A 223,790-nucleotide genomic window follows, 5' to 3' on the forward strand; every position below is an offset into this window, starting at 1 on the left:
GTCGAGGATGCGCTCCACCTTCCGGCGCAGCAGCGGGATCGAGCGCGGGTTGCGGTTGTAGGCCGCCGCGGCGAAGAGGCCGAGGAAGAGCCGCCCGCCAACGACCCGCCCGGCATCGTCGAAGATGCGCGTCGCGATCACGTCGGCATGCTGCGGGCGGTGCACGGTCGCGCGCATGTTGGCCTTGGCGACCGTGACCGGCATGGGCTGGGACAGTGCCTCGCGCACGGCGGGCGGGATGGAGGCGAGGTCGCGCAGCGCGTCGAAGACCGGCAGGGCGGGATCGGCGAGGATGCCGAGGTTCTCCTCCGGCGCGACGCTGATCGCGCCGTCCGCGCCGAGCGCGAAGCGGCGATGGCCGAGCAGGACGAAGTTGTCCTCGGTCAGCCATTCGAGGAAGGCCGCGGCCTCCTCGGCCTCGGGCCCGCCGAGGCGCGCGGCTTCGGCCCCGGCGGCCTTCATCAGCGCGAGCATGGCCGGGAAGGCGGTCACCGCGGCGCGGACATCGGCCATGGCGCGGGCAAGAGCGGCCTCCAGCGCCGCGAGCCCCTCGGGCGGGCGGCCCGCCTGGCCCGAGAGCACCGGCGCGGCGGCGCCGAGGACGACGCGCATCATGCTCTCGCGCGCAGGCGCGGCGGCGTCGAGGGCGACGAGCCGCCCCGCCGCATCGCGCCTGACGCGCAGGATCGGGTGCAGCAGCGAGGCGACCGACCGCCCGTGCAGGGCGAGCGCGGCCAGCACCGAATCGACCAGGAAGGGCATGTCGTCGGTGACGATCTCGGCGACCGGGCGGGGGCCGGTGGCCGGGCCCGCGGGCAGCACGCGCACCTTGGCCGTGCCGGGGGTGCGCTCGCGCGCGAAGGCGAAGAGGCTCGCCGCCGCGGCGGCCAGGGCCTCGGGCGGGGTGGCGGCGAGTTCGGCGGTCGGCACCGCGGCGTGCAGGGCCCGCAGCAGATGCGCGGCATCGGGCGGCAGGTCCGGGGCGAGGGCCGCAAGGGCCTCCCCGGCCGCGCGCAGGACCTCCTCGCGCGTGGTGTCGCTCGGCGCTGCGGTGTCGTTCGCCATGGCGTCCTCCAGCCTTTGTCCGGAGCCTGCGCCGCCGGGCGCCCGCGCGTCCAGCCTGCGGCTGACGCCGGGGCTCGCGGAGGCTAGACTGCACCCATGACCATGACGTTGCAGGACCTTCTCGCGCCCGTGACGCCGGAGCGCTTCTTCGCCGAGTTCCACGACCGGCAGCCGCTGCACATCCAGGGCCATGCGGGCAAGTTCGCCGCGGTGCTGGACTGGGCGGGCATCAACCGGCTGCTCGGCATGACGCATATCTGGACCGAGCAGAGCCTGAAGCTGGTGCTCGACAGCGTCACGGTGCCGCCGGCGCAATACAGCGTGAAGGCCGTCTCGCGCGACAACGCCCAGGTGCTGCAGCCGCTCGCGCCCAAGGTGATGGAATGGGTCGCGCGCGGCGCCTCGGTCGTGATGAACGACGTGGACAGCCTCACCCCGGGCCTCGCCTCGGTCTCCGAGGCGCTGGAGGGCGCGGGGCTGGGGAAGGCGCAGGCCAACGTCTACATCTCGTTCCAGTCCCACAAGGCCTTCCATTCCCACTACGACACCCACGACGTCTGGGCCGTGCAGGTCGAGGGCGAGAAGACCTGGAACATCTGGGAGGGCCGCGCCGACTACCCCATCCCGCACCCCGTCTTCCGCGGCCAGGGCCAGGAGCACCACGACCGCGCCAAGGGCGCGCTGCGCGCGAAGGTCACGCTGCGCAAGGGCGACCTGCTCTACCTGCCGCGCGGCTGGTATCACGACGCGCTGGCCGAGGCGCCGAACTCCGTCCATGTCGCCTACGGCGTGCACGCCCCGCTCGGCATGGACGTGCTGAACATCCTGCATGAGCGCGCGCTCTACGAGAGCCTCTTCCGCCAGCCCCTGCCGCGGCAGGACGGCAGCGCGCCGGCGCGCTACGCGCTGGCGCAGCGCCTGGCCGCGCTCGGCGCGCGGCTGACCGAGCTCGCCCGCGACCCCAAGGTGGTCGAGGTGATCGAGGGCTTCATCCGCGACTACCGCTTCCAGCGCGGCGGCTACGACCTGCTCGCCGCGCGCGGCGAGGCGCCGCTTCCCGCGCCGCCGCCCCAGCCGGTCCAGGCCGCGCCGGCCGCGCCCGCCGGGCCGCGCTTCCGCGTCGCCGAGGCCGGCGCCAAGCCGGTCCGCCGCGGCGCCGAGTTCGCGCTGAAGACCGCGAGCGGGGTCATCCCGATGAGCTACGCCGAGGCCGAGGCCTCGACCTGGATCCTCGCCCGCCCGGCGATCGCCGAGGAGGAGCTGCGCGCCGCCTATCCCGGCGTGGACGCGGCGGCGCTGATCGCGCGGCTGACGGAGGCGGGGGTGCTCGCCGCGGCATGATCCGCGCGCTCGCCGCCCTGCTGCTGATGGCCGCGCCGGCCGCCGCGCAGCCGGTGGCGGCGTTCAACTGCGTCGGCGCCGAACGCATCGAGGACGACGTCTTCGCCGTGCCCTTCGCGCGCGGATCCGCCCGCATCACCGACGAGGCGCGGGCGGCGCTCGCCGCCGCCGAGGAGGTCCTGCGCGCCGATCCCGCCCGCGTCGCCTGCCTGCTCGGCCATGCCGGTCAGGAGGGCGGGGCGAGCACCTCGATCCGCCTCGCGGCGGAGCGGGCGCGCGCCGTCGCCGCCGCCCTCGCGGCGCGCGGCATCGCCCCGGAGCGGCTGCGGGCCGAGGCGCGCAGCGCGCAGTTCAGCCCCCGCGTCCGGGCCGCCGAGCCGCCCTCGCGCACCGTCAGCATCGTGGTCCTGCCGGCGCCCTGACCGCCGCCCGTTGCGGGCGGTTGCGCCCGGCGTCGCTTTTCCCGCCGACCGTGTCCTCGCTGCGCTTGCGAAGCGCGCGCGCGACCACGATCCTTGCGCCCGTGAGTCCCCCCGAAAGGCCCTTCATGCGCCTGCCGTCGCTGGCGATGGCCGCCTGCCTCGCCCTGCTTGCCCTGCCGAGCCTCGCCCAGTCCCCCCAGCGGCAGCCCGCCGCGCCGCCCGTGCGCGAGCGCGAGGCCACCATCGTCAACCAGTCCGGCCAGACCCTCCGGGAACTCTACGCGGCCCCGGTGGGGGGCGCGGAGTTCGGCCCCGACCTGCTCGGCGCCGATACCGTGCCCGACCGCGGATCCTTCCGCGCCCGCATCCCCGACGCGGCCTGCGACATCGAGTTCCGCGCGATCTACCAGGACGGGACGGAGGAGCGGCGGCGGCAGAACATCTGCCAGAACCGCCGCGTGCAGTTCGGCGACCCCGGCATCCCGCTGCGCGAGGCCACCATCCGCAACGAGACGGACATGGTGCTGCTCCAGCTCTTCGCCGCGCCGCCCAACGCGCCGGGACGCGGGCCGGACCGGCTGGGCGAGGGCGTGATCGCGGCGGGGCGCGAGATGCGCATCCGCCTCGGCCGCACGCGCGACTGCGTCTTCGACATCACCGCGGTCTACGAGGACGGGGAGGAGGAAAGCCGCGCCGGCGTCAATCTCTGCCGCGATGCGCGCGTGACCTTCGGCGACCCCAATGCGCCGCGGCGCGAGGCGCGGGTCAGCAACAGTTCCGACCGCATGATCCGCGAGTTCTACGCCTCCCACCGCGCGCCGCAGCTCTGGGGTCCGGACCGCCTGGGCAACGACATGCTGCCGCCCGGCGGCAACTTCATGCTGCGCCTGCGCGGCGCGCCCTGCCTGTGGGATCTGCGCGCGGTCTACGAGGACGACGCCGAGGAGACGAAGACCGGCGTGGACCTCTGCGCGAACCGCGAGATCGCCTTCGACGGCTCCGGCGCGCCGCGCCCGCCCGAGCGCCGCGTCAGCCTGGTCAACCGCCACGCAGCGATGGTGCAGGAGGTCTATCTCTCCGCCCCGACGGAGGAGGATTGGGGCCCCGACCGCCTGGGCGAGGAGGTGCTGCCGCGCGGCGCCCGCCGCGAGGTCTCGGCCCGGCTGCGCGACTGCGAGGCCGATATCCGCATCGTCTTCGAGGACCGCCGCGCCGCCGAGGAGCGCGCCGGCATCAATCTCTGCGAGGTCGCGGTGATCGTCCTGCGGCCCGGCTGGACGCTGGCCGACCGGCTCGACGAGGGCGAGCCGCAGGACACCGGCCCACGTCCCGGCAGCCTGCGCCTGCGCAACGCGGCGGAGGTGCCGGTCGCCGAGCTCTACGCCGACCCGCCTGGCGCGCCGCGCGGTCCTGACCGCCTCGGACGCACGGTGCTGGGCGTGGGCGAGACGCTCGACTTCGCGCCGCCCGATGGCGGGGAATGCGTTGCGGACCTGGTCGCGGTGTTCCGCGACGGCCGTGAACTGCGCCTGCCCGGCACCGACCTCTGCGCGGGCGTGGAGCTGGTGCTGCAATGAGGCGGCTGCTGCTCGCCATGGCGCTCCTCGCCGCCGCCCCGGTCGCCGCGCAGGGCGTGCCGGAGGCGCTGCGCGGCAGCTGGGCCGAGGGCGAATGCGCCGCGCCCGCCGCGATCCTGCACCTCACCGCGCGTTCGGCGGTGCGGCTGCCCGCCGAGGGCGAGGCGCGGCTGTTCCGCTTCCGCTCCCTGCGGATGCACGACGAATGGCATGTCGGCACCGGCGGCGGGGCGGAGGCGCCGCGGCTGATGCTGCGCGCCGCCGGGGATGCGCTCGACAGCGCGGAGCCCGACGCCAAGACGCGCGACGACCGCCTGCCTGGCGGCGCGCCGGTCACGCGCTGGCGGCGCTGCGCCGCCCCCACGCCGGGCTTCGCGCTGCTGCATGGCGAAGGGCTCGCCTTCCTTGCTGCGCTGGAGCGGATCGAGGCGGCCTGCCAGGGCGATGCCCCGCAGGCGTGCATCGCCGCGCTGGTCGCCGAGGCGGATGTCTCCGGCGACGGCGCGCTGAGCGTGGCCGAGATCGCGCGGCTCCTGCGCGCCGCCGCCTGGGCCATGGCGGTGCATGACGGCGCCGACCAGGGTGGCATCGCCGCCGCCGCCGGCCTCGGCGGCGTCGCCGCGCTGGCGGCCGCCCGGCTGCTGGTGGAGAGCCTGGATTTCGACGGCGACGGGCGCCTCTCCGCGGCCGAACTGGCGCAGGACCGGACGCGCTTCCCCGGCGCGGCCGGCAGCCCGGAGGGCCGGCCCGTCGCCATAGAGGCGCTGGCCTCGGGCGCGGGCCTGCTGCGCGGGTTCCTGGAGCGGCTGGCGGGCGAGTAGCGGCCCTTCGGCCGTCACCAGCCCCAATGGCCCCGCAGCGCCGCCGCCGCCTGCCGCAGGGTCGTCTCCGCGGCCGGGATGAAGCGGCCCATGGTCAGGCAGGCGTGCATCTGGTCCGCGAGGTGCAGATGCGCCACCGCCACGCGTCTCGCCGCGCAGCCGCGACACGATCTCCGCGACATCGCCCTGCATGGCCTCGACGCCTTCGGGCGGTGCGGGCTCGAGCGCGCGGCGGGTCAGCACCACGATGCGCTTGCCGGCATGGGGCCATGCCGCGAAGCCGCGCGCCTGGTCCCAGGTGACGCGCCCGGTGAGGATGGTGCCGATCCCGGCCAGGAACCCCGCCAGGCCGTCATCCTGAGCGTCGAACGGCGCGAGCCAGCCGATGCCGCCATCCGCATCCGCGAGGCAGCCATCGCGCGACACCGCGGCATGGAGCCGCAGCCGCGCGGCGCCGCCGCTCATGCGCCGATCTCCTCCGGCATGGCGCAGATCCGTCGCTCCCGCAGCCAAGCCGAGACGCGCGGATCGGCGCTCAGCACCGCGAAGGGGATGGCGAGCAGCAGCGAGGCCAGCACCGGCAGGGCCAGCAGCAGCGCGAGGGGCGAGACCTGCATGAAGCCGAGGCCCAGCACCATGCCGGCGAGCGTCGGCGCACGGAACTGCCGCGCCGCGTCGGACCAGGCCACGCCGCGATCCGAGCGGTTTTGCGGCGCCCAGCCCACGCGCAGCCCGAAGGGCAGGGCGAGCAGGAAGAGGGACTGCGCCATCAGTCGCGCCGGCTCCATCAGCGTGGTGAACAGGATCTCCGCGCCCGCGCCGCGCGCGACGGCGCCGCGCCCGCCATAGGCCCGAGCCATGCCGCGGTCGAGGAACAGCTCGGCATAGCCGGCGAGCTTCGGCGCGTAGTGGCACAGCCAGGTCGCGAGGAGCAGCGCCACGAGCCAGCCCATCGGCGTGCCCTCGGCCCCGCCCGTCAGGCCGTTCAGCGCGGCGAGCACCAGGATGGCGCACCACAGCGGCGCGCCGGCGAAGAGCAGCATGGCCTGCACGAGCTGCCAGCGCGCCATCCAGGTCTGGCCCGGCAGGCGCAGCAGCGCGAGATACTGCATGTTGCCGCCGGCCCAGCGCAGGTCCCGCGTCACGAAATCGCCGAAGGTGGGCGGGTTGGCCTCGCTGCTGCCGGCATCGTCGGGCAGCACGCGCACCTTCCAGCCGGCGGCGGTCAGGCGCGTCGCCTCCACCTGGTCGTGGGAGAGGATGCGGCTGCCGTCGGGCAGCGGCGGCAGGCGGCAATGCTCGCGGAAGGGGGCGATGCGGATGACGGCGTTGTGGCCCCAATAGGGGCCTTCGTCGCCCTGCCACCAGGCCTGGCCGGTGGCCCAGACGCGCATGCCCTGGCGCATGCCGAACTGGAACAGGCGCGGGAAGGCGGCGGTGGCCGGGCGGCCGTGGATGAGCTGCTGGACGATGGCGAGTCTCGGGTCCGCTTCCAGCACGGCGACGAGGCGCAGCACCGCCTCTGGCGTCATCTCGGAATCGGCGTCGAGGCAGAGGAAATGGTCGAGGCCCCCGGCATGGTTGTCGAGGAAGTCCATGACGTTGCCGGCCTTGAAGCCCTCGTTGCTCGCGCGCCGGCGGTAATGGGCGTCGGCACGCCCGGCGGCGAAGGCGCGGAAGGCGGCTTCCTCGCTCTCGGCCGCCGGACCGGCCGGCGTGTCCGACAGCACCCAGAGTTCGAACCGGCCGGCCATGCCGCGCGCGGCCAGCCCGTCCATCAGCCGGCCAAGCGGGGGCAGCACCGCCGCCATGTCCTCGTTGCGGACGCAGATGGCAATGGCGGTTCGGCCCTCGGGCGGCGGCGGGCGCGCGGCGCGGAGCTGCGGCAGCACGGCGGCGACCGGGTCGCGCGCGAGGAGCCGTATGCCGAGGCCGATCAGCGCATTGGCGGCGGACAGCGCGCTCCAGGGCACGGTGCCAAGGAAGCAGAGCAGGATCAGCCCGTCCCAGAGGCTCCAGCCGCCACCGCCCAGCACGAGGACGGCCAGCCGCAGGAGGCCCGCGGTGATGGCCAGCGCCAGGAGGGCGAAGAGGATGCGGCGGAGCAGGATCGGTTCGGACACGGCTGGGTTCTAGGCCCCGCCTGCGGCCGGATTGCGACCGCCCCGCGGCTGCGTCAGGCCGGCACCAGCACCGCGCCGACGACGTGGATGACGCCGTTGCTGCACAGGATGTTGGGGCGGATGATGCTGCCCGAGGCGCCGGAGGGCGCCGCGCCCGGCCGCGCCGCCTGGATGCGCGGCTCGTTCGGCGTGCCGCCGACCACCCGGATGTCGATGCCCGACAGCATGCGCACCCGGTTGCCGCGCGCGGCGATGTCGGGCGTGCGCAGCCGGCCCGCGGCGATCAGGTTCCGCAGCGCCGCGGGGTCGGCGTTGCGGAAGGCTTCCGGCGCCGCGCTCCAGGCGAGGTTCGTCGGCGCGAAGACCGTGTGCGGGCCGGGGCCGTTCAGCAGCTCGTCGAGGCCCGCGCGGCGCAGCGCGGCGCGGAAGCTCGACAGGTCGGACTGCGTGCCGAGCACGTCCATGATCGGGAAGCGCCCGTCCAGGGTGACGGGGGTTTCGCAGGCGGAGAGCAGCAGGGCGCCGCCACCGGCGGCGAAGAGGGAACGACGCGAGATCACCGGCGCATCTCCTTGTAACGGCGCGAATCGGGGCCCGGCGAGGGGTGGCGGCCTTTTCGCGCCCCGCGCGGCGCAGGGCAAGCCCCGCCTCTCGCCCCCCGCGGCGGCGGCGCGCGCGGCCCCTCTCGTGCGGCGGCGTTTCGCGCTACATCACCTCCATCCTTCGGCCACCGGATGCGAGGCTGCCTTGGTCCAGATCACCTCTCCCGCCTTCAAGCGCAACGCCGCGCGCGCACTCGGTGATGCCGGGCTGCAGAAGGCGCTGGGCAAGGCCAAGGGCGCGTTCCTGCAACGCCGCGCCGAGGCGGTGGCGCGGCTGCCGGAGTTCGAGGCGCTGCGCGAGATCGGGCGCGACATCAAGAACCACACCCTGGCCAATCTCGATGTCTATCTCGAGATCTACGCCGCCAATGTGGAACGCGCGGGCGGCACGGTGCACTGGTGCTCGACGGCCGAGGAGGCGCGCGCGGCGGTGCTCGAGATCTGCCGGAAGGCGGGCGCGCGCACCGTCACCAAGGGCAAGTCCATGATCTCGGAGGAGATCGCCCTCAACGACCATCTCGAACGCCACGGCATCACGCCGGTCGAGACCGACCTCGGCGAATACATCATCCAGCTCCGCGGCGAGCACCCGTCCCACATCATCGCCCCCGCCTTCCACCTCAACCGCGAGGACTGGGAGGCGGATTTCCGTCGGATGCACACCGACCTGCCGGCGGATCGCGTGTTCCACGAGCGCCGCGACATCCTCGCCGAGGCCCGCACCAAGCTGCGCGAGCGTTTCCTCGCCGCCGATGTCGGCATCACCGGAGCGAATTTCCTGATCGCGGAGACCGGCTCCTCGGTGATCGTGACGAACGAGGGCAATGGCGACCTGACGCAGACGCTGCCGCGCGTGCACATCGCGCTCGCGTCCATCGAGAAGGTGGTGCCGACGCTCGAGGATGCCTGCACGCTGCTGCGCCTGCTCGCGCGCTCGGCCACGGGGCAGGATTTCTCCGTCTACACGACCTTCTCCACCGGGGGGCGCCGGCCGGGCGATCTCGACGGGCCGGAGGAATACCACGTCGTGCTGATCGACAACGGCCGGTCGAACATGATCGGCACCGAGTTCCAGGAGATGCTGCGCTGCATCCGCTGCGCCGCCTGCATGAACCATTGCCCCGTCTATGGCGTGACCGGCGGCCATGCCTATGGCTGGGTCTATCCCGGGCCGATGGGCTCGGTGCTGACGCCATCCCTCGTCGGCGTGGACAAGGCTGGGCACCTGCCCAACGCCTCGACCTTCTGCGGCAAGTGCGAGAGCGTCTGCCCGATGAAGATCCCGCTGCCGAAGATGATGCGCCATTGGCGGGAACGCGAGTTCGAGCGGCACCTGACACCCGCCGCGGCGCGCCGCAATCTCGGCCTCTGGGCGTGGTTCGCGAAGCGGCCGGGGATGTATCGCCTCGCGACCCGCGCGGCGGTGGGAGCGCTGCGGCTGCTCGGCCGTGGCAAGGGCGCCTTCCGCTCGCTGCCGCTGGCCGGCGGCTGGACGGCCGGGCGCGACCTGCCGGTGCCGGAGGGCGGCACCTTCATGGCGCGCTACGCGCGGATGCAGCGGGGGCGGTGATGAGCAGGGACGCCATCCTCTCCGCCATCCGCCGCGGCCTCAGGCGCGGGCCCCTGCCGGCGGACCAGCGCGCCATGATCGAGGGCCGCCTCGCGACGCATCCGCGCCACCTCATCCCCGCCCGATCGCGCCTGCCGCGCGCGGAGCAGGTGGCACTCTTCATCCGCAACGTGGAGAAGGAGTTCGGCACCGTCGCGCGCGTTCCCGGCGCGCAGGATGTGCCCGCCGCGGTCGCCGACTACCTGGCGGCGCAGAACCTGCCCTCGCGCTTCGCCCTCGCGCCGCATCCCGAACTCACGGGCCTGCCCTGGTCATCGCGCCCGATGCTGGAATTCGAGGCGCGCCGCGCGCAGCCCAGCGACGCCGTCGCGGTGCAGCACGGCTTCGCGGCCATCGCCGAGACCGGGACGTTGATGCTGCCCTCGGATGCCGCGCGGCCGACCACGCTGAACATCCTGGCCGATACCGGCATCGTCGTGCTGCGCGCCTCGCGCATCGTCGGCGCCTACGAGGAAGCCTGGGACCTGCTGCGCGCGGAACGGCGCGACCCCGTCACCGGCGGCTTCATGCCGCGCAACGTGATGCTGGTGACCGGCCCCTCGCGCAGCGCGGACATCGAGCAGACGCTCGAACTCGGCGCGCATGGCCCGCGCCGGCTGCACATCATCCTGCTGGACGACGACCCGGCGGTGCTGCCCGCCGCATGACGCGCCGCCGCCCGCGTGGCCTGAGCGAGGCGGACCGCGCCCTGTGGCGCGCCTATGCGAAGGAGGTCGTGCCCCTGCCGGGCCGCGAACTGCCGCCCGAGCCCGAGGCGCCCCCGGCGGTGACTTTCGTCGCGGCGGTGTCCGCGCCTCGCCCCGCGCCGCCGCCGCTGCGCTGGACGCTGCCCGAGATCGCGGTGAACGCGCCGCCGCCGGGCCTCGATGACCGGCGCTGGCGCGACCTGCGGCGCGGGCGCATCCGCCCCGAGCGCACGCTCGACCTGCACGGGCGCCGCGCGCAGGAGGCGCATGCGGCGGTGCAGGCCTTCCTCGCCGACGCCTATGCCGATGGCCTGCGCTGCGTGGCGGTGATCACCGGCCGCGGCTCCTCGGCCGAGGGCGGCGTGCTGCGGCGGGAACTGCCGCATTGGCTGAACGCGCCGGATCTGCGGCGCATCATCCTCGGCGCCGCGCATCCGCACAGCGCGAATACGGGGGCGGTGCATCTGCTGCTGCGCCGGCGGCGCTAGCGCGGCGTTGGCGCCTCGCTCGGGGGCGCCTCGCGCGCATCCCGCCCGCGCTCAGCGATCCGTCAGCCGCAGCTCGATCCGCCGGTTGCGCGCGAGCGCGGCCGGGCCATCCCCGGTGTCTATCGGCTGGGTGTCGCCGAAGCTCGTCGCCGCCACGCGGTTCGCCGGCAGCCCCTCGGCGATCAGCAGCTGCGCCACCGCGATGGCGCGCGCCGCCGCCAGTTCCCAGTTGCTCGCGAAGCGCGCCGAGCGGATCGGCGTGCGGTCGGCATGCCCGTCCACCCGCAGCACCCAGCCGATGTCGGGCGGGATCTGCGGCGCGATCTCGAGCAGCACGCGCGCGAGGTCGCGCACTTGCCGCCGTCCCTCCTCGCTCAGCTCCGCCTGGGCGGGGGCGAACAACACCTCGCCCTGGAAGACGAAACGGTCGCCGACGATGCGCACCTCCGGCCGCTCGCCCAGCACCTCGCGCAGCCGGCCGAAGAAGTTCGAGCGGTAGCGCTGCAGCTCCTCGACACGTGCGGCCAACGCCGCGTTCAGCCGCTGGCCGAGCAGGCTGATCTGCGCGTCGCGATCCCGCCCCGCCGCCTCCTCCATCTCGAGCGCCGTGACGAGGCGCGCGATCTCCGCGCGCAGCGCCTCGACCTGTCGCGTCAGCAGCGCGACCTGGGCGCGCGCGCTGTCGGCGAGGCGCGTCTGCTCGGCCGCCTGCGCCTCGGCCGCGCCGGCGCGGCCCGCGGCCTCGGCGCGCAGCGCGTCGGCCTCGGCGCGGGCGCGCTCGGCGGCGGCGATGCGTTGCGCGGCCTCGCGCTCGGCCTGCTCGCGCGCGCGCTCGGCCGCGGCCTGCACGGTCGCGGCCTGGCGCGCGATGTCCTCGGCGCGCTGGCGCGCCTGCTCGGCGGCGGCGGCGCGCGAGACCGCCTCGCGCATCGCGGCCTCCGCATCGCGGCGCGCCGCCTCGGCCGCGCCCGCGCGCTGGGCGGCGGCGCGCGCCTCGGCCTCGGAGGCGCCCGCACGGGCCCGGGCCTCGGCGGCCGCCTGCTCGGCGCTGCGTCGCGCGCGCTCGGCCTCGGCGGCCGCCTGCTCGGCGCCGCGGCGGGCGCGCTCCTCCTCGCCCGCCCGCGCCAGCGCGGCCTGCGCCTGCCGCTCGAGCTCGTCGCGCAGCGCCGTCAGCGCCTGCACCTGCTGGTTCAGCCGGGCGAGATCGGCCAGCCGCGCCTCGATCGTCTCGCGATCCACCGCGACCTGGCGGTTCAGCGCGGCGGCCTCCGCGCGGAGGCGTTCGAGTTCCGCCCGCGCGGCCGCGAGCTCCGCCGCCGTCTGCTGCGCCTGGCGCTCCAGCGCCGCGCGCTGCGCCTCGGTCTGCTGCAGGCCGCGCCGCGTGTCCGTCAGGTCGCGCGTGGTGCGCGCCACGTCGCTGCCGATCGCCTCGGCGCGCGCCAGCGCCTCGGCCAGTTGCCGCTCCAGCGTCGCCACACGGTCCGCCGCGCCCCGCCCCGCCACGCCGAGGTCGGAGAGCCGCGCCGCCAGCCGCTCCTGCTCGCTGCGGGCGAAATCGCGCTCCGCGGCCAGCCTGTCGCGCTCCTCGCGCAGCAGCCCGAGCGAGCGCAGCGCCGCATCGCGCGCCGCCGCCGCCGTCGCGAGTTCCGCCGTGGCGCGCGCGAGGCCCGAGCGCAGCTCCTCGGCCTGGCCGCGCTCCAGCGCCAGCAGCTCCGCCAGTTCCGAGACCTGCCGGTTCAGCCTCTCCAGCGCCCGGTCGCGCGAGGAAAGCGCGACCGAGAGGAAGCCCTGCGCCAGCACGAAGACCAGCAGTACGAAGATGATGACCATGAGCAGCGTGGACAGCGCATCCACGTAGCCCGGCCAGGCATCGAGCCCGTTCCGTCCCCGCCGCCGATCCGACGCGCCTGCCATGGTGACTCAGGCGCCCAGGGGTGACGCCAGGGGGGCGCCGCCCCCCTGGACCCCCCGCCAAGGGCCGAAAGGCCCTTGGAACCCAGAACTCGGTCGGGGATTCCGGGGAGGGGGCATGAAGCGAGCCTGGCGATTGGGGCTCCTGTCGAGCCCCCTCCCCGGAAGCCCCGATGAAAACCGGTGTCCAGAGGCCTTTCGGCCTCTGGCGGGTGGGTGCGGGAGGGCAGCGCCCTCCCGCGGCACGCCGGAGCCCATCCGCGCCGTCACCGCGGCTGCTCCTCGGCGATCGCCGCGATGGTGCGGGTCAGGATCTTGATCTCGTTGCGGATCTCGTTGGTCGCCTGGGTGCGGCCCTGGGCCACTTCCTCGACCAGGCGCGCGAGGTAGATCTCGAGGTTGCGGATGTGGCTGCGCGTCGCCTCGTCGATCGCGCCCGCATTCTGCGCGTCGGCGAGCTTCGCGAGGGCGAGGGTGATGGTGGACTGCCCCTCGGCGACGCGCACCATCACCTGGTTGTTCGCGCGCATCTGTTCCGTCAGGACGGTCAGGCGCTCGGTCAGCGTCATCATCGCCTGGGATGTCGCCGCGCGGCCTTCCTCGCCGCGCTGCAGGATGTTCTGCAGCCCTTCGAGGTTCTCCGCCGTCTGCTCGAGCAGCGCGTTCACATAGGCGGGGATCGAGCCGTCCCCGTCCTGCCCGGCCACGCCGGAGGACAGGCGCGTCAGCCCGGCGAGCCATTCCTCCAGCTCGTTGGTGAAGCGGTTCTGGGCCTGGCCCGCGGTGAGGTCCATGAACCCCAGCACCAGCGCGCCGGCGAGGCCGAGCATGGAGGTCGAGAAGGCGGTCCCCATGCCCTCGAGCGGCCGCGCGAGCCCGGTCTTGAGCTGGTTGAAGAGCTGGTTCACGTCCCCCGAGCCGACCGACATGCCCGCGATCACCTCGGCGACCGAGGAGATGGTCAGCAGCAGCCCCCAGAAGGTGCCGAGCAGGCCGAGGAAGATCAGCAGCCCGGTCATGTAGCGCGACAATTCGCGCGATTCGTCGAGGCGCGAGAGGATGCCGTCCATCACCGAGCGCATCGCGATGGCCGAGAGCGAGACGCGCTCGCTCCGCCGCGCCGCGAGCATCGAGGCCATGGGCGCGAGCAGCCGCGGCTGCACCGGCGCCTCCGAGCCGCGCACCGCGCGGAACCCTTCGAGCCACGCCACCTCGTGCCGCAGGGAGAGCACCTGCCGGAGGTTCCACACGATGCCGAAGCCGAGCACCGCGACGATCACGGAATTCAGCACCGGGTTGGCCGCGAAGGCGTGGCGGAGCTGCTCGAACAGCAGGGTGGCGACCAGCACGACCGCCGCCAGGAACCCCAGCATCCGCCACAGATAGACCATCGGCTGCGTCATCGGCCCCGCGCCCCGCCATTCGCGCTCGCGACACCGGGGGGCAGCACGTCCACGAGATCCGCCCCGGCGGCGAGCCGACCCAACGGGCGCAGATCGATCCGAGTCGCGTCCAGCCCTCCGGCGACCAGAGCCGCCTTGACCGCCTGCGCGCGCGCGAGCGAGGCCCGCCGCGCCGTCGAGACGTCATCCGCAGGCCCCGCCACCTGCGCCTCCACCGTCACGCGCCCGGCCGGCAGCGCCGCGAGGCGGGCGCCGAGGGCGCGCAGCGCCTGCTCCACCGCCGGGTCGAGCCGCTCCGAGGCCAGCCGCAGCCGCACCGCGCCCGAGGGCAGCGCCTCCATCCCCGGCGGGGCGGGCGGCCCCGCTTCGGGCAGGGAGGGCGCCACGGGCGCACCTTCGGGGGCGAGGCGCGGCGGCGCGGGCGGCGCCGGGGCAGGGTCGGGCAGGGGCGGGTCTGCCGGCGCGTCCTGGCCGCGCGCCGGCCGGGCGAGCACCAGCCCGGCCAGCACCGCCCGCCGCGCGAGGCCGCCCGCGCCCCTCATCCGCCCGTCCGCGCCTTCACCGCGGCGATGCCGTCCGCCACCACCTCGCGCAGCCGGGGCTGCAGCGCCTGGTTGCCGGCGACGACATGGCCCGAGGCGTAGGGGTCGCCGCCCTCGGGGTCGGTCACGAAGCCGCCCGCCTCGCGCACCATCACGAGGCCCGCAGCGATGTCCCACTTGTTGAGGCCGAGTTCCCAGAACCCGTCGTACCGCCCCGCCGCGACCCAGGCGAGGTCGAGCGCGGCCGAGCCGAAGCGCCGCACGCCGGCCACCTGCGGCATGATCCGGTGCAGGATGGCGCTGAACTCCGCCTTGCGCGGGACGCCGCCGAAGGGGATGCCGGTGGCGAAGACCGCCTCCCGCATCTCCCGCCGCGCCGAGACGCGCAGCCGCCGGTCGTTGAGGAACGCGCCCACGCCCTTCTCCGCCCAGAACAGGTCGTCCGAGGCCGGGTTGTAGATGACGCCGGCCACCAGTTCGGTGCGTTCCGCGTCCAGGCGCTTCTCGATGCCGACCGAGACGGCCCAGTGCGGAATGCCGTGCAGGAAATTGGTGGTGCCGTCGAGCGGATCCACCACCCAGCGCCATTCCCAGCCGTCATCGCCCGAGGCGCCGGATTCCTCCATCAGGAAGGCGAAGTTCGGCCGGGCCTTGGAGAGTTCCTCCTTCAGCGTCTGCTCGGCCCGCAGGTCGGCGGTGGAGACGAAGTCGGAAGGGCCCTTCACGCTGACCTGGAGCTGCTCGACCTCCCCGAAATCCCGCAGCAGCCGGCGGCCCGCCTTGCGCACGGCGGTGACGACGACCTGCATCGCAGGCGACAGGCGCGGGGAGACGGGGGGCATGACAATACGGTCCTGGGGCGAAGGATGAGAAAGAGCGGGGGGGAGGGGTAGCGGAGGCAGGGCCAGGGGGCCAGCCCCCTGGAACCCCCGCCGGGGGCGTGCGTGCCCCCGGACCCGCGGGAACGGGGGCGCCGGGCCAGGAAGGGCCGCGGGCGGCGCCGGGGCTCGGCTGCCGCGAGGGCGCGAAAGCCAGGGCCGCGCCGGGGACCGAGGCCGAGGGACGCCTATTTCGCGCGTTCGTAATAGGTCCCGTCGGCGGTCTTCACGACGATCTTCTCCCCCGCCGTGATGAAGGGCGGGACCATCACCTTCACGCCGTTCGACAGCACGGCCGGCTTGTAGGAGGAGGAAGCGGTCTGGCCCTTCACCACCGGATCGGCCTCGACCACCTCGAGCGTCACCGTCTCGGGCAGGTCCATCGAGACGGGCTCGCCCTCGATGAGCTTGACGTTGACCGTCATGTTCTCCTGCAGGAAGGGCAGGCGGTCGCCGAGGATGTCCTTGGGCACCACGGTCTGCTCGAAGGTCTCGGGGTCCATCAGCACCAGGTTGTCGCCGTCGGCGTAGGAGAAGGTGAACTCCTTGTCCTCGGTGGTCAGGCGCTCGACCGTGTCGGCGGTGCGCCAGCGCTGGTCCTTCTTGGCGCCGGTCTTCACGTTGCGCATCTCGACCTGGATGACCGCGGCACCCTTGCCCGGGATCATGATGTTCTGCTTGAGGATGGTGTAACGCTGGCCTTCGAACTCGATGACCATGCCGGCACGCATCTGGTTGGCTTGCATCTTTGCCATGGGGGCGTCCTGAAAAATGCCTTGAGGGGCACATGCGGAATGCGCCCGAGGGTCGCGGGTTTAGGCGGATGCGCGGCATCAGGCAACGCCGGGGCGATGCCCCCTGACCCTCGCCAGGCCGCATGATGGTCCGAAGGGACGGCCCCATCCGGCAGCGGCCCCGCGATCCCGGCACGGGCCGCGCGCCGCCACCTCGGCCATGGGCGCCGCGTTCCCGGCGCGTGCCCATGGCCGCCCGGCCGGGGAGCGGCGCAGGACGCCCGCTGCGCCGCCCCCGCGCGTTCCCGCTCCGGTTCCGGCCCGTCGCGGATCGGGCTACGGTTCCGGAGCGCCGGCGGAGCGGCTCCGCCGTCCCGCCGGGAACACGCCGGCCCAGGCCGGCACCAACCAGACCCCGGGGGGAAGGATCATGGCGAGGGAACAGTTCCGGTGAGGCCCGCGGCACTCGTCACCGGCGCGCGGCGCGGCATCGGGCGCGCGGCCTGCGTCGCGCTGGCCGGGAAGGGCTTCGACATCGTCGGCGCCGACATCAGCGAGGAGGGCGCGGCGGAAACCCGCGCGGGCGTGGAGGCCGCGGGTCGGGACTTCGTCTTCGTCAAGGCCGACATCGCCGATGTCGCGGCGCATGCGGCGCTGCTGGACCGCGCCTGGAGCGCCTTCGGCGGCCTCGAATGCCTGGCCAATGTGGCGGGCGTGCAGGTGGCGGTGCGCCAGGACATGCTGGAGACGACGCCCGAATCCTGGGACCGGCTGCTCGACGTGAATGCGCGCGGGACCTTCTTCCTCTCCCAGGCGGTGGCGAAGCGCATGATCGCGCCGGGCGCACCCGCGCGCGGGCACCGCTCGATGTGCTTCGTCTCCTCGGTGAACAGCGTCATGGCCTCGCTGAACCGGGCGGAATACTGCGTCTCCAAGGCCGGGGTGACGATGATCGCGCGGCTCTTCGCCTTCCGCCTCGCCGATCACGGCATCAACACCTACGACATCCAGCCCGGCGTCATCCGCACCGAGATGACGCGCAACGTCTGGGACAGCTACGGCGCGCAACTCGAGGCCGGCCTCGCGCTGATCAAGCGCTGGGGGGAGGCGGAGGACATCGGCCGCGCCATCGCCACGCTCGCCTCCGGCGCCATGCCCTATTCGACCGGGCACTCCTTCCCGATCGACGGCGGCATGCTGATGCCGCGCTTCTGATGGGCGCGCTGCGCTTCGACGCGATCGAGCCGGGCCTCGTCTTCGAAACGCCGGGCATCACCGTGACCGAGGGCCACATCCTCGGCTTCGCAGGCCTGACCGGCGATTTCTACGAGATCCACATGGACGACGACTACGCGCGCGCCCTCGGCTATCCGGGGCGCGTCGCGCATGGGCTGCTCGGCCTCGCGCTCTGCGACGGGCTGAAGAACCGGGCGGAGACGCGCTTCGCGGCGATCGTCTCGCTCGGCTGGCGGTGGAAGTTCTCGGGCCCGATCCTCGTCGGCGACCGGATCGCCGCGGAGGTGCGGGTCGCCTCGAAGCGGCCGACCCGCAAGCCGGACCGCGGCATCGTCACCCTCGCCTTCCTGCTGCGCAACCAGAAGGGCGAGACGGTGCAGGAAGGCGAGAACGACCTGATGGTCTGGCGCTGATCAGTCCCGCCCCTCGTCGGGGATGTTGAGCAGCGTGCCGCAGGCCTTGCAGTGCACGGCATCCGGGTCGTGGCGCTGCAGCCCGCAGGCGGGGCAGGGAAAGCGCACCTTGCGCGGCCTGAACAGCGAATGCGCGAGGCGGAGGAACAGTGTGACCCCCGCGATCATGATCATGACCGAGATCATCCGCCCCGTCGTGCCCTCGAGCGTGATGTCCCCGAAGCCCGTCGTGGTCAGCGCGGTGACGGTGAAATAGAGCGCATCCGCGTAGTGGTTGATCTGGTCGTTGCCGCGGTGCTGCGTCTCGTAGACCAGCGCCGACATAACGAAGAGGAAGACGACCAGATGCGTGGCCGCGAGGAACACGTCCTCGTGGCGGCGGAAGAAGCCGAAATCGTCGCGCAGCGTCGCGAGCATCCGGTAGGAATGGATCAGCCGCAGCGTGCGGAAGATGCGCAGGAAGCCGAAACCCTCCCCCGCCAGCGGCGCGAGGAAGGAGGCGATGGCCACGACATCCGCGAGCGAGGCGAGGCGCAGCGCCTCCCGCCCCGGCCTTCGGCTGCTCGTGATTCGGGCGATGAACTCGGTCAGCGCGACGATGCCGATCGTCACGTCGATGACGCCGATCACTGGCCCGCGCGGCAGGAAGGAGCTGGTGATGACGAACAGCACCGTCGCGAGGTCGAAGGCGAGCACGCCATAGCGCCAGGCGCGCGCATCCGGCGCGGTGCTGTAGTAGAGGTGGTGCAGCCGCGCGCGCAGCGCCGACGGCCCGGCCATGCGTCAGTCCTTCACGCCCGACAGCTCGGCCACCAGCGCGCCGAGGCTCGCGCAGTCCTCGCCCCCGCGGCCGGAATTGACCAGCGCCTCCATCATCTGCGCGGCGAGCGCGGTGGCGGGGGCGAAGACGCCCTGCTCGCGCACCGCGCCGAGGGCAAGGCGCATGTCCTTGCGCATCAGCTCCGCGCGGAAGCCCGGCTTGAAGTTGCGCTCGAGCATCCGCTTCGCATGGTTCTCGAGCACGAAGGAGCGCGCCGAGCCGCCGAGCAGCGCCTGGCGCATCAGCGCCGGGTCGAGGCCCGCCTTGCGTCCCATGGTCAGTGCCTCGGCCGCGGCCATCATGGCCGCGACGATGATGAGCTGGTTGCCCGACTTGCAGATCTGCCCCGAGCCCGCCGGGCCGAGCAGCGTGATGGTCCTGCCCACCGCGTCGAACACCGCGCGCGCGGCGGAGAAGCCGGCATCGCTGCCGCCCACCATGCAGGTGAGTGTTCCGTCGATCGCGCCCTGCGGCCCGCCGGAGACCGGGCTGTCGAGCAGGATCACGCCGCGCTCGGCCGCCCGGCGCGCGAACTCGGCGGCGGATGCGGCGGCGATGGTGGAGAAGTCGATCACCACCGTTCCCGGTGCGGCGCCGTGGATCACGCCTTCCTCGCCGAACAGGACCTGCTCGACATCCGGCGTGTCGGGCACGCAGAGGCACACGCAGGCCGCGCCATCGGCGGCGTCCTGCGCGGTCGGCGCCCATTCCGCGCCGGCGGCGAGCAGCGGCTCGGCCTTCGCCTTGCTGCGCGTGGACACGGTCAGCGCGAAGCCGGCCTTCATGATGTTGGCCGCCATGGCGGCGCCCATGACACCCATGCCGATGAAGGCGACGCGGGCAGGTGGGGTGATGGGTGTCATGCTGGCGCGCTCCGTTCCGACGGCGCGATTCATGACGCGCCCCGAGCCCGCCGCCAAGGTGCTGGTTTCCAAGGGCCTTTCGGCCTTTGGCGGGGGTGAAGGGGGCGGAGCCCCCTTCGGCGTCAGCGCGTCGGCGTCGGCGGGTTCGTCGAATAGTCGTAGAACCCGCGCCCGGATTTCCGCCCGAGCCAGCCGGCCTCGACATACTTCGCGAGCAGCGGGGAGGGCCGGTACTTCGGATCCCCCAGCCCCTCGTGCAGCACCTTCATCACGCTCAGCAGCGTGTCGAGGCCCACGAAATCCGCCAGTTCCAGCGGCCCCATCGGGTGGTTGGCGCCGAGCTTCATGCCCTCGTCGATCGCGCGGACGTCGCCCACGCCTTCCATCAGCGCCTGGATCGCCTCGTTCAGCATCGGGCAGAGCACGCGGTTGACCACGAAGCCCGGCCAGTCGCCGGCGGCCACGGGGGTCTTGCCCAGGCGCTTCGCCAGCGCCTCGACCGAAGCGGCGGTCGCGTCATCGGTGGCGAGGCCGCGGATGATCTCCACCAGTTTCATCATCGGCACCGGGTTGAAGAAGTGCATGCCGATGAAGCGCGCCGGGCGGTCGGTCGCCGCCGCCAGCCGCGTGATGGGAATGGAGGAGGTGTTGGAGGCGAGGATCGCATCCGCGCGCAGCTTCGGCGTCAGCGCGGCGTAGATCTTCCTCTTGATGTCCTCGTTCTCGGTCGCGGCCTCGATCACGATGTCGCAGTCGCCGAAGGCGTCGTTGGTCGTGGTCGTGGCGATGCGGGCGAGCGCGGCGGCCTTGTCCTCGGCCGTGATGACGGCCTTCTTCACCTGCCGGTCCATGTTGCCGGAGATGGTGGCGAGCGCCTTCTCGAGCGCGGCCTGCTGCACGTCCATCAGCACCACGGGTAGGCCCGAGAGGGCCGCGACATGCGCGATGCCGTTGCCCATGAGCCCGGCGCCGATGACGCCAACCTTCGCGATCTCAGCCATGCGATCCTCCAGACAGGAAAAACGGGGGGAGAAGGGAACTTCTCCCCCCGCGCCCCCCTCAACCTTCTTTGGAACCTGGAGACTGACGGCGGCGGCCGGTGCCAAACGACAAAGAAGGGAGGGGGTTCGGGGGAGGTTCTCCTCCCCCGAGCCTACTTCGACAGCTCGGCTTCCAGTTCGGGCACCGCCTTGAACAAATCCGCCACCAGGCCGTAGTCGGCGACCTGGAAGATCGGCGCCTCCTCGTCCTTGTTGATGGCCACGATGACCTTGCTGTCCTTCATGCCCGCGAGGTGCTGGATCGCGCCCGAGATGCCGACGGCGATGTAGAGGTCGGGGGCGACGATCTTGCCGGTCTGGCCCACCTGCATGTCGTTCGGCGCGTAGCCCGCATCCACCGCGGCGCGGGAGGCGCCGACGGCGGCGCCGAGCTTGTCGGCCACCTTCTCGATGATGGCGAAGTTCTCCGCACTGCCCATCGCGCGGCCGCCCGAGATGACGATGCGCGCGGCCGTCAGCTCGGGCCGCTCGGACTTCACGATCTCTGCGCCGAGGAAGGTGGACAGGCCCGGATCGGCCGCCGCCGGCGCGGCCTCGACGGGCGCGGAACCGCCCTCGGCAGGCACGGGGTCGAAGGAGGCGGCGCGCACCGTGATCACCTTCTTCGCATCGGCCGACTTCACGGTCGCCATCGCATTGCCCGCGTAGATCGGGCGGACGAAGGTGTCGGCATCCACCACGCCGGCGATGTCGGAGATCACCTGCACGTCGAGCAGTGCGGCGGCGCGCGGCATCACGTTCTTGCCAGCCGCCGAGGCCGGCGCCAGCAGGTGCGAATAGCCCGGCGCCAGCGCCACCAGCAGCGCGGCCAGCGGCTCCGCGAGCACGGGCCCGCCCTCGGCGGTCAGCACCTTGGCCACCCCCGGCAGCTTCGCGGCCGCCGCGGCCGCGGCGGCAGCCCCTTCGCCGGCGACCAGCACATGCACCTCGCCGAGCTTGCCGGCGGCGGCGACGGTGGAGCGCGTCGGCTGGGTGACGGCGCCGTCCTTGTGGTCGGCGAGAACGAGAACGGCCATGGTCAGATCACCTTCGCTTCGGTGCGCAGCTTCTCGACGAGTTCCTGCACGGAGGCCACCTTCTTGCCGGCCTGGCGCTTCGGCGGCTCCTCCACTTTCAGCACCGTCAGCCGCGGCGTCACGTCCACGCCGAGGTCGGCGGGCTTGACCGTCTCGATCGGCTTCTTGCGCGCCTTCATGATGTTGGGCAGGGAGGCGTAGCGCGGCTCGTTGAGGCGCAGGTCGGTGGTCACGATCGCCGGCAGCTTCAGCGAGACGGTCTCGAGCCCGCCATCCACCTCGCGCGTCACCTTCAGGCTCTCGCCGTCCTTCTCGACCTTGGAGGCGAAGGTGCCCTGGCCCCAGCCGAGGAGGGCGGCCAGCATCTGGCCGGTGGCGTTCATGTCGTCGTCGATCGCCTGCTTGCCGAGGATGACGAGCTGCGGCCCCTCCTTCGCGACGATCGCCTTCAGGATCTTCGCGACCGCGAGCGGCTCCAGCACGCCGTCATGCTCGACGAGGATGCCGCGGTCGGCACCCATGGCGAGGGCGGTGCGGATCTGCTCCTGCGCCGCCGACGGGCCGGCGGAGACGGCGACGATCTCGCTCGCCACGCCCTTCTCCTTCAGGCGCACGGCTTCCTCGACCGCGATCTCGTCGAAGGGGTTCATGGACATCTTGACGTTGGCCGTCTCGACGCCGGTGCCGTCCGCCTTCACGCGGACCTTGACGTTGTAGTCCACCACCCGCTTGACGGGGACGAGAACCTTCATGACGCGACCGTGTGCCTTCTCTCTTGGGCGCACGGCCCGGCCGCGCGCAGGTGGCGGAAAATACGGGGGCGGTCCGGGCGCGGCAAGCGCGCCCGCCCGCTACTGGCGCAGCAGCATCATCAGGATGGCGAAGAGCGCGACCGCGGTGAACTGCAGCCCGATTCGCCAGCGCATCAACACGTTGGAGCGGCGCGAGCCGCCCTCGCCGCCCGACATGCCGAGCACGCCCGCGATCACCACGCCGAGCGTGGCAAGCATGGCGATGGCCACAAGGACCGTCAGAACCGTCGTCATGGAGGGCACCTAGCCCATAATCACGGCTTTGCAACACCCCCGGCGGCGCGGGCCAGGAATGCGCCGATGAGGGCGGTTGCCACGCAGAAGGCGAAGCCGAGCGAATAGCCGCCCGAGGCCTGCACCATCGCCGAGAACAGCGGCGGCCCCACCAGCATGCAGGCGCCGAAGACGAAGCCCGCCGCCGCCGTGGTCGCCCCGACCTGTCCCGCGGGGGCGAGGCGCGCCGTCTCGGCCAGGAACACCCCGTTCCAGCCGATCGCCGTCGCCCCCATGCCGATGCCCGCAAGTGTCAGCAGGAACCCCGGCCAGCCCGGCCCGGCCAGCAGCAGCGCGGCGCCCGATGCGGCCGCCGCGACGCCGAGGCCGGCGAGCACCGGCGCCGCGCCCACCCGGTCCGCGACCAGCCCCCAGACGATGCGCCCGACCACGCCGGCAGCCTGCGCGAGCGCGAGGCGGAACCCGGCCTCGGTCAGCGGCACGCCGAGCGCCTCGACCTGGAACACCACGAAGAAGGAGGAGAAGCAGAACTGCGAGATGCCGTAGAGCGCCGACATGATGGTCAGCCGCCGCAGCACCGGCAGGTGCCGCAGGATCGCGAGGCTGCCCAGCGCCGAGGCCCAGACCGCGCGCAGCCGCGCGAGGCTCGCCGAGCGGTCGCGGTCGGCATCGAGCGCCGCGCGCAGCGGCTGCAGCGCCAGCGCGGAGGCCACCAGGAAGGCCGCGACCGCCAGGATCCCCGCCCGCCAGCCATAGGCCTCGGCGATCAGCGGCGTCACCGCCGCGATGAGCATCGCGCCGGCCGGCACGCCGCACTGCTTCAGGCTGAAGATCAGCGACCGACGGTTGGCCGGCGCCCGCTGGGCGAGAAGGTGGCTGCCCGCAGGCGTCACCGGCCCGTGGCCGAGGCCGCAGGCCAGCGCCGAGACCGCCAGCGCCAGCGGATGGGCCACCACCGAGAGCGCCAGCGCCACCCCGCAGAAGACGAGGCCCAGCTGCAGCACCCGCATCCCCCCGAGGCGGCGGATGAAGGCCCCCGCGAGCGGCCCCGAGACCAGGGCCCCGCCATAGACCAGCGCCGTATGCACCCCGGCCAGCGCGGCGGGGATGCCGGCCTCGGCGGCGATCGCCGGGGCGAGCACCGGCACCGCGAGGAAGACGCCCATGCCCGCGAGATGCACGCCGAGCAGGGCCAGCATCACGGTCCAGACGGAGGGGGAGGAGGTCATGTTGCGGCGCAATGCTGGACCCGGACGGCTGGGGCGGCAACCGCGCGGGCGACTTGACCCGACCCGGCCGGATGGGGTCCCTGCCGGCATGATCCGCTCGCGCCGGCTCCTGTTCACGTTCCTGTGTGGCCTTCTCCTGCTGCCGCTGGCCTTCCCGGCGGCGCAGACGGCGCCCTCCGCCCCCGTGCCGGCCACCGCCGGGGCGGGGCCGTCCGCGCCGGGCCGCGCCCCGCAGCCCGCCGCCGCCCTGCCGCCCGGCGAGGCCGAACGCCTGCTCCGCCTGCTGCAGGACGAGGCGAGCCGGGCGGAGTTGATCCGAACCCTCCAGGGCCTTGCCGCCGCCGCGGCCACGGTGCCGGCCGCGCCGCCGGCCCCCGCCGCGGCCGGTCCCGCGCCACCGCCCGGCGCGCCGAGCCCGCCGCCGGCCGCCGCCGGGCCGACGCCGCCCCGCGCCGCCCCCGCCCCGGTCCCTCCCCCGGCGGCAGCCGGCCCCACGCCCCCGCCTGCCGCCGCAGGCCCTGCGCCGAGCCCCCCGCCCGCCGCCGCGGGGCCGCCCCCCACGCCACCGCCGGCGGCGGCAGGGCCTATGCCCGCAGCCCCCCCTTCCGCCGCCGGGCCTGCTGCGCCGCCCGTCGCCGCCGGTTCCGCGCCCGGTTCCGCGCCCGCCGCGGCCGGAGCGGCGCCGGCCGGCCCCGCGCCCGCCCAGGCGGCGAACGGTCAGGCCCCGGCCCAGCCAGCCCAGCCCGCGGCGCCGGAGATCCTCGCCCCCAACACGCTCGGCGCGCAGCTTCTCCAGGGCGCCTCGCAGCGGCTCTCGGGCCTGTCGGAGCAGCTCGTCGTCACCGTGCAGGCGATCGCGGACCTGCCCTCGGTCATGCGCTGGATGTCGTCCGTGGCGCGGGATCCGGTGACCCAGCGCCGCGTGCTGGATGCGGCCTGGAAACTGGTCCTGGTGCTTGGCCTCGGCCTTCTCGCCGAATGGGCGACAGCGCGCGCCCTGGCGCGCACGCGCGATGCGCTCGACGCCCGCGCGCCGGAGGAGGGCGAGGCCTTCTCCCGCCTGCGCCGCGTGCCGCTGGTCGTCGCGCGCCTCGGTCTCGACCTGCTGCCGATCGCGGCCTTCGCCATCGTCTCCTACGGCCTCGTCGGCGCGGTGCGCCCGCTGCCCACGACCGAGGTCGTGCTGCTGACGGTCAACAACGCCTACATGGCCTCGCGGGCGGTGATGGTGGCCTCGCGCATGCTGCTCTCGCCCGCCTCGCCGATGCTGCGGCTGCTGCCGGTGGGCGACGAGACGGCGGCCTACATCACGGTCTGGCTGCGCCGCATCACCGTGGTGCTGGTCTTCGCCTATGCCACCGCCGAGGCCGGGCTGCAGTTCGGCCTGCCCTGGAGCGCCTACGATTCCATCCTGCGCGTCTCGCTGCTGCTGGTGACGCTGTTCCTCGTCATCGTCATCCTGCAGAACCGCACCCATGTCTCGGACGCGCTGCGCGCTCCGCCGCTCGAGGAAGGGGCGCGACCGGACGGGACGCGGCGCTTCATGCGCGCGGTGCGCGACCGCGCGGCCGATGTCTGGCACATCCTCGCCATCGCCTGGCTGATCGCGGCCTGGGGCGTCTGGGCGCTGGAGGTGCAGGGCGGCTTCTGGCGGCTGATCCGCGTCTCGCTGGTCACGCTGCTGGTGCTGCTCGCGGCCTGGGTGGCGGACCTCGCGATGCGGCGCGGCCTCGCCCGCGCCTTCCGCATCCGGCCCGAGCTCGCGAGCCGCTATCCGGGGCTCGAGGCGCGCGCCAACCGCTACCTGCCGATGCTCAAGGGCATCTTCTCGGCGATCATCGCGCTGGTCGCGGGGCTGCTGCTGCTCGAGGCCTGGGGTCTCGAGGCCTTCTCCTGGTTCGGGCAGGGCAAGCTCGGCAGCCGGCTGGTCGGCTCGCTCGCCTCGATGGGCCTGACCGTGCTGGTCGCGATGGCGGCGTGGGAGGCGGCCAATGCGGCGATCGAGCGGCACCTCCAGCAGCTCTCGCGCGATGCCAAGGCGGCGCGCAGCGCGCGGGTGCGCACCCTGCTGCCCATGCTGCGCACGGTGCTGATGATCACCATCATCGTCATCGTCGCCTTCGTGATCCTCACCGAGATCGGGGTGAACGTCGCGCCGCTGATCGCGGGTGCCGGCGTCGTCGGCATCGCCATCGGCTTCGGCTCCCAGACGCTGGTGCGCGACGTCATCACCGGCGTCTTCCTGCTGTTCGAGGACGCGATCGCGGTGGGCGACGTGGTGCAGGTGGGTGGCCTCTCGGGCGTGGTGGAGCAGCTCTCGATCCGCTCCATCAAGCTGCGCGCGCAGGACGGCAGCCTGCACATCGTCCCGTTCAGCGCGGTGACCACCGTGACCAACATGACGCGCGACTTCGCCTTCGCCGTGCTCGACGTGAGCGTGGCCTACGGCGAGGACACCGACCGCGTGACCGAGGTGCTGAAGGAGGTCGCCCAGGGCATGCGCGAGGACGTGAAGTGGCGCCCCGTGATCCGCGACGACCTCGACATCCTGGGCGTCGAGCGGCTGGCCGATTCGGGCGTGGTGATCCGCGTGCGCCTCAAGACCGACCCGATCCAGCGCTGGGCGGTCGCGCGGGAGATGAACCGCCGGATCAAGCGGCGCTTCGACGAACTCGGCATCGAGATCCCGTATCCGCACCAGAAGCTCGTCATCAGCCGCGAGCAGGACCACCACCCGGCCGAGCCGCCGCGCGCGGAGGCGCAGGCGAAGGCGTGATGCCGGGCTGTTCCGGGCGGTCGGAAGGCACGACCGTCCGGCCATCGGCATCGCGCGTGGGGCTGGCGGGTTGGCCGCGCGGTGACGGGAGGGTGGCGGGTGAGCCTCCTTGAGCCGGGCATGACGCGCGTCCGCGCCTCTTCCGCCGGGCATCGGCGCGGGCCTTCGCGCAGGGGCCGGCCGGCGCAAGGCGCGCCTGGGCCCGCCGCGATCAGGCGCCGTCCCAGCCGCAGGCCATCAGCGCCGCGCGCATATGCGGCGGAACCGGCGCGGTCGCGGACAGCAGCGGGTCGAGCGGCAGCGCGATGGCGCGCGCCAGCAGGTGCAGCCCGCCCTCCGCGCCGCCGCCATAGAGCGCATCGCCGAGGATCGGCCAGCCCATCGCCGCGCAATGCACGCGCAACTGGTGCGTGCGGCCGGTCTCGGGCCGCAGTTCCAGCCAGGCCAGCCCCTCCGCCCGGCCGCGCAGCAGCCAGCGCGTCAGCGCCGCCTGCCCGTCCGGATGCGCCTCCATCCGCCAGCCCTGCGCGGCGCTGCTGCGCTTGCGCAGGGGCAGGGCGATGCTTCCCTCCGCCCCGGCCGGCCCGCCGCGGACCACCGCCCAATAGGTCTTCTCCGCCGCGCCGCGCGCGAAGAGGGCGCCGAGCGCGGCAAGCGCGGGCTTGGTGCGGCCGAGCACCAGGCAGCCCGCCGTATCGGCATCGAGACGGTGCGCCGGCTGGGGCAGGTGCCGCTTGCCCATGCGCAGTGCCTCCAGCCAATCCTCGAGCGAGGCGCCGCCGCGCGGCCCGCGATGCACGGCAAGCCCGGCCGGCTTGTCGAGCACCATCGCATCCTCGCGCAGCAGCAGGATGCGCGCGGCGATCGCGGGCGGGATCTGGCACGGCGGCCCCGCTCGTGGGAGCCTGCGGCGCATCATGTCGGATCGTCCTCTCGTCATCTGCCTCGGCAACGTGGTCGCGGACCATACCTTCCGGGTCGAGGACATACCCCAGCCGCCGGCCAAGATCCCCGCGCGCGGCTACAGCATCGGCGCCGGCGGCATGGCCGCCAATGCGGCGATCGCGGTGGTGCGCCTGGGCGGCCGCGCCGCCTTCTGGGGCCGCGTCGGCGACGACCTGAACGGTGCGCCGCTCGCCGAGGCGCTGGAGGCCGAAGGCGTGGACGTCTCGGGCCTGCGGCGCGTGCCCGGCGGGCGCACCCCGGTGGGCGCGGTGCTGGTGGACCCGAGGGGGGAGCGGACCATCATCTCCTTCCGCGGCTCGGGCCTGGGGACCGACCCCTCATGGCTGCCGCTCGGGCGGATCCGCGAGGCCGGGGCGCTGTGCTGCGACCCCCGCTGGCCCGAGGGCGTGGCCGCTGCCGCCGCCGCCGCGCGCGAGGCCGGCGTGCCGGTGGTGCTCGACGGGGAGCGCAGCGAGACGCGCATCCTGGTGGACCTGGTGCCGCGCGTGGACCATGCGGTGTTCTCGGTCCCCGGCCTTGCCAACTACGCGCCTGGCTGCTCGCCGGAGGAGGGGCTGCGGCGCGCGCTCGCCTCGGGCCCCGTGAAGGTGGCGGCGGTGACGCAGGGCGAGAAGGGCGTGCTCTGGCTCGCCCCCGGCATGGAGAAGCCGCGGCGCACCCCCGCCTTCCCGGTGGAGGCGACCAACACCACCGGCGCGGGGGACGTGTTCCACGGCGCCTATGCGCTGGCGATGGCCGAGGGCATGGACCTCGAGGCCGCGATGCGATTCGCCTCGGCGGCGGGCGCGCTGCGTGCGCGCGATGGCGCGACGCCCGACCGCGCGATGGTGGAGGCGCTGCTGCACTGAAGAGAGGCGCGGCCGATTGCACCGCGCTGCGAGACCGCCGGGGTGCGGCGGCCCGGCGCTATTCGGAGGGCGAGAGCGTCTTGATCAGGTCGAAGACGCGCTTGCGCACGGAGGGGTCGGTGATCCGGTAGTAGGCGCGCACGAGTTCCAGCGTCTCGCGCCGGTGCAGCGTGTCGTCCTCGAAACCCTCCTGGCCCTCGGCGAAGCCGAAGGCGGCCCCGCGCGAGCGCGTGACGGCATTGCCGCCGAGCTCGGCCGACATGTCGTCGAAGAAGAAGCCGATCGGCACGTCGAGCACGCGGGCGAGGTCGAAGAGACGGCTCGCGCCGATGCGGTTCACGCCGCGTTCATACTTCTGGATCTGCTGGAAGGTGAGGCCGAGCGCCTCGCCCAGCTTCTCCTGGCTCATGCCGAGGAGGGTACGGCGCAGCCGCACACGCGATCCGACATGGACGTCGATCGGGCTCGCGCGGTGCTCGCGTTCGACCCGCTCCATTCCATCGTCGTTCGGCATCAACGCCTCCACAGCTTCGCCAGACATCTGACCCTCCGGACGCGCCCTGACTGCGCACCTTGCCCCGGCTCGTGTCAAACGAATAGGCCCTTCTTCACCATTCGTCAACTCTTTTTCACATTCTCAATATTTGAGACGACAACAAAGAGCCGTGAGCTTCCTTACTGAACGTTCCGCGAGCCTACCGTCGCCGGCGCCACCACCCAAGAGCGAATATCACACCGCAGAGCGTCCCCGGGATCCAAAGACCGAGATGCGCGAAGGCCGTCGCCTCGCGCGCCGCCGGCAGGGGCGCGAGCAGCACCGCCGTCTCCCCGAGCCCCGTGCGGGAAACCAAGCGTCCGCGGGCATCGAACACGGCCGAGATGCCGGTCTGCGCCGCCCGCGCCAGGGGCAGCCCCTCCTCCACCGCGCGCAGCCGCGCGGCCGCGAGGTGCTGCCAGGGCCCCGCCGAGATGCCGAACCATGCGTCGTTCGTCACATTCACCAGCCAGGCGGGGCGCTCGGGCGGCACAACTTTTGCGGGAAATATGACTTCATAGCAGATCAGCGCGCCGAAGGGCGGCAGGGTATCTGCACGTATAGGTTGCAGTTCCGTGCCCGGCGTGAAATCCATCCCGCCCGGCACAAGGCGGATCGGCACGAGGCCGGAGAGCGGCATGTATTCGCCGAAGGGCACCAGATGCACTTTGTCCGCGACGCCGCGCACCTCCCCCGCCGCATCGAGCGCCACCAGGCTGTTGAACACCCGCCGCGCCCGGCCATCCGGCCCGAACTCCGCCCGCACCGTCCCCGCGAGCAGCATCGCGCCCTGCGGCAGCGCCCCCGCGACCAGGCTGCGCACGGCCGGGTCGTCTGCGAGCAGGAACGGCACCGCCGATTCCGGCCAGATCACCACGAGGCGGTGCCCCTCAGGCAGCTCGCGCAGGGCGGCCAGTGCGGCCTCCCGCGTGCCCTCGACATAGCGGTGCAGGATCGCCGCGCGCTGGTCCTCGCGCCATTTCAGCTCCTGCGCGATGTTGCCCTGCACGATCAGCAGCCCCACCGGCTGCGGCGGCGGCTCGGCCGGCCAGAGCCTCGCCGCGCCGAAGGCGGCGAAGCCCGCCAGGGCCGCCCCGGCGCCCAGCATCGCCCGCCGTCCGAGCATCGGGCTCGCCGCGACCAGCACGGTGGCCAGCGACAGGCCATGCACCCCGATCCAGGCCGCCGCCTGGACGGGCAGCGCGCCGAAGGCCCAGACCGTGCCCATCAGGTTCCACGGGAAACCCGTGAGCACCACGCCGCGCAGCAGCTCGAAGCCCACCCAGGCGCCGGCGAAGACCAGCACGCGCGGCCAGCCCTCCCGCGCCTTCCAGGCAAGGGCCGCCGGGCCGGCGGCGAAGACCGCGAGCGGCAGGGCGAGCGCCGGCACGGCGATGGGCACCAGCCACCAGAAGCGCTCGACCTCGGTCAGGATCGCGTGGGTGATCCAGTAGAGCCCGGCCGCGAAATGCCCCCACCCCCAGGCGAAGCCGATCCAGAAGGCGCGCTTCCAGCCCGGCGCCGCGCCGACCATCGCGAGCAGGCCCGGCACCGCCAGCAGCAGCACAGGCACGGCATGGACAGGCGGCAGCGCGAGGGCCGCGAGCGCCCCCAGCCCCGCCGCTGTGACCCACAGCCGCCAGCCCCGCCGGGCGGCGAGATGCCCGAGAACGCGATTCCACATGCGGAGAGGGTCCTAGTCGGCCAAGACAGGCATGGACAGGGGGGAGGGCGCGGCGGGGAGGGCGCCGCCCTCCCCGGACCCCACCCGCCAGAGGCCGAAAGGCCTCTGGACACCTGAACGGGGGGCGGCGCTTCCACGCAGCCCCGTGACGGGGATTGGTTTCCAAAGGCCTTTCGGCCTTTGGCGGGGGGGCCAGGGGGGCGGCGCCCCCCTGCGGCCCAGGCTTCGCCGGCCGGCCGCCAAGCCCGCCTACTCGGCCGCCGCGCGCTGGCCAGCCTCGCCCGGCCGCCGCACGCGCAGGCGCCGGATGCGGCGCGCATCGGAATCGAGGATGCGGAACTCCAGCCCCGAGGCGTGGGACACGAGCTCCCCCTTCGCCGGCACCCGCCCCGCGAGGGTGAAGACCAGCCCGCCCACCGTGTCTATGTCGGCGGCGCGTTCCTCATCGGTCAGGACCGGACCGACCTGCGCCTCGAAGGCGGCGATCGGCGTCCGCGCGTCGAGTTCGAGCGTGCCGTCCGGCCGTTCGGTGATGTGGGGTTTGGCGTCCTCGTCGTGCTCGTCGGCGATGTCGCCGACGATGGTCTCCACCAGGTCCTCGATGGTGATCAGCCCGTCTATCCCGCCGTATTCGTCCACCACGAGGGCCATGTGGATGCGCGCCTGGCGCATCTGCAGCAGCAGGTCGAGCACCGGGATCGAGGGCACGACGAAGAGCGGCTTGCGCAGGATGGCCTTGAGGTCGAAGGGCCCCGGCCGCCCCACCGCGGCGAACACGTCCTTGATGTGGACCATGCCCACGATGTCGTCGAGGCTCTCGCGATAGACCGGGTAGCGGCTGTGGCCCTCCTTCTGGATCAGCGCGATCGCCTGATCGAGCGTGCAGTCATCGGCCATGGCGACGATGTCCGCGCGCGGCAGCATCACGTCATAGGCGGTGGTGCCCTGCAGGCGCAGCACGTTGGACAGCAGCGCGCGCTCATGCGGGCCGAGGTCGCGCGGGTCGGGCGTGGCGCGCTCGCGCGGCTCCTCGCCGCGCTCGATCAGTTCCTCGACGCGGTCGCGGACCGATTCCGCCTCCTTGCGGCGGAGCAGGGCCTGCAGCTTCCAGAACAGCCCTGGTCTGGACGAGTCCTCGCTCATGGCCCGCCCCGCTGGCGCTGGGCCGCGCGGCCCTCCTTCCAGGGGTTGGGCAGGCCGAGGCGGCGCATCACGCGGGCCTCGGCGCGCTCCATCCGTCGCGCCTGCCCGGCGGCGAGGTGGTCGTGCCCCGCGAGGTGCAGCGCGCCATGCGCGACCAGATGCGCGAGATGCGCCGCGGGGTGGCGCCCCGCCTCGCGCGCCTCGCGCCGCACCACGCCGAGGGCGAGCGCGACATCGCCCAGATGGCCCGGCATGGCGGCGGGGAAGGAGAGCACGTTGGTCGGCTTGGCCTTGGCGCGATGCTGCCCGTTCAGCCGCTTCACCGTCCCGTCGTCGGCCAGCAGCACGGTCATCGCGCCGGCCGCGCCCGCTTCGCGCAGGGCGGCCTCGGCGGCCCGGCGCGCCAGCGCCTCGGGCCGCTTCACGGCGGCGCGCCAACCCGGCGCCGCCAGGATCACGGAGATCTCCGCCCCCTCCGCCGATCCGTTCCGAAGCCCGGCTTGGCCGCGCGGAATGCGGCCACGGCCGGGACGGCTACTTCCCGGTTCCATCCTTCTCCTTCTTCGCCCGGTTCCGTTCGTCGGTGCGCCCGTAGGCGGCGACGATCCGGGCCACCAGGGGGTGCCTTACCACATCCCGCTCCGCGAATCTCGCGACTCCGATGCCCTGAACCCCTTCGAGGATCCTGAGCGCCTCGGCGAGGCCCGAGGGCTGGCCCGAGGGCAGGTCCACCTGGGTCGGGTCCCCGGTGATGACCATGCGCGATCCCTCCCCCATGCGGGTGAGGAACATCTTCATCTGCGCGGGCGTGGTGTTCTGCGCCTCGTCCAGGATGGCGTAGCAGTGCGCAAGCGTGCGGCCGCGCATGAAGGCCAGCGGCGCGATCTCGATCTCGCCGCGCTCGATGCGCTTGGCCACCTGGTCGGGCGGCAGCATGTCGTTCAGCGCGTCGTAGAGCGGGCGGAGATAGGGATCCACCTTCTCCTTCATGTCGCCGGGCAGGAAGCCGAGCCGCTCGCCCGCCTCGACCGCGGGGCGGGAGAGCACGATCCGGTCCACCCGGCCCGTCTGCAGCAGCGCCACCCCCTGCGCCACCGCGAGATAGGTCTTGCCCGTGCCCGCCGGGCCGATGCCGAAGACCATCTCGTGGCTCGCGAGCATCTCGATATAGGCGCCCTGGGCGGGGGAGCGCGGCGCGATGGCGCCCTTGCGGGTGCGGATCGCGGGCAGGTCGCGCAGCGGCAGGCGGGGCTCGCCCTGCTCGGCGCCGCCTTCGGCGAGCCGCAGCGCCGCCTCCACCTCCGCCGTGCCCACATGCTGGCCCTGCTCGAGCCGCTTCCAGAGCGCGAGCAGCGCCGCTTCCGCCATCTCGGTCCGCTCCGCCCCGCCCGAGATGGCGATGCGGTTCCCGCGCGAGGACAATCGGACGCCGAGCACCTGCTCGATCCGCGCCAGATGCCGGTCGTGCTCCCCATGCAGGAGCGGCAGCAGCACGTTGTCGTCGAATTGCAGCGTGACGGAGCGTTGCTCGATCGGGCTGCGGGGCTCGGCGGCGCGGAAGGCGAGGCTGGTGGTGGCGGTCAAGCGGCGTCTCTCTCCCTGCTCTGGTCGTGGAGGGGCGCGGCGAGCGCCCCGGTGAGGGAATTGGGGTGCCCGGCGAGGATCTTCACCGGCACGATGCGGCCGGCGAGGCTCTCCGGCCCCTCGAAATGCACGGGGTTCAGCCAGGGGGTGCGGCCGGCCATCTGCCCCGGGTGGCGGCCCGGGCCGGTGACCAGCACATCGGCCACCATCCCGGCGCGGGAGCGGTTGAAGGCGGTCTGCTGTTCGCGCAGCAGGGCCTGGATCTCGGCCAGGCGCGCGTCCTTCGCCGCCTCCTCCACCTGGCCGGCCATGGTCGCGGCCGGCGTGCCGGGGCGGGCGGAATACTTGAAGGAGAAGGCCTGGGCGAAGCCGACGGCGCGGATCAGCGCCATGGTCGCGGCGTGGTCGGCCTCGGTCTCGCCGGGATGGCCCGCGATGATGTCGGTCGAGAGCGCGAGGTCGGGCCGCGCGGCGCGCAGCCGCTCCACGAGGCGCAGGTAGTCGTCCGCCGTGTGCCCGCGGTTCATCATGCGCAGCACGCGGTCGCTGCCCGACTGCACCGGCAGGTGCAGGAAGGGCATCAGCGCCGGCACCTCGGCATGGGCGGCGATCAAATCCTCGTCCATGTCGCGCGGGTGGGAGGTGGTGTAGCGGATGCGCGCCAGCCCCTCGACCTCGGCCAGGCTGCGCACGAGCCGCCCGAGGCCCCAGGCGCGCCCGTCCGGCCCTTCGCCATGGAAGGCGTTGACGTTCTGGCCGAGCAGCGTGATCTCCCGCGCGCCCAGCGCCACGAGTCGCCGCGCCTCGGCCAGGATGGCCGCGACCGGGCGCGAGTATTCCGCCCCGCGCGTGTAGGGCACCACGCAGAAGGAGCAGAACTTGTCGCAGCCCTCCTGGATGGTCAGGAAGGCGGTCACGCCCTGCGGCGCGGCGGTCTCGGGCAGGTGGTCGAACTTGTCCTCGGGCGGGAACTCGGTCTCGATCACCGCACCCGCGGCGCGGGCGGCGCGGGCGACCATCTCCGGCAGCCGGTGGTAGGATTGGGGCCCAAGCACGATGTCCACCCAGGGGGCGCGGGCGGTGATCTCCGCACCTTCGGCCTGGGCGACGCAGCCGGCGACCGCGATCACCATCTCCCCGCCGCGCGCCTGCTTGGCCTCGCGCAGCCGGCCGAGGTCGGAGAACACCTTCTCCGTCGCCTTCTCGCGGATGTGGCAGGTGTTGAGGATGACCATGTCGGCCTCCTCCACGCTCTCGGTCGGCGCGTAGCCGAGCGGGGCCAGCACATCCGCCATGCGGGCGCTGTCATAGACATTCATCTGGCAGCCCCAGGTGCGGATCAGCAGGCGCTTGCGGGCAGGGGTGCCGGTGGTGTCGGTCATTCGGGGTCAGGCTCCGCCGGCTCCGCCGCTCTCGGCGCGGCGAAGGCAGGCGGGGGAGATGCGCAGCGGCGCGGCGCGGGTCAAGCGACCTCGGGACCGGAGCGGACCGTCATGGCGGCAGCCTGGACGGGCGCTCCGTGTCGGGTCAAGCATGGCGGCGAGGGCGGGGCAGGGGTGTGTCCCGCCGGACTCAGGCCCCGGCGGCCCCGGGCGGGCGCAGGGCGAGCGGCTGCGCGGGCCGGTTCTGCCGCAGGAGGGCCGCGCCCTCGGCGACCACCTCGCTCGCCGCCGCGGTCAGGGCCTTGCGGTCGGGGAAGGCGGCGGGGTCGGCGGGCTCGTGCAGCAGCACCGTGGCGCGGGCGCCGGAGCGGCGGGCGATGCGCCAGAAATGCGTCGCGATGTCCATGTCGCCATACCAGGCGAAGAGCGGCCGGTCGCGCCGGCAGGCCGGCAGGCCGCCGAGCCGGTCATAGACCAGCGAGACGGGCTGGACCTCGCGCGCCGCGCTCGCCACAGCGAGGAAGGAGGAGCGGAAGGGCAGCACCCGCGTGCCGTCGTTCGAGGTGCCCTCGGGGAAGAGGATGATGCTGTCGCCGGCGGCGAGGCGTTCCTGGATCGCCTCGGTCTCCTTGCCGGTGCCGCTGCGCTTGCGGCTGACGAAGACGGTGCGGCCGAGCCGGGCCACCAGCCCGACCACCGGCCACTGGCCGACCTCGGCCTTGGAGACGAAGGCCGCCTCGAGCACGCTGCCGAGCACCAGGATGTCGAGCCAGGAGGAATGGTTCGACACGAACAGCACGGAGGGCCCGCGGGAGGGCGTGCCGACCACCTGCACCTTCAGCCCGATCAGCCGGCACAGCACGGCGTGATACCGCCGCCCGAAGGCGATCGAGGCGCGGCCCGGCAGCCGGATCAGCACGGCCTGGATCGGAATGGCGACGAGCGTCCAGAGCACCGCGAGCACGATCCGCCGGATCGCGCGCAGCCGCCCGCCCATCGGGCGCGGCTCCATCACGTCCGCCCAGGCCGCGCCCGGGATCCAGGGCTGGAAATTCAGCGGCGAGGCGCGCCGCAGGCGGCGCGGCTTGAGGGCTTCCTCGGGGGCGCGGGCGACGGCTTCCATCAATCGCCACCTAGCGCGCCCTTCATGGCGCGGCAATGAAGGGCGCGCGACGGATCGGTGAAACCCGCGGCCGTCCCGGGGCCGCATGCCGCCGGGGCGACCGCGCGCGTCAGCCGCGGCCGAAGCCAGCCCCTTGCCGGCCGCGCGTCAGCCGCGCCCGACGCCCCCGTCCAGCGCCCCGCCGAGCGCCGCGGGATCGAGCCCGTCCAGCAGCGGATTGGCCGCGAGGTCGAGGCCCGTCAGCGCCGCCAGCGCGGTGACCACCGCGGCGGTGACCGGCATCGCCACCCCCTTCGCCGCCGCAAGCCGCAGCCAGGCCGAGAGGCCGAAGGGGATGTCCTCGGTCAGGTAGCGCGTGGCCACCGCCGTCGGCCCCATCACCGCCCCGGCCGAGGCCGCGATGGCCGCGGTCATCTCCGCCAGCGGGGCGAGCGGCACGCCATTGGCCCGGTGCAGATAGGCCGCGACGCCGTCCACCCGCACGCCCCAGGCGGCCGCGAGCGCGGCGCGCTCGGCATCGAGCGCCTCCATCAGCCGGCAGACCGCGGGCGTCATCATCTCGTACTGGTTCCAAGCCTCGGCCCGCTCCATGCGGGTGAGGTTGGCGAGCGCCAGCGCGCCATGGGTGATGGGGTTGGCGTTGCCGAGCGCGACTTCCAGCACGTTGGTCGCGGCCGGGCAGAGCGTGCCGAACAGCTCCTGCACGAGCGCGCCCATCTCCGCCGCCGCCGCCGCCGGCAGGGCGGCGATCGGCACCTCGCTGCGCACCAGCGTGACGCGCACCGCATCGGGGCCGATGCGCCGCCCGCCCGCGGGCGTGGTGGCCATGGCGCCAAGCGGCGCGCGGCCCGGCGCGCCCCCGAGGTCCGCGCGCAGGCCATCGAGCACCAGCGGCGCGAGCGAGAGCGCCGGGGTCAGGACCAGCGGCAGGCTGTCGGGCAGCGCCGCGGCGATGCGCGGCAGCAGGGCGGCATGGGCATGGGCCGGCACGGCGAGCAGCGCGGCATCGGCCCCCGCGAAGGCCTCGGCAAGCGTGGCGGCGACGGCGACCGGCACCTCGGCGGCGATCAGCCCCTCCGCCCGCAGCCGCCCCCCGATCCCGCGCGTGCCGGCGCCCGAGGGCGAGAACAGCACCGCCTCATGCCCGCGCCGCGCGGCCAGCACCGCGCAGATCGGCCCCACCGCGCCCGCCCCGAGGATCGCCACGCGCATCGCCCGCCTCCCGCCGCCGGCCGGGTTCCTGCCCGGGCCGCTTGCCGCGCGCAATGCTTGCGGCCGGGGCCGGCGCGTTCCAGCATCGCGGGTCCATAACAGGAACCCCGCCATGACGCTGCACCGCCGGGCGCTGATCGCCGCGCCGCTCGCCCTCGCCCCGATCGCCGCCGGCGCCCAGGGCCCATGGCCGGACCGCCCGGTGCGCCTCGTGGTGCCGACCGCCGGCGGCGCGGGCACCGCCGACACGCTGGCGCGCATCCTGACCCAGGAGCTCGACAAGCGCCTGCCGCACCGGATGGTGGTGGAGAACCGGCCCGGGGCGAACGGCAATGTCGGCGCGACGCTCGTCGCGCGCAGCCCGGCCGACGGCTACACCTTCCTCTGGGGCTGGGCGGGCACGCTCGCCACCAACCCGAGCCTCTACCGCGAGACCGGCTTCGACCCGGTGCGCGACTTCGAGCCGGTGGTGCTGGTGGGCAACGTGCCGAACATCCTGGTGGTGAACCGGCAGCTCGGCCCGCGCACCCTCGCGGAATTCACCGCCTTCGCCCGGGCCAATCCGGGGCGGATCAATTTCGGCTCCACCGGCAACGGTTCCTCGATGCATCTCGCGGGCGAGCTCTACCGCCAGATGACCCGCACCGAGATGCAGCACGTGCCCTATTCCGGGCCGGCGGCGGCGGTGACGGACCTGCTCTCGGACCGCATCCAGGCGATGTTCAACCTGGTCACCGGCGCGCTGCCGCTGATCCGTGGCGGGCAGGTGGTGCCGATCGCGATCCTCGATGACCGCCGCGCGCCGCAACTGCCCGACGTGCCGACCACCGCCGAGCTCGGCATGGCGGGGCTGACCTTCGGCACCTGGTTCATGGTGATGGCGCCCAAGGGCACGCCCGAGCCGGTGGTGAACCGGCTGAACGCGCTCATCAACGAGGTGCTCGCCGAGGCCGAGGCGCGGCAGCGGATGGAGGCGGCGGGGCTGGTGCTGCTCGGCGGCACGCGCGCGCAGGCGGCGGAATTCCTGGCCGCCGAGCTGCGCCGCCATGCCGAGATCGTCCGCGCGAGCGGCGCGCGGGTGGACTGACCCGGGCGGAGCGGGCGGGCCGGCCCTGCCTCAGTCCGCCGCGCCCTGCTCCAGCCGGAAGCGGTGCGCCGGATAGGCGCCGAGGACGCGGAACTCGCGCGAGAAGAAGGCGAGTTCCTCGAAGGCGCGCTTGAGCGGCGGGCTGTCGGGGTGGCCGTCCACGTCGCAGAGGAACTGCGTCGCGGAGAAATGCCCCCCCAGCATGTAGGATTCGAGCTTCGTCATGTTCACGCCGTTGGTCGCGAAGCCGCCCAGCGCCTTGTAGAGCGCGGCCGGAATGTTGCGGACGCGGAAGACGAAGGTGGTCACCGTGTCCGGCGCATCCACCGGCGGGTAGTGGAGCTCGCGCGACATCACGTAGAAGCGCGTCGTGTTGTGCGCCTCGTCCTCGACATTGCGGCGCAGGATCTCGAGCCCGTAGATCTCGGCCGCGAGCTCGGAGGCGATGGCGGCATCCTCGGGGTTGCCGCGCTTGGCGATGATGGCGGCGGCGCCGGCGGTGTCGGCCTCGATCACCGGCTCGAGGGAGAGTTCCTTGATCAGCCGCAGCACCTGGCCGAGCGCGACCGGGTGGCTGTGCGCGCGCCGGATGGTTGAGAGGCTCGCGCCCTTCGGCGCCAGCAGGCAGTGCTCGACGCGCTGGAAATGCTCGCCGACCACGTAGAGGCCGGAATCGGGCAGCATGCGGTGGATGTCCGGCACGCGGCCGGCGAGCGAGTTCTCGCAGGGCAGCATCGCGAGTTCGCAGCGGCCTTCGCGCAGCGCCTCCATCGCCGCCTCGAAGGAGGGGCAGGGCAGCGTGGTCCAGCCGGGATAGGCGGCCCGGCAGGCGAGGTCGGAATAGGCTCCGGGCAGTCCCTGGAAGGCGATGGTGTGGCTCGGCATGGCGGGTCCGTTCAGCGCGCGAGCAGCGCGCGGGCGCGTTCGAGGTCGTGCGGCGTGTCCACGCCGAAGGGGCCGTGCTCGACGCGCGCGGCGGCGATGCGCATGCCCGCCTCGAGCGCGCGGAGCTGCTCGAGCCTCTCGCGCATCTCGAGCGGGCTTGCGGGCAGGCGCACGAAGCGGTCCAGCGCGGCGCGGCGGAAGGCATAGACGCCGATGTGGTGCCAGCGCGGCCCATCCCCCCAGGGGATCGGCAGGCGCGAGAAATAGAGCGCCGGGGCGACGCGCGCCTCGCCCGCGAAGGCGCAGGCGGCCTTCACGAAGGAGGGGGTGTTGGCCTCCTCCTCGTCGGCGATGGGGCAGACCAGCGTGCCGATGTCCACGCCGGGGTCCGCCAGCGGTTGCAGCACCGCGCGCAGCGTCTCGGGCGCGATGGTGGGGAAGTCGCCCTGCAGGTTCACCACCACATCGTGACGCCCCTCGGGGTCCAGCGCGGCCATGGCACGCTGCACGCGGTCGGTGCCCGAGGGCACGTCCTCGGCGACGAGCACGGCGGCCGCACCGGCATCCTTCGCCGCCGCAACGATCTCCGGCTCCCCGGCGGCGACGGCCACGGGGCCGATCCCGGCCTCGCGCGCGCGGTCGAGGACATGGGCGATCATCGGCCGGCCGTTGATGTCGGCGAGCGGCTTGCCGGGCAGGCGGGTGGCCGCCATGCGGGCCGGGATCACGACGATGGGGCGCAAGAAGGCGGCTCCGGCTGCTTGTCGGGCGGGTTCGCGTTCACTATGGTCCGCCGCGTTTTAGGCAAGCCGGTGCGGGGGCGCAAACCACTCCCGGGCCGCCGCGAGGGTTCGGGGCGCATGCACTCTCTGGAAGGCAACAAGATCATCGCCGCGGTGCTGACCGCCGGCATCACCTTCGGCCTGGCGGGTTTCGCCGGGCGGCTGCTCGTGGCGCCGAAATTCCCCGCCGAGGCGGTGGTCCGCATCGGCGACGAGGCCCCGGCGCAGCAGGCGGCCGCGCCCGCCCCGGCCGCGCTCGACCCGATCACGCCGCTGCTGGCCAATGCCAATGTGGAGAACGGCCGGACCATCGCGCAGCGGCAGTGCGCCTCCTGCCACACGCTGAACGAGGGCGGGCGGTCGGGCGTCGGGCCGAACCTGTGGGGCATCGTGGGCGCGAAGCACGCGCACATTGATGGCTTCAACTACTCGCCCGCGCTGCGCGCCATGGCCGACAAGCCCTGGACCTACGAGGAGCTGAACGCTTGGCTGCACAACCCGCGCGCCTATGCGCCGGGCAACCGCATGTCCTATTCGGGCCTCGCGAACGCGCAGCAGCGGGCGGACCTCATCGCCTTCCTGCGCTCGATCTCGCCGAACGCCCCCGCGCCGTAACGTCCTGGCCGCCGCCGCCGCGCGCCGCCGGAGGGGGTTCTTGGCGCGGCGGGGCCTCGGGCCGCGGGCGCAGCCTGGAGTCGTGGGAACGCATGGTCGGGGATGACATCATCGCGGCGGCCGAGGATTTCGCCGACGCCGCCGGGGCGGTGATCCGCCCGCTTTTCCGCTCTGCCCTCCTGGTCGAGGCCAAGGGCGATGCGAGCCCCGTCACGAAGGCCGACCGCGACGCCGAGGCCGCGATCCGCGACCTGATCGCCGCGCGCTTCCCCGCCCATGGCGTGATCGGCGAGGAGCACGGCAGCCACCGCGCCGATGCCGAATGGGTCTGGGTGCTGGACCCGATCGACGGCACCCGCGCCTTCGTGACCGGCCGGCCACTCTTCGGCAGCCTGATCGCGCTGTTGCATCGCGGCGCGCCGGTGCTCGGCATCATCGACCAGCCGGTGACGGGCGAGCGCTGGGTCGGCGCGGCCGGGCGGCCGACGCGCTTCCGCGCCCCGCTCGGCGGCCGGGCCGCCTGCCGGCCCTGCGCCGGGGTCGGGGCGGCGGAACTCTCCTGCACCAGCCCCGACATGTTCCGCCCCGCCGACCGCCCCGGATTCGAGCGCCTGCGCGCCGCCGCCCGGCGCGTGACCTGGGGCGGCGACTGCTACGCCTATGGGCTGCTCGCGCTCGGGCTCGTGGACATCGTGGTGGATGCCACGATGAAGATCTGGGACTGGGCCGCGCTGGTGCCGGTGGTCGAAGGCGCCGGCGGCCGCGTGACCGGCTGGCGCGGCGAGACGCTGACTGCCGCCGCCGACGGGCGCGTGCTGGCGGTGGGCGACCCCGCCCTGCTGGAGGAGGCCGCGGGCCTGCTCACCGATCGGTAAGCGCGCGGACGTTGCCGCGCGGGGGCCGAACCCCCATCCTGCACAGCATGCAGCGACGTGACCTCCTGGCGCTTGGCGCCTTCGCCGCCCTTCCCGCCATGCCCCGGCAGGCCCGCGCCGTCGTCCCCGCCGGCGGCGACCGGCCGGGCGAGGTGGTGCGCACCCATGCGCTCTCGCTGCTGGCCGAACCCAAGCTGCCGCGCGACTTCCCGCATTTCGGCTGGGCCAATCCCGATGCGCCGAAGGGCGGGGAGGTGGTGCTCGCGCGCCTCGGCTCCTTCGACAGTTTCAACCCCTTCATCCTGCGCGGCACGCCCGATGCCGGCATCGGGCTGATCTACGACACGCTGATGGCCGGGAATGCCGACGAGGCCACGGCCGAATACGGGCTGATCGCCGAGACGGTGGAACTGCCCGCCGACCGTCGCGGCGTCGCCTTCGAACTGCGCGAGGCGGCGCGCTGGCACGACGGCCGGCCCGTCACCGCCGAGGACGTCGTCTTCACCTTCAACGCGCTGCGCACGCATGGGCGGCCCTTCTTCCGCGCCTATTGGGCCGACGTGGCGGAGGTGGTGGCCGAAGGCCCCCGGCGCGTGGTGTTCCGCTTCCGCACCCCGGACAATCGCGAACTCGCCCAGATCCTGGGCGACCTGCCGGTGATGCCGCGGCACTGGTGGGAGGGGCGCGACTTCGCCCGCCCCTCGCTCGACGTGCCGCTGGGCTCGGGGCCCTATCGCCTCGAGCGGTTCGAGCCCAACCGCAGCGTGGTCTATCGCCGGGTCGAGGACTACTGGGCGCGCGACCTCAATGTCCGCCGCGGCCTCTACAACTTCGACACCATCCGCTACGAGTACTTCCGCGACACCACCGTCGCCTTCGAGGCCTTCAAGGCCGGCCAGGTGGATTTCCGCACCGAGAACGTCGCGCGCGACTGGGCCACCGGCTACGACTTCCCCGCCGCGCGCCGCGGCCTCGTGCGGCGCGAGGAGATCCCGCACGAGATCCCGACCGGGATGCAGTGCTTCGCCGTCAACCTGCGCCGGCCGATGTTCCAGGATGCGCGCGTGCGCCGCGCGCTGATCGAGGCCTTCGACTTCGAGTGGATGAACGCCAACCTGTTCTTCGGCGCCTATACCCGCACGAGTTCCTACTTCTCGAACTCCGACTTCGCCGCGCGCGGGCTGCCCGAGGGGCGGGAGAAGGAGATCCTGGAAGGCTTCCGCGGCCGCGTGCCGGAGACGGTCTTCACCGAGGAATACCGCCTGCCGGTCACCGACGGCTCGGGCAACAACCGCGAAGGGCTGCGCCGCGGCCTCGCCCTGCTGCGCGAGGCCGGCTGGACGGTGCAGAACCGGCGCCTCGTGAACGCCCAGGGCCAGCCCTTCGAGTTCGAGATCCTGCTCCAGGGCGCCACCTTCGAGCGCGTGGCGCTGCCCTATGTGCAGTGGCTCGCCCGCCTCGGCATCACCGCCCGCGTGCGCACCGTGGACCCCGCGCAATACCAGGTCCGCACCGACGCCTTCGACTTCGACATGACGGTCGAGAGCATGGGCCAGGGCTTCTCGCCGGGGAACGAGCAGCGCGACTACTGGACCTCGGCCAAGGCGGCCGAGAACGGCAGCCGCAACACCGCGGGCATCGCCGACCCGGCGATCGACGAGCTGGTGGAGCTCGTCATCGGCGCGCCGAACTACGACGAGCTGGTCGCGCGGACCCGCGCGCTCGACCGCGTGCTGCTGCACCACAACTTCGTCATCCCGCACTGGCACACCCGCACCTTCCGCATCGCCTTCTGGGACAAGTTCGGCCGGCCCGAGCGCAACCCGCGCTACGGCCTCGCCTTCCCCTCGGCCTGGTGGAGCGACCCGGCGCGCGAGCGCGCGCTTGCCGAAGCGCGCCGCGGCTAGACCGCCATGGCGGCCTATCTCCTCCGCCGCCTGCTGCTGGTGGTGCCGACGCTGTTCGGCATCATCCTGATCAATTTCGCGGTGGTGCAGTTCGCCCCGGGCGGGCCGGTCGAGCAGATGCTCGCGGAACTGCGCGGGGAGGGGCAGTCCGTCCTCGGCCGCGTCACCGGCGAGGGCGGCGGCGAGGTCCGCGCCCCGGCATCCGAGATGCGCGCGGGCACGGGGGCGGGCGGGGATGCGCCGGTCGGCACCTATCGCGGCGCGCGCGGGCTCGACCCCGCCATCGTCGCCGAGATCGAGCGCGCCTTCGGCTTCGACAAGCCCGCCACCACGCGCTTCATGGAGATGCTGGGCGGCTACCTGCGCTTCGACTTCGGCCGCTCGCTGTTCCGAGACAGGCCGGTGGTGGACCTGATCCTCGAGAAGATGCCGGTCTCGATCAGCCTCGGCCTGTGGTCCACCCTCATCATCTACCTCGTCTCCATCCCCTTGGGCATCCGCAAGGCGGTGCGGGACGGTTCGCGCTTCGATGTCATGACCTCGGGCGTGGTGCTGGTGGGCTACGCCATCCCGGGCTTCCTCTTCGCCATCCTGCTGGTGGTGCTGTTCGCGGGCGGGTCCTTCCTGCAGTGGTTCCCGCTGCGCGGCCTCGCGAGCCCCGGCGCGGCCGAGCTGCCCTTCCTCGAACGCGCGCTCGACTACGCCTGGCACATGGTGCTGCCCACGCTGACGCTGGTGATCGGCGGCTTCGCCGGGCTGACCATGCTGACCAAGAACTCCTTCCTCGACGAGATCGGCAAGCAGTACGTCGTCACCGCCCGCGCCAAGGGCAACACCGAGCGGCGCATCCTCTACGGGCACGTGTTCCGCAACGCGATGCTGCTGATCATCGCCGGCTTCCCGGCCGCCTTCATCGGCATCCTCTTCACCGGCGCGCTGCTGACCGAGATCATCTTCTCCCTCGACGGGCTCGGCCTGCTCGGCTTCGAAAGCGCCATCCGTCGGGACTACCCGGTGATGTTCGCAACCCTCTACATCTTCACGCTGCTCGGCCTCGTGATGCAGATCGTGGGCGACTTCACCTACACGCTCGTGGACCCGCGCATCGACTTCGAGGCGCGGCGGTGATGGGGGCGATGGTCGTGGCGCGGGTGTCGCCGCGGGAGGGCGCCGCCCTCCCGCCAACCAGCCAATCTCCGGTGTCCAGAGGCCTTTCGGCCTCTGGCGGGGGGTGCAGGGGGGCAGCGCCCCCCTGCCGCCGCGCCGTGCCATGACCCTCACCCCGCTCACCCGCCGCCGCCTCGCCAATTTCCGCGCCAACCGGCGCGGCTATTGGTCGTTGATGATCTTCGCGGTGCTGTTCTTCGTGACCCTGTTCGCGGAGTTCATCGCCAATGACCGTCCGCTGGTCGCGAAGGTGGACGGGCGCTGGTACTTCCCGGTGCTGGTGGACTATGCCGAGAGCGATGTGGTCCAGGATGGCCTGCCCACGCTTGCCGACTGGCATGATCGCGGCTTCCGCGAGGACATCGAAGCCAAGGGCGGCTGGATGGTCTGGCCGCTGGTGCCCTATTCCTACCGCAGCGTGGTGCGGGATCTCGGCCAGCCCGCGCCCTCCCCGCCTTCGGCGCGCAACTGGCTCGGCACGGACGACCAGGCGCGGGACGTGCTGGCGCGGGTGATCTACGGCTTCCGCATCTCGGTGCTGTTCGGCTTCACGCTGACCATCGTCAGTTCCATCATCGGCATCGCCGCGGGCGCGGTGCAGGGCTTCTATGGCGGCTGGGTGGACCTGATCTTCCAGCGCTTCATCGAGATCTGGTCGGGCATGCCGCAGCTCTACCTGCTCATCATCCTCGCCAGCGTGATCGAGCCCTCCTTCTGGGTGCTGCTGGTCTTCCTGCTCCTGTTCTCCTGGATGGGGCTGACGGGCGTGGTGCGGGCGGAGTTCCTGCGCGGGCGCAACTTCGATTATGTGCGCGCGGCCAAGGCGCTCGGCGTCTCCGACACGGTGGTGATGTTCCGCCACATCCTGCCCAACGCGATGGTGGCGACGCTGACCTTCCTGCCCTTCATCCTCAGCGGCAGCGTCACCGTGCTCGCGAGCCTCGACTTCCTCGGCTTCGGCCTGCCGCCGGGCTCGCCCTCGCTCGGCGAGCTCGTGAACCAGGGCAAGAACAACCTGACCGCGCCGTGGCTCGCGATGACCGGCTTCGTCGTGCTCGGCACCATGCTGACGCTGCTGATCTTCGTGGGCGAGGCGGTGCGCGACGCCTTCGACCCCCGCAAGCTGCCGGGGGGCGGGCGCTGATGACGCTGCTGAGGGTCGAGAACCTCGCCGTCGCCTTCCGCGGCAAGCGCGTGGTCGAGGGCGTCTCCTTCACCGTCGAGCGCGGGGAGACGGTGGCGCTGGTGGGCGAATCCGGCTCGGGCAAGTCGGTCACCGCCCTCTCCTGCCTGAAGCTGCTGCCGGGCGCGGGCGGGAATCCGGAAGGGCGGATCGTGCTCGACGGGACGGAGGTGCTCTCGGCCCCCGATGCCGAGTTGCGTCGGCTGCGCGGCGGCGTGGCGGGGATGGTGTTCCAGGAGCCCATGACCTCGCTCAACCCGCTGCACACGGTCGAGCGCCAGGTGGGCGAGGCGATCACGCTGCACCAGGCGCTGGCGGGGCCGGCGCTGCGCGCGCGCATCATCGAGCTGCTGCGCCGCGCGGGCTTTCCCAATGCCGAGGAGCGGCTCGGCGCCTATCCGCACCAGCTCTCGGGCGGGCAGCGGCAGCGGGTGATGATCGCCGCCGCACTCGCCAACGATCCCAAGCTGCTGATCGCCGACGAGCCGACCACCGCGCTCGACGTCACCATCCAGGCGCAGATCCTCGAACTGCTGCAGCGCCTCAAGCGCGAGAGCGGCATGGCGATGCTGCTCATCACCCACGACCTCAACATCGTGCGCAAGCACGCCGACCGCGTGGTGGTGATGAAGGACGGGCGCGCGGTGGAGCAGGGCAGGGTGGCGGAGGTCTTCGCCGCCCCGCAGCACGCCTATACGCGGATGCTGCTCGCCACCGAGCCGCGCGGCGCGCCGCCGCCGGTCACGGAGGATGCGGCCGAGGTGATGCGCGGCGAGCAGGTGAAGGTGCTCTTTCCCATCCGCCGCGGCCTGCTGCGCCGCGTGGTCGGCCATGTCCGCGCGGTGGACGGCGTGAGCGTGAGCGTGCGGGAGGGCGAGACGGTCGGCCTTGTCGGCGAATCGGGCTCGGGCAAGACGACGCTTGGCCTTGCGCTGCTGCGCCTCGAGGACAGCGAGGGCGCGATCCGCTTCGAGGGCGCGGCCATCCAGGGCCTTGGCCGGTCGCAGCTGCGCCCGCTGCGCCGGCGGATGCAGATCGTCTTCCAGGACCCGTTCGGCGCCCTTTCCCCGCGCATGAGCGTGGCCGAGATCGTGGGCGAGGGCCTCGCGGTGCACGAGCCCGGCCTGAGCCGGCAGCAGCGCGCGGCGGCGGTCGCCACGGCGCTGGAGGAGGTCGGCCTCGAGCCCGCCATGGCCGAGCGCTACCCGCATGAGTTCTCGGGCGGGCAGCGCCAGCGCATCGCCATCGCGCGCGCGCTGGTGCTCAAGCCGCGCTTCCTCGTGCTCGACGAGCCGACCAGCGCGCTCGATGTCAGCGTGCAGGCGCAGGTGGTGGACCTGCTGCGCGCGCTGCAGGCGAAGCACCGGCTGGCCTACCTCTTCATCTCGCACGACCTGCGCGTGGTGCGCGCGATGGCGCACCGGATCATCGTGCTCAAGGACGGCAAGGTGGTGGAGGAGGGCGAGGCAGCGCAGGTTGTCGGCGCGCCGCGGGAGGCCTACACCCGCGCCCTGATGGCCGCGGCATTCGATCTCAGGGCCGAGGCGACGGCAGGGCTCAGGACTTGAACGATCTCGAACGCCTCGAGGCGCTGATGGATGCCGGGCATGTGAAGCTCGGCGTGCATATCCGGCGCATGAACTCGCCCGGCTCCCCGGTCTATCGCTCGGGGGAGAACATCTGGCCGGCGGCGCTGGTGCTGCTCGTCTCCTTCGCCGCGCTGAAATGGGGCGGGGCGCCGCTGGAGGCGCTGGGCATCGCGCAGGGCGGGGCCTGGGCGGGGACGATCGCGCTCGGCGCCGGCTGCTGGTGGTGGTTCTACAAGGTCATGCCGAAGGTGCGCGACGGCGTGTTCAACCGCACCGCCGCCTTCGCGATGCAGTCGCCCGAGCATTTCGACGCGCTGTGGTCGAAGGGCGTGCTCACCCTCTACGCGAAACTGCCGGACGGGACCGAGCGCGTGGCGACGCGCAAGGACAGCTGGCGCGACTACGCGGCGTCCATCGAGGCATTGCTGAAGGATCCCGGCTGATGGCGGTTCTGCTCTCGACCAAGGCGCACACGATGGAGGACTGGAAGGCGGCGCTGCTCGCCGTGGATCCCTCCCTCGAGATCCGCCTGTTCCCCGAGGCCGGCGCGCCCGAGGACATCGAGGCCGCGGTGGTCTGGACGGCGCATGACATGATGGAGCTGCGCCGCTACCCGAATCTCAGGCTCATCGTCTCCATGGGCGCGGGCGTGGACCACCTGTTCCGCCCGCCCGGGCCGCCGCCCGGCGTGCCGGTGGCGCGCCTCGTGGACACGCGGCTGACCCAGGGCATGACGGAGTGGGTGCTGCTGAACGTGCTGCGCTTCCACCGGCAGGACCTGGAATACCGTGACCAGCAGGCGCGCAGGGTCTGGCACGAACTGCCCGCGCCCGAGACCTCGGCGCGCCACATCGGCATCATGGGCCTCGGCGAGCTCGGCAGCGACGCGGCGCGGGCGCTGCGCGCGCTCGGCTTCCCGGTGATGGGCTGGTCGCGCCGGCCGAAGCAGGTCGAGGGCGTGGAGACCTTCCACGGGCCGGACGGCCTCCTCGCCATGGCCGCGCGGGCGGACATGCTGGTCTGCCTGCTGCCGCTGACGCCGCAGACGCGCGGGATCATCAACGCCAGGCTGCTCGGCGCCATGAAGCCCTGCGGCTACCTGCTGAACGCGGCGCGCGGCGGGCACCAGGTGGCGGCCGACCTGCTGGCCGCCCTCGACAGCGGGCACCTCGCCGGCGCCGCGCTCGACGTGTTCGAGCCCGAGCCGCTGCCGCCGGACAGCCCCTTCTGGTCGCACCCGAAGGTCATCCTGACGCCCCATGCGGCGAGCATCACCATCCCCGCCAGCGCGGCGCCGCAGGTGGTGGAGAACATCCATCGCGCCCGCGAGGGACGCCCGCTGATCAACCTGGTAGATTTCGCGGCCGGCTATTGAGGACGCCAGGGCGCTTCCCGCGGGCCGGGCGCGGGAAAAGGGCGGGGCGGCCGGCGCCGCCCCGCATGCGCGGCATCATGCCGTCGCGCGAACGGCGAGGGCTTTCGCCCGCCGGTCCCGCGCGCGGGGCTGCTCGGGCGGCCGCGCGCGAGACCGGGAGGTGATGCCCGGCGGGCAAAGGGTCATCCCTTGCCCGGCCGGGGTTCAGACCGCACGCAGGGCCGGCTCGCCGTTGCCCTGGGCCGGCAGCAGGCGGACCTCGGCGGTGCCCTTGGCCGCCTCGACCATCACGTTGCGCAGGTCGCGCAGGAAGGTCGTGCCCTTGGGCGTGCGCTGCACCAGCACCGAGCGGCGGTCAGCCGGATCCACCTTGCGGCGGGCGAGGTCGAGCTCGCCCAGCCGGTCGAGCGCGCGGGTGATCGCCGGCTTCGAGACGTTGAGGTCGGCGGCGAGGCCGCGGACCGTGTGCGGGCCCTCGCCCAGATAGACAGTCAGCAGCACGGCGAGCTGGCGGGCGGAGAGGTCCGGCCCGTCGCTGCGGACGAGGGCGACGATCGTCTCGCGCAGGATGCCGATCTGCTGGTCGGGGTTGGCGTGGCTGGTCATGTCGGTTCTTCCTTCGAAGTGTTGGGGCGGGATGCCCGCCCGTGTTTTGCCGTCCGGCGAATGGTGTGGGGCGGCTCAGCGCCGCATCCCACGGCGGTAGAACTCAGGGAGCTGTTCGAGTAGTGCGTGCAGCGCCCTGGCGGCTTGCGCCTCTCCACCCTCCGGACGGCCCGGCCGGTTGGTGTCGTTCCACGCATATAGGTCGAGATGGAGCCAGGGCGTAGAAGGCGGAACGAAGCGTCGCAGGAACAAGGCCGCGATCACGGCGCCGGCCATGGGCTTCTGCGCCACGTTCGAAAGGTCGGCCGCCGCGCTGTCGAGCCAGGAATCGTAGCCGTCATGCAGCGGCAGGCGCCACAGCGGCTCGTGGACCGCCCTGCCGGCGGCGAGCAGCCGCTCGGCCAGCGCGTCGTCGTTGCTGAACAGGGCCGGCAGGTCGGGGCCGAGGGCGACCCGCGCCGCCCCGGTCAGGGTGGCGCAGTCGAGGATCACCGCCGGCTGCTGCTCGGCCGCATAGGCGAGCAGGTCGGCGAGCACCAGCCGGCCCTCGGCGTCGGTGTTGCCGATCTCGACCTTCAGCCCCTTGCGGGTGCGCAGCACGTCCATCGGGCGCATGGCGGTGGCCGAGATGGCGTTCTCCACCGCGCCGACCAGCACCAGCAGGCGCACGGGCAGGGCGCTGCGCATCACCATCTCGGCGACCGCGAGCACCACGGCGGCCCCGCCCATGTCCTTCTTCATCCGCAGCATGGCGGAGGAGGGCTTGAGGTCCAGCCCGCCGGTGTCGAAGCACACCCCCTTGCCGCAGAGCGCGACCAGCGGACCCTCCGCCGCGCCGGTCCAGCGCAGCACGGCCACGCGCGGGGCCCGGTGGCTGCCCTGCCCGACCGCGGCGACCGCCGGGAAGCCCTGCTCCAGAGGCTCCCCGCTGATGACCTCCGCGCTGCCGCCGTGGCGGGCGGCGAGCGCGGTCACGGCGGCGGCGAGTTCCGCCGGGCCGAGATCGGCCGCCGGGGCGTTGATCAGGTCCCGTGCCGCGCAGATCGCCTCGGCCATCATCACGGCGCGTTCGCCGCCTTCGGGGATCTCGAGCAGCGCCGGGGCGGGGCCGCCGGCCTTGTGCCGGTGCGGGCGATAGGCGCCGAGCGCCCAGCCGAGCACCGCCATGGCCGCATCCTGCGGCCCCGGGGCGAGGCGCCAGGCCGAACCGGCGGGCAGCGCGCGCGAGAGGGCGCCGAAGGGCCAGGGCCCTTCATCGGTGCCGAGCCCGACCACCGCGCCGGCCAGGCCGTCCGGCCCGGGCAGCAGCGCGTGCTCGCCCGCCTTCGCGGCGAAGCCCGCCGCGCGCAGGAACAATGCGGTGGCGCCGGGCAGGGCCTCGAGGAAGCCCGTCAGCCCGTCCGGGCGCACCGCATGCAGCGGCAGCGCGCCCATCGCCCTGGCCGTCAGGCCGTCGAGCATTGCCTTCTCCCAACCTCCCGCGACTCGATCACGGAATCGTGGTCACGGAATTGTTAAGCAGGTTGCTACACCGGACCGGCCCCGGCATCCAACGTTCCCTGGCCGCAACCGCGTTATGCAGCCAGTGCACCGGCGCGGGTCTTGAAACCTGCGAAGGTTCTTATTGTATCGGAACGTTCGATGCCCTGGAATGGACCGGCGTCAGCCCGTCCAGCAGGGCGGCGGCCAGCGCCTCGGCGAGGCAGGCATAGCCGCGGTCGTTGTGGTGCAGGTCGTCGCCGGTCAGCACCGCGCCGCCGGGCACGCCCGCCCGCGCCCAGGCATCCATCAGCGCGCCGCGCGAGAACAGCGCGACACCCGGCACGGCGCGGGCGAGCTCGGCCGTGATGGCGTCGTAGGTGCGGTGGTTCGGCCGCGCGGCGATGCGCGGGGCGCGCTGGTTGTCCATCAGCACGACGGAGATGCCGGCCTGCGTCAGCCGCTCCAGCCCTTCCCGCACCAGGGCGCGATAGCGTTCGGGATCGGCCGAGCGCAGCGCGGAATTGCCGCCCACCTGCCAGATCACGAGGTCCGGCTGCGCGGCCAGCACGTCGCGGTCCAGGCGGGCGGCCATCTCCTCCGCCGCCTCGCCACCGATGCCGCGGTTCAGGACCGTCACCGGCAGGCCGAGGGCGTAGCGCAGCCGCCGCTCGAGCACGGCGGGATAGCTGCGCAGCGCCTCGGTCGCCCCCGCCCCGGCGGTGGAGGAGGAGCCGAAGGCCACGATCACCGGCGCGCGCCGCGCCGCCACCGCGGCCGCGAAGCTCGGTGCGGGCAGGGGGGCCATGGCCACGGGCGGGCAGGGGGCGGGCGGCGCCAGGGCGGCGGCGGGCGCGGCGGCGCCGAGCCCGGCCAGCAGCGCCAGGACGATCCTGTCCGGTGCCCTCATGCCGCGTGCAGCGCCCGCATCACACGGGCGAGCCCCTCCTGCCAGGGCGGCAGCCGCACGCCGAACACCGCCGCGAGGCGCGCGCAGTCGAGCCGGCCATCGGCCGGGCGCCGCGCGCGGGCGGGGTATTCCCCGGTGGCGATGGCGCGGATGCGCGGCGACGGCCCGCCATGGGCGCGGGCGGCGGCGAAGATGGCCTCCGCGAAGCCGTGCCAGGAGGTGTGGCCGGCGGCGGTGGCGTGGAAGACCCCGCCATGGGCCGGCCGCCAGCCTTCCGCGCGGATGCGCGCGAGGATGGCCGCGATCGCCTCCGCGAGGTCGGCCGCGGCGGTGGGCGCGCCGATCTGGTCGGCGACCACGGAGAGGTCCCTGCGCTCGGCGGCGAGGCGAAGCATGGTGCGCAGGAAATTGGTGCCTGCCGGCGCATAGATCCAGGAGGTGCGCAGCACGATGCTGCGCGGATTGCCCGCCAGCGCCGCCCATTCGCCCGCCAGCTTGGTCCGGCCATAGGCGCCGAGCGGGTTCGGCGGGTCCGCCTCGGCATAGGGCGCGCCCTTGGTCCCGTCGAAGACGTAGTCGGTCGAGAGCTGGACCAGCGGGATGCCGCGCGCCGCGCAGCCCCGGGCGAGCAGCGCGGGCCCGAGGGCATTGGCGCGGAAGGCGGCGGGCTCGTTCTCCTCGGCCGCGTCCACCGCGGTCCAGGCGGCGCAGTTCACCACCGCCTCGGGCGCCATCGCGGCCAGCAGGGCCTCGATGCTGGCGGGGCGGTCGAAATCGAGCGCGGGCCGCCCCGCGGGCAGCGCCTCGAACCCCTGGGCCGGCAGCGCGGCCAGCAGGGCCGAGCCGACCTGGCCGCCCGCGCCGGTGACCAGGATGCGGCGCATCACCAGCTCCCGCGCGGGAAGGGGGGCGGGATCTCGGCGAGCAGCGGCGCGCTGTGGTCCTTCTCGGAGAGCACCGGCTCGGCGACCGGCCAGGCGATGCCGAGCGCGGGGTCGTTCCAGCGGATCGCCGCATCCGCCTCCGGCGCGTAATAGGCGTCGGTCTTGTAGAGCACCTCGGTGTCCGGCTCGAGCGTCAGGTAGCCATGGGCGAAGCCGCGCGGCACCCAGAGCTGGAGCCAGTTCGCGGCACTCAGTTCGATCGCGACATGCCGGCCATAGGTCGGCGAGCCCTCGCGGATGTCCACCGCGATGTCGAGGATCGCCCCGCGCGCCACGCGGATCAGCTTGCCCTGGGCATGCGGCGGGCGCTGGAAATGCAGCCCGCGCAGCACGTGGCGCGGCGCGGAGGCAGCATGGTTGTCCTGCACGAAATCCGCCGCGATCCCGGCATCGGCCAGCGCGCGGCGCGACCACACCTCGCTGAAGAAGCCGCGGGCGTCGCCGTGGCGGACCGGCTCGACCAGCAGCAGGTCGGGGATGGCAAGCGGCGTGACCTTCACTGCAGGCGCCCGGCCGCGAGGTCCCGCAGATAGGTGCCATAGGCGGTCTTGCCGAGCGCATCGGCCTGGCGCGTCAGGGCCGCGGCGTCGATGAAGCCCATGCGGAAGGCGATCTCCTCCGGGCAGCCGACCTGCAGGCCCTGGCGGTCCTGCACGGTCTGCACGAAGAGTGCCGCCTGCAGCAGCGAAGCCGGCGTGCCGGCATCGAGCCAGGCGCAGCCGCGGCCGAGCTGTTCCGCATAGAGGGATCCGAGGCCGAGATAGATCCTGTTGAGGTCCGTGATCTCGAGCTCCCCGCGCGCCGAGGGGGCGAGGTCGCGGGCGAGCGCGGTCACGCGGGAATCGTAGAAGTAGAGCCCGATCACCGCCCAGTCCGATCTCGGCTGCCGCGGCTTCTCCTCGAGCGAGAGCACGCGCCCCGCGGCGTCGAACTCGGCCACGCCGTAGCGTTCGGGGTCGGCCACGCGGTAGCCGAAGATGGTCGCCTCCCCGGCCCTGGCCCGCTCGGCCGCCGCCTTGAGGCTTTCCACCAGGCCATGGCCGTAGATGATGTTGTCCCCGAGCGCCAGCGCGCAGGGCTGCCCGCCGATCCAGTCGGCGCCGATGTGGAAGGCCTGGGCGATGCCCTCGGGCTTCGGCTGCTCGGCATAGGTGATGGTCACGCCGAACTGGCTGCCGTCGCCGAGCAGGCGGCGGAACTGCGGCAGGTCGGCCGGTGTCGAGATCAGCAGGATGTCGCGGATGCCCGCCAGCATCAGCGTGCCGAGCGGGTAATAGACCATCGGCTTGTCATAGACCGGCAGGAGCTGCTTCGAGGCCGCGAGCGTCATCGGATGCAGTCGCGTGCCGGACCCGCCGGCGAGCAGGATGCCCTTCATTCACCTGTCCTTCGCGTGGGGTCGCCGCGCAGCGCCTGCGGCCTCATGGCTTGACCCCGCCCAGGCGCTCGCCGGCATAGCGCCGCTCGCGGATCGGCCGCCACCAGGCCTCGTTGTCGAGATACCAGGCGATGGTCTCCGCAAGCCCGGTCTCGAAGTCGCGGCGGGCGCGCCAGCCGAGGGCGCGCTCGGCGCCCGAGGGGTCCATGGCGTAGCGGAAATCGTGGCCCGGGCGGTCCTTGACGAAGGTGATCAGGCGCTCGCGCGGGCCGGCGGGGTCGGGGCGCAGGCGGTCGAGCGTGGCGCAGATGGCGCGGACCACTTCGAGGTTGGTGCGCTCCTGCCGCGGGCCGAGGCAGTAGGTCGCGCCCGGTTCGCCGCGGAACAGCGCGAGCACGAGCGCCTCGGCATGGTCCTCGACATGGATCCAGTCGCGGATGTTGGAGCCGTCGCCATAGACCGGCAGCGGCCGGCCCTCGAGCGCGTTGAGCGTGACGAGCGGGATCAGCTTCTCGGGGAACTGCCAGGGGCCGTAGTTGTTCGTGGTGTTCGAGACGAAGGCGGGCAGGCCGTAGGTGTGCCGCCAGGCGCGCACCAGATGGTCCGAGGCCGCCTTGGAGGCCGAATAGGGGCTGCGCGGATCGTAGCGCGTATGCTCGTCGAAGGGCTTGTCGTCGCGGCTTTCGAGCGAGCCGAACACCTCGTCGGTGGAGACGTGGTGGAAGCGGAAGGCCGCCTTTTCCGCCGCCGGCAGGCCGGCCCAGTGTTCCCGCGCCGCCTCCAGCAGCACCTGGGTGCCGACGACATTGGTGCGGATGAACTCGGCCGGGCCGTCGATCGAGCGGTCCACATGGGATTCGGCGGCGAGGTGCATCACCGCGCGCGGGCGGTGGGTGGCGAAGACCTCGCGCAGCGCCGCCGCGTCGCAGATATCGGCCTTCACATGGATGTGGCGGCGGTCGTGCAGCCAGCGGCCGAGCGCCTCGGGGCTCGCCGCATAGGTGAGGCGGTCGAGATTCACCACCACCTCCTCGGTCGTGGCGAGCAGGCGGCGCACCACCGCCGAGCCGATGAAGCCGAAGCCGCCGGTGATCAGGAGGGTCATGCGGGCCGTTATTCGCCTGTCGGGGATACGGGAGGAAGCCTCCGCTTAGGGCAGGAAAGCGGCAGCATCTAGACGGCGCCGTCGCGGCGCTGGGCGCGGCCCCGCCAATGGCCGGGCAGGCGCGCCAGGAACCGGGCCGGCCAGAGGGGATCGGCCGCGAAGGCCGCGCCGGCGGTCGCGAGCGCGGCCGGCAGCGCCCCGGCCCGCGCCTGCAGCGCCGCCCGGTAGCCGGCCGCCCAGGCGTGCCAGCGACGATAGGTGGCGCGCTCGGCCGTCCCCGCCGCGCTTTCCCCGAGCCGCGTCCGCGCGAGGTCGAGCAGGTGGCGCGAGAGCTTGTCGCGCAGGTCGCCGGCCGCGAAGGTGAGCGAGCCTTCGTGGCTGCGATAGCGGATGACGGTGGCATCGAGCGTCGCGCAGCGCGGGCCGAGCAGGGCGAGCCGGAGCCAGAAATCCTTGTCGGCGGCGAGCGGGAAGCGGATGTCGAAGGGCCCCGCCCCGCCCCGCGCGCCCAGCCGGTCGAGCAGCGGGCGGCGGAAGAAGGCCGCGTTCATGGTGGTGATGCCGCCGATGGCGTTGTCCACCGAGAGCGCATTCGCCGCGCCCGAGAGGCGCTTCAGCACCACCTCCCGCCCCTCGCGCTCGGTGAAGAACTCCGCCGCGCCGAGCACCATCTCCGCGCCGGTGCCGGCGAGCGCCGCCTCGGCCGCGGCGAAGGCGCCGGGGGCGTAGAGGTCGTCGCTGTTGAGCAGGCCGATCACCGGCGCGCGCGCGGCGGCGATGCCCTTGTTGAGCGCGTCGTAGAGGTTGCGGTCCTTCTCGCGGATGACGGTGAGGTGGGGGTGGCGGGCCAGCACCTCGGCCGTGCCGTCGGTGGAAAGGCCGTCCACCACGATGTGCTCGACCGCGTCATGGCCCTGGGCGAGCACGCTGCCGATCGCCGCGCCGATCGTCGCGGCGCGGTTGAGGCAGGGCGTGACGATGGAAAGGCGGGGGGTGCTCATGGGCGCCGCGCCTTCACCGGCCCAGCAGCCGCGTGGCGAGGCGGCGCAGGCGCGGACTGTGGGCGAGCCGCTCGGCGAGGCGGCCGAGGGCCGGGTGCAGCCGGTCGGCGAGCCCGATCAGGGCCAGCGCCCGGCGCGCCGGGGCGGCGGCGCGCGCGGCCTCCCGCACGGCCGCATCGGCGGCGGCGAAGGCGGCGGCGAGGCGGGCGGCGGCGGCCTCGCCCTCGCGCCGCGCGGCGAGCGCGATCCAGCCGGGCCGGTCGGCCTCGGCGCTGGCCGGGCGGGTGGCGAGCACGGCGTCGGCGACATGCAGCGGCGCCCCGGCCTCGAGCAGGAGCGCGGCGAGCGCGGGGGCGGTCGCGGGCAGCGCGGCGGCGCGCTCGGCGAGGAAGGCCGCGCGGATCAGCGTGGCCTCGGGCACGCCCAGACCCTCGGGGCCCGCCTCGCCGGCCAGCAGGCGCGCCCAGGCGGCGGCGAGGTCATCGGCGCGGTGCAGCGTGGTGCTGCCATCGGGCCGGAGCGCGAGGTGATGGCCGCGAATGGCGACCGCCCCGGCCGGCGCTGCCATGGCGGCGGCGCGGAGCGCGGCGGCGTCCGGCGCGGCGCCGGGCGGGGCGTGCAGCAGCCAGGTCGCGCCCGGCGGGGGCGCGGCGCCGGGGGCGAGCGGCGCGATGCCGGCGGCGGCGAGATCGCCGTCCGGCTCGGGCGCCGGCAGCGTCAGGCCGAGGCGGCCCGGGACGCGGCGGAGCCGCGCGGTGGGGGTGAGAAGGAACTCGGCCAGGGCGGGCAGTGCGGCCTGCCAGCGCGCATGGCCGGCGGCGATGTCCTCCCGCGCGCGGGCGCCGATCTCTCGCGCGCGGGTGAAGTCGCGCGGCGTGGGGCGGCCGGGGGCGTAGAGAAGCCCGTTCACCCCGTGAGAGACGTATTCGTTCATCGTCGGCGCATCCGGGGCGACGACGCAGAGGCCGCGGGCCATCGCCTCGAGGAAGGACATGCCGATGCCTTCCAGCGGGCGGGGGGCGAAGAAGACGTTGGCCGCCTCCTGCGCGGCGCGGAAGGGGGTGCCATCCGGCGTCCAGACCGTGCGGTCGAGCCGCGCGAGATGCCCCGGCACGGCGGCGGGGAAGGGCGCCTCGTGGCCCGGGTCGGGGGCGTCGTGGATGGTCAGGCTGTCGAAGCGCGTGCCTGCGGTCAGGGCGAAGACGGAAGCGGGCGGGATCTCGCTGCGCCGGTACCAGAACACCCCGCGCAGGCCGGGGGCGGGGTCGGCCGGGCGGTGCCGCGCCGGATCGGGGTAGTATTGGGCGTAGGCATGGACCGGCGCGCGGCGCATCACCTCGGCATGCAGCGCGCGGGAGAAGCACAGCACCTTCGCCGTGTTGAAATGCGGCTTCCAGAGGAAGGCGCCGCCGCGCCACATCGCATCGTGCATCGGCGCGTAGGTGACGTTGGGATGCCGGCCCGAGAGCAGCGCGAAGGCCTCATGGAGCTGCAGCACCACGATGGCGTCGTAGTCGCGTTCGTCGAAGCCGGCGCAGGCTTCGCGCAGCTTCGCGGGGTCGGGCTCGGCGAAGAAGGCGTCCACCTGCGCGTGGTCGGCGAGCAGGTCGAGCAGGAAGCGCGTCGAGCCCGTCTTCGCGTGGTAGGCGAGGCCGAGATAGGCGACGCGCACGCCGCGCCCGTCAGGTGCGCAGGGCGGGCTGGTCGAGGAACCAGCGATAGGTCGCCTCGAGCCCCTCGGCGAAGCCGATGCGCGCGCGCCAGCCGAGCGCGGCGATGCGGCTGACATCCATGCGCTTGAGCATGGTGCCGTCCGGCTTCGAGGTGTCCCAGTCGATGCGGCCCTTGAAGCCGGTCACGCGCGCGATCTGCTCGGCCAGTTCGCGGATGGTGATGTCGGTGCCGGTGCCGATGTTGAGGTGGCTCTCGCCCGAATAGTGGCGGAGCAGGAAGGCGCAGGCATCGGCCACGTCGTCCACGTGCATGAACTCGCGCCGCGGCGTGCCGCTGCCCCAGCAGGTCACGCTCTCCCGCCCCTCGCGCGCGGCTTCGTGGAAGCGCTGCAGCAGGGCCGGGATGACGTGGCTGCGCTCGGGGTGGAAATAGTCACCCGGCCCGTAGAGGTTGCAGGGCATGGCCGAGATGTAGTCCCGCCCGTACTGCCGCCGGTAGGCTTGGCAGAGCTTGATGCCGGCGATCTTGGCGATGGCGTACCACTCGTTCGTCTTCTCGAGCGGGCCGGTCAGCAGCGCGTCCTCGGTGATCGGGTTCGGCGCCTCGCGCGGGTAGATGCAGGAGGAGCCGAGGAACAGCAGGCGGTTCACCCCGTTGCGGTGCGCCGCCTCGATCAGGTTCGCCTCGATCATCAGGTTGTCGTAGAGGAACTCGGCGGGCAGCGTGTCGTTGGCGAGGATGCCGCCGACCTTGGCGGCGGCGACCACCACCGCGTCGGGCTTCGCCCGCGCCATGAAGGCCTCGACCTGGTCCTGGCGGCGGAGGTCCGCGATGGCGCGGTCGGCGGTGACCACCTCGCAGCCTTCGGCGGCCAGCCGGCGCGCGACCGCGGAGCCGACCATGCCGCGATGCCCCGCGACATAGACGCGCGCGCCGCGCAGCGCGAAGACCTCGGCCGGGTCAGCCATTCGCCTTCAGTTCCGCGATGTCGGAGGCGACCATCTCGGCCGCCATCTCCTGCAGCGTGATGGTGTGCCGCCAGCCGAGCACGCGGCGCGCCTTGGCCGGGTTGCCGATCAGCAGGTCCACCTCGGTGGGGCGGAAATAGGCCGGGTCCACCCGCACGAGGACGCGGCCGGTGGCGCGGCAGACGCCGACCTCGTCCACCCCCTTGCCCTGCCAGTCGAGCCTGATGCCGGCCTCGCCGAAGGCGAGGTCGCAGAAGTGGCGGACCGTGTGGGTCTCCCCGGTGGCGAGCACGTAGTCGTCGGGCGTGTCCTGCTGGAGGATGCGCCACATCCCCTCGACATAGTCCTTGGCGTGGCCCCAGTCGCGCTTGGCATCGAGATTGCCGAGCCAGAGACAATCCTGCCTGCCGAGGGTGATGGCCGCCACCGCGCGGGTGATCTTGCGGGTGACGAAGGTCTCGCCGCGGCGCGGGCTCTCGTGGTTGAAGAGGATGCCGTTGGAGGCGTGGATGCCGTAGGCCTCGCGGTAGTTCACCACGATCCAGTAGGCGTAGAGCTTGGCCGCGGCGTAGGGGCTGCGCGGGTAGAAGGGCGTCGTCTCGTCCTGCGGCACCGCCTGGACCTTGCCGTAGAGCTCGCTGGTCGAGGCCTGGTAGAAGCGCGTCGTCTTCTCCATGCCGAGGATGCGGATCGCCTCGAGCAGCCGCAGCGTGCCGATCGCGTCCGAGTTGGCGGTGTATTCCGGCGTCTCGAAGGACACCGCGACATGCGACTGGGCGCCGAGGTTGTAGATCTCGGTGGGCTGCACCTGCGCGAGCACGCGGATCAGGTTGGTGGCATCCGTCAGGTCGCCGTAGTGCAGCCGGAAGGAGGCGCCGGGCACGTGCCTGTCGTGATAGAGATGGTCCACCCGGCCCGTGTTGAAGGAGGAGGAGCGGCGCTTGATGCCGTGCACCTCGTAGCCCTTCGCGAGCAGCAGCTCGGCCAGGTAGGAACCGTCCTGGCCGGTGATGCCGGTGACGAGCGCGACCTTCTTCTGTTCCGACATCCTGGTCCTTCCGAGATGGGCCCGCCAGGCAGGGGGTGCGCCGGGGCCGGCGGGTGTCTAGCAGCCACGGCGCTGCCCCGGAAGGCCCGCGCCGCCGCGGGTCAAGAGGTCCGGAACCACTGCGCCATCGCGCGGAGCCGTGCCGTCAGCCCGGCGGGCAGGCGGCGCGCGAGCCTGCCGGGGAGGGAGGCGGGGGCCGCTGGCGCGCCCAGGGCTTCGCGCAGCCGGGCCGCCTCGATCCGCTCGCGCAGCCAGGCCTGCTGGAACATCTCGATCCGCCGCCTGTCCCATTCCGCGCTGCGATAGAGCGGCGCCGCGTTCTGGATGGCGAAGACCTCCGGCTGGCCCTTGGCGAGATCGGAGGAGGCGCCGCCCATCGCGAAGGAGGCGATGACGGTCGGGATCCGGCGCAGCCGGATCTCCGGATCGCCGATCACCGCGAGCCACCATGCGTAGTCGGCATGGCGCCGCCAGCGCAGGTCGAAGGGGCCGGTGCGCTCGAACACCGCACGCCGGGCGAGCGTCGCCTGGTGGGGCAGGCAGCCCAGCACCATCTCCTCGGCGGCCTTCTCGGGCGGCGGCGGGGCGTAGACGTGCCGCTCCCCGCCGATCCGCACCTCGAGCGAGCCGTAGTACACGTCGCCTCCGGGATCGGCGGCGATCGCGGCCATGGCGTCGCGCAGCGCATCCGGCCCGGCGAAGAGATCGTCGGCGTTCAGGAACAGCACGAACTCGCCCCTCGCGCGCGCGACGCCCTTGTTCATGGCGTCGTAGAGGCCCGAATCGGGTTCCGACACCAGGACGGCGAGCCGCGGGCGCCAGGCCTCCAGCATGGCGAGCGTGCCGTCGGTCGAGACGCCGTCGATGACGATGTGCTCCACCGCCGGCCAGGTCTGGGCGGCGACGCTCTCGAGGCAGGCCTGCAGGGTCGCGGCGGCGTTGCGGCAGACGGTGACGACGCTGACGAGGGGCTTGCCCGGGTCGGCCGGGAGCGGGTTCGGGTCCACCTGGTCCTGGAACTCCTGACATTCGGCGCCGGCATGGGCGGCCCGCGCCTCATCATGCACGCCTCCCGCACCGCCGGGAAATCGGCCCGGCCGCGCGAAGCCGCTTGCGCGCGGCATCGCGCCGCGCCAGCGTGCCGCCCCGAGACGAGAACGAAGGGGAGGGCCATCGGGGCATGAACAATCCGGTGGCGCGGATCAAGGGGATCCTCGGCGAGTTGCTGCTGAACGGCCGGCAGGCGCTGGAAGTGATGCGCGCGCAGGCCATGCGGCTGGACCGGATCGACGAGGGCCAGGCGCTGCGCCTCGGGCGTCTGGAGCGTGAGCAGGCGCGACGGTTCGCGGCGCTCGAGCGGAAGCTCGAGGCGATGGGCGCCCATGGCGGACTGCCCGGTGTGCCGGGTGCGCCGGTGGAGGCAATCGCAGCCGAACCGCTCGACGAAATTGCCAGCTTGAGCCGCGAGCGCGCGCGCATCCTCCGGCTCGCCGCGCTGCTCGCGCCGTTCCGTCCGCGCGATGCGCGCAAGGTCAGGGTCGGCCCGCCCCGGGATGGCGGCTATGTCATGGTCGAGGACTGGGGCGGGCTCGCGGGGGCCATCTCGATCGGCATCGGCGATGACGATGCCTGGGACCGCGCGATGCTCGGCCATGGCTGCCCCGTCGCGCAATTCGACCACACCATCACCGCGCCGCCGGGCACCGCCCCCGGGCTTGCCTGGCAGCCCCTCGGGATCGGCACCGTGGATGTGAACAACATCCGCACGCTGCGCTCGCTGATCGCGCTCTCCGGTTTGCCGGAGGCCGGCGACCTGGTGCTCAAGATGGATGTCGAGGCCGCCGAGTGGCCGGTCCTCGCGGCGGGGGAAGCCACGGCGCCGCTCGAGCGGTTCCGGCAGATCCTGATCGAGTTTCACTGGTTCGACCGGATCGGCGGGGACCGCTGGTTCGCGGAGGCCGAGGCCGCGCTGACGCATCTTACGCGCAGCCATGCGGTTGTGCATGTGCACGCCAACAACTGGGGTGGCGCGGCGCTGATCGGGGGCGTCCCCTTCCCCTGCGTCCTCGAGGTGACGCTCCTGCGCCGCGACGTCGCCGAACTGGAGCCGGAGACCGGCTTCTTCCCGACGCCGCTCGACGCGCCCTGCAATCCTTCGCGGCCCGACATATTCCTCGGCACCTTCCGCTTTCCGCAGCCTCCGGCGGACGAGTGAGGGCGAGCGGCGGACCTTGACCTTTCCCACTGCGTCAACTAGCGCACCACCCCAGGTTGCAGCCTTTCGGGTGCGCATTCGGCGCGTGCCCACCCCATCCCCCGGCGCGCGGAGCGGACCCCCTTGACGAGCACGAGCCCATCCGAAGCCGTTTCGGACCTCGACCGCATCATTCCTCCCGAGATCAAGAACGACGCCTTCTACCGGCTGATCACGGAGCTCTCGGCGACCGAGGATCTGCGCCATGTCCTCGAGATCGGCTCCTCCGCGGGCGGCGGCAGCACCGAGGCCTTCGTGGCCGGGCTCGCGAGGAATCCGGGCCAGCCGAAGCTGTTCTGCATCGAGGTCTCTAGGCCGCGCTTCGAGGTGCTGCGCCAGACCTACGCCGACCGGCCCTTCGTGCACTGCTACAACATGTCCTCTGTCGCACCCTCGGAGTTCCCGAGCGAGGACGACGTCAAGAATTTCTACCATAACGAGAAATCGGGCCTGCGGAAGTTCCCGCTTGACGAGGTGCTGCGCTGGCTCGAGCAGGACATCGCCTATGTCGAGGGCGCGGGCGTCGAAGCCGGCGCGATCGAGCGCATCAAGGCCGAGCACGGCATCGAGCATTTCGACCTGGTGCTGATCGACGGGTCGGAATTCACCGGCGAGGTCGAGCTCGAGAAGGTGCTCGGCGCGCGGCTGATCCTGCTCGATGACACCAACACCTACAAATGCTTCCGGGCACGCCAGCGGCTGCTGCTCGACCCGAACTACGAGCTCATCGCCGACGACCAGAGCCTGCGCAACGGCTATTCGGCCTTCCGCCGCCGCGCGGATGCCGAAGACCTGCCGGTCCACTTCTTCACCATCGTCCTCAATGGCGAACCCTTCATCCGCTATCACGAGACGATGCTGGCGAAACTGCCCTTCCGCTGGCACTGGCACGTGGTGGAGGGCGTCGCCGCGCTGAAGCACGATACCGCCTGGAGCACCGCCAACGGCGGCAAGGTCACCGATTCCATCCACCGGGAGGGCCGCAGCACCGACGGCACGAGCGAATACCTCGACGATCTCGCGCGCCGCTTCCCCGACCGCGTCACGCTCTACCGCAAGCCGCCCGGCGCCTTCTGGGACGGCAAGCGGGAGATGGTGAACGCGCCGCTGCCCAACATCCGCGAGACCTGCCTGCTGTGGCAGATGGACGCCGACGAGCTCTGGACCGTGGAGCAGGTGAGCGAGATGCGCCGCCGCTTCATCGCCGAGCCGACGCGCGGCGCCGCCTACTACTGGTGCTGGTACTTCGTCGGGCCGGAGAAGGTCATCGCCACGCGCAACAACTACGCGCAGAACCCGGCGGTGGAATGGCTGCGGACCTGGCGCTTCCGGCCGGGCGACCACTGGGCCGCGCATGAGCCGCCGACGCTGGTCCGCCCCGCGCCCGATGGTTGCGCGCCCGTGGACATCGCGACGCTCGCGCCCTTCACGCAGGACGAGACCGAAGCCTTCGGCTGCGTGTTCCAGCACTTCGCCTATGTCACGGAGGCGCAGCTCGCCTTCAAGGAGAGCTACTACGGCTATGCCGGCGCGACGGCGCGCTGGCGTGCGCTGCTCGCGCGGCCTGGCCCTGGGCTGCTCGCCGACCACTTCGACTGGGTGAACGACGGGACGGTCTTCGACGACGCCACGGTGCTGCGCGTCGCCCCGCTCGCGCGCCAGGGCGCGGATGGCGCCTGGTCGTTCAGCGCGCCCGATGCCGCGCCGGAACCCCCGCCGGTGCCTGTCCGGCCGCGCATCGTGGTGGACGGCATCTATTGGCAGTATCTCGCCTCGGGCATCGGGCGCGTCTGGCACTCCATGCTCGAGGAATGGGTGAAGGCCGGGCTTGCCGACCACTTCGTGCTCCTCGACCGCGCCGGCACCGCACCGCGCATCCCGGGGGTGCACATGCGCGGCATCGCGGCGCATGACTACGCGCGCACCGGCGAGGACAGCCTGCTGCTCGAACGGATCTGCCGGGAGCTCGGCGCGGACCTTTTCGTCTCGACCTACTATTCGTCGCCAACCGCAACGCCCTCCTTCTTCTTCGGCCACGACATGATCCCGGAGATGACGGGCGAGGACCTCTCGGAGGAGGTGTGGCAGGAGAAGGCGCGCGCCATCCGCCATGCATGCGGGCACGCCATGGTCTCGGCGAGTTCCGCCCGCGACCTCGCGCGGCTGCATCCCGAGGTCGCGGAGGCCGATATCACCATCGCCCTTAATGGCCTGCCGCCCGGCTTCAGCCCGGCGACGGAGGCGGAGATCGCCGAGACGCGCCGCGCGCTCGGCATCAGGGGCGACTATCTGCTGATGGTGGGCGACCGCAGCGGCGCGGGCGGCTACAAGAACGGCATCCTCGCCTTCCGCGCGGCCGCGCTCGCCGCCGCGAAGGGCCATGCCTTCGAGATCCTGTGCGTCGGCGGGGCGGAGGAGGTCGAGGCCGCCTTCCGCGCCGCCGTGCCCGAGGTGAAGGCGCGCCGTGTCAAGGCGGATGACGAGACCCTGCGCCGTCTTTACTCGGGCGCGCATGCGCTGGTCTACCCGTCGCGCTACGAAGGCTTCGGCATGCCGGTGCTGGAGGCGATGGCCTGCGGCTGCCCGGTGGTCACCTGCGCCAGTTCCTCGCTGATCGAGGTGGGCGGCGAGGCGGCGATCTTCGTCGAGCCCGAGGATGCGGAGGCCGCGGCCGCTGCGCTGGTCGCGCTCGCGGATCCGGCGGCGCGGGCTGCCCGCCGCGCCGCCGGCATCGCCCAGGCGGCGCGCTTCACCACGGCGGCGCAGGCCGCGACGGCGATGTCGGCCTTCCGCGCCGCGCTCGCGGGTGTCGAATCCGGCGCGCGGCCCCGGCCCGGCCCCGGCTGGGAGGAGTTCCGCCGCTACCAGGCGGGCATCCAGGCCTCGCTTGCCGAGGGCGCCGGGTTCCTGCAACGCGCGCGGCGCCGGGGTGGCTCGGGCCGCGTTGCGGGCGAGCTGCAGCGCGCGCTGATCGAGATCGCGTCCATGAAGAACAGCCCGTTCTGGAAGCTGCGCGGCGTTGTCATCGGCGTCCTGCGCCGCCTCGGGCTGCGTCAGCGCGGATGAGCGGCGCCCATACCGCCGCGACGCCGCCGCCCCGCGCATGATCGTCTGGCTCGCCTCCTATCCGCGCTCCGGCAATACCCTGCTGCGGATGCTGCTGAGCCGGCATTTCGGGCTCCGCAGCTGGTCGGTGCATGGCGACGGCGACGCGCGGGACATCGGCGCCGAACTTGCGTCCATCGTCGGCTTCGAGCCGCATGGGCCGCTCGGCGAGGATGCCCTGGCCGAGATGGCCGCCTCCGACGAGACGTTTCTCGTCAAGACGCACAACCTGCCGCCGCCCGGCCGCGACTGGCCTGCGATCTGCGTGGTGCGCGACGGCCGCTCGGCGCTGGCCTCCTACTGGCACTACCGCAATCGGCCCGGCGATGTCGGGCATACGATGCCCGAGGTGGTCGCGGGCGCGGTGCAGTTCGGCTCCTGGTCGGCCCATGTCGCGGCGTGGCTGGATGCGCCGCTGAGCCGCCGCCTGGTGCTGCGCTACGAGGATCTCGCTGGGCCTTCGCCCGGCGCGCTTGCGGCGATCGGGGATTTCCTCGGACATGCGCCGGCCCCGGCGCCGCCGGCGGAGTTCGCGACGCTGAACGCGCTTGCGCCGACGCACTTCCGCGGCGGAAGCGATGCGCGCAACATCGCCGAGCTGCAAGCCTGCTGCCCCGCGCTGTTCGATGCGCTGCACGGCCCCATGCAGGCACGGCTCGGCTATCCGCCCGCGATGGCCGCCGGCGATCCCGAGGCGGCGCTGGCCGCTGAACTCGCCGCGGCGATGACGGCGCTGCGCGAGGCGCGCGATGCGGACCGCGCCGGGCTCGAGGCAGCGCTGTCCACGCTGCGGCAGGAACTCGACGGCATGCGCCGAAGCCCCTTCTGGCGGGCGCGGGAGCGCGTGGTCGGGCTGCTGCGATCGGCCGGCCTGCGCCGGCGCGGCTGAGGCCGCCTCATGCGCATCCTGCTCTGGTACTGGGGCCGCAAGGGTGCCGGCGGGCAGCTCGCCCTCGCGCTGGCCGATGCGCTGCGCCGGCGCGGTGATGTCGGGCTGGCGCTCTCGCTCTCCGCCCAGGCCGATCTGCTGGGCCCGATGCGCGCGCTCGGCATGCCGCTCGATGCGGTGCCGACCTATGCCAGCGCCGCCGGATTCGCCGCGGGCTTCCTGCGCCTGCCGCTGCTCGCGCGGCGGCTGCGGCGCCAGGCGCTGGACTTCCGCGCCGATGTCGTGGTCTCGGTGATGACCCACCTCTGGACGCCGCTGGTCGCGCCGGGGCTGAAGCGCGCCGGCCTGCGCTTCGTGCCCATGGTCCATGACGCCGATCCGCATCCCGGCGATCCCGGCGCCTTCTGGGAATGGCGCCTGACCCGCGAGCTCGACGCTGCGGAAAGCGTGATCGCCTTCTCCGACAGCGTCGCGGCGGGCATCGCCCGGCGGCGGCCGGGCCTTGCGGTGCATCGGCTCGAACTCGGCGCGCTTCTTCCCGCCCCGGTTGCCGAGCGGCCTCGCGCGGCGGACGGCACGGTGCGCTTCGTCCATGTCGGGCGGATGCGCGCCTACAAGGGGCTCGACTTGTTGCGCGACGCCTGGCGGCTGCTCGCCCCGCGCCATCCCGAGGCGCGGCTTCTCGTCGCCGGGGAGGGCGATGTCGAGGCCCTCGCGCCCGGCCTCGCCGCGCTGCCGGGCGTCACGGTCGAGGCGCGCTGGCTGTCCGAGTCCGAGATGGCCGCCATGGTGGCCGGCGCCGATGCGGTCGTGCTGCCTTATCGCGAGGCGAGCCAGAGCGGCGTCGCGCCGGTCGCGCACGGCCTCGGCGTGCCGGTCGTCGCGACGCCGGTGGGCGGGCTGGCCGAGCAACTGCGCGATGGTGTGGACGGCCTGCTCGCGCGCGCGCTCACACCCGGGGCGCTGGCGGAGGCGATGGCCGCGCTGTGCGATCCGGCGCGGCGGGCGGCGCTGGCCGAAGGCGCGCGCGAGACCGGGCGGCGCCTGAACGACTGGGACGCCACGGCGGCGCGGCTGGTGGAGATCCTGCGCGGCTGAGAACCGGCACAGGACTTGCGGATGGCGGTGCCGGAGCCGCTCGTCCCGCCTCGCGGCCGTGTCTGCGTGTTGCGGGCCTCGTTCATCCGTCCGGGCGATCCGATCGGCCCGGAATCCGCTTCAGGCCATTCCGGCCAGTCGCCGCAGCCGACGCGGCAGGAGGTCCCTCAGCCTGGCGCCCAGCGCGGCGCGCGCAGCCGGCAGCCGGACCTCGAAGCAGCCGGCGTCGAAATCCGGCGGCTCCCCCTCCCGCTGGAACTCGAGCACGAAGGGCTCGCCTGGCGGCACGGCGGAGATGTCGGCCTCGAGCGCGGTCCAGTCGGCGCCGATCGGGGTCGTGCCGGCAGGCACGGCGTTGACGAGCAGCGTGATCCGCGCGGGCTGGTTGCTGCGCGCCTCGAATCGCAATCGGGGCTCGGCGCCGCGGCTGCGGAACAGGCGCGCACGCCGGTAGGCGGTGCGCGTCGTCGCGGTGGATCGAGCGACGCGCCAGCCGTTGATGAGATCGAACTTCGCGGGCGCGCCTGGGAAGGGCGTGTCGAGCATGGCGCGCGGAATGATGCGCGCGATCTCCGCCACGGCGCGCGCGGGATCCCGCAGCCATCCGACGAAGGTTGCGGGCGGCAGCACGCCCTCGCGCTGCAGCGCGCGAGGATGCGGCCAGGGCGCGGTCAGGCGGATGCGCATCGCGAGGCTGCCGGCGCGGGCCTTGAGCATCGGCGCATCGGCATCGAGGTCCCAGGCCGTCCACTCCTCGAGCGCCGGGCCGCTGCCGGAGCGGCCGCCGTGCAGCACCTGGGTGAAGATCTCAGGCGCCAACACGGCGCGGTTGCGCTCGATGGTGAGGAGGAAATCCGACAGGGGCGGAATCTGCTCATTGATGCCGAGCAGGACCGCCTCGTGCCGGTCGAACACGTCGAACTCCAGCGCAGGGCCTGTCGTGTCGGCGCGGAACGGATCCCCGCTGGTGATCAGGCAGCCGCCGGGGCGGAGCACGCGCAGCGCCTCCGCGATGGTCGCCGGCAGGTCGCGCATGTGGTGCAGGGCGGCGTTGATGAAGACATGGTCGAAGGAGGCGTTGCGGAACGGCAGGGCATGGGCGAAGCCGCCTATCCAGCGCAGCTCCGGGAAGCTCTGCGCGCCCGCCTCGGCGACGATGGGGCTGAACTCCAGGGCGGTCACGCGGGCGCCGCGCAGGGCGAGCCGCCAGGCGTCGAAGCCCTGACCGGCACCGATGTCGAGCACCGCTGCGCCGGCGATGTCGAGCCCTTCGAGCAGCGTCTCCACCGCGCGCCATTCGGCGTAGCGATGGCCGAACCACCAGGCCTGCGTTTCCGCGTGCGCGGCGCGGAACGCCTCCTTGTCGGGGGCGGCGTGGTAGGAGGCGCAGAGGGCGTCGAGGCGCGCCACGGTGTCTGGCTCGAGGCGCAGGCTGCCACGGTTCGGCGCGTTCGCGACGATCTCGATCAGGCCCAGCGCGTCCGCGGGTTCGAAGGCGCCGAGGAAGGGCACGCCGAGCACCCGGGGGAATGTCGCGCCACAGCCATCGCAGCGCCATTGCACGACGGGGGCGCCACAGTGCGGGCACTCGAGGTCGTCGTTCGCGGCGGCCGACGGAGATGCGGCGGGAGGCAGGGGCGCCATGATTGTTCAGGCTAGCACCATCCTCGCATCGGCCGGCAGGAAAATCGGGCCACCGCCCTGGCGGTCCGGCCGCCCGCGCGCCATAAGCCCCGGCATCGCCCGGCCGATGGCCGCGAGAGAGGGAGCCGCGCCGCCCGCGCATGACCGAAGACCGCAGCTACCGCGCCGAACTGCGCCTGCGCCGCCTCCTGCCGGAGGGGCTCAAGGCGCTCGGCCGTCTCGCGCGCCTCGCCTTCCAGCCGCCGCCGCCCTCCGCGCCCGACATCCCGCAGGCGCAACTCGACGGCGGCCGGCTGATCTCGAGCCGCTGGGAGATGCTTCGGCACTTCCCCAAGGGCGGGCGTGTCTGCGAACTCGGCACCTGGCGGGGCGATTTCGCGCGGCACATCCTCGACACCGTGGAGCCGGAGGAGCTCCATCTCGTGGATGTCAGCTTCGCCCTCTGCCGCGCCGACGTGCTCGCGGACCCGCGGGTGCGGCGGCACGAGACGATGACCACCGCCTTCCTCTCGGGCCCCGGGGCCGGCGTGTTCGACTGGATCTACGTGGACGCCGACCATTCCTACGAGGCGGTGGTCGCCGACATCGCCGCCGCGGCCCCGCGCGTGAAGCCGGGCGGGATGCTGGTGTTCAACGACTTCGCGCGCATCGTCCGCCCCGGCTTCGGCGTCTTCGGCGTGCACCAGGCGGTGTGCGAGTTTGCCGTGCGCTCGGGCTGGCCGGTTGCCTTCCTCGCGCTGAACGGCGAGGCGCTCTACGACATCGCGCTGCGCCGGCCCCCGGAAGGGGCCGGCTGAGCGGCGCGCCGCCTTCAGCGCACCAGCGGGCAGCCGCCCTCGTTGAGCGGGCGGAAGGCCTCGTTGCCCGGGATGGTCTGCACCACCTCGAGGAGATCCCATTCGCCGCGGTTCTGTCCCGGGCGCTTGGCGCGCATGAGGTACATGTCGCGGATCACGCGGCCATCGGCGCGGATCGTGCCGTTGTTCGTCATGAAGTCGTTGATCGGCATCTCGCGCATCTTCGCCATCACCGGCTCGGTGGCATCCGTGCCGGCGGCCTGCACCGCCTTGAGGTAGTGCGTCACCGCTCCCCACATGCTCGCCTGGAACATGGTCGGCGGGCGGCCGTGGATGCGGGCGAAGCGCTCGGCATAGGCGCGCGTGGCGTCGTTCTGGTCCCAGTAATAGGCCTCGGTGAAGACCATGCCCTGCGCCGTCTCGAGGCCGATCGCCTTCACGTTGGTCAGCAGGCAGAGCAGGGCGGCGGGCTGGATGCCGCGCCGCATCAGGCCGAACTCGCCCATCTGCTTGACGATGTTGATGAAGTCGGTGCCCGCCGCGGCGATGCCCACGACATTGGCCCCCGAGCCCGCCGCGCGCACGAGGTGCGAGGAATAGTCCGTCTCGCCCAGCGGCACGCGGGCGCCGCCCACCACCTGCCCGCCCAGGGCGCGGATCGCCGCGGTGGCGTTGGCTTCCAGCGAATGGCCGAAGGCGTAGTCGGAGGTGATGAAGAACCAGCGCCTGCCGCCACCCTGCATCACCGCGCCCACGGTGCCGCGCGAGAGCGCGTAGTTGTCGTAGGTCCAGTGCACGCCGTAGGGCGAGCAGCCCGGGCCGGTGAGGTCGGTGGTGCCCGCGGCGACCACCACGTCGATCTTGCGCCGCTCTCGCGAGAGGTTCTGCACGGCGAGCGCCACGGCCGAGTTGCCCAGGCCGAAGATGGCGTCCACCCGCTCCTGGTCGTACCAGCGCCGCGCGATCGCCATGCCGACATCGGGGCGGTTCTGCAGGTCGCCATGCACGAGCTCGATCGGCATGCCGTTCACCCGGCCGCCGAAATCCTCGATCGCGAGGCGGGCGGAGACGACATCGCCCATTCCCTGCTGGTCGGCGAAGACGCCCGACATGTCGTCGAGCACGCCGATCTTCACCACGCCGTCGGAGATGCCGGATTGCGTGCGGCCTTCGGTCGGCCTGATGGCGGCCAACGGCAGAGCCGCCGCCCCGGCCAGGAGCAGCCTGCGATTCATGGGTTCGTTTCCTCCGGGATTGCGTGTCCCGGGGCCATCATGCCACGCGCCCGGCGGGCCGCCAGGTGCCGCCGCGGTCCCGCATGGCGGCCGTGTCGGGAAACCTTACAGTTGCATCGGCGCGGCCGGATCGTATCAAAAAATACCTCATAGAATCAGATTGCTACGCTTCTGGCATGGGAGGTGCATATCCCGTGAGAGGCGCGAGGGGGAATTCGCGCCTGACGTTCAGAATGAAGGGGACCTTCCGCATGAAGCGACTTCTCTTGGCGACCGCGCTCGCCGCCGGCCTCGCCGCCGCGCCCGGCGGCGCCGAGGCGGCCTATCTCGACGTGCCGGTGCCGACGAACGCGTACATCACGCGCGGCGGGCTCGACTGGGCCTGGGCCTTCCCGCTCCCGGCGGCCTCGGGCCTCGACCTCTCCTACCAGTCCACCCAGGGCTGGCGCCTGCCGACCGCGGCCGAACTCGCCTTCGCGCCGCTCGCGACGGATTTCGTCTTCGCGGGCGCCAATGTGCCCTTCGGCGGCTCGGACCCCGTCTCGGGCGCCCTCTTCGCGGCCACGAACGCCAACCTGACCGGCGCGGCCGCCTGCGCGACGCCGTATTTCAGCAACACCTACCGCCATTGCGACTGGCAGGACGGCAACGGCCAGCCCTATGGCCCATGGGCGGGGACGGAGGGCGCCTTCTTCTTCGCCGACCAGCTCGTCGTGCGCGCCGCGGCGGCGGTGCCGGCGCCCGCCTCGCTGGCGCTGTTCGGCGCGGGCCTGCTCGGCCTCGGGGCGGTGACGCGCCGCCGCAAGGCCGCCTGAGAAGGGGGCTGGCGCGGCGCCCTGCCGCGCCACCTTGCCCGGGCGCGCCATGGCGGCGATCCTGCCTCCGCCGGAGGAGATCACCATGGCCCATGCCCTCGGCGCGCCCGCCGCGCCCGCTGTTCTGCGCAACACCGAACTCGACGCCGAGGCCGTGCGCCAGGCGCGCGTCGATCTCGCCGCCTGCTTCCGCATGGCGGCGCGGCTCGGGCTGCACGAGGGCATCTGCAACCACTTCTCCTTCGTGGTGCCCGGGCGCGACGACCTGTTCCTGGTCAATCCCTATGGCTGGGCGTTCCGCGAGATCACCGCCTCGCGGCTGCTGGTCTGCGACTTCCACGGCAACGTCATCGCCGGCGACGGCGTGCCGGAGGCCACCGCCTTCTACATCCACGCCCGGCTGCACCTGAACAAGCCGCGCGCCAAGGCGGCCTTCCACACGCACATGCCGAACGCGACCGCGCTCGCGATGCTCGAAGGCCCGCCGCTCGTCTGGGCGGGGCAGAGCGCGCTGAAGTTCTACGGCCGGACGCTGGTGGACGAGGACTACAACGGCCTCGCCCTCGACGAGCGGGAAGGCGACCGCATCGCGGCGAGCATCGGCGATGCCGACATCGTCTTCATGAAGAACCACGGCGTGATGGTGGTCGGCCCCTCCATCGCCGAGGCGTGGGACGACCTCTACTACCTCGAGCGCGCGGCGGAGGTGCAGCGCCTCGCCATGGCGACCGGGCGGCCGCTCAAGCCCGTGCCAGAGGCGATCGCGCGCCGCACCTACGAGCAGATGCGCGAAGGCGACCGCGAGAGCGCGCGCCTGCACCTCGAAAGCATCAAGCGCATCCTGGCGCGCGAAGAGCCGGACTTCATGCATTGACGGCCCCGCCGGCGCGCGGTGCCGACGCCGCCGGCCTCGCCCTGCTGCTTGCCACCACCATCGGCTGGGGCCTGAACTGGCCGGCGATGAAGGTGCTGCTGGCGGAACTGCCGGTCTTCACCACGCGCGCGGCCTCGGGCGGGCTCGGCTTCCTGGTGCTGCTGGCGGTGGCGCTGGCGCTGCGCGAGCGCATCGCGGTGCCGCTCGCGCTCTGGCCGCGCCTCGCCCTCGTCTCGGTGCTGAACGTGACGGCCTGGATGGGGCTCGCCTCCTTCTCGCTGCTGTGGCTCGCGGCGGCGGAGGCGACGATCGTCTGCTACACGATGCCGGTCTGGGCGGTGCTGATGGCCTGGGCGATCCTGGGCGAGAGGCCGCGGCCGCGGCGCCTCGCGGGGCTGGGGCTGGCCTTCGGCGGGCTCGCGGTGCTGGTGCTGGGCAGGGGCGTGGCGGTGGGGCTCGAGAAACTGCCCGGCGTGGCGCTCGGTCTCGGCGCGGCGGTGCTGTTCTCGCTCGGCACGGTGGTGACGAAGCGGTGGCCGCTCGGCCTGCCGCCCACGACCTCGGCCGTGTGGCAGGTCGGGCTCGGCATCGCGCCGCTGGCGGTGGCCGCGGCGGTGATGGACCCGCCGGCCCTGATGGCGCTGTCCTGGCCGGGCTGGGCGCTGGTCGCCTATGGCGGCGTCTTCGCGCTGGGGCTGTGCTACCTGACATGGTTCGCCGCGCTGCGAAGGCTGCCGGCCTCGCTCGCGACGCTCGGCACGCTGCTCACGCCCGTGATCGGCGTGGCAAGCGCGGCGCTGCTGCTGGGCGAGCCCTTCGGCTGGCGCGAGGCCGGAGCGCTGGCGCTGACGCTGGCGGGCGTGGGGCTCGCGATCCGCGACTGATGCCCTGCGGACACAGGATCACCCTGTGCCCGCTCGGCATCATCGCCTGGTTCCGCGCGCGGCGGACAAGCCGCGTCCACGCCCTTCGGGATCAGACCGCGATGTTGTCGAGCAGCCGCACCGTGCCGAGGCGTGCGGCCGCGATCAGCCGCATCGGCCCCTGCTCGCGCCGCGCGGCGAGGGGCCGCATCGTCTCGGCCTCGACCAGCGCGAGGTAATCGGGCGCGAAGCCCGCGCCGCGCAGCCTCGCGAGCGCGCCCTCGAGCGTCGCCGCAACCGGCGCGCCGGCCCCGATCGCCGCCGCCGCCTCCGTCATCGCGCGGTGCAGCAGCGGTGCCGTCGCCCTTTCCTGCGGCGAGAGGAAGCGGTTGCGCGAGGACATGGCGAGCCCGTCGGCCTCGCGCACCGTCGGCACCGGCAGGATGCGGATGGGGATGTCGAGGTCGGCGGCCATGCGCGTGACCACCTGCAACTGCTGCCAGTCCTTCTCCCCGAAGGCGGCGAGCTCGGCCTGGGATTGCAGGAACAGCTTGCAGCACACGGTGGCGACGCCGCGGAAATGGCCGGGCCGCGCATCCCCCTCCCATCCCGCCGAGGGGCCCGCCACCTCGATCACCGTGGCATTGCCCGGCGGATACATGACCTCGACCGGCGGCAGCCAGGCGAGGTCGCATCCCGCCGCGCGCAGTTTGGCGAGGTCGCCCTCCTCGTCGCGCGGATAGCGCGCGAGATCCTCGTTCGGCCCGAACTGGAGCGGGTTGACGAAGATCGAGGCGGCGACGGCACCCGCCCCGGCGGCGCGCGCCGCGCCGATCAGGGCGAGGTGCCCTTCGTGCAGCGCGCCCATGGTCGGCACGACGGCGAGCCGCCGCCCGGCGGCGCGGAAGGCGGCCGTGGCGGCGCGGAGGGAGGGCAGGTCCCGGCAGATCTGCATGGAAGAACCCTACTGCGCATGCGTGGACGGAACACCCGCGCCCCGGCATGGTCCCCATGCCATGACCGCATCGCAAGACCGTCCGCTGATCCGCCTTCTGCCCGGCCGCGACCGCCGCGTGAAGGCCGGGCACCCCTGGGCCTTCTCGAACGAGATCGCCATGACGCCCGCCGCGAGGGCGCTGCCGCCGGGCAGCGTGGTGCGCCTCGAGGGCGATGACGGCGTGCGGCACGGCGCCTGGCATTTCAACCCGCACAGCCTGATCGCGGCGCGGCGGCTCGATGCCGACCCGGCCGCCGCCTGCGATGCCGCCTGGTTCCGGGCGCGGCTGGCCGATGCGCTGGCGCTGCGCGAGCGCCTGTTCGGCGCGCCGCACTACCGCCTGGTCCATGCCGAGGCCGACGGCCTGCCCGGCCTGGTGGTGGACCGCTACGGCGACGTGCTGGCGGTGCAGGCGAACACCGCGGGGATGGAGGCCGCGACGCCGCACATCGTCGCGGCGCTGACGGCGCTGCTCGCCCCGCGCGGCATCGTCGCGCGCAACGATGCCGGCGTGCGCGCGCTGGAAGGCCTCGCGGAGGAGACGCGGCTGCTGCAGGGCGATGCCGCCGGCGCGGTGGTGGAGGAGAACGGGCTGCGCTTCCCCGTGGACCTGCTGGGCGGGCAGAAGACCGGCTGGTTCTTCGACCAGCGCGAGCACCGCGCGCGCGTCGCGCGCCTCGCGGCGGGGGCGAGCGTGCTCGATGCCTTCTGCCACACGGGCGGCTTCGGCATCGGCTGCGCCGCGGCGGGTGCGGCGGAGGTGACGCTGCTCGACCGCAGCGAGCATGCGCTCGCGACGGCGCGGGAGGCGGCGGCGATGAACGGTGTCGCGGACCGCGTCACCGTGCTGCGCGCCGAGGCGATGGAGGCGCTGGAACGCCTGGGCGCGGAGGGCCGGCGCTTCGGCGTGGTGATCGCCGACCCGCCCGCCTTCGCCAAGACGCGCAAGGACCAGCCGGCGGCGCTGCGCGCCTACGGCAAGCTCGCCCGCATGGCCGCCACGCTGGTCGCGCGCGGCGGCTTCCTCTTCATCGCCTCCTGCTCGCACCATGTCGGCGCCGGCGATTTCGCCGATGCCGTCGCCTGGGGCGTGCAGCGCGCGTCGCGCCAGGGGCGCGGCGGGCAGGGGCGGGAGGCGCGCATCCTGCACATGGGCGGCGCGGGGCCGGACCATCCGCTGCACCCGATGCTGCCCGAGAGCCAGTATCTCAAGGGCATGCTGCTGCACCTGCCGTGAGCCGCAGGGCCACCATGGACGCCGCGCCCGGCCCGCGCCTCGCCCGCGCCTGGCGCGCGACGCTGTTCGAGGCCGATGGCATCGCCGTGCCGATCGCGCCCGGCCCGCGCCTCGCCCGCGCCTGGCGCGCGACGCTGTTCGAGGCCGATGGCATCGCCGTGCCGATCGCGCCCGATCCGCGCCTCGCCGCGGCATGGCGCGCGCGCCACGCGGCGGTCGCCGCGCTGCTGGCCGGCCTGGGCGTGCGGCAGGCGGCCTTCACGGGCGCGTGGAATCCCTTCAGCACGCGCCATCCGCCCGGCTGGAACCGCCGCCGTCTCGGGCGCCTGCGCGCGGTCGCGCGGCGGCTGCCGCAGCGCGAGGGGATGGGCCGCGCCTGCCGCCCGCGCCCCTGGGGCGAGGAACACCTGCTGATCGGCGCCCCGGCGGCGCGCTGCGCCGTGCTGGCGCGGCGCTTCCGGCAGGATGCCATCGTGGTGATCCGGCAGCGCGGCCCCTCGCGCCTCGTGCGGCTGCGCTGATGCACGCGCCAGCGGATGCCGGGCGGCGATGAGCGTCGTCGCCTTCCTCGTGGCGGTGTTCCTGGTGCGCGCCGCGCTCGGCGCCTTCTTCCAGGCGCCGGGGGCCTCCGGGCCGCTGCTCGTGCCGGCCTTCGGCATGGACTGGACGCAGTTCGGCACGCTGGTGGGGCTGTTCTGGCTGCCGGGCCTCGTGCTGGCCTTCCCGCTCGGCCTCGCGGCGCGGCGGCTCGGCGACCGGACGGGCGTGCTGCTCGGCCTCGGGCTGCTCGTCGCGGGCGGGCTCGTCTCGGCGGCGGGGACGCTGCTGCTGCTGCATGCGGGCCGGCTGCTGATGGGCACGGGCACGGTGCTCGTCATCCTGCTGCTGACCAAGATGATGCAGGACCGCTTCCAGGGGGCCGACCTGTTCCCGGCGATGTCGGTCTATGTGGTCGGATGGCCCATCGGCATCGCGGCGGCGCAGGCGATGCTGCCGGGGCTCGCGCTCTCGGCCGGGTGGCAGGCGCCCTTCCTGGTGGCCTCGGCGGCGGGGGTGGCGGCGCTGCTCGCGCTCGCCGCGGCCTCGCGCCCGGCGGCGCGGGCGTCGGCGCCGATGCCGGCGGGCGGGCGGCTCTCGCGCCGCGAATTCGGGCTGATGTGCCTCGCCGGCGCCTGCTGGGCGGCGATCAACGGCACCTACATGGTGCTTGTCACCTTCGCGCCGCTGCTGCTGGTCGAGCGCGGCCTCGGCGTGGCGGAGGCGGGGCACGCGGCCTCCCTGATGTCCTGGGTGAACCTGCTCGCGGTGCCGCTGGGCGCGGTGCTGGCGCGGCGCGCGCGCATGGTCTGGCCGATGGTGGCGGTGTGCATCCCGCTCGCCGCGGCGCTGGCGGTGGCGCTGACGCTGGCCGGAACGGCGTGGTCGGCGGCGATCCTGGCCGCGCATGGCGTGCTCTACGCGCTGCCCATCACCGTCTTCGCCGCCCTGCCGGCCATGGCGGTGCCGCCGGAGCGCCGCGCGCAGGGGCTCGGCGTCTATTTCGTCTGGTTCTATGCCGGCTGCACGGGCTTCCCGCCGCTGGCGGGCCGGCTCGCGGATGCCACTGGCGGGGCGGCGGCGCCGGTGCTGCTGGCGGCGGGGCTGCTGGTGGTGGCGCTGGCGCTGTTCCTGGCGTTCCGCCGGGTGGTGAGGCGCTGAATCGCTTCCTGGCGCAGCGCCGGGCGAAGCGCGATGATGGCCCGCAGGAGGACGCTGCGCATGGCCAGATACACCCTCTACGGCATCGGCGATGGGCCGTTTCACAGCTTCGAGGATGTCGGCGCCTATTTCCGGTACAAGTTCCCGATCACGGTGCAGGTGCCAGAGGGCTACGAAGGCGCGGGCGCGAGCCACAAGACCGAGACGCTCTTCAAGGAAGCCTTCGAGGAGATCGCCGCCTGCGCGAAGCAGCCCGCCTGTGACCGTGCGTTCCGGGAGCTCGGCCTGCGGATGGGGCTCAAGGATGTTCTGGCGCGCTGGACGCTGCATCTGTTCGCCTTCGCACCCTATGGGGAGCAGGAGCGCTGGCCGCCCACCGACGACGGCATCACCTTCGCCCAGGTCACGGTGGAGAAGCCGAATGCCAGCCCGCCTTATGCGGAGATCGGCATCCACATCTGCGCCATGCGCTCGGCCGGCTTCCTCGCGGCAACCCTGCTGCACGAGCTTGCGCACATCGCGGGCGCGCCGGGTGCCTCGGCGGCCGACTTCGCGGCCTCGGCAGCAGGCAAGTTGCCGCAATCCGAGTTCCGCCGCCTGCACGCGGCCGAGCGCGCCGTCTGGGCCTGCGGCCTGGTCGATCACTACAAGAAGCACGTCATCGGCGCGCTGGAGCGGATCGGCGGGCGGCGGCCGGTGTGAGGCCCGGCGTCAGTTGACGCCGACCGCCCCGCCCATCACCTCGCCGATGCCGTGGCGGATCACGAGGTCCGCGATGTCGTCGAGCGGCGTGTCCTGGCGGTTGACGATGACGAGGCGCGCGCCGTTGCGCTTGGCGATCTCCGGGAAGCCCGCGGCCGGATAGACCACCAGCGAGGAGCCGAGGACGAGGAAGAGGTCAGCCGCCAGTGTCTCCTGCTGCGCGCGGGCCATCGCCTCCTCCGGCATCGCCTGGCCGAAGGAGATGGTCGCCGTCTTGACCAGCCCGCCGCAGGCCGCGCAGTCCGGCACGTCGCCCTCCCGCAGGAAGGCCTCGTGCAGCGCCGCGATCTCGTGGCGCGCGCCGCAGTCGAGGCAATGCGCGTAGGTCGAGTTGCCGTGCAGTTCGATCACCCTGTCCTCGGGGATGCCGGAGGCCTGGTGCAGCCCGTCAATGTTCTGGGTGATGACGCTGCTCGCCTTGCCCTGGCGCACCAGCAGCGCGACGGCGCGGTGGCCGCGGTTGGGCTGCGCGGCGCGCATCACGGGGTCGCTCTCGAAGCGGCGGCGCCAGGCCTCGCGCCGGGCCTCGGGCGAGGCGAGGAAATCCTGGAACAGGATCGGGCGCATCTGCGCCCAGGTGCCGTTCGGCCCGCGGAAATCGGGAATCCCGGATTCCGTGCTGATGCCCGCACCGGTGAAGACGACCACGCGGCGCGCGGCGTGCAGCATCTCGCGCAGGGCGGCTGTGTCGCGGGCGGCGTCCATGGGGCGAATCTGGCGCGCGCCGAGGCCCTTGTCGAGCAAGCGGCGCCTTCGGCCACCCATCCCGCCTCGGCCCAGCCGGCGGCCGAACCGGCGCGGCGCGGAGGCTACAGCAATCGCGAGCCGCGCATGCGCAGCCACGCGAAATGGCTGCCATCGGCGCGCCAGGCGATCACCTCGTAGATCTCCGGCGGCTGCCCCGGAACCTCCATCCCCGGCGTTCCCACCGGCATCGCGGGGACGGCGAGGCCGACCACGCCCGGCAACCGTGCATCGAGGGCGCGGCGGATGGCGAGCGCGGGCACATGCCCCTCGATCGCGAGCCAGCCCGCGATGCGCGCCGCATGGCAGGAGAGAAGGTCCGCCGGCGTGCCGAGCATCCGCCGGAACGGCGCGACCGAGGAGACCACCCGATCCGTGACCGCGAAACCCTCGCCGCGCAGATGCTCGACCCAGCCGCCGCAGCAGCCGCACTGCGGGTCGCGCCACACCTCCGCGCGCTCCCGCGCCTGGGCGAGCGCCGGCGCGGCGGCGAGGGAAAGTGCCGCGATCGCCAGGATCCGTCGTGGCATCATGGGGGCTTCCTCCCGTCAGCTCTGGACACGGTGCCCGTAATCGACCGGATGGACGGAGACCATCTCGGCCGCGGCGTAGAAGGCGAGAGCGACGACGATGATCTCGAGGCGGATCGCCGCCGCGAGCCGCATGCCCGCGCCGGGCTCGCCTCGCGCCAGCGCCGGCGTGTGGCGCAGCCGGTTCCCCAGCGCGAGGCCGAGGGCGGCCAGCACCGCCGCCACCTTCCAGGCCAGCGCCCAGCCGTGCCAGGCATCGAGGATGCGATCGAGGCGCACCGTCAGGTACCAGGTCAGCAGCAGGCCGGTGACGATCATCGCGAGCACGGCGATCGTGGCGGCGCGGCTCCAGGCCTCGATCAGCGCAGCGGCGCTCGCGCCGTCGCGCCGTCGCGCGACCCACAGCAGCGGCGGCAGGGAGCCGACCCAGAACGCCACCACGGCGAGATGGAGCACGACGAGCCCCGCGATCTCCTGGCGCGGGCCGTAGAGCATGGAATGGCCCATGGCCGCGTAGGAGGCGAGGACGAGCAGCGCCCCGGCCGCCGCGATGGCGGGGCCGGCCCGCCATGCCGTGGCCGCCGCCGCCACCAGGAGCAGGCCGCCGGCGCGCAGCCAGAAGGCGTCGCCGATGCGGGAGCGCATCACCGCCGCCCAGACATCGGGGTCGGCGACGCTGGCGCCGGCCGTCAGGACCAGCACGCGCAACCCGAGCGCCAGCACGGAGAGCGCGAGCCCGGCCGCGATCGCAAGCAGCAGCGTCCGGCGCAGCCGCCCGGCTTCCTCACCCTCGAGCCGGTGGCCGAAGCCGATGGCGAACATCGCGAGGCCGGCCGCTCCGATGGTCGCGACGTAGTAGAGCGCCCGCACGACCACGGTCAGGCCGTCCAGGATCGAGGGATCGGGCTGCAGGTATTCCAGGATCATGGGCTGCGGGACGGCTCGATGCGGAAGGGGATGACGCCGCCGACCGGATGCCCGTCCTGCGAGATGATCCGCCACTCGGCGCGATACTCGCCCGGGGCGAGCGGCGGGAGCGCGATCGTCTCGGCGGTGGCGGCGCGGATGGCGCGGCGCGGCAGGGGGATTTCCTCCCCGCCCACGCGGCGCAGCCGCAGCGCGGTGAGCTGGACCCGCTCGTTGAAATGCAGCTCGATCCTCTCGGGCGGGGTGGTCAGGACCGCGCCGGCGGCAGGCACCGAGCGGCGCAGTTCCGAATGCGCGCCGGCCGGCCGCGGTGCGGCGAGCAGCGGCAGGAGAAGCAGGGCGCGGCGTCCCGTCGCGCGGGTGCTGCCCGGAGCGGCGGCTGCGCGCTGCGGCGAGGGTGCCGCTGCTCCGCATCCCGCGGCCCCCTTCGGCGGCGAAGGCACTTGCATCCATCCGGCCTCCCGTCGCCGGCAAGCCGGATATCAGGTTTCCCACCGTGTGAAGGTCAAGGCGCCCGCGCCGGAGAAAACCCGCGGCGAGCGCGTTCCGGCCGCGCCCGCCGCCGGGCGTGCGCGGCACGATGCCTCGGCGGCGTTGCCCGCCACGATGCGGCGACGCCGCAGGGCGGGCGCAGCAAGCACCGGCGCTGGCCACCTCCCGGCGGATGCCCGCGCGCGGAAGCCGATGACCGCGGCGCCTCAGCCCATGCGGGCGAGGATGAACAGCCGGCGGAACGGCAACAGCACCGCGCCGTCCGCCCGCGGCGGATAGGCCGCGCGCATCGCGGAGCGGTAGGCCGCGAGGAAGCCCTCCCGCAGCGTGCCCTCCAACGCGTCGAGGAAGGGGCGCAGGCTCGTCCCCATCGCCCATTGGACCACGGGATCCTCGCCGCGCAGGACATGGACGTATTCCGTGACCCAGAGGTCGAGCGCGGCGACGCGCGGGCGAAGCAGGTCGTAGTAGTCGCCGGGTTCGAGGATCGGCGGCGCGCTCGCCACGCGCGCGAGCGCACCGGCCCAGGGGCCTTCGCGGGCGATGCGGTCCTGCTCGGCGCGCAGGGGGGCGGCGTGCATCGCCGGCATCTGCACCGCCAGCACGCCGCCGGGTGCCAGATGCGTGAGCAGGCGCGGGAACAGCGCCGCATGGCCGCCGAGCCATTGCAGCGCGGCGTTGCTGAACAGCACGTCCACGGGCGCGTCCGGCGCCCAGGCCGCGATCTCGGCCTGCATGGTCGCGAAGCCGGTCGCGGCGGCCTTGGCGAGCATCGCCGCGCTGCCGTCCACGCCGGCGACCGCCGCGCCGGGGAAGCGCGCCGCGAGCAGCGGCAGCGCATTGCCCGCCCCGCAGCCGAGGTCCACCACGCGCCGCGCCGCGGGATGCGCGATGCGGCCGATGAGGTCGATGGCGGGACGCAGCCGCTCATCCTCGAAGCGCAGATACTGCGCCGCGTCCCAGCTGCTGCCGCTCATGCCGCGATCCCCGCTGCCCCGAAGGCGGCCCGATGCGGCGCACCGGGCCGGGAGCGCACGGCGCGACCGCGCCCGACCCGTCCGTGGCCGCCGACGCGCCAGTGCCCGGTGCCGGGGGTCACAGGAACCTCGCGCGGATGTCCACGCTGCTCTCGCGCCCGAGCTTGTCGAAATGCTCGGCGAGCCAGGCATCGGCCGCCTCGCGCCCGTAGCGGCGCAGCGTGCAGAGGAAGTCCCAGTCGCCGTTGAACTTCGTGCTGAGCTTGAACTTCCGCATCCGGTCCTCGTCCTCGATGAGGTGGATGAAGAGCCGGCGATAGCGCGGCTGCTCGAGCCGGCCGGAATCGAGCAGGCGCTGCACGAAGTCGATGGCGCGCACCTCGGCCATCAGGGAGCCGTTGAAGGTGATCTCGTTCAGCCGGTTCACGATGTCCGAGGCGGTGGTCGGCGCCTCCTCGCGCACCGTGGGGTTGAGCTGCACCAGCACGATGTCCGGCGGCCCGCCCTGGTCGTAGAGCGGCCAGAGCGCCGGGTTGCCGAGATAGCCGCCGTCCCAGTAGGGCTCGCCGTCGATCTCCACCGCCTTGAACACCTGGGGCAGGCAGGCCGAGGCGAGCAGCGCGTCCACCGTCAGCTCGCGCCGCGTGAAGACGCGCGGCTTGCCCGTGCGCACCGAGGTCGCGGAGACGAACAGCCGCGGCGCCTTCGCCTCCATGCGCAGCCGCTCGAAGTCGATGCTGTCGCGCAGCGCGTCGCGCAGCGGGTTGAAGTCCCATCCGAAGGGATTGATCTGGTAGGGCGAGAGCACGCGGGAGAGCGTGTCGAAGGTGCGGTAGGCGACCGACCAGGTGAGGTCGTGGCCCCAGACCAGCTTCTCCATCGGCGTGGCCTGCAGCGGGCTGATCGCGAGCTTGCCGGCCATGGTCCGCCAGAAGCGGTCGAGTGCTGCGATGGCCGCTTCCGGCCCGCCCTCCAGCAGCCCCTCGACCAGCATCGCGCCGTTGATCGCGCCCGCCGAGGTGCCCGAAAGCCCGTCGATCTCGAGCCTGTCGTCCTCGAGCAGCCGCTCGAGCACGCCCCAGGTGAAAGCGCCATGCGTGCCCCCGCCCTGCAGCGCGAGGCTGATGCGCCGGCGCGCGGGCGGCCGCGCGACGGCCGGCGCGGCCGGGCCGTTGGTCCCCTCGCTCACGCCGCCAGCCAGCCCCCGTCCACCGAGAGCGCGGCGCCGTTCACCCCGCCCGAGCCCGGCCCGCAGAGCCAGGTGGCCAAGGAGGCCACCTCCTCCGGCTCGATCCAGCGCTTGGAGGGCTGCTTCTCGAGCAGGTAGTCGGTCAGCGCCCTCTCCTCGCTCACGCCGTGCTTCTCGGCCAGCGGCTTCACCTGCGCCTCGGCGAGCGGGGTGCGCACGAAGCCGGGGCAGATGGCGTTGCAGGTGATGGGCGTGCGCGCGACCTCGAGCGCGACCACCTTCGTCAGCCCCACCACACCGTGCTTGGCCGCGACATAGGCGATCTTGAACGGGCTCGCGACGAGGCCGTGGGCGGAGGCGATGTTGACGATCCGCCCCCAGTTGCGCGCGCGCATGCCCGGCAGCGCGGCGCGGATGGCGTGGAAGTTCGAGGACATGTTGACGGCGATGATCGCGTCCCATTTCTCCGGCGGGAAATCCTCGACCGGGGAGACGAACTGGATGCCCGCGTTGTTGACCAGGATGTCGCAGGCGCCGAGCGTCCTCGCGCAGTCCGCGACCATGGCGCGCACCTCGTCGGGCTTCGCCATGTCGGCCGCCGAATAGGGCGCCTCGCCGCCGCCCATCGCCGCGCCGACCTTCGCGCGCGCGGCGGCGATCTCCTCCGGCCTGCCGAAGCCGTTCAGCATCACCCGCGCGCCCGCCCCGGCCATCATCAGCGCGATGGCGAGGCCGATGCCGGAGGTCGAGCCGGTGACGAGGGCCGCGCGGCCCGCGAGAGTCTTTTCCATAGGCGTCACTTCCGTCCCTTGAGGGGTCGGCATCAAGGCTCAGGGCAGGCGTTTGAGCAAGCCGAGGATGCGCTTGACGGCGGGCGAGAGCAGTTTCGGCGCGTAGAACTCGCCCGCCGCGCGCTTGGCCGCCTCCTGCGCCGTCGGGTAGGGCAGCACCGCGCCGGCCAGGGCCGACAGCCGCCGCCCGATGGCCAGCGCGAACATCCCCGCCATCTCCCCCGCGCCCGGCCCGACCACCGAGGCGCCGAGCAGCCGCCCCTTGCGGTCGGCCACCAGCTTCACCAGCCCCTCCGCCCGGCCCTCGGCGACCAGCCGGTCGTTCTCGGCGAGCGGCCAGCGGGTGATGACGAGATCCTCGCGGCCCGCGGCGCGCAGTTCCGCCTCGGTCGGGCCGATCTGGGCGATCCCGGGGTCGGTGTAGGTCACGCGCGGCAGCGCGTCGTAGGAGAGGCGCGCGGGCAGGCGGAACAGCATGGCGCGCGCGATGATGCCCGCATGCTGCGAGCAGACATGGGTGAAGGCGCGCGGGCCCAGGCCCTCGGGGTCGGCGATGTCGCCCGCCGCCCAGACGCGGCGGTTGGTGGTGGAGCGCAGGGCGCGGGTGGTGGCGATCCCGCGCGGGGAATGCGCGATGCCCCCCGCATCGAGCCCCAGCCCGGCGAGGCGCGGCGCCCGGCCCACGGCGAGCAGCAGATGCGTGCCATGGATGCGCGTGCCATCCCCCAGCACCACCGCGATGCCCGGCCCGTCGCGGGAGACGGCGGCGACCTCCGCGCCCTCGTGCAGCGCCACCCCGTCCTCGAGCAGCGCGGCGCGCAGCGGGGCGATGCATTCGGGATCCTCTCGCCCGGCGATGCGCGCGCTCTCGATGAGCGAGACGCGGCAGCCGAGCCGCGCATGGGCCTGCGCCATCTCGAGCCCGATCGGCCCGCCGCCGACGACCACGAGATGCCCGGGCGGCGCATCGAGGGCGAAGAGCGTCTCGTTCGTCAGGAACGGCACCTCCGCGAGGCCGGGAATCGGCGGAACGATGGCGGCCGAGCCCGCGGCCACCACGGCGCGGCGGAAGCGGAAGCGCCGGCCGGCGGCCTCGATCGCCTCGGGCGCCACGAAGCGGGCGGCGGCGCGCACCACCGTCACCCCCATGGCGGTGAAGCGTTCCTCGGAATCGTTCGGCGCGATGGCGGCGATGGCGCCCGCGACATGGGCGCGCACCCCGGCCCAGTCGATCGCGGGTGGCGGCAGCACCACGCCGAAGCGCCCGGCCCGGCGCGCCGCATGGGCGGCATGGGCTGCGGCGAGCAGCGCCTTTGACGGCACGCAACCATGGTTCAGGCAATCCCCGCCCATCGCCGCCCGCTCGAAAAGCGCGACCTTCAGGCCGAGCCCCGCCGAGATCGCCGCGACCGAGAGCCCCGCGGCCCCCGCGCCGATCACCGCCACGTCGCAGTCAGTCATTGCGTGTCCTTCCGCGCCACCAGGCGCCGAACAGGGAAAGCGCCGCCAGGCCGAGCAGCGGCAGCAGGATGGGCGGGGAGAGGATGACCGCCAGATCCGGCCGCCCCCCCGCCGCCAGGATCTCGCCCAGGCCCGCGCCGATCCCGGAATAGACCGCCGTGGCCGGAATGATGCCGAGGGCGGTGGCCGCCGCATAGGCGCCGAAAGGCATGCCGAGAAGGGCGGGCGCGAGATTGGCGAGCCAGAAGGGTACGACCGGGATCAGCCGCAGCGTCAGCAGGTAGAAGAAGCCGTCGCGCTCGAGCCCCGGCCGCAGCCTCTCGACCAGCCCCGCCGCGCGCCCCGCGACGAGCGGCGCGAGCGCCGTGCGGGCGGCGAGGAACAGGGCGCAGGCCCCGAGCGTCGCCCCCAGGACGGCGAGCGCGGTGCCGATCCAGGCGCCGAACAGGAAGCCCCCGGCGAGCGTCATCACCGCCCCGCCGGGCAGGGAGAGCGCGACCACCGCGACATAGAGCCCGACATAAGCCGCCGCCGAGACCCCCGGCCGGGCCGCGACCCAGGCGGTGAGCGCGGCGCGATGCTCGGCGAGCGTTTCGAAGGAGAGCAGGCGCGCCGCCCCGCTCGCCCAGGCGAGGGCGAGGAGCCCCGCGACCAGCAGCAGGGGCCAGGCGCGGGCGAGCGGGTTGCGGCGGGCTGGGCTTTCCATGTCCTGGTCCGGCAAGGGGTGGCGAAGGGTTGCGGGCATCGGGGCCCCGCGCGGTTGACGCGCCGCACCCCGCCTCCCTATACCTCCGCGCCTTGCCGGGGCACCCCAGGGTCGGGGTGCCGCCGGCCCGTTCTGCTGGCGGCATGGCCCGCGCGCCGGCGCCGAGGTTCAGGAGACTTGTCGTGAAGCGTACCTACCAGCCCTCGAAGCTTGTCCGGAAGCGCCGGCACGGGTTCCGCTCCCGCATGGCGACGGTGGGCGGCCGCAAGGTGATCGCCAACCGCCGCGCCAAGGGCCGCAAGCGCCTCTCGGCCTGACCGGCCGCGCCGGGCGGAGGCTTGCATGCCGGGCAGCGCCGACCCGGCCACGCCCCCCGCGGGCGCGGCCCCGGAGCGGCTGAAGAAGCGCCGCGACTTCCTCCGCGCCGCCCAGCGCGGCAAGCGCGCCGCGCGCCCGGGCCTCGTGCTGCAGGCCGTGCCCGGCGAGGCGCGGCACCTGCGCCTCGGCTTCACCGTGACCAGGAAGGTGGGCAATGCGGTCACGCGCAACCGCGCGCGGCGGCGGCTGAAGGAGGCCGCGCGGCTCGGCCTGCCGGGCATGGGCCTCGCGGGCTGGGATCTCGTGCTGATCGGCCGCGACGGCACCCTCACGCGCCCCTTCGCGCTGCTGGTCGAGGACCTGCGCGGCGCGCTGCGCCAGGCGGGCGTGCTGCGATGAGCCTCGCGGCCGCCGCGCTGAAGGGCTGCGTGCACTGCTACCGCTACACGCTGCGCGGCGTGATCGGCGCGAATTGCCGCTTCTTCCCCTCCTGCAGCGACTACGCGCTCGAGGCGCTGTCGGTGCATGGCGCGGCCCGCGGCACGCTCATGACTGCCCGGCGCATCCTGCGCTGCAACCCCTGGAATCCGGGCGGCTACGACCCCGTGCCCGGCCCCCGAACGCCGAAAGGCTGAGACCCGTCCCGATGGACCAGAAGCGCCTCTTTGCCGCCATCGCGCTCTCGATCGGCATCCTGCTGATCTTCGACGTGTGGAACCGGACGAACCAGCCGCCCCCGCCGCCGCCCGCGCCCGCGGCGCAGCGCGCCGAGGTGCCTGTCCCGGCCGCCCCGGCCGCGGCCCCCGGCGGCGTGCCCGTGCCCGCCGCGCCCGGGGCCATGCCGGGCGAGGCCCGGGCGAGTGCTGCGCCCCAGCGCCCGCCCGCGGCGCGCATCGGCGTCGAGAGCCCGCGCCTGGCCGGGACGCTCAACCTGCGCGGCGCGCGCCTCGACGATCTGGTGCTGACCACCTATCGCGAGACGCTCGCCCCCAACTCCCCCAATGTGCGGATCTTCGCCCCGCGCGACGGCCAGAACCCCTATTTCGCCCAATGGGGCTGGACAGCGGCGGACGGGCGGACCCGCGTGCCGGAATCCGAGACCGACTGGACCGCCGAGGGCGGGCCGCTCGCGCCGGGCCGGCCGGTCACGCTCTCCTGGGACAACGGCCAGGGGCAGGTCTTCGAGATCCTGCTCTCGATCGACGAGGCCTACATGCTCTCCGCCGAGCAGCGGGTCCGCAACAGCGGCCCCGAGGCCGTCTCGGTGCTGCCCTGGGTGCGCGTGCGGCGCGACTACACCCCGCCCACGGCCGGCTTCTTCATCCTGCATGAGGGCTTCACCGGCGTGCTCGGCGGCCGGCTGCACGAGGTGACCTTCTCGGATGCGAAGTCCGAGGGCTCGCGCCGCGGCGGCACGGCGCTCGAGCAGGAGACGACCGGCGGCTGGGCCGGCATCACCGACAAGTACTGGCTGGCCGCGGTGATGCCCGCCGCCCCCGACCAGACGCTGCGCGCCGCCTACCGCCACGTGAACGAGGGCGGCGGGGCGGCGGGCGACCGCTGGCAGGTGGACCTCGCGGCGCCGCAGCCACTCAGCATCGCCCCCGGCGCCTCCGCGGCGATGCCGACGCGCCTCTTCGCCGGCGCGAAGGAGGTCGGCCTGCTCGATTCCTACATGAGCCGGCTGAACATCACGGATTTCGACAAGGCGATCGACTTCGGCTGGTTCTACTTCTTGACCAAGCCGTTCTTCCACGCGCTGCACTGGCTGGCCGAGATGTTCGAGGCGATGGGCAGCTCGGCGCCCTACGGCCTCGCGATCCTGGCCTTCACCCTCATCATCAAGATCCTGTTCTTCCCGCTGGCCAACAAGGCCTACCACTCGATGGCGAAGATGAAGGTGCTCGCGCCGAAGATGACGGAGATCCGCGAGCGCTACAAGGACGACCCCCAGAAGGCGCAGCAGGAGATGATGGCGCTCTACCGGGCGGAGAAGGTGAACCCCGCCTCGGGCTGCCTGCCGATCCTGATCCAGATCCCGGTCTTCTTCGCGCTCTACAAGGTGCTCTTCGTCTCGATCGAGATGCGCCACCAGCCCTTCTTCGGCTGGATCAGCGACCTCTCGGCGCCGGACCCGACCAACCTGTTCAACCTCTTCGGCCTGCTGCCCTTCGACCCGGCGCAGTGGAGCGTGTTCCTGCACATGCCCGCCTGGGCGGTGATCATGGGCTTCACGATGTGGCTGCAGATGAAGCTGAACCCGCAGCCGCCCGACCCCATCCAGGCCAAGATCTTCGCCTGGATGCCGGTGATCTTCACCTTCATGCTGGCGTCCTTCCCGGCCGGCCTGATCATCTACTGGGCCTGGAACAACACGCTCTCGATCGCGCAGCAGTACTACATCATGCGCCACGAGCGCGCCGCGGCGCGCGCGGCCAAGGCCGCGGGCAAGGCGAAATAGGCAGGGCGGGGGCACTCTGCCCCGCGCGCGCCGCGTCGTCCTTCGCCGGCGGGCCGGGCGTGGCGGCGCGGCCGCCGCGGCGAAAGGACGATGATGACCGGACTTGCCGACACCCGGGACGAGGCCGAGCGCGCCGCGCTGATCGAGGCGGGGCGGCTGCTTTTCGCCCGGCCCTGCGCCTTCTTCCACGCGGCGCAGAAGACCGACCAGCTCCCGCCGCCCGGCCTGCCCGAGATCGCCTTCTGCGGGCGGTCCAATGTGGGCAAGTCCTCGCTGATCAACGCGCTCACCGGGCAGAAGGCGCTCGCGCGCGTGTCCCAGACGCCCGGGCGCACGCGCCAGCTCAACTTCTTCGATCTCGCCGGCCGGCTCGTGCTCGTGGACCTGCCGGGCTACGGCTATGCCAAGGCGTCGAAGGACATGCAGCGCGACTGGCAGGGCGTGATGTTCGACTACCTGCGCGGCCGGCCGAACCTGATGCGCGTGATGCTGCTGCTCGATGCGCGGATCGAGACGAAATCCGCCGACCGCGCGGCGATGGCCCTGCTCGATGCCGCCGCGGTCGCCTTCCAGATCGTGCTGACCAAGGCCGACGATGTCGGCCCGCAGAAGCTCGCCGCGCGCTTCGCCGAGGCCGAGGCGCTCGCCCGCGGCCACACCGCGGCGCACCCGCTGGTGCTGGTGACGAGCAGCGCGACCGGCCTCGGCATCCCGGAACTGCGGGCGGAGATCGCGGGCTTCGCGCAGCCCGGCTGATGGCGGGGCGGGACGCCGCCCTTCCCTCGCAGGCGGGTCCGGGCGCGGCGGCTTGACCGGCCCGCCGCCCGCGGCCAGAAACCGCCGACCCCCGGAAAGGGGGCGAGGAACGCTGATGACCGAGCCTGCCCACACGCCCGATGCCATGGCCATCCTGGCCGGCGCGCTGCCCTTCCTGAAGCGCTACGACGACGCCACCGTGGTCGTGAAGTATGGCGGCCACGCCATGGGGGAGGAGGAGACGGCGCTGCGCTTCGGCCGTGACATCGCGCTGCTCGAGCAGGTCGGCGTCAACCCGGTGGTGGTGCATGGCGGCGGGCCGCAGATCAACGCCATGCTCAAGCGGCTGAACGTGAAGTCCACCTTCGTGCAGGGCCTGCGCGTGACCGACGCCGAGATGCTCGACGTGGTCGAGATGGTCCTCGCCGGCCCGGTCAACAAGCAGGTGGCCGAGGCCATCACGCGCGCGGGCGTCATGGCGGTGGGCATCTCCGGCAAGGATGGCGGGCTGATCCGCGCGCGCAAGCTGACGCGCACCTACCGCGACCCGGATTCGAACATCGAGAAGGTGCTCGACCTCGGCTTCGTGGGCGAGCCCGCGAGCGTGGACCCGAAGGTGCTGCGCCTGCTGATCGGGGCCGACATCGTGCCCGTGGTGGCGCCCGTGGGTGTGGGCGAGGACGGGCAGACCTACAACATCAACGCCGACACCGCGGCCGGCGCGATCGCCGGCGCGCTCGCGGCGGAGCGGCTGCTGATGCTGACCGACGTGCCCGGCGTGCTCGACACCGACAAGCGCCTGATCCCCGAGATGACGGTGGCCGAGGTGAAGGCCGGCATCGAGGCCGGCTGGATCAATGGCGGCATGATCCCGAAGGTCGAGACCTGCATCTACGCCATCGAGCGCGGCGTGAAGGGCGCGGTGATCCTGGACGGGCGCGTGCCGCACGCGATCCTGGCCGAGCTCTTCACCGATGCCGGGCCGGGCACGCTGATCCGCCCCTGATCAGCGTGCGGCGGCGCGCGAGAGCGCGTCCATCCGCCATTTCAGCTCCCCGTCGCCGACCAGCGCGGGCGTGACGGCGGTGCCGGCCTCGGGCATGGCGGGGCAGAGCATGCCGAGCACGGCCTCGGCCGCGGGCCTGTGCAGCCCGGCCTGGCGGCACAGCCCGGCGAGGGATTTCGTGCAGCGCGTCGCGACCGCGTGCTCGACCGTCCGGCGGGGCACGCCGGCGAGGCCCGCGAGCCCGGCGGTGACGAAGGCCGCCTCGCCGGCCTGCGCGGCGCGCAGCATGACCGCTTCGGTGAGGGCGCCCGCGCGCAGCAGCAACTCGGCGCGCAGCGCGGCGTCCTCGGCGGTCTCGCCGCCGCGCGGCCGCGCGGCGAGGCGGCCGACGACCGTGCTGCGGATCTGCGCGGCGGTCTCGGGCGGCAGGTCGGGGCGGTCGAGCAGCGGCGCGAGAATCTCCTCGGCCACGAAATGCGCGAGCGCGAGGGCCGCGCGCGCGGGCAGCGCCGGGCGGCGGACCAGCGGCTCCTGCCAGGAGGTGCGCTCGGCCGCCTGCACCACGAGGGCATCGAGCGTGCTCTCGCGGATCGCGGCCCGGCCATTGGCGAGCAGCGCGCCGATCGCCGCGACATCCCCGGTGGCGACGAGCGCATCGGCCACGGCCTCGCTGATCTCGGGGCGGCGGGCGACGGCGGTGAGCGTCTCGGCGACCGGCGGCGCGGCGACGAGGCCGAGCAGGTCCTCCTCGGTGAGCAGCGGGGAGAGGCGGATGACAGGCTCGGCGACGCGGAAGGAGGTGTCGTGCGCCAGCGCCAGGACGATCTCGCGCGGGGCCTCGGGCAGATCCTTCACCGCCTCGGCGATGGTGGCGCGGATCTCCTCCGCAGCATCGCCGGCGAGCCGGGCGAGCGCGTCCCATGCGGCCTGGGCCAGCCGGTCCCGCTGCGCCCCGCCGAGGCCCGGCGCGAGCGTGGCCAGCCGCGTCGCGAGCGCGTGCCGCACCCCTTCCTCGGTGTCCCCGGCCAGCGCCGGGAAGGACTGGTGCGGCGTCGCGGGATTGCCGGCGACTGCGCGGCGGATCTCCGGGGAGGGGTCGGCCATCAGGTAGTAGAGCGCCTCGGGCGGCGCCTGCTCGTCGCAGGCGAGCGCAAGGCGCGCGGCGGGCGGCCCTTCGGCGAGGATGCGCGCGGCGTCGCTGCCGGTCGTCATGCGGCGGGCTCCGCAAGGCGCCAGGAGCCGCGCGCGCCGCGCTTGGCGGCATAGAGCGCGGCGTCGGCGCGGGCGAGCAGCGCGCGGGCGCTCTCCGGGCTGCCCGGCGGGCGGCAGGCGATGCCCATGCTGAAGCGCGGGGCGTGCGGCGTGCCGGCCAGGGCGGCGGCGCGGGCGCGCAGGGCCTCGGCGCGCGCCTTGGCGGCGGCGATGTCGGCCTCGGGGATCCACAGCGCGAACTCGTCCCCGCCCAGCCGGGCCGCGACCTCGCCCGCGCCCGCATCCGCCCGCAGCAGCGCCGCCAGCGCCCGCAGCGCGGCGTCGCCCGCCTCGTGCCCGTGGCGGTCGTTGATCGGCTTCAGGTTGTCGAGGTCGAAGGTGAGCAGGGCCCCGCTGCCGGCCGATGCCAGCGCGGCGAGGAAGGCGCGGCGGTTGGCAAGGCCCGTCAGCGCATCCGTCGCGGCCTGGTGCTCCAGTTCCTCCTGCAGGCGCGCGAAGCCGAGCACAGCACCCAGCATCGCGGCCATGGAGCGCAGCACGGCGAGGTCCTCGGCGTCCCAGTCGCGCGAGCCCGCGCCGCGCCAGGCGGCCAGCGCCGAAACCCGCGGCCGCCGGCCGTGATGATGCAGCAGCGCGGCCGGCTCCCGCCCGTCGAGGCGGCCGGCCCAGTCCTCGACCGCATCCAGCGCGGCGGCGGCGCGCTCTGGCAGGCCGGCGGGCACCGCGCCATTCGCCTCCACCAGCGCCGCGCCTTCGGCCTCGGGGACGATCATGGCGGTGCCGGCGCAGCCCAGCGCGTCGCGCAGGCTGGAAAGGCCGCGCGCCAGCGCCTCCCGCGGGGTGCCGGCGCGGCGGACGGTCTCGGCCAGCGCGTCGAGCAGCGCCGCGCGGCGCAGGCCCGCGGCCGCGGCGGCGGCGGCTTCCTCCTGTTCCGTCACGTCGAGCGCGGCGCCGCGCAGCCCGGCGAACTGGCCCCGCGCATCGCCGATCGGGACCACGGAGAAGGCGAGGCAGCGCGGCTTCCCCCCGGCCCCGGCCACCCAGGCGCGTTGCCGGCGCACCGGCTGGCGCAGCGCGAAGGGATCGGGGCCGGTGCCGAGCAGCAGCGAGGCCGCCCGGCGGCCGAGAAGGCTCGTCGCCGGGTGGCCGATGACCGTCTCGGGCCAGAGGAAGGAGAAGCGGCCGGCGCTGTCCGTCTCGAACACGAAGTCCGCGGCGAGGCCGGCGAGGTCCTGCCAGCGCTGACGCGATTCCAGCAGCGCGCCGTGCAGCGCCGCCGCCGCCGCCGCCGCGGGCGGGACCGTCGCGCATCGTTCCTCGGGGCGCAGCGCCATCGTCATCGGCGCCATGGAAGCCCGGGGGCGATGAATCGCCGGTTAGCGCCACCCGCGTTGACAGGGCGCCGCCGCCGCCGCAAGGAACCCCGCCCAACCCGACCCGCCGGAGGATGCCGCCCATGGACACGAATGCCCTCAAGGGCCTGATCGAGAGCCTCTGGCAGTCGCGCGACAAGGTGAATCCGGGTACCGGCGGAACCGACCGCGCGGCGGTCGAGGACGCGCTGGAGTTGCTCGATTCCGGCAAGGCGCGCGTCGCCGAGCCCGATGGGGCGGGCGGCTGGCGCGTGAACCAGTGGCTGAAGCAGGCGGTGCTCCTCTCGTTCCGGCTGGCCGATTCGAAGCCGATGGACACCGCCGCCGGCGCCTACGACAAGGTGCCGCTGAAGTTCGCGGGCTGGGGCGAGAACCGCTTCAAGGAAGCGGGCTTCCGCGCCGTGCCGGGGGCGGTGGTGCGCCGCTCCGCCTATATCGCGCGCAATGTCGTGCTGATGCCCTCCTTCGTGAATGTCGGCGCCTATGTGGACGAGGGCACGATGGTGGACACCTGGGCCACCGTCGGCTCCTGCGCGCAGATCGGCAAGAACGTGCACATCTCGGGCGGCGTCGGCATCGGCGGCGTGCTCGAGCCGCTGCAGGCCAACCCGGTGGTGATCGAGGACGACTGCTTCATCGGCGCGCGCTCCGAGGTGGCCGAGGGCGTGATCGTCGAGCGCGGCGCGGTGCTCTCGATGGGCGTCTTCATCGGCGCCTCGACCAAGGTGATCGACCGCGCGACCGGCGAGGTCTTCACCGGCCGCGTGCCGGCCTATTCGGTGGTGGTGCCGGGCTCGCTGCCGGGCAGGCCGCTGCCGGACGGCTCGCCGGGCCCCTCGCTCTACTGCGCGGTGATCGTCAAGCGCGTGGACGCGCAGACGCGGGCCAAGACGGCGATCAACGACCTGCTGCGCGACTGAGCGGCCGCGGCGCATGGCGACCGACCCGATCCCGCTCGCCCAGGCGCTGATCCGTTGCCGCTCCGTCACGCCGGCCGATGACGGGGCGCTCGACGTGGTGCAGCGGGCGCTGGAGCCGCTGGGCTTCGCCTGCACCCGCCTGACGTTCGGGCCGGACGACTACCGGGTGGGCAACCTCTTCGCCCGGCGCGGTGGCGGTGGGCCGCATCTCTGCTACGCGGGGCATACGGATGTGGTGCCGCCCGGCGACCTCGGCGCCTGGTCCGACGACCCGTTCGGCGGGGTGGTGCGCGACGGGCTGCTGTTCGGCCGCGGCGCCTGCGACATGAAGGGCGGCATCGCCGCCTTCATCGCGGGGCTGACGGACTACCTCGCGGCGCGGCCCGATCATCCGGGCTCCATCTCGCTGCTCATCACCGGCGACGAGGAGGCGCGCAGCGTGGACGGCACCGCGAAGGTGCTGGAGTGGATGCAGGCCGAGGGAAAGGTCCCGGACATGGCGCTGGTGGGCGAGCCGACCAGCCGCAGGGCGCTCGGCGACACCATCAAGATCGGCCGCCGCGGCAGCCTGACCGCGCGCATCGCGGTGCAGGGCCGCCAGGGGCACAGCGCCTATCCGGCGCAGGCCGACAACCCGATCCACCGGCTGGTCGCGGCCCTGGGCCCGCTGCTTGCCGCGCCGCTCGACAACGGGTCCGAGTTCTTCCCGCCCTCCACGCTGCAGGTCACCGGCTTCGATGTCGGCAACGCGGCCTCCAACGTCATCCCGGCGCAGGCGCGGGCGATGCTCAATATCCGCTTCAACGACCTGCACACGAGCGAGGCGCTGACCGAGCGCCTGCACGCCGCCCTGCGCGCCGCGGGATGCGCCTACGAGATGCAGGCCGAATGCTCGGGCGAGAGCTTCCTCACCCGCCCCGGGCCCTTCGTGGAGGCGCTATCGCGCGCCATTGCACGCAGCACCGGCGTCGAGCCCGCGCTCGACACCGGCGGCGGCACCTCGGATGCGCGCTTCATCGCGCGCTACTGTCCGGTGGCGGAGTTCGGCGCGGTCGGTGCCACGCTGCACCAGGTGAACGAGCATGCGCCGGTCGAGGAACTGCGGCGGCTGGCCGCCGCCTACCGTGCGGTGCTCGAGGAGATCCTCGGCTGAGCGGCGCGGCCCCCCCGCCGCCCGGCCCGCTGGCGCGCGGCATCGCCGGGGCGCTGCTGCTCGCGCGCGGGCGGCCCGAGGGGGCCGACGTCTTCGCGCCGACGATGGAGGAGGCGCGCGGCTCCTTCCTCGCCGCGGCGATCTGCCTGCCGATCTTCCTGCTGCTGCGCGCGATGACGGGCGGCGGCGCGGCCGCGGTGGCGGGCGCGGACCCGGCCCGGGTCCTGGCCGCGGAGCTGATCGCCTTCGCCTGTTCCTGGGCGGGCTTCGCGCTCGCCTCGATCCCGCTGGCCGAGGCGATGGGCCGGCGCGCGCTCTGGCCGCGCTTCATCGCCGCGTGGAACTGGTCGAACCTGGTGCAGTATCTGGTGGTGACGGCGCTGACGCTGCCCGTGCTGGCGGGCGCGCCGCGCTTGATCGCCGATGCGCTGGGCCTCGCCGGGCTCGCCTATGCCGTCTGGCTGCAATGGTTCGCCACCCGCGCGGCGCTGCGCGTCACGGGGCTGCAGGCGGCGGGCTTCGTCATCCTCGACATCGGCATCGCGGTCTTCCTCTCCGGGCTTGTGGTGCAACTCGCGCGCGGGTGAGGGCCGCGGGCAGGGGGTGATCCCCTGCCGGCCGCCCCTCATGCCAGCGGGCGAAAGGCCAAACCTCGCACCCGCTGGCAGGGCGCGCGGGGCTGGCGGGGCGGCCGCGCGCGGAACCGGATCCAGATGCCCTGCGGACAAAGATCGAGCGTTCTCCGCAGGGCATCAGGCCCAGGCGATCGGCGGGTCGTAGCGCACCCCGGTCAGGCTCAGCCCCTCGGCTGGCGCGGTCTGGCCGGCGCGGGTGCGGTCGCCGCCGTCGAGCACCGCCCGCGGCCAGGAGGCGGGGCGCCTGCCCAGCCCCACCTCGACCAGCGTGCCGACCATGTTCCGCACCTGGTGATGCAGGAAGGAGCGCGCCTCGGCGACGATCACCACCTCCTCCCCCAGCCGCGAGACATCCAGCCTGTCGAGCGTGCGCAGCGGCGACTTCGCCTGGCAGGCGGCGGCGCGGAAGGCGGAGAAGTCGTGCCGGCCGAGCAGGCCCTGCGCGGCCGCGTGCATCGCCGCGGCATCGAGCGGGCGCTGGATGTGCCACACGCGCCCGGCGTCGAGCGCGGGCCGGGCGCGGCGGTTGAGGATGCGGTAGCGATAGGCGCGGCCGATGGCCGAGAAGCGCGCCGACCACGCCGCATCCACCACCGCCGCGCCGAGCACGGCGACGGGGTGCGGACGGGTGTGGAAGTTCAGCGCCTCCCGCACGCGTTCGGGCGGGAGCGCGGCCACGAGCGTCACCTGCGCGACCTGGCCCTCGGCATGCACGCCGGCATCGGTGCGCCCGGCCGCCGAGACGAGGGGCAGGGCGCCGCCGTTCAGGCGCGCCGCCGCCTCCTCCAGCACCTGCTGGACGGACAGGCCGCTCTCCTGCCGCTGCCAGCCGACGAAGGGCGCGCCATCGTATTCGAGCAGGAGGGCGTAGCAGGGCATCAGCCGAGCACGCTGCCGCGCGGCAGGGCATAGCCGCGCAGGAAGGCGTCGGCGGGCTGCGGCGCGCGGCCCGGGCGCTGCAGCCGCGCGAGGCGCAGCGCCCCGCTGCCGCAGGCGATCAGCCCGGCGTCGTCCAGCACCGTGCCGGGCGCGCCGCTGCCGGACTCGGGATGGGCGGCGAGGACGCGGATCTGCTCCCCGCCATGGGTGAAGAAGGTGCCGGGCCAGGGGTTGAGGGCGCGCACGCGGCGCTCCAGCGCGGCCGCATCCTGCGTCCAGTCGAGCCGGCCGTCCTCCTTGGTGAGTTTCGGCGCGTAGGTGACGCCCTGCTCGGGCTGCGGAATGGCGGGCGGATCCTCAGCCAGGGCGCGCAGGATGAGCCGCGCGCCGATCGCGGCCAGCCGGTCGTGCAGCTCCTGCACGGTGGTGTCCGGGCCGATCGGCGTCGCCTCCTTCAGCAGCATGGGGCCGGTGTCGAGGCCTTCCTCCATGCGCATGATGGTCACCCCGCTCTCCGCATCGCCGGCGAGGATGGCGGCGTGGATCGGTGCCGCGCCGCGCCAGCGCGGCAGCAGGGAGGCGTGGATGTTCAGGCAGCCCCGGCGCGGCGCGTCCAGCATGGCCTTCGGCAGGATCAGCCCGTAGGCGGCGACCACCGCGGCATCGAGGCCGAGCGCGGCGAAGGCCGCGTGCTCCGCCGCGTCGCGCTTGAGGCGCGCGGGCGTGCGCACCGGCAGGCCGAGCTCCAGCGCGGCGCGATGGACGGGGCAGGGCGTCTCGCGCTGGCCGCGGCCGGCCGGGCGCGGCGGCTGGCAATAGACGGCGGCGATCTCGTGCCCCGCCCCGTGCAGGGCGCGCAGTGCGGGGACGGCGAAATCCGGGCTGCCCATGAAGGCGAGGCGCATGGCGGGGCGTCCCTCCGGCGCGGCCTCAGGCCCGCTGCCTGGCCTTGAGCTCCTTGGCGAGCTTGCGCAGCAGCATGTTCCGCTTCAGCGCGCTCAGGTAGTCCACGAAGAGCACGCCATCGAGGTGGTCGATCTCGTGCTGCAGGCAGGTCGCGAGCAGGCCGTCGGCCTCGATCTCCCGCCGCGCGCCCGCGAGGTCCTGGTAGCGCACCTTCACCCGCGCGGGGCGCGTCACCTCGGCATACTGGCCGGGGAGGGAGAGGCAGCCTTCCTCGCGCGTCGCCGTCTCGGCGCTGGCGGCGAGGATCTCGGGGTTCACCAGCACCATCGGGTCCCGGCTCTCCTCCTTCTGGAGGTCGATGACCACGAGGCGCAGCATCTCCCCCACCTGCGGGGCGGCTAGGCCGATGCCGGGGGCGGCATACATGCTGGCGAGCATGCGCGGCGCGAGGGCGCGCACGCGGTCCTCGTCGGCGGGGCCGACGGGCTTGGCGCGCGCGCGCAGCCGCGCGTCCGGGACGATCAGGATGGGCAGGGTTTCGGCGTCGGTCATGGGGGCGGGGATCCTCTAGCGGCCCGGCATGGCCGTTGCAACGCACCCCCTTGCAGCGGCGCAGGCGGCTGCCAAGATCTGGCGCGGCGGGGCGCTTCGGGCTCCGCCGGATGCTTCGCTCTCGGACGAGGAGGCCCTGCTTCGTGTCACGCCAGTCCCTGTTCGGCTCGCCGCTGTTCCTCGGCTTCGACCACCTCGAGCAGATGCTCGACCGCGTGGGCAAGAACGCCGACGGCTACCCGCCCTACAACATCGAGCAGATCGGCGAGAACCGCCTGCGCATCACGCTCGCCGTCGCCGGCTTCGGGATGGACGACCTGCAGATCACGCAGGAGGACAACCAGCTCGTGATCCGCGGCCGCCAGAAGGATGACGGCGAGGGCCGCGTCTTCCTCCATCGCGGCATCGCCGCCCGCCAGTTCCAGCGCGCCTTCGTGCTTGCCGAAGGGATGGAGGTGGAGGGCGCCTGGCTCGACAACGGGCTGCTGCATCTCGAACTCCGCCGCCCGCAGCCGGAAAGCCGCGTGAGGACCATCCGCATCGGCGCGAAGGGCAATGGCGGCGCGACCATCGTCGAGGGCCGCCCCGCCAAGGCGTGAAGCATGTTCTTGCAACCGGGCCCGCCACGGGCCGGACATTCCGCACGGGCCTCCGGGACGTGCCGGAAGGAGACCAGACAATGACCAAGGACGACATCGACATCGAACGGATCGAGGAGGAGGGCGAGGAGGCCGCGCTGCCCGCCGAGGTGCTCCGCTCGCTCTCCCCGCTGGCCTGGGCGCGCTATGGCGCGACCACGATCGCCTATGCCCGCCCCGTGGTGGTGAACGGGCAGAGGGCGGTCGCCATCCATGCCGCCGACGGCACGCCGATCGGCGCCGCGCCGACCATCGCGCTCGCCACCGCGGCCATCCTGCAGCACGGGCTCGGGCCGGCGCTGGTGCATTGATGGGCGGGGCCGGGGATGACGGGCCACCGCAGGATCCGCACCCATCGCAGGCGCTGAGCGGCGCGGCCGCGCCGCCGCCGCGCGCCCGGCCCGAAGCCCCGGCCATCGCCGCGCCCCCGGCGCGCAGCGCGGGTGAAGGCCGGCCCTGGCCGCTGCTCGCGCCGGCCTTCAAGGACTGCCTCGAGCGGGCCGATCACGCGGGGCTCTGCGCCCTTGTCCTCGCGGCGCGGCCCGCGACGATGCCGAACTGGGCGATCGGCCAGTTCCTGCGCGCCGCCCTTGCCGCGCGCGACGAGCAGGCGCTGCGGCGCGCGGTGGAGATGGCCGTCGCGGCCCCCCTGCAGCCGGCGCTCCGGGCGCGCCTCGCGCTCGCCCTCGTGCGCCACCGGCAGGCCGGCCTCGCCTTGGAGCTGCTGGGGGACATGCTGGACGCCGCGCCCGAGCCGGCCGCCCGCCCGGCGCTGCTAACCGCGCTCGCCGCCGTCACGCTCGACGGAACCGCCCCGGCGGACCTCCGGCGCTGGGCGGCGGAACGGCGCCGCGCCCTTTCCGGCGTGGTCGAGGGCGGCTTCGCCCTCGCCGCCATCCGCCCCAGGCGGCAGGCGCCGAGCCCCTCCCTCGCGCCGCTTCTCGGCATCGCCGCCGCACCCGGGGCTGGGCCCGGGACGGCCGCCGCCCTGCTGGAGACGCTGGAGCGGAGAGCCGCCTGGGATTCGGCGGAGGAGCCCGCCGCGCGCGTGCGCATCTACCGCGACGTCTTCGCCAACCGGCTCGGCGCGATCTGGCGGCCGGACGGGACCGTCCTGCGCGAGCCGCTGCCGACGGCGCGGCCCCTGCCGGCCGTGGCGCCGGGCGACGTGCCGCAGCATGACCGCGCGATCCTCGCCACGGGGAACACGAACAACCTCTACCACTGGTTCGGCGGCATCTTCCGCGGCCTCGGCTGGCGCTTCGAGGCCGGCGCCGAGGCGCTGCCCATCGCGTTGCGCGACGACGCGCTGCCCGCCCAGGCGCAGAGCCTGCGCCTGCTCGGCGGGGAGGCGGCGCCGCTGATCGCCCTCGGCGACTGCGCGCATTTCGGCGAATTGCACGTGCCCGACTGGGGCGGTCTCGGCATGCACCGGGGCGGTGCGGCGCGCTTCCTGTTCGATCGCCTCGTCGCGGCGGCGGGCCCGGCGCCGGAGGGGCGGAGGGACCGCCGCATCCTCATCTCCCGCCGGGACGCGAACGCGCGCCGCCCGGAGGGCGAGGACGCGCTGGAGGCGATGTTCGCGCGCCATGGCTTCGAGAGCGTGACGCTCAAGGGCATGCCGCTCGCGGACCGGATCCGCATGATGCAGGGGGCGGCGCTGGTCGCGGGCATCCACGGGGCCGGCCTGACGATGCTTTTTGCCGCGCGCGCCGGTGCGCGGGTCTATGAGGTCATGCCGTGGATGCCGGCCTCGCTCTCGACCCGCTGCTGCATGGCCGCGATCTCCGGGGCCTTCGGCCTCGCGCACCGCGTCTGGATCGAGCCCTGCGACGAGGCCCGCCAGGCCTGGGAGCCGCATCTCGCGGAGATGGAGGAGGATCTCGTGGCCTTCCTCGATGGCCGCCCCGGCCCGCGCAGCCTGGAGCCCGGCGAGGGCGGGTGATGCTGGCGGGCAACCGCTTCGGCCATGCGCCCGCCGGCATCGCGCGCGGGGACGGCGCGGCGGCCGCGCGCGCCATCGCAGGCCGAAGCCCGGCGGAGGCGGCGCGCGTCCCGGTCAGGCGGTTCAACCTGACCGGGTGAGCACGCCCGCGGAAGGAACGCGGCCGGGCCCCTGTCAGCCCGCGCCGGGATCGATCCAGCCGACATTCCCGTCGGCGCGGCGATAGACCACGTTGAGCGCGCGCGTCGCCTTGTTGCGGAACATCAGCACCGGCACCTGCGCGAGGTCCATGCGCATCACCGCCTCGCCCACCGTCAGCAGCGCGATCTCGGCCGGGTGCTCGGCCACGATGGCGCCGTGGTCCTCGCCATTGGGCGCGGGCGCCTCGGCCTCCTCCTCGGGCTGCGGGCGCAGCACGCGTTCGAGGCCGGCCGGCGCCTCGCGCTCGGGCGCGAAGGAGCGGGCGTGCTCGTTGACGCGGCGGCGGTAGCGGCGCAGGCGCTTGGCGAGGTGCTCGGCCGCCTCGTCGAAGGCGCGATGGGCGTCGGGGCCTTCGCCCTCGGCCCGCATCGTCAGGCCCCGCCCGGCCTTGAGGTTGATATCGCAGGCGAAAAGCGCGCGGTTCTTGTGGAAGGTGACGTTGGCTTCGAGCGCATGGTCGAAATACTTGCGCGTGATGGCGTCGAGCCCTTCGCGCACATGGACCTTCAGCGCCTCTCCGGTATCGACCTGCTTGCCTGCGACAGTGACGTGCATGGGGCTGAGCCCTCCTTCTTCCATTGAAGGGGAGGGGCCGCCCCGTGTGGCGACCATATCGCCGGTCCGCATCCTCAGCGCGGGCCGTGAAGGCTCGGGTCGGATCAGGCCGGGACGGCCTTCTCCCGTTTGCGCTGCACCGATGAGGGTATCCGCAGCGCGTCGCGGTATTTGGCCACGGTCCGGCGGGCGATGTCCACGCCTTCCGCACGCAGCCGGGCCACGATCGCGTCGTCGGAGAGGATGTCGTCCGCGCTCTCGGCATCCACCATGGCCTTGATCCGGTGGCGCACCGCTTCCGCGCTCACGGCGTCCCCGCCTGCGGTCGCGGCGATGGCGGTGGTGAAGAAGTACTTGAGCTCGAAGGTGCCGCGCGGGGTCGCTATCGCCTTGTTGGAGGTGACGCGGGAGACGGTGCTCTCATGCATGCCCACCTCCTCGGCCACGTCGCGCAGGATCAGCGGCTTCAGATGCGCGACGCCGTGGCGGAAGAAGCCGTCCTGCCGGCGCACGATCTCGGCGGCGACCTTGAGGATGGTGTTGGCCCGCTGCTCGAGCGACTTCACGAGCCAGGAGGCGGTCTGGAACTTCTCCGCCACCCAGGCCTTCTCCTCCCGCGTGCGGGCGCCGACCAGCGCCCGGCCGTGGAAGCCGCGGTTGATCAGCACGCGGGGCAGCGTCTCGGGGTTCAGCTCGACGATCCAGCCATCGCCCGGGCCGCGGCGCATGAGGACGTCGGGCACCAGCGTCGGCGCGGGCGGCGCATCGAAGGATGCGCCGGGCTTGGGGTCGAGGCGGCGGAGCTCGGCCACCATCTCGGCCATGTCCTCGGCGTCCACGCCGCAGACCGCCTGCAGCCCGCGCAGGTCGCGCCGGGCGAGCATCTCGAGGTTGTCGAGCAGCGCGGCCATGGCCGGGTCGTAGCGGTTGCGCTCCTGCAGCTGCACCATCAGGCATTCGCGCAGGTCGGCGCAGAACATGCCGACCGGGTCGAAGCGCTGCATGCGTTGCCGGACCGCTTCCACCGCATCCTCGGCGCAGCCCAGTGCTGCGGCGATGGTCGCCGCGGGCACGCTCATGCGGCCGGCGGGGTCGAGCAGCGCGAGCAGGTTCGCCGCGATCATGCGTTCCTGCGCGGTGGCGAAGGAGAGGCGGATCTGCTCGCCGATATGCTCGCGCAGGTTCTTCTCCGGCGCGGCCATGGCCTCGACGCCCGAGAGGTCGTCCTCGAAATCCGATCGCCCGCCGCTGCCCATGGGCGGCGTGCCGGCGTCGTAGACATTGTCCCACTCGGCATCGAGCGGTGCCGCGTTCTCGGCCGGCAGCGCGTCGGAGCGCGCGGCCTCGGCCGCGTCGGGCGCCTCGGGCGGGGCGGGAAGCGGGTCGGTGGTGCGGCCGGCATCGGGGCCGGGCGTCGTGCTCTCGTCGCGCTCGAGCAGCGGGTTGCGCTCGAGTTCCTCCTCGACGAAGGCGGCGACCTCGATGTTGGAGGATTGCAGCAGCTTGATGGCCTGGCGCAGCTGCGGCGTCATCACCAGCTGCTGCGTCTGGCGCAGGTCGAGGCGGGGGCCGAGCGCCATCAGGCACCCGCGCGCCGGGGCGCGGCGCGCTCCTGCCATGGGGGTCGGGGCGGTGCGGCGGCGTGCATGGCTGATGAAGGCGGGCGCCGCATCGCGGCGCGCTCCTGCCATGCATGTAGGGTTGGCGTTGCGGCTACATGCATGGCGGTCAGGCTAGAGGCTGAACCTTTCGCCGAGGTAGACGCGCCGCACCCCCTCATGCGCCACGATGTCGCGCGGTGAGCCCTCCATCAACACCTGACCGTCGTGCAGGATGTAGGCGCGGTCGATGATCTCGAGCGTCTCGCGCACATTGTGGTCGGTGATCAGCACGCCGATGCCGCGGTCCTTGAGGTGCTTGACCAGGTCGCGGATCTCGCCGACCGCGATCGGGTCGATGCCCGCAAGCGGCTCGTCGAGCAGGATGTAGGCCGGATGCGTGGCCAGCGCGCGGGCGATCTCGCAGCGCCGCCGCTCGCCGCCCGAGAGCGCGAGCGCGGGCGCGCGCCGCAGGTGGGAGATGCCGAATTCCGCGAGCAGCGCGTCGAGCATCTGCTCGCGCCGCTCGCGCACCGGCTCGACCACCTCGAGTGCCGCGCGGATGTTGTCCTCGACGTTCAAGCCGCGGAAGATCGAGGCCTCCTGCGGCAGGTAGCCGAGGCCGAGGCGCGCGCGGCGATACATCGGCAGCGTGGTGACGTCGTGCCCGTCCATGATCACCTGCCCCTCGTCGGGCTGCACGAGGCCGGTGATCATGTAGAAGGTGGTGGTCTTGCCCGCGCCGTTGGGGCCGAGCAGCCCGACCGCCTCGCCCCGCCTGACCGAGATCGAGACGTTGCGCACCACCGGCCGCTTCTTGTAGCGCTTGCCGAGGCCCTTCGCGACGAGGCCCGAGGCCGAGGCGCCCTCGACCACGCGCAGCGCTTCGCTCATCGCGGCCCGCCCTGCGGCGGCAGCGCCTGCTCGCCCTGCTGCGGCACGACGAGGCCCTGCACGCGCTGCCCCGGCGCCGAGACGAGGCGCGCCACGCCGCTCTGCATGTTCACGATGGCTTCCTGTCCCGTCAGCGTGTTGTCGCCGCGCGTGATGCGCACCTGGCCGAGCAGCCGCGCCATGCCCGTGTTGGGGTTGTAGACGCCACGGTCGCCGCGCACGACCTCCTGCTCGGTGCGGATCTCGACATTGCCGAAGGCCTCGACCCGCTCGATGGAGGAGGGCTGGCCCGACGCGGCCTGCGCCGAGGCGGCCTGCGGCCGCGGCTGGCCGGCAGCCGGCGCCTCGGCGAAATGCGCGACGAGCGTGTCGGCGCGCACGCGGCGGCCGTCATTCGTCACCACCACCGCATTGCCGCGCGCCACCGCCATCCGGCGCTGCGACCAGTATTCGACGCTGTCGCGCGCGGTCAGCGTGTTGTCGGGATTGATCAGGCGCAGCGCGCGGCCGGTCATCACCATCACCGCCTGGTCCATGTCATAGACCGCGCGGTCGCCTTCCGCGCGGTCGGTCGCGGTGAAGATGACGACATTGCCCTCGGCCTCGAGCCGCCAGATCTCGCCGCCGCCCGCGGGGTTCTCCGCGGCCGCCGGCGCCGGCTGCGCGGCCTGCCCGCCGCGCGGGCGGTAGCGGGCGATCAGGCGGTCGGCCTCCACCGTGACGCCGCCGCGCACCGCGCGCGCCTCGCCGCGGGCGATGATCACCTGCTCCTGCTGGCGCCACTCGATGCCGTCCACCGCGGTCACCTCGACCGGGCCGCCCTGGCTGAGGTCGAGCGACTGCGCGAGGCAGGGCGCGGCCCAGAACAGCCCCGCGGCGAGCAGCGCGGCCCTCACTGCCCGCCCTCCAGCACCGCGCGCGCGCGGCCGGTGAAGACCACGACCTGGCCGCGCTCGGTCAGGCGGAAGCCCTCGCTCGTCAGCGTGCCGAAGGGCCCCTGCGCGGCGACCGGCCGGTCGCCGGAGGCGGAACCCTCGTGCAACTGGATCTCCGCGGCCTCGGTGACGAGGAGGTTGCCGCCATCCTGCCAGAGCGTGACCTCGCCGGAGAGGTCGAGCACGTTGCGCGCCTTGTCGTAGCGGCCGGTGCGCGATTCCAGCAGAACCCAGGAGCCGTCGGTGAGCAGGATGTCGGCGCGCGGCGCGTCGAGGTCCACGATGTCCGCCGATTCGGTCTGCGTCGCCACGCCCGCGGTGACGGTGAAGGGGCGGTTCTGCTCGTCGAGGCCCTGGTAGCGCGGATCCACCACGCGCACGGAATCCGGCGTGGCCTGCACGACACGGCGGAAGGAGACGCGGGCGCGGTCCTCCATGCGGTCGAGTTCCGGCCAGATGGCGATGGCCGCGAGCAGGCCGAGGCCCGCGGCGGGCAGCAGCCACTTGGCGAGCCGCACGGCGATGCGCCGGCGCGCGATCTGCGCGGAGGAGGGCGCCCAGCGCTCGCGCGAGGGCGGCAGCAGCCGGCGCGGGGCCGGGGCGGGGCCGGCGCGCAGCGGCACCGCCGGGGCGATGCGCGGTTCCTCCCGCCCGCTCATGCCACGCCTGCGCGCAGCAGGTCGTGGACATGCAGGATGCCGACCGGGCGGCCGTCCTCGTCCACGACGAAAAGGGCGGTGATGCTGCGCGCATTCATCTCGCGCAGCGCCTCGGCCGCGAGCGTGTCGGGGCGGACGGTGCGCGGGGTGCGCGTCATGACCTCGCCGACGCTGCGCGAGAGCAGCGCGGCCCCGCCGCCCGCCTCGAGCTGCCGGCGCAGGTCGCCGTCGGTGACGATGCCGATCAGCCGCCCGTCCTCGTCCTGCACGCCGAGGCAGCCGAAGCGGCGCGCGGTCATGGCGATGATCGCCTGGTCCATGGACAGGCCGGGCGGGGCGAGCGGCAGTTCCGCCGCGCCATGCATCAGGTCCCGCACGCGGGAGAGCCGCGCGCCGAGCTTGCCGCCCGGGTGGAAGACGCGGAAATCGGCTGCGGTGAAGCCGCGCCGGGTGAGCAGCGCGACCGCCAGCGCATCGCCCAGCGCGAGCTGCATGGTGGTCGAGGTGGTCGGCGCGAGGCCCATCGGACAGGCCTCCGGCGCCTCGGGCAGCACGAGGGCGATGTCGGCGGCGCGGGCCAGCGTGCTGCCCGCCCGGCCGGTGATGGCGACCAGCGGCAGGCCGAAGCGTTTCGCGTGGCCGACGAGGTCGGCGAGTTCCGGCGTCTCCCCCGAATTGGACAGCGCCAGCACGGCATCGCCCGCGACGATCATGCCGAGATCGCCGTGCGAGGCCTCGGCGGGGTGGACGAACAGGGCGGGCGTGCCCGTCGAGGCGAGGGTCGCGGCGATCTTGCGCCCGACATGGCCGGACTTGCCCATGCCCGAGACCACGACGCGCCCGGAGGTGCCGGCCAGCGTCGAGACGGCCAGGGCGAAACGCTCGTCGAGGCTCGCGGCCAGCGCGGTCAGCGCCTCGGATTCGAGCGCGAGCACGCGGCGCGCGGCCTCGATGTCAGGATGCGGGGAAGGGGCGTTCACGCCGCCTGTATGCTGCGGGCGCGTTGGCGGGTCAACAAAACAGGCGGAGAGCCTTCCAAGAAGCGTGCCACGCGATGCGCGCGGCCCGGGGGTCGCGCCGGGCCGCAGGGCGGGATCGCGCAACGCCCAGCTTCCGGAAAGCCATCGCTGGACCCGCTGGGCGGGCGCGCGGACGGCCGGGCCGATATGCCGGGTCCGTTGACGAACCCCGTCCCGTCGCCGTCGCGCAGGCGGGCTGCCGGCCCGGGGCGCGCCCTGCCTGGCCCCGGCGGCCCACCCGGCCCATCCGGGCGGAGGGTCAATGCGCCAGGATGTCCGGATCCTCGTAGCCGAGCAGGTCGAGCTTCCCGCGGGCGGGCAGGAAGCGGAAGCAGGCCTCCGCCAGATCGAGCCTGCCCTCGCGCCGCAGCAGGCCCTCGAGCTTGGCCCAGAGCGCATGCAGGTGCAGCACGTCCGAGGCGGCATAGGCGAGCTGCTCGGGCGAGAGGTCGGCCGCGCCCCAGTCCGAGCTCTGCTGCTGCTTCGAGATCTCGACGCCGAGCAGCTCCTTGCACAGGTCCTTGAGCCCGTGGCGGTCGGTGAAGGTGCGCACCAGCTTCGCGGCGACCTTGGTGCAGACCACCGGCGCGGTGGTCACGCCGAGGCAGTGGAACAGCACCGCGACATCGAAGCGCGCGAAGTGGAACAGCTTGGTCACCGCCGGGTCGGCCAGCAGCCGCCTGAGGTTCGGCGCCGCATAGCCCTGCCCGCCGAGCGATTCCGGCACGAGCTGCACCAGATGCGCCGTCCCGTCGCCGGAGGAGAGCTGCACGAGGCACAGCCTGTCGCGGTGCGGGTTCAGCCCCATCGTCTCGGTGTCGATCGCGACCAGGCGGCCGAGATCGAGCCCGTCGGGCAGGTCGTTGCGGTGCAGGCGGATGGTCACGCCGGCATGGGTGAACAGGGTGGTGCCCATGGAAAGCGCCGTGCCTTGCTTGATGATGGTGCCCAGGAAAGGACTCGAACCTTCACAGCCTTGCGGCCACAGGTACCTGAAACCTGCGCGTCTACCAATTCCGCCACCTGGGCAGGGGGCCGGCGCCTCGCGGCGAGGCCCGGGCGTTTACGCGCCGCCGTGCGGCCCGTCAAGCGCCGCCGCGGCCTTGAGGCGGCGATGGGGCGCCCATATGGTCCGTCGCATCCAGCGGAAGGGGAGCACCATGGCCGATCGTCGGGTCGCGACAGTGTTCGGGGGTGCCGGCTTCATCGGCCGCCACGTCGTGCAGCGCCTCGCGAAGCAGGGCTGGATCGTGCGCGTCGCCGGGCGGGACACCGAGAAGGCCGGCCGGCTGCGCACCCTGGGCGCGGTCGCGCAGGTGGTGCCGGTGGCGGCCTCGGTGACGGACGAGGCCTCGGTCGCGCGGGCCGTCGCGGGGGCCGAGGCGGTGGTCAACCTCGTCGGCATCCTGTTCGAGCGCAAGCCGGGCGACTTCACGCGCATCCAGGCCGAGGGGGCGGGGCGCGTGGCGCGGCTCGCCGCGGCGGCCGGCGCGCGGCGGCTCGTGCATGTCTCGGCCATCGGCGCCGATGCCGGCAGCCCGAGCGCCTATGCCCGCACCAAGGCGGAGGGCGAGGCCGCGGTGCGCGAGGCCTTCCCGGCCGCGACCATCCTGCGCCCCTCGGTGGTGTTCGGGCCGGAGGACCAGTTCTTCAACCGCTTCGGCGCGCTCGCCGCGATGCTGCCGGTGATGCCGGTGGTCTGCGGGGCGACGCGCTTCCAGCCGGTCTATGTGGGCGATGTCGCCGATGCCGTGATGGCGGCGATCGAGCGCGAGGACGCGCAGGGAAGGACCTACGAGCTCGGCGGGCCGCGGGTGATGACGATGCGCGAGGTGCTGGAGTTCGTGCTCGAGCACACCGGGCGCCGCCGCCCGCTGGTGCCGATGCCGGACGGGCTGGTGCGGCTGCAGGCGCGGCTCGGGGAAATGCTGCCCAGCCCGCCGCTGACGCGCGACCAGCTGATCCTGCTCGGCAAGGACAATGTGGTGTCGGAGGGGGCGGCGGGGCTCGCGGCGCTGGGCATCAGGGCCAAGGCGGCGGAGGCGATCGCCCCTGCCTATCTCGCCCGCTTCCGCCCCGGGGGCCTTCGGCGCGAGGGACTTGCGGCATGAAAGGTCCGAATCGGATCTGATTTCCGCGCTGCGGCGGGCCGGTTTCGCGAGCGCGGGTGAAACCGGCGTCCTGTTAGGGCAAAAAAACTGACCTATCGGCGCAGAAAGGACTCGCCTCGCCCGGAAGCATGCCGTATGTGACCCGCCGCCAGGGGTCCGGCGACGGATCTTGCGCGGCCCCGTGGCCGCGGCCGCCCCGGGCGCAGGTTCGCCGCCGCGGGGGGTCGCATGGCCGAGAAGATGCTCCAGTTCGTCCGCCTTCAGCAGCGGCAGCCGGAGAAGCGCGACGCCGCGGAGCGCCGCGGCGACTGGGGCGAGGTCTATCGCGCCTATGCCGCCGAGGCCGCCCAGCAGCAGGCCTCCCGCTGTTCGCAGTGCGGCGTGCCCTTCTGCCAGGTGCATTGCCCGCTCAACAACAACATCCCCGACTGGCTGAAGCTGACCGCCGAGGGCCGGCTCGAGGAGGCCTACGAGGTCGCCTCCGCCACCAACACCTTCCCCGAGATCTGCGGCCGCGTCTGCCCGCAGGACCGGCTCTGCGAGGGCAACTGCGTCATCGAGAAGGGCTTCGAGAGCGTCACCATCGGCGCGGTCGAGAAGTTCATCACCGACACCGCCTGGGAGAAGGGCTGGGTCAAGCCGCCCGCCGCGGTGCGCGAGCGGGCGGAGAGCATCGGCATCATCGGCGCCGGCCCCGCCGGCCTGGCCGCGGCGGAGCGGCTGCGCACCCTCGGCTACCAGGTGACGGTCTATGACCGCCACGACCGCGCCGGCGGGCTGATGATCTACGGCATCCCGAACTTCAAGCTGGAGAAGGACGTTGTGCTGCGGCGCGCCGCGCAGTTCGAGCAGGGGGGCATCGCCTTCCGGCTGAACGTGGCGGTCGGGCGCGACGTCACGCTCGGCGAGCTGCGCCAGCGCCACGATGCGCTGCTGGTCGCGACCGGCGTCTACAAGGCGCGCGACATCGCCTGCCCCGGGGCGGGGCTGCCCGGCGTGGTCGCCGCGCTCGACTACCTGATCGCCTCCAACCGCAAGGGCCTGGGCGATGCGGTGCCGGAGTTCGACAGCGGCGCGCTCGACGCGCGCGGCCGGCATGTCGTGGTGGTCGGCGGCGGCGACACCGCGATGGATTGCGTGCGCACCGCCGTGCGCCAGGGCGCGGCCTCGGTCACCTGCCTCTATCGCCGCGACAAGGCGAACATGCCCGGCTCGATGCGCGAGGTGAAGAACGCCGAGGAGGAGGGCGTGCGCTTCGAATGGCTCGCCGCGCCGGAGGCCTTCACCGGCACCGACCGCGTCGAGGCCGTGCGCGCCCAGCGCATGCATCTCGGCCTGCCCGACGCCACCGGCCGCCAGCAGGTCGAGCCGATCCCCGGCGCGCATTTCACCCTCGAGGCCGATCTCGTCATCAAGGCGCTCGGCTTCGATCCCGAGGACCTGCCCGCGCTCTTCAACGAGCCGGCGCTCGCCGTCACGCGCTGGGGCACGCTGAAGGTGGACCACCGCACCATGATGACCGCGCTGCCCGGCGTCTTCGCCGCCGGCGACATCGTGCGCGGCGCCTCGCTCGTGGTCTGGGGCATCCGCGACGGGCGCGACGCGGCCGAGCAGATGCACCTCTACCTGCAGGCGCGGGCCGAGGCGCCGGCGATGGCGGCCGAGTGATGCGCGCGCTGCTTGCCCTGCTGCTGCTCTGCGCGGCGCCCGCCTTCGCCCAGCCCGCCGACACGCCCGCCGAGCGCCGCGCCGCCGCCGAGGCGCTGGTCGAGGCGAGCGGCGGGCAGCGCCAGGTGGATGCGATCCTCGCCGCCATGCGCGGCGGGCTTGTCGAGAACATCACCCGCGCCACCGCCGGCCGCCTGACGGGCGAGCAGGTCGCGGTGATCGTGGACGAGGTGCTGATGCCGGGCTTCACGGCCCGTTCGCACGAGATCACCGAGCACACGATCCGCGTCTGGCAGGACCGCCTCTCGGCCGCGGACATGCGCGCGCTGGCGGAGTTCTACAGCGCGCCGCTCGGCCAGCGGCTGCTGGCCCTGATGCCCGAGGTCACCGCCGAGAGCGCGCGCTTCGGCCAGGACTGGGCGCAGCGCGTCGCGCAGGACGTCATCATGCGCAACCGCGAGCAGCTCCGCGCGCGCGGCATCCCCTTCTGAAGCCCCAAGGAAACCCGGGCCATGACCGACACCGGCTACGTTTCCCGCCATCAGCGCGAGGCCGCCCTGCTGCGCGAGGCCGCGCATATCGACCTGACCGAGCATGACGCCTGCGGCGTCGGCCTCGTCGCCGCGATGGACGGCAAGCCGCGGCGCGAGGTGGTGCAGGCGGGCATCGACGCGCTCAAGGCCGTCTGGCACCGCGGCGCGGTGGATGCCGACGGCAAGACCGGCGACGGCGCGGGCATCCACATCGAGATCCCGCAGGACTTCTTCGCGGAAGTCGTCGAGCGCGGCGGCGACCGCCTGCGCCCGGGGCGCATCGTGGTCGGCATGGTCTTCCTGCCCAAGACCGACCTCGGCGCGCAGGAGCGCTGCCGGCAGATCATCGAGACCGAGATCCTGAACGCCGGCTACAGCATCTATGGCTGGCGGCAGGTGCCGATCGACGTCTCCTGCATCGGCGAGAAGGCGAACGCGACGCGCCCCGAGATCGAGCAGATCCTGATCTTCGACCCCGAGCAGCGCGAGATCGGCACGGTCGAGCGCGACATGTTCGTGATCCGGCGGCGGATCGAGAAGCAGGCGATCGCGGCGCAGATCCCCGAGCTCTATCTCTGCTCGCTCTCGGCGCGCTCGGTCATCTACAAGGGCATGTTCCTCGCCGAGAGCCTGACCGAGTTCTACCCGGACCTGCTCGACCCGCGCTTCGTCTCCCGCTTCGCGATCTACCACCAGCGCTACTCGACCAACACCTTCCCGACCTGGCGCCTCGCGCAGCCCTTCCGCATGCTCGCCCACAACGGCGAGATCAACACGCTGCACGGCAACGTCAACTGGATGAAGAGCCACGAGACGCGGCTCGCCCATCCGCTGCTCGACCCCTTCATGGAGGACCTCAAGCCCATCGTGCAGGCCGGCGGGTCCGACACCGCGACGCTCGACAACGTGTTCGAGCTGCTGGTCCGCGCCGGGCGCGACGCGCCGATGGCCAAGGCCATGCTGATCCCCGAGAGCGTGACCAGCAACGCGACCATGCCCGCGGCGCATCGCGAGCTCTTCATGTACTGCAACGCGGTGATGGAGCCCTGGGACGGCCCGGCCGCCATCGCCGCGACGGACGGGCGCTGGGTGATCGCGGGCCTCGACCGCAACGGCCTGCGCCCGATGCGCTACACCGTGACCGACGACGGGCTGCTGATCGTCGGCTCCGAGACCGGCATGGTGAAGCTGCCCGAGGACCGCATCGTGCGGAAGGGCCGCGTGGGCCCCGGCCAGTGCATCGGCGTCGATCTCGAGGAGGCGCGCTTCTACGACGACGCCTCGCTGAAGGACATGCTCGCCGCACGCAAGCCCTTCGGCAAGTGGACGGCGCGCACCACGCGCATCGACGGCATCGTGAAGGCGAGCGGCGACGAGCAGGCGAGCTACTCGGGCGAGGCGCTGCGCCGCCGCCAGCTCGCCGTCGGCTACACGCTCGAGGAGCTGGAATCGATCCTGCACCCGATGGTGGAGGATGCGAACGAGGCGGTCGGCTCGATGGGCGACGACACGCCGATCGCGGTGCTCTCCTCCCAGTATCGCGGGCTGCACCACTACTTCCGGCAGACCTTCAGCCAGGTGACCAACCCGCCCATCGACAGCCTGCGCGAGACGCGGGTGATGACGCTGCGCACGCGGCTCGGCAACCTCGGCAACATCCTCGACGAGGATCCGACGCAGTGCGACATGCTGATGCTGGAGAGCCCCGTGCTCTCCAACGCGCAGTTCGACGCCATGCGCGACTACATGGGCAGCACCGCCTGCACGGTTGACTGCACCTGGCCCGTGAGCGAGGGCGAGGCAGGGCTGCGCCGCGCCATCGAGCGCATCCGCCGCGAGGCGGAGGAGGGCGTCCGCTCCGGCTGCGCCCATGTGATCCTGACCGACGAGGCGCAGTCGGCCGAGCGCGCGCCGATACCGATGGTGCTCGCGGTCGGCGCGGTGCAGACGCACCTCGTCAGGCATGGGCTGCGCACCTTCACCTCGCTGAACGTGCGCGACGCGGAGTGCATGGACGTGCATTCCATCGCGGTGCTGATCGGCGCGGGTGCGACCACGGTGAACGCCTATCTCGCGCAGGAGACCATCGCCGACCGCCATCGCCGCGGCCTGTTCGGCGACCTGTCGCTCAAGGAGTGCGTCGCCCGCTACAAGAAGGCGGTGGACAAGGGCCTGCTCAAGATCATGTCCAAGATGGGCATCTCGGTTCTGAGCAGCTACCGCGGCGGCATGAACTTCGAGGCGATCGGCCTCTCGCGCGCGCTGGTGGCGGAGTTCTTCCCCGGCACGCCCTCGCGCATCTCGGGCATCGGGCTTTCCGGCATCGCGCGGCGCGTGCTCGCGCTCCATGCCAGGGCGTGGCAGGAAGGCGCGGTGACGCTGCCGGTGGGCGGGCTCTACAAGCTGCGCCGCCGCGGCGAGGTGCACGCCTTCGACGGCAGCCTGATCCACACGCTGCAGAAGGCGGTGGAGACCGACAGCTACCAGACCTTCAAGCGCTATTCGGAGGCGGTGCGCCGCCTGCCGCCCGTCGCGCTGCGCGACCTGCTTGATTTCCGCAGCGCGGGCCGGGCGCCGATTCCGCTCGAGGAGGTCGAGAGCATCACCGAGATCCGCAAGCGCCTCGTCGCGCCCGGCATCTCGCTCGGGGCGCTGAGCCCCGAGGCGCACGAGACGCTCTCGATCGCGATGAACCGCATCGGCGCGCGCTCGGACAGCGGCGAGGGCGGGGAGGATCCGGCCCGCGCCAAGCCGCGCGCGAACGGCGACAACGCCAATTCCGCAATCAAGCAGATCGCCTCGGGGCGCTTCGGCGTGACCGCGGAATACCTGAACAACTGCCGCGAGATCGAGATCAAGGTCGCGCAAGGGGCGAAGCCCGGCGAGGGCGGGCAGCTGCCCGGCTTCAAGGTGACCGGGCTGATCGCGCGGCTGCGCCATTCGACGCCGGGTGTCACGCTCATCAGCCCGCCGCCGCACCACGACATCTACTCGATCGAGGATCTCGCGCAGCTCATCTACGACCTCAAGCAGATCAACCCGGATGCGACGGTCTGCGTGAAGCTCGTGGCGCGCTCGGGCATCGGGACCATCGCCGCCGGCGTGGCCAAGGCCAAGGCGGATGCGATCCTGATCTCGGGCCATTCGGGCGGCACCGGCGCCTCGCCGCAGTCCAGCATCAAGTATGCGGGCCTGCCGTGGGAGATGGGCCTGAGCGAGACGCACCAGGTGCTGCTGCTGAACCGGCTGCGCCACCGCGTGAAGCTGCGCACCGACGGCGGCATCAAGACCGGGCGCGACGTGGTGATCGCGGCCATGCTGGGGGCCGAGGAGTTCGGCATCGGCACCGCCTCGCTCGTGGCGATGGGCTGCATCATGGTGCGGCAGTGCCATTCCAACACCTGCCCCGTTGGCGTCTGCACCCAGGACGAGGCGCTGCGCGCGAAGTTCACCGGCACGCCGGAGAAGGTGATCAACCTCTTCTCCTTCGTGGCGGAGGAGGTGCGCGAGATCCTCGCCTCCCTCGGCTTCCGGCGGCTGACCGACGTGATCGGGCGGACCGACCTGCTGCACCAGGTCAGCCGCGGCTCGGAGGATCTGGACGACCTCGACCTCAACCCCCTTTTGGTGCAGGCCGATGCCGGGGGGCATCCGCCCTACTGCACCATGGAGGGGCGCAACGAGGTGCCCGAGACGCTGGACGCGGAGATGATCCGCGATGCCGACGCGCTGTTCCGGCACGGGGAGAAGATGCAGCTCCAGTACAACATCCGGAACACGCATCGCGCCATCGGCACCAAGGTCTCCTCCCGCATCACGCGCCAGTTCGGCATGACCGGGCTGCAGCCCGGCCACCTGACCGTCAGGCTGCGCGGCTCGGCCGGGCAGTCGCTCGGCGCCTTCGGCGTGCGGGGGCTGAAGCTCGAGGTGTTCGGCGACGCCAACGACTATGTCGGCAAGGGCCTCTCGGGCGCGACCATCGTGGTGCGCCCCGCGCCCTCCTCGCCGCTGGTGTGGAACGAGAACACGATCATCGGCAACACCTGCCTCTATGGCGCGACGGCGGGCGAGCTCTTCGCCGCCGGCCAGGCCGGCGAACGCTTCGCCGTGCGCAACTCCGGCGCCACCGCCGTGGTCGAGGGCTGCGGCGCCAATGGCTGCGAATACATGACCGGCGGGACGGTGGTGATCCTGGGGCCGGTGGGCGACAATTTCGGCGCCGGCTTCACCGGCGGCATGGCCTTCGTCTACGACGCCGACGACACCTTCGAGCTGCGGCTGAACCCGGAATCGCTGCTCTGGAGCCGCATCGCCCATCCGCACTGGGAAGGCGTGCTGTGCGACCTGATCGCCCGGCACGTGGCCGAGACCGGCAGCCGCTTCGCCGCCCGCCTGCTGAACGAGTGGGCAAGCGAGCGGAACCGCTTCTGGCACGTGGTGCCGAAGGAGTTCGCGAGGTACCTGCCCGTCCCGATGGCCGAGCAGGCTGCCGTCGCGGCGGAATGACTCGCCCGGCCCGCGCGCGGTGAAAAGGTTCACCGCGCGCGGGCCTCGATGCTTCCGTTGCCATGACGACAGGGTAATGTGCCCGGCGGGAGGTCCCGGTGGAGCGGGGCACGGACGGAGGCGGAGAATGAGCGTGCGGCGACTGGTCCTGGCCCTGGCGGCCCTTTCAGCGATGGCCATGCCGGCCTCCGCGCAACAGGTGCGCAACCTCGCCGAGGTGAATGGCTGGGTCGCCTATGTGGCGCAGAGCAACAGCGGGCCGCTCTGCGGCATGGGGACGGATGCGAACCGGCTCGGCCGCTTCTTCTGGATCAAGGTCGAGCGGCTGCGCGGCAACCTGCACGGCTTCATCCAGGTGGGCGACCGCGCCTGGAACGTCCGGCGGGAGGCGACGGGGCGCATCATCGTCGCCATCGACCGCCAGCGCGCCGACCTGAACTACACCGGCACCTCGCGCCCGGACATGATCGAGGCCTCCTACCAGGGCGCCTTCGAGAACTTCCTCAACTTCGTGCGCGCCTTCGCCCTCGGCATGCGCATGGAGGTGATCTTCCCCGGCGAGACCGTGGCGCCCTGGTCGGCCGACCTGCGCGGCACCCGCGCGGTGACCGAGGCCTTCCTCGCCTGCGCGCGGCGCATCTGACGGGCGGGCCTTCCGCGACGGCGGGGCGGGTGGCATAAGCGGCGCGCCGTGCGCCTGCTCTTCCATCTTCCCCTCTCGCCCTTCGCCCGCAAGGTCCGCCTCGCGCTCGCCGAGAAGCGAATTCCCTTCGACACGCGCATCGAGCGCGTGTGGGAGCGGCGCGAGGATTTCCTCGCCATGAACCCGGCCTGCACCGTGCCGGTCCTGGTCGAGGACAACGGCCTGACCATCGCGGATTCGAACGCGATCTGCGAATACCTCGACGAGGCCTATCCCGACATGCCGCTGCTCGGCCGCACGCTCGCCGAGCGGGCCGAGGTGCGCCGCCTGGTCGCGTGGTTCGACGGCAAGTTCCACGCCGAGGTCGGCATGAACCTGCTCTACGAGAAGCAGATGAAGCGGCTGATGGGGCGCGGCAACCCGGACGCCTCGGCGATCCGCGCGGGCTATGCGAATCTCCGCCCGCATCTCGAATATGTCGGCTGGCTCGCCGAGACGCGGCCCTGGCTCGCCGGCACCTCCCTCACGCTTGCCGACCTCGCCGCGGCGGCGCATCTCTCGGCGCTCGACTACATCGGCGACGTGGACTGGTCGCAGAACGAGGCGGCGAAGGACTGGTATGCGCGGATGAAGTCGCGCCCCTCCTTCCGCCCGCTGCTCGCCGACCGGGTCAGCGGCCTCACGCCGCCCGAGCATTACGCGAACCTCGATTTTTGATTCGCGGCGGGCCGGCTTCGGGGCCGGCCTTTCGCGCTGGGCGGTGTCGCGCGTGCGGCGCCGGCCGCCGGAGTCCAGCCCCTACCGCCGCGCCGGCCCGGCCTCCATCAGCGCCATGTTCTGCGCCGCGAGATCCGCCGCCGCGCTGTCGGGCGCGAGTTCGATCACCCTCTCCCAGTCCGACCGCGCGCCCGCGCCATCGCCGCGCATCTGGCGCAGGATGCCGCGTTCGAGCAGCGCCTCGGCATTGTCGGGCGCGAGGCGCAGCGCCTGGGCGATGCTCTCGGCCGCCGGCGCGACGCGGTCGAGGCGCCGCTCGGCCGAGGCGCGCAGCACCCAGGCCTCGGCACGCGACGCATCCATGGCGACGACGCGCTCGGCATCGGCCAGCGCCTCCGCCGGGCGGTCGAGCGCGAGCGAGGCGATCGCCCGCTCGGTCAGCAGGTCGGCATCCTCGGGCGTCAGCGCGAGGGCAAGGCTGAGCGCGGCATGGGCGCGCTCGGGGCGGCCGGCGGCGATCCAGGCCTCGCCCGCCTGGCCGAACACCGCCGCGCGCGCGCGGATGCCCGCCTGGCTGCGGGTGGCGATGCGCTCCAGCGCCTCCGCCGCGCGCGCCGCATCGCCGAGGGTGAGCAGCGCGAGCGCGGCGCAATGGGCCGATGCCTCGCCGAGGCCCTCCATGGCGAGGCGGTCGGCGAGCGCGCGCGCGCCCTCCGGGTCCTCGTCCACCATCTCGATGCAGCGTTCGTAGTCGGACGAATCCACGAGGCGCGGCGGTTCGGGCGGTGTCGGCAGCACCTCCTCGCGCGCCGTGCCGCCGAGCCACCACCACGCGCCGCCGCCCGCCGCCAGCAGCAGCATCGCGGCGCCGGCCAGGAGCGGGCGGGTTGGACTCATGCGCGAAATCTAGTGCCCGGGCCGGCGGCGTGCCAGATGAGGCGCATGGAGGCAGGCATGCTGCTGGTGGCGGGGCTGGGCTATGCGGGCGGGGCGGTGGCGCGCGAGGCGGCGGCCGCCGGCTGGCGCGTGGCCGGCACGGCGCGCGATCCTGACGCCGCATCCGCGCCGCCGGGCGTCGCGCTGCTGCCCTTCGCCGCCGCGGGCGAGGCGATCCGCATCGCCTCGCACCTGCTGGTGACCGCGCCGCCCGGCGAGGGCGGGGACCCGGTGCTCGCCGCCCATGGCGCGGCGATCGAGGCGGCGCTGCGCGCCGGCACGCTGCGCTGGGTCGGCTATGTCTCGACGACCGGGGTCTATGGCGACCGCGGCGGGGCCGAGGTGGACGAGGCGACGCCCCCCGCGCCGGGCCAGCCGCGCAGCCTGCGGCGCCTCGAGGCCGAGAAGGCCTGGCGGGCGGCGACGGAGGGGCGCGCCGCGCTCGACCTGATGCGGGCAGGCGGGATCTACGGGCCGGGGCGCTCGCCCTTCGAGGAGCTGCGCGCCGGCACGGCGCGGCGCATCGTCAAGCCGGGCCACGCCTTCTCCCGCATCCATCGCGACGACATCGCCCGCGCCGTGCTGGCCGCGATCGGGCAGGCGCTGCCGCCGGCGGTGCGCGTGCTGCACCTCGTGGACAACGAGCCGGCGGAAAGCGCCGAGGTCCTCGCCCATGCCGCCCGCCTGCTCGGCCTGCCGCCGCCGCCCGCCATCGCCTTCGAGGAAGCCCGCGCGCGCATGTCGCCCATGGCGCTGTCCTTCTGGGCCGAGAACCGGCGCGTGGCCAATGCGGCGACCAAGGCCGCGCTCGGCATCGCCTGGCGGTATCCGACCTTCCGCGAGGGGCTAGCCGCCATCCTCGCGGAGGAGGGGCGCCAGCGTCCCGCCCAGTAGCGCGAGGTCCTGCGGCCGCGAGAGGCGGTGGTCGCCGTCCTTGACGAGGCTCACCTGCACGTCGCCGCCGGTCAGCGCCTCGGCGATGCGCAGCGCGTGGCGCCAGGGCACGTCGGGATCGGCCATGCCCTGCAGGATCCGCACCGGGGCATCGAGCGCGAGCGGGCCGCGCAGCAGCAGGTGCCGCCTTCCGTCCTCGATCAGCGCGCGGGTGATGGGGTAGGGATCGCCGTAGTCGCTCGGCCGCATCCAGAGGCCGTCGCGCTCGATGGCGGCGCGCTGATCAGGCGTGAACTCCGCCCACATCAGGTCCTCGGTGAAGTCGGGCGCGGGGGCGATGCCGAGGATGGCGCGCACCGGCACGCGGCGGCGCGCGGCGAGCAGCAGCGCGATCCAGCCGCCCATGGAGGAGCCGACCAGCACCTGCGGGCCTCGGGTCAGGGCGCCGATCACGCAGGCGGCGTCCTCGGCCCAGCGGCCGATGGTGCCGTCGGTGAAGCGGCCGCCGGAGGCACCGTGCCCCGAATAGTCGAAGCGCAGGAAGGGCGTGCCGCGCGCCTCGCACCAGCCGGCGAGGAACTCCGCCTTGGTGCCCGTCATGTCCGAGTTGAAGCCGCCGAGGAACACCACGCCCGGTCCGCGGCCGCCGAGGCGCCGCCAGGCGAGCGCGACGCCGTCGCCGCGGTCGAGGCTGCCCGTCTCTTCCTTCATCGCCCCTCCTCGTCGCGCAGCGGATGGGTTCCGGTTTCCAAAGGCCTTTCGGCCTTTGGCCGGAGGGGTCCGGGGAAGGCGGGGCCCTCCCCACGCGGCGCGCTCAGCACGGCCTGGGCAGCCCGCGCCGCGCGAGCGAGGCGAAGAGCGCGCCGGTGCCGAAGGTCCAGGGCGGGCATTCGTCGGTGCGGTCCACCTCGTTCACCAGCGCACCGAGGCGCGGGGAGGCGATGCGCACGATGTCCCCCTCGCGGTGCGTGAAGCCCATGCCGGGCGCCGCGCGGTCCTTCGCGGGCGAGAAGGGCGTGCCGAGATAGAGCACCGCGCCGTCCGGGTACTGGTGATGCGCGCCGATCATCTGCGCCACCAGGTCCGTGGGGTCGCGGCTGATGGACCCGACCGCGCCGGTCTCCTCGAGCGCGAAGCCGTCGCGGCCGCTGATGGTCAGAGTGATCTCGGCGCGGCGGATATCCTCGAGCGAGAAGCCGTCGTCGAACAGCCGGATCATCGGCCCGAGCGCGGCCGAGGCGTTGTTGTCCTTGGCGCGGCCGAGCAGCAGGGCGGAGCGCCCCTCGACATCGCGCAGGTTCACGTCGTTGCCGAGTGTCGCACCCTGGATGCGCCCGCGGCTGTTGACCACCAGCACGCATTCGGGCTCGGGGTTGGACCATTGCGACTTCGGGTGGACGCCGATCTTGGCGCCGATCCCGACCGCCGCCATCGGCGGGCATTTGGTGAAGATCTCGGCGTCGGGGCCGATGCCCACCTCGAGATACTGGCTCCACCAGCCCTTGGCGACCAGCGCCTCCTTCACGCGCGCGGCCTCGGCGCTGCCGGGCACGAGGTTGGCGAGGTCGTCGCCGATGATCCCGCGCACCTCGATGCGCACCGCGGCGGCGAGCGAGGCGTCGCCCCGGCAGCGTTCCTCGATGACGCGTTCGAGCATGGAGCGCACATAGGTCACGCCCGCCGCCTTCACCGCCTGCAGGTCCACCGGCGCGAGCAGCCAGGGCTTTGCCGCATCGCGCGCGTCATGGGCGGAGTTGGCGAGCAGCGCCGCGAGGTCGAGGGCGAGCGGCGCGCCGCGCGTGCGGATCACGGCGGCGGGGTGCTCCTCCTCCATCCAGCGGGACATGGTGCCGAAGGCGGGCGTCATGTCGAAGGCGGCGCCGCGGAGCAGGCCGACGATGATGGGCCCCTCGGCGGTCATGATGCGCGCGGCGAAGCTGCCCTCTTCGATGTCCGCCGGCAGGCAGGCGCGGTCGAGGCGCATGCGGTCTCCTTCCCTGTCGAGGCGACAAGGCTGGCGGGCCGGGGCACCCCTGCCAAGGGGGGGTCAGGCGGTCCGGGCGAGACCCGGCGTGCTGGCGCGGCGGCGGGCGGGCGGCGCGGGCAGGCCGCGCCCGGCGCGCCAGGCGGCATGGGCGTTGCGGATGCGGGCGGCGAGTTCGGCGGGCCGCCGCCGCCGGGCCGCGGCGATGGTCGCTGCGTCGGCCGCGCCGCTGGCGGGCACGCCAAGTTCCGCCTGCAGATCGGCGATGGCCTGCAAGGTCCCGGCCTCGATCGCATAGGCGAAGAGGGCGAGGTCGGGGCCGCGGGGCAGCTTCGCGGCGCCGAGCGGCGCCCAGACCATGGCGCGGAGGATGTTGTGCGCGACCTCGGGCTCCAGGCCGCGGAGCATGGCGGCATCGGCCGGCCCGCCGATCCAGACCGAGAGCAGCCCGAGGCCGATGCCGTGCGCCGAGGGGCCGCCGAAAAGCGGGTCGTGGTCGCGGAAGGCGCCGCGCGCGGCGGTCACGGCGGCGACGCAGGCGGCGAAGCGGGCATCGGCGGCGTCCATCGCCCGAGACTGCGCGGGGATGGGTTAAGGAAGGCTTACACCCGCGACGGGCGGCGTCAGATCGGCGGCCGCTTCGCCCATTCGTAGCCGCGCCGGCCGCGCTCGTAGCCGTACTGGAACAGCGCGCGCATGAAGGCCTGGTCGAAGGGGGCGGGCAGTTCCTCGGTGAAGTCGCTGCCGATGAAGGCGAGGTTGAAGCCGATCCCGTCGCGCTGGGTGTTGTTGAACATGCGGACCACGTCGTTGTAGCCGCTCGCCGCGATCATGGTGGAGATGGCGCGGCCCGTGATGCCGAGCGTGCGGCGCTCGACCATCGCCCATTCGGGGTCGAGCCGGCCGTTGCGGATGATGTAGGCCTCGACATCGCGCGCCGCGGTGCCGCGCGCGATGCGTTCCCTCCGCCCGCGGCCCATCGAGGAGGGGTAGAGGAAGGCCTGCGCGAAGGCGCCGCCATCCACGTGCAGTTCCTGGTGCGCCTGCCCCGCCACCGTCACGTCGAACATCACCGGCGGGAAGGCGCCGGGGATGGAGGCCGAGGCCAGCAGCACGCGCCGCACCGTCTCGAGCGCGCGCGGATGGCCGCTCGCCGCGATCGCGCCGATGTTCCAGATCACCGGGATCTGCGCGTCGAGGTTGGTGCTGCCGATCAACAGCAGGCGGCCCCCCTCGTGGGCGCGCCCGATCTCGGCCAGCATCGCCTCGTCCATGTAGCGGGAGATGGTGCGGAACAGCGGCGCGGTGTCGGCCAGCGCGTCGTCGAAGATGGCCGCGATCAGCCCGCGCGAGAGGGCGATGTCGCGCAGCGTGAGCTCGGTATAGACGGCGCGGAGCTGCGGGTCGCGCTCGCGCCCGAGATAGGCGAAGGGCGCGGTCAGGGCGCCGGTGCTGACACCCGTGACGAGGTTGAACTCGGGCCGCGTGCCGAGGTCCGACCAGCCGCAGAGCAGCCCCGCGCCGAAGGCCCCGTTCTCGCCGCCCCCCGAGACCGAGAGCAGGTTGACCCGCGGCAGCGCCTGGCCGGGCCGCAGCCCGAGGCGGCGGCGCATGCGTTCCCCGGCGGCGACGAACTCGGCCTCGATGGCCTGCTGGCCTTCGCGGCTGGTGATCAGGAAGCGCTCGTTCGGCACGCCGAGCACCGCCGCGCCCGTCACCTTGTCGCGCGGCACGGCGGGGCCGCGGACCGGCGTGGCGCAGCCGGGCAGGGCCAGCGGCGCCGCGGCGGCGGCCAGGAGCGCGCGGCGACGCGCGAGGCGCAAGGGCATGGCGGCAATCCCCGATTCGGCGCGCGCAGCATAGCGGATACCGCGGCGCGGGTGCCTGCATGCGCCGATCCGGGCCGGAGGCGGCGGTGCCCGCGCCGCATCACTATCCGCCGCGGTTTGCAGGATTGCCAGCCTGCCGTCACTCTGCGCCGAACGCCGGAACCATTGGAGGAACGCCATGACCATCCGCCGCCGCGCCCTCGGCGCGCTCGCCGCCGCGGGCAGCCTCGCCCTTCCGCGCCTCGCCCATGCCGCCTGGCCGGCCGACAAGCCGATCGAGGTCATCGTGCCCTACCCGCCCGGCGGCGGGGTGGACACCATGGCGCGCATGGTCCTGCCGGCGGTGCAGGCGAAGCTGCAGGGGGCGCGCTTCGTGGTGGTCAACCGCGCGGGCGCGGGCGGGCAGCTCGGCTGGGAGGCCGCCTTCGCCGCCGCGCCCGACGGCTACACCCTGGCCGCGACCTCGGTGCCCGCGCTCGTCACCTATCCGATCGAACGCCAGGTCCGCTACCGGCCGCTCGATTTCACCTTCATCGCCAATGTGGTGGACGACCCGGGCGGGCTCTTCGTGCGGGCGGATTCGCCGCTGCGCACGCTGGCCGACCTGATCGCGGCGGCGAAGGCGCGGCCCGGGCAGCTCAGCTACGGCAGCACCGGCATCGGCTCGGACGACCACCTGCTGGTGATCGCGCTCGAGGACCGGGCCGGCATGCCGCCGATGACGCATGTGCCCTTCAACGGCATGGCGCCTCTCGGCACCGCGCTCGCCGGCGGGCACATCGATGTCGGCGCCTTCAACATGAGCGAGAGCCTCGCGCTGCTGCAGGCCGGGCGCATCCGCTCGCTCGGCCAGGCGGCGCTCACGCGCTGGTCGGGCACGCCGGACGTGCCGACCTTCGCCGAGCAGGGGCAGAACCTCGTCTCCGGCGCGACGCGCGGGATCGTCGGCCCGCCCGGCCTGCCGGCGGAGATCGCGGCCCGTCTCGAGGCCGCCTTCCGCGAGGCGATGGCCGAACCCGCCTTCGTGGCCGAGGCGAACCGCATGGGCCTGCCGCTCGCCCCGCGCATCGGCGCCGATTTCCGCTCCGACGTTGTCGGGCTCGAGCGCGACCTGCGCGGGCTGTGGCAGCGCCGGCCCTGGCGCGAATCGTGACGGAAGCCGCAACGCTGCATGTCGAGGCCGGCGCGCTCGCCGGCTTCGTGCGCGCCATCGTCGCCGCCACCGGCTGCGCCCCGCAGGAGGCCGAGGAGGTCGCCGCCCATCTGCTGGAGGCGAACCTCCAGGGCCATGACAGCCACGGCATCATGCTGCTGCCGCGCTACGTGCAGCATGTGCGCGAGGGCAAGCTGCGCCCGGGCGCGGCACCGACGCCGGTGCGGCAGGAGGCGACGCTCGCGCTGTTCGACGGCAACATGGGCTATGGCCAGCATGTCGGGCGGATCGTCATGGACTGGGCGATCGGTGCGGCGCGCGCCCACGGCCATGCGGTGATGGGGCTGCGCAACGTGCACCACATCGGCCGCGTCGGCGCCTATGGCGAGCAGGCGGCGGCGGCGGGGATGATCTCTCTGCATTTCGTCAACGGCGTCTCCGGCCCGCCGGCGGTCGCGCCCTTCGGGGGCTCGGATGCGCGGCTGTCCACCAACCCGGTCTGCATCACCGTGCCGGGGGACCCGCCGCTGGTGCTCGATTTCGCGACCTCGGCCATCGCCCTCGGCAAGTGCCGTGTCGCCTTCAATGCCGGGCGTCCGGTGCCCGAGGGATCGCTGGTGGACGCGAGCGGCAGGCCGACCACCGACCCGGGCGTGCTCTACCGCGACCAGCCGCGCGGGGCGCTGCTCTCCTTCGGGGCGCACAAGGGATACGGGCTCGCGCTGGTCTGCGAGGTCCTGGCCGGCGCGCTGCTCGGCGGCGCCACCGCCTGGCGGACCGAGTGGCGGGACCGCGGCATCGTGAACAGCTGGCTCGCCTTCGTGCTAGACCCCGCGCGATTCGGGGATGATGCGCGGTTCCGCGAGGAGCTCGCGGCGGTGATCGCGGATGTGAAGGCCTCCCCGCCCGCCGATCCGGAGAACCCGGTGCTGGTGGCGGGCGAGAAGGAGCGCATCACGAAGGCGCGGCGCCTCGCGACCGGGGTGCCGGTGGATGCGACGACCTGGGCGATGCTGGTGGAGGCGGCGCGCGGCCTCGGCATCAACGAGGTGCCCGAGGCGCGCTGAACGCGCGCAGCGCCGTCATGACTGGCGGGCAGGGGATCGGCCCTGGTCCGCCGGTGATCGCCCTTCGGTCCTCCGCACGGCGGAGGGCGCCAGCCCCGCGCGTGATGGCATCACTCGACGCGGGCGCCGCTCGCGATGATGACGGGGGCGAAGCGCGCCTGGTTCTCCCGCCGGAAATCCGCAAGGCCCTCGGGCGTGGTCCACCATACCGTCGCCCCGCCTTCCTCGAATCGGCGGCGGACCTCGGGCGATTCCACGGCCTCCCGCCCGAGGGCGGCCATGCGCGCGACGATGGCGGGCGGGATGCCGGCCGGCCCGCATACCCCGCCCCAGGAGTTGATCTCGTAGCCCGGCAGGAACTCCGCCATCGCCGGCACATCCGGCGCCTGCGGGCTGCGCGTCGCGGCGGTCACCGCGAGCGGGCGCACCTTGCCTTCGCGCGAGAGGCGGTTCGCCTCGGGGAAGTTGCCGAAGATCATGTCCACCCGCCCGCCGAGCAGGTCGGTATAGGCCGGCCCGCCGCCGCGATAGGGGACATGGAGCAGGTCCACCCCGGCCATGCGCTTGAACATCTCGCCCGCGATGTGCAGCGTCGTCCCCGCGCCCGCGCTGGCGAAGGTGTAACGCCCTGGCTCGGCGCGGCAGAGCGCGATCAGCTCCGGGATGTCGCGCGCCGGCAGGTCGGTGCGCGCGACGAGCAGGTTGGGCAGCTGCCAGAGCCCGCAGACATAGGTGAAGTCCCGCGTCACGTCGAAGGGCAGGCGCCGGTAGAGCGTGGGCGCGATGGCCAGCGAGGCGACGGTCGCGAGCCCGATCGTGTAGCCGTCCGGCTGGGCGCGGGCGATCACCTCGGTACCCACATTGCCGCCCGAGCCGCCGCGGTTCTCCACCACGAAGGTCTGGCCCGTGATCTCGGACATGCGCTGGCACCAGATGCGGCTCAGCAGGTCCGTCGAGCCGCCGGGCGGAAAGACGCAGATGTAGCGCACCGGCCCCGTGGGCCATGCCGGCAGGGCGAGGGCGGGGCGTGCGAGGGTGGGCGCCGCGGCGAGCGCGAGAAGGCTGCGGCGCGTGCTCGCGCCACCGGGATCGGGCCGGCCCATGGAGTACTCCCCCGGTCCTGGCGTGGTTGCCAGATGGCTCGTGATCGAACGGAGCCGCCCGGCTGCTGTCAACGCTTGTTTCGCGGGCGGTCCGGGCTTCTGCGACGCGCGAAAAAGAATGGCCCGCGCGCCGAGGGCGCAGCGGGCCAAGTCAACAGGGAGGCTTCACGTCTGGGAGACGAGGGATCCAAGGGACCCCCTCCGACCTAGTCGTCGGATGTCCATTATCTAGGCGATACCCGCCCATGCGTGTGTCTCGATCTCCACCACCCCGGTATGACGGAACCGCATGGCTCCGCTCGCAGCTCTGTGATCCGTGTGACGGACGCATCCCAATGGTTGCAGGAGTGTGCGGCACCTCACCCGGGTGCGACCAGCTCGGCCACCAGGAAGTCCCGGAACACGGCCACGCGCTTCGAGTGGCGCATCTCCTCCGGATAGACGAAGAAGGCCTCGATGCGCGGCGCCTTCACGTCGGGCAGCACCTGCACCAGGTCCGCAAGGCCCGGTCCCACATAGTCCGGCAGGGCGGCGAGGCCGAGGCCGCTGCGCACCGCCTCGATCATGCCGGGCAGGGAGTTGATCTCGATCGCCGCCCGGCGCGGCGTGCCGGGGCGCCGGCCCGCCTCGGCCAGCCAGTTCACGTTCTCGATCGGGGGGCGGTAGTCCCCATAGATGATGAGGCGATGGGCATCGAGATCCTCGACCCGCTGAGGGATCCCGACTTCCTTGAGATAGGCGGCCGAGCCGCAGACCTTCCAGCCGAAGGTCGCGATGTGGCGCTGGATCAGGTCCGGCTGCCTCGGCGGGTGCATGCGGATCGCGACATCGGCCTCTCGCATCGCGAGGTCGAGGTCGGAATCGTCCATCAGCAGCGTGACGCTGATCTCGGGATGCAGGTCGAGCAGCCGCTTCAGCCGCGGCGCGAGCCAGGTGCTGCCGAAGCCCTTGGTCGTCGTCACCTTGAGCCGCCCGGCAGGGCGCTCGCGGCTCTCGGTCAGCAGCGCCTCGGTCATGGCGAGCTTGGCGAAGACCTCGCGCACCGTGCGGTTCAGCGTCTCGCCCTGCTCGGTCAGGATCAGGCCGCGGGCGTGGCGGTGGAACAGCGGGACGCTCAGCGCCTCCTCCAGCGCCTGGATCTGGCGCGAGACGGCCGACTGGCTGAGGTTCAGCGTCTCCCCGGCATGGGTGAAGGAGCCCGCCTCCGCCACCGCGTGGAAGACGCGGAGCTTGTCCCAGTCGATCGGCATCACGCGGCCGCTTGGTCCGCCCCGGCTTCCGCCGCGGCGAGGAACTTCTCGGCCTCGAGCGCGGCCATGCAGCCCGTGCCGGCGGCGGTGACCGCCTGGCGATAGACCTTGTCCTGCACGTCGCCCGCGGCGAAGACGCCGGGGACGGAGGTGCGCGTGCTGCCCGGCACCGTCACGATGTAGCCCTCCGCATCCATCTCGACCTGGCCCTTGAACAGCGCCGTCGCCGGCGCGTGGCCGATGGCGACGAAGACGCCGTCCACCTTCAGCTCCCGCCTCTCCCCGGTGCGCGCATGGCGCAGCGCGAGGCCGCGCACGACCGGCATCCGGCCCGATTCGTCGGCCAGCACGGCCTCGGTCACGGTGTCCCACAGCACGGTGACATTGGGCTTCGCGAAGAGGCGCTGCTGCAGGATCCTCTCGCTGCGCAGGCTGTCGCGGCGATGGATGAGCGTGACGTGGCGGGCGAGGTTCGAGAGATAGAGCGCCTCCTCCGTCGCCGAGTTGCCGCCGCCGATCACCGCCACGTCCTTGCCGCGGTAGAAGAAGCCGTCGCAGGTGGCGCAGGCGGAGACGCCGAAGCCGCCCAGTTCCTTCTCCCCCGGGATGCCGAGCCATTTCGCCTGCGCGCCGGTGGCGATGACGACCGCCTCGGCCTCGAAGGCATCGCCCGAATCGCCGGCGGCGCGGAAGGGGCGGCGGGAGAGATCCACCGAGGTGATGACGTCGAAGACCACCCGCGCGCCGACATGCTCGGCCTGCTTCTGCATCTGCTCCATCAGCCAGGGGCCCTGGATGGCCTCGGCGAAGCCGGGGTAGTTCTCGACATCGGTGGTGATGGTGAGCTGCCCGCCGGGCTGCATGCCGGCCACGACCAGCGGCGCGAGCCCCGCGCGGGCGGCATAGATCGCCGCCGTGTACCCGGCCGGGCCGGCGCCGATGATGAGAAGACGGGTGCGATGGGTCTCGGCCACGGCAGGACTTCCACGATGCTTCGCTCAGCCCACGCATATCGGGCAGCGGCGTCAGGCGAACAACCCGACGCCTTGATGCGCCGGGCCCCTGCAATGATATTGCGGCAGAGGCCGAGCCTGAGCAACGAAGCAAACGAGTCCCGCCCATGACCCGCGACCACGACCCCGGCCTCGATTCGGTTGACCGGCAGATCCTGGCCGAACTCCAGGAGGACGGCCGGATGACCAATGTCGAGCTGGCGCGGCGCGTGAACCTTTCCGCGCCCCCCTGCCTGCGCCGCGTGCGGCGGCTCGAGGAGACGGGGATCATCCGCGGCTATCACGCCGATGTGGACCCGGTCGCGCTGGGCTGGGAGGTGACCTTCTTCGCCCTTGTCGGCCTCGAATCCCAGAAGCAGGCGGTGCTGGACGCCTTCGAGGCGCTGGCGAGCTCCTGGCCCGAGGTGCGCGAATGCCACATGATCCGCGGCGGCGGCGACTTCCTGCTGCGCCTCGTGGCGCGCGACACGGCGCATGAGAACGAGCTGACAGCGCGGCTGACCAACGCGCCGACCGTGCTGAAGGTGCAGACGCTGCAGACCATCCGCACGGCGAAGGACGCGGCGGGGGTGCCGATCACCTAGCCCCGCGCGCGGCGAACGGGCTTTTCGCGCCGCCGCATTGCTCCGCTCCGCACGCGGCGGCCGCGCCTTCAGCCCCGCCGCATCGCTTCGCCCAGCGTGCGGCGACCGGGCCTTCAGCCCCGCCGTATCGCTACGCCCAGCGCGCGGCGACCGGGCTTTCAGCCCCGCCGCACGACGTAATCCGCCGCTTCCATGGCCGCGATGATGGCATCGCCCTGGGCGGCGTCGCGCACCTCGATCATCAGGTGCAGTTCCGTGCTCTGCACCGTCGGCGCGCCGAAGAGCTGCTGGTGCTTCACCTCGATGACATTGCCCCCGAGGTCCGAGATCCGCTTGGCGATGTCCGCGAGCACGCCCGGCCGGTCGGGGATGTCGAAATGCAGGCGCAGGATGCGCCCGTCCCGCAGCAACTGGCGCAGCAGCACGTTGGAGAGAGCGCGCGCATCGATGTTGCCGCCGCAGACCGTGGTGCCGACGACGCGGTTGCGGAACCGCTCCGGATAGGTCAGCACCGCCGCCAGCCCCGCCGCGCCCGCACCTTCGGCCACCACCTTGGCGCCCTCGGCGAGCAGCGCGACCGCCTGCTCCACCGCGCGTTCGGGCACCAGCAGGATCTCGCTGTGGCAGCGGCGCAGGATGCCGAGCGGCAATTCGCCGACATCGCGCACCGCGATCCCCTCGGCGATCGTCGGCCCGCCGACCGAGACGGGCTCGCCCGCCAGGCGCTGCGCCATCGCCGGGTAGCCCTGCACCTCCACGCCATAGACCGGCATGCCCGGGCGGAGCGAGGCCGCGACCGTGGCGATGCCGGCGCACAGGCCGCCGCCGCCGACCGGTATGACCAGCGCCTGGACCTCGGGCGCATCCTCGAGCATCTCGAGCGCCATCGTGCCCTGGCCCGCGATGACCGCGGCGTCGTCATAGGGGTGGATGAAGACGAAGCCCTCGCGCAGCGCGAGGTCGTGGGCATGGGCCGCGGCCTCGGCCAGCGTCTCCCCGTGCAGCACCACGCGCGCGCCCCAGGATTCGGTGCGGACCACCTTCGTCGCGGGCGTGAAGCGCGGCATCACGATCGTCGCCTTCACCCCGGCGAGCTGCGCGTGGCGCGCCACCGCCTGGGCATGATTGCCGGCCGACATGGCGATCACCCCGGCCTCGCGCTCGCGCGGCGTCAGCAGCGCGAGGCGGTTGGCCGCGCCCCTCTCCTTGAAGGCGCCGGTCGCCTGCAGGTTGTCGAGCTTGAGGAAGACGCGCGTGCCCGCCGCGCGGCTGACCGCGGGGCTCTCGATCATCGGCGTGCGCAGGACGGCGCCGCGGATGCGCTCGGCCGCGGCGCGGATGTCGGCGAGCGTGACGCTCGACGCGACCGGGGCCTCGGCGGGAGGGATCGCATTCACGGCGGACATCGGAGTTCCTCGGGCGGTGGTCCGGAAGGACGAAGGGCGCTCCCGGAGCGGGGCCGGGGGCGCGCAAGCCGCGCGGCGGAGGGCCGGCGCGTCAGGCGTAGGCGACGGCGGTGATCTCGACCGAGCGGGCGCCGCCCGGGGCGGGCACCTCGACCGAATCGCCCACCTTCTTGCCCATCAGTGCCTTGGCCAGCGGCGAGGTGACGGAGATCGAGCCGTTCTTCATGTCCGCCTCGTACTGGCCGACGATGCGGTAGGTCTTCTCGTCCTCGCTCTCCTCGTCCACGATGGTGACGCGGGCGCCGAACTTCACCTGGTCGCCGCTGAAGCGCGCCACGTCGATCACCTCGACGGCGGGGATGATGGCCTCGAGTTCGCTGATCCGGCCCTCGATGAAGGACTGGCGTTCGCGCGCGGCGTGATATTCGGCGTTCTCCGAGAGGTCTCCATGGGCGCGCGCCTCGGCGATCGCCCGGATGATGGCCGGACGCTCCTCGCCCTTGAGAACCTTCAGCTCCTCCTCGAGACGCGCGAGGCCCTCGGCGGTCATCGGGAACTTCTGCACGGCGGACCCTTCCCAGAATCAGCGACCCCCCCGCCGGCCCTCGGTCCGGTTAAGCCAGGCCTGGCGGTCGGTGGGGGGAGAGGCGCCGCGGGGGCCCGAAGCGGCCCCCGACGGTCAGAACGACGGGGGAAAATACGCCTGAAGGGGCGCCACATCAAGGGTTCCGGCCTTGAGCGCCGCGATGGCATGCACCGCCGCCCGGGCGCCGGCCGCCGTGGTGTAGTGCGGGATGCCGTGGGTCAGGGCCGAGCGGCGGATGTCGAAGCTGTCCGCCACCGACTGCCCGCCGCCGGTGGTGTTGATCACCAGCTGGATCTCGCCCGACTTGATGGCGTCCACGCAATGCGGGCGGCCTTCCAGCACCTTGTTGATGACCTGGCAGTCGAGCCCCGCCTCGCGGATGCGCGCCGCGGTGCCGCGCGTCGCGACGATGGAGAAGCCCATCTCGGTCAGCCGCCGCGCGAGCGTCACGGCCGCCGCCTTGTCGCTGTCCTTGACCGAGATGAAGGCGGTGCCTGATTCCGGCAGCTTCACCCCCGCGCCGAGCTGGGACTTGAGGAAGGCGCGCTCGAAGGAGAGATCGAGGCCCATCACCTCCCCGGTGGACTTCATCTCGGGGCCGAGGATCACGTCCACGTTCGGAAAGCGGTTGAAGGGGAAGACCGCCTCCTTCACCGCGACATGGCGGGAGACCGCGTCGTCGTCGAGGTTGAAGGCGGCGAGCCTCTCGCCCGCCATCACCCGCGCGCCGATCTTGGCGACCGGCACGCCCGTGGCCTTGGCCACGAAGGGCACGGTCCGGCTCGCGCGCGGGTTCACCTCGAGGACGTAGATCTCCCCGTCCTTGACCGCATACTGCACGTTCATCAGGCCCTGCACCTTCAGCGCGCGGGCCATGGCCTCCGTCTCGGCCTTGAGCTCGGTCACGATCGCGGGCGGCAGCGAATAGGGCGGCAGCGAGCAGGCGGAATCGCCGGAATGGATGCCGGCCTCCTCGATGTGCTCCATCACGCCGGCGACATGGACGCGGCCCTCGGCGTCGCAGATGCAGTCCACATCCACCTCGATCGCATCCTGCAGGTACTGGTCGATGAGGATGGGGTTCTCGCCCGAGACCTTCACGGCCTCCGCGCCGAAGCGGCGCAGCTGCTCGTCATTGTGGGCGATCTCCATCGCGCGGCCGCCGAGCACGTAGGAGGGGCGCACCACCACCGGGTATCCGATGCGGTTCGCCTCGGCGATCGCCTCCTCCAGCGTGCGCGCGGTGCCGTTCTGCGGCTGCTTGAGGCCGAGGCCCTTGAGCATCTGCTGGAAGCGCTCGCGGTCCTCGGCGATGTCGATCGCTTCCGCGCTGGTGCCGAGGATGGGGATGCCCGCCCTGGAGAGCGCTTGGCTGAGCTTGAGCGGCGTCTGCCCGCCATACTGCACGATGCAGCCGAGCACCTCGCCGGATTCCTGTTCCTTGCGGATCAGCGCGATCACGTCCTCGGCCGTCAGCGGCTCGAAATACAGGCGGTCGGAGGTGTCGTAGTCGGTCGAGACCGTCTCGGGGTTGCAGTTGACCATGATGGTCTCGAAGCCCGCCTCGCGCAGCGCGTAGCAGGCATGGACGCAGCAATAGTCGAACTCGATGCCCTGGCCGATGCGGTTCGGCCCGCCGCCGAGGATGACGACCTTCTTCCGCGCGGTCGGCCGGCTCTCGCAGACCGGCGTGCCGAAGCCGCCCTCGTAGGTCGAGTACATGTAGGGCGTCTCGGAGGCGAATTCCGCTGCGCAGGTGTCGATGCGCTTGTAGACCGGCTGCACGCCGAGCCGCCCGCGCAGGGCGGCGACCTCCGTCTCCTTCACGCCCGCCAGCGCCGCGAGGCGCTTGTCCGAGAAGCCGAGCGCCTTGAGCCCGCGCAGCGCGGCGGCCGTCTGAGGCAGGCCCTTGGCGCGGACCTCGGCCTCGGCGTGGACGATCTTCTGCACCTCGCGCAGGAACCACGGGTCGAACTTCGACGCCTCGTGGATCTCCTCGATCGAGACGCCCGCGCGCATCGCCTGCGCGGCCATCAGGATGCGGTCGGGCCGCGGTGTGGCGAGCGCGGCGTGGAAGGCCTGGGCAGAGCCGTCGCCGGGTGCCGCCACCTCGTCGAGCCCGGAAAGCCCCGTCTCCAGCCCGCGCAGGCCCTTCTGCAGGGCTTCGGCGAAGGAACGGCCGATCGCCATGGTCTCGCCGACCGACTTCATCGAGGTCGTCAGCGTCGGCGGCGTGCCGGGGAACTTCTCGAAGGTGAAGCGCGGGATCTTCACCACCACGTAGTCGATGGTCGGCTCGAAGGAGGCCGGCGTGACCCGGGTGATGTCGTTCTGCAATTCGTCGAGCGTATAGCCGACGGCGAGCTTGGCCGCGACCTTGGCGATCGGGAAGCCGGTCGCCTTCGAGGCCAGCGCCGAGGAACGCGACACCCGCGGGTTCATCTCGATGATGACCATGCGGCCATCGGCGGGGTTGATGCCGAACTGCACGTTCGACCCGCCGGTATCGACGCCGATCTCGCGCAGGCAGGCGATCGAGGCATCGCGCATGCGCTGGTATTCCTTGTCGGTCAGCGTCAGCGCCGGGGCGATGGTGACGGAATCGCCGGTGTGCACGCCCATCGCGTCGAGGTTCTCGATGGAGCAGACGATGATGCAGTTGTCCGCGCGGTCGCGGACCACCTCCATCTCGAACTCCTTCCAGCCGAGCACGCTCTCCTCGATCAGCACCTCGGTCGTCATCGAGGCAGAGAGGCCGGCGGAGACGATCTGCTCGAACTCCTCCTTGTTGTAGGCGATGCCGCCGCCCGTGCCGCCAAGGGTGAAGGAGGGGCGGATGACGCAGGGCAGGCCAACGAGCTTCAGCCCCTCCCACGCCTCGGCCATGGAATGCGCGATGGCGCTGCGCGGGCTCTCGATGCCGATCTTTGCCATGGCGTCGCGGAACTTCTGGCGGTCCTCGGCCTTGTCGATCACCTCGGCCTTGGCGCCGATCAGCTCGCAGCCGTATTTCGCCAGCACGCCAGCCTCGGCTAGTTTCAGCGCCGTGTTCAGCGCCGTCTGCCCGCCCATGGTCGGCAGCAGCGCGTCGGGGCGTTCCTTGGCGATGATCTTCTCGACGATCTCGGGCGTGATCGGCTCGACATAGGTCGCATCCGCGAGGCCCGGATCGGTCATGATCGTCGCCGGGTTGGAGTTGACCAGGATGACGCGGTAGCCCTCGGCGCGCAGCGCCTTGCAGGCCTGGGCGCCGGAATAGTCGAACTCGCAGGCCTGGCCGATGACGATCGGACCGGCGCCGATGATGAGGATGGACTTGATGTCGGTGCGCTTCGGCATGGGGGTCAGGCTTTCCGCGGAAGAAGCAGGAGGATGAGGAAGGCGATGACGAGCGCCGCGCCGCCCGCGGCCAGCGCGCCGGCCACGGCCTCGTCGGCATAGCCCGGGCGTTCGAAGTTCACCGCCCAGAGGCCGGCCACGGCGATCATGGCGCCGAAGGCCGCGCAGCAGGCGACGAACGGGCGCAGCGCGCGCGGCCCGGCGGCGAGCCGCGCGGTCAGCCGCCAGAACAGGAACGCCGCGGGCGCGAAGGCGATCAGCGCGGCGGTGGCGCCATGCGCCAGGGCGTCGAGGCCGTAGAACATCAGCCGCCGTCCTTGCCGCGCGCCGCCTGGCGCCGCGCGCTGACCAGCAGCAGCGGCAGGATGAGCAGATGCGGGATGCCCCAGAAGGCGAAGGCAAGCGCCGCCTGCTCGCCCGCCATCAGCGTCGTCGCGCCATGCACGACGGAGGAGAGCGTGAAGGCGGCGAGGGCGGCGCGCATGGGCGGGAACAGCTTGCGCAGGCTGTGCGCGAGCACGAACAGCACCACGCCCGAATAGCCGAGCGCGAAAAGGCCGGTGACGCCCTCTGTCATGGCGCCGGATCCACTTTCGGCGCGGACGGATCGCCGCGCACCATCGCCTCGATGCCCGCGGCCCTCATCGGGAGGGCTCCGTGGCGAGCTTCATTGCGATCAGCCCGAGCGCCGCACCGAGCAGCCAGCGCTGCGCCGCCATCCATGCCGGCCGCGTGCCGAGGAATCGCGCCACCCCCGCCGCGCCATGGACGAGCGCGGCATCGAAGAGGATGGCGACGCCGATCTGCACGCCGCCGAGCACGATGCCCTGCGTCAGCACATCCCCGCGCGCGGGGTCGATGAAGGGCGGCAGCACGGCCACGTAGAACAGCGCCACCTTCGGGTTCAGCGCCGCGGTGGCGAAGCCCACCGAGAACAGCCGCGCCGCCGGCTCGCGCGGCAGCGGCCGCGGCGAGAAGATGGGCTGCCCGCCAGGGCGCACGCATTGCCAGGCGAGGAAGGCCAGATACGCGGCCCCGCCCAGCCGCAGCGCATCCCAGGCATAGGGCACGGCGAACAGCGCGGCGGTCAGCCCCGCCGCCGCGCACAGCATGATGACGAGCGAGCCGAACTGGCACCCCACCAGCGAGACCATGCCCGCCCCCGTCCCCTGCGCCAGCGCGCGCGAGACGAGGTAGAGCATGTTCGGCCCCGGCGTCGCCGCGAGGCCGAAGGAGAGCGCGGCGAAGACCAGCAGCGTCTCGGCGGAGGGCATCAGCCGTGCACCGAGAACCCGCCATCCACCGGGATCGCCACCCCGGTGATGAAGGCTGCCGCGTCACTCGCCAGGAAGGCGGCGATGCCCTCGAAATCCTTCGGGTCGCCCCAGCGCTTGATCGGGCTGCGGCGCAGCACGTCGTCGTGCAGCGTCGCCATGTCCTGCCGCGCCTTCCTCGTGAGGTCGGTGTCGATCCAGCCGGGCAGGATCACGTTCACCGTGATCCCGTCCTGCGCCCAGGCGACCGCGAGCGACTTCGTCATCTGCACCACGCCGCCCTTCGAGGCGCCGTAGGCCGCATGGAAGGGCAGGCCGAAGATGGAGAGCATCGAGCCGTTGTTGATCACGCGCCCGACGCCGCCCTTCTTCAGCCACGGATGCGCGGCCTGCGCGGCGATCATGCCGGAGGTGAGGTTGGTGGCGATGACGGTGTGCCAATCCTCCATCCGGTAGGATTCGGGACGGTTGCGGATGTTGGTCCCGGCATTGTTCACCAGGATGTCGAGCCGCCCGAAACGCTCGGCCGTGGTCGCGACCATGGCGCGGATCGAGGCTTCGTCCGTCACGTCCACTTCCACGGATCCGGCCTTCGCGCCGAGGGCGGCGAGTTCCGCCACGGCGGCCGCGTTCTTGGCCGCGTTGCGCCCGGCCACCATCACCGCCGCGCCGGCCCTGGCGAGGCCACGCGCGAAGCCGAGGCCGATGCCCCCGTTGCCGCCGGTGACGAGCGCGACGCGCCCCGAAAGATCGAACATGCCTTTTCCCCTTGTGGAACCCGTCGCCTCAGGCGCCGGCCTTGTGCGCCTCGATCATCTCGACGAAGCGGCGGAACAGGTAGTGGCTGTCGGAGGGGCCGGGGCTCGCCTCCGGATGGTACTGCACCGAGAAGGCCGGGCGGTCGGTCGCGGCGATGCCCTCGTTGGTGCCGTCGAACAGCGAGACATGCGTGACCTTCGCGTTCGAAGGCAGGGTCTTGGGGTCCACCGCGAAGCCGTGGTTCTGGCTGGTGATCTCGACCTTGCCGGTGGTCAGGTCCTTCACCGGCTGGTTCGCGCCGCGATGCCCGCGCGCGAGCTTGTAGGTCTTCGCCCCCAGAGCCAGCGACAGCAACTGGTGGCCGAGGCAGATGCCGAACACCGGCAGTCTCCTCTCCAGCACGCCGCGGATGGCCGGGATCGCGTAGGCGCCGGTCGCGGCGGGGTCGCCGGGGCCGTTGGAGAGGAACACCCCATCCGGCTCGTGCGCGAGGATCTCCTCCGCGCTCGCCGTCGCCGGCACCACCACCACCTCGCAGCCGGCGGAGGCGAGGCAGCGCAGGATGTTCCGCTTCGCCCCGTAATCCACCGCGACCACGCGATGCCGCGGCGCGGTCTGCCGGCCGAAGCCGGCGGGCCAGGCCCATTCCGTCTCGTCCCAGGTATAGGTCTGGCGGCAGGTGACCTCCTTCGCGAGGTCCATCCCTTCGAGGCCCGGCCAGACGGCGGCCTGGGCCTTGAGGGCGGGGATGTCGAAACGCCCGTCCGCGCGGTGGCAGATCACGCCATTCGGCGCGCCTGCGTCGCGGATGCGCGCCGTCAGCGCGCGGGTGTCGATGCCCGCGAGGCCCGGGATGCCGTGCGACACCAGCCAGGCATCGAGGTGCTTCGTCGCGCGCCAGTTCGCCGGCTCGGTCACGTCCTGCTTCACGATCAGCCCGCGCGCGGCGGGCGTGATGCTCTCGATGTCCTCGGGGTTGGTTCCGACATTGCCGATATGGGGGAAGGTGAAGGTGATGACCTGCCCGGCATAGGAGGGGTCGGTCAGCGTCTCCTGGTATCCGGTCATGCCGGTGTTGAAGCAGATCTCGCCGACCTGGGCGGTCTCGGCGCCGAAGCCGCGGCCCCAGAGGATGGTGCCGTCGGCCAGCACGAGGCAGCCGGTGGCGCCGTCAGGGGGGGTATCGGCCGCGGCCATGGGGGGCTCCGTCTTGCTGGGGTCCGAGGGTCGGGTGTCCGAGGGTGCGCCGGGCATGTCGGCAAGCGCCAGCCCCGTGGCGGCGAGGATGGAGGGCCAGTGTTTCGCCGGGATGGCGCGGGCCTGGCGCCATTTGCGGATGGCCTCGGTCCCGACGCCGCAATGGGCCGCCGCCGCCTCGGGGCCACCGAGCAGGGCGATGATGTCTTCCACGCTGCGCATGGCGGCCTGATAGCGGGAAACGATTTCCCATGGCAATGGGGATCGGTCGCGTGGGAAATTTCCTCCCAGGCGGGCGCTGCGCTATAGCGGGGCGATCAGTCGAGGATTGCTGCCATGTCCCTGCGCGACCGTTTCACCGAGGAACTCAAGGCCGCCATGCGCGCCGGCGACAGCGCCCGCGTCTCCACCCTGCGCATGATCCAGGCGAAACTGAAGGATACCGACATCGCCGCCCGTCCGGGCCCGCCGGTGGATGATGCCGGCATCATCGCCATGCTGCGGGGCATGGCCAAGTCCCGCGCGGAATCGGTGGCGCTCTACCGCCAGGGCGGGCGCGAGGAACTGGCCGCGAAGGAGGAGGCCGAGATCGCCGTCATCGAATCCTTCCTCCCTCAGCAGATGGACGAGGCCGCCATGGCCGCCGCGATCGAGGCCGCGATCGCCGAGACGGGCGCGGCCTCGGTCAAGGACATGGGCAAGGTGATGGCGGCGCTGAAGGCCAGGCACGCCGCCACGCTCGACATGGCCAAGGCGGGGCCGATGGTGAAGGCGCGGCTCGGCGGCTGACGGTTCGCGCCCGATCGCGGGCCTTCAAGGGCGGCCGGGTGAGGGCCGGAGCGCGGAACCCGGCCCCCGCGGCCGTCAGTTCGGCATTTCCAGGTCGTCGGAGAGCACGATGATCTGGATGGCGTAGGACACCTCGCCATCCTCGGCGTCGCGATGCACGGTGCCGATGAACTCGTCCCCGACCTTGAGCTCGACCGAGCCGCCCTTGCGCTCGGGCGCCGTCACGGCGATGCGGTTGTTGCCGAAGAGACGGCGGAGGTGCGCCTGCACGGCGGCGCGTTCGGCCGGGGTCATGGTAGGATCCTCATGTCTGGAATGGCGGCTGCTTAGCCCCGGCGCCGCGGCTTCGCAAATCGCTTCGCGGCCCGGGCCGCGAGGGGGTAAGTAACCCGCCCCGCCATGGCCCTCCCGCCCGCCTTCCTCGACGAGCTCCGCGCCCGCACGCCGCTGCCCGGCCTGATCGGGCGCAAGACGCGGCTCGTGAAGTCCGGCCGCAACTGGAAGGGATGCTGCCCCTTCCACGGCGAAAAGACGCCCTCCTTCTACGTCTATGACGACCATTTCCACTGCTTCGGCTGCGGCGCGCACGGGGATGCCATCACCTTCCTGATGCGCGCCGAGGGCGCCTCCTTCCCCGAGGCGGTCGAGCGGCTGGCCGCCGAGGCGGGCATGGAGGTGCCCAGGCCCTCGGCCGAGCAGGCGGCGCGCGAACGCCGCGCGCGGGACCTGCACGCCGTCATGGCCGCCGCCGCCGAGGCCTATCACCGCCGCCTCTTCCTGCCCGAGGGCCGGCCCGCGCTCGACTACCTGCTGCGCCGCGGGCTCAAGGAGGAGACGATCCGCGCCTTTCAGCTCGGCTGGGCGCCGTCCGGCCGCGGCGCCATCGCCGCCGACCTGCGCGGGGAGGGCGTCAGCGAGGAGCAGCTGATCGAGGCCGGCCTGCTGCGCCCCGGCGAGGCCGGCGACCCGCCGCGCGACTTCTTCTACGCCCGCGTCATGTTCCCGATCCGCGACCGGCGCGGGCGGGTGATCGCCTTCGGCGGGCGCATCCTCGGCGACGGGCAGCCGAAATACGTCAACAGCCCGGAGACGCCGCTGTTCCGCAAGCGGATGGGGCTCTACGGCCTGGACCTGGCGCGGGAGGGGGCCTTCCGTGGCGCGCAGGTGGTCGCGGTCGAGGGCTACATGGATGTCATCGCCCTGCACCAGGCCGGCTTCACCGGGGCGGTGGCGCCGCTCGGCACGGCGCTGACGGCCGAGCAGCTCGAGGAACTCTGGCGCATCAGCCCCGAACCCTGCCTCTGCTTCGACGGCGACGCCGCCGGGGCGCGCGCGGCCGCCCGCGCGGCCGAGGTGGCGCTGCCGCTGATCTCGACCGAGCGGACGCTGCGCTTCGCCACCCTGCCCGCCGGGGAGGATCCGGACACGCTCACCGCGCGCCGCGGCCCCGCCGCCTTCCAGGCCGTGCTCGACGGCGCCCGCCCGATGGCCGAGGCGCTCTACGGCCTGATCGCCGAAGGACGGCCCAGCGCGACGCCCGAGCAGCGCGCCGCGCTGCGCAACCGCCTGACCGGCGCGGCCTGGGCGATCACGGACAAGGCGCTCGCGGCCGAATACCGGCGCGTGCTGCTCGACCGCTTCTTCGCCGCCTTCCGCGGCGGGCGGGGCGGGCCGGCCGCGCCGAGGCGGATCGCCCGCCCCGCCATCGCCGAGCCCGCCACGCGCGCCGAGCGCGCGCGCATGCTGCTCGCTATCCTGCTGCGCCATCCCTGGCTGCTGCCGCAGGTGGAGGAGGCGGTCGGGCTGCTCGACCTGCCCGATGGGCCTCCGGCGCAGCTTCGGGCCGCGATTCTCGCATGGCATGGCGGGGCCGAGCGGGTTGACTCGGAGGGCTTGATCGCCCACCTCGCACGGTGCGGACTGGAGGATGCCGTCGCCTGGGCGCTGGCGCCCGCGGGCCTTCCCCTTGCGGCGCGGGCCGAGGCCCTGCCGGGGGAGGTCGAGGAAGGCTTCTGGCACTTCTTCCTCCGCCTGCGCGGCGAGGCGGACTTGATCGAGGACCAGCAGGAGGCCCGGCGGATCCTGGCGGAGACGAACGATCCCGCGGCTCAGCGCCGGCTGATCCTGCTGACGGAGGCGCTCGAGGCCATCCGCCGGGGAGAGGCCGCGGCGGCATCCGGGGACGCCGCATAGGGTAGGGGCATTTTCATTCGGGCATCCGCCTCCCGCGGGTGCCCGAAGCCGTTGGACGGAGCAGGGCGGGCATGGCGAGCAAGGCGGCAGGGGCGGAGACGGTCGAGACGCGGGACGAGCAGGTCGAGGGCCTGCTGCTGGACACCCAGTCGGCTGCCGTCAAGAAGCTCATCGCCCGGGGCAAGGAGCGCGGCTACGTCACCTACGACGAGATCAACGCCGCGCTGCCGCAGGACCAGGTCTCCTCGGAGGTCATCGAGGACACCATGGCGATGCTGAGCGAGGCGGGCATCACCGTCTCCGAGCCCGACGACAGCGAGGACGGCGAGGCCGTCGCCAAGCCCGCGACCAAGGCCGACGGCGAGGACGACGAGGAATCCGGCGGCAATGTGGACGAGGAATCCCTCGGCCGCACCGACGACCCCGTGCGCATGTACCTGCGCGAGATGGGCAGCGTGGAGCTGCTCTCGCGCGAGGGCGAGATCGCCATCGCCAAGCGCATCGAGGCCGGGCGCGACATGATGATCGGGGGGCTGTGCGAAAGCCCCCTGACCTTCCAGGCCATCCTGCGCTGGCACGAGGCGGTGAAGGCCACGCCGCCGCGGATGTTGCTGCGCGACGTGATCGACCTCGAAGCCACGCAATCCGCCGGCAACCCCGACGGCGCGCCCGCCGATGCGGCCGATGAGGAGTTCGAGGAAGGCGACGAGGGTGAGGGCATGGGCCTCTCCCTTTCCGCCCTCGAGGAGAAGCTGAAGCCGGAGGTGCTCGCCACCTTCGAGCAGATCGAGAGCCTCTACAACAAGCTGCAGAAGCTCTCGAACAAGCGCATGGAGGCCTACACCTCCGGCGAGGAACTCGCCGGGCGGGGCGAGAAGACCTACGAGAAGCAGCGCCGCGAGCTGATCGCGCTGGTCGAGAAGGTCCACCTGCACAACAACCGCATCGAGGAGCTGGTGGACCAGCTCAAGGGGCTGAACCGCAAGCTCACGGTGCTCGAGGGCCAGGTGCTGCGTCTGGCCGAAGGCCAGAAGGTCAAGCGCGAGGAGTTCCTCGAGCAGTGGCGCGGCAGCGAGCTCGACCCGGCCTGGCTCGAGCGCGTCGGCGCGCTGCCCGGCAAGGCCTGGAAGGCCTTCGTGCAGAAGCACAGCGAGGAGGTCGAGCAGATCCGCGCGCGCATCGCCGAGGTGGCGAACACCACCGGCCTGCCGATCAGCGAGTTCAAGCGCGTCTTCGCCACCGTCTCGCGCGGCGAGCGCGACATGACCCAGGCGAAGAAGGAGATGATCGAGGCCAACCTCCGCCTCGTGATCTCCATCGCCAAGAAGTACACCAACCGCGGCCTGCAGTTCCTGGACCTGATCCAGGAGGGCAACATCGGCCTGATGAAGGCGGTGGACAAGTTCGAGTACCGCCGCGGCTACAAGTTCTCGACCTATGCGACCTGGTGGATCCGCCAGGCGATCACGCGCTCCATCGCCGACCAGGCGCGGACCATCCGCATCCCGGTCCACATGATCGAGACGATCAACAAGCTGGTGCGCACCAGCCGGCAGATGCTGCACGAGATCGGCCGCGAGCCGCAGCCCGAGGAACTGGCCGAGAAGCTCGGCATGCCCTTGGAGAAGGTCCGCAAGGTGCTCAAGATCGCCAAGGAGCCGATCAGCCTCGAGACGCCGATCGGCGACGAGGAGGACAGCCACCTCGGCGACTTCATCGAGGACAAGAACGCGGTCATCCCGCTCGACGCCGCGATCCAGTCCAACCTGCGCGAGGCGACGACCCGCGTGCTGGCGTCCCTGACGCCGCGCGAGGAGCGCGTGCTGCGCATGCGCTTCGGCATCGGCATGAACACCGACCATACGCTCGAGGAGGTCGGCCAGCAGTTCAATGTGACGCGCGAGCGCATCCGCCAGATCGAGGCCAAGGCGCTGCGCAAGCTGAAGCACCCTTCGCGCTCGCGGAAGCTGCGCTCCTTCCTCGACAACTGAGGGTTGACCCTGCCCGCCCGCCGCCGCGAGACTCCCGCGGCGCGGGAGGGAGGCATGAAGCATGGCGAGCACCACCGCCGAACCCGTCCAGCAGGTGCAGGTGGATGTCACCTTCCTGCGCATGGACGCGCCGCCTGCCGGCCCGCCGCACCCGCTGCCGCCGGGCGTGCGGGTGGAGCAGGCGCGGCGCTGCTCGGTGCCCTTCTACCGCTACCTCTACGACACGGTGGGCGAGCCCTGGCTGTGGTGGATGCGCCGGACCGCGAGCGACGCCGAGCTCGCGGCGCTGCTCGCGCTGCCCGCCATCTCGATCCATGTGCTGATGCAGGATGGCGAGCCCGCGGGGTTCTACGAGCTCGACCGCCGCGCGCCGCATGCGGTCAACCTCGCCTATTTCGGCCTGATGCCCTGGGCGATCGGGACCGGCCTCGGCCGCGCCTTCCTGCGCCACGCGGTGGACACGGCCTGGACGGCCGGGCGGCCGGCGGTGACGGTGAACACCTGCACCGCGGACCATCCGCGCGCGCTGCCCACCTACCTCGCCGCCGGCTTCCAGCGGCTGCGGACGGTGCGGGAGACATGGCCCGTGCCGAGGCGGCTCGGGCTCAAGGTGCCGGCGCATCTCGCAGGCTGATGCCCTGCGGAGAAAGGATCGGGCTTTTCCCGCAGGGCATCAGGAGTTGGTGCCGCGCGCGGCCGCCCTCCCAGCCGCGAGCGCGGTCACGCTGCCTCAGGCGTCCACATACTTGATGGCGCAGCCATAGGCCTGGGTGCTCGCGCGCGCGACCGGGCGGCCCTCGATCACCGCGAGCATGGCGTCGCGCAGGAAGGGCTCGGCGCGGGCCACGTCCTCCACGCGGGAGGAGCGGATCGAGTCGATCCCGCCCATGTAGCGCAGCACGCCATCGGCCGAGATGACGAACATGTGCGGCGTGACCGTCGCCTGGTAGGCGCGCGCGGCGACCGAGCGGTGGTCGAGCAGCACCGCCGCCGGGGCGGCGTTGCGCGCGGCCGTGAGCTCCTTGGCCTGCGGCCCGGTGACGTGCCCCTGCTCGCCGGGCGGGGAGGAGGCGATGGAGAGCCACACCGCGCCGCGCTCGGCCGCGAGGCGCTGCAGCCCCTGCATGTTGTTGCTGTTGTAGTGCTTCCGCACGAAGGGGCAGTCGTGGTTGGTCCATTCCAGCACCACGACCCGGCCGCGGAAATCGGACAGGCGGCGGATGTCGCCATCCTGGTCGGGCAGGGCGAAATCGGGCGCAGGCGCGCCGATGGCCGGCGCGGCGGCAGCGAGGCGCGGCGCGAGCAGAAGGGCGCCGGCGCCCGTGACGGCGGCGCGGCGGGTGATCCTCGTGGTCATCAGGTCGCATCTCCCGGGCTTGTGATGGCCTGCAGCACGATCCCTTCGGTCAGGATCTGCGGCAGCACGACCGGCGCGCCGCCGCGCGCGGGGTAGAAGAGGTAGAGCGGCACGCCCTCGCGCTGGTGCGCGCGCAGCAGGGCGGTGATGGCGGCATCGCCGCGCGTCCAGTCGCCGACGAGGTAGGCGATGTCGCGCTCGGCGAAGACGCGGCGGACGGCATCGGTCTGCAAGGCGACGCGCTCGTTCACCTTGCAGGTGATGCACCAGGCGGCGGTGAGGTTGACGAAGACCGGCCGGCCTTCGGCCCGCAGCGCGGCGACGCGGGCTTCCGACCAGGGCTCGCTGCCGGCATCGGCCGCGCGCGCGGCAGCCGGCGCGGCCCCCTGCACCAGCGGCAACAGGGCGAGCGCACCGGCCACGGCGGCCGCGCCGGCGAGCCGCCCGAAGCGCCCGCCCGAGCGCTGCGCGAGGCCCCAGGCCCAGGCGCCGAAGCCGATCAGCACACCGCCGGCCAGCACCATCAGCACGGCCGAGGGCCCGGCCTGCTCGGCCAGCACCCAGACCAGCCAGGCGGCGGCCGCATACATCGGGAAGGCGAGGCCCTGCTTCAGCCGCTCCATCCACAGCCCCGGCCGCGGCAGCAGCCGCGCGAGGCCGGGTGCCACACCCAGCAGCGCATAGGGCAGCGCCATGCCGAGGCCGAGGAAGGCGAACACCGTCAGCGCCTCCGCCGTGCCCATGGCGAGGGCGGCGCCGATCGCTGCGGCCATGAAGGGCGCCGTGCAGGGGGTGGCGACCAGCGCGGCCAGCGCCCCGGTGAAGAAGGATCCCGCATGCCCGCCCCTGGCCGCGAGCGAGCCGCCCGCCGCGACCGGACCGCCGATGGCGAAGACGCCCGAGAGGTTCAGCCCCACCGCCAGCATCAGCCAGGCCATGCCGGCGACAAAGGCGGGCGAGGTGAACTGGAAGCCCCAGCCCGCCACGCCGCCGGCCGCCCGCAGCGCCACCAGCAGGCCGCCGATCGCGAGGAAGGACAGCACCACCCCGGCCGTGTAGGAGGCCGCATGCGCCCGCACCGCCCCCTGCGCCGCGCCGGACAGCCGCGCGAGCGCCATCGCCTTCATGGCGAGGATGGGAAAGACGCAGGGCATCAGGTTGAGGATCAGCCCGCCGAGGGCTGCGAACAGCGCCGCCTGCCACAGCGGCAGCCCCGCCCCGCCGCCCGCCGGCACCGCCCCGGGCACCGCCGAGACCAGATAGGCCCCGCGCACCCCGGCCGCATCGGTGATGGCGACGATGCCCTCAACGCGCGCGGGCAGGGCCTCCGCCTGCCCGCGGGTGAGGCCGAGGCGCAAGGCGCCGTTCCGCACGCTCAGCGGCTGCGGCGCGGCATTGTCGATCACGCCCCATTCGACGGGGAAGAAGAAGGCCTCCCGCACCGCGCCGGGAGCGATGTCGGGGCCGGCAATCTCGATCGCGCCGGCCTGGCCGGAGAAGCCCAGCCTGGCGGCGAAGGGGGAGGGGCGGGCCTCGGCGGCCTCGGCGCGGGTGAAGAGGGGCGCCGTGGCGGCCGCGGGGCGCGGCGCGGCCTCGACCGGGATGTCGAGGCGGAAGGAGCCTTCCTCGGGGATGCAGATGCGCTCGCAGACCAGCCAGTGGCCTTCGGCGGAAACGGTGAAGGTCTGCCCGGGCGCGAGGCCGGCGGGCGCGGTGACCGGGATGATGAAGACCGGCTCGCCCTCGTAGCCGAAATTGACCAGCGGGCCGTAGGGGATGCGCTCGGGCGCGGGGAAGCGCATCGGCTCGGCGCGCGCGCCCTCGGGCAGGGTCAGGCTCACCTCCGGGGGCTGGCCGGCATCGCCCGGATTGATCCAGTAGGTATGCCAGCCGGGCGCGAGGCGCTGGCGCAGCGCGAGGCGGAAGGACTGGCCCGGCGCGATCGCCTCGTGGTCGGCGATGAGCGTGACGGTCGCGCGTTCTGAGGAGACGGGCGCGGATTCGAGGGCCTGCGCCATGGGCGCGAGCGCGAGAAGCGCGGCCAGCGTGGTGAGCACCCGCATCATGGAGTCTATGAAGGGCACCGGGCGGGCGGGCACAAGCCCCCATCGCGCCGCATCACGGGATTGTCGCGGCCCGCGCCCCGGCCAGGGGCGCGCGGGGTTCTAGTCGAGCGAGGCGCTCTCCCAGGCCGCGTGGCGGATCCCGGGGTGGCGGGCCACCTCGGCCACCACCGCGTCGAGTTCGCCCGGAACGGCCGTGGTCGAGGTGAGCAGGGCGGTGATCTCGAGCAGATCGTCGCCGAGCGGCGTCACCTCGATGTCCGCGACCGGGTAGTGGGCGGCCTGCAGGCGCTCGATGACATGCCGGCGCGCGGCGGCGAGGTGCTGCGGGTCGGTGGTGGCGCGGAGTTCGATGCGGAGCTCGCCCGTCGCCTGGTCGAGCGGCCGGCGTTCCATCCGGCTCACCACCGGGCGCAGCAGCGTGTTGCCGGCCAGCACGAAGGCGGTGATCAGCACCGCCTCGACCAGCAGATCCGCCCCGGCGGCGGCGCCGATCGCGGCCGAGCACCACAGCGTCGCCGCCGTGTTCAGGCCGCGGATGTTCGTTCCCTCCTTCATGATGACGCCGGCGCCGAGGAAGCCGATGCCCGAGACCACGTAGGAGATGACGCGCACCGCCTCGGCATCGCCGGCGAGGCGGTGGCCGATGTCCACGAAGGCCGCCGCCCCCACCGCGACCAGCGTGTTGGTCCTGAGCCCCGCGCTGCGCTGGCGGTATTGCCGCTCCATGCCGACCAGCGTGCCCAGCACGAAGGCCGTCAGCAGGCTGAGGATGCTGTCGAGGATGGCGAGGAGATGGATGGTGGTGAGGAAACGCACGCAGGGCTCCGCAGTCGGCCGGTGGGGCGGAGGACCCTCTAGCGGGGGCGCGCGGGGCGCGGGAAGCGTGTCACGCAAACGTCACGGCCGGCGGGCGCGCGAGGCACCCGCCGGCCGCAGGGCACGGGCCTTGCCCGTCAGCTGTGCGCCAGCATCGCGAGCAGCATCAGCGCCACGATGTTGGTGATCTTGATCATCGGGTTCACCGCCGGGCCGGCGGTGTCCTTGTAGGGATCGCCCACGGTGTCGCCGGTCACGGCCGCCTTGTGGGCGTCGGATCCCTTGCCGCCGTGGTGGCCGTCCTCGATGTACTTCTTGGCGTTGTCCCAGGCGCCGCCGCCGGTGGTCATGGAGACCGCGACGAAGAAGCCGGTGACGATCACACCGAGCAGCATGGCGCCCAGCGCCTCGAAGGCGGCGGCCTTCCCGCCCACCATCAGGATGCCGAAATAGACCACGATGGGCCCGAGGACCGGCAGCAGCGAGGGGATGATCATCTCCTTGATCGCGGCCTTGGTCAGCATGTCCACCGCGCGGCCGTAATCCGGCTTCTCGGTGCCTTCCATGATGCCGGGCTTGGCGCGGAACTGGGCGCGCACCTCCTCGACCACGCTCATCGCCGCGCGGCCCACCGCCGTCATCGCCATGCCGCCGAAGAGGTAGGGCAGCAGACCGCCGAACAGCAGCCCTACCACCACATAGGGCGAGGAGAGCGAGAAGCTCAGCGTGCCGAGGCCCGCGAAGTAGGGATACTGCGCGGGGTTGGCGATGAAGTAGTTGAGGTCCTGCGTATAGGCCGCGAAGAGCACCAGCGCGCCGAGGCCCGCCGAGCCGATCGCGTAGCCCTTCGTCACTGCCTTGGTGGTGTTGCCCACCGCGTCGAGCGCGTCGGTGGTCTGGCGGATCTCCTTGGGCAGGCCGGCCATCTCGGCGATGCCGCCGGCATTGTCCGTCACCGGGCCGAAGGCGTCGAGCGCGACCACCATGCCCGCGAGCGAGAGCATGGTCGTGACCGCGATGGCGATGCCGTAGAGGCCCGCGAGGCCGTAGGAGATCAACACGCCGAAGATGATCACCAGCGCCGGCAGGGCGGTGGATTCCATCGACACGGCAAGCCCGCGGATCACGTTGGTGCCGTGGCCGGTCACCGAGCTCTCCGCGATGGCCTTCACGGGCCGGAAGTTCGTGCCGGTGTAGTATTCCGTGATCCAGATGATCAGCGCGGTGACCGCGAGGCCCACCACGCCGCACAGGAACAGCGAGAAGGCGCCGAAGGTGCTGCCCGCCGCCGTGGCCGTGCCGAAGCCGAAGATCATGTAGGAGAGCGGCAGCAGCGCCACCAGCGACAGCACGCCGGTCACCGCGAAGCCGCGGTACATCGCCCCCATGATGTTGTTGTTCGCCGGCAGCTTCACGAAGTAGGTGCCGGCGATGGAGGTCACGACGCAGACCGCGCCGATCGCCAGCGGGAAGATCATCCCCGCCTTGAGGAAGTCCGTGCCCGCGAAGGCGATGGCGGCCAGCACCATGGTCGCGACCATGGTCACGGCGTAGGTCTCGAACAGGTCGGCGGCCATGCCGGCGCAGTCGCCCACATTGTCGCCCACGTTGTCGGCGATGGTCGCCGGGTTGCGGGGGTCGTCCTCGGGGATGCCGGCCTCGACCTTGCCGACCATGTCGCCGCCGACATCCGCACCCTTGGTGAAGATGCCGCCGCCAAGACGGGCGAAGATCGAGATCAGCGAGGCGCCGAAGCCGAGCGCCACCAGCGCGTCGATCACCGTGCGGCTGTTGGGATCGAGCCCGCCGATCACCACCAGCAGGAAGAAGTAGACCGCGACGCCGAGCAGCGCGCCGCCGGCCACCAGCATGCCGGTGATCGCACCCGACTTGAACGCCACGTCGAGCCCGCCGGCGAGCGAGCCGATCGCCGCCTGGGCCGTACGCAGGTTGGCGCGCACCGAGACGTTCATGCCGATGAAGCCGGCCACGCCCGAGAGCACGGCGCCGAGCAGGAAGCCGACCGCCACCGCGAGGCCGAGCCGCCAGGCCACCAGCACGAACAGCACCGCGCCGACGATGGCGATGGTGGTGTATTGCCGCTTGAGGTATGCGCTCGCGCCTTCCTGGATCGCCTTGGCGATCTCCTGCATGCGCTCGTTGCCCGGATCGCGCGAGAGCACGTCGCGGGCGGTGATGACGCCGTAGGCGATGGACAAGGCCCCGAGCGCGATCACGATGATCAGCCAGACGGTCAGCAAGTTCTGGACTCCCCCTGAACAGCGAAGACGCGGTCTCCCGGCCGCATTCGGCCGCCGCGCCGCCCGGGGTGCGGGGCATGTGGCCCCGGCCCGGGCGGCGCGCACGGTCCCACGGCCTCTCTAATGAGGGAAGGGGGCGCGGCGCAACGGGGGCGGGGGGCGCCGGCGCCCCCGGGGGGGTCAGCGGGCGCGCTCGATCGCGTCCTGGATCAGTTTCCGCGCATCCTCGGCCCCGCCCCAGCCCAGGACCTTCACCCACTTGCCGGGCTCGAGGTCCTTGTAGTGCTCGAAGAAGTGCTGGATCTGCTCGAGCGTGATCTGCGGCAGGTCGGTGTAGTTCGCGATCCTGGCGTAGCGCTGGGTCAGCTTCGGCATGGGCACGGCGATGATCTTCTCGTCCCCGCCGCCGTCATCCTCCATCCGCAGCACGCCCACGGGCCGGACGTTGATGACCGCGCCCGGAATGATGGGCCGGGTATTGGCCACCAGCACGTCGATCGGGTCGCCGTCCTCCGAGAGGGTATGCGGCACGAAGCCGTAGTTCCCCGGGTAGCGCATCGGCGTGTAGAGGAAGCGGTCCACGAAGAGCGTCCCCGCGGCCTTGTCCATCTCGTACTTGATGGGCTCGCCGCCGACCGGGACCTCGATGATGACGTTGACGTCCTCGGGCGGGTTCTTGCCGATCGGGATGGCGTCTATGCGCATGAAGGCCTCTGCTCAGGGCTGAATCGCGGCGGCTGGTAGCAGAGCGCGGCGGCGCGGTCTATTGCGGTGCAGCATGGCTCGCGCGCGGCCCGGCGGCCGGATTTGATTTCCTGCCCGGCCGCGGGCAATCAGGCAGGCGCATGGGCCTGTAGCTCAATGGTCAGAGCGGGCCGCTCATAACGGTCTGGTTGCAGGTTCGAGTCCTGCCGGGCCCATGCCGGCGGACATGCCCGGTGCCGGGCATTCGGCGCTGAGGCTCGCCCGGCCGGCGTGCTGGCGCGGCGGGCCGGGGCGCCAAAATCCCGGCGGACCCTCCGGACCCGGGCGATCGCGGGGAACCCGGCCGCGCCTGATCGCGCATCCGTCCCGGAGCCAGCGAATGGGCGCCTAGCGACCCGCCGACCTGTGCGACAGCACCGCGAGCACCACCCCGCCGGCCAGCCATATCCCGGCCGCGACTCCGGGCCCCGGCCAGGCCGAGGCCGCCGTGCCGGCCCCGCCGGCCTCCATGCCCATGTAGATGCCGACGGCCCGCGTCAGCGCGACCAGGAACCAGACCGTCATCGCCAGATGGAAGGCGGCCACCACCCAGCGCAGCGTGGACCGCCGGGGCGGGCGCGGGGTGTCGTCGGGATCCTGCATGGCATGGCCTTGTCCGTGCTGCCGCCCCGGCTAGACCCCGCCCGCGCGCTTGTCCATGCGCGAGCGCAATCCCCGCCCGGGGGCCGAGCCTTGGCGCGGGCGGCGGCGGGCCGTAGAACCCGCGCCAACCCTTTCCCGATTGCAGGTCCCCCGCGCCATGGCCGCCTACCAGTACGTCTACGTGATGAAGAACCTCACCAAGTCCTATCCGGGCGGGCGCGAGGTTTTCAAAGGCATCACCCTCTCCTTCCTGCCGGGCGTGAAGATCGGCGTGCTCGGCCCGAACGGCGCCGGCAAGTCCACGCTGATGCGGATCATGGCGGGCCAGGACAAGGAGTTCGGCGGCGAGGCCTGGGCCGCGGAGGGCGTGCGCGTCGGCTACCTCTCGCAGGAGCCGCAACTCGACCCGAACCTGACGGTGGGCGAGAACGTGCGCGCCGCCTTCGCCGAACTGAACGGCTGGCTGCACCGCTTCAACGAGATCTCGATGAAGTTCGCCGAGGAGATGAGCGAGGAGGAGATGAACGCCCTTCTCGCCGAGCAGGCCGAGCTGCAGGAGAAGATCGACGCCGCCAATGGCTGGGAGATCGACCGCCAGGTGGACATCGCGCTCGACGCGCTGCGCTGCCCGCCGGCCGACAGCCCGGTGACCAACCTCTCGGGCGGGGAGCGGCGGCGCGTCGCGCTCTGCCGCCTGCTGCTGGAGAAGCCCGACCTGCTGCTGCTCGACGAGCCGACCAACCACCTCGACGCGGAATCGGTGGCCTGGCTCGAGCGCACGCTGAAGGACTACGCGGGCACGGTGCTGATCGTCACCCACGACCGCTACTTCCTCGACAACGTGACGGGCTGGATCCTCGAGATCGACCGCGGGCGGGGCATCCCCTACGAGGGCAACTACTCGACCTACCTCGAGCAGAAGCGCAAGCGGCTGGCGCAGGAGGAGCGGGAGGAGACCGCCCGCCAGCGCCAGCTCGCCGAGGAGCGCGAGTGGATCGGCCGCTCGCCCGCCGCCCGCCAGGCGAAGTCCAAGGCGCGCATCGCGGCCTACGAGGAACTGCTGCGCAAGAGCCAGGAGAAGGCGCCCGATCCGACCGAGATCGTCATCCCGCCGGCGCCGCGCCTGGGCAGCACCGTGATCGTGGCGGAGCATCTCTCCAAGGGTTACGGCGACCGGCTGCTGATCGACGATCTCTCCTTCAAGCTGCCGCCCGGCGGCATCGTCGGCGTGATCGGACCGAACGGCGCCGGCAAGACCACGCTGTTCCGCATGATCACGGGGCAGGAGAAGCCGGACTCGGGCGCGCTGACCATCGGCGATTCGGTGAAGCTCGGCTACGTGGACCAGAGCCGCGACAGCCTGAACGACAACAACACCGTCTGGGAGGAGATCTCGGGCGGCGAGGACGTCATCACCATCGGCAAGCGCAGCGTGCCCTCGCGCGCCTATGTCGCGGCCTTCAACTTCAAGGGCGGGGACCAGCAGAAGAAGGTCGGCCAGCTCTCGGGCGGCGAGCGCAACCGCGTCCACCTCGCGAAGATGCTGAAGAAGGAGCACAACGTGCTCCTGCTCGACGAGCCGACCAACGACCTCGATGTCGAGACGCTGCGCGCGCTCGAGAATGCGCTGATGGATTTCGCGGGCTGCGCGGTCATCATCTCGCACGACCGCTTCTTCCTCGACCGCCTCGCGACGCACATCCTCGCCTTCGAGGGCGACAGCCATGTCGAGTGGTTCGAGGGGAACTTCGAGAGCTACGAGGAGGACAAGCGACGCCGGCTCGGGGACGCGGCGACCGATCCGCACCGGATCAGGTACAAGCCTCTCGCGCGGTAGCAGCGCCGGGGGAGGGGGCCTCCCCCGGGGCCTGCCGGTCTTTGTCTGTCAGCGGGATGGCGCGCGCGCCCATCCCGCGGGGGGTGCCCATGAGCGCGGCGATCAACGCCCTGAAGTCATCGCGGATCGTCAGCACGGAGCGGCTGATGATGATCCCGCCCGGGCGGGAGAACCTGCCCGACCTCGTGCGCCTGAAGGCCGACGAGCGCGTCTTCGGCTGGATGCTGCACGGCACCCGCACGCCCGAGCGCACCGCCGAGGAGCTCGAGGACGACGCCGATTTCTGGGAGGTGCGCGGCTACGGCACCTGGTGCGTCTTCGAGCGCGCGAGCGGCGAGTTCCTCGGCATATGCGGCTTCATGGAGCGCCCGGACGGGCGCGGCGTCGCGCTGCGCTACGCGCTGTGGCCCGAATGCCGCGGCAAGGGCTATGCGCGGGAGGCGGCGCGGGCGGCGCTGGCCTTCGGCCATCGCGCCGGCCTCGCGCGCATCATCGCCATCGCGCGGGAGGAGAACCTCGCCTCGCGCGCCGTGCTGGCCGATATCGGCATGGTCCCGGCCGGCGAGTTCCGCCACCAGGGCCACCGCATGCTGGTCTTCGAGAGCCGGGCCTGACGCCGCCCGCGCGGGATCAGTCCAGGCTCTGGGGCCAGCCGATGAAGATGCCGACATCGCCGGGCATCCCGCCGGGGAAGTCGATGATCCGGGCGGAGAAGGTGAAGCCGCCGGGGGCGAGCTCACGCTCCCACCACTCGTAGATCTTGTGGAACACGCCGGGCAGCGTGTCCTGCCAGCCTTCGAGGTGGTTGTTGATCCTCCGGCCGCCATCCTCGCAGATGACGGAGGGGAACTTGACCAGCATCAGCTCCTTCTCGCCGGCCTCGAAGGCCTTGCGGATGCGCGCGAGCGCGCGCTGCCGGTCCTCCTCGGTGATCTCGTAGGTCTGCACGCGCTCGGTGAAGGCGAGCAGGTCGGCCTTCTTCTGGGCCTCGGCCGCCTCGGCCTCGGCGCGGCGGCGGGCCGCCTCGGCGGCGCGGGCGGCGAAGAGGTCCGCGACGCGCAGGCTGGGGCGCAGATCGGCCATGGGCGCTCTCCGTTCGGGTCGCACGGAGCGCAGCCTACACGAAGGCCCTCGCCTCGCGTTGATCTCGCGCAGATTCGGCGCCGGGGCGCCGGAGGGTCAGCCGCGCGTCTCGCGCGCCGCGAGCTGGGCGACCTGGTTGCGCATCGCCTCGAGCAGCGCCGACACGCGCCCGCCGCCGCGCTGGATCACCGCCGCATACTCGCTGCGCGTGGTCAGCCGGAGCGAGGTGCCCTCGGCGATGACATCCACCACCTTGAGCTGGCCGCCGATCTCGGCCACGCGCCAGTCGAGCGCGAAGGGCGCGCTGTTGGGCCGCTCGATGATGGTCGTCACCAGCGCATCCTCCTCCGTCCGCTGCTGGCTGCGGCCGAGGGAGAAGCGCACGCCGCGGTACTCGCCGAAGCGGGCGGAGAGGTTGCGCACGATGATGTCGTCGAACAGCCGGTTGTATTCGGCGAGCTCGGCCGGGCTCGCCTGCCGGACATGGCGGCCGAGGATGAAGCGGCCCGTGCCCTCGATGTCGATGGTCCGGCGCAGCACGGCGGCCACGCGCTCGCGCCGCGCGGGGAGGTCGAGGCGCGGGTCGTTGATGGCCGCCACCAGTTCGTTGCCGGCGGCCTCGATGAAGGCGGCGGCGCGGGCGATGTCCACCGCGGCGCGGCCAGGAGTGGACAGGGCCAGGAGCCCGGCGGCGGCGGGCAGGGCGGCAAGGACGAGACGGCGTTTCATGGCGCGGATATGGGGGCTGGCGGCGGGGAATCGAGTCACGGCGCGCGGGGCGGGGCGGGGCGCGCGACCGGGGCGGCCGGGGCCGTGACGCCCTGGCCGAAGCCGGTCACGCCGGCCGGCGCCACCACCTGGCCTGCCGGGGATTCCTGGTTGCGGATCTCGAAGGCCCGGCGCTGGCGATAGGCCGAGCGCAGGGTGGAATAAGGGTCGAGCGAGGTTGCGCGCACCTGGTCGATGGGTTCGAGCAGCGCCTCGCGCGTGTCCACCACCGTCAGGCCGAGACGAACCCAGCCCGCGGCGTCCACCGCCGCCCCCTGGCCGAGCCAGGTCAGCGGGTTGATCGCCATGTCCACCCCCTGGCCGAGCAGGTCGCGCGGGGAGGAGGGGCCGAGGAGGGGGAGGAACATGTAGAAGCCCTCCCCCACGCCCCAGACCGCGAGGGTCTGGCCGAAATCCTCCGAATGGCCGGGCACGCCCCAGTCCCGCGAGACGTCGAGCAGCCCGCCGATCCCGAGGGTCGAGTTCACCATGAAGCGGCCGAGCGTGATCCGCGCCCGGGTCACGTTGCCCTGCAGGAGGTCGTTGGCGAGGATGACCGGGGCGCGGAGGTTGCCCAGGGCATTGCGGATGCCGTTGCGCACCGGCTGGGGCAGCAGGTCGCGATAGGTTTCGGCGATCGGCTGCAGCACGAAGCGGTCCGCCACCTCGTGGATCTCGAACAGCACGCGATTGGCGGGCTCGAAGGGGTCGTTCGTCTCGCGGAACTCCGCCACCGCCTCCGGGTCGTCGGCCGGCGGGGGTGTGGCGCAGGCGGCGGCGAGCAGCGCGAGGGCGAGCAGCGACGCCCGCTGCATGGCGGGTCGGAAGCGGAACATGGCGGGGCCATACACCGGGCGGCCGCCCCTTGGGAACCATGCGATGCCGCATCGGGCCCCGCGCCGGACGCCGGGCACTCTCCCGGGCACCGGGTCGGGGGCGGCGGGCTTCGAGGAAACCTTGCCTTGCGCCACGAGGTGCGCGAGAGGAACGGCCCGCTGCGCTGCGGCATCGAGGATCGAGGATCGAACGGATGAACCAGGCCCTGTCCGGAACGCTGGCCCGCTGGCTGACGGGCCCCCGCGTCGCGGGCCTGCCCGCCCCGGCGCAGATGCCGGCTCCCCGCCTGTCCTTCGAGTTCTTCCCGCCCAAGACCGAGAAGCTCGAGGAGCAGCTCTGGGCCTGCATCCGCCGGCTCGAGCCGCTGGCCCCGCGTTTCGTCTCGGTCACCTACGGCGCCGGCGGCTCGACCCAGGAGCGGACCCACCAGACGGTGGCCCGCATCGTCGCCGAGACCTCCCTGACGCCGGCCGCCCACCTGACCTGCGTCGGCGCCACGCGCGAGGAGGTGGACGCGGTGGCCCGCCGCTACTGGGAGGCCGGGGTGCGCCACATCGTCGCGCTGCGCGGGGATCCGCCGGCCGGCGCCTCCCGCTACGAGCCGCATCCGGGCGGCTACGCCCAGGCCGAGGACCTGGTGCGCGGCCTGAAGCGCATCGCCGATTTCGAGATCAGCGTCGGCGCCTATCCCGAGACGCATCCGGCCGCGCTCTCGGCGGAGGCCGACCTCGACTTCCTCAAGCGCAAGATCGATGCGGGCGCGACGCGCGCCATCACCCAGTACTTCTTCGACACCGAGACCTATCTGCGCTTCCTCGACCGCTGCCTCGCCAAGGGCATCACGGTGCCGATCGTGCCGGGTATCCTGCCGGTGTCGAACTTCCAGCAGGTGGTGAAGTTCAGCGCCATGTGCGGCGCGAGCGTGCCCGCCTGGATGGGCCAGCTCTTCGAGGGCCTCGAGGAGGATGTGGAGACGCGCCGCATGGTCGCGGCGGTGGTCGCGGCCGAGCAGGTGCGCCTGCTGCAGGCGAACGGCGTGGACGAGTTCCACTTCTACACGCTGAACCGGCCGGATCTGACCTACGCCATCGCGCACATCCTGGGCGCGCGGCCCCGCCGCGGCTGACGACGGGCGGACCCGGGTCCGCCGGGCATCAGGACTTGCGCAGCCTCCGGTAGACCGGCCCGAGCAGGAAGGGGCTCAGGAACAGCGGGAACTGGCAGAGCGCGAAGAAGATCAGGATGCGCTCGTCCGTCGCCGCCGGCAGCACCGCGAGGTAGAGCGCCATGTTCCGGTTGCCCGCGAGCAGCCCGCCCGCCAGCGCCACCCGCCGCCCGGCCGGCAGGAAGGCGAGCGCCGTCAGCAGGTTCATTCCCGCATTGCCCGCGAAGGCGAGGGCGAGGCCGCCCAGCATCCAGGCGGGCTCGGCCAGCAGCTTCGCCAGGATGCCGTCCATCACGCCGAAGCCGTAGAGCACCACCAGCCAGACCACGGCGCCATCCACCGCCGGGCCGTAGGTGTGCAGCGTCTCCCGCCGCACCAAGCGCCGGATGGCGATGGAGATCAGCAGCGGCAGCCCCACCACCAGCGCCAGCCGCGTCATCAGCCCTGTGAGCGAGATGGCGAGGTCTATCCCCATCAGCCCGAGCGCCAGCGGCGGCGCGGTGAAGGGCACGAGCAGCGTGGTGACGACCGCGACGACGAGGGAGATCTCCCCATCGAGCCCCACCAGGCGCGCGAAGGCGGGCGAGGAGGTCGCCGCGCAGCCGGTGGCGCTGATCACCAGCGCCGCGCCCAGCGGCCCGTCCAGCCCGGCGGCGAGCGCGACCCCGTAGGCGATGACCGGCATGGCGAGCAGGAGCCAGAAGGTCAGCGCGGCAACCAGGACCGGGCGGCGCAGATAGGCGATGACCTGCGCCGGGTCCACGCGCAGCAGCACGAGCGTCATCAGCCCCGCGACGGTGACGGTCACGACATCCCGGAACAGCGCGGCGAGCGGCGGGATGAACAGCCCGGCGAATATGCCGAGCGCGAGCAGCGCGCCGCCCTGCCGGGCCGACCATTCCAGGAAGCGCAGCGGAGCGAGGATGAGAGAGGTCCCGGGCAGCGGTTGGAGGAGTGCGCCGGAGGTTCTATATCCCCCCTCGTGCGCACGCCATCCTCGCTCCTGACCCTGCTTGCGGGGCTGGCCCTTTCCGCCGGCCCGGCCCTTGCGGGCTGCACGGACCCGCCCGAGCCGCGCGTCGAATGGCGACGCTGCCTGCTCGATTCCGCAGAACTCGCCGGCGCCGACCTCACGGGCGCCTTCCTGCGCGATGCCTCATTCCAGCGCGCCGTGCTGACCGGGGCGAAGCTGGTCGAGGCCGACGCGCAGAATGCGCGCTTCGTCTCGGCGGAGATGGCCGGCGCGGACCTCTCGCGCGCGGTGCTGCGCTCGGCCGACCTGACGCGCGCGAATCTCAGCGGCGCGAAGCTCGCGGGGGCGGATCTGCGCCGCGCGACTCTGTTCCGCACCAACCTCGAAGGGGCGGACCTGACGGGGGCGAACCTTGCCGGCGCGAATCTGGCCGGGGCCATGCTCGGCGGGGCGCGCTGGACCGATGGCCAGCGCGTCTGCGCCGCCGGCTCGGTCGGCAACTGCCAGTGACCTGCCGGGCGCGCGCGCGATGAGCGACGCGGACTACCTCGCCCGCCTCAACCCCGAGCAGCGCGCGGCGGTGGAGGCGGTGGACGGCCCGCTGCTGGTGCTCGCCGGCGCGGGCACCGGCAAGACGCGCGTTCTGACCACGCGCTTCGCGCATATCCTGCTGCAAGGCAGGGCGTATCCGTCGCAGGTGCTCGCCGTCACCTTCACCAACAAGGCGGCGCGGGAGATGCGCGAGCGGGTCTCGGCCATCCTCGGCCAGCCGGCGGAGGGGCTGTGGCTCGGCACCTTCCACGCGCTTGCCGCGCGCATGCTGCGCCGGCATGCCGAGCAGGCCGGGCTGACGCCGGCCTTCACCATCCTCGATGCCGACGACCAGAACCGGCTGCTCAAGCAGGTGATGGAAGCGGCGCGGGTGGACACCAAGCGCTGGCCGGTCAACGGGCTGATGGCGGTGATCCAGCGCTGGAAGGATCGTGGCCTCGCGCCTGCCGCCATCACGCCGGCCGAGGATTCCGACTACGCCGGCGGCCGCGCGACCGAGCTCTACGCCGCCTACCAGGACCGGCTGCGGGCGCTGAACGCCTGCGACTTCGGCGACCTGCTGCTGCATGTGGTGACGCTGCTGCGAAACCACCCCGACATCCTCGCCGAGTACCACCGGCGCTTCCGCTACATCCTGGTGGACGAGTACCAGGACACCAACCTCGTGCAGTATCACTGGCTGCGGCTGCTCGCGCAGGGGCACCGGAACATCTGCTGCGTCGGCGACGACGACCAGTCCATCTATTCCTGGCGCGGCGCCGAGATCGAGAACATCCTCCGCTTCGAAAAGGATTTCCCGGGCGCGCGGATCGTGCGGCTCGAATCCAACTACCGCTCGACCAGGCCCATCCTGGCCGCCGCGGCGGCGCTGATCGCGCACAACACCGGGCGTCTGGGCAAGACGCTGCGCGCCGGGCGCAGCGACGCGGAGGGCGAGAAGGTCCGCGTCGTCTCGCTCTGGGACAGCGAGGAGGAGGCGCGCATGGTGGGCGAGCGCATCGAGGCCGCGCGCCGTTCCGGCCACCCCTTGGGCGAGGTCGCCATCCTGGTGCGCGCGGGCTTCCAGACCCGCGCCTTCGAGGAGCGGCTGATCGTCCTCGGCATCCCCTATCGCGTCGTCGGCGGGGCGCGCTTCTACGAACGGCAGGAGATCCGCGACGCGCTCGCCTATCTGCGCGTGGTGGCCCAGCCGGCCGACGACCTCGCCTTCGAGCGCATCGTGAACCTGCCCAAGCGCGGCCTGGGCGACACGGCGATGGCCGCGATGCACGCCATCGCGCGGGCCGAGGGCATCGCCCTTTCGCTCGCCGCCGCCCGCGCGCTCGAGACCGGCGCGATCAAGCAGGCCAAGGCACGCGAGGCGCTGCGCGACCTGCTGCACGGGTTCGAGCGCTGGCGGGCGCAGAACGCCACCGAGGGCCATGTGGTGATGGCCGCGGCGCTGCTCGACGAATCCGGCTATGCCGCGATGTGGCAGCAGGACAAGTCGCCCGAGGCGCCGGGGCGGCTCGACAACCTCAAGGAACTCGTCCGCGCCATGGGCGAGTTCGAGACCCTCTCGGGCTTCCTCGAGCACGTCTCCCTGGTGATGGAGAATGACGAGGCGGCGGAGGGCGAGCGCGTCTCGCTGATGACGCTGCACGCGGCCAAGGGCCTGGAGTTCGACACGGTGTTCCTGCCGGGCTGGGAGGAAGGGCTGTTCCCCTCCCAGCGCAGCCTCGACGAAGGGGGCGAGAAGGCGCTCGAGGAGGAACGCCGCCTCGCCTATGTCGGCATCACCCGGGCGCGGCGCGTCGCGGTCATCAGCCATGCGGCGAACCGCCGCATCTACGGCAACTGGCAGGCCTCCATCCCCTCGCGCTTCCTCGACGAGCTGCCGGCGGGCGAGATCATCCGCGAGGGCGGCGCGCAGCGCGAGGCGCGCTTCCAGGGCTCGGTCTTCGGCAGCGGCGGGCTGTTCGCGCAGCGCCCGCGCCGCATGATCGAGGCCGGCGCCTGGGAAGTGAAGGAACGCCCGCCCGCGACCGGCGCCTTCGCCGTCGGCGAGCGCGTCTTCCACCAGAAATTCGGCTATGGCCGCATCACCGCGATCGAGGACAACCGCCTCGACATCGCCTTCGAGAAGGCGGGGCCGAAGCGCGTGCTCGACAGTTTCGTGGAGAAGGCCTGATGCGTGCCTCCGGACCCGACGCGCCCGGCGCGCTGTCGCGCCGCCGCGCCGAGCCGCTGGAGGCGCTGGTGATCGAGGGCCTGCCCGAGCACGCCGTGCCGGTCTTTGAGGCGGCGCTGGAGCAGGCCTGCACCACGGTCGCCTATTTCCGCGACGAGGCCACCGACACCTGGCGCCTGGAAGGCGTGCGCGAGGCCGGGGCGCGCGAGGAGGCGCTTGGCGCCGCGCTCGCGCTCGCCGCCGCGGTGGCCGGGATCGCGCCGCCCGCGCTGCAGGTGACGCCGGTCGAGGCCGATGGCTGGCTCGCCCGCACCGTGCAGGCCTTCCCGGAGATGCCGGTCGGCCGGCGTTTCCTGATCCGCCCGACGCATGTGCCGGACCCGGCGACGCATGGCCGGGTGGTGCTGCGGCTGGATGCCGGGCTCGCCTTCGGCTCGGGCGAGCATGCCTCGACCCAGGGCTGCCTGCGCGCCTTCGAGGGCATCGCCCATCGCCGCCCGCGCCGCGTCTGCGATCTCGGCAGCGGGTCCGGCATCCTCGCCATGGCGGCGGCGAAGACGCTGCCCTGCCGGGTGCTCGCGACCGACATCGAGCCCTGGTCGGTGCGCGTGTGCGAGCAGAATGCGCGGATGAACGGGCTCGGGCCGCGGCGGATGCGCGCCATCCTGGCCGATGGCTGGAAGCCGCGCGCGATGAAGGGCGCGCGCTACGACCTGATCTTCGCCAACATCCTCGCGCGCCCGCTCTGCGCCATGGCGCGGGATCTGGCGCTGCACCTCGCCCCCGGGGGCACGGCGATCCTCGCGGGCTTGCTGGGCACGCAGGCGCGCATGGTGCTGGCCGCGCACCGCCGGCAGGGGCTGGTGCTGGAACGGCGCCTCGATGTGGGGCCGTGGACGACGCTGGTGCTCAGGCGCCGCGGCTGATCGCCTCGCGCTGCAGGCGGGCATTGGCTTCGAGGGCCTTGGCGTTCGCCTCGTAGGCGCGCCTGGCCAGGATGCTGTCCGCCAGCGCGCGTTCGACCTCGCCGCTGGCCTGCGCCGCCGTCAGCCCCGCATCGCCGGCGGGCGGGGCGGGCGAGGGATCGGCCGCGCGGGCCGCGCCCTGGGCCGGGTTGGCGATGACGGCGGCGGCCTCGGCGAGCCGGTCCGAGGCGCGCTGCATGCCCTGGAGGGAGGCGGTGAGGGCGATCTGCATCGTCCCATCCTGCGAGGCGTCGGTTAATCGGCGGTGAACGGCGCAGCGCGGACGAGGGGCGAGGCCGTTCCGGCGATCACTCGGCGGCCTTCGCCGTCGCCTCCGCATGCTGGCGCAACCTCGGCATCACCTCCTCGGCGAGGCGCTTCATCGTCTCCGCCTCCCAGGCCGCGTTGATGCCGGACCAGTCGAGCCCGGGCAGCAGCAGGTGCCCGAAAGGCCCCGCCTCCTCGCGCAGCGCCACCAGCCGGTCGAGCACCGTGCGCGGGGAGCCGGCGATGACGCAGGCCTCGATCATGTCCTCCGTGGTCGCGGCCATGGGGTCCATCTCCTCGCGCGGCGTCATGGTGCCGGCGAGACCCGCGCGTTTGGCGAGGCTGCCGAGATAGTCGAAGTAGTAGCGCGTCGCGCCCTCGGGGGCGGTGGCGCGGGCGCGGGCCTCGGCATCGGTGGCGGCGATGACGAGGTTGCGCGCGACCCGCCAGTTGGCGCCATGGACGGGCCGGCCCGCCTCCGCGAGGCCCTTGGCCATGCTGCGCCAATGGCCCGCGAGCACGCGATGCGCCACGAAATTGGCGCTGATCACGCCCCAGCCGCGCGCGGCGGCGACCGTCACGCCATAGGAGTCAGGCTGGCGGGCGGAGATGTGGATGGAGGGCCCGCCGGGTCGGAAGGGCTTCGGCATGAAGCCGACGCCGTAATCGGGCAGCACGGTGCGGCTGAGGCGGATCGGCCAGGTGCGGCCGGGGATGTCGTAGGGCGGGCCGCCGGCCCAGATCGCCTGGATGGTCTCGATCGCCTCGAGCATGCGCTTGCCGCGCTCGATCGGCTCGATGTCCCCGAACAGTTCGAAATCCGAGGCGAGGCCGCCCGCGCCGATGCCGAAGAGCAGCCGCCCGCCCGACATGTGGTCGAACTGCGCGACCTCGGCCGCGACGATGGCCGGGTGGTGGTTCGGCAGGTTGATGACGCCGGTGCCGAAGAGAAGGTTCGTGCGGTGGATCAGCCCCGCCATGAACATCAGCGGCGAGGCGATGGGCTCGGAACTCGCGGAGAAATGCTCGCCGACCCAGAGTTCCCGGAAGCCGAGCCGGTCGGCGAGGAGCGATTTCTCGGTGTCCTCGGCGAGCGTCTCGTGCATCGGCCGCTGCGGCGGGTGCAGCGGCATCATGAACAGGCCGAGATGCATGGCGCGGACGGGCCTCCCTGCGTGACCCGCCCGAGCCTATGGGCTCGCGCCGTTGCTGGAAATGCCCGCGTCCGGCGCGGCTCCCCGGGGGGTGGGCGCCGCGCGCGCCGTCAGGCGGCCCGGGGGGTGGGCCGCTCGCCGGCGTCGTTGGCCGGGCGCGGGGTGAAGCCGGGCTCGAACACCCGGCTGACGTCGTAGCGCGTCATGCCGATGTCCCGCAGCTCGCGGTCCGTCAGCGCGTTCAGCGCCTGGTAGGTGGCGAGGCGCTCGGGGAAGGCCACGATGGCGCGCAGCACGGCGGCGATGGCGCGGCCGGTCGCGCGGAAGGCCTTCCGGATGGCGGCGGCGATGGCCTCGTCGCGGGCGGCGATGGCGGCGAGGCGCAGGGCCTCGATCTCGGCCATGCGGCGGGAGGCGGGGATGGCGGCGGGCAGCAGGAAGGCGGCCTCGGCCTTGGTGATGCGGTCGTCCATGGTTAAGTGTTCCCGGTTGCCGGCTGGTCTGCCGCGCGTGGCGGGCCAGCGCTTCGTGACGGCAACTTAGGTGCGCGGGAGACACAGGTGATGCGCCAAGGCCACGCATGAGCCATGCGTGGAATGCATTGAAATCTGTGGACACATGCAATCTCGCGGTAACAAGGAGCCTCCCCTGAGCCCCAAGGAACGCCTCGCCGCCCTGCGCGCCCGCCTCGCCGAGGCCGGCGTGCAGGGCTTCGTCATCCCCCGCTCGGACGAGCATCTGGGCGAATACGTGCCGCCATCGGGCGAGCGCCTCGCCTGGCTGACCGGCTTCACCGGCTCGGCCGGCATGGCCATCGTGCTGCCGGACCGCGCCGCGGTCTTCACCGATGGCCGCTACACGCTGCAGGTCCGCGCCCAGACCGATCCCGCGCTCTGGGAATGCCGCCACATCACCGAGGAGCCGGCGGCGGAGTGGCTCAAGGCGCACGCCCAGGGCCTCGCCATCGGCTACGACCCCTGGCTGCACGCCGCCCCGGCGATCGAGCGCCTCGCCGTGCCGGGGGTGCGGCTCGTCCCGCTCGCGGCGAACCCGGTGGATGCGGTCTGGCGCGACCGGCCCGCCGCGCCGATGGCCGAGGCGGTGCCGCATCCGCTCGCCTTCGCCGGCAAGCCCGCCGCGGAGAAGCGCGCCGAGGCCGCCGCCGCGCTGCGCGAGGCGGGGGAGGACGCGGCCATCCTCGCCGATCCGCATTCGCTGGCCTGGCTGCTCAACATCCGCGGCGGGGATCTCGCGCATACGCCGCTGGCCCTCGGCTTCGCGCTGCTGCATGCGGATGCGCGGGTCGAGCTGTTCATGGCGCCGGCGAAGGTGCCCGCGCAGACCCGCGCGCATCTCGGCAACGAGGTGGTGGTGCGCCCGCGCGAGGAACTGCCGCAGGCCCTCGATGCGCTGCGCGGTCTCCGCGTGCGCGTGGACGCCGAGGCGACGCCGGCCTGGTTCCCGGACCGGCTGCGCGAGGCCGGCGCCTCGATCAGCGCGGGCGAGGATCCGTGCCGGATGCCGCGCGCCTGCAAGAACCCGACCGAGCGCGAGGGCGCGCGCGCCGCGCATCGCCGCGACGCGGTGGCGATGGCGCGCTTCCTCCACTGGTTCGCGCGCGAGGCGCCGGGCGGCGGGCTGACCGAGATCTCGGCCGCGGCGCGGCTGCTCGAGTTCCGGCGCGGGGGCGAGCACTTCCGCGCCGAATCCTTCCCCGCCATCTCGGGCGCGGGCGAGCACGGGGCGATCGTGCATTACCGCGTCACGCCGGAGAGCGACCGCCGTATCGCGCCGAACGAGGTCTATCTGATCGATTCCGGCGCGCAGTATCTCGACGGCACCACCGACATCACGCGCACGCTCTGGACCGGGCCGGGCGAGGCGCCGGCGGCGGTGAAGGACCGCGCGACGCGCGTGCTCAAGGGCCACATCGCGCTGGCCACCGCCTGCTTCCCGGCGGGCGTGGCCGGGCCGCACCTCGATGCCTTCGCGCGCCGCGCGCTGTGGGATGCGGGGCTCGATTACGACCACGGGACCGGGCATGGCGTCGGTTCCTTCCTCTCGGTGCATGAGGGGCCGGCGGCCTTCAGCCGCGCGGCGCGCATCGTGCCGCTGCGCGAGGGGATGATCCTCTCCGACGAGCCGGGCTTCTACGCGGCGGGCGAATACGGGATCCGGCTCGAGAACCTGCTGCTGGTGGTGCCCGCCGAGTTGCCGCTCGCCACGCGCCCCTTCCTGCGCTTCGAGACGCTGACGCTCGCACCCTTCGATCGCGCGCTGATCGAGCCCGCGCTGCTCACCGCGGCCGAGCGCGCCTGGCTCGACGCCTATCACGCGCGGGTGCTCGCGGAGGTCGGGCCGCTGCTCGAGCCCGACGTCGCGGCCTGGCTCGCCACCGCCTGCGCGCCGTTGTGATGCGGCGCGCCGCGGCACGGGCCCGCCTGCCATGAGCGATGCCCCGCCGCTCCCCGCGCGCCGCGTCCTGCTGGTCTATGGGCTGATGGGCGAGATCGTCGCCGCCTTCCGCCCGCTCGGCCTCGACTACATGCACCGGCTGCGCGACTGGCTGCGCGAACAGGGGGCGCAGCCTTCGGTGGTGAAGCTGCCGACCGCAGAGCGCGTGGCGGTGAATGCCGCGCGCCTCGCCGATGCCATCCGCGCCGAGGCGGAGCCCGTGCTGATCGTCGCGCACAGCAAGGGCGGGCTGGAGGCGCTGGCGGCGCTGATCGAACCCGCGCTGCGGGCGCGCTGCGCGGGCTTCCTGGCAATGCAGTCGCCCTTCCACGGCAGCCCGGTCGCCGATGCGGTCATCGGCTCGAAGCCGCTGGAGGCGGCGGCGGCGGGCCTCGCGCGGCTGCTCGGCATCGGCTCGGGGGAGGGCGTGCGCGACCTCACCACCGCCGTGCGCCGCGCCTGGATGCAGGAGCATCGCGCGGGGATCGCCGCTCTGGTGGCCGCGCTGCCGGTGGCCTGCGTCGCGACGGTGCTGCGCGAGGGCGGCGCGCGCGGGCGCGAGCGCCTGCACCTCGCCGCCGCGCAATGGATGGAGAAGCGCGGCCACGGACCGAATGACGGGCTGGTGCCGGTGGCGAGCGCGCTGATCCCCGGCGCGACGCATGTCGTTCTGCCGGGCAGCCACATCGCGACGGTCAGCGGCGGGTCCGGGCGCGACCCGGTGGCGATGCTGCGCGCGGGGCTGGCCGCGCTGGTCAGGCCCGGCCGCCCGCCAGCAGGCTGAGGCCGAGGCCGAGGAAAAGCGCCCCTGCGGCGCCGTGCAGCCAGCGTGCCTCCGGGCCGCCCAGGCGCCCGGCGAGCCGCCCCGCCAGATGGATCAGCAGCCCGTAGAAGGGCAGGGCGAGGAGCGGCAGCAGCGGCCCCAGGATGAGCATCTGCACCCAGGCGGGGCTGCGCGCGGGGTCCACGAAGAGCGGCAGGAAGGCGAGGAAGAACAACCCGACCTTCGGGTTGAGCAGATTGGTCGCGAAGCCCTGGCGGAAGGCGGCCCGGAGGTCCGCCGCTGGGCGCGCGCCCGCGGCCCGGGCAGGCACGCCGCTGCGTGCCGCCCGCAGCGATGACAGGCCCAGCAGCATCAGATAGGCCGCGCCGGCGAGGCGCAGCGCGGCGAAGAGCGGCGGATGCGCTGCCAGCAGCGCCCCGACGCCTGCGGCCGCCAGCGCCACATGCACCAGCACGCCGGCGTAGATGCCGGCCATTGCTGCCCAGCCACGCCGCGGCCCGCCCGCGAGAGTCTGCGCCAGCACGAAGGCCATGTCCGGCCCCGGCGTGGCGATCAGCACGAGGCAGGCGAGGAGATAGCCCGCGAGCAGGGCGGGATCGAGCGGCAGCATCCCGGCATGATGTCGCGCCTGCGCATCATTCGTCCAACGAATAGGATTGAATTACTGGATCAGTCAGATTGATGTGCCGGTCCGGCGCTACAGGCCCGCGAGCGTGCGGAACTCCGCCTCGGTCAGCGTGCGGATGCCGAGCTCGGCGGCCTTGGCGGCCTTGGAGCCCGCATCCGCGCCGACCACCACGAAATCGGTCTTGCGCGAGACGGATTTCGTGACCTTGGCGCCGAGCCGCTCGGCCTGCGCCTCCGCCTCGTCGCGCGTCAGCGTCTCGAGCGTGCCGGTGAAGACCAGCGTCTTGCCGGCGAAGGGGCTGTCCGCCGCGGCGGCGGCATCCGCGGGCAGAGGCGGGGCCTCGGCCGCGAGGTCGTCGAGGGCGGCGAGCATGCGCGGCTCGGCGAAGAACTCGACCAGTTCCTCGGCGATGGCGGGGCCAATGCCCTGGATGGCGCCGAGCTCCTCCCGCGCCTCGGAGCCGATGACGCGGGCGGCGATCATCTTCGCGCGCCATTCCTCGAACGTGTGGTAGTGGCGCGCCAGCAGCTTCGCGTTCTGCTCCCCGATGCGGCGGATGCCGAGGGCGAAGATGAAGCGCTCGAGCGGCACGCGGCGCCGCGCCTCGATCGCCTCGAGCAGTTTGGCGACCTTGCGTTCGCCCCAGCCTTCCAGCGCGAGCAGCGCGTCGCGCTGCCGGTGCAGGCGGAAGATGTCGGCGGGGCTTCGCACCAGGCCCCGGTCGAAAAGGAGCTGGATGTTCTCCTCGCCCAGCCCCTCGATGTCCATGGCGCGGCGGGAGGCGAAGTGCTTCAGCCGCTCGACCGTCTGCGCGGGGCAGGTCAGGCCGCCGGTGCAGCGGCGCACCACGTCCTCGCCGTCGCGGATCGCGTGGCTGCCGCAGACCGGGCAGGTGGTCGGGAACCGGAAGGGCTTGGCATCCTTCGGCCGCTTCTCGGGCACCACGCCGAGGATCTGCGGGATCACGTCGCCGGCGCGCTGGAGGATGACGGTGTCGCCGATGCGGATGTCCTTCCGCGCGATCTCGTCCTCGTTGTGCAGCGTCGCGTGGCGCACCACGACGCCGCCGACGGTGACGGGCTGCATCACCGCGCGCGGCGTCAGCGCGCCGGTGCGTCCGACCTGGATCTCGATGTCGAGCAGCCGGGTCGTCGCCTGCTCGGCGGGGAATTTCCATGCCACCGCCCAGCGCGGCGCGCGGCCGACGAAGCCGAGGCGGCGCTGCCAGTCCAGCCGGTCGAGCTTGTAGACCACGCCGTCGATGTCGTAGCCGAGCTCGGCGCGCTGTTCGGCCATGCGGCGCTGGAAGGCCTCGGCCTCGGCTTCGGAGGCGAGCAGCGTCGAGAGCGGGTTCACCTTGAAGCCCCAATGCCGGAGGCGTTCGAGGAAGGCGTGGTGGCTCTCCGCCGGCGGTTCGCTCGAGGCGCCCATCGCATAGGCGAAGAGCTTCAGCGGGCGGGAGGCGGTGACGCGCGGGTCGAGCTGGCGGACGGAACCGGCGGCGGCGTTGCGCGGATTGGCGGGGATGACGATGGCCTCGCCGAGCTTCTCGCCGCGCGCGCGGCGCGCCTCGCGCTCGATCGCGGCCTGTTCCTGCGCGGCGCGGAAGCGCAGGAAGTCGGCCTTGTCCATGAAGACCTCGCCGCGGATCTCGATGCGCGCGGGGAAGGGCGCGTTGAGCCGCCGCGGCAGGTCGGGGATGGTGAGCAGGTTCGCCGTGACGTCCTCGCCCTCCGTCCCGTCGCCGCGCGTCGCGCCGCGGGTGAAGGCGCCGTCCTCGTAGAGCAGGTTGATCGAGAGGCCGTCGATCTTGGGCTCGGCGACGAAGGCGAGCGGCTCGGCCTCCGCCAGGTCGAGGAAACGGCGGATGCGCGCGCAGAACGTGGCGAATTCCTCGGCGGAGAAGACATTGTCGAGCGAGAGCATCGGCTCGCCGTGGCGGGCCTTGGCGAAGCCCTCCGCAGCGGCGGCGCCGACGCGGCGGGAGGGGCTGTCCTCGCGCACGAGGTGCGGGAAGCGCGCCTCGATGGCCCGGTTGCGCGCGACCAGCGCGTCGTATTCGGCGTCGCTGATCTCGGGCGCGTCCTGGCCGTGGTAGAGCGCGTCGTGGTGCGCGATCTCCGCGGCCAGCGCGGCGAGTTCCGCCGCGGCCTCCGCCTCGGTGAGCGCCGCGGGATCGCGGCGGCGCGGATCGGGTTCGGCGCTCATGCTTCGGGTTCCGCGTTTCGCGCGCGCGTCGCGGGGGGCGGTTCGGCGGCGAGGTTGAGGAAATCCTGGTGCGCCACCGCGAAGGCCATCACGCGCTCCCCGTGCGCGCCGAGGCGGCGATAGAAGGCATGGGCGGCGGTGTTCGATTCCCGGGCGGTCAGCCAGAGATGGCGCGCGCCGCGGGCATGGCCGGCGCGGGCGAGGGCGGCGAGGATGGCGCGCGCGACACCCTGGCGGCGGCGCGCCGGCACGACGTAGAGGTCGCCCACATAGAGGCCGTGCTCGGCGTGGCCGGTCTCGTAGGTCGGGTGGGCCGTGGCGTAGCCGATGAGCGTGCCGTCGTCGTCTTCCGCGACGATGACGATGGTGGTGTCGTGCGCGATGATGGCGGTCTCGACCAGACGCGGCGTCAGCAGGTGGGTCGGGTCGCCCTGGTCGCGGTTGAGCGCGACCATCAGCGCGTGCAGCGCATGGGCATCCCGCGCCTCGGCGGCCCGCACCCTCATGGCGCGAACCTGCTGCGAGGCAGGCGCGGAGAGGCGGGCGCGCCTCCCCCGCCTTTGGTTTCACCGCGCATCGGCGAGCAGGGATTCGGCGGCCGCGCGGGCCGCATCGGTCACGCGCTCGCCGGCCAGCATCCGCGCGAGTTCCTCCCGCCGCTCGGCCTCCGGCAGGGCTTCCACGCGCGTCTCCGCGCGCCCGCCCTTCACCAGCTTGGCGACGCGCAGATGCGCCGCGCCGCGCGCGGCCACCTGCGGGGAGTGGGTGACGACGAGCACCTGCAGCCGCTCCGCCACGCGGGCGAGGCGCTCGCCCACGGCGGCGGCGGTGGCGCCGCCGATGCCGGAATCCACCTCGTCGAAGACCAGCGTCGGCACCGGCGAGCCGCGCGCGAGCACCACCTTCAGCGCGAGCATCAGCCGCGACAGCTCGCCGCCCGAGGCGATCTTCGCCAGCGGCCCGGGCGCCTGGCCCGGATTGGTGCTGACCAGGAAGGCGATGCGGTCCTGCCCGTCCGGGCCCCAGGCCGCCTCCTCCTTCGCCGCGATCTCGATGGCAAGCCGCGCGCGGTCCAGCTTCAGCGGCGGGAGTTCCTTCGCCACCGCCTTCTCGAGCCGCGCCGCCGCCTCGCGCCGCGCCTCGGTGAGCGCGCCGGCGGTGGCGAGATAGGCCCGGCGCGCCGCGCTCTCGTCCCGCTCCAGCGTGGCGACGTGGCCGGCGCCGGCATCCAGCGCCTCGAGCCGCGCGCGCAGTTCGGCGGCCAGCGCCGGCAGGTCGGCGACCGCGACCGAATGCTTCCGCGCCGCGGCGCGCAGCGCGAAGAGGCGTTCCTCCACCTGTTCGAGCCGCCGCGGGTCGGGCCCGCCCTCGTCCAGCAGGCGGGAAAGGGCGGCTTCCGCCTCGGCCAGCGCGTCCTGCGCGGCGGCCAGCGCCGCGAGGGCGGGCTGGGCCTCCTCGTTGGGCGGCGGCAGGCGTTCCAGGGCACGGGCGGCCTCGCGCAGAGCGCGGGCGGGGCTCGTGGCGCGGCGGTCGCGCGGGGAGAGTTCGGCGATGGCCGCGGCGATCGCCTCGGCGCGGCGCTCGCCCTGCTGCAGGCGCTGGCGCTCCGCGGCGAGGCGCTCCTCCTCGCCCTCCGCCGGGCCGAGCTCCTGCAGTTCGGCGACGGCGTGGCGGAGCCATTCCTCCTCCCGCTGCGCCTCGGCGATGGCCGTGCGCGCCTCGGCGAGGCGCCGCGTGGCGGCGCGCCAGGCGCCCCACGCCTCGGAGACCGCCGCCCGGCGCGGCTCGAGCGCGCCGAAGGCGTCGAGCAGGCCGGCATGGCTCGCCGGGTCGGCGAGGCCCACCTGGTCGTGCTGGCCCTGCACCTCGACCAACGTGGCGCCGAGCCGGCGCAGCAGCGCGACGCCCACCGGCTGGTCGTTGACGAAGGCGCGGGATCGGCCATCGGCCTGCACCACGCGGCGCAGCACGAGCTCCTCCTCCGGCTCGATGCCCTGTTCGCGGAGGATCTCGAAGGCCGGGTGGCCGGCGGGCGGGACAAAGGCGGCGGCGACCGAGGCCTGCGGCTGGCCGGCGCGCACCATGCCCGATTCCGCGCGGCCGCCGAGCGCAAGGCCGAGGCTGTCGAGCAGGATGGACTTCCCGGCGCCCGTCTCCCCGGTCAGGGTCGTCAGGCCCGGGCCGAAGGCGAGGTCGAGGCGCTCGATCAGCACCACGTCGCGGATGGCGAGGGAGGTGAGCACGGGAGCGCCGTGCCCCGCTTCAGAACAGCCAGTTGAGCGCGCGGGTGAAGAAGCCCGGCCGGTCGATCGTGGCCGGCTGGGCGCCTGCGACCAGCAGCGCGTAGGAATCCTGGTACCAGGTGCTGCCCGGGTAGTTGTGGCCGAGCACGGCGGCGGTGCGGCGCGCCTCCTCGGTCAGGCCGAGGGCGATGTAGATCTCGGTCAGGCGGTGCAGCGCCTCGGGGACGTGGTTGGTGGTCTGGTATTCCTCGACCACGCGGCGGAAGCGGCCGATGGCGGCGTGCAGCAGGCCCTGGCGCTGGTAGAAGCGGCCGACATGCATCTCCCGCCCGGCCAGGTGGTCGCGGGCGAGGTCCATCTTCAGCCGCGCGTCGCGGGCATAGGCGGTGTCGGGGAAGCGGTTCACCACCTCCTGCAGCGCGTTCATGGCGATGATGGTCTGCTGCTGGTCGCGCTGCGCGTCGTTGATCTGCTCATACTGCGCGAGCGCGCGCAGGTAGTAGGCATAGGCGATGTCGCGATGCGCCGGATGGAGCTGGATGAAGCGGTCGAGCGCGCCGATCGCCTCGGTGTAGCGGTTGCGATAGTAGTCGGTGTAGGCGGACATGAGCCGGGCGTTCGTCGCCCAGGTCGAGTAGGGGTGCTCGCGCTCGACCGCGTCGAACAGATCGACGGCGCGCTGGAAGCGGTTGTTGCGCAGCTCCTCCATGCCGGCGGCATAGAGCGCCTCGGGCGACTGGCTGGCCGCGTCGGCCGGCGTGATCGTGCGCCGCGCGAGCGACGGGTCGGCGCCCGTCCCCGGCTGGAAGCGCGTGCCTTCGCCGCAGGCCGCGAGGAGCAGGAGGGCGAGGAGGGGCAGGAATCGTGCGGTCATCTCGGCAGCCGGTTGAACGGGCCGCTCTATATCATGCCGGCGGGCCGGAGCGCCAAGCGGGCGCCCCCGCGGGTCTCAGGCGATGGCGGGGGCGGCGGCCGCGCGGGCGGGGGAGAGCGACATCCCCTCGGCGATCACGGGCTGTCCGGCGAAGCGCCAGGCGGCGGAATCGGCGAACAGCGCGCGCAGCAGGCGGTTGTTCAGCGCGTGGCCCGAGCGGCTGCCGCGGAAGCGCGCGCGCAGCGGCGCGCCGGCCAGGGCGAGGTCGCCCACCACGTCGAGCACCTTGTGGCGCACGAACTCGTCCGGCCGGCGCAGGCCGCCCGGATTGAGGATCATGGGCCCGTCCACCACCACCGCATTGGTGAGGCTGCCGCCCTGCGCGAGCCCCGCCGCGCGCAGCCGCGCGACATCCTCGGCCAGGGTGAAGGTGCGCGCATCGGCGATGCCCTCGCGGAAGGCATGGGGCGAGAGGCGCGTGGTGAGCGCCTGCCGGCCGATGGCGGTGTTGGGGAAGTCGATCTCGAGCTCGATGTCGAAGGCGGGCTCGCGCGCGGGCAGCAGTTCGGCGAAGGCGCCGCTGGCTTCCTCGACGCGGACGGGGCGCAGCACCTCGATCGCCGCGCGCGGGGCGGCGGTCGTGACGATGCCGGCGCAGTCGATGAGGAACAGGAAGGGCGCGGCCGAGCCGTCCATGATCGGCACTTCGGGCCCGTCCACCTCGACGATGGCATCGTCCACGCCACTGCCGGCCAGGGCGGCCATGACGTGCTCGATGGTCCCGATGCGGGCCTCGCCCTCGCCGATGGCGGTGCAGAGGCGCGTGTCCACGACCCGGTCGAAGCGCGCGGGGATCTCGGCGTCGAGGTCGGTGCGGCGGAAGACGATGCCGCGGCCGGCCTCGGCGGGGCGCAGGGTGAGCGAGGCACGGCGGCCGGAATGCAGGCCGATGCCGAGGCACCCGATCGGTGCCTTCAGCGTCCTGCGCCGCCCCGTCTCAGCCGGAAGAAAACCGTCCATCAGCCTCGTGCCCTGTGAGGGGGAGCCCGACCCGCCGCCGGCGCCAGGGCCGGCAGGGCGTGGGGGGCTCAACACCCAGTGTCACAAAAGCACCGCCGACGGCGGCTGGCCATTCAAGCCTTGTTTCTCCATATTACGCCGCAAGCCGTTGTTTTCATTCAATTGCTGCGGCGCCAAATGCGGCCAAAATGGGGCAGGCCCTGCGACCCGCCTCAGTTGCTCTGCCGGCGCAGAAAGGCCGGGATCTCGAGGCCCATCTCATCCTGCTGCGGCGCGGTGCGCGGGCCGGGGCGAACCGGCGCGACGGCCGGGGCCGCGGCGACGGAGGGCTCCACCCGCAGCGCCGGGGCGGCATGCGGTTGCTGCGCGGGCGGGGAGGCCTCCGGCAGCGTCCGCCGCATCATGCCGCCGATGCCAAGCCCGGTCGCCTTCTGGAACAGGTTGCGCAGCGCGCCGCCGCCCTGCCGCGGGGCTTCCGGCACCGCGACGCGGGAGAGCGGCGGGATCGCAGGCTCCATCGGCTGGGCGGCCGGGGTCATCATGACGGGCGCCTCAACCTGCGCCACCGGCTGGACGGCTGCCTCGGCCGGTTCGGCCGCGGGCATCGCCGGCTCGGGCGCGGTCTCGACCACGGCTTGGCGGAGCGGCTGGAAGGCCGTGCCGGGGGCGGCCTCGGCCGCGCGGCGGATGAAGGAGTTGGGCACGGGTGCCGCGGCCACCCGCGGCGCCGCGACCGGCGCCGGGATGGGCTGCGTCGCCACCGCCGCCACCGGCGCGCCGCCGCCGACCGCAACGAGCTTCGGCCGCGCCGCCTCCTCCTTCGCCGCCACGTCGATGCCGGTGGCGACGACGGAGACGCGCACGCGCCCGTTCATCGCCTCGTCCACCGAGGTGCCGAAGATGATGTTGGCGTCCTCGTCCACTTCCTTGCGGATGCGGTTGGCGGCCTCGTCCACCTCGAACAGCGTCATGTCGTAGCCGCCGGTGATGTTGATCAGCACGCCCTTCGCCCCGGCCATCGAGATGTCCTCGAGCAGCGGATTGCTGATGGCGGCCTCGGCGGCCTTGCGGGCGCGGTCCTCGCCCTCGGCTTCGCCGGTGCCCATCATGGCCTTGCCCATCTCGGCCATGACGGTGCGGATGTCGGCGAAGTCGAGGTTCACCATGCCCGGGTTGACCATCAGGTCGGTCACGCCACGCACGCCCATGTAGAGGACGTTGTCGGCCATCTTGAACGCCTCCTGGAAGGTGGTGCGTTCGTTGGCCAGCCTGAACAGGTTCTGGTTCGGGATCACGATCAGCGTGTCCACGAACTGCTGCAGCTCCTCGATCCCGGCCTCGGCGAACTTGCGGCGCTTCGGGCCCTCGAAGTCGAAGGGGCGCGTGACGACGCCCACCGTCAGCACGCCCTTCTCGCGCGCCAGCCGCGCGATCACCGGCGCGGCGCCCGTGCCGGTGCCGCCGCCCATGCCGGCGGTGATGAAGATCATGTGCACGCCCTCGATGTGGCGGGCGAGTTCCTCCATCGCCTCCTCGGCCGCCGCGCGGCCGATCTCGGGCTTGGCGCCGGCGCCGAGGCCCTGCGTCAGGTGCGGGCCGAGCTGGACGCGGCGCTCGGCCTTGGAGTGGAACAGCGACTGGCTGTCGGTGTTGGCGACGAGGAACTCCACCCCGTCGAGGCCCATCGCGATCATGTTGTTGACCGCATTGGTGCCGCCGCCGCCGACGCCGACGACCGTGATGCGCGGGCTGAAATCCGTGTGCGTGCTCTGCGGCACGGTCAGGTTCAGGGTCATGGGCGGGCCTCCTCGTGGAATCTCTCTACGCGGGTGATTCGATTCGGGGCGAGGCGCATCAGACGCGGTCCTTCACCCAGTTGACGAAACGGCGGAAGGCGCTGGCGGCCCTGGCCGGGCCGGGCGCGATGTCGAGCACCGGGCGGCCTTCGCCCGCACCCCAGAGCAGCAGCCCGATCGCCGCGGCGAAGGCCGGGCCGGAGGCCGCCTCGGCGAGGCCGCGCACGGGCAGCGGGCGGCCGATCCGCACCTGCCGGTCGAGCACGCGCGCGGCCATCTCGCGCACGCCGACGAGCTGGCTCGCGCCGCCGGTCAGCACGACGCGCGAGCCGCCCTCGCGCCCGAGCCCCGCCGCCTCGAGCCTCTCGCGGACCAGCTCGAAGGTCTCCTCGATGCGCGGCTTGATGATGCCGACCACCATGGCGCGCGGAACCCGCGCGATGGCGTGCTCGTCCTCGCCGAGCAGCGGGACGGGGATGAACTCGCGGTCGTCGTCCGCCCCGCCATGCACGCTGCCGTGCAGGGTCTTGATGCGCTCGGCATGCGCGACCGGGGTGGAGAGCACGGAGGCGAGGTCGTTCGTCACCTGCCCGCCGCCGATGGCGATCTGCGCCGTGTGGACAAGGTGGCCCTCGCTGAACACCGCGAGGCTCGTGGTGCCGCCGCCCATGTCGATGACGGTGGCGCCGAGCTGCTTCTCGTCCTCGACCAGCGTCGCGAGCCCGGCGGCGAAGGGGGCGGAGACCATCTCCTCCACCTCGAGGTCGCAGCGCAGCAGGCAGGCGCCGAGGTTGCGCAGCGAGGCCTGCGAGGCGCTGACCATGTGCAGCCGCGCGCCGAGCGTGTCGCAGATCATGCTGCGCGGGTCGTCCACGCCGGGCGTCGCGTCCACGGTGAAGCCGAGCGGAATGGCGTGGACCGTCTCGCGCCCTTCCTCGGCGGTGCGGCGGCGGCCCTCGTTGAGGATGGCGCGCAGGTCGTTCTCGGTGACGGCGCGGCCGCCGATGGCCCACTGGATGTTGAGCGGCCGGCTGTCCGGCTGGCCGCAGGAGAGGTTGACGATCGCACCCTGGATGCGCGTGTCGGCCATCTCCTCGGCCTGGCCGACGGCGGCGCGGATGGCGCGCTCGGCCTCCTCGAGGTCCACCACCGAGCCGGCCTTCACCCCGCGGCCGCGCTGCCAGCCGAAGCCCAGCACGCGGGGCGAGCCGTCGCTCTCGATGCGCGCGATCAGGCACACCGCCTTGGTCGAGCCGATGTCGAGCACGCCGAAGGTGCCGCTGCGCGCATGCCGCCGCTTGCGCTGCGGCGCGCCGGGCTCGACGGGGGGCGGGAGGCGGGCCATCTGGTTCATCCGCGCCGCGCCCTCGTCGCCTGCTGCTGCGTCGGCTGCTCGGCGGGCTGGGCCTCGCGCGTCGGGCGCAGCACCAGGCGGTCCGGCAGGCGCATGTCGATCGCGGCCAGCGGGCGGTCGAGCAGCCGCGCCTCGCGGTGCAGCTCGGCCAGGCGCTCGATCGCCGCGGCCTCGTGGCCCTCGGGCAGCAGCACGTCGGTGCCGTTGTGCAGGCGGAGGTTCCAGCGCCGCTCATGGATGCGGACCATGGCCTGCACGCGCTCGGCCACCTCGGGCTTCGCCTTCACCGTGTCGTAGAGCGCAGCACCGGTGCTGTCCGCGCCGGGGCCGACCAGCAGCGGCAGCGGGCCGAACTGGTCGAGCCCGTCGGCGGCGACGACCTTGCCCTCGCGGTCGATGATCACGAAGCGGCCGCCATTCTGCCAGATGGCGAAGGGCCGCCGTTCCTCGATGCGCACGAGGATGGTCGAGGGCAGGCGGCGCTCGACATGGGCGCGCTGCACCCAGGCGATGGTCTCAAGCCGCGCGCGGGCCGCCTCGGGGGAGAAGTCCAGCATCGGATCGCCGCGCGCGACGCCGAGGGCGGCGCGGATCATGTCCGTCGGCGTGTTGCGCCGCCCTTCGAGGATGACGTGCTGCACGGTCAGGCCGAGGCTTTCGCCCATCCCGGCGAAGGACTCGGCCGCGCCACGCACGCGGCCCGCTGGATCGAGCGCGCGCACCGCCACGACCACCAGCGCGAGCGCGCCCAGCGCGGCAACGCCGTAGAGGGCCGGGCGCACCAGGGCGCGCCGGCGCCGCAGCCAGATCCTGAGCGCCGAGGGGCGCGCGGGCTCGTTGCGCGGACCCGGCGTGCGGGCGAGGCGCTCCCGCGCCCCGCTGCGGAGGGGCTCACGCGCCATGGCGCGCCTCCCGCACCATCCAGGCGCAGAGCGCGGGGAAGGGGATGCCGCAATGCGCGGCCTGCTCGGGCAGCAGGGAGGTCGGCGTAAGCCCCGGCTGCGTGTTGACCTCGAGCAGCACGAGGCGGCCCGGCTCGCCCGCCGTGTCGTCGTAGCGCAGATCGGCGCGCGACGCGCCGCGGCAGCCCAGCGCCTGGTGCGCGCGCAGCGCGATGTCGAGGGCCTGGGCATAGGCCTCGGGGTGCATCCGCGCCGGCAGGACATGGCGCGAGCCGCCCGCGGCATATTTGCTCTCGTAGTCGTAGAAGGCGCCGGCATCGGCGATGATGTCGGTCACCGCCAGCGCGCGGTCGCCCATCACGCCGACCGTCAGTTCGCGGCCGGGGATGTAGGATTCGGCCATGGCGTGATCGCCGTAGCGCCAGTCGCGCGCGATCTCGGCGCGGCGGTTGTCGCCCTTCTGCAGGATGTGCACGCCGACCGAGGATCCCTCGTTCACCGGCTTGACCACATAGGGCAGCGGCAGCGGATCGGCGGCTTCCAGCTCCTCCCGCGTGACGAGGCGGTGCTCGGCGACCGGCAGCCCGGCGGCGAGAAAGGCGGCCTTGGCGGCGGCCTTGTCCATGGCGAGCGCCGAGGCGCGCAGGCCGGAATGCGTGTAGGGCAGGCCGAGCCAGTCGAGCACGCCCTGGATGCAGCCATCCTCGCCGAAGCGGCCGTGCAGCGCGTTGAACACCACGTCCGGGCGCGGATGCGTCAGCGCGTGGATGACGGCGCCGAGATCCTCGCCGACCTCGACCGGCGTGACGCGGAAGCCCGCCTCACGCAGCGCGGCAATGCATTGCCGCCCGGAGGAGAGCGAGACCTCCCGCTCCGCCGAGATGCCGCCGTAGAGGACCGCGACATGCTGGCTCATGCGGGCCTCCCGACGCGCCTGATCTCCCATTCGAGTTCGACGCCCGTCGCGGCGCGCACGCGCGCGCGGACCTCCTCGCCGAGCGCCTCGATCTCGGCCGCGGTGGCGCCGCCGGTGTTGATGAGGAAGTTGCAGTGCTTTGCGCTGACCTGCGCGGCGCCGCGCGAAAGCCCGCGGCAACCGGCGGCGTCGATCAGCTCCCACGCCTTCCTGCCGCCGGGCGGGTTCTTGAAGGTGGAGCCGCCGGTGCGCGCGCGGACGGGCTGCGTCGCCTCGCGCGCCCCGCGGATGGCGGCGAGGCGCTCGGCGATGGCGCCGGGCTCGCCCGGCGTGGCGCGGAGGCGGGCGCGAGTGACGACGCCGCGCGCCGGCAGTTCCGCTCGGCGATAGGCGAAGCGCAGATCGGCGGCCGTGAGACGCAGAAGGCCCGCGGGCGTCGCGACCTCGGCCCAGTCCAGCACATCCTTGATCTCGGTCCCGTAGGCGCCGGCGTTCATCGCCACCGCGCCGCCGATCGTGCCCGGGATGCCGACGAGGAATTCGAGCCCGCCGAGCCCATGCCGCGCGGCGGTTTCCGCCACCGTCGCATCGAGCGCAGCCGCGCCGGCGAGGATGCCGTCGGCCTCGACCTCGATGGTTCCGAAGCCGCGCGCGAGGCGGATCGTGACACCGGCGATGCCGCCATCGCGGATGATCATGTTCGAGGCCGCGCCGAGGACGGTCAGCGGCGTCGCCGCCGGCAGCGCGCGCAGCAGAAGCAGCAGGTCGTCCGCATCGGCCGGCCTGACCAGCGTGTCGGCAGGCCCCCCAACCCGGAACCAGGTCTGTGCCCCGAGCGGCGCATCATGCACGACGCGCCCCCGCACCGGCGGAAAGCCGGTTTCCAAAGGCCTTTCGGCCTTTGGCGGGGTGGGCCCGGGCGGCGCGGCGCCCCTCCCGATCGCGGCGGCCATCATCACTTCATCGCCCCCGCGAGCCGCCCGCGCGAGCGCTGCTGCAGTTCCTGCAACTGCGCGGGCAGCGCCTGGGCCCAGGCGGTGATGTTCCCCGCCCCCAGGCACACCACGTAGTCGCCCGAACGGGCGATGGCGTGGATCATCTCCGGCAGCGATTCCGGCCCCGGCAGCGGTACGACCGAGCGGTGGCCGCGCGCCCGCAGACCCTCCACCAGCGCGTCCTTGTCGATGCCCTCGATCGGCTGCTCGCCCGCCGCATAGACATCGGCGACGATGACCGTGCCGGCGTCGTTCATGCAGGTGCAGAATTCCTCGAACAGCGACTGCAGGCGCGTGTAGCGGTGCGGCTGCACCACCGCGACCACGTCGCGCGCCCCGGCCTGGCGCGCAGCCTTGAGCACGGCGGCGATCTCGACCGGATGATGGCCGTAATCGTCAATGACGGTAATGCCGCCGGCCTCGCCGGTGCGGGTGAAGCGCCGCTTCACGCCCTTGAAGCCCGCGAGCGCGGAGCGGATCGTTCCCTCGTCCACCTCCATCTCGACGCCGATGGCGATGGCGGCGAGCGCGTTCTGCACGTTGTGCTGGCCGAGCATCGGCAGGCGGAAGGGCTTCATGGTGCGGCTGCGGCCGGTGGCGCGGTCGGTGACCGTCACCTCGAAGGTCGCGCCCATGCGGTCGGTCAGCACCTTCTCGGCACGGACATCGGCCTGCGGCGAGAAGCCGTAGGTGACGATGCGCCGGTCGGACAGCTCCGGGATCATCGCCTGCACCGCCGGATGGTCCATGCACAGCACCGCGAAGCCGTAAAAGGGGATGTTGCCGACGAACTGGGCGTAGCCCTGCTTCATCGCCTCCTCGCTGCCCCAGTGGTCGAGGTGCTCGGCATCCATGTTCGTGACAACCGCTACCACGGCCGGCAGCTTCAGGAAGGAGCCGTCGCTCTCGTCGGCCTCGACCACCATCCAGTCGCCCGAGCCCATGCGCGTGTTGGTGCCGTAGGCGTTGATGATGCCGCCGTTGATGACGGTGGGGTCGAGCCGCGCCGCCTCGAGCACGGCGGCGACGAGGGAGGTGGTGGTCGTCTTGCCATGCGTGCCGCCGATGGCGATGGACCATTTCAGCCGCATCAGCTCGGCGAGCATCTCTGCCCGCCGCACCACCGGGATCAGCCGACGGCGTGCTGCGACCACCTCGGGGTTGTCGCGCTTCACCGCCGTCGAGACGACGACGACCTGCGCATCGCCGAGATTGGCGGCATCATGCCCGATGAAGACGGGAATGCCGATATCGCGCAGCCGGGCGACGGTGTAGCCCTCGGCGATGTCGCTGCCCTGCACCTGGTAGCCGAGGGTGTGCAGCACCTCCGCGATGCCGGACATGCCGATGCCGCCGATGCCGACGAAATGGATGGGACCGATATTGAGCGGCAGCGCACGCATCAGGCGGCCCCCATCGTGACGCGGCGCGCAAGCGCCAAGACCTGGTCGGCGAGGTCGCGCGCCGCCTGCGGCCGGGCGAGGCCGGCCGCCGCCGCCGCCGCGGAAACGAGACGCGCCGGCACCGAGAACAGCGCGGCGAGGCGTTCGGAGAGCGCCGCCGGCGTGAAGCCTGGCTGCGGGTAGATCCAGGCGGCATCGGCCTCGGCCAGCGCGCGGGCATTGGCGCTCTGATGGTCGTCGATCGCCGAGGGCAGCGGCACCAGCACGGAAGGCCGCCCGGCGCAGGCGAGTTCCGCGACCGTCGAGGCGCCGGCGCGCGCGATCACGAGATGCGCCGTGGCGAGCCGCCCGGCGATGTCGGGGAAGAAGGGTGCGAGGTCCGCGACCACGCCCGCCGCGCGGTAGGCGGCCTCGGTGCGCGCGAGATCCTCGGCGCGGCATTGCTGGGTCACGAGCAGGCGGGCGCGCAGCGTTTCGGGCAGGGCGGCCACGGCCGCGGGCACGACATCGGCGAAGATGCGCGCGCCCTGGCTGCCGCCGGTGACGAGCAGGCGCAGCGCGCCACCCGGCAACGGCTCCGGATAGGGCTGCCCGGCCAGCGCCGCGAGCGCCGGGCGGACGGGATTGCCGACGACCATGCTGCGCGCGGAGGCCGGCACGTTGCGCGTCTGCGCGAAGGAGAGGGCGAGCAGGTCGGCCGCGCGCGACATCAGCCTGTTGGCGCGGCCGAGCACCGCGTTCTGCTCGTGCAGGATGATCGCCGGGCGGCGCGCCGCCGGCAGCAGCCGCGCTGCGGCGAGGGGCGGGAAGGAGGCATAGCCGCCGAAGCCCACCACCGCGCAGGGTTGCAGCGCCGCCAGATGACGGCGCGCCTGCAGCGTGCCCGCGACGAGCGCGAGGCCGCCGCGCGCCGCGCCGCGGATGCCGCGCCCGGAGAGACCGGCGCCGCTGAGCACGAAGCGCTCGGCATTGGCGAAGGCCGCGCTCTCATAGGCGGAGGATCGCGCATCGGTCATCAGCGCGATGCGTTCGCCGCGGCGCAGCAGTTCGGCGGCGAGCGCCTCGGCAGGGAAGAGGTGCCCGCCCGTGCCGCCGGCGGCGATGACGATGGGTTGCACGGCGGGCCCCCTCACCGCACCGGCCCCGCCGCCAGGGCGGCCGGCGCGGAGGCCTCGCCCGCCGCGCCGGCGCGCGTGCCGATCCGCCGCCGCGTCAGCGCGAGCAGCATGCCCATGCCGATCGCGATCGCGAGCACCGAGGAACCGCCATAGGAGACGAAGGGCAGCGTCATCCCCTTGGTCGGGATGAGGTGCAGCGTCGAGGCCATGTTGACGAAGGCCTGCAGCCCGAACTGCGTGAGCAGCCCGGTGCCGGCCAGGATGACGAAGAGGTCCGTCTCCGCGAGCAGCCGCATCAGACCCCGCACCACGACGAAGGCGAAGAGGGCGAGGATGAGCATGCAGACGACCATGCCGAACTCCTCGCCGGCGACGGCGAAGACGAAATCCGCATGGGCGTCGGGCAGCACGTTCTTCACGCGGCCCTCCCCGGGGCCGCGGCCCAGCAGGCCGCCATTGGCGAAGGCCTCGAGCGCCACGCTGACCTGGTAGGAATCGCCCGAAGAGGGGTCGAGGAAGCGATGCACGCGCGACTGCACGTGCGGGAACAGGAAATATGCCGAGACCGCCCCCGCGATGCCGAGCCCGCCCACCGCGCCGACGAGGTAGAGGCTCATGCCCGCGACGAAGAACTGGGCGAGGAAGACCGCCGCGACGACGAGCAGCATGCCGATGTCCGGCTGCCCCTTGAGGATCGCCGCGATCACGAGGAACAGCCCGACCGCGATGGAGGCGCCCCAGACCTTCGAGCCCGGCATCTTGCCCTCCGCGATCAGCCAGGCGGCGACCACGGCGAAGAAGGGCTTGAGGAACTCCGAGGGCTGCAGCGAGAAGCCCGGGACCGGCAGCCAGCGCCGCGCGCCCTTGATCTCCGTGCCGATGACGAGCGTCGCCGCGGTCAGCAGGAGGGCGCCGGCGAAGCCGACCAGCGCGAGGCGCCGCACCCCGCGCGGGGAGAGCAGCGAGACCGCGATCATCAGCGCCGTCGCCAGCATCAGGTAGGCGACCTGCTTGACGAAGAACATGTGGCGCGAGGAGGCGCCGATGCGCTCGGCCACCGCGGGGGAGGCGGCGAGCATCATCACGTAGCCGAAGCCGATCAGCGCGAGCAGCGCGGCGAGCGTCCAGCGGTCCACCGTCCACCACCAGCGGCCGAGGACGGAGGTGTCGGCGCGCGAGAAGGCCATCACGCATCCCCTTCCGCGATGGCGCGCACGAGCGCGCGGAAGCGGTCGCCACGCGCATCGAAGCCGCTGAACTGGTCGAAGGAGGCGCAGGCCGGCGAGAGCAGCACGACCGGCGCGGCGCCGGCGAAGGCGATGTCCGCGGCCCGCGGCAAGGCATCCTCGAGCGTGCCGGCGATCTCGTGCGGCACGCCATGGGCGGCGAGCGTCGCGGCGAGACGCGGCGCGTCGCGCCCGATCAGCACGGCATGGGCGACGCGCCGCAGCAGCGGCGCGAGGCTCTCGATCCCGCCCTCCTTCGCGATGCCGCCGGCGATCCAGACGACGCGGTCGTAGGAGGCGAGCGCGCGCGCCGCGCTGTCGGCATTCGTCGCCTTGCTGTCGTTGACGAAGAGCACGCCGCGCGCCTCGGCGACGCGTTCCTGGCGGTGCGGCAGGCCGGCGAAGGAGGCGAGGCCCAAGGCGATCTCCGCGCGCGTGAGCCCGAGCGCGAAACCGGCGGCGGCAGCAGCAGCGGCGTTCTGCGCATTGTGGCTGCCGGGCAGGGCGGGTGCGGCGCCGAGGTCGAGGATCTCCCCCGCATCGTCGCGCAGCCGGCGGCCTTCGGCCCAGACGCCGCCCGGCTGGGGGGCGACGCCGGAAACGGGCACGACCCGGGCCGCTGTCCGCGCGGCCATGGCGCGCGTCGGCGCGTCGTCCTGGCCCAGCACCGCGACATCCTCGCGCTGCTGCTGGGCGAAGATTCGTGCCTTCGCAGCGGCATAGCCAGCCATGTCGCCATGGCGGTCGAGGTGATCGGCGCTGAGGTTCAGCATGACCGCCACGTTGAAGCGCAGCGTGGCGATTCGCTCCAACATGTAGGACGACATTTCGAGGGTGTAGATACCCTCCGACCCCAAGATGTTGAGGCTGAGCGCGGCGGGGCCGAGATTGCCGCCGACCGCCGCCTCGCGCCCCGCCCGCGTCAGCAGGTGGTGGATCAGCGCCGTCGTCGTGGACTTGCCGTTGGTCCCCGTGACACCCACGAAGCGCGCGCCGGAATGGGCGGCGAGCACGGCGCGGTAGAGGAACTCCGCATCGCAGAGGATGGGCGCGCCGGCCGCCTCCGCCGCCCGCGCCGCCGGATGGGGCTGCGGCAGGCGATGCGGGATGCCCGGGGAAAGCAGCAGCGCATCGGCGCGGAAGCGGCCCTGCGCCGGGTCGCGCACGGTCAGCCCCGCCTCGGCGGCGACCTCCCGGGCGGCCTCGGTGTCGTCCCAGACTTCCACCTCCGCGCCCCATTCGGCCAGCCGCAGCGCCGCCGGCAGCCCGGCGCGGCCGAGCCCGACGACGGCGATGCGCGCGCCGCGGAAGGGGGTGAAGGGGGGCGGGGGCGTCGTCATCGGATCTTCAGCGTGCTGAGGCCGACGAGCGCGAGGATCATGGCGATGATCCAGAAGCGGATGACGATGGTGGGTTCGGCCCAGCCCTTCTTCTCGAAATGGTGGTGCAGGGGCGCCATCAGGAAGACGCGTCGGCCCGTGCGCTTGTACCAGAAGACCTGGATCATCACGGAGACGGTCTCGACCACGAACAGCCCGCCCACGATCGCGAGCACGATCTCGTGCTTGGTCGCGACCGCGAGCGCGCCGAGCGCCCCGCCGAGGGAGAGCGAGCCGGTGTCGCCCATGAACACCGCCGCCGGCGGCGCGTTGAACCACAGGAAGCCGAGCGCCGCGCCGATCAGCGCCGAGGCGAAGACCGCGAGTTCGCCCGTGCCGGCCACGTAGTGCAGTTGCAGGTAGTCCGCGAAGATGCGGTTGCCGACCAGATAGGCGATCAGCGCGAAGACCGCCGCGGCGATCATCACCGGCACGATGGCGAGCCCGTCGAGCCCGTCCGTCAGGTTCACCGCGTTCGAGGCCCCCATCATCACCAGCATCCCGACCAGCGGGAACAGGATGCCGAAGGGGACCAGGACCTCCTTGAAGAACGGCACCGCCAGCGTCGTCGCGAGCGGGCCCGGCATCAGCGCGGTGATCCAGACCGCGGCGAGCAGGCCGATCGCGGCCTGCACCGCGAGCTTCATCCGCCCCGAGACGCCCTTGCTGTTGCGCTTCGTCACCTTCAGCCAGTCGTCGGCGAAGCCGAGCGCGCCGTAGCCGACGGTCACGACCAGCACCGCCCAGACCATGCCCGAGCGCAGATCCGACCAGAGCAGCGTCGAGACCACGAGGGCGAGCAGGATCATCACCCCGCCCATGGTCGGCGTGCCCTTCTTCTCGACGAGGTGGCGCTCGGGGCCGTCGTCGCGGATCGGCTGCCCGCCACGCTGGAAGGAGCGCAGCCAGCGGATGATCGGCGAGCCGAAGACGAGGCAGATCAGCAGCGCCGTCATGCAGGCTGCGCCGGCGCGGAAGGTGTGGTAGCGCACCAGGTTGAACAGCGCGAAGTCGCTGGCATAGGGCGCGAGCAGGTTGAAGATCATGCCGCGGCCTCCGTCGTCAGCGCCGCGACCACCGCCGCCATGCGGGAGCCGAGCGAACCCTTCACCAGCACCGCATCGCCCGGACGCAGCGCCGCCTTCACCACCGGCGCGAGAGACGCCGAATCCGGCAGGTGCGCGCCGCGCCGCGCCTCGGGCAGCGCGCGATGGAGGTGCTCCATCAGCGCGCCGCAGGAGAAGACGAGGTCGCAGGCCGCGGCGAGATCGGGCGCGAGGCAGGCGTGCAGCGCCGGCCCCTCCGCGCCGAGTTCCAGCATCTCCCCCAGCACGGCGATGCGCCGTGCGGCCGGCTGCGCGGCGAGCACCGCGAGCCCCGCGCGGACCGAGGCCACCGAGGCGTTGTAGGAATCGTCGATCAGCAGCGCCTCGCCCCCCGGCACGCGAATGCGGATGCGGCGCCCGCGGCCCGCCGGGGCGCCGAAGGCCGGCAGGGCGGCCGCAGCGCGGCGCGGCGACAGGCCGAGCGCGGCCACGGCGGCGAGCACCGCGCAGGCATTGAGCGCCACATGCCGCCCCGGGGCGGCGAGGGTGAGGCCGATGCGCTCGCCCCCGGTCAGGATCTCCGCCCGCCCGCCATCCTCCGTGCCCTCGTAGGAGAGCAGCCGGGCATCCGCGCCCGGTGCCTCGCCATGCGCCATCGCGGCGAGGCCCGCCTCCTGCGCGCGCGCGGCGAGGCGCGCGGCGAAGGGGCTGTCGGCCGGCAGCACCAGCGTCCCGCCCGGCGCGATGCCGGCGATGATGTCGCCCTTCTCCTCGGCGATCGCGGCCTGGCTGCCGAGATGGCCGATATGCGCCGTGCCAATGTTCGTCACCACGCCCACATGCGGCCGCGCGAGGCGCGAGAGCGGCGCGATCTCGCCGCGCCGGTTCATGCCCATCTCGACGACCGCGAAGGCGGCATCGCGCGGCAGGCGCGCTAGCGTGACCGGCACGCCCCAGTGGTTGTTGAAGGAGGCCGCCGAGGCATGGGCGGGTCCGAACGCCGCGAGCGCGACGCGCAGCATCTTCTTCGTCGTCGTCTTGCCGACCGAGCCGGTGACGCCGACGACGCGCGCCGCGCTGCGCGCACGGGCGGCGGCACCGAGTGCGGTCAGCCCCGCAAGCGTGTCGGCCACGCGCAGCAGCGGCGCATCGGGGCCGACGCCGGGCGGGTCGCGGTCCACCATGGCCGCCGCCGCGCCCCTGGCGAGCGCATCGGCCACGAAATCGTGCCCGTCGCGCGTATCGCGCAGCGCGACGAAGAGATCGCCCGGCGCGATGCTGCGGCTGTCGATCGAGATGCCCTGCACCGCGACATCGGCGGCGAGCGTGCCGCCCGTCGCCGCGCGCAGTTCGGCCGCGGTCCAGAGGGCGCTCACCGCGCCAGCCCCGCGAGCCGGCGCACCACCTCGGCGTCGTCGAAGGGATGCACGACGCCGGCGATCTCCTGGCCGCTCTCATGGCCCTTGCCGGCCACCGCGAGCACCTCGCCCGCGCGGAGGTCGGCGAGCGCCGCGGCGATCGCCGCCTCGCGCGCGCCGGCATCCACCGCGCCCGGCGCGCCCGCGAGCACGGCGGCGCGGATCGCCGCCGGATCCTCGCTGCGCGGGTTGTCGTCGGTGATCCAGACCTTGTCCGCGCCCGCCGCCGCGGCGCGGCCCATCAGCGGCCGCTTGCCGGGGTCGCGGTCGCCGCCGGCGCCGAACAGCACATGCAGCCGCCCCGCGCAATGCGGGCGCAGCGCGGCGAGAAGCCGGGCCAGCGCGTCGGGCGTATGCGCGTAGTCCACATAGACAACGGCGCCATTCGGCAGCACGGCGGCGCGCTCCATCCGCCCCCGCACCCCCGCGAGCCGCGGCAGCGCGGCAAGCGCGCGATCCGCCGGCAGCCCGGCGGCGACAGCGAGGGCGACCGCCAGCAGCGCGTTGTCGGCCTGGAAGCGCCCGGGCAGTGGCAGGTGGCAGGCGTGGCGGGCGCCGAAGGCCTCGGCCTCGATGGCGAGCCCGTCCGGCAGCGGGCGCGCGGCGATCAGGCGGATCGCCTCGCCCGCCTCGCCCACCGTCAGCAGCCGCAAGCCGCGCGCCCGGGCGATGGCGCGCAGCGCGCCGAGCGTCTCGGGCTCCATCTCGGTGCAGGCGGCCGCGGCGGCGCCTGCGGGCAGCAGCGTGTCGAACAGCCGCAGCTTGGCGGCGCGGTAGGCCGCCATGTCGCCGTGATAGTCGAGGTGGTCGCGCGTGAGGTTGGTGAAGCCGGCCGCCGCCAGCACCACGCCATCGAGCCGCCGCTGGTCGAGCCCGTGGGAGGAGGCCTCCATCGCCGCCGCCCCGAAGCCGGCGCGGGCGAGCGCGGCAAGGGTGGCGTGCAGCGAGACGGGATCGGGCGTGGTCAGCGACGGGCCCGGGGGAAAGCCCTCGGCGACGAGGCCGAGCGTGCCGAGGCTCGCGGCCTTCTCGCCCGCCGCGATCCAGATCTGGCGGAGGAAATCCACCGTGCTGGTCTTGCCGTTGGTGCCCGTCACCGCGACCACGCAGCGCGGCTGCGCGCCGTGGAAGGCGGCGGCCATCAGCGCGAGGGTGCGGCGCGGATCGGCCGTGGTGATGAAGGGGCGCACCGGCACGCCCGGCGGCCATTCCGTGCCCTCGGGCGCGATCACGGCGGACGCGCCGCGTTCCACCGCATCGGCGATGAAGGCGCGGCCATCGGCGCGCGCGCCGGGCAGGGCGGCGAAGACCATGCCGGGCAGGACCGCGCGGCTGTCGGCGGTCAGGCCGAGGATCTCGCCATTCTCGACCAGCCCGGCCATGCCCGCGCGGCGCATGATCTCACCGAGGCGCAAGGCCGGCCTCCCGCTCGGTCGGCGCGGCGGGGCGGGTGGCGGGGCGCGATGCCGCGGGGCGGGCGGGCGCGGCCGCGGGCGGCGCGATGCCGGGGACGCCGCGCCCGTTCATGGGCATGGCGAGGGCGCGCGTGATCTCGGGCGTGGCGGGCTCGGGCAGCATCCCGAGGATGGGCGCGATGCGCGAGATCACCATCCCCGCCGCCGGCGCCGCGACCCAGCCCGCCGTGGCGTAGCCCTGGCTGCGCGCATTGGGCTTGGGCTCGTCCACCATGACATAGACGGCGTAGCGCGGCGCATGCATCGGGAAGGCGCCGATGAAGGCGGCGATGCGCTTGTTCTCGAGGTAGCCGCCGCGCGGGCCTGTCTTTTGCGCCGTGCCCGTCTTGCCGCCGACGAAATAGCCCGGCACCTCGGCCGAGCGCCCGGAGCCCTCCGTGACGACGAGCCGCATCATCCGGCGGATGAGATCCGAGGTGCGCTCGCTGATCACGCGCGTCCCGTCGCGCTGCGTGCCGGGCTCCTGCGCGAGGATGGTGGGCTGGCGGAGGATGCCGCCATTGACCAGCGTGGCGCCGGCGGTCGCGACATGCAGTGGCGTGACCGAGATGCCGTGGCCGAAGCCGATGGTCATGGTGTTCAGTTCGCGCCAGGTGCGCTGGCCGGGGACCAGCGGCAGCGCCGTCTCCGGGATCTCGATGCGCAGGCGGGAGGTCATGCCCATGCGCTGCATGAACTCGCGGTGCCGCTGCACGCCCACCGCCGCGGCCATGTGCGCGGAGGCGAGATTGGAGGAGTAGGCGATGATCTCCGGCAGCGCGAGCCAGCGGTTCTTGCCGCGGAAGTCGTTGATGGTGTGCCGCCCGACGCGGATCGGGCGCGAAGCGTCGTAGCCGCTCCAGGGCTGGACGGTGCCGTAGTCGAGCGCCATCGCCGCGGTCAGCAGCTTGAAGGTCGAGCCCGGCTCGTAGACGCCCACGGTGACGCGGTTGAACCGCTGGTCCGCGGTGGCCGCGCCGACATCGTTGGCGTCGTAGTCCGGCAGGCTGACCATGGCGAGCACCTCGCCGGTCTGCACGTCCATCACCACGCCGGCGCCGCCGATGCCGTTGAAGTCCGTGATGGCGCGCTGCAGCGCGTCGCGCATCGCAAGCTGGACGCGGATGTCGAGCGAGAGGCGCAGCCGCTCCGACGGGTTGGCGCGCAGCCGCTCGTCGTGGAAGCGTTCCACGCCGGCGATGCCGTGGCCGTCCACGTCCACGCCGCCGATGATGTGTGCGGCGGTGCGCCCCTGCGGGAAGAAGCGGCGCTCGGCCTCCTCGAAATAGAGGCCCGGAATGCCGAGGGCGTTGACCTGCGCCATCTCGCGCGGCGTCAGCGCGCGCGCGATGTAGGCGAACTGGCGGTCGCCGGACATGCGCTGGATCAGGCGCTCGCGGTCGAGCCGCGGCAGGACGGTGCGCAGCCGGTCGGCCGCCGCCACCGGATCGTCGATCTGCCGGGGGTTGGCGTAGAGCGCCGTCAGCGGCAGCGAGACGGCGAGGATCTCCCCGTTGCGGTCGGTGACCGTGGCGCGGGAGACCGGCGCCTCGGCCGGCGGTGCGGGCGGGCGGGAGAGCACGGCGGCGCGCCGCGGCTCGGCCGGGCTGATCACCGTCGCGACAGCGAGCTTGATGGCCACCGCGCCGAACAGCAGCGTGAAGGCGGCCGCGGCGAAGAGCAGCCGGTCGCGCGAGCGCTCCAGCATCGCGCGGCGCATCAGTTCGGGCTGCGTCACCCGCACCAGGGGCTGCGCGGCGGGCGCGGCCGTGGCCGGGCGGTGCAGGCCGTGGGCGCTCGCCGGCGCCGCATCCGGCTCGGGTGGACGGAGCGCCCCGGGGGGAGGGACGTGGGTCATCGGGGGGGTGCCATCGCTATCGTGCCGCGCCGGGCGGGATGGTGGCCGCGGCGGCGCGCGCGATCGGCACGGGCGGAGCGAGCGTGCCCATGGATGCGCCACCGAGCGAGGAGGTGACCACCGGCCGCACCACGGTGTTGGCGACGGTCTGCGGCGGCGGCGCGGGCGTGCGGGGCGCGACATGCACCGCGGGCTGCACCAAGGGCTGCGGCGGGGCGGGGCGCGGCGCGGCGGCGCGCGGGGCCGCGGCGCGCGGCGCGGGTGCCGCCTCGGCCGGGCGGGCATCAGCGGTCGTGGGCCTCCGGGCGGCGACGGGCGGGGTGGCGGGCATCACCGGCGTCGCGTCGGCAAGCGCGACCGGCGCGCTTTCCGGTGCGCGCGCGGGCGCGGCGGGGCGCGCGGCGGTTGCCGGGGGCGGCGGCGCCTCCCGCCCGCGCGGGGCCGCTTCGGCAAGGGCGATCGCCGTCGCGCGGCCGTCGCCCGGCTCCTCGGCGGGGGCGAAGAGCGAGGGCGCGCCGGCGAAGTGCCGCGGCGCGGGCAAGCGCGCGCCGACATCGCCGAGGCGGACGAACTGCGCCGGCGCCATGGGTTCGAGCGAGAGATGCCGCTGCGCGACCTGGCGCAGGCGGTCGGGCTCGTTCAGCAGCGCCCATTCGGCGCGCAGCACCTGCGTGCGCTCGCGCGCCTGCTCGGTGCGGCGGTTGATCTCGCGCAGCTCGCGGTCGAGCTGCGAGGCCGCGTGCTTGACCTGATAGAGCCAGAGGCCGGCACCGGCCGCGGCACAGAGCGTGAGCAGCGTCAGGGGGCGGATCATGCGGCGTCCTCCAGGCGTTCGACGGCACGCAGGCGGGCCGATCGCGCGCGCGGGTTCATGCGGGTTTCCGCCTCGCCGGGGCGCAGCGCGCGCGGGGTGAGCAGGCGGAAGCGAGGCGCGGCGCGCGCGGCGAGCGCGCCGGGATCGTGGCGCGAGGCGCCGCCGGAACGGCCGGCGGCCTCGGCCATGAAGCGCTTGGCGATGCGGTCCTCGAGCGAATGGAAGGCGACCACCACCAGGCGCCCTCCCGGCGCGAGCAGCCGCGCGGCGGCGGCGAGGCCGCGCTCGACCTCGCCCAGCTCGTCGTTCACCGCGAGACGCAGCGCCTGGAAGGCGCGCGTCGCGCCGTCGATGCCCGAGGGATCGCGCGGCACCTTGGAGCGCACCAGCGCGGCGAGGTCGCCGGTGGTGGTGAAGGGCTGCACCTTGCGGCGCTCGACGATGGCCTTGGCGATGCGGCGGGCGAAGCGTTCCTCGCCGAGGCGGAACAGGATGTCGGCGAGCTCGGCCTCGGGCAGCGTGTTCACGAGGTCGGCGGCGGAGGGGCCGGTCTTTTCCATCCGCATGTCGAGCGGCCCGTCGGCGCGGAAGGAGAAGCCGCGTTCGGCCTGGTCGAGCTGGAAGGAGGAGACGCCGAGATCCATCACCACGCCGTCGAGCGCGGTGACGCCGCGCGCGGCGAGGTGCTCCAGCATGTCGCCGAAGCGGCCCTCGATGAGGTGCAGCCGCGGCGCATAGCGCGCGACGAGGCCGGCGCCACGGGCGATCGCATCGGGGTCTCGGTCCATGGCGAAGAGCGTGCAGCGCGGGGCGGCATCGAGGATGGCCTGTGCATAGCCGCCGCCGCCGAAGGTGCAGTCGAGATAGGTCGCGTCGTCGCGCGGGCCGAGGGTCGCGACGACTTCCTTCAGCATGACGGGGAGATGGCCGCTCACGGCTGGGGCTCCGTGCGCGCGGCGGGCGGGAGGGTGAGGCGGAAGTCGCGGGCGCGGATGCGGGCCTCGCGCAGATGGGCGGCGCCGCGCTCGGCATCCCAGATCTGGAAGCGGCGGCGCGCGCCGATGAAGAGCAGCGCCTCGGTCAGCCCGGCGGCCTCGACATGCTGTTCCTCGAGCGTGATGCGCCCTTCCGCGTCGGGGCGCAGTTGCGCGGCCTGGCCGAAGAGCGCGGCGGCGAGGTCGTCCGCCGCCTCGGAGAAGAGATCGAGGGCATCATGCCCGGCGGTCTGTTCGTCGAACACGCGCGCCGGCCAGCACTCGATGCAGGGAAGGCGGAAGGAGGGGACGAGCACCAGGTCCTGCTCGCCCAGTTCCGCGAGCACGCTGCGGAAGCCGGCGGGCACGGAGATCCGGCCCTTCTTGTCCAACTTCCCCTTGTGCGTGCCCAGGAACCGGGTCATCGCCCCCCGCAAGCGGCCCGCGCTGCCGCTCAAGAAAACCTGTCATCCGTTCCGGATCAGCGGCCGGCGGGGCCCCCCGACCCCACCGGCTCGCCCGACCATCCCGTTCGAGACCCCGCTCGCCCCCCCGAGCGCTTTGGGATCCTCACGGGATGGCATGGGATAACACGGGAAAATCTGGGACAGCAAGGGAGAAAGGATCATGCGGCTGCGCGCTGTTGCACGAAAAACACTGATATTACCGGCAGTTGAAGCCGAAGCCTGAATCAGCGCACGAAGCAACGCCAGGGATTTCCTCGGAAAGCGGCGCCAGACGGCCTGTAAGCCGGGTTCTGTCGCACCCGTTGCCGGGCGCGGACGGCCATTCCTCTGGAACCCGCATCGCTGCGGGCTTCGCGCGGCCAACCCGGGCGGAAGGGCGGGACCGCCCCTGCGACAGCGCCTTTCGGCGCCTCGCCGTCCGCCCCTATTCGGCCTTGCTCCCGGTGGGGTTTGCCGTGCCGCCGCCGTTGCCGGAAGCGCGGTGGGCTCTTACCCCACCGTTTCACCCTTGCCTGCGGGCCTCGCGGCGCGCGGGCGGTCTGTTCTCTGTGGCACTTTCCCTGGGGTCGCCCCCGCCGGCCGTTGGCCGGCACCGTAGTCCCGTGGAGCCCGGACTTTCCTCCAGCGCGGGATCGCTCCCGCGCCAGCGGCCGCCCGGCCGTCTGACGCCGCGCGGGTGATGCGCCGCGGCGGCGCGAAAATCAAGCGCGGGCGCGGTGTGAGCAGCATCACAGGGCGGCGCGGCCGCGCCTTGCCGGCGTGCGGTGGCGGCGCTCTACCGGCCCCTCCTTTCCGCAGGGGATCCCCATGCTTCGCCTGATCACCGTCGATGCGCCGCGCATCCTGCTCGCCCTGGTCTTCCTGGTCGGCGCCGCCAACGGCTTCGCCTGGATGATCACGGGGCAGGATCTGATCCATCCGCCCACCTCGGAGGCCGGGCTGCGCTTCGAGGCAGCGCTGCGCGAGAGCGGCTTCCTGTGGCCCCTGATGAAGTCGATCGACCTCGTCGCGGGGCTGATGCTGCTGTTCAACCGCGCGCCGGCGCTCGCCCTGCTGCTGTTGCTGCCGATCATCGTCGTGATCGTGCTGTTCCACCTGGTGCTCAATCCCGGTGGCCTCCCGATCGCGGTCCTGCTGTCGGTGCTGACGGCGATGCTGCTCTTTGCCTGGCGCGATCGCTATGCGCCGCTTTTCCGCTGATCGTCCGCGGCGCAGAGTGCGGCGACGGCCGCGATGCGCGCGCGCGTCGGGGCATCCGCGATGCCATCCGCGCGCCCCGGCAGCCAGTGGCGCTGGAAGGCCGTGACCAGCACCGAGAGCGGCAGGTCCGTGCGGTAGCCGATGGCGCCGAGCAGCGGCAGCAGCGCCGCCTCGCCCGGCGGCGGCGGGTCCGCGCCGGGCCACAGGCCCACGCCGTTGTGTGCGAGGCCTTCCCAGTCGAACAGCTCGCCCGGATCCTGCTTGCGGTCCGGCGCGACGTCGCTGTGCGCGAGCACGTTGCGCGCCGGGATGGGATGGCGGGCGAGGATGCCGAGGCAGAGGTCGCAGACCGCGGCCATCTGCAGCGCCGGGAAGGGCCGGTAGCCCCATTCGTGCCCGGGGTTGACGATCTCGACGCCGATCGAGCGCGCGTTCAGCCCCGCATGGCCGCGCCAATGGGAGATACCGGCATGGGCCGCGCGCCGGTGCTCGGGCACCAGCCGGAAGACGCGGCCATCCTCCTCGACCAGGTAGTGCGACGACACCTTCGCCGCCGGGTCGCGCAGGCGATCGAGCGCCTCCCGGCCGGCGCGCATGCCCGTGTAGTGCAGGATGAGCATGTCCACCGGCACGCCGGCGGGCCGCTCGTCCTGGTTGGGGCTCGGCGCCTCGATCACGGAGGGCGTCAGAGGCCGCGCTCCCGCTTGATCCGGTCCCAGGCGGCGTTGATCTCGGCGACCTTCGCGGTGGCGCGCTTGACGAACTCCTCCGGAACGCCGCGCGCGGCGAGGCTGTCCGGGTGGTTCTCGCGCATCAGCCGCTTCCAGGCCGCGCGCACCTCCTCGTCGGAGGCCTCCCGCGTCAGACCCAGGACCGGGTAGGGGTCCTCCATCTGCTGCGCGCTCATGCCCCGCGGCGTCCCGCCCTTGGCGCGCTGCCAGGCGGCGGCATCCAGGCCGAAGCGGGCATGGATGCCGCGCAGCATGTCGCCCTCGGACTTCGTCACCGGCCCGTCGGCGCGGGCGATGCGCACCAGCGCGGCCAGCACGTCCTCCAGCATCGCCTTGTTGTCGGCGAAGGCCTCGCCGAGCTTCTCGGCGAAGGGCTCCCAGCCCTCGGGGGTCTCGCGCGCCTGGTCGAAAAGGCGGCCGACATCGCGCAGCCCTTCCTCGGGCACGCGGAACATCTGCCGGAAGGCGTCGATCTCGGCCCGCTTCACCGGGCCGTCCACCTTGGCGAGCTTGGCCGCGAGCACGACCACGGCGAAGGAGAACAGGTTCTCCCGCCCGCCCAGCATGTGGACCATGTCCGCGGCATTGGGCGGGATGCGGTTCGCGCCCGGCAGCGCGCCCTGGTCCGCCGCGTGGCCGACCGCCGCGCCAAGCATCGCGCCGAAAGGGCCACCCATGGCGAAGCCCGCCATGCTGCCCAGGATCTTGCCCCAGAAACCCATCTCGGCGCCGGTGCTAGCACAGCGCGGCCCGCCGCGTCAGCGCGCCTTGCCGGGCGGGCGGGCGGGACTTATTGCGGGCCAGGGCCGGCGCGCGGCGGTGCGCGCCGGATGCGACGGGGGCTTCATGGCGGGCTGGCAGTTCTGGATCGATCGCGGCGGCACCTTCACCGACATCGTCGCGCGCGACCCCGAGGGGCGGCTGTCCACCCGCAAGCTGCTGTCCGAGAACCCGGAACGATACCGCGACGCGGCGGTGGCCGGCATCCGGGAGACGCTCGGCCTCGCCCCCGGCGCCCCCGTCCCGCCCGGCGTGATCGACGCCGTGAAGATGGGCACGACGGTCGCCACCAACGCCCTGCTCGAGCGCAAGGGCGAACGGGTGCTGCTGATCGTCAACCGCGGCTTCGCCGACATGCTGCGCATCGGCAACCAGGCGCGGCCGCGGCTCTTCGAGCTCGATGTGCGCCTGCCGGAACTGTTGCATGAGCGCGTGGCCGAGATCGGCGGGCGCGTGGCGGCGGACGGGGCGGAGATCGAGCCGCTGGACGAGGCCGCCGCGCGCGCCGCGCTGAAGGCCGCCTTCAGCGATGGAATCCGCGCCGTCGCCGTCGTGCTGATGCACGCCTGGGCGCATCCGGAGCACGAGCGGCGCGTCGGCGCGATCGCACGCGAGGAGGGCTTCACCCAGGTCTCGCTGAGCCATGAGGCGAGCCCGCTGCCGCGCATCGTCCCGCGCGGGGACACCACGGTGGTGGATGCCTATCTCTCGCCGGTGCTGCGCCGCTACGTGGACCAGGTGGCGTCGGAACTCCCCGGCGTGCGGCTGTATTTCATGCAGTCCAACGGCGGGCTGACCGAGGCCGGGCGGTTCCAGGGCAAGGATGCGATCCTGTCGGGCCCCGCGGGCGGCATCGTCGGTGCGGCGCGCACCGCCGGCATGGGCGGGTTCGAGCGCATCATCGGATTCGACATGGGCGGCACCAGCACCGACGTCGCCCTCTATGCCGGCGAGTTCGAGCGCGCCTTCGAGACGGAAGTGGCCGGCGTGCGCATGCGCGCGCCGATGATGGCGATCAACACGGTGGCCGCCGGCGGCGGCTCCATCCTGCATTTCGATGGCGCGCGGATGCGCGTGGGGCCGGATTCCGCCGGCGCGGTGCCGGGGCCGGCCTGCTACCGGCGCGGCGGCCCGCTCGCCGTGACGGATGCGAACGTCATGGTCGGCAAGATCCAGCCGAAGCACTTCCCCGCGATCTTCGGCCCCGATGGCGACCAGCCGCTGGATGCGGAGGTGGTGCGGCAGAAATTCACCGCCCTCGCCGCCGAGATCGAGAAGGCCACCGGCACGCCGCAGGACCCGCGCAAGGTGGCGGAAGGCTTCCTGCGCATCGCCGTCGCCAACATGGCGAACGCGATCAAGCAGGTGAGCATCCAGAAAGGCCACGACGCGACGCGCTTCGCGCTGCAATGCTTCGGCGGCGCGGGCGGCCAGCATGCCTGCCTGGTGGCGGACGCGCTGGGCATGGAGACGGTGTTCATCCACCCCTTCGCGGGCGTGCTCTCGGCCTATGGCATGGGCCTCGCCGACCAGGCGGCGATCCGCGAGGGGGCGGTGGAGGCGCCGCTCTCGCCGGATGGCATGGCGGACCTCGCGGCACGGCTCGACGCGCTGGCCGCGGAAGGGCGCGCGGAACTCGTCCGCCAGGGGGCAGACCCGGCAAGGCTGCAGGTCGCCCGCCGGCTGCACCTGCGCTACGCGGGCACCGACACCTTCCTCCCCGTGCCCTTCGGCGACCACGCCTCGGTGCTGGACGCCTTCACCGAGGCCCATCGCCGCCGCTTCGGCTTCGCCACGCCGGAACGCCAGGTGGTGGTGGAGGCCTGCATCGCCGAGGTCACCATGCCCGGCGAGCAGGTGACCGAGGCTGCGCTGCCCGCCCGCAAGCCGGGGGAGGCGCCGCGCGTGATCGACACCGTCCCGCTCTTCACCGAGGGCGTGGAGCACGCCGCCCCCGTCTATGACCGCGAGGAACTCCACGCCGGGGACCGGCTGAAGGGCCCCGCCCTGATCCGCGAGGCCAACGCCACCACCGTGGTCGAGCCCGGCTGGACCGCGGAAGTCACCGAACGCAACCACCTGGTCCTGCGCCGGACCGAGAAGCGCGCGGCCGCGCGGCTGGCCGACGCCTCGCGGCCCGATCCGGTGATGCTGGAACTGTTCAACAACCTGTTCATGAACATCGCCGAGCAGGCGGGCGCGGTGCTGCAGAACACCTCGCTCAGCGTGAACATCAAGGAGAGGCTCGACTTCTCCTGCGCCATCTTCGATGCGCAGGGCTACCTCGTCGCCAATGCGCCGCATGTGCCGGTCCATCTCGGCGCCATGGGCGAGAGCGTGCGGACGGTGATCCGTTCCCGCGGCAGGACGCTGAAGCCGGGCGATGTCGTGGCGCTGAACAACCCGTCCAATGGCGGCACGCACCTGCCCGACATCACCGTCATCACGCCGGTGTTCGACGAGTCCGGGCGCGAGATCCTGTTCTTCGTCGGCAGCCGCGGCCATCATGCCGACATTGGCGGGCTGACGCCCGGCTCGACGCCGCCCGGGTCCCGCACGCTGGAGGAGGAAGGCGTCGTCATCGACGACTTCCTGCTGGTGGACGGCGGGCGCTTCCGCGAGGCCGAGTTCCGCGCCATCCTCGCCGGCGCGAAATACCCCGCGCGCAGCCCGGACGTGAACGTCGCCGACATCAAGGCGCAGGTGGCGTCCAACGAGAAGGCGGTGCAGGAACTGCAAAGGGCGGTGGCCGAGTTCGGCCTTCCCACCGTGCGCGCCTACATGAAGCACGTGATGGACAATGCGGAGGAATCCGTCCGCCGCGTGCTCGAACGCCTGCCGGACGGCGCGTTCGCCACCGCCATCGACGACGGCACGCCGCTGAAGGTCGCGGTGCGCGTGGACCGCGCGAACCGCCGCGCCGTGATCGACTTCACCGGCACCGGGCCGCAGCGGCCGGACAATTTCAACGCGCCCTCCGCGGTCTGCCGCGCCGTGGTGCTCTACTGCTTCCGTTGCCTGGTGGGGGAGGACATCCCGCTCAACGACGGCTGCCTCAAGCCGCTGGAGATCGTGATCCCGGACGGCACCTTCCTCAGCCCCCGGCCCGGCGCGGCGGTGGTCGCGGGCAACACCGAGGTCAGCCAGATGACCTGCAACGCGCTGCTCGCCGCCCTCGGCGCCTGCGCCTCGGCCCAGGCGACGATGAACAACGTCCTCTTCGGCGACGCGACCTACCAGTACTACGAGACGGTCTGCGGCGGCACCGGCGCGGGCCCCGGCTTCCACGGCGCGGGCCCGGTGCAGACGCACATGACGAACACCCGCATGACCGACCCCGAGATCCTCGAACTGCGCTACCCGGTGCGGCTCGAGGAGTTCTCCATCCGCCGCGGCTCGGGCGGCGCCGGGCGGTGGCGGGGCGGGGACGGCGCGCGCCGGCGCATCCGTTTCCTCCGCCCGATGGAGGCGGTGATCGTCGCCTCCCGCCGCACCGTGGCGCCGCACGGGCTGCAGGGCGGGGCGGACGGCGCGCCCGGGCGGCAATGGGTGGAGCGTGCGGACGGCTCGGTGCTGGCGCTCGCCGGCAGCGACCGCGCGAGCCTTTCGCCCGGCGAGGTGTTCGGCCTCGAGACGCCGGGCGGCGGCGGATGGGGGGCGCCGGCCGGGTGAGGGCGCGGCTCCTCCTGCTGCTCGGCCTGCCGGCGGCGTTGCTGCTTGCCGCCTGGCTCGGGCCGCCCCTGTGGAACTGGGAGGGGGAGCGCGAACGCGTCGCGGCGATCGCCTCGCTGCGCCTCGGCCGGCCGGTGCATCTCGACGGGCCGCTGCGCGTCACGCTGCTGCCCCGGCCGATGGTCGAGGCCGCCTCGGTGCGCGTCGGCACGGCGGGCCAGGAGGAGATCGCGGTCTCCGCCCGCGCGCTGCGGCTGCGCCTGAGCCTGCTGCCGCTGCTGCGCGGCCGCTTCGAGCCGCGCGAACTCGTGCTCGTCGGCGCCGATGTCCGCATTCCCTGGCCGCCGCCGAGCATCGGCGCGCTGCGCCCGCCGCCCTGGCTGACCGACTTCGACGCCCGCATCGAGGATGGCCGCGTCGCCGTCGGGGATGCCGTGCTCGAAGGCGTGGCCGCGAGGCTCGATGCGCCGGGGCCGCTCGATGCGGTGCGCGTGGAGGGCAGCGTCACATGGCGCGGCGCGCCGGTGCGGTTCGAGGCGGTGGTCGGGCGCCCCGGCTTCGATGGCATCGCGACATTCGACATCGGCCTCGGCTTCGCGCGCGGCAGCGCGACGGCGCGCGGCATCCTCGTCGCCGAGGGCGGGTTCGAGGGGCGGATCGAGGCCGGCGGGGCGGACCTCTCCACGCTCATCGCGGCGCCGCCCGGCCCGTTCCGCGCCAGCGGGCGGGTGACCATCACCGGCGAGCTCGCGGCGGCGGACGACCTCGCCCTCGACCTCGGCGGCGTGACCGGGCGCGGCGCGGCGACTTTCCGCTTCGCGCCCGAACCCCGGCTCGACATCGCGCTCGCCCTCGCGCGGCTCGATCTCGATGCCTGGATCGCGGCGGTGCGCGGCGCTGCCACGCCGGCGCTGCCGGTCGGGCTCGATCTCTCGGCCGAGGCGGCAGCCTTCCGCGGGCTGACCATCCGCCGCCTGCGCGGGGGCATCGTCCGCGACCGCGAGCGCATCACGCTGACCGAGGTCTCCGCGCTGCTGCCCGGCGAGGCCGCGCTGGAACTGTCCGGCGCCAGCACGGGCTCGCGCCTCGAGCTCGCGTTCCGCGTGGCGGGGCAGAGCCTGCGGGCGAGCCTTGCGCCCTTCGGGCTGGCATTCGACCGCGTGGACCCGGCGCGGCTGCGTGGGTTCGAGGGCCGCGGCCGGATGGTGCTCGAACCGACCCAGGCGGGCGTGCCGGAATTCACCGGCACGGTGGATGGCATACGTATCGGCGGCGCCGGCGTGCTGCGCTATGGGGAACGCCCCGCGCTGGGCCTTGGCCTGAGCGTCGAGCGGCTCGACCTCGATGGGCTGCTGCCGGCCGCCGATGCCTGGGCGGCCTTGCTGCGGGCGGGGCCGGGGATGGACGCGAATCTCCGCCTCGCGGCCGAGACCGTCCAGTGGGGTGGGCTCAGCGCGAGCCGCGCCGCGCTCGACGCGGTCGCGGAGGCCGGGCGCATCGGCTTGCGCCGCCTCTCGGCCCAGGTCGAGGGCGCGGACATCGTGCTCGCCGGCAGTGTGGCGACGGGCGCGACGCCGCGCTTCGCCGACGTGGTGCTGGAGGTCGCCGCCACCTCGGCGGCCGGCATCGCCCGGCTGTTCGAGCCGGTCGCGGCCATCCCGCAGGGCTTTGCCGCGCAGGCGCTGCGGCTGCGCATCGCCGGCGGCGGGCCCGCCGAGGCGCTGGCCTTCACCGCCGAGGGCGACCTCGGCGAGTTGCGGATCGAGGCGCAGGGGAGTGCCGATGCCGCGCAGTCCCGGCTGGCCGGCACGCTGGCGCTGCGCCATCCGGGCGCGCCGCGCCTCGCGATGCTGCTCGGCGCGCGCGAGACGCCGGCCTGGCTCGGGGAGGGCTCCTTCTCGCTGATCGCGGCGCTCGCCGGCACGCGCGGCGGATGGACGGCGGAGACGCTCGATTTCGTTGCCGGCGGCATGCGCGCGCGGGGGCGGCTGGCGCTGGCGCTCGGGGATGCGCGGCCGCAACTGACCGGGCGCATCGCCGCCGAGCGGCTGCCGCTGCCGGGCCTCGCGCTGCGCGATTCCGATCCGCTCGGCTTCGGGGTGCTCGGCGCGCTGGATGCCGAACTGGCGTTGGAGGCGGCGGAACTGGTCCTGCCCGGCCTCTCTCCGCTCGGGGATGTCGCGGCGACGGCGCGGCTGGAGGGGGGGCGCCTCGCGCTCGAGGGCCTGCGCGCGCGGCTGGGCGGCGGGACGGTCGAGGGGACGCTCTCGCTCGATGTCGCCTCGGTGCCGCCCGTGCTGGCGGGGGCGATCGGGCTCGCCGGCGCGACCCTCACCGGGCCGCTCTTCGGCACGCCCTTCGACCTCGCCTCGGGCCGGATCGAGGCGCAGGGGCGGTTCAGCGCGAGCGGCTATGCGCCCGCGGCCCTGCTCGCGACGCTGACCGGCGAGGGGCGGATCGCGCTGCTCGACGGCGTGGTGGCGGGGGCGGCGCTCGGTGCCGCCGTGGCCGCATCGGCGCTCGACGACCCCACGCTCGCCGAGACCGGCATGCGCGCGGCGCTCGACGGCGGCGCGACGGCGGTCGAACGCCTCGAAGGCGGCTGGCGCGCGGTGGATGGCGTGGTGAGCCTCGAAGGCATGCGCATGGTCGGGCAGGGCGGGTTCGCAGGCGGCATCGAGGGCCGGATCGATCTGCCGCGCGGAAGCCTCGACCTGCGCTTCACCGCGCAGCCCCCGGGCGACCAGGCGCCACCCATCGCCCTGCGCGTGACCGGCCCGGCCGAGACGCCCCGCCGGCAATCCGAACTGACCGACTGGGCGCGCTGGCGCGCCGAGCAGTAGCGGCCCGCCGCGGCCATCCTATCCGCCGGCGCAGCGCAGCGCGAAGACGCGCAGCGTGCTCGCCAGCGGCGCGCCGGTTTCGGCGCGGGCGGCGTCAAGTTCGCCGACCAGCGCGGCGAGGCTGATGCCGCGCCGTGCCGCCACCGCCTCGATCACGGCCCAGAACTCGGGTTCCAGCGCGACCGAGGTGCGATGCCCCGCAAGGCTGAAGGAGCGCTTGACGAGATGCGGCCTCACCCGCCGCCCTCTCCCGCCCCGCCAGGGCGCAGCATGGCGGCGGGGTCCACCCAGCGGTCGAAATCCTCCGGCGCGACATGACCGAGGCGCGCGGCGGCCTCCTTGAGCGTGAGGTCCTCGGCCAGCGCGAGCTTCGCGATCGCGACCGCCTTGTCGTAGCCGATATGCGGGTTCAGCGCGGTGACGAGCATCAGCGACTTCGCCACCTGCTCGGCGATGCGCGCGCGGTTGGGCTCGAGCTTCGCGACCATGTGCGCGGCGAAGGAGGCGGCGGCGTCGCCCAGCAGATGCGCGCTCTCGAGCACGGACTGGATGATCACCGGCTTGAACACGTTCAGCTCCAGGTGTCCCTGCGCGCCGGCGATGGTGACGGTGGTCTGGTTGCCCATCACGCGCGCGCAGACCATGGTCAGCGCCTCGGCCTGGGTGGGGTTGGTCTTGCCCGGCATGATGCTGCTGGACAGCCCGTCGGCCGGCACGATCAGCTCCCCGATGCCGCCGCGCGGGCCGGAGCCGAGCAGGCGGATGTCGTTGGCGATCTTGGTGAGCGACACCGCGACGGTGTTCAGCGCGCCGTGGAGCTCGACGAAGGCGTCGTGCGCGGCCATGCCCTCGGACTTGTCGGGGTTCGGCGCGAAGGCCTCTCCCGTGCGCTCGGCGAGGATGGCGCAGAACACGACGTCGAACTCGGGATGGCGGTTCAGGCCCGTGCCGGCGGCCGTGCCGCCCTGCGGCAGCAGCAGCAGGCGCGGCAGCGCGTCCGTCACGCGCGCGATGCCGTTCTCGACCTGCCGCGCCCAGGTCGCGAACTCCCCGCCGAGCGTCACGGGCACCGCGTCCATCAGGTGCGTGCGGCCGAGCTTCACGATGCCGGCGAAGGCCGCGGCCTTGGCGGCGAGCGCCGCGTGCAGGGCGGCGAGCCCCGGCAGCAGGCGCGCGCGCAGGGCCCCGACCGCGGCGATGTGCATCACCGTGGGAAAGGAATCGTTCGAGGACTGCCCGCGATTGACGTGGTCGTTCGGATGGACCGGGCGCCGGCTGCCGAGGGGCTGGCCGAGCAGCTCGTTGGCGCGATTCGCGATCACCTCGTTCGCGTTCATGTTCGTCTGCGTGCCCGAGCCGGTCTGCCAGACGGGCAGCGGGAAATCGGCGTCGCGCAGGCCGGCGATGATCTCCTCGGCGGCCGCCTTGATGGGGGTGGCGAGGGAGTCCGGGATCTCGCCGAGCCGCCGGTTGGCCTCGGCCGCTGCCCATTTCTGCAGGCCGGTGGCGCGGATCACGGCGGGGTCGAGCCGCCCCTCGCCGATGCGGAACAGGGCGCGCGCCCGCTCGGTCTGCGGCCCCCAGTAGCGCCCGGCGGGGATCTCGATGCTGCCGAGGCTGTCGGTCTCGGTGCGGGTTGCCGTCATGCCGGTTCCTCACGCGCGGATTTCCGTGCCGAATCCGCCGGCCGCAGGGCTATCCTGACGGGGCCGGATCGAGATCGGGGGAGCGGTTCCATGACCTACAGGATCGAGGAGATCGAAGGCATCGGGAAGGTCTATGGCGAGAAGCTGCGCGCCGCCGGGGTCAAGGACACCGAGGCGCTGCTGGCGCGATGCGGCACGCCGAAGGAGCGCGAGGCGCTGGCGGCGGCGACCGGCATCTCCGCGGCGCTCATCCTCAAATTCGCCAACCGGGCCGACCTCATGCGGGTGAAGGGAGTGGGGGAGGAATATGCCGACCTGCTCGAGGCGGCCGGCGTGGATACCGTGCCCGAACTCGCCCAGCGCAAGGCGGCCAACCTGCACGCCGCGCTGGAGGCGGTGAACGCGAAGAAGAAGCTGGTGCGCCAGACGCCCTCGGCGAAGGCGGTCGGGGAGTGGATCGCGGCAGCCAAGGCGATGCCGCGGCGCCTGCATTACTGAAGCCGCCGGCATTGCGGGCGGAGGGTTCGGGCTGTCCGCGCGCGACGCCCAGGGATATGCGGCGCGTCAGTCCGCGGTGCCGTAGGTCGAGATCTCGATCAGGTTGCCGTCGGGGTCGCGGCAATAGACGGAGGTGATCGGGCCGAGCGCGCCGTCCTTCGCCACCGGCCCCTGTTCGACCTTGACGCCGCAGCGCTGCAGGTGCGCGAGCACCTGTTCGGCATCCACGGTGACGATGAAGCAGAGATCCGCCGTGCCGGGCACGCCGCCCTCCGCTCCGGTCCACCATTCCTGCTGCGTCGCCTCGACAGGGCGCAGGTTGATCTTCTGCCCGCCGAACTTGAGCGCGGTGCGCCGGTGCGGGCCGAATTCCTCGACCTCCATGCCGAGGACGCGCTGGTACCAGGAGGCGGAGAGGGTCACGTCGCGGCAGGTCAGGACAAGGTGGTCCAGGCGATCGACGGCAAAGCGCATGGTGGCTCCCGGGGCAGGGTGGCGTCGGCTGCCTGTAGCGGCCGGCGCCGGACCTGTCACCCGCGATGCCAGCGTCCCGGGCGGTAGCGCCAGCCGCCGCGTTCGCGGACCCAGCGCGGCTCCTGGTAGCGCTGGCCGCGGCGGGCGCGGACCCAGTAGCCCTCCTGCCAGACATGACGGCGGCCATCCCAGCGCCAGTGCCCGGGGACCCAGACATGGCCGCGGCGCGGCGGCGGCGCGCGGCGGGCATAGGGCGGGGGCGGCGGCGGGCCGAACTGGAGGATGATGCTCTGCGCCTCGGCCTCGGAGGGCAGCGCGAGGCCCGCGAGGCCGAGGGCCGGCAGGAGTGCCAGGAAGCGTCGGCGTCCGGTCATGCAGCGTTCTCCTTCGCGTCGGGGCGCGGCGGGGCCGCGCGATCCGGGGCGACCCTGCCCCGGCAGCGGGGCGGGAAGGGGGCAGTGGTGCTGCTGAGGGTAACGAAATGTTCGCGCGAAGGTTACAGACGCTTCATGCGCGTGGCGCGCGGCGGGCCGTCACCTCGATCTCGATGCGCATGGCATCGGTCTGCAGCCCGGCATGGATCAGGGTCGAGGCGGGCTTCGCGCGGCCGAGATACCGCTTCACCACCGGCCAGCAGGGTTCCCAGTCCTCGCGCCGGGGCACGATGAACAGCACGCGCACCACGTCGTCCAGCGTCGCGCCGGCCTGTTCCAGCGCCGCGGCGATGTTGCGGAAGGCCTGGTCACACTGCGCCACGACATCGGGCGCGATCGTCATGCTCGCGTAGTCGTAGCCGGTGGTCCCGGAGACCCAGATGTCGTCGCCGATGACCACGGCGCGGGAATAGCCGATCTCCTCCTCGAACTTCGAACCCGAGGAAATGCGGCGGCGGTCGGTCATGGCGCGGTCCTCATGCGGTGGCGGGCCTCACGCCGGGGCCACGATGCGCGCGACGAGACGCCGCACGATCGGCAGCACCACGAGCACCGTGGGGAAGGCGATGATCCAGGAGCTGATCCAGGCGATAGGCCAGGCGCCGAGCGCCATGCGCGAGAAGCCGAGCGCCATCACGGTCGAGATGCCCGAGATGATCACGGTCATGATCCCCGAGAGGATGAAGCCCGTGACCGGGAGGAGGTAGCGCGCTGGCAGGCGGCGGTCGCTCATTCCAGGCCTTCGTAGAAGTCGTTGCCCTTGTCGTCGATGACGATGAAGGCGGGGAAGTCCTCGACCTCGATCCGCCATACCGCCTCCATGCCCAGTTCCGGGTATTCCAGCACCTCGACCTTCCTGATGCAGTCCCGCGCGAGGCGTGCCGCGGGACCGCCCACCGAGCCGAGGTAGAACCCACCATATTTCCGGCAGGCGTTCAGCACGGCCTTGGACCGGTTGCCCTTGGCGAGCATCACGAAGGAGCCGCCGGCGGCCTGGAAGGCCTCGACGTAGGAATCCATCCGCCCCGCCGTGGTCGGGCCGAAGGAGCCCGTGGCATAGCCCGCCGGCGTCTTGGCCGGGCCGGCGTAATAGACCGGATGGTCCTTCATGTATTGCGGCAGGCCCTCGCCGCGGTCGAGCCGTTCCTGCAGCTTGGCGTGCGCGATGTCGCGCGCCACCACCATGGTTCCGGTGAGCGAGACGCGCGTCTTGACCGGGTGCTTCGAGAGTTCGGCGCGGATCTCGCTCATGGGCCGGTTGAGGTCGATCTTCACGACCTCGCCGCCAAGGATGTCCTCGGTGTGCTCGGGCAGGTACTGCGCGGGGTCGCGCTCCAGCTCCTCAAGGAACACGCCTTCGGCGGTGATCTTCGCCTTGATCTGCCGGTCGGCCGAGCAGGAGACGCCGATCCCGATCGGCAGGGAAGCGCCATGACGCGCGAGGCGGATCACCCGCACGTCGTGGCAGAAATACTTGCCCCCGAACTGCGCGCCGATGCCGAGATTCTGCGTCAGCTTGTGGATCTCGGCCTCCAGCTCCGGGTCGCGGATGGCGTGGCCGGCCTTGCTGCCCTTCGTGGGCAGCCCGTCGAGCCAGCGGGTGGAGGCGAGCTTGACGGTCTTGAGGTTCATCTCGGCCGAGGTGCCGCCGATCACGATGGCGAGGTGATAGGGCGGGCAGGCTGAGGTGCCGAGCGTCTTGATCTTCTCCTCGAGGAAGGCGAGCAGCTTCGGCTTGTTCAGCACCGCCCGCGTCTGCTGGTAGAGGAAGGTCTTGTTCGCCGATCCGCCGCCCTTGAGGATGTACATCAGGTGCATCTCGTCGGCGTGGTCCTCGCCGGGGGCGGCCATGATGGAGAACTCCACCGGCATGTTGGTGCCGGTGTTCACCTCCTCGAACATGCCGATCGGCGCCATCATGGAGTAGCGCAGGTTCGTCTCGGTGTAGGTGCGCGCGACGCCGCAGGCGATCGCCTCCTCCTCGTCGCCCTCGACCCAGACGCGCTGGCCCTTCTTGCCGAAGACGATGGCGTTGCCGGTGTCCTGGCACATGGGCAGCACGCCGCCCGCCGCGATGTTCGCGTTCTTGAGCAGGTCGAGCGCGACGAAGCGGTCGTTCGCGCTCGCCTCGGGGTCCTTGAGGATGTTCGCGAGCTGCTGCAGGTGGCCCGGGCGCAGCAGGTGCGAGACGTCGCGGCAGGCCTGGAAGGTGAGTTCCGTCAGCGCCTCGGGCCTGACGCGCAGCACGCGCCGGCCATCCACCTCGATGCTCGACACGCCGCCGATGTCGAGCCTGCGGTAGGGAGTCGTGTCCGCGGCGAGCGGGAACATCGGCGAATAGAGGAAGCCCTCGGGGCGGGCGGGCGCGGCGGCGTCGAGGGGCGGGGTCATGCGCATTCTCCGGGCGCGCGGAATGGCGCGCGCGGGGAGGCATCTAGCGCAGGCTGCCGGGGCGCGCCAACCGAGCCAGGCCGGCGCGGACGCCCCAAGCCTGCGTGGGCGCCGAAACGCCGCCCTCACCAGCCGGCGCGAACCGGCGTCAGGCGTCCTTGGCGGGCTTGCGCCGGAAGGCGTCGAGGCTGACGACCTGGGCCGGAGCGGCGGGCGCCTCGCCCGCGGCTTGTGGGGCGGCGTCCTCCGCCGGCGCGTCGTCGAAGACCGGCCGGTCGAGCCCCTGCGCCGGGAAGCGCAGGCCGAAGCGGACATGCGGGTCATGGAACATGGTCAGCGCGCCGAAGGGCACGACCAGGCGCGCCGGAACCCCGCCGAAGAACAGCGTGACCTCGAAGCGCGCGGCCGCACGGTCCACCCGCAGGTCCTCGAACTGGTGCTGCAGGACGATGGTGATCTCCTGCGGATAGCGCGCCTTGAGATGGCCGGGCACGCCCGATCCGGGATGATCGGTGCGGAAGGTGAGGTAGTAGTGGTGCTCGCCCGGCAGCCCATGGGCCGCCGCATGCTCCAGCGCGCGGATCGCGACCTCGCGCAGCGCCTCCTCGGCCCAGGCTTCGTAGGGCAGGAGGCTCTCGGGCGGGGCGGCGTCGTCGCTCATGCGGGGCCACATAGGGCAGGAGGGGCGGGCGTGCCAAGCGAAGTGGGGGGCTTCTGTTGCCCGGTGCCCCCCGGACCGCGCTTACCTATGGTTAGGCAGCGAGCGCCACAGCCTCGCGGCTGTTGTCGTTGGCACTTGTGATTTGGTCCGATGACGGCGGTACCATGCCGGGCAAAAGGCGCATCTTTACCGCGCGCGTCGAGCCTGTTTCGCCCCCATCGGCCGCTGACAAGGCGGGTGATGGTGGAGGCGCCGGGTACCGCCCCCGGGTCCGCAACGCTTATTCCATGCGCCGTTTATCGCCATAGCCACCGAGGTGGCACCGGCAATATAGGCGATGCGCCCAGCCGAATCGAGGGGGGGCGAGTCGGATCGAGGGACATCGCATGGCGCTGACCGCCGAACAGCAGGACGAGATCGCGGCCGCGCGCGCCGCCGAGGGGCGCACGCGCCGGCCGACGGTGGCCGCGCTCGAGGCGCTGCTGTTCGAGGCGATGCCGGTGCTCGACCACGGCTTCGTCCGGGTGGTGGACTACATGGGCGACGATGCCGCCATCGTGCAGGCGGCGCGCGTCTCCTACGGGCGCGGCACGCGCGCGGCGAACGAGGATCGCGGGCTGATCCGCTACCTCATGCGCCACCGCCACTCCACGCCCTTCGAGATGTGCGAGATCAAGTACCATGTGAAGCTGCCGATCTTCGTGGCGCGGCAGTGGATCCGCCACCGCACGGCGAACGTGAACGAGTATTCGGCGCGCTATTCGATCCTCGACCGCGAGTTCTACATCCCCGCGCCGGAGCACCTCGCGGCGCAATCGGCGGTGAACCGCCAGGGCCGGGGGGACATCCTGGACGGGCCCGAGGCCGCGCGCGTGCTCGACCTGCTGCGCGAGGACGCGGCGCGCAACTACGACCACTACCTCGAGATGCTGAACGAGGAGGAGGACGGCACGCCCCGCGACCCGTCCCGGCAGGGGCTGGCGCGGGAACTGGCGCGCATGAACCTCACCCTCAACGCCTACACGCAGTGGTACTGGAAGACGGACCTGCACAACCTCCTGCACTTCCTCTCCCTGCGCGCGGACGCGCACGCCCAGTACGAGATCCGCGCCTATGCCGAGGCGATGATGGAGACGGTCAGGGCCTGGGTGCCCATGGCCTTCGAGGCCTTCCGCGACTACCGGCTCGGCGCCGTGACCCTCTCCGCGCAGATGATGGGCATCGTGAAGCGCATGCTGGCCGGCGAGCCGGTCGCGCAGGAGGGGTCGGGCCTGTCCAGGCGCGAGTGGCGCGAGCTGATGGAGATGCTGGGCCGCGATGCAGGCTGATCGCCGCGCCGCGATCCCCCTTTGCCTGGCCGTCGCCGGCCGCCCGAGACCGGCCGGGCACCGCGCCGGCGGCGTTGGCGCGCTTCGTCGTGGCCCGCGACGGCGCGGCGCGGGGCAGCATCCGGGGAATCCCTTCCGCACCGGCATGGCGCTGCGGACGGAGCCGGCCTTCGACGCCCTGACCGGGGCGGCCGGCGCCGCCCTTCCACGGCCATGAGCGGGCGGGCCGCGGCAAAGGCGCCCAAGCCCGCGCGCAGCCGCAAGGTGTCCAGGGGCTGGGTCCGGTTCGGCCCGGGCGCGCGCCGATGGCTCTTCATCGGCGGCTTCACCCTCGCCCTGCTGGTCGGGCTGCCGCTGGCCCATGCGCTGCTCGGCGATGCCGGGGCGATCCTGCTCGGCACCTTCGCCTTCGGCTTCGTCGTCGGGCGGATGACGATGCGCCGCTGAGGCGGGGCCGGATGCGCTTCATGCCCTGCGGACAAAGGATCGCCCTTTCTCCGCAGGGTATCGGGATCTGGTTCCGCGCGCGGCCGCCCCACCAGCCCCGCGCGCCATACCAGCGGGCGAAAGGTCAAACCGTTCGCCCGCTGGTATCAGTGCCGTCGCCGCGCCATCGCGAGGCCCACCAGCACGCCACGCAGCGCCTGTTCCGCGGCGCGCGCGATGTCCTCCGGCGCGCGCGCCATCGCCTCGGGCAACGGCACGGCGCGGCCGAGCGTGCCGAATACGGCATCGATCCCGGCCGCATGGACGGTGCCGACATCCGCGCCGATCGTGCCGGCGAGGGCGATCACCGGCACGCCCTGCGCGCGCGCACGGGCGGCGACGACGCCGGGCACCTTCCCGTCCGGCGTCTGGCCGTCCACGCCGCCTTCCGCCGTGACCACGAGATCCGTCTCCGCGAGTGCCCGGTCGAGGCCGCAGGCGGTGAGCGCGACCTCCTGCCAGGGGCGCAGGCGCGCGCCGAGCAGGGCATGCAGCCCCGCGCCGAGCCCGCCGGATGCCCCGCCGCCGGGCAGACTCGTGAGCCCCCGCACGCCGAGATCCCGCGCCGCGACGGCGGCGAAGGTCTCGAGGCCGCGCTCCAGGAGGGCCACCCCGGCCGGCCCAGCGCCCTTCTGGGGAGCGTAGCGGCGCGCGACGCCCCGCGGTCCGGCCAGCAGCACATGGGTGTTGCAGGCGACCTCAACCTCAAGCCCCGCGAGACGCGAATCACGCGCCGAGGCGTCGATCCGCGCGAGGCGCGCGAGCGCGCCGCCGCCCGGCGGCAGTTCCCGCCCGGCGTCGTCGAGGAACCGGAACCCGAGCGCCTGCGCCATCCCGGCCCCGGCATCGTTGGTGCCGCTGTCCCCGCACCCGACCAGGATGCGTTCGGCGCCCCGGTCGAGTGCGAGGCGGATCAGCACGCCGACGCCGCGCGTCGAGGTGCGCAGCGGGTCGCGCTCGGCGGGCGGGACGAGGCGCAGCCCGGCCGCCGCGGCCATCTCGATCACCGCGGTGCGCGACGCGCCGCCGCCGAGCCATCCGATATGCGCCTCGACCGGCGGGCCGAGCGGGCCAGGAACGGTGACAGGCTCCACGCGGCCGCCGCTGGCGAGCGCGAGGCTGCGCGCGAAGCCCTCCCCGCCATCCACCAGGGGCCGGCTGGCGATGACGGCTTCGGGGCAGGCGCGGCGCAGGCCCGTGACGATCGCCGCCGCGACCTCCGCGGCATGGAGGCATTCCTTGTAGCCCGAAGGCGCGACGAGAACGCGAAGCGGCGACATGGCATCCATCCCGGTTGGCCCGCAGCGGGGCTGCCCCGGATCGGAACGCAGGGCGCGGCGGGATTCTTCCCCCCCGCCTCCGCGCGCCCTCAGTCCTCGATGATCGCGGGCCCGGCGCCGGCCGGCGCGCGTGCCTTCTCCCACACGCGGGCGGCGATGCGGCGATAGGCCGCCGCCTCCTCGCTGTCCGGCTGCGCGGTGACGATCGGCGTGCCGGCGTCAGCGAGTTCGCGGATGGCGAGCTTGAGGGGCAGTTCGCCGAGGAACTCGACGCCGAGGCGCTCGGCCTCCCGCCGCGCGCCGCCATGGCCGAAGAGTTCGGCCCGGTGCCCGCAGTTCGGGCAGCAGAAGAAGGACATGTTCTCGATCACGCCGAGGACGGGGACGTTCACCTTTTCGAACATCCGCACGCCGCGGCGGGCATCGAGCAGCGCGACATCCTGCGGGGTGGAGACGATCACCGCCCCCGCGAGCGGCACGCGCTGCGACATGGTCAGCTGCGCATCGCCCGTGCCCGGCGGCATGTCCACGATCATGATGTCGAGGGCGCCCCACTCGACCTGGCCCATCATCTGCTCGAGCGCGCCCATGACCATCGGGCCGCGCCAGATCATCGGCGTCTCCTCGTCCACCAGGAAGCCGATGGACATCGCCTTCAGCCCCCAGCGCGAGAGCGGCGTGATGCGCTGCCCCGTCGCGCGGGGGCGTTCGCGCGTGCCCAGCATCTGGGGAAGCGAAGGGCCGTAGATGTCGGCATCCAGCAGCCCGACCTTGAGCCCCTGCGCGGCGAGCGCGACGGCGAGGTTGACCGCCGTGGTGGACTTGCCGACGCCGCCCTTGCCGGAGGCGACGGCGACGATGGCCCCGACCTCGGGCAGCAGCATCGGGCCCTGGCCGGAGGGGGCGCGCGCCGCCTGCCGCGGCGTGGCGGGCGCAGGCGCGGCGGGGCGGTGCGCCGTGAGCACGGCCGTGGCGCTCAGCACGCCGGGCACCGCCGCAGCGGCCTTCTGCGCGGCGGCGCGCAGCGGTTCCATCTCGGCCGCGCGCTCGCGCGGCACCACGAGCGAGAACTGCACGTGACCGTCCCGCGTCGCGAGGCCCTGGACCATGCCCGAGGCGACCACATCCATGCCCGTCGCCGGGTCCTTCACCGCCCGGAGAGCGGCGGTCACCGCCTCCGCAAGACCGTCAGCCATTGCTTGAAAAGCCCTCGTCTCTGGACAATATCGCCCTTGCCGGGCGAGGTTCACCGTTCCAACAGGCGGCTAACCCGGCGCCTGACCGGCGTCCATATGGTCGGGCGCCGCTTTCCATGCATCCCCCATGGTCGGCGCCGGGCAGGTTGTCGAGTGCGTCATCGGTTCGAACGGAGGCCGTCGGTCGAATGCCCTGGAACAACAGCGGCGGGAACTCTCCCTGGGGCAATCCCCGTCCGGGCGGGCCATGGGGCTCTCCGCCCCCGCCCGGCGGCGGTGCGGGCGGGCCTGGTGGCCGGGGTCCCGACCTCGACGATATGATCCGCCAGGCGCAGGAGGCGGTGCGCCGCTACCTGCCGCGCGGCGGCGGCAAGGGCTTCGCGCTGCTCGGCCTTGTGCTGGTCGCGGTGTGGGCGGCCTCGGGCTTCTACCGCGTGCAGCCGGACGAGCAGGGCGTGGTGATGCGCTTCGGCGCCTTCGACCGCACCGCGCCGCCGGGCCTGAACTACCACATCCCCTGGCCGGTCGAGAGCGTGACCACGCCGCGCGTCACACGCATCAACCGCGTGGACATCGGCTTCATCGGCGCGCAGGAGGCGCCGACCATGGGCGGGCGGATCCAGCCCGCGCGGGACGTGCTGGCCGAGAGCCTGATGCTCACCGGCGACGAGAATATCATCGACATCGACGTGGCCGTGTTCTGGCGCATCCGCGATGCGGGGGAGTTCCTGTTCAACACGCGCAACCCGGAAAGCACGGTGAAGTCCGCCGCAGAATCCGTGATGCGCGAGGTGATCGGCCGCACGCCCATCCAGCCCGCGCTGACCGAGGCGCGCGCGCAGATCGAGCAGGAGGTGCGCCGCGGCACCCAGGCGATCATGGATCAGTATCGCGCCGGGGTGGAGATCGTGCAGGTCCAGCTCCAGAAGGTTGATCCGCCCGCGCAGGTGATCGACGCCTTCCGCGACGTGCAGCGCGCCAATGCCGACCGCGAGCGCCTGCGCAACGAGGCGGAATCCTTCCGAAACGACATCATCCCCCGCGCGCGCGGCGAGGCCGAGCGGCTGGTGCAGGAGGCGCAGGGCGTGCGCGAAAGCCAGATCGCCCGCGCGCGAGGCGAGGCCGCGCGCTTCCTCTCGGTCCTCACCGCCTACCAGACCGCGCAGGACGTCACGATCCGCCGCATGTACCTCGAGACGATGGAGGAAATCCTGCGCCGCAACCCGATGGTCATCGTGGACGATCGGCTCCAGGGCATTGTGCCCTTCCTGCCGCTGGGCGAAGGTGCCGCGGTCCCGCGGCCCCAGCCGCCCGGCGCAATCCCGTCAACGAGGCCGCCGCCCTTGCCCGCCATGCCGCAGGCGCAGGGCGTCGTCCAGAGCCGCACGCAGGGGGTGCCGCGATGAACCGCTCCGTCATTCTCCTCGCGGCGCTGGGCGTGATCCTGGTGACCGCGGCCTCGACGCTGTTCACGGTGCACCAGACCCAGCAGGTGCTGATCACGCAGTTCGGCCAGCCGATCCGCGTGATCCGCGAGCCCGGCCTGCATGCCAAGATTCCGTTCATCCAGACGGTGATTGCCTTCGACCGGCGGCTGCTCGACTTCGACGCGCCGGGCGAGGAGGTCATCCTGGGCGACCAGCGGCGGCTGATCGTGGACAGCTTCACGCGCTACAGCATCATCGACCCGCTGGTCTTCTACCAGACTGTCGGCGCGACCGAAGGCGGCATCAGGGCCCGCCTGAACTCGATCGTGTCGTCCTCGCTGCGCCGCGTGCTCGGCAACGAGCCGTTGCTGTCCGTGCTCTCCACCGATCGCTCCCGCATCATGGGCGAGATCCAGCGCCAGGTGAACGCGGAGGCGAGGCAGTTCGGCATTGAGGTGGTGGATGTGCGCATCCGCCGTGCCGACCTGCCGGAGGAGAACACCAACGCCATCCTCCAGCGCATGCAGTCCGAGCGCGAGCGCGTGGCGCGCGAGGCCCGCGCCGAAGGTGCCGAGGTGGCGCAGCGCGTGCGCGCCGGCGCCGAGCGCGAGCGCGCCGTGCTGCTCGCCGAAGCCCAGGCGCAGGCCGACGTGCTGCGTGGCCAGGGCGAGCAGGAGGCGATCCGCATCGTCGCCGAGGCCTTCAGCCGCGATGTCGAGTTCTTCCAGTTCTGGCGCTCGATGCAGGCCTATCGCGAGGCCTTCGCGGACGGCAATGCACGGATGGTCATGACACCCGACTCCGAGTTCTTCCGCTTCCTGCGCGACAGCACCGGCCGCAACGGCTCGGGCTCGGCCCCGGCCCCGGCGGCGATGTCTGCGCCGGCGCAGTGACGCTCGGCGGATTGCTCCAGGGCGTGGCGGTCGTCCTCGCCCTGGAGGGACTGGCCTATGCCATCGCGCCGGCGACCATGCGCCGCGCGCTCCTCGCCCTGGCCGCCACGCCCGACCAGGGGCTGCGGATGGGCGGCCTGGCCGCGGCCGTCATCGGCGTCGGCCTCGCCTGGCTGCTGCAAGGCGGCTGATGCCCCCGGCGCCGTTTCGTCGCATGATGGCGCCTTCCTTCCCCGGCGGATGGCGCCACATGCGGTGTCGCTCCCCGTCCGGAACCCTCGCATGAGGTTGCCCACGATGCGCCTTGCCGTCCTTGCCCTTGCCGCCGCCATGGCCGCCCTGCCGCTCGCCCCCGCCGCGGTGGCCCAGCGCGCGCCGGAATCCTTCGCGCCCCTCGCGCGGCAATTGCTGCCTGCGGTGGTGAACATCTCGACGACCCAGGCGGTGCGGCCGCGCGCCGGCCGGCCCGACGCGCCCGACATCCCGCAGGCCCCGCCCGGCAGCCCTTTCGAGGAGTTCTTCCGCGACTTCTTCAATCGCAACCGCCCGGGCCAGGAAGGCGCGCCCCAGCAGCAGCCGCAGCGCCCGCAGCGGCGTCCGCAGTCCCTCGGTTCGGGCTTCATCATCGACGCCCAGCAGGGCATCGTCGTCACCAACAACCACGTCATCGACGGGGCCGACGAGATCAACGTGATCCTCGCGGACAACACGACGATCCGCGCGGAGCTGGTCGGCGCCGACCCACGCACCGACATCGCCGTGCTGCGCATCCGCACCGACCGGCCGCTGACCGCCGTCCCCTGGGGCAATTCCGACGAGGCCGAGGTCGGCGACTGGGTGATCGCCATCGGCAACCCCTTCGGGCTTGGCGGCTCGGTCACGGCGGGCATCGTCTCGGCCCGCGGCCGCGACATCCGCCAGGGCCTCTATGACGACTTCATCCAGACCGACGCGGCGATCAACCGCGGCAATTCCGGCGGCCCGCTGTTCAACATGGCGGGGCAGGTGATCGGCATCAACACGGCGATCTACTCGCCCACCGGCGGCTCGATCGGCATCGGATTCGCCATTCCCTCCAACCTCGCGCAGCGCATCGTCGCCCAGTTGCGCGACGGCGGGCGCGTGCGGCGCGGCTGGCTCGGGGTGAACATCCAGCAGGTCACGGACGAGATCGCCGAGGCGCTCCGGCTGCCTGGCGGGGCGCGCGGCGCCCTCGTCGCGCGGGCGCAGGAGGGCGGGCCCGCGGCCGCCGCCGGCATCCGCAACGGCGACATCATCCTTCGCTTCAACGGCGTCGAGGTGCGCGAGATGCGGAGCCTGCCGCGCATCGTCGCCGACAACCTGGTCGGCGCCCAGGTGCCGGTGGTCGTCTGGCGCGACGGGAAGGAGGAGACGATCACCGTCACGCTCGGCGAACTGCCGGCGGACCAGGCGCAGGCCGCGGCGCCGCAGCAGCCGGCCCAGCCGGAGCGGCCGGTCGAGCTTGCCGGGCTCGGGCTCCGCGTCATGGCCATCACGGAGGAGCTGCGGCAGCGCTTCAATCTCCGCCCCGATCAGCGCGGCGTGGTGATCGTCGAGGTCGCCCCGGACAGCCCGGCGGCCGAGCGCGAACTGCGCCCGGGCGACGTGATCGTCGAGGTCCAGCAGGAGCGCGTGACGACGCCGGCCGAGGTGCAGGAGCGGATCGCGCGGCTCCGACAGCAGAACCGCGGTGTCGCGCTGCTCGCGGTCGAAGGGGCCGGCGGGCAGCGCTTCGTGCCGCTGCGCCTGCGCGGCGAGCGCGGGGCGCCGGGCTGACGCAAGCGCGGGCCACTCCCGGCGGCTTGGGCCGCCGCGTCGTTACCGTGCGGCTTGCGCGGTGCGTTCAGCGCGGCGCGCGGCGGCCGGGCGCGGCGCACACGCGGTGAGCCGGATGCAGGCCTCGCCGCGCATGGCCGAGGTCGCCGGCACGCTGGCCGCGGCGGCTCTCGGGCTCTTCGTGATCCATGTGGCCTTCGGCGCCTTCATCCTGCCGCCGGGCGATACCGGCTGGATGCTCTCCGGTCGGATAGGCCCTGATCCGGTCCAGTACTGGCTGGGCTGGACCGCCTTCGCGCGGGATTCCTGGCGCTGGCCCCCCGGGGCCAATCCGGGCTGGGGCATGGAACTGGCGTCCTCGATCTTCTACTCGGATTCCATTCCCCTCCTGGCCTTCGCCTTCAAGGCGCTGCGGCCCCTGGCCGAGGTCTCACAATACTGGGGCATGTGGATCTACGCCTGCGGCGCGCTGCAGGCGGCGCTTGCGTGGCGCCTGATGGGGCTGGCGACGCGGGATTCGCTCGCCCGGCTCGCCGTGGCCGGGTTGTTCGTGATGCAGCCGCTGCTGCTCGGGCGCCTCGGCGGGCATTTCGCCCTCGGCGGCCAGTTCCTGCTGCTGATCGGGCTCTGGCTCTGCGTGACACCCGGGGAGGGCGGGCGGCGGGTGTTCGCCTGGGGCGCGCTGATGGCCGCCGCGGCGATGATCCAGGCCTATCTGCTGCCGATGGTTGGCGCACTGTGGGCGGCGGACTGGCTGGCGCGCGTGGCCGAGCCGGCGCGGCGCGGCGGCTGGCGGATCGCGGCGGAGGCGCTGCTCGTGCCGGGTGCCGGGATCGCCGGGCTCTGGGCTGCCGGGTTCTTCCTGCTCGGCGGCGGCTTCGGCGGGACCTGGGGCGGCTACGGGAAGATGCAGCTCGACCTCCTGGCACCCTTCGACCCCGGCTATTGGGGCGCGATCCTGCCCGACATCGCGACGGCGGATCATCTCGAGGCCGGGAATTCCTATCCCGGTCTCGGCGCGCTGGTGGTGCTCGCGCTCGGCGCGCTGGCATGGATGCTCGGCCCGCGGGGCGGCTTGCGCCGCCACTGGGCGTTGCTGCTGATCCTCGCCGGACTTCTGCTGCTCGCGGTGACGCATCGCGTGGCGATCGGCGGGCGCGAGTTCGAGGTGCTGCCCCTGCCCGATTGGCTGGTGGCCAAGGCGGATGCGCTGCGCGCCTCGGAGCGCTTCTTCTGGCCGGTGCTCTACGCCGCGCTGTTCGGCGCGGCGGCGGCGCTGGTGCGGCACCTCGGCGGGCGGCGCGCGGGTTTCGTCCTCGCGGGCGCGCTGGCGCTGCAGGTGGTGGACCTGCGGCCCGGCTTCGCCCGGCTGCATCACTATTTCATCGTCCAGCCGCCGACCGTGCCGCTGCGCCTGTCCGACCCCTTCTGGCTCGAAGCCGCGCGGCGCTACGATGCCGTGCGGGTGGTGCCGACCGGGATGCAGGCGCCGAACTGGGAGGAGGTGGCGGTCTATGCCGCCACGCTCCGGCTGCAGACGGATGCGGTCTATCTGGCGCGGCTCGACCCTCGCGCGGTGGAGGCGCTGAACGCCCGCGTCGCCGCGCTGCTCGAACGCGGCGCGCACGAGCCGCGGACCTTCTATGTGCTGGGCGACGAGGCCGCGCTGGCGCGCGCGCGCGCCGGGATGGACCCCGAGCGCGACCTGCTCGGCCGCTTCAACGACCGCTGGGTTCTGGCGCCGGGCTGGCGGGTTCAGCAGGCGGCGAACTCGTCCGCGCGGTAGCCCTGCGCGAAGAGAAGCGCCCGCAGGTCGGCATGGTCCACCCGCGCCCGCGCCGCCGCGGCGACCACCGGCTTGGCGCGGAAGGCCACGCCGAGCCCCGCCGCCTTGATCATGTCGAGGTCGTTGGCGCCGTCGCCCACCGCCAGCGTGGCGTCGAGGCCGATGCCTTCCTCGGCGGCGAGGCGCTTCAGCGTGGCGAGTTTCGCATTGCGCCCGAGGATCGGCTCGGCGACATGGCCGGTGAGGCGGCCATCGGCCTCGAGGAGCGTGTTGGAGTGGTGCTCGTGGAACCCGACCAGCGCGGCGACGCGCCCGGTGAAGAAGGTGAAGCCACCCGAGACGAGGGCGCAGCGCGCGCCATGCGCGCGCATGGTCGCGACCAGTTCGCGCGCGCCGGGCATCAGTTCCGTCTCCTCCCAGGTGCGCTGCATCGCCTCGACCGGCAGGCCGGCGAGCATGCCGACGCGCTCGCGCAGTGCGCCTTCGAAATCCAGTTCGCCGTTCATCGCGCGCCTGGTGATGGCGGCGATGCGGTCCTTGATGCCGGCCTGGGCCGCGAGTTCGTCCAGCGTCTCGGTGGTGACGATGGTGCTGTCCATGTCGGCGATCAGCAGGCGCTTGCGCCGGCCGGCCGAGCGTTGCGCGATCACGTCGATCGCCGCGCCGGGCAGCGCCGCGCGGGCCGCGGCATCCGCCTGCTCGGCCGCGAGGCGGGCGAAGGGCAGGTCGGCCGCTTCCTCCGGGGCCAGCCACTCCGCGGTGCCGGTGGTCGCGCCGAGGGCGGCGAGCGCATCGCGCACCGCGTGCAGGCTCGCGAGCGTGAGGCCGCCCCGCGGGGCGACCAGGGTCAGCACATGGTCCATGCGCGCCGGGGTATGCCCGCGCCATGAGCCGGGATCAACCGCCCGCCCTGCTCGTCGCCGGTCCCACGGCGAGCGGCAAGTCGGCGCTGGCTCTCGCCATCGCCGAACGCGTCGGCGGCACGGTCATCAACGCCGACAGCATGCAGATCTATCGCGAACTGCGGATCATCACCGCGCGTCCGGCGCCGGAGGAGGAGGCGCGCGTGCCGCACCGCCTCTATGGCGTCCGGCCGGCGGCGGAAGCCGCGAGCGTCGCCTGGTGGCGTGGCGAGGCGCTGGGCGAGATGGCCGCGGCCCGCGCGGCAGGCCGGCTGCCGGTGCTCTGCGGCGGGACGGGCCTCTACTTCGCCGCGCTCACCCAAGGGCTGTCCGACATTCCCCCCATTCCGCAGGCGGCGCGGGAGGAGGCGCGGCGCCTGCTCACGCAGGAGGGGCCGGCGGCGCTGCATGCGCGGCTCGCCGAGCACGACCCGGACACGGCGCAGCGGCTGCGGCCCAGCGACAGCCAGCGCATCGCGCGCGCGTGGGAGGTCTGGCGGGGCACCGGGCAGGGCCTATCGGCGTGGCAGGCCCAGGGTGGCACCGGCCCCGCGCCCTGGCGCTTCGCGGCCATCCTGCTCGATCCGCCGCGCGATGCGCTGCGGGCGGCGATCGCGGCGCGCTGGCAGGCGATGCTCGCGGCCGGGGCAATCGAGGAGGTGCGGGCGCTGGCGGCGCAGGGCCTCGACCCCGCCCTGCCGGCGATGCGCGCCCATGGCGTGCCGGAGCTCCTGGCGCACCTCGCCGGAGAAATCAGCCTCGAGGCGGCCTCGCGCCGGGCGATCCTGAACACCGGGCAGTACACCAAGCGGCAGGCGACCTGGTTCCGGCACCATCCCCTGGCCGCTGCGACCCGCATGCATACGATCCATGCGCGATTCGCGCATCAGGCGCAATTTTCGGAAAGAATCCTGGGCGAGGTCTTCACACTTGTTGATCAGATGCGTTGACGCGGTGCAGCAGCGGGTCTAAGGGAGCGCCCTCGCCGCGGGGGAGTCCCTCGCGGCGGGTGCCCCGTTCAGGCCCTTGCCAGGAAAGAGAGACCCGATGTCCGCCGCCACCAAGCCCGCCAGCACCGCCGACGCCCAGACGATGTCGGGCGCGGAGGTCGTCCTGCGCGCGCTCAAGGACAACGGCGTCGAGGTCATCTTCGGCTATCCGGGCGGCGCGGTTTTGCCGATCTACGACGCGCTGTTCCAGCAGAACGCCATCCGCCACATCCTGGTGCGCCACGAGCAGGCCGCGGTGCATGCGGCCGAGGGCTACGCGCGTTCCACCGGCAAGGTGGGCTGCGTGCTGGTCACCTCGGGCCCCGGGGCGACCAATGCGGTGACCGGCCTCGTGGATGCGCTGATGGATTCCATCCCCGTCGTCTGCCTGACCGGGCAGGTGCCGACCCACCTGATCGGCAACGACGCCTTCCAGGAGGCGGATACCACCGGCATCACGCGGCCCGCGACCAAGCACAACTACCTGGTCAAGAAGTCGTCCGACCTCGCGCGCGTGGTCCACGAGGCGTTCTATGTCGCGCGGTCCGGCCGCCCCGGGCCGGTGGTGATCGACCTGCCCAAGGACATCCTGATCAACAAGGCGCCCTACACCGAGCCGCCGCAGACCGAGCACCGCTCCTACCGCCCGCAGACCAAGCCCGATGCCGAGCAGATCCGCAAGGCGGTGCGGCTGCTGAAGGCGGCGCGCAAGCCGATCGTCTATGCCGGCGGCGGCGTCATCAATTCGGGCCCCGAAGCCTCGCGCCTGCTGGGCGAGTTCGTCCGCATGACGGGCTTTCCCTGCACGAACACGCTGATGGGCCTCGGTGCCTTCCCGGCGCAGGATCCGCTCTTCCTCGGCATGCTCGGCATGCACGGCACCTACGAGGCGAACCTTGCCATGCATGGCTGCGATGTCATGCTGAATATCGGCGCGCGCTTCGATGACCGGGTGACGGGGCGCCTCAATGCCTTCTCGCCGAACTCGCGCAAGATCCACGCCGATATCGACCCGTCCTCGATCAACAAGAACGTCCCGGTCGAGGTGCCGATCGTCGGCGATGCGGGAGAGGTGCTCGCCGCGCTGATCGCCGAGTGGAAGGCGGACGGAACGGCCCAGGACAAGCCGGCGCTCGCCGCCTGGTGGCGGCAGATCGACGAATGGCGGTCCAAGGACTGCCTGCGCTATCGCCAGGAAGGGCGCATCATCAAGCCGCAGCATGCGGTGAAGCGTCTCTATGAGATCACGCGCGAGCTTGGCCGCGAGACCTTCATCACCACCGAGGTCGGCCAGCACCAGATGTGGGCCGCGCAGTATTTCGGCTTCGACAAGCCGAACCGCTGGATGACGAGCGGCGGGCTCGGCACCATGGGCTATGGCCTGCCGGCGGCGATGGGCGTGCAGATCGCGCATCCCGATGCGCTGGTGATCGACATTGCCGGCGAGGCCTCGATCCTGATGAACATCCAGGAGATGGGCACGCTCGCGCAGTATCGCCTGCCGGTGAAGGTGTTCATCCTGAACAACGAGTACATGGGCATGGTCCGCCAGTGGCAGGAGCTGCTGCATGGCGGGCGCTACAGCGAGTCCTATTCCGCCGCGCTGCCCGATTTCGTGAAGCTCGCCGAGAGCTTCCACGCCGTCGGCATGCGGGCCGAGACGGCCGACGACCTCGATCGCGTGATCCGCGAGATGATCGCGGTGGACAAGCCGGTCATCGCCGATATCTGCGTGGCCAAGGACGAGAACTGCTTCCCCATGATCCCCTCCGGCGCCGCGCACAACGAGATGATCCTCGGGCCCGAGCAGGAGGGCGGCGTCGCCGGCGTCACCGACGAAGGCAAGGTCCTGGTCTGAGGCGCGCGACATGTCGGAGAACGGAAACGCGCAGCGCGCGGCGACCATCGCCGTGCTGGTGGAGAACGAGGCCGGCGTGCTGGCCCGGGTGATCGGCCTGTTCAGCGGCCGCGGCTACAACATCGACAGCCTGACCGTGGCGCCGGTGGACGAGACCGGGCGCATCTCGCGCATCACCATCGTCACCTCCGGCACGGAGATGGTGATCGAGCAGATCAAGGCCCAGCTCGACCGCCTTGTGCCGGTGCACAAGGTGTCGGACCTCACGATGGAAGGCCCGCATCTGACGCGCGAACTGGCGCTGATCAAGGTTGTGGGGAAGGGGGAGCATCGCGTGGAGGCGCTGCGCCTCGCGGATGCCTTCCGCGCGCGCGTGGTGGATGCGACGACCGAATCCTTCGTGTTCGAGATGACGGGCGCGGCGGAGAAGATCGACGCCTTCTGCGCGTTGATGCGCCCGATCGGGCTGGCGGAGGTGTCGCGCACGGGCGCGGTAGCGATCGCGCGCGGGCCGCGCGGCCTGAACTGAATATTGCGAGAGACCCGTAGGAAGAGGGAGAGCGCTGCCATGCGCGTTTACTACGACCGCGATGCGGACGTGAATCTGATCAAGGCGAAGAAGGTCGCGGTCATCGGCTTCGGCAGCCAGGGCCACGCGCATGCGATGAACATGCGGGATTCGGGCGTGAAGGAGGTGGTGATCGGCCTGCGTCCGGGCGGCTCCTGGAAGAAGGCCGAGGCGGCCGGCTTCCAGGTGATGACGCCGGCCGATGCCGCGAAGTGGGCGGATGTGGTGATGGTGCTGACGCCCGACGAGCTGCAGGGCGACCTCTACCGCGAGCACCTTCACGCCAACATGAAGCCGGGCGCCGCGATCGCCTTCGCCCATGGCCTGAATGTCCACTTCAACCTGATCGAGCCGCGCCCGGACATCGACGTCTTCATGATCGCGCCGAAGGGCCCGGGCCACACGGTGCGCGGCGAGTACCAGAAGGGCGGCGGCGTGCCCTGCCTGGTCGCGGTGCATCAGAACCCCTCGGGCAATGCGCTCGAGATCGCGCTGTCCTACGCCTCGGCGATCGGCGGCGGGCGTTCGGGCATCATCGAGACTACGTTCAAGGAGGAGTGCGAGACCGACCTCTTCGGCGAGCAGGTCGTGCTCTGCGGCGGCCTCGTGGAACTCATCAAGGCCGGCTACGAAACGCTGGTCGAGGCAGGCTACGCCCCCGAGATGGCGTATTTCGAGTGCCTGCACGAGGTGAAGCTCATCGTGGACCTGATCTACGAGGGCGGCATCGCCAACATGAACTACTCGATCTCCAACACGGCCGAATACGGCGAATACGTGACCGGCCCGCGCATCATCACCCCGGCGACCAAGGCCGAGATGAAGAAGGTGCTGGAGGACATCCAGTCCGGTCGCTTCGCGCGCGACTGGATGCTCGAGAACAAGGTGAACCAGGCCTCCTTCAAGGCGACGCGCCGCCGCCTCGCTGAGCACCCGATCGAGCAGGTCGGCGAGAAGCTCCGCGCCATGATGCCCTGGATCAAGAAGAACCAGCTCGTGGACAAGACGCGCAACTGATCCTGCCCGCGCGGGCGGCTTGGCGGGGCGCCGGGGGCAACCTCCGGCGCCCTTCGCATGCGTACCCCCAACGCCGTCCCGGCGCAGGCCGACCGCGGTGGCTACCGGCAGTCTGCCGCGCCCGGTGTGCCGAGGCGCGTCGGATGCACGCAGGATACGCCGCCCGCCGGCCAGCCTGCCCGCTGGCAGGCACGGGGACGGGCTTTCACGCGAGGCTGCGAGGCTGGCATGATTGGCTTCCCCATTCGGAAGCGAAGGCCAGGATGCCGGACACGCCTCATCTCCTCGCCGCCGGGACGGACTACCCGCGCGACTTCCTGGGTTACGGCCCGACACCGCCCGACCCCCGCTGGCCAGGCGGCGCCAGGCTCGCCCTCTCCTTCGTGCTGAACTACGAGGAGGGCGGCGAGAACACGGTGCTGAACGGCGATGCGGGCAGCGAGCTCTACCTGCATGAGGTGCCCGGGGGTTCACCCGTGCTCGGCGAGCGGAACCGGACGGTGGAATCGCAGTTCGACTATGGCGCGCGCGCCGGCGTCTGGCGCGTGCTGCGCGCCTTCGCGGCGCATGGCTTGCCGCTCACGATCTATGCCGTCGGCCGGGCGCTCGAGTTGAACCCGGAGGCCGCGCGGGCCTTCGCCGCGGCGGGGCATGAGGTCGCCTCCCATGGCTGGCGCTGGATCGACTACCACGCGGTGGACGAGGCAACGGAGCGCGCCGAGATCGCCCGTTGCGTCGAGACCATCGAGCGCCTGTGCGGCCAGCGCCCCGTCGGCTGGTACACGGGGCGGATCAGCCCCAACACGCGGCGGCTCGTCGCCGAACATGGCGGCTTCCTCTACGACTCGGACGCCTATGACGACGACCTGCCGCACTACGTCACTGCGGCTGGCAGGCCTCACCTCGTCATTCCCTACACGCTCGACAACAACGACATGAAGTACGCGGTGCCGCCGGGCTTCGGCGATCCGGGCGGCTGGGAACGGCATCTGACGGATGCCTTCGAGGTGCTGCTGGCCGAGGGCCGGGCGGGCGCGCCGAAGATGATGTCGGTCGGGCTGCATTGCCGGCTTGTCGGACGCCCGGGCCGCGCGGCGGCGCTGCAGCGTTTCCTCGCGCGCGTCGCGCGGGAGAAGGATGTGTGGGTCTGCCGCCGCGCCGATATCGCGCGGCACTGGTGGGCCACCCACCCGCCGGCGGGCTGACGGGTGGCGGCGCGCTGGTCGCGCCGCGGCCCAATGCTCAGTCGAGCCGCTCAATGTTGTTGCGTTCGACCACCTCGCGCCAGCGCGCGATCTCGCTGCGGACATGCTCGCCGAAGCGCTCCGGCGTTCCGCCTTCGGGCCGCACGCCGAGGCCGCGCAGGCGCTGCTGCACCTCGGGGTCCGCGATCGCCGCGTTGAGGGCGCGATTGAGCCCGGCGACCACATGCGCCGGCGTGCCGCGAGGCGCCATGTAGCCGAACCAGGGCTCGACCACGATCCCCGGCACGCCCGCCTCCTCGAAGGTCGGGATGTCGGGCAGGGCGGGGTCGCGCTCCCGCCCGGTGACGGCGATGGCGCGGATCTGACCGGCGCGGATCGCCTGGATCTTGGTCGGGATGTTCTCGATCATCACCTGCACCTGGTTGGCGAGCAGCGCCTGCAGCGCCGGCGCGCCCCCGCGGAAGGGCACGTGCACGAGGCCGAGGCCGAGCCGTCCATTGAGCAGTTCGGGCGTGAGGTGGTTGGAGGAGCCGAAGCCCGAGGACCCGTAGTTGATCCGCCCCTGGTTCGCCCGCGCCCAGGCGATGAACTCCGGCAGCGTCGTGGCGGGCACGGAGGGATGCACGGCGACGACGTTCATCACGCTGCCGCTCCAGAACACCGGCACGAGGTCGCGCTCGATGTCGTAGGGCATGCGCCGATAGATGGCGGCGTTGATGGCGCAGTTGCCGATGGTGCAGGCGCCGAGGGTGTAGCCGTCCGGCGCGCTGCGCGCGGCGGCCTCCATGCCAATGTTGCCGTTGGCGCCCGAGCGGT

General features: G+C 73.0%; 211 protein-coding genes, 2 tRNA genes and 2 other RNA genes (2 of these 215 cut by a window edge). 83 read left to right on the forward strand and 132 right to left on the reverse strand.

Going from position 1 to position 223,790, the window contains the following annotated elements; genetic code table 11:
• Positions 1-1,065 carry the 5' portion of an NAD-glutamate dehydrogenase gene (locus FHS88_RS04705; RefSeq protein ID WP_184481813.1) on the reverse strand. The gene continues 3,612 nt to the left of window position 1, outside the view, so only the first 1,065 of its 4,677 coding nucleotides appear in the window; its start codon is at positions 1,063-1,065; the stop codon falls past the left edge of the window.
• Between the two features lie 96 nt (positions 1,066-1,161).
• Here FHS88_RS04705 and FHS88_RS04710 point away from each other — a divergent pair, with 96 nt between their 5' ends.
• The 4 genes from FHS88_RS04710 (at position 1,162) to FHS88_RS04725 (ending at position 5,226) form a co-directional block, all read left to right on the forward strand.
• On the forward strand, positions 1,162-2,406 hold the full coding sequence (locus FHS88_RS04710; RefSeq protein ID WP_184481815.1) for a cupin domain-containing protein: 1,245 nt from the start codon (positions 1,162-1,164) through the stop codon (positions 2,404-2,406).
• Positions 2,403-2,828, forward strand: a complete 426-nt coding sequence (locus tag FHS88_RS04715; RefSeq protein ID WP_184481817.1) for an OmpA family protein — start codon at positions 2,403-2,405, stop codon at positions 2,826-2,828. Before FHS88_RS04710 ends, FHS88_RS04715 begins: the two co-directional genes overlap by 4 nt.
• 101 nt (positions 2,829-2,929) lie before the next feature.
• Positions 2,930-4,405 (forward strand): hypothetical protein, encoded by a 1,476-nt coding sequence (locus FHS88_RS04720; protein WP_184481819.1) that lies wholly within the window; start codon positions 2,930-2,932, stop codon positions 4,403-4,405.
• The gene (locus tag FHS88_RS04725; protein WP_184481821.1) at positions 4,402-5,226 is read left to right on the forward strand and encodes a hypothetical protein; all 825 of its coding nucleotides are present in this window, start codon (positions 4,402-4,404) and stop codon (positions 5,224-5,226) included. The genes FHS88_RS04720 and FHS88_RS04725 overlap by 4 nt, the downstream gene beginning before the upstream one ends.
• Before the next feature lie 14 nt (positions 5,227-5,240).
• Here FHS88_RS04725 and FHS88_RS21050 read toward each other — a convergent pair whose 3' ends face one another.
• The 3 genes from FHS88_RS21050 to FHS88_RS04735 form a co-directional block, all read right to left on the reverse strand.
• Positions 5,241-5,369, reverse strand: a complete 129-nt coding sequence (locus FHS88_RS21050; RefSeq protein WP_272872797.1) for a hypothetical protein — start codon at positions 5,367-5,369, stop codon at positions 5,241-5,243.
• A gap of 318 nt (positions 5,370-5,687) precedes the next feature.
• On the reverse strand, positions 5,688-7,349 hold the full coding sequence (gene mdoH / locus FHS88_RS04730; RefSeq protein WP_184481823.1) for a glucans biosynthesis glucosyltransferase MdoH: 1,662 nt from the start codon (positions 7,347-7,349) through the stop codon (positions 5,688-5,690).
• 53 nt (positions 7,350-7,402) lie between these two features.
• On the reverse strand, positions 7,403-7,909 hold the full coding sequence (locus tag FHS88_RS04735; protein WP_338146409.1) for a fasciclin domain-containing protein: 507 nt from the start codon (positions 7,907-7,909) through the stop codon (positions 7,403-7,405).
• Positions 7,910-8,096: 187 nt separating this feature from the next.
• Between FHS88_RS04735 and FHS88_RS04740 the strand changes: the two genes are divergently transcribed.
• The 3 genes from FHS88_RS04740 to FHS88_RS04750 are packed head-to-tail and all read left to right on the forward strand — an operon-like array spanning position 8,097 to position 10,755.
• The gene (locus FHS88_RS04740; RefSeq protein WP_246419447.1) at positions 8,097-9,521 is read left to right on the forward strand and encodes a LutB/LldF family L-lactate oxidation iron-sulfur protein; all 1,425 of its coding nucleotides are present in this window, start codon (positions 8,097-8,099) and stop codon (positions 9,519-9,521) included.
• On the forward strand, positions 9,521-10,228 hold the full coding sequence (locus tag FHS88_RS04745) for a LutC/YkgG family protein (RefSeq protein WP_184481829.1): 708 nt from the start codon (positions 9,521-9,523) through the stop codon (positions 10,226-10,228). Before FHS88_RS04740 ends, FHS88_RS04745 begins: the two co-directional genes overlap by 1 nt.
• The gene (locus tag FHS88_RS04750; protein ID WP_184481832.1) at positions 10,225-10,755 is read left to right on the forward strand and encodes a Smr/MutS family protein; all 531 of its coding nucleotides are present in this window, start codon (positions 10,225-10,227) and stop codon (positions 10,753-10,755) included. The genes FHS88_RS04745 and FHS88_RS04750 overlap by 4 nt, the downstream gene beginning before the upstream one ends.
• Before the next feature lie 51 nt (positions 10,756-10,806).
• On the opposite strand, the gene FHS88_RS04755 is transcribed toward FHS88_RS04750, so the two are convergent.
• The 5 genes from FHS88_RS04755 to efp form a co-directional block, all read right to left on the reverse strand.
• Positions 10,807-12,669, reverse strand: coding sequence for a peptidoglycan -binding protein (locus FHS88_RS04755; RefSeq protein ID WP_184481834.1), 1,863 nt, complete (start codon positions 12,667-12,669; stop codon positions 10,807-10,809).
• 263 nt (positions 12,670-12,932) lie between these two features.
• On the reverse strand, positions 12,933-14,069 hold the full coding sequence (locus FHS88_RS04760; protein ID WP_184481836.1) for a flagellar motor protein MotA: 1,137 nt from the start codon (positions 14,067-14,069) through the stop codon (positions 12,933-12,935).
• Positions 14,066-14,611 (reverse strand): OmpA family protein, encoded by a 546-nt coding sequence (locus tag FHS88_RS04765; protein ID WP_184481838.1) that lies wholly within the window; start codon positions 14,609-14,611, stop codon positions 14,066-14,068. Before FHS88_RS04765 ends, FHS88_RS04760 begins: the two co-directional genes overlap by 4 nt.
• Entirely contained in the window at positions 14,608-15,453 is an 846-nt protein-coding gene (locus FHS88_RS04770) for an inositol monophosphatase family protein (protein WP_246419449.1), read from the reverse strand. Before FHS88_RS04770 ends, FHS88_RS04765 begins: the two co-directional genes overlap by 4 nt.
• A gap of 224 nt (positions 15,454-15,677) precedes the next feature.
• On the reverse strand, positions 15,678-16,244 hold the full coding sequence (gene efp / locus FHS88_RS04775) for an elongation factor P (protein WP_184481840.1): 567 nt from the start codon (positions 16,242-16,244) through the stop codon (positions 15,678-15,680).
• Positions 16,245-16,673: 429 nt separating this feature from the next.
• On the opposite strand from efp, the gene FHS88_RS04780 reads away from it, so the two are divergent.
• Together FHS88_RS04780 and FHS88_RS04785 are read left to right on the forward strand one after the other, a co-directional pair.
• On the forward strand, positions 16,674-17,438 hold the full coding sequence (locus tag FHS88_RS04780; RefSeq protein WP_184481842.1) for a 3-ketoacyl-ACP reductase: 765 nt from the start codon (positions 16,674-16,676) through the stop codon (positions 17,436-17,438).
• Positions 17,438-17,872 carry a MaoC family dehydratase gene (locus FHS88_RS04785; RefSeq protein ID WP_184481844.1) on the forward strand — a complete coding sequence of 145 codons (435 nt, stop codon included), beginning with the start codon at positions 17,438-17,440 and terminating at the stop codon, positions 17,870-17,872. Before FHS88_RS04780 ends, FHS88_RS04785 begins: the two co-directional genes overlap by 1 nt.
• Here FHS88_RS04785 and FHS88_RS04790 read toward each other — a convergent pair whose 3' ends face one another.
• The 7 genes from FHS88_RS04790 to FHS88_RS04820 form a co-directional block, all read right to left on the reverse strand.
• Positions 17,873-18,652 (reverse strand): potassium channel family protein, encoded by a 780-nt coding sequence (locus tag FHS88_RS04790; RefSeq protein ID WP_184481846.1) that lies wholly within the window; start codon positions 18,650-18,652, stop codon positions 17,873-17,875. It lies immediately after the preceding gene.
• 3 nt (positions 18,653-18,655) lie between these two features.
• On the reverse strand, positions 18,656-19,555 hold the full coding sequence (locus FHS88_RS04795) for an NAD(P)-dependent oxidoreductase (protein ID WP_184481848.1): 900 nt from the start codon (positions 19,553-19,555) through the stop codon (positions 18,656-18,658).
• Between the two features lie 122 nt (positions 19,556-19,677).
• On the reverse strand, positions 19,678-20,556 hold the full coding sequence (locus tag FHS88_RS04800) for a 3-hydroxybutyryl-CoA dehydrogenase (RefSeq protein WP_184481850.1): 879 nt from the start codon (positions 20,554-20,556) through the stop codon (positions 19,678-19,680).
• A 152-nt stretch (positions 20,557-20,708) separates the two neighbouring features.
• Positions 20,709-21,632, reverse strand: coding sequence for an electron transfer flavoprotein subunit alpha/FixB family protein (locus FHS88_RS04805; protein ID WP_184481852.1), 924 nt, complete (start codon positions 21,630-21,632; stop codon positions 20,709-20,711).
• A 2-nt stretch (positions 21,633-21,634) separates the two neighbouring features.
• The gene (locus tag FHS88_RS04810; RefSeq protein WP_184481854.1) at positions 21,635-22,384 is read right to left on the reverse strand and encodes an electron transfer flavoprotein subunit beta/FixA family protein; all 750 of its coding nucleotides are present in this window, start codon (positions 22,382-22,384) and stop codon (positions 21,635-21,637) included.
• A gap of 99 nt (positions 22,385-22,483) precedes the next feature.
• A complete protein-coding gene (locus FHS88_RS04815; RefSeq protein WP_184481856.1) occupies positions 22,484-22,678 on the reverse strand; it encodes a twin transmembrane helix small protein in 195 nt (64 codons plus the stop codon).
• Between the two features lie 20 nt (positions 22,679-22,698).
• On the reverse strand, positions 22,699-23,907 hold the full coding sequence (locus FHS88_RS04820; protein WP_184481857.1) for an MFS transporter: 1,209 nt from the start codon (positions 23,905-23,907) through the stop codon (positions 22,699-22,701).
• Positions 23,908-24,493: 586 nt separating this feature from the next.
• On the opposite strand from FHS88_RS04820, the gene FHS88_RS04825 reads away from it, so the two are divergent.
• Positions 24,494-26,683 (forward strand): mechanosensitive ion channel family protein, encoded by a 2,190-nt coding sequence (locus FHS88_RS04825; protein ID WP_184481859.1) that lies wholly within the window; start codon positions 24,494-24,496, stop codon positions 26,681-26,683.
• Positions 26,684-26,894: 211 nt separating this feature from the next.
• On the opposite strand, the gene FHS88_RS04830 is transcribed toward FHS88_RS04825, so the two are convergent.
• Positions 26,895-27,599 carry a pseudouridine synthase gene (locus FHS88_RS04830; RefSeq protein WP_184481861.1) on the reverse strand — a complete coding sequence of 235 codons (705 nt, stop codon included), beginning with the start codon at positions 27,597-27,599 and terminating at the stop codon, positions 26,895-26,897.
• Position 27,600: 1 nt separating this feature from the next.
• On the opposite strand from FHS88_RS04830, the gene FHS88_RS04835 reads away from it, so the two are divergent.
• Positions 27,601-28,497, forward strand: a complete 897-nt coding sequence (locus tag FHS88_RS04835) for a PfkB family carbohydrate kinase (protein WP_184481863.1) — start codon at positions 27,601-27,603, stop codon at positions 28,495-28,497.
• Positions 28,498-28,555: 58 nt separating this feature from the next.
• On the opposite strand, the gene FHS88_RS04840 is transcribed toward FHS88_RS04835, so the two are convergent.
• The 8 genes from FHS88_RS04840 to FHS88_RS04875 form a co-directional block, all read right to left on the reverse strand.
• Entirely contained in the window at positions 28,556-29,011 is a 456-nt protein-coding gene (locus FHS88_RS04840) for a helix-turn-helix domain-containing protein (protein WP_184481865.1), read from the reverse strand.
• A gap of 181 nt (positions 29,012-29,192) precedes the next feature.
• Entirely contained in the window at positions 29,193-30,716 is a 1,524-nt protein-coding gene (gene lnt / locus FHS88_RS04845; RefSeq protein ID WP_184481867.1) for an apolipoprotein N-acyltransferase, read from the reverse strand.
• 249 nt (positions 30,717-30,965) lie between these two features.
• Entirely contained in the window at positions 30,966-31,859 is an 894-nt protein-coding gene (locus tag FHS88_RS04850; RefSeq protein WP_184481868.1) for a hemolysin family protein, read from the reverse strand.
• A complete protein-coding gene (gene ybeY / locus FHS88_RS04855; RefSeq protein WP_408902329.1) occupies positions 31,856-32,317 on the reverse strand; it encodes an rRNA maturation RNase YbeY in 462 nt (153 codons plus the stop codon). The genes FHS88_RS04850 and ybeY overlap by 4 nt, the downstream gene beginning before the upstream one ends.
• Positions 32,318-32,393: 76 nt before the next feature.
• Positions 32,394-33,443: a PhoH family protein gene (locus tag FHS88_RS04860; protein ID WP_184481872.1), complete on the reverse strand. Its 1,050-nt coding sequence runs from the start codon at positions 33,441-33,443 to the stop codon at positions 32,394-32,396.
• Entirely contained in the window at positions 33,440-34,825 is a 1,386-nt protein-coding gene (gene miaB, locus FHS88_RS04865; RefSeq protein ID WP_184481874.1) for a tRNA (N6-isopentenyl adenosine(37)-C2)-methylthiotransferase MiaB, read from the reverse strand. Before miaB ends, FHS88_RS04860 begins: the two co-directional genes overlap by 4 nt.
• A 190-nt stretch (positions 34,826-35,015) precedes the next feature.
• Entirely contained in the window at positions 35,016-35,948 is a 933-nt protein-coding gene (locus tag FHS88_RS04870; protein ID WP_184481876.1) for a lysophospholipid acyltransferase family protein, read from the reverse strand.
• 147 nt (positions 35,949-36,095) lie between these two features.
• Positions 36,096-37,160 carry an NAD/NADP octopine/nopaline dehydrogenase family protein gene (locus FHS88_RS04875; RefSeq protein ID WP_184481878.1) on the reverse strand — a complete coding sequence of 355 codons (1,065 nt, stop codon included), beginning with the start codon at positions 37,158-37,160 and terminating at the stop codon, positions 36,096-36,098.
• Between the two features lie 112 nt (positions 37,161-37,272).
• On the opposite strand from FHS88_RS04875, the gene FHS88_RS04880 reads away from it, so the two are divergent.
• The gene (locus tag FHS88_RS04880; RefSeq protein ID WP_184481880.1) at positions 37,273-38,247 is read left to right on the forward strand and encodes a Bug family tripartite tricarboxylate transporter substrate binding protein; all 975 of its coding nucleotides are present in this window, start codon (positions 37,273-37,275) and stop codon (positions 38,245-38,247) included.
• A gap of 30 nt (positions 38,248-38,277) precedes the next feature.
• Here FHS88_RS04880 and FHS88_RS04885 read toward each other — a convergent pair whose 3' ends face one another.
• On the reverse strand, positions 38,278-39,132 hold the full coding sequence (locus FHS88_RS04885; protein WP_184481882.1) for a prephenate dehydratase: 855 nt from the start codon (positions 39,130-39,132) through the stop codon (positions 38,278-38,280).
• 11 nt (positions 39,133-39,143) lie between these two features.
• On the reverse strand, positions 39,144-39,875 hold the full coding sequence (locus FHS88_RS04890) for a 3-deoxy-manno-octulosonate cytidylyltransferase (protein ID WP_184481884.1): 732 nt from the start codon (positions 39,873-39,875) through the stop codon (positions 39,144-39,146).
• Between the two features lie 117 nt (positions 39,876-39,992).
• On the opposite strand from FHS88_RS04890, the gene FHS88_RS04895 reads away from it, so the two are divergent.
• The 8 genes from FHS88_RS04895 to FHS88_RS04930 all read left to right on the forward strand — a co-directional run bounded on the left by FHS88_RS04895 (position 39,993) and on the right by FHS88_RS04930 (position 48,625).
• Positions 39,993-40,529: a c-type cytochrome gene (locus FHS88_RS04895; RefSeq protein ID WP_184481886.1), complete on the forward strand. Its 537-nt coding sequence runs from the start codon at positions 39,993-39,995 to the stop codon at positions 40,527-40,529.
• Positions 40,530-40,621: 92 nt separating this feature from the next.
• Positions 40,622-41,404: a histidinol-phosphatase gene (gene hisN, locus FHS88_RS04900; RefSeq protein ID WP_184481888.1), complete on the forward strand. Its 783-nt coding sequence runs from the start codon at positions 40,622-40,624 to the stop codon at positions 41,402-41,404.
• 47 nt (positions 41,405-41,451) lie between these two features.
• Positions 41,452-43,311 carry an extracellular solute-binding protein gene (locus tag FHS88_RS04905; protein WP_184481890.1) on the forward strand — a complete coding sequence of 620 codons (1,860 nt, stop codon included), beginning with the start codon at positions 41,452-41,454 and terminating at the stop codon, positions 43,309-43,311.
• Positions 43,312-43,317: 6 nt separating this feature from the next.
• Positions 43,318-44,439, forward strand: a complete 1,122-nt coding sequence (locus FHS88_RS04910) for a microcin C ABC transporter permease YejB (protein WP_184481892.1) — start codon at positions 43,318-43,320, stop codon at positions 44,437-44,439.
• A gap of 142 nt (positions 44,440-44,581) precedes the next feature.
• On the forward strand, positions 44,582-45,622 hold the full coding sequence (locus FHS88_RS04915) for an ABC transporter permease (protein WP_184481894.1): 1,041 nt from the start codon (positions 44,582-44,584) through the stop codon (positions 45,620-45,622).
• Positions 45,622-47,229 (forward strand): ABC transporter ATP-binding protein, encoded by a 1,608-nt coding sequence (locus FHS88_RS04920; protein WP_184481896.1) that lies wholly within the window; start codon positions 45,622-45,624, stop codon positions 47,227-47,229. Before FHS88_RS04915 ends, FHS88_RS04920 begins: the two co-directional genes overlap by 1 nt.
• Complete coding sequence (locus FHS88_RS04925; RefSeq protein ID WP_184481898.1) at positions 47,226-47,693, forward strand: hypothetical protein; 468 nt, start codon at positions 47,226-47,228, stop codon at positions 47,691-47,693. The genes FHS88_RS04920 and FHS88_RS04925 overlap by 4 nt, the downstream gene beginning before the upstream one ends.
• Positions 47,693-48,625: a 2-hydroxyacid dehydrogenase gene (locus FHS88_RS04930; protein ID WP_184481900.1), complete on the forward strand. Its 933-nt coding sequence runs from the start codon at positions 47,693-47,695 to the stop codon at positions 48,623-48,625. The genes FHS88_RS04925 and FHS88_RS04930 overlap by 1 nt, the downstream gene beginning before the upstream one ends.
• A 204-nt stretch (positions 48,626-48,829) precedes the next feature.
• Here the strand turns inward: FHS88_RS04930 and FHS88_RS04935 are convergent, their stop codons facing one another.
• The 12 genes from FHS88_RS04935 to FHS88_RS04990 all read right to left on the reverse strand — a co-directional run bounded on the left by FHS88_RS04935 (position 48,830) and on the right by FHS88_RS04990 (position 60,805).
• Positions 48,830-49,231 (reverse strand): MarR family winged helix-turn-helix transcriptional regulator, encoded by a 402-nt coding sequence (locus FHS88_RS04935; protein ID WP_184481902.1) that lies wholly within the window; start codon positions 49,229-49,231, stop codon positions 48,830-48,832.
• Positions 49,232-49,306: 75 nt separating this feature from the next.
• Positions 49,307-50,692, reverse strand: coding sequence for a leucyl aminopeptidase family protein (locus FHS88_RS04940; protein WP_246419452.1), 1,386 nt, complete (start codon positions 50,690-50,692; stop codon positions 49,307-49,309).
• A gap of 160 nt (positions 50,693-50,852) precedes the next feature.
• Entirely contained in the window at positions 50,853-51,620 is a 768-nt protein-coding gene (locus FHS88_RS04945) for an SGNH/GDSL hydrolase family protein (RefSeq protein WP_184481904.1), read from the reverse strand.
• Complete coding sequence (rfbD, locus tag FHS88_RS04950) at positions 51,617-52,504, reverse strand: dTDP-4-dehydrorhamnose reductase (protein ID WP_338146411.1); 888 nt, start codon at positions 52,502-52,504, stop codon at positions 51,617-51,619. The genes FHS88_RS04945 and rfbD overlap by 4 nt, the downstream gene beginning before the upstream one ends.
• Positions 52,504-53,064, reverse strand: coding sequence for a dTDP-4-dehydrorhamnose 3,5-epimerase (gene rfbC / locus FHS88_RS04955; RefSeq protein ID WP_184481906.1), 561 nt, complete (start codon positions 53,062-53,064; stop codon positions 52,504-52,506). Before rfbC ends, rfbD begins: the two co-directional genes overlap by 1 nt.
• Positions 53,061-53,942 (reverse strand): glucose-1-phosphate thymidylyltransferase RfbA, encoded by an 882-nt coding sequence (gene rfbA / locus FHS88_RS04960; RefSeq protein ID WP_184481908.1) that lies wholly within the window; start codon positions 53,940-53,942, stop codon positions 53,061-53,063. Before rfbA ends, rfbC begins: the two co-directional genes overlap by 4 nt.
• Positions 53,943-53,985: 43 nt before the next feature.
• Positions 53,986-55,047 (reverse strand): dTDP-glucose 4,6-dehydratase, encoded by a 1,062-nt coding sequence (gene rfbB / locus FHS88_RS04965; protein ID WP_184481910.1) that lies wholly within the window; start codon positions 55,045-55,047, stop codon positions 53,986-53,988.
• Between the two features lie 68 nt (positions 55,048-55,115).
• Positions 55,116-56,048: a glycosyltransferase gene (locus FHS88_RS04970; RefSeq protein WP_184481912.1), complete on the reverse strand. Its 933-nt coding sequence runs from the start codon at positions 56,046-56,048 to the stop codon at positions 55,116-55,118.
• Between the two features lie 13 nt (positions 56,049-56,061).
• On the reverse strand, positions 56,062-57,720 hold the full coding sequence (locus FHS88_RS04975) for a glycosyltransferase (protein WP_184481914.1): 1,659 nt from the start codon (positions 57,718-57,720) through the stop codon (positions 56,062-56,064).
• 10 nt (positions 57,721-57,730) lie between these two features.
• Positions 57,731-58,690 carry a GDP-L-fucose synthase gene (fcl, locus tag FHS88_RS04980; protein ID WP_272872798.1) on the reverse strand — a complete coding sequence of 320 codons (960 nt, stop codon included), beginning with the start codon at positions 58,688-58,690 and terminating at the stop codon, positions 57,731-57,733.
• Positions 58,683-59,738, reverse strand: a complete 1,056-nt coding sequence (gmd, locus tag FHS88_RS04985; RefSeq protein ID WP_184481916.1) for a GDP-mannose 4,6-dehydratase — start codon at positions 59,736-59,738, stop codon at positions 58,683-58,685. The genes fcl and gmd overlap by 8 nt, the downstream gene beginning before the upstream one ends.
• Before the next feature lie 101 nt (positions 59,739-59,839).
• A complete protein-coding gene (locus FHS88_RS04990; RefSeq protein ID WP_184481918.1) occupies positions 59,840-60,805 on the reverse strand; it encodes a glycosyltransferase in 966 nt (321 codons plus the stop codon).
• Positions 60,806-60,918: 113 nt separating this feature from the next.
• On the opposite strand from FHS88_RS04990, the gene FHS88_RS04995 reads away from it, so the two are divergent.
• From FHS88_RS04995 to FHS88_RS05010, 4 genes are all read left to right on the forward strand, one after another.
• The gene (locus FHS88_RS04995) at positions 60,919-61,953 is read left to right on the forward strand and encodes a class I SAM-dependent methyltransferase (RefSeq protein ID WP_184481920.1); all 1,035 of its coding nucleotides are present in this window, start codon (positions 60,919-60,921) and stop codon (positions 61,951-61,953) included.
• A 123-nt stretch (positions 61,954-62,076) separates the two neighbouring features.
• On the forward strand, positions 62,077-65,058 hold the full coding sequence (locus FHS88_RS20745) for a glycosyltransferase (protein WP_184481922.1): 2,982 nt from the start codon (positions 62,077-62,079) through the stop codon (positions 65,056-65,058).
• Between the two features lie 37 nt (positions 65,059-65,095).
• Positions 65,096-65,986 (forward strand): sulfotransferase domain-containing protein, encoded by an 891-nt coding sequence (locus FHS88_RS05005; RefSeq protein WP_184481924.1) that lies wholly within the window; start codon positions 65,096-65,098, stop codon positions 65,984-65,986.
• Between the two features lie 9 nt (positions 65,987-65,995).
• Positions 65,996-67,084 (forward strand): glycosyltransferase family 4 protein, encoded by a 1,089-nt coding sequence (locus tag FHS88_RS05010; protein ID WP_184481926.1) that lies wholly within the window; start codon positions 65,996-65,998, stop codon positions 67,082-67,084.
• A gap of 120 nt (positions 67,085-67,204) precedes the next feature.
• Here FHS88_RS05010 and FHS88_RS05015 read toward each other — a convergent pair whose 3' ends face one another.
• Positions 67,205-68,605 (reverse strand): methyltransferase domain-containing protein, encoded by a 1,401-nt coding sequence (locus FHS88_RS05015; RefSeq protein WP_184481928.1) that lies wholly within the window; start codon positions 68,603-68,605, stop codon positions 67,205-67,207.
• Between the two features lie 263 nt (positions 68,606-68,868).
• On the opposite strand from FHS88_RS05015, the gene FHS88_RS05020 reads away from it, so the two are divergent.
• Positions 68,869-69,525: a class I SAM-dependent methyltransferase gene (locus FHS88_RS05020; protein ID WP_184481930.1), complete on the forward strand. Its 657-nt coding sequence runs from the start codon at positions 68,869-68,871 to the stop codon at positions 69,523-69,525.
• A 14-nt stretch (positions 69,526-69,539) separates the two neighbouring features.
• Here FHS88_RS05020 and FHS88_RS05025 read toward each other — a convergent pair whose 3' ends face one another.
• Positions 69,540-70,760: an ABC transporter substrate-binding protein gene (locus FHS88_RS05025; RefSeq protein WP_184481932.1), complete on the reverse strand. Its 1,221-nt coding sequence runs from the start codon at positions 70,758-70,760 to the stop codon at positions 69,540-69,542.
• Between the two features lie 251 nt (positions 70,761-71,011).
• Here FHS88_RS05025 and FHS88_RS05030 point away from each other — a divergent pair, with 251 nt between their 5' ends.
• From FHS88_RS05030 to FHS88_RS05040, 3 genes are all read left to right on the forward strand, one after another.
• On the forward strand, positions 71,012-71,575 hold the full coding sequence (locus FHS88_RS05030; RefSeq protein ID WP_184481934.1) for a PEP-CTERM sorting domain-containing protein: 564 nt from the start codon (positions 71,012-71,014) through the stop codon (positions 71,573-71,575).
• An 85-nt stretch (positions 71,576-71,660) separates the two neighbouring features.
• Positions 71,661-72,449 carry an aldolase gene (locus FHS88_RS05035; RefSeq protein WP_184481936.1) on the forward strand — a complete coding sequence of 263 codons (789 nt, stop codon included), beginning with the start codon at positions 71,661-71,663 and terminating at the stop codon, positions 72,447-72,449.
• The gene (locus tag FHS88_RS05040; protein WP_246419465.1) at positions 72,446-73,333 is read left to right on the forward strand and encodes a DMT family transporter; all 888 of its coding nucleotides are present in this window, start codon (positions 72,446-72,448) and stop codon (positions 73,331-73,333) included. Before FHS88_RS05035 ends, FHS88_RS05040 begins: the two co-directional genes overlap by 4 nt.
• Before the next feature lie 91 nt (positions 73,334-73,424).
• Here the strand turns inward: FHS88_RS05040 and panC are convergent, their stop codons facing one another.
• Positions 73,425-74,267 carry a pantoate--beta-alanine ligase gene (gene panC, locus FHS88_RS05045; RefSeq protein ID WP_184481938.1) on the reverse strand — a complete coding sequence of 281 codons (843 nt, stop codon included), beginning with the start codon at positions 74,265-74,267 and terminating at the stop codon, positions 73,425-73,427.
• Between the two features lie 61 nt (positions 74,268-74,328).
• On the opposite strand from panC, the gene FHS88_RS05050 reads away from it, so the two are divergent.
• From FHS88_RS05050 to FHS88_RS05065, 4 genes are read left to right on the forward strand one after another with little or no spacing between them, the layout of a single operon-like run.
• Positions 74,329-75,546: a class I SAM-dependent rRNA methyltransferase gene (locus tag FHS88_RS05050; protein WP_184481940.1), complete on the forward strand. Its 1,218-nt coding sequence runs from the start codon at positions 74,329-74,331 to the stop codon at positions 75,544-75,546.
• Positions 75,543-76,067 (forward strand): DUF3293 domain-containing protein, encoded by a 525-nt coding sequence (locus tag FHS88_RS05055; protein ID WP_184481942.1) that lies wholly within the window; start codon positions 75,543-75,545, stop codon positions 76,065-76,067. Before FHS88_RS05050 ends, FHS88_RS05055 begins: the two co-directional genes overlap by 4 nt.
• A 28-nt stretch (positions 76,068-76,095) precedes the next feature.
• Positions 76,096-77,244: an MFS transporter gene (locus FHS88_RS05060; RefSeq protein ID WP_184481944.1), complete on the forward strand. Its 1,149-nt coding sequence runs from the start codon at positions 76,096-76,098 to the stop codon at positions 77,242-77,244.
• 60 nt (positions 77,245-77,304) lie between these two features.
• Positions 77,305-77,946: a hypothetical protein gene (locus FHS88_RS05065; RefSeq protein WP_184481946.1), complete on the forward strand. Its 642-nt coding sequence runs from the start codon at positions 77,305-77,307 to the stop codon at positions 77,944-77,946.
• Positions 77,947-77,955: 9 nt separating this feature from the next.
• Here FHS88_RS05065 and FHS88_RS05070 read toward each other — a convergent pair whose 3' ends face one another.
• From FHS88_RS05070 to FHS88_RS05110, 9 genes are all read right to left on the reverse strand, one after another.
• Entirely contained in the window at positions 77,956-78,711 is a 756-nt protein-coding gene (locus FHS88_RS05070; protein WP_221244330.1) for an SIR2 family NAD-dependent protein deacylase, read from the reverse strand.
• Positions 78,712-78,815: 104 nt separating this feature from the next.
• The gene (locus tag FHS88_RS05075) at positions 78,816-79,280 is read right to left on the reverse strand and encodes a DUF411 domain-containing protein (protein ID WP_184481948.1); all 465 of its coding nucleotides are present in this window, start codon (positions 79,278-79,280) and stop codon (positions 78,816-78,818) included.
• Between the two features lie 18 nt (positions 79,281-79,298).
• Positions 79,299-80,207, reverse strand: a complete 909-nt coding sequence (locus FHS88_RS05080; RefSeq protein WP_184481950.1) for a CopD family protein — start codon at positions 80,205-80,207, stop codon at positions 79,299-79,301.
• Positions 80,204-80,656, reverse strand: coding sequence for a copper resistance CopC family protein (locus FHS88_RS20750; RefSeq protein ID WP_246419466.1), 453 nt, complete (start codon positions 80,654-80,656; stop codon positions 80,204-80,206). Before FHS88_RS20750 ends, FHS88_RS05080 begins: the two co-directional genes overlap by 4 nt.
• 249 nt (positions 80,657-80,905) lie before the next feature.
• Positions 80,906-81,676: a methyltransferase domain-containing protein gene (locus tag FHS88_RS05090; protein WP_184481954.1), complete on the reverse strand. Its 771-nt coding sequence runs from the start codon at positions 81,674-81,676 to the stop codon at positions 80,906-80,908.
• Between the two features lie 118 nt (positions 81,677-81,794).
• Positions 81,795-82,865 (reverse strand): patatin-like phospholipase family protein, encoded by a 1,071-nt coding sequence (locus FHS88_RS05095; RefSeq protein ID WP_338146413.1) that lies wholly within the window; start codon positions 82,863-82,865, stop codon positions 81,795-81,797.
• Positions 82,862-83,656, reverse strand: a complete 795-nt coding sequence (locus FHS88_RS05100) for a 3-hydroxybutyrate dehydrogenase (protein WP_184481956.1) — start codon at positions 83,654-83,656, stop codon at positions 82,862-82,864. Before FHS88_RS05100 ends, FHS88_RS05095 begins: the two co-directional genes overlap by 4 nt.
• Positions 83,657-83,695: 39 nt before the next feature.
• The gene (locus FHS88_RS05105) at positions 83,696-85,117 is read right to left on the reverse strand and encodes a dihydrolipoyl dehydrogenase family protein (RefSeq protein ID WP_184481958.1); all 1,422 of its coding nucleotides are present in this window, start codon (positions 85,115-85,117) and stop codon (positions 83,696-83,698) included.
• A complete protein-coding gene (locus tag FHS88_RS05110; RefSeq protein WP_184481960.1) occupies positions 85,110-85,823 on the reverse strand; it encodes a TVP38/TMEM64 family protein in 714 nt (237 codons plus the stop codon). The genes FHS88_RS05105 and FHS88_RS05110 overlap by 8 nt, the downstream gene beginning before the upstream one ends.
• Positions 85,824-86,005: 182 nt before the next feature.
• On the opposite strand from FHS88_RS05110, the gene rpmH reads away from it, so the two are divergent.
• The 6 genes from rpmH to argB all read left to right on the forward strand — a co-directional run bounded on the left by rpmH (position 86,006) and on the right by argB (position 90,364).
• Complete coding sequence (rpmH, locus tag FHS88_RS05115; RefSeq protein ID WP_184481962.1) at positions 86,006-86,140, forward strand: 50S ribosomal protein L34; 135 nt, start codon at positions 86,006-86,008, stop codon at positions 86,138-86,140.
• Between the two features lie 25 nt (positions 86,141-86,165).
• Positions 86,166-86,540, forward strand: coding sequence for a ribonuclease P protein component (rnpA, locus tag FHS88_RS05120; RefSeq protein WP_184481965.1), 375 nt, complete (start codon positions 86,166-86,168; stop codon positions 86,538-86,540).
• A complete protein-coding gene (gene yidD, locus FHS88_RS05125; protein WP_184481967.1) occupies positions 86,537-86,776 on the forward strand; it encodes a membrane protein insertion efficiency factor YidD in 240 nt (79 codons plus the stop codon). The genes rnpA and yidD overlap by 4 nt, the downstream gene beginning before the upstream one ends.
• 11 nt (positions 86,777-86,787) lie before the next feature.
• Positions 86,788-88,602, forward strand: coding sequence for a membrane protein insertase YidC (gene yidC / locus FHS88_RS05130; protein ID WP_184481969.1), 1,815 nt, complete (start codon positions 86,788-86,790; stop codon positions 88,600-88,602).
• Between the two features lie 93 nt (positions 88,603-88,695).
• Complete coding sequence (gene yihA / locus FHS88_RS05135) at positions 88,696-89,358, forward strand: ribosome biogenesis GTP-binding protein YihA/YsxC (protein ID WP_184481971.1); 663 nt, start codon at positions 88,696-88,698, stop codon at positions 89,356-89,358.
• Between the two features lie 115 nt (positions 89,359-89,473).
• Positions 89,474-90,364, forward strand: coding sequence for an acetylglutamate kinase (argB, locus tag FHS88_RS05140; protein ID WP_184481973.1), 891 nt, complete (start codon positions 89,474-89,476; stop codon positions 90,362-90,364).
• Here argB and FHS88_RS05145 read toward each other — a convergent pair whose 3' ends face one another.
• Both FHS88_RS05145 and FHS88_RS05150 read right to left on the reverse strand, forming a co-directional pair.
• Positions 90,365-91,576 carry a DUF2336 domain-containing protein gene (locus FHS88_RS05145; protein ID WP_184481975.1) on the reverse strand — a complete coding sequence of 404 codons (1,212 nt, stop codon included), beginning with the start codon at positions 91,574-91,576 and terminating at the stop codon, positions 90,365-90,367.
• Positions 91,573-92,925, reverse strand: coding sequence for a sensor domain-containing diguanylate cyclase (locus tag FHS88_RS05150; protein WP_184481977.1), 1,353 nt, complete (start codon positions 92,923-92,925; stop codon positions 91,573-91,575). Before FHS88_RS05150 ends, FHS88_RS05145 begins: the two co-directional genes overlap by 4 nt.
• A 107-nt stretch (positions 92,926-93,032) precedes the next feature.
• Here FHS88_RS05150 and dapD point away from each other — a divergent pair, with 107 nt between their 5' ends.
• The 3 genes from dapD (at position 93,033) to FHS88_RS05165 (ending at position 95,609) form a co-directional block, all read left to right on the forward strand.
• Entirely contained in the window at positions 93,033-93,869 is an 837-nt protein-coding gene (gene dapD, locus FHS88_RS05155) for a 2,3,4,5-tetrahydropyridine-2,6-dicarboxylate N-succinyltransferase (protein ID WP_184481979.1), read from the forward strand.
• Between the two features lie 13 nt (positions 93,870-93,882).
• The gene (gene dapE, locus FHS88_RS05160; protein WP_184481981.1) at positions 93,883-95,022 is read left to right on the forward strand and encodes a succinyl-diaminopimelate desuccinylase; all 1,140 of its coding nucleotides are present in this window, start codon (positions 93,883-93,885) and stop codon (positions 95,020-95,022) included.
• Positions 95,023-95,126: 104 nt separating this feature from the next.
• Positions 95,127-95,609 (forward strand): hypothetical protein, encoded by a 483-nt coding sequence (locus FHS88_RS05165; RefSeq protein WP_184481983.1) that lies wholly within the window; start codon positions 95,127-95,129, stop codon positions 95,607-95,609.
• Between the two features lie 165 nt (positions 95,610-95,774).
• On the opposite strand, the gene truA is transcribed toward FHS88_RS05165, so the two are convergent.
• Genes truA through def form a run of 3 tightly spaced genes read right to left on the reverse strand, consistent with a single transcriptional unit; the run spans position 95,775 to position 97,994 of the window.
• Positions 95,775-96,536 (reverse strand): tRNA pseudouridine(38-40) synthase TruA, encoded by a 762-nt coding sequence (gene truA, locus FHS88_RS05170; protein ID WP_184481985.1) that lies wholly within the window; start codon positions 96,534-96,536, stop codon positions 95,775-95,777.
• Positions 96,536-97,441 (reverse strand): methionyl-tRNA formyltransferase, encoded by a 906-nt coding sequence (fmt, locus tag FHS88_RS05175; protein ID WP_184481987.1) that lies wholly within the window; start codon positions 97,439-97,441, stop codon positions 96,536-96,538. Before fmt ends, truA begins: the two co-directional genes overlap by 1 nt.
• Positions 97,442-97,466: 25 nt before the next feature.
• Entirely contained in the window at positions 97,467-97,994 is a 528-nt protein-coding gene (gene def, locus FHS88_RS05180) for a peptide deformylase (RefSeq protein WP_184481989.1), read from the reverse strand.
• Positions 97,995-98,197: 203 nt separating this feature from the next.
• Here def and FHS88_RS05185 point away from each other — a divergent pair, with 203 nt between their 5' ends.
• The 3 genes from FHS88_RS05185 to FHS88_RS05195 all read left to right on the forward strand — a co-directional run bounded on the left by FHS88_RS05185 (position 98,198) and on the right by FHS88_RS05195 (position 100,577).
• Positions 98,198-98,593, forward strand: coding sequence for an Hsp20 family protein (locus FHS88_RS05185; RefSeq protein WP_246419547.1), 396 nt, complete (start codon positions 98,198-98,200; stop codon positions 98,591-98,593).
• A gap of 80 nt (positions 98,594-98,673) precedes the next feature.
• Complete coding sequence (locus tag FHS88_RS05190; RefSeq protein WP_246419469.1) at positions 98,674-98,943, forward strand: DUF1150 domain-containing protein; 270 nt, start codon at positions 98,674-98,676, stop codon at positions 98,941-98,943.
• Positions 98,943-100,577, forward strand: coding sequence for a glycosyltransferase family 61 protein (locus tag FHS88_RS05195; RefSeq protein WP_184481993.1), 1,635 nt, complete (start codon positions 98,943-98,945; stop codon positions 100,575-100,577). The genes FHS88_RS05190 and FHS88_RS05195 overlap by 1 nt, the downstream gene beginning before the upstream one ends.
• 174 nt (positions 100,578-100,751) lie before the next feature.
• On the opposite strand, the gene hpf is transcribed toward FHS88_RS05195, so the two are convergent.
• The 8 genes from hpf to FHS88_RS05230 all read right to left on the reverse strand — a co-directional run bounded on the left by hpf (position 100,752) and on the right by FHS88_RS05230 (position 107,467).
• Complete coding sequence (hpf, locus tag FHS88_RS05200) at positions 100,752-101,333, reverse strand: ribosome hibernation-promoting factor, HPF/YfiA family (protein ID WP_184481996.1); 582 nt, start codon at positions 101,331-101,333, stop codon at positions 100,752-100,754.
• A gap of 104 nt (positions 101,334-101,437) precedes the next feature.
• Positions 101,438-102,913 carry an RNA polymerase factor sigma-54 gene (gene rpoN, locus FHS88_RS05205; protein ID WP_184481998.1) on the reverse strand — a complete coding sequence of 492 codons (1,476 nt, stop codon included), beginning with the start codon at positions 102,911-102,913 and terminating at the stop codon, positions 101,438-101,440.
• A 153-nt stretch (positions 102,914-103,066) separates the two neighbouring features.
• Positions 103,067-103,825 carry an LPS export ABC transporter ATP-binding protein gene (lptB, locus tag FHS88_RS05210; protein ID WP_184482000.1) on the reverse strand — a complete coding sequence of 253 codons (759 nt, stop codon included), beginning with the start codon at positions 103,823-103,825 and terminating at the stop codon, positions 103,067-103,069.
• Complete coding sequence (locus FHS88_RS20755) at positions 103,822-104,721, reverse strand: LptA/OstA family protein (protein WP_338146418.1); 900 nt, start codon at positions 104,719-104,721, stop codon at positions 103,822-103,824. The genes lptB and FHS88_RS20755 overlap by 4 nt, the downstream gene beginning before the upstream one ends.
• Positions 104,718-105,419 (reverse strand): LPS export ABC transporter periplasmic protein LptC, encoded by a 702-nt coding sequence (gene lptC, locus FHS88_RS20760; RefSeq protein ID WP_246419472.1) that lies wholly within the window; start codon positions 105,417-105,419, stop codon positions 104,718-104,720. Before lptC ends, FHS88_RS20755 begins: the two co-directional genes overlap by 4 nt.
• Positions 105,416-106,399 (reverse strand): KpsF/GutQ family sugar-phosphate isomerase, encoded by a 984-nt coding sequence (locus tag FHS88_RS05220; RefSeq protein ID WP_184482003.1) that lies wholly within the window; start codon positions 106,397-106,399, stop codon positions 105,416-105,418. The genes lptC and FHS88_RS05220 overlap by 4 nt, the downstream gene beginning before the upstream one ends.
• A 298-nt stretch (positions 106,400-106,697) precedes the next feature.
• Positions 106,698-107,354, reverse strand: a complete 657-nt coding sequence (locus FHS88_RS05225) for a ribonuclease D (protein WP_184482005.1) — start codon at positions 107,352-107,354, stop codon at positions 106,698-106,700.
• Positions 107,355-107,380: 26 nt separating this feature from the next.
• A tRNA-Leu gene (locus FHS88_RS05230) sits at positions 107,381-107,467 on the reverse strand.
• 131 nt (positions 107,468-107,598) lie between these two features.
• Here FHS88_RS05230 and FHS88_RS05235 point away from each other — a divergent pair.
• From FHS88_RS05235 to fzlA, 6 genes are all read left to right on the forward strand, one after another.
• Positions 107,599-108,549 (forward strand): complex I NDUFA9 subunit family protein, encoded by a 951-nt coding sequence (locus tag FHS88_RS05235; RefSeq protein ID WP_184482007.1) that lies wholly within the window; start codon positions 107,599-107,601, stop codon positions 108,547-108,549.
• A gap of 228 nt (positions 108,550-108,777) precedes the next feature.
• The gene (locus tag FHS88_RS05240) at positions 108,778-110,217 is read left to right on the forward strand and encodes an NAD(P)-dependent oxidoreductase (protein ID WP_184482009.1); all 1,440 of its coding nucleotides are present in this window, start codon (positions 108,778-108,780) and stop codon (positions 110,215-110,217) included.
• The gene (locus tag FHS88_RS05245) at positions 110,217-110,708 is read left to right on the forward strand and encodes a DUF2059 domain-containing protein (protein WP_184482011.1); all 492 of its coding nucleotides are present in this window, start codon (positions 110,217-110,219) and stop codon (positions 110,706-110,708) included. Before FHS88_RS05240 ends, FHS88_RS05245 begins: the two co-directional genes overlap by 1 nt.
• Before the next feature lie 21 nt (positions 110,709-110,729).
• Complete coding sequence (gltB, locus tag FHS88_RS05250) at positions 110,730-115,256, forward strand: glutamate synthase large subunit (protein WP_184482013.1); 4,527 nt, start codon at positions 110,730-110,732, stop codon at positions 115,254-115,256.
• A 127-nt stretch (positions 115,257-115,383) separates the two neighbouring features.
• On the forward strand, positions 115,384-115,899 hold the full coding sequence (locus tag FHS88_RS05255; protein ID WP_184482015.1) for a hypothetical protein: 516 nt from the start codon (positions 115,384-115,386) through the stop codon (positions 115,897-115,899).
• Positions 115,900-115,947: 48 nt separating this feature from the next.
• On the forward strand, positions 115,948-116,616 hold the full coding sequence (fzlA, locus tag FHS88_RS05260; protein ID WP_184482017.1) for an FtsZ-binding protein FzlA: 669 nt from the start codon (positions 115,948-115,950) through the stop codon (positions 116,614-116,616).
• Positions 116,617-116,697: 81 nt separating this feature from the next.
• Here fzlA and FHS88_RS05265 read toward each other — a convergent pair whose 3' ends face one another.
• Positions 116,698-117,513, reverse strand: coding sequence for a tetratricopeptide repeat protein (locus FHS88_RS05265; protein WP_184482019.1), 816 nt, complete (start codon positions 117,511-117,513; stop codon positions 116,698-116,700).
• Positions 117,514-117,558: 45 nt separating this feature from the next.
• Here FHS88_RS05265 and FHS88_RS05270 point away from each other — a divergent pair, with 45 nt between their 5' ends.
• Positions 117,559-118,446 carry a Rossmann-fold NAD(P)-binding domain-containing protein gene (locus tag FHS88_RS05270; RefSeq protein ID WP_184482021.1) on the forward strand — a complete coding sequence of 296 codons (888 nt, stop codon included), beginning with the start codon at positions 117,559-117,561 and terminating at the stop codon, positions 118,444-118,446.
• On the opposite strand, the gene FHS88_RS05275 is transcribed toward FHS88_RS05270, so the two are convergent.
• The 4 genes from FHS88_RS05275 to FHS88_RS05290 all read right to left on the reverse strand — a co-directional run bounded on the left by FHS88_RS05275 (position 118,399) and on the right by FHS88_RS05290 (position 122,259).
• A complete protein-coding gene (locus FHS88_RS05275) occupies positions 118,399-119,157 on the reverse strand; it encodes an alpha/beta hydrolase (RefSeq protein WP_184482023.1) in 759 nt (252 codons plus the stop codon). The genes FHS88_RS05270 and FHS88_RS05275 overlap by 48 nt on opposite strands.
• A 103-nt stretch (positions 119,158-119,260) precedes the next feature.
• On the reverse strand, positions 119,261-120,430 hold the full coding sequence (locus FHS88_RS05280; RefSeq protein WP_184482025.1) for a fumarylacetoacetate hydrolase family protein: 1,170 nt from the start codon (positions 120,428-120,430) through the stop codon (positions 119,261-119,263).
• A 63-nt stretch (positions 120,431-120,493) separates the two neighbouring features.
• Positions 120,494-120,997: a lysozyme family protein gene (locus FHS88_RS05285; RefSeq protein WP_184482027.1), complete on the reverse strand. Its 504-nt coding sequence runs from the start codon at positions 120,995-120,997 to the stop codon at positions 120,494-120,496.
• 56 nt (positions 120,998-121,053) lie between these two features.
• On the reverse strand, positions 121,054-122,259 hold the full coding sequence (locus tag FHS88_RS05290; RefSeq protein WP_184482029.1) for a patatin-like phospholipase family protein: 1,206 nt from the start codon (positions 122,257-122,259) through the stop codon (positions 121,054-121,056).
• A 178-nt stretch (positions 122,260-122,437) separates the two neighbouring features.
• Here FHS88_RS05290 and FHS88_RS05295 point away from each other — a divergent pair, with 178 nt between their 5' ends.
• Entirely contained in the window at positions 122,438-123,412 is a 975-nt protein-coding gene (locus tag FHS88_RS05295) for a Bug family tripartite tricarboxylate transporter substrate binding protein (RefSeq protein WP_184482032.1), read from the forward strand.
• The gene (locus tag FHS88_RS05300; RefSeq protein ID WP_184482034.1) at positions 123,409-124,479 is read left to right on the forward strand and encodes a malate/lactate/ureidoglycolate dehydrogenase; all 1,071 of its coding nucleotides are present in this window, start codon (positions 123,409-123,411) and stop codon (positions 124,477-124,479) included. Before FHS88_RS05295 ends, FHS88_RS05300 begins: the two co-directional genes overlap by 4 nt.
• A gap of 110 nt (positions 124,480-124,589) precedes the next feature.
• Here FHS88_RS05300 and FHS88_RS05305 read toward each other — a convergent pair whose 3' ends face one another.
• The 3 genes from FHS88_RS05305 to trxB form a co-directional block, all read right to left on the reverse strand.
• Positions 124,590-125,582 (reverse strand): Bug family tripartite tricarboxylate transporter substrate binding protein, encoded by a 993-nt coding sequence (locus FHS88_RS05305; protein ID WP_184482036.1) that lies wholly within the window; start codon positions 125,580-125,582, stop codon positions 124,590-124,592.
• Between the two features lie 359 nt (positions 125,583-125,941).
• Positions 125,942-126,832 carry a LysR family transcriptional regulator gene (locus FHS88_RS05310; RefSeq protein ID WP_184482038.1) on the reverse strand — a complete coding sequence of 297 codons (891 nt, stop codon included), beginning with the start codon at positions 126,830-126,832 and terminating at the stop codon, positions 125,942-125,944.
• On the reverse strand, positions 126,832-127,806 hold the full coding sequence (gene trxB / locus FHS88_RS05315) for a thioredoxin-disulfide reductase (RefSeq protein ID WP_184482040.1): 975 nt from the start codon (positions 127,804-127,806) through the stop codon (positions 126,832-126,834). Before trxB ends, FHS88_RS05310 begins: the two co-directional genes overlap by 1 nt.
• A gap of 146 nt (positions 127,807-127,952) precedes the next feature.
• Between trxB and FHS88_RS05320 the strand changes: the two genes are divergently transcribed.
• Entirely contained in the window at positions 127,953-128,429 is a 477-nt protein-coding gene (locus tag FHS88_RS05320; protein ID WP_184482042.1) for an Lrp/AsnC family transcriptional regulator, read from the forward strand.
• A 158-nt stretch (positions 128,430-128,587) separates the two neighbouring features.
• Here FHS88_RS05320 and FHS88_RS05325 read toward each other — a convergent pair whose 3' ends face one another.
• From FHS88_RS05325 to carA, 8 genes are all read right to left on the reverse strand, one after another.
• On the reverse strand, positions 128,588-129,835 hold the full coding sequence (locus tag FHS88_RS05325; RefSeq protein WP_184482045.1) for a threonine ammonia-lyase: 1,248 nt from the start codon (positions 129,833-129,835) through the stop codon (positions 128,588-128,590).
• 91 nt (positions 129,836-129,926) lie between these two features.
• Positions 129,927-130,400: a transcription elongation factor GreA gene (gene greA / locus FHS88_RS05330; RefSeq protein ID WP_184482046.1), complete on the reverse strand. Its 474-nt coding sequence runs from the start codon at positions 130,398-130,400 to the stop codon at positions 129,927-129,929.
• 114 nt (positions 130,401-130,514) lie between these two features.
• Positions 130,515-133,760, reverse strand: coding sequence for a carbamoyl-phosphate synthase large subunit (gene carB / locus FHS88_RS05335; protein ID WP_184482048.1), 3,246 nt, complete (start codon positions 133,758-133,760; stop codon positions 130,515-130,517).
• Between the two features lie 5 nt (positions 133,761-133,765).
• The gene (locus tag FHS88_RS05340; RefSeq protein WP_184482050.1) at positions 133,766-134,065 is read right to left on the reverse strand and encodes a hypothetical protein; all 300 of its coding nucleotides are present in this window, start codon (positions 134,063-134,065) and stop codon (positions 133,766-133,768) included.
• Complete coding sequence (locus tag FHS88_RS05345) at positions 134,065-134,337, reverse strand: hypothetical protein (RefSeq protein ID WP_184482051.1); 273 nt, start codon at positions 134,335-134,337, stop codon at positions 134,065-134,067. Before FHS88_RS05345 ends, FHS88_RS05340 begins: the two co-directional genes overlap by 1 nt.
• Before the next feature lie 64 nt (positions 134,338-134,401).
• The gene (locus tag FHS88_RS05350; RefSeq protein WP_184482053.1) at positions 134,402-135,034 is read right to left on the reverse strand and encodes a LysE family translocator; all 633 of its coding nucleotides are present in this window, start codon (positions 135,032-135,034) and stop codon (positions 134,402-134,404) included.
• Complete coding sequence (locus FHS88_RS05355; RefSeq protein ID WP_184482055.1) at positions 135,034-135,792, reverse strand: SDR family NAD(P)-dependent oxidoreductase; 759 nt, start codon at positions 135,790-135,792, stop codon at positions 135,034-135,036. Before FHS88_RS05355 ends, FHS88_RS05350 begins: the two co-directional genes overlap by 1 nt.
• Positions 135,793-135,820: 28 nt before the next feature.
• Positions 135,821-137,212 carry a glutamine-hydrolyzing carbamoyl-phosphate synthase small subunit gene (gene carA / locus FHS88_RS05360; RefSeq protein ID WP_184482057.1) on the reverse strand — a complete coding sequence of 464 codons (1,392 nt, stop codon included), beginning with the start codon at positions 137,210-137,212 and terminating at the stop codon, positions 135,821-135,823.
• A gap of 114 nt (positions 137,213-137,326) precedes the next feature.
• Here carA and FHS88_RS05365 point away from each other — a divergent pair, with 114 nt between their 5' ends.
• Positions 137,327-137,779 carry a GatB/YqeY domain-containing protein gene (locus FHS88_RS05365; RefSeq protein ID WP_184482059.1) on the forward strand — a complete coding sequence of 151 codons (453 nt, stop codon included), beginning with the start codon at positions 137,327-137,329 and terminating at the stop codon, positions 137,777-137,779.
• A gap of 75 nt (positions 137,780-137,854) precedes the next feature.
• Here the strand turns inward: FHS88_RS05365 and FHS88_RS05370 are convergent, their stop codons facing one another.
• Positions 137,855-138,073, reverse strand: coding sequence for a DUF3126 family protein (locus FHS88_RS05370; protein ID WP_184482061.1), 219 nt, complete (start codon positions 138,071-138,073; stop codon positions 137,855-137,857).
• 105 nt (positions 138,074-138,178) lie between these two features.
• Here FHS88_RS05370 and dnaG point away from each other — a divergent pair, with 105 nt between their 5' ends.
• The 3 genes from dnaG to FHS88_RS05385 all read left to right on the forward strand — a co-directional run bounded on the left by dnaG (position 138,179) and on the right by FHS88_RS05385 (position 142,597).
• A complete protein-coding gene (dnaG, locus tag FHS88_RS05375; protein WP_184482063.1) occupies positions 138,179-139,972 on the forward strand; it encodes a DNA primase in 1,794 nt (597 codons plus the stop codon).
• 71 nt (positions 139,973-140,043) lie between these two features.
• Positions 140,044-141,963 carry an RNA polymerase sigma factor RpoD gene (gene rpoD / locus FHS88_RS05380; RefSeq protein ID WP_184482066.1) on the forward strand — a complete coding sequence of 640 codons (1,920 nt, stop codon included), beginning with the start codon at positions 140,044-140,046 and terminating at the stop codon, positions 141,961-141,963.
• A 61-nt stretch (positions 141,964-142,024) separates the two neighbouring features.
• Entirely contained in the window at positions 142,025-142,597 is a 573-nt protein-coding gene (locus FHS88_RS05385; RefSeq protein ID WP_184482068.1) for a GNAT family N-acetyltransferase, read from the forward strand.
• 96 nt (positions 142,598-142,693) lie between these two features.
• Here the strand turns inward: FHS88_RS05385 and FHS88_RS05390 are convergent, their stop codons facing one another.
• From FHS88_RS05390 to ppa, 5 genes are all read right to left on the reverse strand, one after another.
• On the reverse strand, positions 142,694-143,320 hold the full coding sequence (locus FHS88_RS05390; RefSeq protein WP_184482070.1) for a redoxin domain-containing protein: 627 nt from the start codon (positions 143,318-143,320) through the stop codon (positions 142,694-142,696).
• A complete protein-coding gene (locus tag FHS88_RS05395; RefSeq protein ID WP_246419474.1) occupies positions 143,320-145,383 on the reverse strand; it encodes a protein-disulfide reductase DsbD family protein in 2,064 nt (687 codons plus the stop codon). The genes FHS88_RS05390 and FHS88_RS05395 overlap by 1 nt, the downstream gene beginning before the upstream one ends.
• A gap of 102 nt (positions 145,384-145,485) precedes the next feature.
• A complete protein-coding gene (locus FHS88_RS05400; RefSeq protein WP_184482074.1) occupies positions 145,486-146,202 on the reverse strand; it encodes an MgtC/SapB family protein in 717 nt (238 codons plus the stop codon).
• Between the two features lie 137 nt (positions 146,203-146,339).
• Entirely contained in the window at positions 146,340-148,463 is a 2,124-nt protein-coding gene (locus FHS88_RS05405; protein ID WP_184482076.1) for a sodium-translocating pyrophosphatase, read from the reverse strand.
• A 180-nt stretch (positions 148,464-148,643) separates the two neighbouring features.
• Entirely contained in the window at positions 148,644-149,168 is a 525-nt protein-coding gene (gene ppa / locus FHS88_RS05410) for an inorganic diphosphatase (RefSeq protein WP_184482078.1), read from the reverse strand.
• 142 nt (positions 149,169-149,310) lie between these two features.
• Between ppa and FHS88_RS05415 the strand changes: the two genes are divergently transcribed.
• Positions 149,311-149,383 (forward strand) — tRNA-Ile (locus tag FHS88_RS05415).
• Positions 149,384-149,555: 172 nt separating this feature from the next.
• On the opposite strand, the gene FHS88_RS05420 is transcribed toward FHS88_RS05415, so the two are convergent.
• Complete coding sequence (locus tag FHS88_RS05420; protein WP_184482080.1) at positions 149,556-149,810, reverse strand: hypothetical protein; 255 nt, start codon at positions 149,808-149,810, stop codon at positions 149,556-149,558.
• Positions 149,811-149,967: 157 nt separating this feature from the next.
• Here FHS88_RS05420 and ettA point away from each other — a divergent pair, with 157 nt between their 5' ends.
• Both ettA and FHS88_RS05430 read left to right on the forward strand, forming a co-directional pair.
• A complete protein-coding gene (ettA, locus tag FHS88_RS05425; RefSeq protein WP_184482082.1) occupies positions 149,968-151,647 on the forward strand; it encodes an energy-dependent translational throttle protein EttA in 1,680 nt (559 codons plus the stop codon).
• 89 nt (positions 151,648-151,736) lie between these two features.
• Positions 151,737-152,261, forward strand: a complete 525-nt coding sequence (locus tag FHS88_RS05430; RefSeq protein ID WP_184482084.1) for a GNAT family N-acetyltransferase — start codon at positions 151,737-151,739, stop codon at positions 152,259-152,261.
• A gap of 16 nt (positions 152,262-152,277) precedes the next feature.
• Here FHS88_RS05430 and FHS88_RS05435 read toward each other — a convergent pair whose 3' ends face one another.
• The 3 genes from FHS88_RS05435 to FHS88_RS05445 all read right to left on the reverse strand — a co-directional run bounded on the left by FHS88_RS05435 (position 152,278) and on the right by FHS88_RS05445 (position 154,334).
• The gene (locus tag FHS88_RS05435) at positions 152,278-152,730 is read right to left on the reverse strand and encodes a hypothetical protein (RefSeq protein WP_184482086.1); all 453 of its coding nucleotides are present in this window, start codon (positions 152,728-152,730) and stop codon (positions 152,278-152,280) included.
• Positions 152,731-152,826: 96 nt separating this feature from the next.
• Positions 152,827-153,459 carry an MlaC/ttg2D family ABC transporter substrate-binding protein gene (locus FHS88_RS05440; RefSeq protein WP_184482088.1) on the reverse strand — a complete coding sequence of 211 codons (633 nt, stop codon included), beginning with the start codon at positions 153,457-153,459 and terminating at the stop codon, positions 152,827-152,829.
• 35 nt (positions 153,460-153,494) lie between these two features.
• Positions 153,495-154,334, reverse strand: a complete 840-nt coding sequence (locus tag FHS88_RS05445; protein WP_184482090.1) for an MlaA family lipoprotein — start codon at positions 154,332-154,334, stop codon at positions 153,495-153,497.
• A gap of 194 nt (positions 154,335-154,528) precedes the next feature.
• On the opposite strand from FHS88_RS05445, the gene metF reads away from it, so the two are divergent.
• Positions 154,529-155,461 carry a methylenetetrahydrofolate reductase gene (gene metF, locus FHS88_RS05450; RefSeq protein ID WP_184482092.1) on the forward strand — a complete coding sequence of 311 codons (933 nt, stop codon included), beginning with the start codon at positions 154,529-154,531 and terminating at the stop codon, positions 155,459-155,461.
• A 28-nt stretch (positions 155,462-155,489) separates the two neighbouring features.
• Here the strand turns inward: metF and FHS88_RS05455 are convergent, their stop codons facing one another.
• The gene (locus FHS88_RS05455; RefSeq protein ID WP_338146419.1) at positions 155,490-156,308 is read right to left on the reverse strand and encodes a hypothetical protein; all 819 of its coding nucleotides are present in this window, start codon (positions 156,306-156,308) and stop codon (positions 155,490-155,492) included.
• Positions 156,309-156,482: 174 nt separating this feature from the next.
• Between FHS88_RS05455 and FHS88_RS05460 the strand changes: the two genes are divergently transcribed.
• The 3 genes from FHS88_RS05460 to FHS88_RS05470 are packed head-to-tail and all read left to right on the forward strand — an operon-like array spanning position 156,483 to position 160,121.
• On the forward strand, positions 156,483-156,983 hold the full coding sequence (locus tag FHS88_RS05460) for a pentapeptide repeat-containing protein (protein WP_184482094.1): 501 nt from the start codon (positions 156,483-156,485) through the stop codon (positions 156,981-156,983).
• 19 nt (positions 156,984-157,002) lie between these two features.
• Complete coding sequence (locus FHS88_RS05465) at positions 157,003-159,195, forward strand: ATP-dependent helicase (protein WP_246419476.1); 2,193 nt, start codon at positions 157,003-157,005, stop codon at positions 159,193-159,195.
• Positions 159,195-160,121, forward strand: coding sequence for a 50S ribosomal protein L11 methyltransferase (locus FHS88_RS05470; protein ID WP_184482098.1), 927 nt, complete (start codon positions 159,195-159,197; stop codon positions 160,119-160,121). The genes FHS88_RS05465 and FHS88_RS05470 overlap by 1 nt, the downstream gene beginning before the upstream one ends.
• On the opposite strand, the gene FHS88_RS05475 is transcribed toward FHS88_RS05470, so the two are convergent.
• The 3 genes from FHS88_RS05475 to FHS88_RS05485 all read right to left on the reverse strand — a co-directional run bounded on the left by FHS88_RS05475 (position 160,105) and on the right by FHS88_RS05485 (position 162,054).
• Positions 160,105-160,392, reverse strand: a complete 288-nt coding sequence (locus FHS88_RS05475) for a hypothetical protein (RefSeq protein ID WP_184482100.1) — start codon at positions 160,390-160,392, stop codon at positions 160,105-160,107. The genes FHS88_RS05470 and FHS88_RS05475 overlap by 17 nt on opposite strands.
• Before the next feature lie 76 nt (positions 160,393-160,468).
• A complete protein-coding gene (locus tag FHS88_RS05480) occupies positions 160,469-161,581 on the reverse strand; it encodes an LLM class flavin-dependent oxidoreductase (RefSeq protein WP_184482102.1) in 1,113 nt (370 codons plus the stop codon).
• A gap of 110 nt (positions 161,582-161,691) precedes the next feature.
• Positions 161,692-162,054, reverse strand: a complete 363-nt coding sequence (locus FHS88_RS05485) for a DUF1127 domain-containing protein (protein ID WP_184482104.1) — start codon at positions 162,052-162,054, stop codon at positions 161,692-161,694.
• Positions 162,055-162,199: 145 nt separating this feature from the next.
• On the opposite strand from FHS88_RS05485, the gene FHS88_RS05490 reads away from it, so the two are divergent.
• Both FHS88_RS05490 and FHS88_RS05495 read left to right on the forward strand, forming a co-directional pair.
• Positions 162,200-163,996: an aminopeptidase P family protein gene (locus FHS88_RS05490; protein ID WP_184482106.1), complete on the forward strand. Its 1,797-nt coding sequence runs from the start codon at positions 162,200-162,202 to the stop codon at positions 163,994-163,996.
• Between the two features lie 31 nt (positions 163,997-164,027).
• Positions 164,028-164,819 (forward strand): esterase/lipase family protein, encoded by a 792-nt coding sequence (locus FHS88_RS05495; protein ID WP_184482108.1) that lies wholly within the window; start codon positions 164,028-164,030, stop codon positions 164,817-164,819.
• Here FHS88_RS05495 and FHS88_RS05500 read toward each other — a convergent pair.
• The 23 genes from FHS88_RS05500 to rnpB form a co-directional block, all read right to left on the reverse strand.
• Complete coding sequence (locus FHS88_RS05500; RefSeq protein WP_184482110.1) at positions 164,791-165,429, reverse strand: LysE family translocator; 639 nt, start codon at positions 165,427-165,429, stop codon at positions 164,791-164,793. The two genes, FHS88_RS05495 and FHS88_RS05500, sit on opposite strands and share 29 nt — an antisense overlap.
• An 87-nt stretch (positions 165,430-165,516) precedes the next feature.
• On the reverse strand, positions 165,517-167,655 hold the full coding sequence (gene ligA, locus FHS88_RS05505) for an NAD-dependent DNA ligase LigA (protein WP_184482112.1): 2,139 nt from the start codon (positions 167,653-167,655) through the stop codon (positions 165,517-165,519).
• Entirely contained in the window at positions 167,652-168,161 is a 510-nt protein-coding gene (locus FHS88_RS05510; protein WP_184482114.1) for a GNAT family N-acetyltransferase, read from the reverse strand. The genes ligA and FHS88_RS05510 overlap by 4 nt, the downstream gene beginning before the upstream one ends.
• 60 nt (positions 168,162-168,221) lie before the next feature.
• Positions 168,222-169,898 (reverse strand): DNA repair protein RecN, encoded by a 1,677-nt coding sequence (gene recN, locus FHS88_RS05515; protein ID WP_184482116.1) that lies wholly within the window; start codon positions 169,896-169,898, stop codon positions 168,222-168,224.
• Between the two features lie 19 nt (positions 169,899-169,917).
• Positions 169,918-170,772: an outer membrane protein assembly factor BamD gene (locus tag FHS88_RS05520; RefSeq protein ID WP_184482118.1), complete on the reverse strand. Its 855-nt coding sequence runs from the start codon at positions 170,770-170,772 to the stop codon at positions 169,918-169,920.
• Positions 170,773-170,847: 75 nt separating this feature from the next.
• On the reverse strand, positions 170,848-171,792 hold the full coding sequence (gene lpxC, locus FHS88_RS05525; RefSeq protein ID WP_184482120.1) for a UDP-3-O-acyl-N-acetylglucosamine deacetylase: 945 nt from the start codon (positions 171,790-171,792) through the stop codon (positions 170,848-170,850).
• Positions 171,793-172,004: 212 nt separating this feature from the next.
• Entirely contained in the window at positions 172,005-173,588 is a 1,584-nt protein-coding gene (gene ftsZ, locus FHS88_RS05530) for a cell division protein FtsZ (RefSeq protein WP_184482122.1), read from the reverse strand.
• A 58-nt stretch (positions 173,589-173,646) separates the two neighbouring features.
• Positions 173,647-174,942 carry a cell division protein FtsA gene (gene ftsA / locus FHS88_RS05535; protein ID WP_184482124.1) on the reverse strand — a complete coding sequence of 432 codons (1,296 nt, stop codon included), beginning with the start codon at positions 174,940-174,942 and terminating at the stop codon, positions 173,647-173,649.
• Positions 174,939-175,844, reverse strand: a complete 906-nt coding sequence (locus FHS88_RS05540) for a cell division protein FtsQ/DivIB (protein ID WP_184482126.1) — start codon at positions 175,842-175,844, stop codon at positions 174,939-174,941. Before FHS88_RS05540 ends, ftsA begins: the two co-directional genes overlap by 4 nt.
• Complete coding sequence (locus FHS88_RS05545) at positions 175,834-176,760, reverse strand: D-alanine--D-alanine ligase (protein ID WP_184482128.1); 927 nt, start codon at positions 176,758-176,760, stop codon at positions 175,834-175,836. Before FHS88_RS05545 ends, FHS88_RS05540 begins: the two co-directional genes overlap by 11 nt.
• On the reverse strand, positions 176,757-177,626 hold the full coding sequence (murB, locus tag FHS88_RS05550) for a UDP-N-acetylmuramate dehydrogenase (protein ID WP_408902332.1): 870 nt from the start codon (positions 177,624-177,626) through the stop codon (positions 176,757-176,759). The genes FHS88_RS05545 and murB overlap by 4 nt, the downstream gene beginning before the upstream one ends.
• Positions 177,627-177,715: 89 nt before the next feature.
• Positions 177,716-179,158, reverse strand: a complete 1,443-nt coding sequence (gene murC / locus FHS88_RS05555; RefSeq protein WP_184482132.1) for a UDP-N-acetylmuramate--L-alanine ligase — start codon at positions 179,156-179,158, stop codon at positions 177,716-177,718.
• Positions 179,158-180,276, reverse strand: coding sequence for an undecaprenyldiphospho-muramoylpentapeptide beta-N-acetylglucosaminyltransferase (gene murG, locus FHS88_RS05560; protein WP_338146421.1), 1,119 nt, complete (start codon positions 180,274-180,276; stop codon positions 179,158-179,160). Before murG ends, murC begins: the two co-directional genes overlap by 1 nt.
• An 11-nt stretch (positions 180,277-180,287) precedes the next feature.
• Positions 180,288-181,466, reverse strand: coding sequence for an FtsW/RodA/SpoVE family cell cycle protein (locus FHS88_RS05565; RefSeq protein WP_408902333.1), 1,179 nt, complete (start codon positions 181,464-181,466; stop codon positions 180,288-180,290).
• The gene (gene murD, locus FHS88_RS05570; protein ID WP_184482138.1) at positions 181,463-182,842 is read right to left on the reverse strand and encodes a UDP-N-acetylmuramoyl-L-alanine--D-glutamate ligase; all 1,380 of its coding nucleotides are present in this window, start codon (positions 182,840-182,842) and stop codon (positions 181,463-181,465) included. The genes FHS88_RS05565 and murD overlap by 4 nt, the downstream gene beginning before the upstream one ends.
• Positions 182,839-183,927 carry a phospho-N-acetylmuramoyl-pentapeptide-transferase gene (gene mraY / locus FHS88_RS05575; RefSeq protein WP_184482140.1) on the reverse strand — a complete coding sequence of 363 codons (1,089 nt, stop codon included), beginning with the start codon at positions 183,925-183,927 and terminating at the stop codon, positions 182,839-182,841. The genes murD and mraY overlap by 4 nt, the downstream gene beginning before the upstream one ends.
• Positions 183,924-185,303, reverse strand: coding sequence for a UDP-N-acetylmuramoyl-tripeptide--D-alanyl-D-alanine ligase (locus FHS88_RS05580; RefSeq protein ID WP_184482141.1), 1,380 nt, complete (start codon positions 185,301-185,303; stop codon positions 183,924-183,926). The genes mraY and FHS88_RS05580 overlap by 4 nt, the downstream gene beginning before the upstream one ends.
• Positions 185,300-186,742 carry a UDP-N-acetylmuramoyl-L-alanyl-D-glutamate--2,6-diaminopimelate ligase gene (locus FHS88_RS05585; protein WP_184482331.1) on the reverse strand — a complete coding sequence of 481 codons (1,443 nt, stop codon included), beginning with the start codon at positions 186,740-186,742 and terminating at the stop codon, positions 185,300-185,302. The genes FHS88_RS05580 and FHS88_RS05585 overlap by 4 nt, the downstream gene beginning before the upstream one ends.
• A gap of 4 nt (positions 186,743-186,746) precedes the next feature.
• Positions 186,747-188,657 (reverse strand): peptidoglycan D,D-transpeptidase FtsI family protein, encoded by a 1,911-nt coding sequence (locus tag FHS88_RS05590; protein WP_246419479.1) that lies wholly within the window; start codon positions 188,655-188,657, stop codon positions 186,747-186,749.
• A gap of 16 nt (positions 188,658-188,673) precedes the next feature.
• Positions 188,674-189,471: a cell division protein FtsL gene (gene ftsL / locus FHS88_RS05595; RefSeq protein ID WP_184482143.1), complete on the reverse strand. Its 798-nt coding sequence runs from the start codon at positions 189,469-189,471 to the stop codon at positions 188,674-188,676.
• Positions 189,468-190,406 (reverse strand): 16S rRNA (cytosine(1402)-N(4))-methyltransferase RsmH, encoded by a 939-nt coding sequence (gene rsmH / locus FHS88_RS05600; RefSeq protein ID WP_338146422.1) that lies wholly within the window; start codon positions 190,404-190,406, stop codon positions 189,468-189,470. Before rsmH ends, ftsL begins: the two co-directional genes overlap by 4 nt.
• Positions 190,403-190,870 (reverse strand): division/cell wall cluster transcriptional repressor MraZ, encoded by a 468-nt coding sequence (locus tag FHS88_RS05605; protein WP_184482145.1) that lies wholly within the window; start codon positions 190,868-190,870, stop codon positions 190,403-190,405. Before FHS88_RS05605 ends, rsmH begins: the two co-directional genes overlap by 4 nt.
• Before the next feature lie 305 nt (positions 190,871-191,175).
• An RNA gene (gene rnpB, locus FHS88_RS05610) (RNase P RNA component class A) lies at positions 191,176-191,578 on the reverse strand.
• 141 nt (positions 191,579-191,719) lie between these two features.
• Between rnpB and FHS88_RS05615 the strand changes: the two genes are divergently transcribed.
• Complete coding sequence (locus tag FHS88_RS05615) at positions 191,720-192,112, forward strand: DoxX family protein (RefSeq protein ID WP_184482147.1); 393 nt, start codon at positions 191,720-191,722, stop codon at positions 192,110-192,112.
• On the opposite strand, the gene FHS88_RS05620 is transcribed toward FHS88_RS05615, so the two are convergent.
• Together FHS88_RS05620 and FHS88_RS05625 are read right to left on the reverse strand one after the other, a co-directional pair.
• Complete coding sequence (locus FHS88_RS05620) at positions 192,091-192,789, reverse strand: N-acetylmuramoyl-L-alanine amidase (RefSeq protein ID WP_408902335.1); 699 nt, start codon at positions 192,787-192,789, stop codon at positions 192,091-192,093. The two genes, FHS88_RS05615 and FHS88_RS05620, sit on opposite strands and share 22 nt — an antisense overlap.
• Before the next feature lie 8 nt (positions 192,790-192,797).
• Positions 192,798-193,565 (reverse strand): TerB family tellurite resistance protein, encoded by a 768-nt coding sequence (locus tag FHS88_RS05625; protein WP_184482149.1) that lies wholly within the window; start codon positions 193,563-193,565, stop codon positions 192,798-192,800.
• Between the two features lie 124 nt (positions 193,566-193,689).
• Between FHS88_RS05625 and FHS88_RS05630 the strand changes: the two genes are divergently transcribed.
• Both FHS88_RS05630 and FHS88_RS21185 read left to right on the forward strand, forming a co-directional pair.
• On the forward strand, positions 193,690-197,295 hold the full coding sequence (locus FHS88_RS05630) for a hydantoinase B/oxoprolinase family protein (RefSeq protein WP_184482151.1): 3,606 nt from the start codon (positions 193,690-193,692) through the stop codon (positions 197,293-197,295).
• Positions 197,292-200,138: an AsmA-like C-terminal region-containing protein gene (locus tag FHS88_RS21185; RefSeq protein ID WP_184482153.1), complete on the forward strand. Its 2,847-nt coding sequence runs from the start codon at positions 197,292-197,294 to the stop codon at positions 200,136-200,138. Before FHS88_RS05630 ends, FHS88_RS21185 begins: the two co-directional genes overlap by 4 nt.
• Before the next feature lie 18 nt (positions 200,139-200,156).
• Here the strand turns inward: FHS88_RS21185 and FHS88_RS20770 are convergent, their stop codons facing one another.
• Both FHS88_RS20770 and FHS88_RS05645 read right to left on the reverse strand, forming a co-directional pair.
• On the reverse strand, positions 200,157-200,375 hold the full coding sequence (locus FHS88_RS20770) for a ribbon-helix-helix domain-containing protein (protein WP_184482155.1): 219 nt from the start codon (positions 200,373-200,375) through the stop codon (positions 200,157-200,159).
• Positions 200,372-201,784: a class II fumarate hydratase gene (locus FHS88_RS05645; protein ID WP_184482157.1), complete on the reverse strand. Its 1,413-nt coding sequence runs from the start codon at positions 201,782-201,784 to the stop codon at positions 200,372-200,374. The genes FHS88_RS20770 and FHS88_RS05645 overlap by 4 nt, the downstream gene beginning before the upstream one ends.
• Before the next feature lie 90 nt (positions 201,785-201,874).
• Here FHS88_RS05645 and FHS88_RS05650 point away from each other — a divergent pair, with 90 nt between their 5' ends.
• Complete coding sequence (locus tag FHS88_RS05650) at positions 201,875-202,282, forward strand: DUF4332 domain-containing protein (protein WP_184482159.1); 408 nt, start codon at positions 201,875-201,877, stop codon at positions 202,280-202,282.
• Between the two features lie 66 nt (positions 202,283-202,348).
• On the opposite strand, the gene FHS88_RS05655 is transcribed toward FHS88_RS05650, so the two are convergent.
• The 7 genes from FHS88_RS05655 to ssrA form a co-directional block, all read right to left on the reverse strand.
• Positions 202,349-202,756 carry a VOC family protein gene (locus FHS88_RS05655; protein ID WP_184482161.1) on the reverse strand — a complete coding sequence of 136 codons (408 nt, stop codon included), beginning with the start codon at positions 202,754-202,756 and terminating at the stop codon, positions 202,349-202,351.
• Positions 202,757-202,812: 56 nt separating this feature from the next.
• A complete protein-coding gene (locus FHS88_RS05660) occupies positions 202,813-203,130 on the reverse strand; it encodes a YXWGXW repeat-containing protein (RefSeq protein ID WP_184482163.1) in 318 nt (105 codons plus the stop codon).
• Positions 203,131-203,263: 133 nt separating this feature from the next.
• Positions 203,264-203,656 carry a RidA family protein gene (locus FHS88_RS05665; protein WP_184482165.1) on the reverse strand — a complete coding sequence of 131 codons (393 nt, stop codon included), beginning with the start codon at positions 203,654-203,656 and terminating at the stop codon, positions 203,264-203,266.
• A gap of 27 nt (positions 203,657-203,683) precedes the next feature.
• Positions 203,684-203,923 (reverse strand): DUF2798 domain-containing protein, encoded by a 240-nt coding sequence (locus FHS88_RS05670; protein ID WP_184482167.1) that lies wholly within the window; start codon positions 203,921-203,923, stop codon positions 203,684-203,686.
• Entirely contained in the window at positions 203,920-205,587 is a 1,668-nt protein-coding gene (locus tag FHS88_RS05675) for a fumarate hydratase (RefSeq protein WP_408902336.1), read from the reverse strand. The genes FHS88_RS05670 and FHS88_RS05675 overlap by 4 nt, the downstream gene beginning before the upstream one ends.
• 142 nt (positions 205,588-205,729) lie before the next feature.
• Complete coding sequence (locus FHS88_RS05680) at positions 205,730-206,242, reverse strand: SspB family protein (RefSeq protein ID WP_184482169.1); 513 nt, start codon at positions 206,240-206,242, stop codon at positions 205,730-205,732.
• Positions 206,243-206,283: 41 nt separating this feature from the next.
• Positions 206,284-206,602: a transfer-messenger RNA gene (ssrA, locus tag FHS88_RS05685) on the reverse strand.
• A gap of 26 nt (positions 206,603-206,628) precedes the next feature.
• On the opposite strand from ssrA, the gene thyX reads away from it, so the two are divergent.
• Positions 206,629-207,570 (forward strand): FAD-dependent thymidylate synthase, encoded by a 942-nt coding sequence (gene thyX, locus FHS88_RS05690; protein WP_184482171.1) that lies wholly within the window; start codon positions 206,629-206,631, stop codon positions 207,568-207,570.
• A 213-nt stretch (positions 207,571-207,783) separates the two neighbouring features.
• The gene (locus FHS88_RS05695; protein ID WP_184482173.1) at positions 207,784-208,017 is read left to right on the forward strand and encodes a hypothetical protein; all 234 of its coding nucleotides are present in this window, start codon (positions 207,784-207,786) and stop codon (positions 208,015-208,017) included.
• Between the two features lie 146 nt (positions 208,018-208,163).
• Here the strand turns inward: FHS88_RS05695 and FHS88_RS05700 are convergent, their stop codons facing one another.
• The gene (locus tag FHS88_RS05700; RefSeq protein ID WP_211842223.1) at positions 208,164-209,336 is read right to left on the reverse strand and encodes a glycerate kinase family protein; all 1,173 of its coding nucleotides are present in this window, start codon (positions 209,334-209,336) and stop codon (positions 208,164-208,166) included.
• 89 nt (positions 209,337-209,425) lie between these two features.
• Positions 209,426-210,532, reverse strand: a complete 1,107-nt coding sequence (locus FHS88_RS05705) for an Mrp/NBP35 family ATP-binding protein (protein WP_184482176.1) — start codon at positions 210,530-210,532, stop codon at positions 209,426-209,428.
• 317 nt (positions 210,533-210,849) lie between these two features.
• On the opposite strand from FHS88_RS05705, the gene hflK reads away from it, so the two are divergent.
• The 5 genes from hflK (at position 210,850) to FHS88_RS05730 (ending at position 216,435) form a co-directional block, all read left to right on the forward strand.
• Positions 210,850-211,938, forward strand: coding sequence for an FtsH protease activity modulator HflK (hflK, locus tag FHS88_RS05710; protein WP_338146423.1), 1,089 nt, complete (start codon positions 210,850-210,852; stop codon positions 211,936-211,938).
• A complete protein-coding gene (gene hflC, locus FHS88_RS05715; protein ID WP_184482180.1) occupies positions 211,935-212,852 on the forward strand; it encodes a protease modulator HflC in 918 nt (305 codons plus the stop codon). Before hflK ends, hflC begins: the two co-directional genes overlap by 4 nt.
• A gap of 23 nt (positions 212,853-212,875) precedes the next feature.
• Complete coding sequence (locus FHS88_RS05720) at positions 212,876-213,043, forward strand: DUF2065 domain-containing protein (RefSeq protein ID WP_338146424.1); 168 nt, start codon at positions 212,876-212,878, stop codon at positions 213,041-213,043.
• Between the two features lie 91 nt (positions 213,044-213,134).
• The gene (locus FHS88_RS05725; RefSeq protein ID WP_246419482.1) at positions 213,135-214,649 is read left to right on the forward strand and encodes a DegQ family serine endoprotease; all 1,515 of its coding nucleotides are present in this window, start codon (positions 213,135-213,137) and stop codon (positions 214,647-214,649) included.
• A gap of 133 nt (positions 214,650-214,782) precedes the next feature.
• On the forward strand, positions 214,783-216,435 hold the full coding sequence (locus FHS88_RS05730) for a DUF6311 domain-containing protein (RefSeq protein WP_184482184.1): 1,653 nt from the start codon (positions 214,783-214,785) through the stop codon (positions 216,433-216,435).
• Here the strand turns inward: FHS88_RS05730 and serB are convergent.
• Positions 216,405-217,298, reverse strand: coding sequence for a phosphoserine phosphatase SerB (gene serB / locus FHS88_RS05735; protein WP_184482186.1), 894 nt, complete (start codon positions 217,296-217,298; stop codon positions 216,405-216,407). The two genes, FHS88_RS05730 and serB, sit on opposite strands and share 31 nt — an antisense overlap.
• 23 nt (positions 217,299-217,321) lie before the next feature.
• On the opposite strand from serB, the gene miaA reads away from it, so the two are divergent.
• The 5 genes from miaA to puuE all read left to right on the forward strand — a co-directional run bounded on the left by miaA (position 217,322) and on the right by puuE (position 222,974).
• Positions 217,322-218,287 carry a tRNA (adenosine(37)-N6)-dimethylallyltransferase MiaA gene (miaA, locus tag FHS88_RS05740; RefSeq protein WP_184482188.1) on the forward strand — a complete coding sequence of 322 codons (966 nt, stop codon included), beginning with the start codon at positions 217,322-217,324 and terminating at the stop codon, positions 218,285-218,287.
• A 97-nt stretch (positions 218,288-218,384) separates the two neighbouring features.
• Complete coding sequence (locus tag FHS88_RS05745; RefSeq protein WP_184482189.1) at positions 218,385-220,184, forward strand: acetolactate synthase 3 large subunit; 1,800 nt, start codon at positions 218,385-218,387, stop codon at positions 220,182-220,184.
• Positions 220,185-220,194: 10 nt separating this feature from the next.
• Positions 220,195-220,713 (forward strand): acetolactate synthase small subunit, encoded by a 519-nt coding sequence (ilvN, locus tag FHS88_RS05750; RefSeq protein ID WP_184482191.1) that lies wholly within the window; start codon positions 220,195-220,197, stop codon positions 220,711-220,713.
• 39 nt (positions 220,714-220,752) lie between these two features.
• Positions 220,753-221,769 carry a ketol-acid reductoisomerase gene (ilvC, locus tag FHS88_RS05755; protein WP_184482193.1) on the forward strand — a complete coding sequence of 339 codons (1,017 nt, stop codon included), beginning with the start codon at positions 220,753-220,755 and terminating at the stop codon, positions 221,767-221,769.
• Positions 221,770-222,032: 263 nt separating this feature from the next.
• A complete protein-coding gene (puuE, locus tag FHS88_RS05760; RefSeq protein ID WP_184482195.1) occupies positions 222,033-222,974 on the forward strand; it encodes an allantoinase PuuE in 942 nt (313 codons plus the stop codon).
• Between the two features lie 37 nt (positions 222,975-223,011).
• On the opposite strand, the gene FHS88_RS05765 is transcribed toward puuE, so the two are convergent.
• Positions 223,012-223,790, reverse strand: the 3' portion of a protein-coding gene (locus tag FHS88_RS05765) for a Bug family tripartite tricarboxylate transporter substrate binding protein (protein ID WP_184482197.1). 190 nt of this gene lie beyond the right edge of the window; the window shows 779 of its 969 coding nt (coding positions 191-969); its start codon lies off the right edge, out of view; it ends in the stop codon at positions 223,012-223,014.

The organism is Neoroseomonas alkaliterrae, from assembly GCF_014199195.1.
Taxonomy (GTDB): Bacteria; Pseudomonadota; Alphaproteobacteria; order Acetobacterales; family Acetobacteraceae; genus Neoroseomonas; species Neoroseomonas alkaliterrae.

Coding starts and splice junctions, on each gene's coding strand:
- FHS88_RS04710 (WP_184481815.1), top strand. CDS start 1,162: ATGACCATGACGTTGCAGGACCTTCTCGCGCCCGTGACGCCGGAGCGC.
- FHS88_RS04715 (WP_184481817.1), top strand. CDS start 2,403: ATGATCCGCGCGCTCGCCGCCCTGCTGCTGATGGCCGCGCCGGCCGCC.
- FHS88_RS04725 (WP_184481821.1), top strand. CDS start 4,402: ATGAGGCGGCTGCTGCTCGCCATGGCGCTCCTCGCCGCCGCCCCGGTC.
- FHS88_RS04745 (WP_184481829.1), top strand. CDS start 9,521: ATGAGCAGGGACGCCATCCTCTCCGCCATCCGCCGCGGCCTCAGGCGC.
- FHS88_RS04750 (WP_184481832.1), top strand. CDS start 10,225: ATGACGCGCCGCCGCCCGCGTGGCCTGAGCGAGGCGGACCGCGCCCTG.
- FHS88_RS04755 (WP_184481834.1), bottom strand. CDS start 12,669: ATGGCAGGCGCGTCGGATCGGCGGCGGGGACGGAACGGGCTCGATGCC.
- FHS88_RS04760 (WP_184481836.1), bottom strand. CDS start 14,069: ATGACGCAGCCGATGGTCTATCTGTGGCGGATGCTGGGGTTCCTGGCG.
- FHS88_RS04765 (WP_184481838.1), bottom strand. CDS start 14,611: ATGAGGGGCGCGGGCGGCCTCGCGCGGCGGGCGGTGCTGGCCGGGCTG.
- FHS88_RS04770 (WP_246419449.1), bottom strand. CDS start 15,453: ATGCCCCCCGTCTCCCCGCGCCTGTCGCCTGCGATGCAGGTCGTCGTC.
- efp (WP_184481840.1), bottom strand. CDS start 16,244: ATGGCAAAGATGCAAGCCAACCAGATGCGTGCCGGCATGGTCATCGAG.
- FHS88_RS04785 (WP_184481844.1), top strand. CDS start 17,438: ATGGGCGCGCTGCGCTTCGACGCGATCGAGCCGGGCCTCGTCTTCGAA.
- FHS88_RS04790 (WP_184481846.1), bottom strand. CDS start 18,652: ATGGCCGGGCCGTCGGCGCTGCGCGCGCGGCTGCACCACCTCTACTAC.
- FHS88_RS04795 (WP_184481848.1), bottom strand. CDS start 19,555: ATGACACCCATCACCCCACCTGCCCGCGTCGCCTTCATCGGCATGGGT.
- FHS88_RS04800 (WP_184481850.1), bottom strand. CDS start 20,556: ATGGCTGAGATCGCGAAGGTTGGCGTCATCGGCGCCGGGCTCATGGGC.
- FHS88_RS04805 (WP_184481852.1), bottom strand. CDS start 21,632: ATGGCCGTTCTCGTTCTCGCCGACCACAAGGACGGCGCCGTCACCCAG.
- FHS88_RS04810 (WP_184481854.1), bottom strand. CDS start 22,384: ATGAAGGTTCTCGTCCCCGTCAAGCGGGTGGTGGACTACAACGTCAAG.
- FHS88_RS04815 (WP_184481856.1), bottom strand. CDS start 22,678: ATGACGACGGTTCTGACGGTCCTTGTGGCCATCGCCATGCTTGCCACG.
- FHS88_RS04820 (WP_184481857.1), bottom strand. CDS start 23,907: ATGACCTCCTCCCCCTCCGTCTGGACCGTGATGCTGGCCCTGCTCGGC.
- FHS88_RS04825 (WP_184481859.1), top strand. CDS start 24,494: ATGCCCGCAGCCCCCCCTTCCGCCGCCGGGCCTGCTGCGCCGCCCGTC.
- FHS88_RS04830 (WP_184481861.1), bottom strand. CDS start 27,599: ATGCGCCGCAGGCTCCCACGAGCGGGGCCGCCGTGCCAGATCCCGCCC.
- FHS88_RS04835 (WP_184481863.1), top strand. CDS start 27,601: ATGTCGGATCGTCCTCTCGTCATCTGCCTCGGCAACGTGGTCGCGGAC.
- FHS88_RS04840 (WP_184481865.1), bottom strand. CDS start 29,011: ATGCCGAACGACGATGGAATGGAGCGGGTCGAACGCGAGCACCGCGCG.
- lnt (WP_184481867.1), bottom strand. CDS start 30,716: ATGTGGAATCGCGTTCTCGGGCATCTCGCCGCCCGGCGGGGCTGGCGG.
- FHS88_RS04850 (WP_184481868.1), bottom strand. CDS start 31,859: ATGAGCGAGGACTCGTCCAGACCAGGGCTGTTCTGGAAGCTGCAGGCC.
- miaB (WP_184481874.1), bottom strand. CDS start 34,825: ATGACCGACACCACCGGCACCCCTGCCCGCAAGCGCCTGCTGATCCGC.
- FHS88_RS04870 (WP_184481876.1), bottom strand. CDS start 35,948: ATGGAAGCCGTCGCCCGCGCCCCCGAGGAAGCCCTCAAGCCGCGCCGC.
- FHS88_RS04875 (WP_184481878.1), bottom strand. CDS start 37,160: ATGCGCGTGGCGATCCTCGGGGCGGGCGCGGTGGGGCCGATCTGCGCG.
- FHS88_RS04880 (WP_184481880.1), top strand. CDS start 37,273: ATGACGCTGCACCGCCGGGCGCTGATCGCCGCGCCGCTCGCCCTCGCC.
- FHS88_RS04885 (WP_184481882.1), bottom strand. CDS start 39,132: ATGCCGAGCCACACCATCGCCTTCCAGGGACTGCCCGGAGCCTATTCC.
- FHS88_RS04895 (WP_184481886.1), top strand. CDS start 39,993: ATGCACTCTCTGGAAGGCAACAAGATCATCGCCGCGGTGCTGACCGCC.
- hisN (WP_184481888.1), top strand. CDS start 40,622: ATGGTCGGGGATGACATCATCGCGGCGGCCGAGGATTTCGCCGACGCC.
- FHS88_RS04905 (WP_184481890.1), top strand. CDS start 41,452: ATGCAGCGACGTGACCTCCTGGCGCTTGGCGCCTTCGCCGCCCTTCCC.
- FHS88_RS04910 (WP_184481892.1), top strand. CDS start 43,318: ATGGCGGCCTATCTCCTCCGCCGCCTGCTGCTGGTGGTGCCGACGCTG.
- FHS88_RS04915 (WP_184481894.1), top strand. CDS start 44,582: ATGACCCTCACCCCGCTCACCCGCCGCCGCCTCGCCAATTTCCGCGCC.
- FHS88_RS04920 (WP_184481896.1), top strand. CDS start 45,622: ATGACGCTGCTGAGGGTCGAGAACCTCGCCGTCGCCTTCCGCGGCAAG.
- FHS88_RS04930 (WP_184481900.1), top strand. CDS start 47,693: ATGGCGGTTCTGCTCTCGACCAAGGCGCACACGATGGAGGACTGGAAG.
- FHS88_RS04935 (WP_184481902.1), bottom strand. CDS start 49,231: ATGACCAGCCACGCCAACCCCGACCAGCAGATCGGCATCCTGCGCGAG.
- FHS88_RS04940 (WP_246419452.1), bottom strand. CDS start 50,692: ATGCTCGACGGCCTGACGGCCAGGGCGATGGGCGCGCTGCCGCTGCAT.
- FHS88_RS04945 (WP_184481904.1), bottom strand. CDS start 51,620: ATGAGGGCACCGGACAGGATCGTCCTGGCGCTGCTGGCCGGGCTCGGC.
- rfbD (WP_338146411.1), bottom strand. CDS start 52,504: ATGCGCCGCATCCTGGTCACCGGCGCGGGCGGCCAGGTCGGCTCGGCC.
- rfbA (WP_184481908.1), bottom strand. CDS start 53,942: ATGAAGGGCATCCTGCTCGCCGGCGGGTCCGGCACGCGACTGCATCCG.
- rfbB (WP_184481910.1), bottom strand. CDS start 55,047: ATGACCCTCCTGATCACCGGCGGCTTCGGCTTCATCGGCTCGGCGGTG.
- FHS88_RS04970 (WP_184481912.1), bottom strand. CDS start 56,048: ATGAGCACCCCCCGCCTTTCCATCGTCACGCCCTGCCTCAACCGCGCC.
- fcl (WP_272872798.1), bottom strand. CDS start 58,690: ATGGCTGACCCGGCCGAGGTCTTCGCGCTGCGCGGCGCGCGCGTCTAT.
- gmd (WP_184481916.1), bottom strand. CDS start 59,738: ATGTCGGAACAGAAGAAGGTCGCGCTCGTCACCGGCATCACCGGCCAG.
- FHS88_RS04995 (WP_184481920.1), top strand. CDS start 60,919: ATGAACAATCCGGTGGCGCGGATCAAGGGGATCCTCGGCGAGTTGCTG.
- FHS88_RS05005 (WP_184481924.1), top strand. CDS start 65,096: ATGATCGTCTGGCTCGCCTCCTATCCGCGCTCCGGCAATACCCTGCTG.
- FHS88_RS05010 (WP_184481926.1), top strand. CDS start 65,996: ATGCGCATCCTGCTCTGGTACTGGGGCCGCAAGGGTGCCGGCGGGCAG.
- FHS88_RS05020 (WP_184481930.1), top strand. CDS start 68,869: ATGACCGAAGACCGCAGCTACCGCGCCGAACTGCGCCTGCGCCGCCTC.
- FHS88_RS05025 (WP_184481932.1), bottom strand. CDS start 70,760: ATGAATCGCAGGCTGCTCCTGGCCGGGGCGGCGGCTCTGCCGTTGGCC.
- FHS88_RS05030 (WP_184481934.1), top strand. CDS start 71,012: ATGAAGCGACTTCTCTTGGCGACCGCGCTCGCCGCCGGCCTCGCCGCC.
- FHS88_RS05035 (WP_184481936.1), top strand. CDS start 71,661: ATGGCCCATGCCCTCGGCGCGCCCGCCGCGCCCGCTGTTCTGCGCAAC.
- panC (WP_184481938.1), bottom strand. CDS start 74,267: ATGCAGATCTGCCGGGACCTGCCCTCCCTCCGCGCCGCCACGGCCGCC.
- FHS88_RS05050 (WP_184481940.1), top strand. CDS start 74,329: ATGACCGCATCGCAAGACCGTCCGCTGATCCGCCTTCTGCCCGGCCGC.
- FHS88_RS05060 (WP_184481944.1), top strand. CDS start 76,096: ATGAGCGTCGTCGCCTTCCTCGTGGCGGTGTTCCTGGTGCGCGCCGCG.
- FHS88_RS05065 (WP_184481946.1), top strand. CDS start 77,305: ATGGCCAGATACACCCTCTACGGCATCGGCGATGGGCCGTTTCACAGC.
- FHS88_RS05070 (WP_221244330.1), bottom strand. CDS start 78,711: ATGGACGCCGCCCGCGACACAGCCGCCCTGCGCGAGATGCTGCACGCC.
- FHS88_RS05075 (WP_184481948.1), bottom strand. CDS start 79,280: ATGCCACGACGGATCCTGGCGATCGCGGCACTTTCCCTCGCCGCCGCG.
- FHS88_RS05080 (WP_184481950.1), bottom strand. CDS start 80,207: ATGATCCTGGAATACCTGCAGCCCGATCCCTCGATCCTGGACGGCCTG.
- FHS88_RS20750 (WP_246419466.1), bottom strand. CDS start 80,656: ATGCAAGTGCCTTCGCCGCCGAAGGGGGCCGCGGGATGCGGAGCAGCG.
- FHS88_RS05090 (WP_184481954.1), bottom strand. CDS start 81,676: ATGAGCGGCAGCAGCTGGGACGCGGCGCAGTATCTGCGCTTCGAGGAT.
- FHS88_RS05100 (WP_184481956.1), bottom strand. CDS start 83,656: ATGGAAAAGACTCTCGCGGGCCGCGCGGCCCTCGTCACCGGCTCGACC.
- FHS88_RS05105 (WP_184481958.1), bottom strand. CDS start 85,117: ATGACTGACTGCGACGTGGCGGTGATCGGCGCGGGGGCCGCGGGGCTC.
- FHS88_RS05110 (WP_184481960.1), bottom strand. CDS start 85,823: ATGGAAAGCCCAGCCCGCCGCAACCCGCTCGCCCGCGCCTGGCCCCTG.
- rnpA (WP_184481965.1), top strand. CDS start 86,166: ATGCCGGGCAGCGCCGACCCGGCCACGCCCCCCGCGGGCGCGGCCCCG.
- yidD (WP_184481967.1), top strand. CDS start 86,537: ATGAGCCTCGCGGCCGCCGCGCTGAAGGGCTGCGTGCACTGCTACCGC.
- yidC (WP_184481969.1), top strand. CDS start 86,788: ATGGACCAGAAGCGCCTCTTTGCCGCCATCGCGCTCTCGATCGGCATC.
- yihA (WP_184481971.1), top strand. CDS start 88,696: ATGACCGGACTTGCCGACACCCGGGACGAGGCCGAGCGCGCCGCGCTG.
- argB (WP_184481973.1), top strand. CDS start 89,474: ATGACCGAGCCTGCCCACACGCCCGATGCCATGGCCATCCTGGCCGGC.
- FHS88_RS05145 (WP_184481975.1), bottom strand. CDS start 91,576: ATGACGACCGGCAGCGACGCCGCGCGCATCCTCGCCGAAGGGCCGCCC.
- FHS88_RS05150 (WP_184481977.1), bottom strand. CDS start 92,925: ATGGCGCCGATGACGATGGCGCTGCGCCCCGAGGAACGATGCGCGACG.
- dapD (WP_184481979.1), top strand. CDS start 93,033: ATGGACACGAATGCCCTCAAGGGCCTGATCGAGAGCCTCTGGCAGTCG.
- dapE (WP_184481981.1), top strand. CDS start 93,883: ATGGCGACCGACCCGATCCCGCTCGCCCAGGCGCTGATCCGTTGCCGC.
- FHS88_RS05165 (WP_184481983.1), top strand. CDS start 95,127: ATGGAGGAGGCGCGCGGCTCCTTCCTCGCCGCGGCGATCTGCCTGCCG.
- truA (WP_184481985.1), bottom strand. CDS start 96,536: ATGCCCTGCTACGCCCTCCTGCTCGAATACGATGGCGCGCCCTTCGTC.
- fmt (WP_184481987.1), bottom strand. CDS start 97,441: ATGCGCCTCGCCTTCATGGGCAGCCCGGATTTCGCCGTCCCCGCACTG.
- def (WP_184481989.1), bottom strand. CDS start 97,994: ATGACCGACGCCGAAACCCTGCCCATCCTGATCGTCCCGGACGCGCGG.
- FHS88_RS05185 (WP_246419547.1), top strand. CDS start 98,198: ATGCTCGACCGCGTGGGCAAGAACGCCGACGGCTACCCGCCCTACAAC.
- FHS88_RS05190 (WP_246419469.1), top strand. CDS start 98,674: ATGACCAAGGACGACATCGACATCGAACGGATCGAGGAGGAGGGCGAG.
- FHS88_RS05195 (WP_184481993.1), top strand. CDS start 98,943: ATGGGCGGGGCCGGGGATGACGGGCCACCGCAGGATCCGCACCCATCG.
- hpf (WP_184481996.1), bottom strand. CDS start 101,333: ATGCACGTCACTGTCGCAGGCAAGCAGGTCGATACCGGAGAGGCGCTG.
- rpoN (WP_184481998.1), bottom strand. CDS start 102,913: ATGGCGCTCGGCCCCCGCCTCGACCTGCGCCAGACGCAGCAGCTGGTG.
- lptB (WP_184482000.1), bottom strand. CDS start 103,825: ATGAGCGAAGCGCTGCGCGTGGTCGAGGGCGCCTCGGCCTCGGGCCTC.
- lptC (WP_246419472.1), bottom strand. CDS start 105,419: ATGAGCGGGCGGGAGGAACCGCGCATCGCCCCGGCGGTGCCGCTGCGC.
- FHS88_RS05225 (WP_184482005.1), bottom strand. CDS start 107,354: ATGGGCACCACCCTGTTCACCCATGCCGGCGTGACCATCCGCCTGCAC.
- FHS88_RS05235 (WP_184482007.1), top strand. CDS start 107,599: ATGGCCGATCGTCGGGTCGCGACAGTGTTCGGGGGTGCCGGCTTCATC.
- FHS88_RS05240 (WP_184482009.1), top strand. CDS start 108,778: ATGGCCGAGAAGATGCTCCAGTTCGTCCGCCTTCAGCAGCGGCAGCCG.
- FHS88_RS05245 (WP_184482011.1), top strand. CDS start 110,217: ATGCGCGCGCTGCTTGCCCTGCTGCTGCTCTGCGCGGCGCCCGCCTTC.
- gltB (WP_184482013.1), top strand. CDS start 110,730: ATGACCGACACCGGCTACGTTTCCCGCCATCAGCGCGAGGCCGCCCTG.
- FHS88_RS05255 (WP_184482015.1), top strand. CDS start 115,384: ATGAGCGTGCGGCGACTGGTCCTGGCCCTGGCGGCCCTTTCAGCGATG.
- FHS88_RS05265 (WP_184482019.1), bottom strand. CDS start 117,513: ATGAGTCCAACCCGCCCGCTCCTGGCCGGCGCCGCGATGCTGCTGCTG.
- FHS88_RS05270 (WP_184482021.1), top strand. CDS start 117,559: ATGGAGGCAGGCATGCTGCTGGTGGCGGGGCTGGGCTATGCGGGCGGG.
- FHS88_RS05275 (WP_184482023.1), bottom strand. CDS start 119,157: ATGAAGGAAGAGACGGGCAGCCTCGACCGCGGCGACGGCGTCGCGCTC.
- FHS88_RS05280 (WP_184482025.1), bottom strand. CDS start 120,430: ATGCGCCTCGACCGCGCCTGCCTGCCGGCGGACATCGAAGAGGGCAGC.
- FHS88_RS05285 (WP_184482027.1), bottom strand. CDS start 120,997: ATGGACGCCGCCGATGCCCGCTTCGCCGCCTGCGTCGCCGCCGTGACC.
- FHS88_RS05290 (WP_184482029.1), bottom strand. CDS start 122,259: ATGCCCTTGCGCCTCGCGCGTCGCCGCGCGCTCCTGGCCGCCGCCGCG.
- FHS88_RS05295 (WP_184482032.1), top strand. CDS start 122,438: ATGACCATCCGCCGCCGCGCCCTCGGCGCGCTCGCCGCCGCGGGCAGC.
- FHS88_RS05305 (WP_184482036.1), bottom strand. CDS start 125,582: ATGGGCCGGCCCGATCCCGGTGGCGCGAGCACGCGCCGCAGCCTTCTC.
- FHS88_RS05310 (WP_184482038.1), bottom strand. CDS start 126,832: ATGCCGATCGACTGGGACAAGCTCCGCGTCTTCCACGCGGTGGCGGAG.
- FHS88_RS05320 (WP_184482042.1), top strand. CDS start 127,953: ATGACCCGCGACCACGACCCCGGCCTCGATTCGGTTGACCGGCAGATC.
- FHS88_RS05325 (WP_184482045.1), bottom strand. CDS start 129,835: ATGTCCGCCGTGAATGCGATCCCTCCCGCCGAGGCCCCGGTCGCGTCG.
- carB (WP_184482048.1), bottom strand. CDS start 133,760: ATGCCGAAGCGCACCGACATCAAGTCCATCCTCATCATCGGCGCCGGT.
- FHS88_RS05340 (WP_184482050.1), bottom strand. CDS start 134,065: ATGTTCTACGGCCTCGACGCCCTGGCGCATGGCGCCACCGCCGCGCTG.
- FHS88_RS05345 (WP_184482051.1), bottom strand. CDS start 134,337: ATGACAGAGGGCGTCACCGGCCTTTTCGCGCTCGGCTATTCGGGCGTG.
- FHS88_RS05350 (WP_184482053.1), bottom strand. CDS start 135,034: ATGCCCTCCGCCGAGACGCTGCTGGTCTTCGCCGCGCTCTCCTTCGGC.
- FHS88_RS05355 (WP_184482055.1), bottom strand. CDS start 135,792: ATGTTCGATCTTTCGGGGCGCGTCGCGCTCGTCACCGGCGGCAACGGG.
- carA (WP_184482057.1), bottom strand. CDS start 137,212: ATGCGCAGCGTGGAAGACATCATCGCCCTGCTCGGTGGCCCCGAGGCG.
- FHS88_RS05365 (WP_184482059.1), top strand. CDS start 137,327: ATGTCCCTGCGCGACCGTTTCACCGAGGAACTCAAGGCCGCCATGCGC.
- FHS88_RS05370 (WP_184482061.1), bottom strand. CDS start 138,073: ATGACCCCGGCCGAACGCGCCGCCGTGCAGGCGCACCTCCGCCGTCTC.
- dnaG (WP_184482063.1), top strand. CDS start 138,179: ATGGCCCTCCCGCCCGCCTTCCTCGACGAGCTCCGCGCCCGCACGCCG.
- rpoD (WP_184482066.1), top strand. CDS start 140,044: ATGGCGAGCAAGGCGGCAGGGGCGGAGACGGTCGAGACGCGGGACGAG.
- FHS88_RS05385 (WP_184482068.1), top strand. CDS start 142,025: ATGGCGAGCACCACCGCCGAACCCGTCCAGCAGGTGCAGGTGGATGTC.
- FHS88_RS05390 (WP_184482070.1), bottom strand. CDS start 143,320: ATGACCACGAGGATCACCCGCCGCGCCGCCGTCACGGGCGCCGGCGCC.
- FHS88_RS05395 (WP_246419474.1), bottom strand. CDS start 145,383: ATGCGGGTGCTCACCACGCTGGCCGCGCTTCTCGCGCTCGCGCCCATG.
- ppa (WP_184482078.1), bottom strand. CDS start 149,168: ATGCGCATAGACGCCATCCCGATCGGCAAGAACCCGCCCGAGGACGTC.
- FHS88_RS05420 (WP_184482080.1), bottom strand. CDS start 149,810: ATGCAGGATCCCGACGACACCCCGCGCCCGCCCCGGCGGTCCACGCTG.
- ettA (WP_184482082.1), top strand. CDS start 149,968: ATGGCCGCCTACCAGTACGTCTACGTGATGAAGAACCTCACCAAGTCC.
- FHS88_RS05430 (WP_184482084.1), top strand. CDS start 151,737: ATGAGCGCGGCGATCAACGCCCTGAAGTCATCGCGGATCGTCAGCACG.
- FHS88_RS05435 (WP_184482086.1), bottom strand. CDS start 152,730: ATGGCCGATCTGCGCCCCAGCCTGCGCGTCGCGGACCTCTTCGCCGCC.
- FHS88_RS05440 (WP_184482088.1), bottom strand. CDS start 153,459: ATGAAACGCCGTCTCGTCCTTGCCGCCCTGCCCGCCGCCGCCGGGCTC.
- FHS88_RS05445 (WP_184482090.1), bottom strand. CDS start 154,334: ATGTTCCGCTTCCGACCCGCCATGCAGCGGGCGTCGCTGCTCGCCCTC.
- metF (WP_184482092.1), top strand. CDS start 154,529: ATGAACCAGGCCCTGTCCGGAACGCTGGCCCGCTGGCTGACGGGCCCC.
- FHS88_RS05465 (WP_246419476.1), top strand. CDS start 157,003: ATGAGCGACGCGGACTACCTCGCCCGCCTCAACCCCGAGCAGCGCGCG.
- FHS88_RS05470 (WP_184482098.1), top strand. CDS start 159,195: ATGCGTGCCTCCGGACCCGACGCGCCCGGCGCGCTGTCGCGCCGCCGC.
- FHS88_RS05475 (WP_184482100.1), bottom strand. CDS start 160,392: ATGCAGATCGCCCTCACCGCCTCCCTCCAGGGCATGCAGCGCGCCTCG.
- FHS88_RS05480 (WP_184482102.1), bottom strand. CDS start 161,581: ATGCATCTCGGCCTGTTCATGATGCCGCTGCACCCGCCGCAGCGGCCG.
- FHS88_RS05485 (WP_184482104.1), bottom strand. CDS start 162,054: ATGGACGACCGCATCACCAAGGCCGAGGCCGCCTTCCTGCTGCCCGCC.
- FHS88_RS05490 (WP_184482106.1), top strand. CDS start 162,200: ATGCAATCTCGCGGTAACAAGGAGCCTCCCCTGAGCCCCAAGGAACGC.
- FHS88_RS05495 (WP_184482108.1), top strand. CDS start 164,028: ATGAGCGATGCCCCGCCGCTCCCCGCGCGCCGCGTCCTGCTGGTCTAT.
- FHS88_RS05500 (WP_184482110.1), bottom strand. CDS start 165,429: ATGCTGCCGCTCGATCCCGCCCTGCTCGCGGGCTATCTCCTCGCCTGC.
- ligA (WP_184482112.1), bottom strand. CDS start 167,655: ATGAGCGCCGAACCCGATCCGCGCCGCCGCGATCCCGCGGCGCTCACC.
- FHS88_RS05510 (WP_184482114.1), bottom strand. CDS start 168,161: ATGAGGGTGCGGGCCGCCGAGGCGCGGGATGCCCATGCGCTGCACGCG.
- FHS88_RS05520 (WP_184482118.1), bottom strand. CDS start 170,772: ATGACCGCACGATTCCTGCCCCTCCTCGCCCTCCTGCTCCTCGCGGCC.
- lpxC (WP_184482120.1), bottom strand. CDS start 171,792: ATGGACGGTTTTCTTCCGGCTGAGACGGGGCGGCGCAGGACGCTGAAG.
- ftsZ (WP_184482122.1), bottom strand. CDS start 173,588: ATGACCCTGAACCTGACCGTGCCGCAGAGCACGCACACGGATTTCAGC.
- ftsA (WP_184482124.1), bottom strand. CDS start 174,942: ATGAACCAGATGGCCCGCCTCCCGCCCCCCGTCGAGCCCGGCGCGCCG.
- FHS88_RS05540 (WP_184482126.1), bottom strand. CDS start 175,844: ATGGCGCGTGAGCCCCTCCGCAGCGGGGCGCGGGAGCGCCTCGCCCGC.
- FHS88_RS05545 (WP_184482128.1), bottom strand. CDS start 176,760: ATGAGCCAGCATGTCGCGGTCCTCTACGGCGGCATCTCGGCGGAGCGG.
- murC (WP_184482132.1), bottom strand. CDS start 179,158: ATGCGTGCGCTGCCGCTCAATATCGGTCCCATCCATTTCGTCGGCATC.
- murD (WP_184482138.1), bottom strand. CDS start 182,842: ATGACGACGCCCCCGCCCCCCTTCACCCCCTTCCGCGGCGCGCGCATC.
- mraY (WP_184482140.1), bottom strand. CDS start 183,927: ATGATCTTCAACCTGCTCGCGCCCTATGCCAGCGACTTCGCGCTGTTC.
- FHS88_RS05585 (WP_184482331.1), bottom strand. CDS start 186,742: ATGCGCCGCGCGGGCATGGCCGGGCTGGTCGAGAATGGCGAGATCCTC.
- FHS88_RS05590 (WP_246419479.1), bottom strand. CDS start 188,657: ATGACCCACGTCCCTCCCCCCGGGGCGCTCCGTCCACCCGAGCCGGAT.
- ftsL (WP_184482143.1), bottom strand. CDS start 189,471: ATGATCCGCCCCCTGACGCTGCTCACGCTCTGTGCCGCGGCCGGTGCC.
- FHS88_RS05605 (WP_184482145.1), bottom strand. CDS start 190,870: ATGACCCGGTTCCTGGGCACGCACAAGGGGAAGTTGGACAAGAAGGGC.
- FHS88_RS05615 (WP_184482147.1), top strand. CDS start 191,720: ATGCTTCGCCTGATCACCGTCGATGCGCCGCGCATCCTGCTCGCCCTG.
- FHS88_RS05625 (WP_184482149.1), bottom strand. CDS start 193,565: ATGGGTTTCTGGGGCAAGATCCTGGGCAGCATGGCGGGCTTCGCCATG.
- FHS88_RS05630 (WP_184482151.1), top strand. CDS start 193,690: ATGGCGGGCTGGCAGTTCTGGATCGATCGCGGCGGCACCTTCACCGAC.
- FHS88_RS05645 (WP_184482157.1), bottom strand. CDS start 201,784: ATGACGGCAACCCGCACCGAGACCGACAGCCTCGGCAGCATCGAGATC.
- FHS88_RS05650 (WP_184482159.1), top strand. CDS start 201,875: ATGACCTACAGGATCGAGGAGATCGAAGGCATCGGGAAGGTCTATGGC.
- FHS88_RS05655 (WP_184482161.1), bottom strand. CDS start 202,756: ATGCGCTTTGCCGTCGATCGCCTGGACCACCTTGTCCTGACCTGCCGC.
- FHS88_RS05660 (WP_184482163.1), bottom strand. CDS start 203,130: ATGACCGGACGCCGACGCTTCCTGGCACTCCTGCCGGCCCTCGGCCTC.
- FHS88_RS05665 (WP_184482165.1), bottom strand. CDS start 203,656: ATGACCGACCGCCGCCGCATTTCCTCGGGTTCGAAGTTCGAGGAGGAG.
- FHS88_RS05670 (WP_184482167.1), bottom strand. CDS start 203,923: ATGAGCGACCGCCGCCTGCCAGCGCGCTACCTCCTCCCGGTCACGGGC.
- FHS88_RS05675 (WP_408902336.1), bottom strand. CDS start 205,587: ATGCGCATGACCCCGCCCCTCGACGCCGCCGCGCCCGCCCGCCCCGAG.
- FHS88_RS05680 (WP_184482169.1), bottom strand. CDS start 206,242: ATGAGCGACGACGCCGCCCCGCCCGAGAGCCTCCTGCCCTACGAAGCC.
- thyX (WP_184482171.1), top strand. CDS start 206,629: ATGGCGCTGACCGCCGAACAGCAGGACGAGATCGCGGCCGCGCGCGCC.
- FHS88_RS05695 (WP_184482173.1), top strand. CDS start 207,784: ATGAGCGGGCGGGCCGCGGCAAAGGCGCCCAAGCCCGCGCGCAGCCGC.
- FHS88_RS05700 (WP_211842223.1), bottom strand. CDS start 209,336: ATGTCGCCGCTTCGCGTTCTCGTCGCGCCTTCGGGCTACAAGGAATGC.
- FHS88_RS05705 (WP_184482176.1), bottom strand. CDS start 210,532: ATGGCTGACGGTCTTGCGGAGGCGGTGACCGCCGCTCTCCGGGCGGTG.
- hflK (WP_338146423.1), top strand. CDS start 210,850: ATGATCCGCCAGGCGCAGGAGGCGGTGCGCCGCTACCTGCCGCGCGGC.
- hflC (WP_184482180.1), top strand. CDS start 211,935: ATGAACCGCTCCGTCATTCTCCTCGCGGCGCTGGGCGTGATCCTGGTG.
- FHS88_RS05725 (WP_246419482.1), top strand. CDS start 213,135: ATGAGGTTGCCCACGATGCGCCTTGCCGTCCTTGCCCTTGCCGCCGCC.
- FHS88_RS05730 (WP_184482184.1), top strand. CDS start 214,783: ATGGCCGAGGTCGCCGGCACGCTGGCCGCGGCGGCTCTCGGGCTCTTC.
- serB (WP_184482186.1), bottom strand. CDS start 217,298: ATGGACCATGTGCTGACCCTGGTCGCCCCGCGGGGCGGCCTCACGCTC.
- miaA (WP_184482188.1), top strand. CDS start 217,322: ATGAGCCGGGATCAACCGCCCGCCCTGCTCGTCGCCGGTCCCACGGCG.
- FHS88_RS05745 (WP_184482189.1), top strand. CDS start 218,385: ATGTCCGCCGCCACCAAGCCCGCCAGCACCGCCGACGCCCAGACGATG.
- ilvN (WP_184482191.1), top strand. CDS start 220,195: ATGTCGGAGAACGGAAACGCGCAGCGCGCGGCGACCATCGCCGTGCTG.
- ilvC (WP_184482193.1), top strand. CDS start 220,753: ATGCGCGTTTACTACGACCGCGATGCGGACGTGAATCTGATCAAGGCG.
- puuE (WP_184482195.1), top strand. CDS start 222,033: ATGCCGGACACGCCTCATCTCCTCGCCGCCGGGACGGACTACCCGCGC.